At 63.4% G+C, this 229,982-nt stretch carries 222 protein-coding genes and 1 pseudogene (2 of these 223 running past the window's edge); 110 read left to right on the top strand and 113 right to left on the bottom strand.

Going from position 1 to position 229,982, the window contains the following annotated elements:
- A protein-coding gene (locus CH262_RS20115; RefSeq protein ID WP_094718264.1) for an alpha/beta fold hydrolase crosses the window boundary here: on the bottom strand, positions 1–320 show its beginning. 820 nt of this gene lie to the left of the window's left edge; 320 of the gene's 1,140 nt are visible here — the first part of the coding sequence; its start codon is at positions 318–320; its stop codon lies off the left edge, out of view.
- Positions 321–522: 202 nt separating this feature from the next.
- On the opposite strand from CH262_RS20115, the gene CH262_RS20120 reads away from it, so the two are divergent.
- On the top strand, positions 523–912 hold the full coding sequence (locus CH262_RS20120; protein WP_230591273.1) for a hypothetical protein: 390 nt from the start codon (positions 523–525) through the stop codon (positions 910–912).
- Here the strand turns inward: CH262_RS20120 and CH262_RS20125 are convergent, their stop codons facing one another.
- A complete protein-coding gene (locus CH262_RS20125) occupies positions 913–1,707 on the bottom strand; it encodes a hypothetical protein (RefSeq protein WP_094718265.1) in 795 nt (264 codons plus the stop codon).
- A 135-nt stretch (positions 1,708–1,842) separates the two neighbouring features.
- Between CH262_RS20125 and CH262_RS20130 the strand changes: the two genes are divergently transcribed.
- Genes CH262_RS20130 through CH262_RS20140 form a run of 4 tightly spaced genes read left to right on the top strand, consistent with a single transcriptional unit; the run spans position 1,843 to position 5,621 of the window.
- Entirely contained in the window at positions 1,843–3,726 is a 1,884-nt protein-coding gene (locus CH262_RS20130; protein ID WP_094718266.1) for a hypothetical protein, read from the top strand.
- Positions 3,723–3,887 carry a hypothetical protein gene (locus CH262_RS27765; protein ID WP_167326471.1) on the top strand — a complete coding sequence of 55 codons (165 nt, stop codon included), beginning with the start codon at positions 3,723–3,725 and terminating at the stop codon, positions 3,885–3,887. The genes CH262_RS20130 and CH262_RS27765 overlap by 4 nt, the downstream gene beginning before the upstream one ends.
- Before the next feature lies 1 nt (position 3,888).
- On the top strand, positions 3,889–4,308 hold the full coding sequence (locus CH262_RS20135) for a hypothetical protein (RefSeq protein ID WP_179275059.1): 420 nt from the start codon (positions 3,889–3,891) through the stop codon (positions 4,306–4,308).
- The gene (locus CH262_RS20140; RefSeq protein ID WP_094718267.1) at positions 4,305–5,621 is read left to right on the top strand and encodes a hypothetical protein; all 1,317 of its coding nucleotides are present in this window, start codon (positions 4,305–4,307) and stop codon (positions 5,619–5,621) included. Before CH262_RS20135 ends, CH262_RS20140 begins: the two co-directional genes overlap by 4 nt.
- Here CH262_RS20140 and CH262_RS20145 read toward each other — a convergent pair.
- Both CH262_RS20145 and CH262_RS20150 read right to left on the bottom strand, forming a co-directional pair.
- Positions 5,582–5,890, bottom strand: coding sequence for a hypothetical protein (locus CH262_RS20145; protein WP_094718268.1), 309 nt, complete (start codon positions 5,888–5,890; stop codon positions 5,582–5,584). The genes CH262_RS20140 and CH262_RS20145 overlap by 40 nt on opposite strands.
- Before the next feature lie 58 nt (positions 5,891–5,948).
- The gene (locus tag CH262_RS20150) at positions 5,949–6,359 is read right to left on the bottom strand and encodes a cupin domain-containing protein (RefSeq protein ID WP_032387684.1); all 411 of its coding nucleotides are present in this window, start codon (positions 6,357–6,359) and stop codon (positions 5,949–5,951) included.
- Between the two features lie 239 nt (positions 6,360–6,598).
- Here CH262_RS20150 and CH262_RS20155 point away from each other — a divergent pair, with 239 nt between their 5' ends.
- Complete coding sequence (locus CH262_RS20155) at positions 6,599–7,882, top strand: MFS transporter (RefSeq protein ID WP_256988886.1); 1,284 nt, start codon at positions 6,599–6,601, stop codon at positions 7,880–7,882.
- On the opposite strand, the gene CH262_RS20160 is transcribed toward CH262_RS20155, so the two are convergent.
- The gene (locus CH262_RS20160) at positions 7,857–8,879 is read right to left on the bottom strand and encodes an ABC transporter substrate-binding protein (protein ID WP_094718269.1); all 1,023 of its coding nucleotides are present in this window, start codon (positions 8,877–8,879) and stop codon (positions 7,857–7,859) included. The two genes, CH262_RS20155 and CH262_RS20160, sit on opposite strands and share 26 nt — an antisense overlap.
- Positions 8,880–8,975: 96 nt before the next feature.
- Entirely contained in the window at positions 8,976–9,398 is a 423-nt protein-coding gene (locus CH262_RS20165; RefSeq protein ID WP_256988887.1) for a hypothetical protein, read from the bottom strand.
- Between the two features lie 133 nt (positions 9,399–9,531).
- On the opposite strand from CH262_RS20165, the gene CH262_RS20170 reads away from it, so the two are divergent.
- Both CH262_RS20170 and CH262_RS20175 read left to right on the top strand, forming a co-directional pair.
- Positions 9,532–10,008, top strand: a complete 477-nt coding sequence (locus CH262_RS20170; protein WP_094718430.1) for a DinB family protein — start codon at positions 9,532–9,534, stop codon at positions 10,006–10,008.
- 161 nt (positions 10,009–10,169) lie between these two features.
- A complete protein-coding gene (locus CH262_RS20175; protein WP_032387687.1) occupies positions 10,170–10,631 on the top strand; it encodes a hypothetical protein in 462 nt (153 codons plus the stop codon).
- 67 nt (positions 10,632–10,698) lie between these two features.
- Here CH262_RS20175 and CH262_RS20180 read toward each other — a convergent pair whose 3' ends face one another.
- Positions 10,699–11,478: an NAD(P)H-dependent oxidoreductase gene (locus CH262_RS20180; RefSeq protein WP_032389731.1), complete on the bottom strand. Its 780-nt coding sequence runs from the start codon at positions 11,476–11,478 to the stop codon at positions 10,699–10,701.
- 150 nt (positions 11,479–11,628) lie between these two features.
- On the opposite strand from CH262_RS20180, the gene CH262_RS20185 reads away from it, so the two are divergent.
- Positions 11,629–12,492 (top strand): helix-turn-helix transcriptional regulator, encoded by an 864-nt coding sequence (locus CH262_RS20185; protein ID WP_094718270.1) that lies wholly within the window; start codon positions 11,629–11,631, stop codon positions 12,490–12,492.
- Here the strand turns inward: CH262_RS20185 and CH262_RS20190 are convergent.
- Positions 12,455–13,609, bottom strand: coding sequence for an FAD-dependent oxidoreductase (locus CH262_RS20190; protein ID WP_094718271.1), 1,155 nt, complete (start codon positions 13,607–13,609; stop codon positions 12,455–12,457). The genes CH262_RS20185 and CH262_RS20190 overlap by 38 nt on opposite strands.
- Before the next feature lie 136 nt (positions 13,610–13,745).
- Between CH262_RS20190 and CH262_RS20195 the strand changes: the two genes are divergently transcribed.
- Positions 13,746–14,762, top strand: a complete 1,017-nt coding sequence (locus CH262_RS20195) for a MerR family transcriptional regulator (protein WP_218829315.1) — start codon at positions 13,746–13,748, stop codon at positions 14,760–14,762.
- Positions 14,759–15,373, top strand: coding sequence for a LysE family translocator (locus tag CH262_RS20200; RefSeq protein ID WP_032387691.1), 615 nt, complete (start codon positions 14,759–14,761; stop codon positions 15,371–15,373). Before CH262_RS20195 ends, CH262_RS20200 begins: the two co-directional genes overlap by 4 nt.
- Here CH262_RS20200 and CH262_RS20205 read toward each other — a convergent pair.
- Entirely contained in the window at positions 15,357–16,031 is a 675-nt protein-coding gene (locus CH262_RS20205) for a TetR/AcrR family transcriptional regulator (protein ID WP_032387692.1), read from the bottom strand. The two genes, CH262_RS20200 and CH262_RS20205, sit on opposite strands and share 17 nt — an antisense overlap.
- Before the next feature lie 77 nt (positions 16,032–16,108).
- Between CH262_RS20205 and CH262_RS20210 the strand changes: the two genes are divergently transcribed.
- On the top strand, positions 16,109–16,507 hold the full coding sequence (locus CH262_RS20210) for a GNAT family N-acetyltransferase (RefSeq protein WP_094718432.1): 399 nt from the start codon (positions 16,109–16,111) through the stop codon (positions 16,505–16,507).
- A gap of 147 nt (positions 16,508–16,654) precedes the next feature.
- Here CH262_RS20210 and CH262_RS27965 read toward each other — a convergent pair whose 3' ends face one another.
- Positions 16,655–17,038, bottom strand: coding sequence for a hypothetical protein (locus tag CH262_RS27965; RefSeq protein ID WP_143547141.1), 384 nt, complete (start codon positions 17,036–17,038; stop codon positions 16,655–16,657).
- Between the two features lie 830 nt (positions 17,039–17,868).
- Here CH262_RS27965 and trpS point away from each other — a divergent pair.
- The gene (trpS, locus tag CH262_RS20225) at positions 17,869–18,915 is read left to right on the top strand and encodes a tryptophan--tRNA ligase (RefSeq protein ID WP_032392178.1); all 1,047 of its coding nucleotides are present in this window, start codon (positions 17,869–17,871) and stop codon (positions 18,913–18,915) included.
- 112 nt (positions 18,916–19,027) lie between these two features.
- On the opposite strand, the gene CH262_RS20230 is transcribed toward trpS, so the two are convergent.
- Complete coding sequence (locus CH262_RS20230) at positions 19,028–19,399, bottom strand: VOC family protein (RefSeq protein WP_032374932.1); 372 nt, start codon at positions 19,397–19,399, stop codon at positions 19,028–19,030.
- 441 nt (positions 19,400–19,840) lie between these two features.
- Here CH262_RS20230 and CH262_RS20235 point away from each other — a divergent pair, with 441 nt between their 5' ends.
- A complete protein-coding gene (locus CH262_RS20235; protein WP_094718275.1) occupies positions 19,841–21,385 on the top strand; it encodes an MFS transporter in 1,545 nt (514 codons plus the stop codon).
- 113 nt (positions 21,386–21,498) lie between these two features.
- Here CH262_RS20235 and CH262_RS20240 read toward each other — a convergent pair whose 3' ends face one another.
- From CH262_RS20240 to CH262_RS28190, 4 genes are all read right to left on the bottom strand, one after another.
- The gene (locus CH262_RS20240; protein ID WP_141214919.1) at positions 21,499–21,816 is read right to left on the bottom strand and encodes a hypothetical protein; all 318 of its coding nucleotides are present in this window, start codon (positions 21,814–21,816) and stop codon (positions 21,499–21,501) included.
- A 182-nt stretch (positions 21,817–21,998) separates the two neighbouring features.
- Positions 21,999–22,364, bottom strand: coding sequence for a hypothetical protein (locus tag CH262_RS20245; RefSeq protein WP_094718276.1), 366 nt, complete (start codon positions 22,362–22,364; stop codon positions 21,999–22,001).
- Positions 22,361–23,575 (bottom strand): hypothetical protein, encoded by a 1,215-nt coding sequence (locus tag CH262_RS20250; RefSeq protein ID WP_094718277.1) that lies wholly within the window; start codon positions 23,573–23,575, stop codon positions 22,361–22,363. The genes CH262_RS20245 and CH262_RS20250 overlap by 4 nt, the downstream gene beginning before the upstream one ends.
- A gap of 8 nt (positions 23,576–23,583) precedes the next feature.
- Positions 23,584–24,363: a hypothetical protein gene (locus CH262_RS28190; RefSeq protein WP_256988888.1), complete on the bottom strand. Its 780-nt coding sequence runs from the start codon at positions 24,361–24,363 to the stop codon at positions 23,584–23,586.
- Positions 24,364–24,680: 317 nt separating this feature from the next.
- Between CH262_RS28190 and CH262_RS20260 the strand changes: the two genes are divergently transcribed.
- Positions 24,681–26,177, top strand: coding sequence for a sugar transferase (locus tag CH262_RS20260; RefSeq protein WP_373453798.1), 1,497 nt, complete (start codon positions 24,681–24,683; stop codon positions 26,175–26,177).
- Positions 26,178–26,236: 59 nt separating this feature from the next.
- Here the strand turns inward: CH262_RS20260 and CH262_RS20265 are convergent, their stop codons facing one another.
- From CH262_RS20265 to CH262_RS20305, 9 genes are read right to left on the bottom strand one after another with little or no spacing between them, the layout of a single operon-like run.
- Complete coding sequence (locus CH262_RS20265; RefSeq protein ID WP_094718435.1) at positions 26,237–27,757, bottom strand: cellulase family glycosylhydrolase; 1,521 nt, start codon at positions 27,755–27,757, stop codon at positions 26,237–26,239.
- A 4-nt stretch (positions 27,758–27,761) separates the two neighbouring features.
- A complete protein-coding gene (locus CH262_RS20270) occupies positions 27,762–29,012 on the bottom strand; it encodes an acyltransferase family protein (RefSeq protein ID WP_094718278.1) in 1,251 nt (416 codons plus the stop codon).
- Positions 29,005–30,495, bottom strand: a complete 1,491-nt coding sequence (locus tag CH262_RS20275) for an O-antigen ligase family protein (protein ID WP_094718279.1) — start codon at positions 30,493–30,495, stop codon at positions 29,005–29,007. Before CH262_RS20275 ends, CH262_RS20270 begins: the two co-directional genes overlap by 8 nt.
- On the bottom strand, positions 30,441–31,544 hold the full coding sequence (locus CH262_RS20280) for a glycosyltransferase (protein WP_256988889.1): 1,104 nt from the start codon (positions 31,542–31,544) through the stop codon (positions 30,441–30,443). Before CH262_RS20280 ends, CH262_RS20275 begins: the two co-directional genes overlap by 55 nt.
- Entirely contained in the window at positions 31,541–32,704 is a 1,164-nt protein-coding gene (locus CH262_RS20285) for a lipopolysaccharide biosynthesis protein (protein ID WP_094718280.1), read from the bottom strand. Before CH262_RS20285 ends, CH262_RS20280 begins: the two co-directional genes overlap by 4 nt.
- A 2-nt stretch (positions 32,705–32,706) precedes the next feature.
- Positions 32,707–33,789 (bottom strand): glycosyltransferase, encoded by a 1,083-nt coding sequence (locus tag CH262_RS20290; protein WP_094718281.1) that lies wholly within the window; start codon positions 33,787–33,789, stop codon positions 32,707–32,709.
- Between the two features lie 17 nt (positions 33,790–33,806).
- Positions 33,807–34,352 carry an acyltransferase gene (locus CH262_RS20295; protein WP_057474320.1) on the bottom strand — a complete coding sequence of 182 codons (546 nt, stop codon included), beginning with the start codon at positions 34,350–34,352 and terminating at the stop codon, positions 33,807–33,809.
- Positions 34,349–35,323, bottom strand: a complete 975-nt coding sequence (locus CH262_RS20300; protein ID WP_094718282.1) for a GDP-mannose 4,6-dehydratase — start codon at positions 35,321–35,323, stop codon at positions 34,349–34,351. The genes CH262_RS20295 and CH262_RS20300 overlap by 4 nt, the downstream gene beginning before the upstream one ends.
- Entirely contained in the window at positions 35,320–36,321 is a 1,002-nt protein-coding gene (locus CH262_RS20305) for a GDP-mannose 4,6-dehydratase (RefSeq protein ID WP_094718283.1), read from the bottom strand. The genes CH262_RS20300 and CH262_RS20305 overlap by 4 nt, the downstream gene beginning before the upstream one ends.
- A 249-nt stretch (positions 36,322–36,570) precedes the next feature.
- On the opposite strand from CH262_RS20305, the gene CH262_RS20310 reads away from it, so the two are divergent.
- Complete coding sequence (locus CH262_RS20310; RefSeq protein ID WP_094718284.1) at positions 36,571–37,884, top strand: polysaccharide biosynthesis tyrosine autokinase; 1,314 nt, start codon at positions 36,571–36,573, stop codon at positions 37,882–37,884.
- Between the two features lie 55 nt (positions 37,885–37,939).
- On the opposite strand, the gene CH262_RS20315 is transcribed toward CH262_RS20310, so the two are convergent.
- Positions 37,940–38,509: an acyltransferase gene (locus tag CH262_RS20315; protein ID WP_094718285.1), complete on the bottom strand. Its 570-nt coding sequence runs from the start codon at positions 38,507–38,509 to the stop codon at positions 37,940–37,942.
- A gap of 221 nt (positions 38,510–38,730) precedes the next feature.
- Between CH262_RS20315 and CH262_RS20320 the strand changes: the two genes are divergently transcribed.
- The 9 genes from CH262_RS20320 (at position 38,731) to CH262_RS20360 (ending at position 51,012) form a co-directional block, all read left to right on the top strand.
- Positions 38,731–39,834 (top strand): glycosyltransferase, encoded by a 1,104-nt coding sequence (locus tag CH262_RS20320; RefSeq protein WP_179275060.1) that lies wholly within the window; start codon positions 38,731–38,733, stop codon positions 39,832–39,834.
- 370 nt (positions 39,835–40,204) lie between these two features.
- Positions 40,205–41,524: a UDP-glucose dehydrogenase family protein gene (locus tag CH262_RS20325; RefSeq protein WP_094718287.1), complete on the top strand. Its 1,320-nt coding sequence runs from the start codon at positions 40,205–40,207 to the stop codon at positions 41,522–41,524.
- 491 nt (positions 41,525–42,015) lie between these two features.
- Positions 42,016–43,524 carry a sugar transferase gene (locus tag CH262_RS20330; protein WP_094718288.1) on the top strand — a complete coding sequence of 503 codons (1,509 nt, stop codon included), beginning with the start codon at positions 42,016–42,018 and terminating at the stop codon, positions 43,522–43,524.
- A complete protein-coding gene (locus tag CH262_RS20335; protein ID WP_094718289.1) occupies positions 43,524–44,702 on the top strand; it encodes a glycosyltransferase in 1,179 nt (392 codons plus the stop codon). Before CH262_RS20330 ends, CH262_RS20335 begins: the two co-directional genes overlap by 1 nt.
- A 6-nt stretch (positions 44,703–44,708) precedes the next feature.
- Positions 44,709–45,962 (top strand): lipopolysaccharide biosynthesis protein, encoded by a 1,254-nt coding sequence (locus CH262_RS28460; RefSeq protein WP_094718290.1) that lies wholly within the window; start codon positions 44,709–44,711, stop codon positions 45,960–45,962.
- A gap of 307 nt (positions 45,963–46,269) precedes the next feature.
- Positions 46,270–47,049 carry a glycosyltransferase gene (locus CH262_RS28465; protein ID WP_179275061.1) on the top strand — a complete coding sequence of 260 codons (780 nt, stop codon included), beginning with the start codon at positions 46,270–46,272 and terminating at the stop codon, positions 47,047–47,049.
- A gap of 27 nt (positions 47,050–47,076) precedes the next feature.
- A complete protein-coding gene (locus CH262_RS20350) occupies positions 47,077–48,258 on the top strand; it encodes a glycosyltransferase family 4 protein (protein WP_179275062.1) in 1,182 nt (393 codons plus the stop codon).
- Positions 48,259–48,379: 121 nt separating this feature from the next.
- Positions 48,380–49,906 carry a hypothetical protein gene (locus tag CH262_RS20355; protein ID WP_143547142.1) on the top strand — a complete coding sequence of 509 codons (1,527 nt, stop codon included), beginning with the start codon at positions 48,380–48,382 and terminating at the stop codon, positions 49,904–49,906.
- Positions 49,903–51,012, top strand: a complete 1,110-nt coding sequence (locus tag CH262_RS20360; protein ID WP_094718294.1) for a glycosyltransferase family 4 protein — start codon at positions 49,903–49,905, stop codon at positions 51,010–51,012. Before CH262_RS20355 ends, CH262_RS20360 begins: the two co-directional genes overlap by 4 nt.
- On the opposite strand, the gene CH262_RS20365 is transcribed toward CH262_RS20360, so the two are convergent.
- Positions 51,003–51,896 carry a glycosyltransferase family A protein gene (locus CH262_RS20365; protein WP_094718295.1) on the bottom strand — a complete coding sequence of 298 codons (894 nt, stop codon included), beginning with the start codon at positions 51,894–51,896 and terminating at the stop codon, positions 51,003–51,005. The two genes, CH262_RS20360 and CH262_RS20365, sit on opposite strands and share 10 nt — an antisense overlap.
- A gap of 18 nt (positions 51,897–51,914) precedes the next feature.
- Complete coding sequence (locus tag CH262_RS28470) at positions 51,915–52,226, bottom strand: acyltransferase (RefSeq protein WP_094718296.1); 312 nt, start codon at positions 52,224–52,226, stop codon at positions 51,915–51,917.
- Positions 52,227–54,912: 2,686 nt separating this feature from the next.
- Between CH262_RS28470 and CH262_RS20380 the strand changes: the two genes are divergently transcribed.
- A complete protein-coding gene (locus CH262_RS20380) occupies positions 54,913–56,523 on the top strand; it encodes a polysaccharide biosynthesis tyrosine autokinase (RefSeq protein WP_094718298.1) in 1,611 nt (536 codons plus the stop codon).
- Between the two features lie 361 nt (positions 56,524–56,884).
- On the opposite strand, the gene CH262_RS20385 is transcribed toward CH262_RS20380, so the two are convergent.
- A complete protein-coding gene (locus CH262_RS20385; protein ID WP_094718299.1) occupies positions 56,885–58,660 on the bottom strand; it encodes a DUF4012 domain-containing protein in 1,776 nt (591 codons plus the stop codon).
- Positions 58,661–58,867: 207 nt separating this feature from the next.
- Between CH262_RS20385 and CH262_RS20390 the strand changes: the two genes are divergently transcribed.
- From CH262_RS20390 to CH262_RS27775, 4 genes are all read left to right on the top strand, one after another.
- Entirely contained in the window at positions 58,868–68,728 is a 9,861-nt protein-coding gene (locus CH262_RS20390) for a non-ribosomal peptide synthetase (protein WP_094718300.1), read from the top strand.
- On the top strand, positions 68,728–69,606 hold the full coding sequence (locus CH262_RS20395) for a cyclopropane mycolic acid synthase family methyltransferase (RefSeq protein WP_094718301.1): 879 nt from the start codon (positions 68,728–68,730) through the stop codon (positions 69,604–69,606). Before CH262_RS20390 ends, CH262_RS20395 begins: the two co-directional genes overlap by 1 nt.
- Positions 69,607–69,736: 130 nt before the next feature.
- Positions 69,737–70,015 (top strand): hypothetical protein, encoded by a 279-nt coding sequence (locus tag CH262_RS20400; protein WP_094718302.1) that lies wholly within the window; start codon positions 69,737–69,739, stop codon positions 70,013–70,015.
- 26 nt (positions 70,016–70,041) lie between these two features.
- Positions 70,042–70,218: a hypothetical protein gene (locus CH262_RS27775; RefSeq protein WP_179275063.1), complete on the top strand. Its 177-nt coding sequence runs from the start codon at positions 70,042–70,044 to the stop codon at positions 70,216–70,218.
- A 37-nt stretch (positions 70,219–70,255) separates the two neighbouring features.
- Here CH262_RS27775 and CH262_RS27780 read toward each other — a convergent pair whose 3' ends face one another.
- Positions 70,256–70,417, bottom strand: a complete 162-nt coding sequence (locus CH262_RS27780) for a hypothetical protein (protein WP_179275064.1) — start codon at positions 70,415–70,417, stop codon at positions 70,256–70,258.
- Between the two features lie 96 nt (positions 70,418–70,513).
- Between CH262_RS27780 and CH262_RS20405 the strand changes: the two genes are divergently transcribed.
- On the top strand, positions 70,514–71,182 hold the full coding sequence (locus tag CH262_RS20405; protein ID WP_094718437.1) for a hypothetical protein: 669 nt from the start codon (positions 70,514–70,516) through the stop codon (positions 71,180–71,182).
- On the opposite strand, the gene CH262_RS20410 is transcribed toward CH262_RS20405, so the two are convergent.
- The 4 genes from CH262_RS20410 to CH262_RS20425 are packed head-to-tail and all read right to left on the bottom strand — an operon-like array spanning position 71,179 to position 76,692.
- Positions 71,179–72,561: a glycosyltransferase gene (locus tag CH262_RS20410; RefSeq protein ID WP_094718438.1), complete on the bottom strand. Its 1,383-nt coding sequence runs from the start codon at positions 72,559–72,561 to the stop codon at positions 71,179–71,181. The genes CH262_RS20405 and CH262_RS20410 overlap by 4 nt on opposite strands.
- A gap of 20 nt (positions 72,562–72,581) precedes the next feature.
- On the bottom strand, positions 72,582–74,009 hold the full coding sequence (locus tag CH262_RS20415; RefSeq protein ID WP_256988892.1) for a hypothetical protein: 1,428 nt from the start codon (positions 74,007–74,009) through the stop codon (positions 72,582–72,584).
- A gap of 8 nt (positions 74,010–74,017) precedes the next feature.
- On the bottom strand, positions 74,018–75,403 hold the full coding sequence (locus CH262_RS20420; RefSeq protein ID WP_094718303.1) for a hypothetical protein: 1,386 nt from the start codon (positions 75,401–75,403) through the stop codon (positions 74,018–74,020).
- Complete coding sequence (locus tag CH262_RS20425) at positions 75,400–76,692, bottom strand: glycosyltransferase (RefSeq protein WP_179275065.1); 1,293 nt, start codon at positions 76,690–76,692, stop codon at positions 75,400–75,402. Before CH262_RS20425 ends, CH262_RS20420 begins: the two co-directional genes overlap by 4 nt.
- 135 nt (positions 76,693–76,827) lie before the next feature.
- Here CH262_RS20425 and CH262_RS20430 point away from each other — a divergent pair, with 135 nt between their 5' ends.
- Positions 76,828–78,108, top strand: coding sequence for a glycosyltransferase (locus tag CH262_RS20430; RefSeq protein ID WP_094718441.1), 1,281 nt, complete (start codon positions 76,828–76,830; stop codon positions 78,106–78,108).
- Here the strand turns inward: CH262_RS20430 and CH262_RS20435 are convergent.
- The 3 genes from CH262_RS20435 to CH262_RS20445 form a co-directional block, all read right to left on the bottom strand.
- On the bottom strand, positions 78,100–79,041 hold the full coding sequence (locus tag CH262_RS20435) for a glycosyltransferase family 2 protein (protein WP_094718440.1): 942 nt from the start codon (positions 79,039–79,041) through the stop codon (positions 78,100–78,102). The genes CH262_RS20430 and CH262_RS20435 overlap by 9 nt on opposite strands.
- 77 nt (positions 79,042–79,118) lie before the next feature.
- Complete coding sequence (locus tag CH262_RS20440; protein WP_256988909.1) at positions 79,119–79,925, bottom strand: ABC transporter permease; 807 nt, start codon at positions 79,923–79,925, stop codon at positions 79,119–79,121.
- Between the two features lie 44 nt (positions 79,926–79,969).
- Positions 79,970–80,977, bottom strand: coding sequence for an ATP-binding cassette domain-containing protein (locus CH262_RS20445; RefSeq protein ID WP_094718305.1), 1,008 nt, complete (start codon positions 80,975–80,977; stop codon positions 79,970–79,972).
- A gap of 679 nt (positions 80,978–81,656) precedes the next feature.
- Here CH262_RS20445 and CH262_RS20450 point away from each other — a divergent pair.
- The 4 genes from CH262_RS20450 to CH262_RS20465 all read left to right on the top strand — a co-directional run bounded on the left by CH262_RS20450 (position 81,657) and on the right by CH262_RS20465 (position 86,962).
- Positions 81,657–83,126, top strand: coding sequence for a condensation domain-containing protein (locus CH262_RS20450; RefSeq protein WP_094718306.1), 1,470 nt, complete (start codon positions 81,657–81,659; stop codon positions 83,124–83,126).
- Positions 83,127–83,139: 13 nt separating this feature from the next.
- On the top strand, positions 83,140–84,627 hold the full coding sequence (locus CH262_RS20455; RefSeq protein WP_143547144.1) for a condensation domain-containing protein: 1,488 nt from the start codon (positions 83,140–83,142) through the stop codon (positions 84,625–84,627).
- Positions 84,628–84,645: 18 nt separating this feature from the next.
- The gene (locus CH262_RS20460; protein WP_094718307.1) at positions 84,646–85,353 is read left to right on the top strand and encodes a GAF domain-containing protein; all 708 of its coding nucleotides are present in this window, start codon (positions 84,646–84,648) and stop codon (positions 85,351–85,353) included.
- Positions 85,354–85,519: 166 nt separating this feature from the next.
- Positions 85,520–86,962, top strand: a complete 1,443-nt coding sequence (locus tag CH262_RS20465) for a sugar transferase (RefSeq protein ID WP_094718443.1) — start codon at positions 85,520–85,522, stop codon at positions 86,960–86,962.
- Between the two features lie 12 nt (positions 86,963–86,974).
- Here the strand turns inward: CH262_RS20465 and CH262_RS20470 are convergent, their stop codons facing one another.
- From CH262_RS20470 to CH262_RS20490, 5 genes are read right to left on the bottom strand one after another with little or no spacing between them, the layout of a single operon-like run.
- Entirely contained in the window at positions 86,975–88,039 is a 1,065-nt protein-coding gene (locus CH262_RS20470) for an isopenicillin N synthase family dioxygenase (RefSeq protein WP_094718308.1), read from the bottom strand.
- Positions 88,040–88,089: 50 nt separating this feature from the next.
- Positions 88,090–88,539: a Sec-independent protein translocase subunit TatA/TatB gene (locus CH262_RS20475; RefSeq protein ID WP_094718309.1), complete on the bottom strand. Its 450-nt coding sequence runs from the start codon at positions 88,537–88,539 to the stop codon at positions 88,090–88,092.
- A complete protein-coding gene (tatC, locus tag CH262_RS20480; protein WP_094718310.1) occupies positions 88,527–89,306 on the bottom strand; it encodes a twin-arginine translocase subunit TatC in 780 nt (259 codons plus the stop codon). Before tatC ends, CH262_RS20475 begins: the two co-directional genes overlap by 13 nt.
- Positions 89,303–89,509 (bottom strand): twin-arginine translocase TatA/TatE family subunit, encoded by a 207-nt coding sequence (tatA, locus tag CH262_RS20485; protein ID WP_032366957.1) that lies wholly within the window; start codon positions 89,507–89,509, stop codon positions 89,303–89,305. Before tatA ends, tatC begins: the two co-directional genes overlap by 4 nt.
- 33 nt (positions 89,510–89,542) lie before the next feature.
- Positions 89,543–90,547, bottom strand: a complete 1,005-nt coding sequence (locus tag CH262_RS20490) for a dioxygenase family protein (RefSeq protein WP_094718311.1) — start codon at positions 90,545–90,547, stop codon at positions 89,543–89,545.
- A gap of 169 nt (positions 90,548–90,716) precedes the next feature.
- Between CH262_RS20490 and CH262_RS20495 the strand changes: the two genes are divergently transcribed.
- Positions 90,717–91,739 carry an ABC transporter substrate-binding protein gene (locus CH262_RS20495; RefSeq protein WP_094718312.1) on the top strand — a complete coding sequence of 341 codons (1,023 nt, stop codon included), beginning with the start codon at positions 90,717–90,719 and terminating at the stop codon, positions 91,737–91,739.
- A 72-nt stretch (positions 91,740–91,811) separates the two neighbouring features.
- Here CH262_RS20495 and CH262_RS20500 read toward each other — a convergent pair whose 3' ends face one another.
- Positions 91,812–92,786 (bottom strand): GGDEF domain-containing protein, encoded by a 975-nt coding sequence (locus tag CH262_RS20500; protein WP_143547145.1) that lies wholly within the window; start codon positions 92,784–92,786, stop codon positions 91,812–91,814.
- Positions 92,787–93,038: 252 nt separating this feature from the next.
- Here CH262_RS20500 and CH262_RS20505 point away from each other — a divergent pair, with 252 nt between their 5' ends.
- Positions 93,039–93,962 (top strand): GGDEF domain-containing protein, encoded by a 924-nt coding sequence (locus tag CH262_RS20505; protein WP_094718314.1) that lies wholly within the window; start codon positions 93,039–93,041, stop codon positions 93,960–93,962.
- A 10-nt stretch (positions 93,963–93,972) separates the two neighbouring features.
- Here the strand turns inward: CH262_RS20505 and CH262_RS20510 are convergent, their stop codons facing one another.
- Positions 93,973–94,767, bottom strand: coding sequence for an SDR family NAD(P)-dependent oxidoreductase (locus tag CH262_RS20510; RefSeq protein WP_032406147.1), 795 nt, complete (start codon positions 94,765–94,767; stop codon positions 93,973–93,975).
- 155 nt (positions 94,768–94,922) lie between these two features.
- On the opposite strand from CH262_RS20510, the gene CH262_RS20515 reads away from it, so the two are divergent.
- Entirely contained in the window at positions 94,923–95,246 is a 324-nt protein-coding gene (locus tag CH262_RS20515; RefSeq protein ID WP_141214889.1) for a hypothetical protein, read from the top strand.
- Between the two features lie 163 nt (positions 95,247–95,409).
- On the top strand, positions 95,410–96,378 hold the full coding sequence (locus CH262_RS20520) for an AurF N-oxygenase family protein (protein WP_032366953.1): 969 nt from the start codon (positions 95,410–95,412) through the stop codon (positions 96,376–96,378).
- Here CH262_RS20520 and CH262_RS20525 read toward each other — a convergent pair.
- From CH262_RS20525 to CH262_RS20535, 3 genes are read right to left on the bottom strand one after another with little or no spacing between them, the layout of a single operon-like run.
- Positions 96,351–97,088, bottom strand: a complete 738-nt coding sequence (locus CH262_RS20525) for a TetR/AcrR family transcriptional regulator (RefSeq protein WP_052057102.1) — start codon at positions 97,086–97,088, stop codon at positions 96,351–96,353. The two genes, CH262_RS20520 and CH262_RS20525, sit on opposite strands and share 28 nt — an antisense overlap.
- A gap of 53 nt (positions 97,089–97,141) precedes the next feature.
- Positions 97,142–97,498, bottom strand: a complete 357-nt coding sequence (locus CH262_RS20530) for an ArsR/SmtB family transcription factor (RefSeq protein ID WP_032366952.1) — start codon at positions 97,496–97,498, stop codon at positions 97,142–97,144.
- Between the two features lie 30 nt (positions 97,499–97,528).
- Positions 97,529–98,734 carry an MFS transporter gene (locus CH262_RS20535; RefSeq protein ID WP_094718444.1) on the bottom strand — a complete coding sequence of 402 codons (1,206 nt, stop codon included), beginning with the start codon at positions 98,732–98,734 and terminating at the stop codon, positions 97,529–97,531.
- Between the two features lie 135 nt (positions 98,735–98,869).
- Between CH262_RS20535 and CH262_RS20540 the strand changes: the two genes are divergently transcribed.
- Complete coding sequence (locus CH262_RS20540; protein ID WP_094718315.1) at positions 98,870–100,096, top strand: sensor domain-containing protein; 1,227 nt, start codon at positions 98,870–98,872, stop codon at positions 100,094–100,096.
- A gap of 6 nt (positions 100,097–100,102) precedes the next feature.
- Here CH262_RS20540 and CH262_RS20545 read toward each other — a convergent pair whose 3' ends face one another.
- The 10 genes from CH262_RS20545 to CH262_RS20590 all read right to left on the bottom strand — a co-directional run bounded on the left by CH262_RS20545 (position 100,103) and on the right by CH262_RS20590 (position 110,942).
- Positions 100,103–101,086, bottom strand: coding sequence for an ornithine cyclodeaminase family protein (locus CH262_RS20545; RefSeq protein ID WP_094718316.1), 984 nt, complete (start codon positions 101,084–101,086; stop codon positions 100,103–100,105).
- Positions 101,087–101,088: 2 nt separating this feature from the next.
- Entirely contained in the window at positions 101,089–102,009 is a 921-nt protein-coding gene (locus CH262_RS20550; RefSeq protein WP_094718317.1) for an ABC transporter substrate-binding protein, read from the bottom strand.
- A 33-nt stretch (positions 102,010–102,042) separates the two neighbouring features.
- Positions 102,043–103,518 carry an MFS transporter gene (locus tag CH262_RS20555; protein ID WP_218829316.1) on the bottom strand — a complete coding sequence of 492 codons (1,476 nt, stop codon included), beginning with the start codon at positions 103,516–103,518 and terminating at the stop codon, positions 102,043–102,045.
- Positions 103,519–103,696: 178 nt separating this feature from the next.
- Complete coding sequence (locus CH262_RS20560) at positions 103,697–104,323, bottom strand: GntR family transcriptional regulator (protein ID WP_057473518.1); 627 nt, start codon at positions 104,321–104,323, stop codon at positions 103,697–103,699.
- A gap of 74 nt (positions 104,324–104,397) precedes the next feature.
- Complete coding sequence (locus CH262_RS20565) at positions 104,398–105,159, bottom strand: DeoR/GlpR family DNA-binding transcription regulator (protein ID WP_032386532.1); 762 nt, start codon at positions 105,157–105,159, stop codon at positions 104,398–104,400.
- A gap of 14 nt (positions 105,160–105,173) precedes the next feature.
- The gene (gene pdxA / locus CH262_RS28200) at positions 105,174–106,187 is read right to left on the bottom strand and encodes a 4-hydroxythreonine-4-phosphate dehydrogenase PdxA (protein ID WP_032371816.1); all 1,014 of its coding nucleotides are present in this window, start codon (positions 106,185–106,187) and stop codon (positions 105,174–105,176) included.
- Positions 106,184–107,374 (bottom strand): four-carbon acid sugar kinase family protein, encoded by a 1,191-nt coding sequence (locus tag CH262_RS28205; protein ID WP_052060417.1) that lies wholly within the window; start codon positions 107,372–107,374, stop codon positions 106,184–106,186. Before CH262_RS28205 ends, pdxA begins: the two co-directional genes overlap by 4 nt.
- Before the next feature lie 72 nt (positions 107,375–107,446).
- Positions 107,447–108,139, bottom strand: coding sequence for an SDR family NAD(P)-dependent oxidoreductase (locus CH262_RS20580; protein WP_094718318.1), 693 nt, complete (start codon positions 108,137–108,139; stop codon positions 107,447–107,449).
- On the bottom strand, positions 108,136–109,350 hold the full coding sequence (locus CH262_RS20585) for a sialidase family protein (protein ID WP_094718319.1): 1,215 nt from the start codon (positions 109,348–109,350) through the stop codon (positions 108,136–108,138). Before CH262_RS20585 ends, CH262_RS20580 begins: the two co-directional genes overlap by 4 nt.
- 17 nt (positions 109,351–109,367) lie before the next feature.
- Complete coding sequence (locus CH262_RS20590) at positions 109,368–110,942, bottom strand: ABC transporter substrate-binding protein (RefSeq protein WP_094718320.1); 1,575 nt, start codon at positions 110,940–110,942, stop codon at positions 109,368–109,370.
- Between the two features lie 322 nt (positions 110,943–111,264).
- Between CH262_RS20590 and CH262_RS20595 the strand changes: the two genes are divergently transcribed.
- The 6 genes from CH262_RS20595 to CH262_RS20620 are packed head-to-tail and all read left to right on the top strand — an operon-like array spanning position 111,265 to position 116,510.
- On the top strand, positions 111,265–112,197 hold the full coding sequence (locus CH262_RS20595) for an ABC transporter permease (RefSeq protein ID WP_027495527.1): 933 nt from the start codon (positions 111,265–111,267) through the stop codon (positions 112,195–112,197).
- Complete coding sequence (locus CH262_RS20600) at positions 112,197–113,135, top strand: ABC transporter permease (protein ID WP_027495528.1); 939 nt, start codon at positions 112,197–112,199, stop codon at positions 113,133–113,135. Before CH262_RS20595 ends, CH262_RS20600 begins: the two co-directional genes overlap by 1 nt.
- A 3-nt stretch (positions 113,136–113,138) precedes the next feature.
- A complete protein-coding gene (locus CH262_RS20605) occupies positions 113,139–113,954 on the top strand; it encodes an ABC transporter ATP-binding protein (RefSeq protein ID WP_094718321.1) in 816 nt (271 codons plus the stop codon).
- On the top strand, positions 113,951–114,784 hold the full coding sequence (locus CH262_RS20610; protein WP_094718322.1) for an ATP-binding cassette domain-containing protein: 834 nt from the start codon (positions 113,951–113,953) through the stop codon (positions 114,782–114,784). Before CH262_RS20605 ends, CH262_RS20610 begins: the two co-directional genes overlap by 4 nt.
- Positions 114,781–115,737 carry an aldo/keto reductase gene (locus tag CH262_RS20615; RefSeq protein ID WP_094715775.1) on the top strand — a complete coding sequence of 319 codons (957 nt, stop codon included), beginning with the start codon at positions 114,781–114,783 and terminating at the stop codon, positions 115,735–115,737. The genes CH262_RS20610 and CH262_RS20615 overlap by 4 nt, the downstream gene beginning before the upstream one ends.
- Before the next feature lie 11 nt (positions 115,738–115,748).
- Positions 115,749–116,510 carry an HpcH/HpaI aldolase family protein gene (locus tag CH262_RS20620; RefSeq protein ID WP_032371821.1) on the top strand — a complete coding sequence of 254 codons (762 nt, stop codon included), beginning with the start codon at positions 115,749–115,751 and terminating at the stop codon, positions 116,508–116,510.
- Here CH262_RS20620 and CH262_RS20625 read toward each other — a convergent pair.
- Entirely contained in the window at positions 116,467–116,760 is a 294-nt protein-coding gene (locus tag CH262_RS20625) for a hypothetical protein (RefSeq protein ID WP_032389761.1), read from the bottom strand. The two genes, CH262_RS20620 and CH262_RS20625, sit on opposite strands and share 44 nt — an antisense overlap.
- A gap of 77 nt (positions 116,761–116,837) precedes the next feature.
- Here CH262_RS20625 and CH262_RS20630 point away from each other — a divergent pair, with 77 nt between their 5' ends.
- Together CH262_RS20630 and CH262_RS20640 are read left to right on the top strand one after the other, a co-directional pair.
- Entirely contained in the window at positions 116,838–117,020 is a 183-nt protein-coding gene (locus tag CH262_RS20630; RefSeq protein ID WP_027495532.1) for a hypothetical protein, read from the top strand.
- Between the two features lie 289 nt (positions 117,021–117,309).
- Positions 117,310–117,723, top strand: a complete 414-nt coding sequence (locus CH262_RS20640; protein ID WP_057473524.1) for a hypothetical protein — start codon at positions 117,310–117,312, stop codon at positions 117,721–117,723.
- A gap of 50 nt (positions 117,724–117,773) precedes the next feature.
- Here CH262_RS20640 and CH262_RS20645 read toward each other — a convergent pair whose 3' ends face one another.
- Both CH262_RS20645 and CH262_RS20650 read right to left on the bottom strand, forming a co-directional pair.
- Positions 117,774–118,259, bottom strand: a complete 486-nt coding sequence (locus CH262_RS20645) for a hypothetical protein (protein WP_057473525.1) — start codon at positions 118,257–118,259, stop codon at positions 117,774–117,776.
- A gap of 46 nt (positions 118,260–118,305) precedes the next feature.
- The gene (locus CH262_RS20650; RefSeq protein ID WP_057473526.1) at positions 118,306–118,638 is read right to left on the bottom strand and encodes a hypothetical protein; all 333 of its coding nucleotides are present in this window, start codon (positions 118,636–118,638) and stop codon (positions 118,306–118,308) included.
- A 41-nt stretch (positions 118,639–118,679) separates the two neighbouring features.
- Here CH262_RS20650 and lepB point away from each other — a divergent pair.
- Positions 118,680–119,424, top strand: a pseudogene (gene lepB / locus CH262_RS20655) (signal peptidase I).
- Positions 119,425–119,427: 3 nt separating this feature from the next.
- Here the strand turns inward: lepB and CH262_RS20660 are convergent.
- The 4 genes from CH262_RS20660 to CH262_RS20680 all read right to left on the bottom strand — a co-directional run bounded on the left by CH262_RS20660 (position 119,428) and on the right by CH262_RS20680 (position 123,194).
- On the bottom strand, positions 119,428–119,745 hold the full coding sequence (locus CH262_RS20660) for a hypothetical protein (RefSeq protein WP_057473528.1): 318 nt from the start codon (positions 119,743–119,745) through the stop codon (positions 119,428–119,430).
- Positions 119,746–119,773: 28 nt separating this feature from the next.
- On the bottom strand, positions 119,774–120,148 hold the full coding sequence (locus tag CH262_RS20665; RefSeq protein WP_027495537.1) for a PLD nuclease N-terminal domain-containing protein: 375 nt from the start codon (positions 120,146–120,148) through the stop codon (positions 119,774–119,776).
- A gap of 617 nt (positions 120,149–120,765) precedes the next feature.
- Entirely contained in the window at positions 120,766–122,094 is a 1,329-nt protein-coding gene (locus CH262_RS20675) for a glycosyltransferase 87 family protein (protein WP_094718324.1), read from the bottom strand.
- A 65-nt stretch (positions 122,095–122,159) separates the two neighbouring features.
- Positions 122,160–123,194 carry a LacI family DNA-binding transcriptional regulator gene (locus tag CH262_RS20680; protein ID WP_094718445.1) on the bottom strand — a complete coding sequence of 345 codons (1,035 nt, stop codon included), beginning with the start codon at positions 123,192–123,194 and terminating at the stop codon, positions 122,160–122,162.
- A 246-nt stretch (positions 123,195–123,440) separates the two neighbouring features.
- Here CH262_RS20680 and CH262_RS20685 point away from each other — a divergent pair, with 246 nt between their 5' ends.
- The 6 genes from CH262_RS20685 (at position 123,441) to CH262_RS20710 (ending at position 128,226) form a co-directional block, all read left to right on the top strand.
- On the top strand, positions 123,441–124,382 hold the full coding sequence (locus CH262_RS20685; RefSeq protein WP_094718325.1) for a dihydrodipicolinate synthase family protein: 942 nt from the start codon (positions 123,441–123,443) through the stop codon (positions 124,380–124,382).
- A 353-nt stretch (positions 124,383–124,735) separates the two neighbouring features.
- The gene (locus CH262_RS20690; protein WP_094718446.1) at positions 124,736–125,914 is read left to right on the top strand and encodes an Nramp family divalent metal transporter; all 1,179 of its coding nucleotides are present in this window, start codon (positions 124,736–124,738) and stop codon (positions 125,912–125,914) included.
- Between the two features lie 200 nt (positions 125,915–126,114).
- A complete protein-coding gene (locus tag CH262_RS20695) occupies positions 126,115–126,588 on the top strand; it encodes a DIP1984 family protein (RefSeq protein WP_048318093.1) in 474 nt (157 codons plus the stop codon).
- Positions 126,589–126,846: 258 nt separating this feature from the next.
- Entirely contained in the window at positions 126,847–127,416 is a 570-nt protein-coding gene (locus tag CH262_RS20700; RefSeq protein WP_256988893.1) for a cysteine hydrolase family protein, read from the top strand.
- A gap of 27 nt (positions 127,417–127,443) precedes the next feature.
- Positions 127,444–127,887 (top strand): hypothetical protein, encoded by a 444-nt coding sequence (locus CH262_RS20705; protein ID WP_094718327.1) that lies wholly within the window; start codon positions 127,444–127,446, stop codon positions 127,885–127,887.
- 3 nt (positions 127,888–127,890) lie between these two features.
- Positions 127,891–128,226, top strand: a complete 336-nt coding sequence (locus CH262_RS20710) for a hypothetical protein (RefSeq protein WP_094718328.1) — start codon at positions 127,891–127,893, stop codon at positions 128,224–128,226.
- Here CH262_RS20710 and CH262_RS20715 read toward each other — a convergent pair.
- The gene (locus tag CH262_RS20715) at positions 128,213–128,857 is read right to left on the bottom strand and encodes a TetR/AcrR family transcriptional regulator (protein ID WP_094718329.1); all 645 of its coding nucleotides are present in this window, start codon (positions 128,855–128,857) and stop codon (positions 128,213–128,215) included. The two genes, CH262_RS20710 and CH262_RS20715, sit on opposite strands and share 14 nt — an antisense overlap.
- A 224-nt stretch (positions 128,858–129,081) precedes the next feature.
- Between CH262_RS20715 and CH262_RS20720 the strand changes: the two genes are divergently transcribed.
- Genes CH262_RS20720 through CH262_RS20730 form a run of 3 tightly spaced genes read left to right on the top strand, consistent with a single transcriptional unit; the run spans position 129,082 to position 132,529 of the window.
- Positions 129,082–130,206: a DUF5938 domain-containing protein gene (locus CH262_RS20720; RefSeq protein WP_094718330.1), complete on the top strand. Its 1,125-nt coding sequence runs from the start codon at positions 129,082–129,084 to the stop codon at positions 130,204–130,206.
- 11 nt (positions 130,207–130,217) lie between these two features.
- Entirely contained in the window at positions 130,218–131,777 is a 1,560-nt protein-coding gene (locus tag CH262_RS20725) for an AMP-binding protein (RefSeq protein WP_094718331.1), read from the top strand.
- Positions 131,774–132,529 (top strand): SDR family NAD(P)-dependent oxidoreductase, encoded by a 756-nt coding sequence (locus CH262_RS20730; protein ID WP_048317602.1) that lies wholly within the window; start codon positions 131,774–131,776, stop codon positions 132,527–132,529. The genes CH262_RS20725 and CH262_RS20730 overlap by 4 nt, the downstream gene beginning before the upstream one ends.
- Positions 132,530–132,545: 16 nt before the next feature.
- Here the strand turns inward: CH262_RS20730 and CH262_RS20735 are convergent, their stop codons facing one another.
- Positions 132,546–133,478: a TIGR01777 family oxidoreductase gene (locus CH262_RS20735; protein WP_094718332.1), complete on the bottom strand. Its 933-nt coding sequence runs from the start codon at positions 133,476–133,478 to the stop codon at positions 132,546–132,548.
- On the bottom strand, positions 133,475–134,146 hold the full coding sequence (locus tag CH262_RS20740) for a TetR/AcrR family transcriptional regulator (RefSeq protein ID WP_094718333.1): 672 nt from the start codon (positions 134,144–134,146) through the stop codon (positions 133,475–133,477). The genes CH262_RS20735 and CH262_RS20740 overlap by 4 nt, the downstream gene beginning before the upstream one ends.
- A 100-nt stretch (positions 134,147–134,246) precedes the next feature.
- Between CH262_RS20740 and CH262_RS20745 the strand changes: the two genes are divergently transcribed.
- Together CH262_RS20745 and CH262_RS20750 are read left to right on the top strand one after the other, a co-directional pair.
- The gene (locus CH262_RS20745; RefSeq protein WP_218829317.1) at positions 134,247–134,921 is read left to right on the top strand and encodes a class I SAM-dependent methyltransferase; all 675 of its coding nucleotides are present in this window, start codon (positions 134,247–134,249) and stop codon (positions 134,919–134,921) included.
- Positions 134,922–134,987: 66 nt separating this feature from the next.
- Positions 134,988–135,290, top strand: a complete 303-nt coding sequence (locus CH262_RS20750) for a helix-turn-helix domain-containing protein (protein ID WP_045841141.1) — start codon at positions 134,988–134,990, stop codon at positions 135,288–135,290.
- Here the strand turns inward: CH262_RS20750 and CH262_RS20755 are convergent.
- A complete protein-coding gene (locus tag CH262_RS20755) occupies positions 135,248–135,877 on the bottom strand; it encodes a ClpP family protease (protein WP_032383043.1) in 630 nt (209 codons plus the stop codon). The two genes, CH262_RS20750 and CH262_RS20755, sit on opposite strands and share 43 nt — an antisense overlap.
- Entirely contained in the window at positions 135,874–136,482 is a 609-nt protein-coding gene (locus CH262_RS20760; RefSeq protein WP_032383042.1) for a ClpP family protease, read from the bottom strand. The genes CH262_RS20755 and CH262_RS20760 overlap by 4 nt, the downstream gene beginning before the upstream one ends.
- Positions 136,483–136,580: 98 nt before the next feature.
- Here CH262_RS20760 and CH262_RS20765 point away from each other — a divergent pair, with 98 nt between their 5' ends.
- Positions 136,581–137,048 carry an SRPBCC family protein gene (locus CH262_RS20765; protein WP_094718335.1) on the top strand — a complete coding sequence of 156 codons (468 nt, stop codon included), beginning with the start codon at positions 136,581–136,583 and terminating at the stop codon, positions 137,046–137,048.
- Positions 137,049–137,153: 105 nt separating this feature from the next.
- Positions 137,154–137,603 (top strand): YdeI/OmpD-associated family protein, encoded by a 450-nt coding sequence (locus tag CH262_RS20770; RefSeq protein WP_094718336.1) that lies wholly within the window; start codon positions 137,154–137,156, stop codon positions 137,601–137,603.
- Positions 137,604–137,641: 38 nt separating this feature from the next.
- Here CH262_RS20770 and yczR read toward each other — a convergent pair whose 3' ends face one another.
- Complete coding sequence (gene yczR, locus CH262_RS20775) at positions 137,642–139,105, bottom strand: MocR-like transcription factor YczR (protein ID WP_094718337.1); 1,464 nt, start codon at positions 139,103–139,105, stop codon at positions 137,642–137,644.
- A gap of 315 nt (positions 139,106–139,420) precedes the next feature.
- Here yczR and CH262_RS20780 point away from each other — a divergent pair, with 315 nt between their 5' ends.
- From CH262_RS20780 to CH262_RS20795, 4 genes are all read left to right on the top strand, one after another.
- Positions 139,421–140,368, top strand: coding sequence for a helix-turn-helix domain-containing protein (locus CH262_RS20780; RefSeq protein WP_179275066.1), 948 nt, complete (start codon positions 139,421–139,423; stop codon positions 140,366–140,368).
- A gap of 131 nt (positions 140,369–140,499) precedes the next feature.
- Positions 140,500–142,287, top strand: a complete 1,788-nt coding sequence (locus CH262_RS20785) for an FAD-dependent oxidoreductase (RefSeq protein WP_094718339.1) — start codon at positions 140,500–140,502, stop codon at positions 142,285–142,287.
- A complete protein-coding gene (locus CH262_RS20790) occupies positions 142,284–143,360 on the top strand; it encodes a maleylacetate reductase (protein WP_094718340.1) in 1,077 nt (358 codons plus the stop codon). The genes CH262_RS20785 and CH262_RS20790 overlap by 4 nt, the downstream gene beginning before the upstream one ends.
- Before the next feature lie 8 nt (positions 143,361–143,368).
- Positions 143,369–144,265 carry a dioxygenase family protein gene (locus CH262_RS20795; protein WP_094718447.1) on the top strand — a complete coding sequence of 299 codons (897 nt, stop codon included), beginning with the start codon at positions 143,369–143,371 and terminating at the stop codon, positions 144,263–144,265.
- 4 nt (positions 144,266–144,269) lie between these two features.
- Here CH262_RS20795 and CH262_RS20800 read toward each other — a convergent pair whose 3' ends face one another.
- Genes CH262_RS20800 through CH262_RS20820 form a run of 5 tightly spaced genes read right to left on the bottom strand, consistent with a single transcriptional unit; the run spans position 144,270 to position 147,681 of the window.
- Complete coding sequence (locus CH262_RS20800) at positions 144,270–144,902, bottom strand: TetR/AcrR family transcriptional regulator (protein ID WP_032367367.1); 633 nt, start codon at positions 144,900–144,902, stop codon at positions 144,270–144,272.
- A gap of 10 nt (positions 144,903–144,912) precedes the next feature.
- Entirely contained in the window at positions 144,913–146,127 is a 1,215-nt protein-coding gene (locus CH262_RS20805) for an NAD(P)/FAD-dependent oxidoreductase (RefSeq protein WP_094718341.1), read from the bottom strand.
- Entirely contained in the window at positions 146,124–146,297 is a 174-nt protein-coding gene (locus CH262_RS20810) for a rubredoxin (RefSeq protein WP_027495558.1), read from the bottom strand. The genes CH262_RS20805 and CH262_RS20810 overlap by 4 nt, the downstream gene beginning before the upstream one ends.
- Positions 146,294–146,458 carry a rubredoxin gene (locus CH262_RS20815; protein ID WP_032366929.1) on the bottom strand — a complete coding sequence of 55 codons (165 nt, stop codon included), beginning with the start codon at positions 146,456–146,458 and terminating at the stop codon, positions 146,294–146,296. Before CH262_RS20815 ends, CH262_RS20810 begins: the two co-directional genes overlap by 4 nt.
- The gene (locus CH262_RS20820) at positions 146,458–147,681 is read right to left on the bottom strand and encodes an alkane 1-monooxygenase (protein WP_094718448.1); all 1,224 of its coding nucleotides are present in this window, start codon (positions 147,679–147,681) and stop codon (positions 146,458–146,460) included. The genes CH262_RS20815 and CH262_RS20820 overlap by 1 nt, the downstream gene beginning before the upstream one ends.
- Positions 147,682–148,453: 772 nt before the next feature.
- Between CH262_RS20820 and CH262_RS27785 the strand changes: the two genes are divergently transcribed.
- Both CH262_RS27785 and CH262_RS20825 read left to right on the top strand, forming a co-directional pair.
- On the top strand, positions 148,454–148,672 hold the full coding sequence (locus CH262_RS27785) for a hypothetical protein (protein WP_027495561.1): 219 nt from the start codon (positions 148,454–148,456) through the stop codon (positions 148,670–148,672).
- Positions 148,673–148,770: 98 nt separating this feature from the next.
- Positions 148,771–149,880, top strand: a complete 1,110-nt coding sequence (locus CH262_RS20825) for a GGDEF domain-containing protein (protein ID WP_167329710.1) — start codon at positions 148,771–148,773, stop codon at positions 149,878–149,880.
- A gap of 69 nt (positions 149,881–149,949) precedes the next feature.
- On the opposite strand, the gene CH262_RS20830 is transcribed toward CH262_RS20825, so the two are convergent.
- Positions 149,950–150,672 (bottom strand): hypothetical protein, encoded by a 723-nt coding sequence (locus CH262_RS20830; protein WP_032392238.1) that lies wholly within the window; start codon positions 150,670–150,672, stop codon positions 149,950–149,952.
- A gap of 44 nt (positions 150,673–150,716) precedes the next feature.
- Entirely contained in the window at positions 150,717–151,226 is a 510-nt protein-coding gene (gene praA, locus CH262_RS20835) for an alkane oxidation protein activator PraA (RefSeq protein WP_094718343.1), read from the bottom strand.
- A 423-nt stretch (positions 151,227–151,649) separates the two neighbouring features.
- On the opposite strand from praA, the gene CH262_RS20840 reads away from it, so the two are divergent.
- Positions 151,650–152,879 (top strand): EAL domain-containing protein, encoded by a 1,230-nt coding sequence (locus tag CH262_RS20840; RefSeq protein ID WP_080735709.1) that lies wholly within the window; start codon positions 151,650–151,652, stop codon positions 152,877–152,879.
- Between the two features lie 144 nt (positions 152,880–153,023).
- On the opposite strand, the gene CH262_RS28210 is transcribed toward CH262_RS20840, so the two are convergent.
- The 5 genes from CH262_RS28210 to CH262_RS20865 all read right to left on the bottom strand — a co-directional run bounded on the left by CH262_RS28210 (position 153,024) and on the right by CH262_RS20865 (position 155,780).
- On the bottom strand, positions 153,024–153,245 hold the full coding sequence (locus CH262_RS28210) for an ANTAR domain-containing protein (RefSeq protein ID WP_230591697.1): 222 nt from the start codon (positions 153,243–153,245) through the stop codon (positions 153,024–153,026).
- A 119-nt stretch (positions 153,246–153,364) separates the two neighbouring features.
- A complete protein-coding gene (locus CH262_RS28215; protein WP_135043299.1) occupies positions 153,365–153,673 on the bottom strand; it encodes a WhiB family transcriptional regulator in 309 nt (102 codons plus the stop codon).
- A gap of 130 nt (positions 153,674–153,803) precedes the next feature.
- Positions 153,804–154,931, bottom strand: a complete 1,128-nt coding sequence (locus CH262_RS20855; protein WP_094718345.1) for a cation:proton antiporter — start codon at positions 154,929–154,931, stop codon at positions 153,804–153,806.
- Positions 154,932–154,946: 15 nt separating this feature from the next.
- Positions 154,947–155,147: a hypothetical protein gene (locus tag CH262_RS20860; RefSeq protein ID WP_094718346.1), complete on the bottom strand. Its 201-nt coding sequence runs from the start codon at positions 155,145–155,147 to the stop codon at positions 154,947–154,949.
- Between the two features lie 36 nt (positions 155,148–155,183).
- Entirely contained in the window at positions 155,184–155,780 is a 597-nt protein-coding gene (locus CH262_RS20865) for an Rv1733c family protein (RefSeq protein ID WP_143547146.1), read from the bottom strand.
- Positions 155,781–155,974: 194 nt separating this feature from the next.
- Here CH262_RS20865 and CH262_RS27790 point away from each other — a divergent pair, with 194 nt between their 5' ends.
- Together CH262_RS27790 and CH262_RS27795 are read left to right on the top strand one after the other, a co-directional pair.
- A complete protein-coding gene (locus CH262_RS27790) occupies positions 155,975–156,406 on the top strand; it encodes a hypothetical protein (RefSeq protein ID WP_179275067.1) in 432 nt (143 codons plus the stop codon).
- Positions 156,403–156,903 carry a flavodoxin domain-containing protein gene (locus CH262_RS27795; RefSeq protein ID WP_179275068.1) on the top strand — a complete coding sequence of 167 codons (501 nt, stop codon included), beginning with the start codon at positions 156,403–156,405 and terminating at the stop codon, positions 156,901–156,903. The genes CH262_RS27790 and CH262_RS27795 overlap by 4 nt, the downstream gene beginning before the upstream one ends.
- Here the strand turns inward: CH262_RS27795 and CH262_RS20875 are convergent.
- Positions 156,878–157,330, bottom strand: a complete 453-nt coding sequence (locus tag CH262_RS20875; protein ID WP_027495572.1) for a DUF1003 domain-containing protein — start codon at positions 157,328–157,330, stop codon at positions 156,878–156,880. The genes CH262_RS27795 and CH262_RS20875 overlap by 26 nt on opposite strands.
- A 255-nt stretch (positions 157,331–157,585) precedes the next feature.
- Between CH262_RS20875 and adhP the strand changes: the two genes are divergently transcribed.
- From adhP to CH262_RS20890, 3 genes are all read left to right on the top strand, one after another.
- On the top strand, positions 157,586–158,596 hold the full coding sequence (adhP, locus tag CH262_RS20880) for an alcohol dehydrogenase AdhP (RefSeq protein WP_094718449.1): 1,011 nt from the start codon (positions 157,586–157,588) through the stop codon (positions 158,594–158,596).
- A 111-nt stretch (positions 158,597–158,707) separates the two neighbouring features.
- The gene (locus tag CH262_RS20885; protein ID WP_094718349.1) at positions 158,708–158,983 is read left to right on the top strand and encodes an ANTAR domain-containing protein; all 276 of its coding nucleotides are present in this window, start codon (positions 158,708–158,710) and stop codon (positions 158,981–158,983) included.
- Between the two features lie 144 nt (positions 158,984–159,127).
- On the top strand, positions 159,128–159,727 hold the full coding sequence (locus tag CH262_RS20890) for a hypothetical protein (RefSeq protein ID WP_094718350.1): 600 nt from the start codon (positions 159,128–159,130) through the stop codon (positions 159,725–159,727).
- 15 nt (positions 159,728–159,742) lie between these two features.
- Here the strand turns inward: CH262_RS20890 and CH262_RS20895 are convergent, their stop codons facing one another.
- The 6 genes from CH262_RS20895 to CH262_RS20920 form a co-directional block, all read right to left on the bottom strand.
- On the bottom strand, positions 159,743–160,255 hold the full coding sequence (locus CH262_RS20895; protein ID WP_094718351.1) for a flavodoxin domain-containing protein: 513 nt from the start codon (positions 160,253–160,255) through the stop codon (positions 159,743–159,745).
- Complete coding sequence (locus CH262_RS20900) at positions 160,243–160,515, bottom strand: hypothetical protein (RefSeq protein ID WP_141214894.1); 273 nt, start codon at positions 160,513–160,515, stop codon at positions 160,243–160,245. The genes CH262_RS20895 and CH262_RS20900 overlap by 13 nt, the downstream gene beginning before the upstream one ends.
- 271 nt (positions 160,516–160,786) lie before the next feature.
- Entirely contained in the window at positions 160,787–161,437 is a 651-nt protein-coding gene (locus tag CH262_RS20905; protein WP_094718352.1) for a hypothetical protein, read from the bottom strand.
- Positions 161,430–162,257: an ABC transporter permease subunit gene (locus tag CH262_RS20910; RefSeq protein WP_094718353.1), complete on the bottom strand. Its 828-nt coding sequence runs from the start codon at positions 162,255–162,257 to the stop codon at positions 161,430–161,432. The genes CH262_RS20905 and CH262_RS20910 overlap by 8 nt, the downstream gene beginning before the upstream one ends.
- Positions 162,254–163,219, bottom strand: a complete 966-nt coding sequence (locus tag CH262_RS20915; RefSeq protein WP_094718450.1) for an ABC transporter ATP-binding protein — start codon at positions 163,217–163,219, stop codon at positions 162,254–162,256. Before CH262_RS20915 ends, CH262_RS20910 begins: the two co-directional genes overlap by 4 nt.
- Before the next feature lie 87 nt (positions 163,220–163,306).
- Positions 163,307–164,218: a universal stress protein gene (locus tag CH262_RS20920; protein ID WP_179275069.1), complete on the bottom strand. Its 912-nt coding sequence runs from the start codon at positions 164,216–164,218 to the stop codon at positions 163,307–163,309.
- Positions 164,219–164,413: 195 nt separating this feature from the next.
- Here CH262_RS20920 and CH262_RS20925 point away from each other — a divergent pair, with 195 nt between their 5' ends.
- The 4 genes from CH262_RS20925 to CH262_RS20940 all read left to right on the top strand — a co-directional run bounded on the left by CH262_RS20925 (position 164,414) and on the right by CH262_RS20940 (position 168,627).
- Positions 164,414–165,085 carry a response regulator gene (locus CH262_RS20925; protein WP_027495581.1) on the top strand — a complete coding sequence of 224 codons (672 nt, stop codon included), beginning with the start codon at positions 164,414–164,416 and terminating at the stop codon, positions 165,083–165,085.
- Complete coding sequence (locus CH262_RS20930; protein WP_094621478.1) at positions 165,078–166,784, top strand: GAF domain-containing sensor histidine kinase; 1,707 nt, start codon at positions 165,078–165,080, stop codon at positions 166,782–166,784. Before CH262_RS20925 ends, CH262_RS20930 begins: the two co-directional genes overlap by 8 nt.
- Before the next feature lie 119 nt (positions 166,785–166,903).
- Entirely contained in the window at positions 166,904–167,746 is an 843-nt protein-coding gene (locus tag CH262_RS20935; RefSeq protein WP_143536220.1) for a universal stress protein, read from the top strand.
- Complete coding sequence (locus tag CH262_RS20940; RefSeq protein WP_179275070.1) at positions 167,743–168,627, top strand: universal stress protein; 885 nt, start codon at positions 167,743–167,745, stop codon at positions 168,625–168,627. The genes CH262_RS20935 and CH262_RS20940 overlap by 4 nt, the downstream gene beginning before the upstream one ends.
- Before the next feature lie 11 nt (positions 168,628–168,638).
- Here CH262_RS20940 and CH262_RS20945 read toward each other — a convergent pair whose 3' ends face one another.
- Together CH262_RS20945 and CH262_RS20950 are read right to left on the bottom strand one after the other, a co-directional pair.
- Entirely contained in the window at positions 168,639–171,029 is a 2,391-nt protein-coding gene (locus CH262_RS20945; RefSeq protein ID WP_094718356.1) for a phosphoketolase family protein, read from the bottom strand.
- Positions 171,026–171,904 (bottom strand): universal stress protein, encoded by an 879-nt coding sequence (locus CH262_RS20950; RefSeq protein ID WP_094718451.1) that lies wholly within the window; start codon positions 171,902–171,904, stop codon positions 171,026–171,028. Before CH262_RS20950 ends, CH262_RS20945 begins: the two co-directional genes overlap by 4 nt.
- Before the next feature lie 150 nt (positions 171,905–172,054).
- On the opposite strand from CH262_RS20950, the gene CH262_RS20955 reads away from it, so the two are divergent.
- The 3 genes from CH262_RS20955 to CH262_RS20965 all read left to right on the top strand — a co-directional run bounded on the left by CH262_RS20955 (position 172,055) and on the right by CH262_RS20965 (position 174,605).
- The gene (locus CH262_RS20955) at positions 172,055–172,450 is read left to right on the top strand and encodes a DUF6153 family protein (RefSeq protein WP_094718357.1); all 396 of its coding nucleotides are present in this window, start codon (positions 172,055–172,057) and stop codon (positions 172,448–172,450) included.
- An 82-nt stretch (positions 172,451–172,532) separates the two neighbouring features.
- Positions 172,533–173,156 carry a DUF305 domain-containing protein gene (locus CH262_RS20960; RefSeq protein WP_094718358.1) on the top strand — a complete coding sequence of 208 codons (624 nt, stop codon included), beginning with the start codon at positions 172,533–172,535 and terminating at the stop codon, positions 173,154–173,156.
- 141 nt (positions 173,157–173,297) lie between these two features.
- A complete protein-coding gene (locus tag CH262_RS20965) occupies positions 173,298–174,605 on the top strand; it encodes an NAD(P)/FAD-dependent oxidoreductase (protein WP_032400363.1) in 1,308 nt (435 codons plus the stop codon).
- Between the two features lie 94 nt (positions 174,606–174,699).
- On the opposite strand, the gene CH262_RS20970 is transcribed toward CH262_RS20965, so the two are convergent.
- A complete protein-coding gene (locus CH262_RS20970; protein ID WP_094718452.1) occupies positions 174,700–175,098 on the bottom strand; it encodes a hypothetical protein in 399 nt (132 codons plus the stop codon).
- Positions 175,099–175,175: 77 nt separating this feature from the next.
- Here CH262_RS20970 and CH262_RS20975 point away from each other — a divergent pair, with 77 nt between their 5' ends.
- From CH262_RS20975 to CH262_RS20985, 3 genes are all read left to right on the top strand, one after another.
- Entirely contained in the window at positions 175,176–176,456 is a 1,281-nt protein-coding gene (locus CH262_RS20975; protein ID WP_143547147.1) for a hypothetical protein, read from the top strand.
- 177 nt (positions 176,457–176,633) lie between these two features.
- Positions 176,634–177,599: an alpha/beta hydrolase gene (locus CH262_RS20980; protein ID WP_205914390.1), complete on the top strand. Its 966-nt coding sequence runs from the start codon at positions 176,634–176,636 to the stop codon at positions 177,597–177,599.
- Positions 177,600–177,702: 103 nt separating this feature from the next.
- Positions 177,703–177,999, top strand: coding sequence for a hypothetical protein (locus tag CH262_RS20985; protein WP_027495602.1), 297 nt, complete (start codon positions 177,703–177,705; stop codon positions 177,997–177,999).
- A gap of 52 nt (positions 178,000–178,051) precedes the next feature.
- On the opposite strand, the gene CH262_RS28475 is transcribed toward CH262_RS20985, so the two are convergent.
- Positions 178,052–178,642 (bottom strand): CsbD family protein, encoded by a 591-nt coding sequence (locus tag CH262_RS28475; RefSeq protein ID WP_094718360.1) that lies wholly within the window; start codon positions 178,640–178,642, stop codon positions 178,052–178,054.
- A 167-nt stretch (positions 178,643–178,809) separates the two neighbouring features.
- Positions 178,810–178,971 (bottom strand): hypothetical protein, encoded by a 162-nt coding sequence (locus CH262_RS27800; protein ID WP_155291285.1) that lies wholly within the window; start codon positions 178,969–178,971, stop codon positions 178,810–178,812.
- A 196-nt stretch (positions 178,972–179,167) separates the two neighbouring features.
- Here CH262_RS27800 and CH262_RS20995 point away from each other — a divergent pair, with 196 nt between their 5' ends.
- Genes CH262_RS20995 through CH262_RS21005 form a run of 3 tightly spaced genes read left to right on the top strand, consistent with a single transcriptional unit; the run spans position 179,168 to position 182,216 of the window.
- Positions 179,168–180,724: a flavin-containing monooxygenase gene (locus CH262_RS20995; protein ID WP_094718361.1), complete on the top strand. Its 1,557-nt coding sequence runs from the start codon at positions 179,168–179,170 to the stop codon at positions 180,722–180,724.
- On the top strand, positions 180,721–181,542 hold the full coding sequence (locus tag CH262_RS21000; RefSeq protein ID WP_373453794.1) for an alpha/beta fold hydrolase: 822 nt from the start codon (positions 180,721–180,723) through the stop codon (positions 181,540–181,542). The genes CH262_RS20995 and CH262_RS21000 overlap by 4 nt, the downstream gene beginning before the upstream one ends.
- A complete protein-coding gene (locus CH262_RS21005) occupies positions 181,539–182,216 on the top strand; it encodes a TetR/AcrR family transcriptional regulator (RefSeq protein WP_094718362.1) in 678 nt (225 codons plus the stop codon). The genes CH262_RS21000 and CH262_RS21005 overlap by 4 nt, the downstream gene beginning before the upstream one ends.
- A gap of 16 nt (positions 182,217–182,232) precedes the next feature.
- Here the strand turns inward: CH262_RS21005 and CH262_RS21010 are convergent, their stop codons facing one another.
- Positions 182,233–183,321, bottom strand: a complete 1,089-nt coding sequence (locus CH262_RS21010) for a ferredoxin--NADP reductase (RefSeq protein ID WP_094718454.1) — start codon at positions 183,319–183,321, stop codon at positions 182,233–182,235.
- A 112-nt stretch (positions 183,322–183,433) separates the two neighbouring features.
- Between CH262_RS21010 and CH262_RS21015 the strand changes: the two genes are divergently transcribed.
- The 7 genes from CH262_RS21015 (at position 183,434) to CH262_RS21045 (ending at position 189,514) form a co-directional block, all read left to right on the top strand.
- Complete coding sequence (locus CH262_RS21015) at positions 183,434–184,441, top strand: alpha/beta hydrolase (RefSeq protein WP_306436794.1); 1,008 nt, start codon at positions 183,434–183,436, stop codon at positions 184,439–184,441.
- Positions 184,438–185,316: an SDR family NAD(P)-dependent oxidoreductase gene (locus CH262_RS21020; protein ID WP_032371856.1), complete on the top strand. Its 879-nt coding sequence runs from the start codon at positions 184,438–184,440 to the stop codon at positions 185,314–185,316. Before CH262_RS21015 ends, CH262_RS21020 begins: the two co-directional genes overlap by 4 nt.
- Before the next feature lies 1 nt (position 185,317).
- A complete protein-coding gene (locus tag CH262_RS21025; RefSeq protein ID WP_032366903.1) occupies positions 185,318–186,238 on the top strand; it encodes a hypothetical protein in 921 nt (306 codons plus the stop codon).
- Positions 186,235–187,758 (top strand): flavin-containing monooxygenase, encoded by a 1,524-nt coding sequence (locus CH262_RS21030; protein WP_094718363.1) that lies wholly within the window; start codon positions 186,235–186,237, stop codon positions 187,756–187,758. The genes CH262_RS21025 and CH262_RS21030 overlap by 4 nt, the downstream gene beginning before the upstream one ends.
- 112 nt (positions 187,759–187,870) lie before the next feature.
- On the top strand, positions 187,871–188,602 hold the full coding sequence (locus CH262_RS21035; protein WP_027495610.1) for a MerR family transcriptional regulator: 732 nt from the start codon (positions 187,871–187,873) through the stop codon (positions 188,600–188,602).
- Between the two features lie 79 nt (positions 188,603–188,681).
- Entirely contained in the window at positions 188,682–188,888 is a 207-nt protein-coding gene (locus CH262_RS21040) for a hypothetical protein (RefSeq protein WP_027495611.1), read from the top strand.
- 50 nt (positions 188,889–188,938) lie between these two features.
- Positions 188,939–189,514, top strand: a complete 576-nt coding sequence (locus CH262_RS21045) for a YdcF family protein (protein WP_032374993.1) — start codon at positions 188,939–188,941, stop codon at positions 189,512–189,514.
- Between the two features lie 10 nt (positions 189,515–189,524).
- Here the strand turns inward: CH262_RS21045 and CH262_RS21050 are convergent, their stop codons facing one another.
- Positions 189,525–189,890: a CrcB family protein gene (locus CH262_RS21050; protein ID WP_094718364.1), complete on the bottom strand. Its 366-nt coding sequence runs from the start codon at positions 189,888–189,890 to the stop codon at positions 189,525–189,527.
- On the bottom strand, positions 189,887–190,306 hold the full coding sequence (locus tag CH262_RS21055) for a fluoride efflux transporter FluC (protein ID WP_256988896.1): 420 nt from the start codon (positions 190,304–190,306) through the stop codon (positions 189,887–189,889). The genes CH262_RS21050 and CH262_RS21055 overlap by 4 nt, the downstream gene beginning before the upstream one ends.
- Before the next feature lie 287 nt (positions 190,307–190,593).
- Here CH262_RS21055 and CH262_RS21060 point away from each other — a divergent pair, with 287 nt between their 5' ends.
- Genes CH262_RS21060 through CH262_RS21070 form a run of 3 tightly spaced genes read left to right on the top strand, consistent with a single transcriptional unit; the run spans position 190,594 to position 193,233 of the window.
- Positions 190,594–190,929 (top strand): STAS domain-containing protein, encoded by a 336-nt coding sequence (locus CH262_RS21060; protein ID WP_027495615.1) that lies wholly within the window; start codon positions 190,594–190,596, stop codon positions 190,927–190,929.
- 21 nt (positions 190,930–190,950) lie between these two features.
- Complete coding sequence (locus CH262_RS21065) at positions 190,951–191,415, top strand: ATP-binding protein (protein ID WP_094718365.1); 465 nt, start codon at positions 190,951–190,953, stop codon at positions 191,413–191,415.
- Positions 191,416–191,436: 21 nt separating this feature from the next.
- On the top strand, positions 191,437–193,233 hold the full coding sequence (locus CH262_RS21070; protein ID WP_094718366.1) for an ABC transporter ATP-binding protein: 1,797 nt from the start codon (positions 191,437–191,439) through the stop codon (positions 193,231–193,233).
- Positions 193,234–193,236: 3 nt separating this feature from the next.
- Here the strand turns inward: CH262_RS21070 and CH262_RS21075 are convergent, their stop codons facing one another.
- Both CH262_RS21075 and CH262_RS21080 read right to left on the bottom strand, forming a co-directional pair.
- Entirely contained in the window at positions 193,237–193,623 is a 387-nt protein-coding gene (locus CH262_RS21075; RefSeq protein ID WP_048317517.1) for a hypothetical protein, read from the bottom strand.
- A gap of 90 nt (positions 193,624–193,713) precedes the next feature.
- Complete coding sequence (locus CH262_RS21080; protein ID WP_032366897.1) at positions 193,714–194,223, bottom strand: arsenate reductase/protein-tyrosine-phosphatase family protein; 510 nt, start codon at positions 194,221–194,223, stop codon at positions 193,714–193,716.
- Positions 194,224–194,387: 164 nt separating this feature from the next.
- Between CH262_RS21080 and CH262_RS21085 the strand changes: the two genes are divergently transcribed.
- Positions 194,388–195,782, top strand: a complete 1,395-nt coding sequence (locus CH262_RS21085) for an Hsp70 family protein (protein WP_094718367.1) — start codon at positions 194,388–194,390, stop codon at positions 195,780–195,782.
- Between the two features lie 10 nt (positions 195,783–195,792).
- Here CH262_RS21085 and CH262_RS21090 read toward each other — a convergent pair whose 3' ends face one another.
- Positions 195,793–196,731: an endonuclease/exonuclease/phosphatase family protein gene (locus tag CH262_RS21090; protein ID WP_094718368.1), complete on the bottom strand. Its 939-nt coding sequence runs from the start codon at positions 196,729–196,731 to the stop codon at positions 195,793–195,795.
- Between the two features lie 358 nt (positions 196,732–197,089).
- Between CH262_RS21090 and CH262_RS21095 the strand changes: the two genes are divergently transcribed.
- Both CH262_RS21095 and CH262_RS21100 read left to right on the top strand, forming a co-directional pair.
- The gene (locus CH262_RS21095) at positions 197,090–198,094 is read left to right on the top strand and encodes a DUF1839 family protein (RefSeq protein ID WP_094718369.1); all 1,005 of its coding nucleotides are present in this window, start codon (positions 197,090–197,092) and stop codon (positions 198,092–198,094) included.
- A complete protein-coding gene (locus CH262_RS21100) occupies positions 198,091–200,508 on the top strand; it encodes a glycosyl hydrolase 2 galactose-binding domain-containing protein (RefSeq protein WP_094718370.1) in 2,418 nt (805 codons plus the stop codon). Before CH262_RS21095 ends, CH262_RS21100 begins: the two co-directional genes overlap by 4 nt.
- A 28-nt stretch (positions 200,509–200,536) precedes the next feature.
- On the opposite strand, the gene CH262_RS21105 is transcribed toward CH262_RS21100, so the two are convergent.
- The 7 genes from CH262_RS21105 to CH262_RS21135 form a co-directional block, all read right to left on the bottom strand.
- Complete coding sequence (locus tag CH262_RS21105; RefSeq protein WP_027495624.1) at positions 200,537–201,499, bottom strand: glycosyltransferase family 2 protein; 963 nt, start codon at positions 201,497–201,499, stop codon at positions 200,537–200,539.
- Positions 201,496–202,347 (bottom strand): glycosyltransferase family 2 protein, encoded by an 852-nt coding sequence (locus CH262_RS21110; protein WP_373453795.1) that lies wholly within the window; start codon positions 202,345–202,347, stop codon positions 201,496–201,498. The genes CH262_RS21105 and CH262_RS21110 overlap by 4 nt, the downstream gene beginning before the upstream one ends.
- Positions 202,348–202,585: 238 nt before the next feature.
- The gene (locus tag CH262_RS21115) at positions 202,586–204,151 is read right to left on the bottom strand and encodes a lipopolysaccharide biosynthesis protein (protein ID WP_094718372.1); all 1,566 of its coding nucleotides are present in this window, start codon (positions 204,149–204,151) and stop codon (positions 202,586–202,588) included.
- Positions 204,148–205,956, bottom strand: coding sequence for an alpha/beta hydrolase (locus CH262_RS21120; RefSeq protein WP_094718373.1), 1,809 nt, complete (start codon positions 205,954–205,956; stop codon positions 204,148–204,150). The genes CH262_RS21115 and CH262_RS21120 overlap by 4 nt, the downstream gene beginning before the upstream one ends.
- Positions 205,957–206,002: 46 nt before the next feature.
- Positions 206,003–206,941: an amino acid--[acyl-carrier-protein] ligase gene (locus tag CH262_RS21125; RefSeq protein ID WP_094718374.1), complete on the bottom strand. Its 939-nt coding sequence runs from the start codon at positions 206,939–206,941 to the stop codon at positions 206,003–206,005.
- Entirely contained in the window at positions 206,938–208,095 is a 1,158-nt protein-coding gene (locus CH262_RS21130) for an acyl-CoA dehydrogenase family protein (protein WP_027495628.1), read from the bottom strand. The genes CH262_RS21125 and CH262_RS21130 overlap by 4 nt, the downstream gene beginning before the upstream one ends.
- 5 nt (positions 208,096–208,100) lie before the next feature.
- Positions 208,101–208,358: an acyl carrier protein gene (locus tag CH262_RS21135; protein WP_027495629.1), complete on the bottom strand. Its 258-nt coding sequence runs from the start codon at positions 208,356–208,358 to the stop codon at positions 208,101–208,103.
- Between the two features lie 276 nt (positions 208,359–208,634).
- On the opposite strand from CH262_RS21135, the gene CH262_RS21140 reads away from it, so the two are divergent.
- Together CH262_RS21140 and CH262_RS21145 are read left to right on the top strand one after the other, a co-directional pair.
- Positions 208,635–209,990, top strand: a complete 1,356-nt coding sequence (locus CH262_RS21140) for a hypothetical protein (RefSeq protein WP_143547148.1) — start codon at positions 208,635–208,637, stop codon at positions 209,988–209,990.
- 98 nt (positions 209,991–210,088) lie between these two features.
- Positions 210,089–211,966: an Hsp70 family protein gene (locus CH262_RS21145; RefSeq protein ID WP_094718457.1), complete on the top strand. Its 1,878-nt coding sequence runs from the start codon at positions 210,089–210,091 to the stop codon at positions 211,964–211,966.
- A 6-nt stretch (positions 211,967–211,972) separates the two neighbouring features.
- On the opposite strand, the gene CH262_RS21150 is transcribed toward CH262_RS21145, so the two are convergent.
- The gene (locus CH262_RS21150) at positions 211,973–212,497 is read right to left on the bottom strand and encodes an Lrp/AsnC family transcriptional regulator (RefSeq protein ID WP_027495632.1); all 525 of its coding nucleotides are present in this window, start codon (positions 212,495–212,497) and stop codon (positions 211,973–211,975) included.
- A gap of 112 nt (positions 212,498–212,609) precedes the next feature.
- Here CH262_RS21150 and ald point away from each other — a divergent pair, with 112 nt between their 5' ends.
- Positions 212,610–213,689 (top strand): alanine dehydrogenase, encoded by a 1,080-nt coding sequence (ald, locus tag CH262_RS21155; RefSeq protein WP_094718376.1) that lies wholly within the window; start codon positions 212,610–212,612, stop codon positions 213,687–213,689.
- A gap of 75 nt (positions 213,690–213,764) precedes the next feature.
- On the opposite strand, the gene CH262_RS21160 is transcribed toward ald, so the two are convergent.
- Positions 213,765–215,111, bottom strand: a complete 1,347-nt coding sequence (locus tag CH262_RS21160) for a YibE/F family protein (protein WP_179275072.1) — start codon at positions 215,109–215,111, stop codon at positions 213,765–213,767.
- 245 nt (positions 215,112–215,356) lie between these two features.
- Positions 215,357–216,607: a pyridoxal phosphate-dependent aminotransferase gene (locus CH262_RS21165; protein WP_027495635.1), complete on the bottom strand. Its 1,251-nt coding sequence runs from the start codon at positions 216,605–216,607 to the stop codon at positions 215,357–215,359.
- Positions 216,608–216,712: 105 nt separating this feature from the next.
- Here CH262_RS21165 and CH262_RS21170 point away from each other — a divergent pair, with 105 nt between their 5' ends.
- Positions 216,713–217,417: an SOS response-associated peptidase gene (locus tag CH262_RS21170; protein ID WP_094718377.1), complete on the top strand. Its 705-nt coding sequence runs from the start codon at positions 216,713–216,715 to the stop codon at positions 217,415–217,417.
- On the opposite strand, the gene CH262_RS21175 is transcribed toward CH262_RS21170, so the two are convergent.
- Complete coding sequence (locus tag CH262_RS21175; RefSeq protein WP_027495637.1) at positions 217,414–217,650, bottom strand: DUF3263 domain-containing protein; 237 nt, start codon at positions 217,648–217,650, stop codon at positions 217,414–217,416. The genes CH262_RS21170 and CH262_RS21175 overlap by 4 nt on opposite strands.
- Positions 217,651–217,750: 100 nt before the next feature.
- Between CH262_RS21175 and CH262_RS21180 the strand changes: the two genes are divergently transcribed.
- Entirely contained in the window at positions 217,751–219,664 is a 1,914-nt protein-coding gene (locus tag CH262_RS21180) for a dipeptidyl-peptidase 5 (RefSeq protein ID WP_094718459.1), read from the top strand.
- Here CH262_RS21180 and CH262_RS21185 read toward each other — a convergent pair.
- Both CH262_RS21185 and CH262_RS21190 read right to left on the bottom strand, forming a co-directional pair.
- The gene (locus tag CH262_RS21185) at positions 219,657–219,926 is read right to left on the bottom strand and encodes a hypothetical protein (RefSeq protein WP_027495639.1); all 270 of its coding nucleotides are present in this window, start codon (positions 219,924–219,926) and stop codon (positions 219,657–219,659) included. The genes CH262_RS21180 and CH262_RS21185 overlap by 8 nt on opposite strands.
- 167 nt (positions 219,927–220,093) lie before the next feature.
- On the bottom strand, positions 220,094–223,483 hold the full coding sequence (locus CH262_RS21190) for a (Fe-S)-binding protein (RefSeq protein ID WP_094718378.1): 3,390 nt from the start codon (positions 223,481–223,483) through the stop codon (positions 220,094–220,096).
- 540 nt (positions 223,484–224,023) lie between these two features.
- On the opposite strand from CH262_RS21190, the gene CH262_RS21195 reads away from it, so the two are divergent.
- Positions 224,024–224,680, top strand: coding sequence for a hypothetical protein (locus CH262_RS21195; RefSeq protein WP_032375162.1), 657 nt, complete (start codon positions 224,024–224,026; stop codon positions 224,678–224,680).
- A gap of 61 nt (positions 224,681–224,741) precedes the next feature.
- On the opposite strand, the gene CH262_RS21200 is transcribed toward CH262_RS21195, so the two are convergent.
- Complete coding sequence (locus CH262_RS21200) at positions 224,742–226,085, bottom strand: hypothetical protein (RefSeq protein WP_094718379.1); 1,344 nt, start codon at positions 226,083–226,085, stop codon at positions 224,742–224,744.
- Between the two features lie 141 nt (positions 226,086–226,226).
- On the opposite strand from CH262_RS21200, the gene CH262_RS21205 reads away from it, so the two are divergent.
- The 3 genes from CH262_RS21205 to CH262_RS21215 form a co-directional block, all read left to right on the top strand.
- Positions 226,227–227,411 (top strand): glycosyltransferase family 4 protein, encoded by a 1,185-nt coding sequence (locus CH262_RS21205; RefSeq protein WP_094718380.1) that lies wholly within the window; start codon positions 226,227–226,229, stop codon positions 227,409–227,411.
- A gap of 99 nt (positions 227,412–227,510) precedes the next feature.
- Positions 227,511–228,665: a glycosyltransferase family 2 protein gene (locus tag CH262_RS21210; protein WP_179275073.1), complete on the top strand. Its 1,155-nt coding sequence runs from the start codon at positions 227,511–227,513 to the stop codon at positions 228,663–228,665.
- A protein-coding gene (locus tag CH262_RS21215; protein ID WP_094718382.1) for a serine/threonine protein kinase crosses the window boundary here: on the top strand, positions 228,662–229,982 show its 5' portion. The gene runs 905 nt beyond the window's last position; the window shows 1,321 of its 2,226 coding nt (coding positions 1–1,321); the start codon lies at positions 228,662–228,664; its stop codon lies beyond the right edge, outside the window. The genes CH262_RS21210 and CH262_RS21215 overlap by 4 nt, the downstream gene beginning before the upstream one ends.

Here is a 229,982-nt window from a genome sequence, read left to right on the forward strand (position 1 = left end):
GCGGCACCGTCGTCGAGTGCTGTGCTCAGGGCGCATGAATCACCCACGCCGACGGTCCCTTTGGCCCACGACACGACCGGCCATCCTCCCGGTGGTGGTGTGCCCGAGGGGAGGTAGACCTGTCCGCGGGCAACCGCGGCGCGCCCGTGCTCGTCGGTGGTTGCGTAGGACAGTGCGTAACCCGCTGCGGCACCGTCGATCAGCCGCGGAAGCACATCGATGGACGTTGCCGGTGCCGCGTCGGCGATGGGGGTGAGAAGTCCCGCGCCGCCGAACACTGCCACCGCTGCAGGCAGAATCAAGATGGTGCGAATCTTCATGGCTTCCTTCGGTTCGACCGTCCATGGCGACGTTCTGCCCGAACCCGCCCCGCAGGCAGAGTACACAGGGGTGCAGCTGAAACTGGTCTGAATAGAACGAGACCAATCGGACTTGTTCTGGCAGAATCGACAACTACGCCGGGGTGCGGCCGCAACCGAAGGACGACCAACACATGACGTCACCGTGAACAAGCTAGCGACGGTGGCACTGCTAATCCTGTTGGGTGCAGCCGGAACGTTCAATGGAATGTCGTTGACCTCCGACCCCACCGGGCGGTCACTGGGCTTGGATGTCGACATGCTCCCTGCGTGGCATACCTGGGACTACCGCATCTCCGGGCTGTTCGTGCTGATTTTTCTCGGACTCGGATCGTTGATCTCGGTTGCTGCTGTGCTCGTCGATGCATACGACGCTCCGACGTGTGTCGTGTTCGTGGGGTTGGTGACCATCGGGTGGGTGGTGTGGCAGATCCTCGTACTCGATATCGACGCGCCCCGCGCCCAAATCCCCCTCACCCTGTTGGGGGTCGCGTTGACCATCCTCGCGATCGGCCAATTCCGCGCGCGTGCCCGCGACCGAAGCCGGCAGTAGCTACAAGCCGATTGATCCGAGGAGCGCGTCTCCCGGATCGACGACCGCCACGACGGCAGCGACGAAAAGCAGCGCCATCCCGATCGTCATCAGCGCGCCGAGTGACCCGAGGGTGACGAACATTCGACGGTGAGCAGCGTCTGTCGTGTCCGCCGATCTGTAGCGTCGGAAGGTGATCACGGTTCCGGTACCGACAACGGCGATCACCACACCCGCCGCGATGATCACCGCCCAGTTGTAGTGCTCGACCTGCGTGAGCAGCTCGAGCAGAGGCGGCCTCGTATCTCCGCTCCGCACACCGTTGTCGATCAGTGACTGCGCCGTCTTCCCGTCCGCGTCGTTGTCGGAGAGCATCGGAAGCAGGGCGACGACGGGAGCGACCGTCGACCGGATGTTGATCACGGCGACGAACACCGAAAACAGAGACAGCACGGTCGAAGTACTCGCAGCGATCACGTAGCCCATGCCGGCAGTCAGAGATCGCCCCCACAGCGTCGCTGCCAGCAGGCCGAGAACGGCGGTCAGCAGTACCGAGATGAGGATCTTGATGGCGTGCCATGCGAACCAGTAGTCCACCATCTCCGCCAACCCGGGAGGAAAGGTGCGAACACCGCTGCCCCAGTACTCGACCAATCCACGGCCGAGCAGCTCGCCCATGGCGGACTGATCCTGGAACTGGGGGTATCTTCCCCGCAGCAGAGCGGCTGGTCCGAGAACGAACGCGGCTACCAATAATGCCCCTGCACATGCCAACAGAACGATCGACCAGCGGCCGCGGTGGATGGGCTTACTCATTGGGTGACTCACGGACGAGAGTCAATCATCGAGGGGCCGGGCGCACATCACTCTGTAGGACTAGATCGAGAAGCAGTGAGCCACCGATTGTCCCGAACTTCACCGAAACGGCGGCCCGTGGTCCATACTCTCGCTATGGTCAATGTAAGTGTGACGACGAGTAACGTCATTGCTCAGTCGGAAAGCGGAGGCGCGGCGCTGGACCAGGTCTTCGGTATGACGGCAGCCGCGGCCGTCGTGTCGTTGTTTCTGCTGTACCTGGCATTCATGCACCGCACTCGCCGCATCACGTGGTTGGCGAGGCTGGCGGACTACGCGGGATCGAAACTGAACTTGCCCGGCTGGGCGGCGTTGCCGCTCGTCCTGTTCGTTTCGACGATCCTGACGGCATTCTTCGGGTTCATCTGGGACGTCAGCCTGCACATCGGACGAGGGCGCGACGAGGGACCACTGGCCAACCCGGCCCACTACTTCATCCTGGTCGGCTTGTTCTTCCTCTTCATCGCGGGCGCGCTTGCGATCATCCTGCCGCTCGACGAGAAGCCCGGTCGTGCGGCCGTCAAGATCACCCGCACCTGGTATGCGCCCACGGGCGGTCTGCTGATCGCGGGCAGTGGTCTGTATGCGCTCATCGGTTTTCCGTTGGACGACATCTGGCACCGCATCTTCGGCCAGGACGTCACGCTGTGGGGGCCGACGCACCTGATGCTGATCGGCGGTGCCGGACTGTCTCTGATCGGAGTCCTGCTGCTCGAGCACGAAGGCAGACTGGCGCTCGCCGCAGCACGGCAGACCTCCCCCGACGAGGTGGACGAGTTTGCACAGGGGCCCAGACGCTCGGTGTTGTCCTGGATTCTCAAGGCCAGCGCCTTCGGTGGTCTCCTCATCGGACTGTCGGTGTTCCAGATCGAATTCGACTTCGGAGTCGAGCAGTTCCGGTTGGTGTTCCAACCGATGCTCATCGTCGGTGCCGGCGCGTTCGCACTCGTCGCCGCACGACTGGTCGTGGGACGGGGCGCGACTCTGTTCGTCGTCGCATTCGCCGCCGTCATTCGTGAGCTGACGGCATTCGTCGTCGGTCCCGTTCTGGGTGAACCGCACAACGTCTTCGCGCTGTTCCTCGGGATCGCGGTGGTGGTCGAACTCGTCGGTCTCACTCCGCTCGTGGTGCACAGACTTCGATTCGGAATGCTCGCAGGATTCGCTGCCGCAACCGTGGGCCTGTGGCTCGAATCATTGTGGATCGACGCGGTATTCGTCTACCCGTGGCCGACGTCGATGTGGGTCGAGGCGCTTGCGATGGCAATACCCGTCGGCGTCATGTGTGGGCTGACGGCGGGACTGTTCGCGCAACTGCTCAGCGGTGACGGGCTGCCGGCACCTGCCGTCCGGCGCACGATCGTCGTCGCGTTGGTACTCGTACTCGGCGGCGCGACAGCCAACGGTTTGATGATCGATGTACCGGAAAACGCCACGGCGACGGTCACTCTCGCCGATGCCGCGCCGCAGGACGGTGGCCGCATGGTGACGGCGACGGTCCGTCTCGATCCGGCCGATCTGGTGTCCGACGACCCCGAGTGGGTGGCGATCCTGGCATGGCAGGGAGCCGGTGACACTCTGCGTGGTCTGGTCGTCGATCGTCTCGAACGGACCGGGCCCGGCATGTATCAGTCGACCCGTCCGGTACCGGCGCACGGAACGTGGAAGACGTTCCTGCGTATCCAGGACGGTCGAACGTTGACGGGAACACCGATCTTCATGGCGGCCGATCCCGGCATCGGCGCATCCGAGGTCTCGGCCGACGCCCAGTTCACGCGGCAGCTGCAGAGCGAGACCGCGCTGCTGCAGCGTGAGCGGAGCTTCGATCACCCGGCGTGGCTGTTCGGTGCCGCATCACTGGTTGTGCTCGTCTGCACTCTGGCATTGATCTGGGCTCTGTCGTGGGGCGCAGTACGCATCAGTACCGAGACCCCGGGAGCATCGGTGTCACGTAGGACGCTGGACTCGAGCTCCGTATGACGGCAGCATCCGACGTCGTCTATCTCGCCGATCACTCTGTGGTGCTGGCCATTCCGGCGGTCGCGCCTGCGTTGATCATCGTGGCCGCGGTGCTGTACGTCGTCAGGAAGGACCGCCGGGCGGAGCGCGCAGAGAAACTCGAACAAGAAGGAGAGCACTGACATGGGACTGTCGCCAGTGCGGGCAGCGATCATCGGATGTGCAGCGGTGGCGTTGGTGGCCGGTTGTGGATCGTCGTCCGACGTTACCTCGCCCACCGCGGCAGAACCGGTGCCCAGCACCGACCCCACCGCGTCGGTGTCCGCGCAGCCCGATACCCTGCGGATGAATCTGTCGATCAATGGCGGGACGGTCGAACCGACCAATCAACGCCTCGACATCTCTGTGGGGCAATTGATTTCGATGTCGATCACCAGCGATATCACCGACGAACTGCACGTGCATTCGGTTCCCGAGCACACCTTCGAGATCGAGCCGGGCAAAGATCAGGTGTTCACGTTCACCGTCGATGTACCCGGACAGGTGGATATCGAACTGCACCACAGCGATCGCACTGTCGCCACGCTCGTCGTTCGTCCGTGATTCTCGCCCACGGCCTCGGCGGGTCGACCGATCTGCCGATTCCTGTCACCTACGCCCTGATCGGAGGGGCGTGGGCGCTGGCGGCGTCGTTCGTGCTGCTGTTGTTCGCGTGGCGTCGCCCCAGGCTCGACCCCACGCGTGTCGTCGTGGCGCTGCCGCGGACGACGGTGGTGGCCGATTCGGCGATCGTCCGGGGTCTCGTCGGGACCTTGTCGGTGCTGCTGGCGGGCACTGTCGCCGCAGCATCGGTGTGGGGGCCACAGGATTCCAGCAACGCGTTGCTCGGCACCTTCTACGTTTTGGTGTGGGTGGGCATCGTTCCGGCATCGCTGGTGTTCGGGCCGTTCTGGCGAATCGTGTCTCCGATGCGGGCACTACACCGCGTCGTGTGCGGACTGTTGCGTCGTCCGACGTCGGCGGCAATGGTCGCCTACCGTCGTGAATGGGTCTGCGTACCAGCCGTTGTCGGTCTCTTTGCGTTCGTCTGGCTCGAACTGGCCTCACCCGACTCGGGCTCGGTATCGGCCGTTCGTCTGTGGTGCGCGGTATACGTCGTGTCGATGGCGGTCGGTGCGGCGATCTTCGGCGACGAATGGTTCTCTCGGGCAGACCCTTTCGAGGTGTACAGCGACACCGTATCTCGGTTGTCTCCACTCACCCGAGATGCCGCGTCCGGCCTGCTGGCGCTGCGATCACCGCTCGACGGTGCCGTGAGCCTGCCGGTGCAGCGGGGGACAGTGGCCGTACTCGCCGTTCTGCTCGGGTCCACCGCCTTCGACAGTATCGGGCAGATACCGGCGTGGCGTTCGTTGGTCGACGATTCCGCTCTCGGATCGGTGCCGACGAGAACTCTGGGGTTGATTGCCGTGATCTGCGTTGTCGGCGCGGCGTTCTGGAGTGCGGCCCGTGCCACCGGGGGAGTGTCGCGTGTCCGCCGTGCCGCGCTACCTGGCCTGCTCGCCCATTCCCTGATCCCGATCGTGGTGGGTTACATGACGGCTCACTACCTCACGTACTTCGTCGAAAAGGGCCAGCAGACAATCATTTCGCTATCGGATCCATTGGGCAACGGAGCGAATGTACTGGGGCTGCAGGATGCATCGGTCTCCTACGTCCTGTCCAACCACCCGTCGGTCGTCGCCGGCATCGCCGTCCTGGCGGTCGTGGTGGGGCACCTGGTGGGCATCACCCTCGCCCACGACGCGTCGCTGCGAACACTGCCGAAAGAACACGCGGCTACCGGACAGCTCGCCATGATGGTCGTGATGGTGCTCTACACATTCGGCGGATTGTTCCTGCTGTTCGGTGCGTGATCGGTCCGCCCGCGGCGGACCCTGACAATCGTCACCGCTGCCAACACCAACCCTGCGAGTGTCATGAAGTCGGACTCGGTGAGACCCCGTTCTGCATCGACCACGTACAACGTTCTGCCTTCGATGGGAGCGTTGAAGAACAGCCACAGCACCGAGACGACACTCAGCGATATCGCCGCGGGCCACGACGGCCTGGCCAGACACCAAGCTGCTGAGGCGAACACGGCGTTCATCAGAACGAGGGCGTGGAACGGATCGATAGATGGCACCGGTACATCGTGGCAGACTCCCGATGCTCGGTTGGCATCTACGCCGGGCCGACAAACGTCAGTCGGCGGTCACGGCCATCGGGTATGGGTGGTCGGCGTCGGACTCGTAGCAGATCGCAAACGGCTTGTTGGTGACGAACAAGAAGGTGACGTCGTTGTGCTCTGTCGCACCGTGTTCCATCCAGCCGCCCTCTGGAAACCACACCCAGTTGCCCGGCCCGTATTCGCCTTCGTGGGTCTTCAGGATGCCGTCCAGGACGTACATTCCGTGTGCGCACGGGTGCGTGTGCCAGGTATTGGTGAAACCGGCGGCATAGCGTAGGAGCATCACTTGCATGCCCGTGTCGGGATCCGCAAACAGTGACTTGAAAGGAATTTCCGCACCGATCTGCGAGACCGTCAGTGTCTCCCATGACATTCGATTGGAGTCGGCAACTTCGAGAGATACCTTGTTCGTCGGCTGTGTCATATGTTCCCCATGGTCGATAGTTGAGTCTGGTTCCCGCATTCGATCGCCACGAAAGACAAGTGGTGCTCACGGTCCAGCTAGCAAGGAATCTACGACGACCTTGTTGCTGGTTGGTTTCAGGCGGAATATAGGAAATCGCGCCGCGTAACCACTTGGTTAACCTCGATTCGGCGCAGGATCCGGCTCCGTCCGAGACGGAGAGGACCGCACCTGCCCTCGCGCCAGTAGTGTCGACGTTCGTGACGATCAACCCTGGAGTCGGTGGTGCGTCGGCGCGAGGTTTACTGCGTGACCTTCCGTCGGTGGTCAAGCTCGTGTTGGCATCGATGGTCTTGTTCAATGTCGGCTTCTATCTGGTGGTTCCGTTCCTCGCGGTGCATCTGTCCGAGGAACTCGGATTCGCAAGTTGGATCGTCGGGCTCGTATTGGGTCTGCGCACGTTCAGTCAGCAGGGCATGTTCTTTCTCGGCGGCAGTATCGCCGATCGCTTCGGGCGTCGACCGGTCATTCTGTGGGGCATAGCAATACGCATCGTCGGGTTCGTTGTGCTGGCAGTTGCGAGCAGCCTCCCTGCGGTGATCGTCGGGATTCTGCTGATCGGTTTCGCCGCAGCGCTGTTCGCGCCCGCGGTGGAATCGGCCAACGCCGATATCGGGCGACAGCTCGAAGACTCGGGCGTCATCAAACGCACCGAACTGTTCGGCTACGAACAGATGAGCAGTCGGCTCGGCACCGTGCTCGGGCCGGCGTTGGGGGCGGTGCTCCTGATCTTTCCGTTCTCGGCATCGGCTGCCGTGGCCGCAATGCTGTTCGCCGGCATGTGGATCGGGTTCTACTTCCTGTTCCCCAAGACAATCGAAACGGGCAGTGTCGTCGGTACTTCCATCACCCGGGTCTGGCGTATGGTGTTGGGCAATCGACGCTACGTCGTCCTGGCCACGCTGTGCAGCGCACAGTTCGTCGCGCTCGCTCAGCTGTATCTGATGCTGCCCGAGCAACTCTCACTACGCATCGGCTCGCAGGATCTGCTCGGCTGGTTCTACGTGGGGGCAGCGGTACTGGTGATCGTCGGTCAGCGGCCGATGGTGGCAGTCGCCGCACGGATGGGATCGCGGGCCGCAACAACCATCGGCTTGGCCGTCATGGCGGCGTCGTTCGTCATTCCGGCGGTAGGACCAGGCACCATCACCGACTCGGTGTGGCCGTACGTACAGATTGCAGCGTGGATCGCGCTACTGCACCTGGGGCAGATGTTGATGGTGCCCTCGATGCGAGACACGCTCGCTCGAATTGCCGGAGAACGTTATCTGGGAGCACATTTCGGGCTGCTCAACACCATCGGTGGATGTCTGTCGTTGATCGGCACGATCGGCGTCGGGTATCTCTACGATCGACTCGACGACGGCAGCGTTGCAGCGGCGACCCCATGGTTGGTGGTCGCCGGCTGCATCGCCGCGCCTGCCGTCGTGCTCGGTGTGTGGTCGTCGATGTCCGACGCTATCTGGCCGCGTCGACAGCCTTGATGTCGTCGATGAACGCAGACAGCACAAACGGGATGGTCAACGGATTCGGCATCGACACTGCGTCGGAGACAATCGGATCCAGCGCGATCAATCCACCGTTGCGCACGACGCCCAGACTGGTGAAGGTCTCCTGCGATTCCATGGACTCGCGGTGGAGTTCGTAATTGTCGAAGAAAAGGTAGTCACAGTCGAGCAAGCTGTAGCTCTCGGCCGAGAGTTCGGTATTCAGCTTGCCTTCGAATTGGGACGCCAATGCGGCGGGTGCCTCGAAGCCGAGTGCGGTCAACAGCTGGGCCCGCGCCGAGTCGGGACTGAACGCCCGTAGCTTGCCGTCACTCCACCTGATGACCAATGCAGCCGTCTTGCCGACGAACTGCGGATTGTCGGTTCGAGCCTGCGCCACAAGGGCTTCGACGCGGTCGACCTCGGCCTGAGCGGCACTCGGCAAACCCACGGAGCGTCCGATTCTTGTGGTCACCTCCTGCCACGGCAGCACCCAGTCGGTCTGACCCGCAGCGTGCAGCACCGTCGGCGCAATCGCACTGAGCTGCGCGTAGACGCTTTCGTCGATGGCGTTGTTGACGGCGATGATCAGATCGGGGGCGGCGGCGGCGATCGTCTCCACGTCGAACTCGGTCGTTGCATTCGCCAGTGCGACCGGTTCGTCTCCCTTGACGGTCGGTTCGGCCCAGATGCCGATTCCGTCGTCGGTCGAGCCCTTCCACACCGGCACCAGCACAGGCGTCAAACCCAACGAGAGCAGCACGTCGGAGTCGCCGATGCCCACCGCGGCGATACGGGTGGGAGCAGTGTCGATGGTCGTGGAACCGAGCTTGTGCTCGATCGTCACGGGGAACGCGCCGCTTTCGACGTTCGCCGTCGAGCTCGAACCATCCGAACGTTCCGCCGAGCCGTTGGCGCAGCCGGCAACGACGAGACCGGCGACCGACACGAACGTCATCGATATTGCAGTCCGCCGATTCACCACGGGATTCATCGAGTCTCCTTCGAGCGTAGTTTGGATGCCCTAATCTAAACCACCCTCGCCCGATTGTGCTGTCCTACGTTCTGCGGTCGATACCTTCTCGAATGGCTACGGAACGTAGAACGTCGCGAACCCCGGCACGGTGGTTGCGGAAGTCGGTAGTCCGACGAGTACCACTTGCCCTGGCCCGCTGTACACAATTGCCTCGTGCGGGGATCCGAAGAGGGCGTCGGACAATCGGGCGTTGCCACTGGCCCCGGTAGTCAAGTTCACCCAGCGCACGTCGGAAATGAGGTAGCAGCCGGTGTTCGCGTTCGGGACGTCGGTGACTCTGGCGATCCCGGGTTGCTCGCCGACCACCACGGCACAATTGCTCGGGGGTGAATCGACACTGCCCCTGGGGTTTCCGTAGGGCGCTGGGTTGAATTGAAACGGGATCGTCACCTCCGCGGACGCCACTGCAGTTGACGCGAACGCCGCACCGACCATCACCGCACCGCACACTGCAAGCCGCTGAACGAGTCTTGCCATAACAACCTCCACTGGTTTCGGAATCCGGCGATGGCCCCATCCTCTCTTCTATTCGAGGCGAGATGGTGGCAAACGAGCTATCGAGACGCCATCGACACTGGGTACGGGAGGGGGTCAGGTGTACGGTCCGGTGATGCAGGACGACATCGAAAGACGCGTAGCCGACGCCACTCTCGTGATCGTCGGCGAGAGTCTGTCGTCGATGACGGAAATCCTCAGGGGCCTGGGTGACGAGCTGGCCAACACCACACCGGATCTGCCGGGTGCCAACAGTCCGTACGCCATCGTCTTCCACTGTGTCGCTGTGATAGAGCACTGGGGAGGCTCGGTGATCGCCGGCCTGAAAATCCCGCGGGACCGCGCCACCGAATTCACGGCCACCGGCCGGGTAGATGACCTGATCACATGGGTCGACGACGTTCGTACGCGTCTGCCCGAGTGGGTCGATATGGCATTGCGCGAGGGGATTCGTGATCGGACCGTCATGGGTTCCACACGCCCGGAGCTCGCAACCGCCACCCCGGAATGGGTGTTGACACACCTGGTGCGCGAGCTGTCCCAACACCTCGGCCAGCTGGAGCTCACGCGCGACGTCCTTCGTCGGGCGTGACGACTGCCGACGTTTCTGTTGTCCGCGTTCTCGATGAACGAAGGTACGAATCATCACGTCCTCTGCCGCCGGAGCCTGGGGGAGTGCCACATGGGGGTCGCCCATTGCAACGGCGACCGTTGTCGTTGTGGCTATGCGAATCTTGGTGTGTAGTAGGTGCGATGAAGAGTCGGTGGTCGGCAGTGTCCAGCCTCGGTGCCGTGCTGGTGCTCCTGGCGTTGGTGCTCGCAGGGTGCACACACAGCGGCATCGCTGGCGAGTCGGTTGAAACGGTCGATCGGCAGGACCCGGCAGCGGTGGTCCGAGGTTGGGTCGATGCGGTCAATGCCGGCGATTCGTCGACGGGTGAATCCTTGGTCGCGGACGAGGGGTGGCAGGGGATGCAGGGCTGGTTCGACGCACCCCGTGCACACCTGGACAACCTCGAGATCGTCAGAGTTACCGAGGAAGACCCGACCCCGGGTACAGCCGCCGAAGGCTATCGATTCGAGGCCTGGGTGTCGGTGCGCTTCGATCTCACCGGCGGCGACGGGTCCATGCACGAAGGGGCAACAACCTGGGGATACATCCTCGCACGGCAGGAATCGTCGGATCCGTGGTCGATCGTGAGCAACGGCATGTAGCCCCCATTGCACCCGCAGCCACCTGACCATTCATCGCCAGCGCAGAAACGCGCTCGGCGACAAGTGATCACGACCGCACGTGCAATGCGAAACTCGACTGCCCGTGTTCTTCGAGGCCTTCTTTGAGACGAAGGGACGGCATCTCGTAGTCGCCGAAGTTCTGTTTCCTGAACGCTATTGGTTCGGTTGTCTCGAGTTCGAGTAGTCGCCGTTCCCAGTTCTTCGCTGCAACCGCGTACTCCTCGGCTGTCAATCGATCGGATCCGTGGACGACGAACGGAGGCAGAACGTCGATGCCCGGGTAGTAGAGGATGCCGTGGTGGATGGGGAACAACAGGTCGTCGATCGGGCCGTTGATGCCTCGATCCGAGTAGTGGGCTTCAGGGCCGCCCACGGTCACCGACAACAGTGCTCTTTTGCCGGCGAGGGTTCCTTCGCCGTAGCGCTCACCGTACTTGGTGTCGCTGTGTTCGCCGACACCATAAGCGAAGTGGTAGGTGAACACTCGGTCCACCCATCCCTTCAGGATCGCGGGCATCGAGTACCACCACAGGGGGAATTGGAAGATGATGGTGTCGGCCCACAACAGCTTTTCCTGCTCGGTGCGGACGTCGGACGTGAGGGTGCCAGTGTCGAAGGCCCGTCCGGAATCTGCAGCCACCCGCAGCGGCGACGACGCGGCAGGACCGTAGTCCGATGCGTCCAGCGCCGGTTTCCAGTTGGAGGCGTAGAGATCGGTCACCTGCACTTCGTGGCCTGCGGCTTCCAATGTGGTGACGGCAACATCTTTGAGAGAGTGGTTGAGCGACAGCGGTTCTGGGTGGGCGTAGACGATGAGTGTCTTCACGGGTGCTCCTTGTTGTCGAGTTGTGTTCGAGTGACGCTTTCACCCTGTCTCGTTCTGTCCGTCTCGTTCAGGGGCGCGATGTCCTGTGGTCGGTGTTCCTGGTATCGGCGGTACCACTCTCGATCGACGAATCCGAGGGATACTTCAGGTGTGGACGATTTGGCGAACTTCTTGAGAATTCGGCGGTCCCGGGTCGATCCGACGTCGGTCGGAATTCCCGTCGACCGGTATCGCCGCGTCGACGGGCTGCGGCGCGAGGAGGTCGCTCACCTGTCGGGTGTCAGCATCGACTACTACGTTCGTCTCGAACAGGGCCGTGCCACACAGCCGTCCGAGCAGATTCTCGATGCCTTGGCACGGGTGTTCGCTCTGGACGACACCGAACGGGCGCACCTGGATCGGCTTGCCCGTCGGCGTCGTCGACCTGCAAAGACCCCGAAGGGGCGCGTGCGCCCCGAACTTCTGCGCGTCCTCGATCTGGTCGAGGGAGCGCCTGCGTTCATCATGGATCACCGCATGAATGTGCTTGCGGGCAACCGACTTGCGCGTGTGCTGTACGGCCAACCCATCCCGGGGTTGAACACTGCGAGGCACATCTTTCTCGAAGAGACCGAGCGGGGGCTGTATGACGACTGGAACACCTGCACCATGGATGTCGTCGGTCATCTTCGGCTTGCTGCGGGACAATATCCGGACGATCCCCAGTTGGCGTCGCTGATCGGGGAATTGTCCATGGGGAGTGACCGATTCCGTCGACTGTGGGCCCGCGCTGATGTGTGCGCTCGAACCCACGGGCGCAAGGCCTACCGTCACCCGCTGGTGGGTTTGTTGGAGCTTCATCAGGAGAACTTCGCTCTGCCGGGTGAGCCCGGAATGGAGATGATCGTCCTGAGCGCCGCGGCCGACAGTGCCAGCGAGGACGGCTTGCGGCTGCTTGCAGCCCTCGCGCTCGATACGGCGTCGGACGGTGAACCTGCTACTGCGAGAGACGATCACCCGAGCTCACAGGGGTGACGCCGGTGATCAGGTCGATCATTCCGAACGGGGAGCGTTCCCCGAGACAGAGGTCGAGCGTTTCGTGTGACTGGATGGCCACCGCTTCACTTCGGGTGAACAGGGACTTCTCGTAGACGGAGAGCGCTTCGTCCATGTTGTCGCGGTGATCGGCAATGGCGAGAGCGAGTTCGGCACCGTCGAACATCGAGAGATTCGCGCCGTCTCCGGAGGGAGGCATCAGGTGTGCGGCATCGCCCACGAGTGTTACTCCCGGCGTGCGATCCCAGCGGTGGTCGTTGGGGAGCGTGAAGATCTTGCGGGGAACCAGCGCGGTCTCGCCGTCGGTGATCAGCGCTGTCAATTCCTGTGCCCAACCGTCGAATTCGGCTGCGATCGCGGCTTTGGCGGAGTCGGTGTCGGTGAAGTCGATCGCGTCGATCCAGTCGGAGCTACGGGTGAGCTGAACGTACGTGTGCAGGATGTCGCCGGCCTCGCGATGTACGGAGATCCCCTTGCCCGGTGTGAGGGCGAACATCGCGCCACCGCCGACTGCGCGGGCCGTCGCGGGGTGACGTACGTCGACATCGTGGAGGTAGGTCTCGACGAAGACGGTGCCCACGTAGGTGGGTTGCGCAGCCGAGAGCAGAGAGCGGACTCGTGACCACGCGCCGTCGGCGCCGACGAGCAGATTGCTGACTGTAGTGACGCCGTTCGCGAACTCGAGTGTGTGTTGCCCGTTGCCCAGTGGGCGCACGGAGGTGAGCTTGTGCCCCCACTGAACGGTGGCATCCGGCAGTGAGTCGAGCAGAATGCGTCGCAGGTCGCCGCGCAGTACCTCCGGTCGACCTCCGGTGCCGTCGTCGGGTTCGTCGAGCAGAGCCTCGCCGTTCGGACGCAGGACGCGAGTTGCTTCGCCTCCCGCGTGAATGATGGCGCGGAACTGTTCGGTCAGCCCGGCCGCGGCAAGGGCGACCTGCCCGTCCTCCTCGTGGATGTCGAGCTGCCCGCCTTGGGTGCGCACGTCAGCCGTGGCGTCGGCCTCGTACACCGTGGCGGCGATTCCGTGAACGTGCAGTACTCGTGCCAGCACCAGGCCGCCGAGTCCTGCACCGATGATCGAGATGGATGTCTTCATGAATGTCTCCGCTCATTGTTGGAACGTTGTTCCATTTAAGGATGGAACACTGTTCCAAAGCTGTCAAGTAAGCGGAAGCCCTCGGTCGCCTTTCGCGTTTGACCTGTCCCCTGGGGGCCGGGTTTACGGTACGGAGATGGACGACCTGCTGAGTGTTGGAGATGTCACCCGCGAGACCGGTGCCTCGTCGAAGGCGTTGCGTGGCTACGAGGCATTGAATCTCGTTGTCCCCGAACGGGCGACCAACGGTTACCGCATGTACGACCGCCACCAGGTTCGAGTCGTCGCGCAGATCCACCGGCTGAATGCACTCGGAATTCCGCTTGCGGACATGCACCCGTTCATCGACTGCCTGAACGCCGGAAGTCTTCACGCGGACACCTGCCCCGCCTCGCTGTCGGGGTATCGCCGGGCCATCCAGCGGGTCGAACAGGCCATCGACGACCTCGACCGACAACGCGGCGCGCTGGTCGCCAACCTCGCCGAGGCAAGCGCACGGATGGCCGACGAGTGGGCCACCGCCGATGCGCACAATCCCAATCTCGCCCCGCTGCCGGCCGACCTCGACGTCCCACACGACGACGGAGCGACCGATCATCTACACGGGGTTGCAATGCCGACGACCCGGTTGCCGTCCACCGATGGCGACCACGTCGACCTCTCCGCCCTCGGAACGGGTCGTGTCCTGGTCTATGTATTTCCGATGACCGGTGCACCAGGGCACGACATGCCCGACGGTTGGGACGCCATCCCCGGTGCCCGCGGATGCAGCCCGCACAACTGCGACATGCGTAACCACTATGCAGAGCTGGTGCAGGCCGGGATCAGCGCGGTCTATGGACTGTCGAGCCAGCCAGTCGAATATCAATCGGAACTGGCTGGCGCACTCCGACTTCCCTATCCGCTGCTCACCGACAGCGAACTGGTTCTGCACGACGTGATCGGACTACCGACGTTCAGCACAGACGATCTCACGGTCTACCGACGACTTGCTCTCGTCATCATCGGGGGAATCATCGAGCACGTGTTCTACCCTGTGTTCCCTCCGGACCGCCACGCGCAGACCGTCCTCGACTGGCTCGATCAACACCCCCGGCACGTGACGGCACCGACGCGGATCGCATCGCGCACTGTCGACGGCGACGGGCAGTGATCGGCATTGCCGATCTCGCGCTGTTCGCCGGAGTGTTCGCGGCATCAGCTGCCACCCCCGGCCCCGAAGTTGTTGCGGTGACGGCTCGATCCCTCGATTCCGGGTTCCGGGGCGTTTCTGGACTGGCCGCCGGCATCATTGTCGGAAAGCTGACTCTCCTCGGCATGGCCATGGCAGGCCTCGCCGCTGTTACAACGGCCTACGAACCAATCCTTCGCGCCCTCACCTGGGCCGGCGCTGTGTATCTCTGTTACCTCGCCGCGAAGAAGTGGAGGACAGCCGGAGCGCCGGTGCGCTCAATGCCCACACGTGGCACCTCCCGCCGAGCGCACAGTGTCGGCCTCGGAATCGTGCTCACCATGTCCAATCCGGTGGCCATCGGCTTCTACGTTGCGCTACTCCCCGGCGTCATCGACCTCACACAAGTGCACCTCGACGACTATCTGTTGCTCGGACTCACCCTCATCACGGTCATGGCGGTGATCATCGGGCTCTACGGTCTCGCTGGATTGCGCCTTCGGCGCTTCTTCGACCGCGGCGGTCAACGCGTAGTGGACCGAACCACTGCCGCGGTCTTTCTCCTGTGCGCTGTCTTCATCGTCTTGCGCTAGTTCGGTCGATACCGGCCAGGATGATGTCGACACCGGCCCGAAATTGTTCTCTGTCATCATGTTCGGCGAATTGCGACGCGATTCGGGTCAGGAACGGATAGTCGCCGGTATCCGTCACCGCCGAGCGTGTGGAGTCGAGAAATGTCGCGCGGTCCGTCACCGTGGCGGCCAGTTGCCTCCCGGCATTGCGCTGACTCGCAGCCCCGAGAGCGTGGTACATGAGCACGGACGCGGCATCGAACTGCGCATTCTCTGGAACTCCGCGTACGTCCAGTTCGGTTCCGATGCGGTCGAAGAGATGCATGACGGCCGGCTGCCACGGCGCGCCGGCGAGTTGCGTTGCCACCCATGGCCGTGTGGTGATCATGTCGAACACCCTCATCATCACGCCGCGAACGCCCTGCTCTGTTGCCTCGTTCTCGGGCGAGGATTCCAACACCGACGCCATGACGGCTTTGGCCGCTGCCGCGAGCAGATCTTCTCTGTTGCCGACGTGGTGATAGAGCGCTCCGGCGCCCGTGGACAGGTGTGCGGCGAGGGTGCGAAACGTCAAAGCATCGGTGCCACCCTCGTCGAGCATCTCGATCGCTGCCTGCACTATGCGCACTTTGGACAGTGCATCGGAACGTCGCGCGGGTGTCGGCTTCTTGACTGGCATGCGCAAATCCTGTCACAACTGGAACGTCGTTCCATACCTGAATGCGGGCTATCGTCAGCATTTCTATGCTGTTCGGCATGGCTATCGATTTCCGAGTCCGCTTCGACGTGGATGATGTCCAGCTATCGCAGCTCCATCACGATGCGTTCGGGGGGAACTACGAGTTGGTGCCGTGGGGATCTCGGTTGCAGAGACACAGCAAATCGTGGGTCGGTGCCTTTCATGGCACTGTGCTGTGCGGATTCGTGAACGCAGCATGGGACGGTGGCAAGCACGCGTTCCTGCTCGACACCGCAGTTGCTACGGAATGGCGACACCAGGCGATCGGCACCAGGCTCGTCTCCTATTTGGTTTCCGATCTGCGTACAACCGATATCGAGTGGCTGCACGTCGATTACGAAGAACATCTAGCCGAATTCTATTCTGTTGCATGTGGATTCGAATCAACCTCCGCTGGAGTGCTGCGGCTGAAGTGACTGTCGACCGTGAATTCGAGCCTACGGGGAAGGCGATTACCCGATCTGACCGCGGTTTCGCCGGTAGTTCAGGTCCCGGCAGCGCTGTGGGTGACGCGGGAATCGATCGATTAGAGCAGAACAGATCTCATCCACGACAGGTGATCGTTACCGAAGTAGTCGACGCACGAGCAGAACAGAACCGCCGGCGACGACAATCACCATTGCGACCACACCCAGAAGAATCGTCCCCGCCCCGTCGTCACCCGTGCTGCCGTCGTCGACCATGTCACCTTCGATCGCCAACGGTGTCTCACTACCGGTAGGCGCGGCCGTGGAACTCGTCGACGTCGTCGGCCATTGGTCGGCGAATGCTGGACTCAGCTCGTCGAGAGCTGCTGTCGGGCTGCACGCACCGTCCGCGTAGGAAGCCAAACGAGTGAGATCGCCGCTCCCGGAGTCCTCGCCCGACGCGAACGGAGCGAGGAAGTATCGTTTGCCGATATCGAAAGTGCGTGCATTCGAATTGTCGTGAGGTGCAGCAACATTCACAATCTCGTTAGCTTCTACACCCTTGATGCCAGTGTCGATAGTGAAGGTGTACATGGCCACCGGAAGTCCACCCGACGGAGGGCGTGGGGTCGTCTCCACAGCAGTCGGAGTCGCTATCGCGGCTATCGCAGCTCGATCGCGGGCGAAAGTAACCCGTTCGGTTTCCGATCCGAATCCCGCACAGTCCGCGGAGGCCGTGGGTGCAACCAAGACACCGAGCGAAACTGTCATCAGCGCAGTCAACACCGCCCGGCGAACCGTTCGGTGGGTCGGGAAACGCCGCATGGGTTACTCCTTCATGAGGATCGACCGTCACGCTTTTCTCACCGACGGAAACCCAACGGTTTGTTCCAGGATGGCCAGTAAACCCTGGTGCAATCCCTGGCACAAGTAAACGAGCAACAAAACTACCCAAAAGCCGGCTCCCCGCTTCCTGCCGAGGATGATGCTCGACGCTACCGCGACACCGAGCCTGGCCGATCTCAGTCTCTCCCGCACAATCACCTCGACCATCTTCACGGCTGGGAGGTGGCCACCCCGCCAGCGTCGACCAACGGTGTTACATCCCGCCTGCGGGCAGTGCCGGCCTCCCTACGGACGTACCCCGAATGGAACGCCGCGGCGCTCCACGCCGTCGACGCTGTGATCGATCTACTTCGGTCGAGCTTGCTAGCCTGTCGGGGTGATCGACACTCATCAGGCTTGGTGGTGGCTGCGCTAGCAGCCCGGTCGACCATGTCCTGCGGGCTGTATCTCAGCCCGCTGATCTCTCGTACGGACCAGACGCGCGGCTGATACAGCCCGCTCCGTTCGTGCAGAGAGGTCTTCTAATGAGCACCAACACCTACGTCTCCAGTGTCGAGCGCAGCAACGTGCTCGCCACGAATATCGCGGCCGATCCGGGCCGGTATCGCACGTTGACCGGGGAAAGGCCTACCGGGCCATTGCATCTCGGGCACCTGTTCGGGACGATCCGAGAGCGCGTGCGACTGCAAGATCTCGGTGTCGAGACGATGATCGTCCTGGCCGACTACCAGGTAATTACGGACCGCGATGCAATCGGGCACGTGCGACGGCACGTGCACGACGCGGCCTTGGACAACATGGCGGCGGGGATCGATCCCGACAGGTCGACGATCTTCACACATTCGGCGGTACCCGCTCTCAATCAACTGGTGCTCCCGTTCCTGAGCTTGGTGACCGAGGCCGAACTTCATCGAAACCCGACAGTGAAAGCCGAATTGGCCGCCAGTGGCCGCGCCCTGGGCGGTCTGTTGCTGACGTATCCGGTGCACCAGGCGGCGGATATCTTGTTCTGCAAGGCCAACGTAGTCCCCGTCGGTAAGGACCAACTCCCTCACATCGAGATGGCGAGGGTCATCGCACGGCGCTTCAACGACCGATACGCCGCGGTGTTCGACGAACCACAAGCACTGCTGACCTCGAGTCCCGACGTTCCAGGCCTCGATGGGCGCAAGATGTCGAAAAGTTTCGGCAACGCGATCACGCTGTCGATGACACCGGACCAGACAGCTCAGGTGGTACGTCGAACGGCCACGGACTCTGAGCGACACATCTCCTATGATCCGCAGACGCGACCGGGAGTGTCAGCACTGCTCACCGTCGCGGGCCTGTGCACGGGCAGGGAACCGGACGCGATAGCTGCTGAAATCGGCTCCGGAGGGGCTGGCGCATTGAAAACCCTTGTGACGGAGGCGGTGAACTCGTACCTTGCAGAACATCGCCGTCGACGGGCAAAGCTCGCCGCCGATCCCGGCTACGTGCAGTCGGTAGTGCGCCAGGGAAACCAGCGCGCCAATGAGATTGCAGAGCAGACCCTGGACGAAGTCCGCACCGTGATGGGAACCTACTACTGAGCGAGGCGCGCCGCTTTCCCCGCACAATTATCTCTGACATCGTCGCCCACCTAGAGGTGATCACTTTCAGCTGCCCGTCGGCGGGCCGAAGCGGCAATCACGCGATCCGCCGCTACTGGAGAGGCTGCCCGACGTCGATTCGATTCCCGTCCGGGTCGCAGAAAACGAAGCCACGAAGTCCGTAGTCGGCGTCGCGCAGACGTTTGACGATGCGCACCTGGTGTTCGACCAGGTGCTCGTAGAGGCCCACTGCGTCTTCGACCATCAGGTGCGCAACGTTGTAGGTTCCAGCTCGGTGTCCGCTCACCAAGGTCAGGTGCAGTTCGGCGGCATCTCGCCGGATGATGACGAATCCGGGCGGGCTGCCGTTGGTGAAGGTCACGGTCATGCCGAGCACGTCGCGATAGAACTCGATCGAGTGCTGTATGTCGGTGACGGGAATCGTGGCTGCGATGCGGCCGAAGCCCACGGTGGTTGCACTCATTATCGATCTCCTTGCACAGAGTTCGGGCGGCGAGGCGGTGCTCGCATCAACCCTGTCTCTGGGCGCGGTGGCCCCTGCACGAAGTGTATTCAATGGGCGCACTATTCGCGTCACTGACATCCACGTATTCGATCATCGGGCGTCTCCGCCCACCTTGTGCTCTCGCATTGAGACCCTTCACGTTGGAGGGGCCAGAGGTAACCCACTTCAGGTGCTCGTCGGCGGTGGTTGAGTGACGGTTCGGCAATCGAAGGCGAACGCGGGCGGTAAGTCCGTGGTCAGCCGAGCCGAGGCGAGCGGTCCGTGAAGATGGCATGTTCGGTTGCTGCTGATCCGATCGCCTGCTAATTTGACTGCACCGGAAGTAAAAGCGCTGGCTGTCAGCCGCGTTCGCACGCCGCTCCATCGAGCCGCCACTTCTCCCTTGACCGGAGAGGTGCCATGAGCCCGAAAAAAGAGCGAGCTACACACAATACTGACGAGGCGCACGTCCCCTCGCCGCGGCACCGTCCGCACACCTTGAAAGCCGCGGCGGTGGCTCTAGCCGGACTTTCGGCCGTGTTCCTGTTCGAGATGCTCGACAACTCCATCCTCAACGTTGCTCTTCCCACCATCGGGCGTGAACTCGACGCGTCGACCACCGCGCTCCAGTGGGTCACCGGTGCCTACGCGGTTGTATTCGGCGGACTGATGCTGCTGTTCAGCGCCATCGCAGACCAATTCGGCCGACGCCGTGTGATGCTGCTCGGACTGACGCTGCTGGCCGTCGCCAGCGCTGCCACCGTCCTCGTCACAACACCCGAGCAACTCGTCGCAGTCCGTGCCGTCATGGGTGTCGCTGCGGCGATGACCACCCCCGGTTCCATGGCGCTGGCCTTCCGACTCTTCGATGAGGAGTCGCTACGCGTGAGGGCGCTCACCCTCATCTCGACGGTTGGCCTGGTGGGACTGGCGGTCGGGCCGACCGTCGGCGGATTCGTTCTGGCCTTCGCGCCCTGGCAGGTTTTACTCTTGATGAACGTACCCATCGCGATCCTTGCATTCATCGGAATCCGCATGGGCGTAGCCGAAGACCTCCCCGAGGAGTTGCACCGCGACCCTCTCGACGTTGTGGGGGCACTCCTCGGCACGGCCACCATCGTCCTGGCGCTCGTAGCGCCGACCCTGTTCGTCGAACAGAGCGCAGGTTCGTGGATGCCATGGGCGTCAACTGCCGGTGCCGCGGCAGCGACAGTCCTCTTCGTCGTCCGCGCACGCACCGCTACGTTCCCGCTCCTGGACCTCGAGCTCGTGGCCCTCCCCCTCGTGTCCAGCGGCCTCGCCTACAAAGCCGCTTCCGGTCTGGCAATCGCAGGCCTCGGCTATATGGTCACCCTTCAGTTGCAGTTCGCATGGGGCTGGTCGCCGGCTCTCGCATCGATAGGGATGCTCCCTCAGGTCTTCGTGTTGCTCTTCAGCGGCCGACTCGTCGCACCGTTCCTGCGCAGGGTGGGGATGAACCACGCAGCCTGGATCAGCGCGGCGGCGGTCGTTCTGGGCCTCGCCGTCTTCGCCGGGGGTAGCCGTTTCGGCTATGTCTGGATCGCGCTCGCCCTCGTTCTCGTCGCCGTCGGGATGCGCATCGTCGGCGTCGTCGCAGGTACCAATGTCATGACCGGCCTTCCGGAGAACCGCACGACAATCGGTGCCGCCATGGTCGATACGTCGAGCCAGGTCGCCACCGGCATCGGGATCGCTGTCACCGGCACCATCCTTGCGGCGCTCTTCACGGGCAACATCTCGTCTACAACGTGGAGTGCCGACGAAGCGGCCTCGTTCCAAACCGGAGTCACCGTAGCGGGGTTCGCCATCACCGCGGTAGCCGCAGCGCTCGTGTTGCTCGGCATGATCCGGGCGCGGTCAGATCGCGGCGCCGCCGTCGAAGCTCGAGTGCGACACTCGCTGCACCGATCCCGCCGGCCGATCGAGGGATCGATCGAGTTGTAATGGCTGCGGATGGTCCCCGCTCCCTGTGGGTCGGTAAGGCAGCCGTTAATTTCCAATATCGCTGTCTAACAACGGGTTCAGGTTGATACACGCGCCTGCGGCCGCGACGCCCATCAGAAGTTGTGACAATCCGACGCGACGCATGCCGACAGAGTCGTCGCACAGAACGCTCCACTCGACGGTTCAGCAGCGGGGATTCCGCGACACAGGCCCCAGAGTGGAGCGGGAATTGCAGCGCAACGACCCCGCACCACGTCGAATGCCAGCTTGTGGGTGAAGTCCGCCCGCAGCAGTCCGAAGTTCTGCTCGGAGTCGGCGGGATCGGTTCCGGTGGCACCCGCGGCATACATCTGCCGCAGGAACGTCACCGGTGCCACGGTCCACGGCCCGAAATCCATGATGGTGGCCAACCCGGCGCTGAGCACAGTCACCCCGTGATCGACGCAGTGCACGCCGATACCCCGCGGCGTCGGGCATCGGTGGTCTACGTCCCCGGGTCGAGGAATCTATACAACAACGAGACCGAGATCCACTACTACGGCGAGGGGTAACGGGAACTGGGACAGCGGATGTGGGAGTACCGGAGCGTGTTCCCGAGCGCCGAGTAGGAGGGCTACTGCCACGGAATTCTGTATGGCGGTTCGTCGTCGGGTGTGGACGGAGCAGATGCGGGGAACCAGATGAGCATGGGGTCGAGCTTCAACTCGGCGACTTCCGGTGGCACTGGGACGGAAAGGGTTTCGATTTCGTTCCAACGGCATTCGCCCGCACCCACCCGCTCCGCATAGGCCTTCAGTTCCGCGGACGCCCCTGGCAGTGAAGCGATGTCGTACATCATCGAACTGTCGACCATGCGTGGCTGGTCGAACGAGGGCAGCGGGGTGCGCTGGACGCGGGCGCGGGTCTCGGCCATAGTGTCGAAGATGTCGGTCATCTTCCGAAGTGCTTGGCGCAGAACGGGATCGTCGGACTCCATCATGCATCTGCCCAGGGTTGCTTATCGGTGCCCAACGAGTACGGGTCCTGCGGTACGTGGTACATCGGGCCCGCATCGGCGGTGGTGAAGATATCCTTGGCGAGATCTGCTCGGTTGAGCCACTTGGTAACCGGTGCGAGCTTCTGCTCGAACTGCTCGTTCATGTAGCCGCTGGGGCTGGCGACGATTGTGAGAAACTCCTTCAGCGCCGCGATGCCTATCCGGATCGACTCGTAGAGCGTCATCGCCAGGTTGTATCCGGTGCGGAGAATGTCGTAGACGCGATAGAGCTGATAAGTGATTCCAGCAATCCCGGCTTTCTTGACCAAGAATTCTGCGACTTTCTCGCCGGTGGTCAGATCCAGTTCTTTCTCGACCATCTCACGGACTGTTCTGACCAACGCGTGGGCAGACTCCCTTATCTCCTCGGAGGCTCGTTCTGCGACGGCTTCGACTACGCGCCCGCACCCACCCTCCCACTTCATGGCCTCGACTTGCTTAACGGCGTAGTCCTTGTAGGCCACGGCTGCCAATCCGTTCCATTTCGGATCCACCCGCGAGGTCCCACCAGCCAGTGCTTCGCCGCCGTGTTCCATCGCCTCACCGGCGATGCGGTAGGCACCCCCGAGTCGCCTGAGGTCATTCCAGTTTCCGCCGACCGGGCGGACCAATTCTTGCAACGGGCTGTGTCCGATCAGGTGCTCGATGGCGTTGTCGATATCACCGAGCCACCCTGCTGCATCGGCGATGACGGCCGCCAAGTCGTCGGGGAAGGTCGCGGGGGCCGGGTAGTCGATTCCTTCGGGCCGGCCGTAGTCGACGACGTCGGAGTAGTCGTCGACGCTGCCGGTCGCGGCGCGATTCGCGTCGCCGGGGTCGTATCCGGGCATACCGACCGGAAGGCCGTGGGTGTGTCGATTGAGCGCTTCGTAGTTTCTTTGGTCCTGATCCGAGTACAGCCATGCCGCGGTGTTGAGATTGTTGCCGAGTTCTCCGCAATTGACCGCCAGGTGAACGTGCCTGCCGAGCCAGATGTCTTTCATGCCCTCCAGGGGTGCAACGAGCGTCCCGAGGAGTGCTCCCGCCTCGGCCGCATCGGGAACGGCATTCTCGTTGAAGTACTTGTACGACTTCATCGTCTGACTGCTGATCTCGGACACCAGACGTCCGAGGCCGGAAATCTCCTCGGGGAAGGCCCTGAATTTCTCGTCCATGCGAATCCTCAATCCCCTGGCGTTCGACTAAGGCTGGCAATGATGTCGTCGATCGTGCCGCGCGAGATCGACCGGTCTGTCTGTTGTTCGGCCAAGACCATGAACACGGCGATGGCCGCATTCGAAAAGCCCTGCATTGCAACAATGTCGATGGATGCCGCTGGTGGATCGCAGTCGTACTCTTGCAGGAGGTTCGATGCAGTGACGGTGTACCGAACCGCCGGTGCGTCATTGATCTGCAGGTTGATGGGCTCCGAGTACTGAATAACGGCGTCGTCGTCGGGGGCCCGCCGAAAAATGATGTCAGTTCGACGACTCACTTCCAACGCCGCAGTCTGCACGTCCACTTCGTTACGGCCGGTGATTCCGGTGCTTGCCTTCGAGACTCCGTCCCGAAACTCGGGGCAGTAGTCGTATTCGAACTCCGCGAAGTCGCCGAAGCGCAGTGACTCCTCGTCGTTCTCCCACCCCATAACCCCACCCCGCTGAAATTGCCAGTCTCCCGGCACTGTGTAGCGGATGCCGTATTTGGTGTCGATGGGGATCGGGTCGCCGTCCGGAACGTCGTTCTCCGGGGGAGCAAATTCCATGGACGGAAATCCTGGCGGAGGCTTCGAGGCAGTCGTGGTTCCCGTCGGCGGCAGCGTTGTGGCTGCTTCCGACGTCGGCGCGGTGACGCCCTGGGACGAGTTCGGTGCTTGTGGGCCGAGCTTGGGTAGCAGGTAGCCGACCGCCAAGAACAGTCCCAGTAACGCCGCGACGCGCAGTAGACGCATTTTCAGACTCACAACGCTCCCCCCGAAGTCGCCACACGTTAGCACCTCGATATCGGTCCTCCGTTCGACCGACAACCCTTGACTTCGATCTGACGATTCGGAGCTAATGAATGGGCGGGAACCTCCCGAGGGGGAGTTCCGAGAGCCGTTTGCAACGTAGCGGACACGTCGAGGCAATCCCGCAAAAACATGTAACGAACTGCGTCTACCTGCCGATCTTCATCAGGACAAAGCAAGTAGGACCAGCTAGTCTGCTCCGTGGGGTGGCACGCAGTCGTGTCGATCGCGCAGGGCGCGATACAGCGGATGCATAGGGGAATCAGTTGGCGATCAGCGGCTCGGGCGCGCTGGGATCGGTCGTGTCTCGACGCGACGCTCGGCGGTTGCGCAAGGTGACCTCCCGTCGCGAGTGGGAGTCGCACTACATCGATGGACTGCGCATCACCGACACGCTGGTGGTCTTCCTCGCCGTGACGGTTGCGCAGATCATCCGTTTCGGTGAGATCGACTTTCGCAATCCATGGTCGATTGCCGGCTACATCGGCGTATCGGGTGCCCTCGCCGTGCTGTGGCCGACGTTCCTCTCCATCTTCCGCACCCGTTCCCCTCGGGTCATCGGCAATGGCTCGGAAGAGTATCGCCGCATCGTCTCGGCCACGTTCCGGCTTTTCGGCACCGTGGCAATTCTGTCTCTGCTGTTTCGCTTCGACATCGCGCGTCTGTATCTCGCCATCGCATTTCCCGTCGGCCTGATCGGGTTGCTGCTGAGTCGATGGGGATGGCGCAAGGTGGTCGCTCGCAAGCGTGCGCGCGGTGAGTATCAGACGGCGGTGCTCATCGTCGGAAGTAAGAGTTCGGCGTTGTCGATGGCGCGGTCGTTCGAGCGTTCTCCCGGAGCCGGGTACAGCGTGGTCGGCATCTGCCTGCCCAACTACGAGCCCAGCAGCGCCGCGTCCTTCACCATCGACGGCATAGACATTCCGGTGCTGGGGGACGAGCACAGCGTCGTCGAGGCCATCGAGGTCTCCGGCGCAGACACCGTCGCGGTGACGGCAACCGAGCACATCGGCCATCACGGCCTGCGAAAGATGGTGTGGGACCTCGAGAAGAAGAAAGTCGATCTTGTCGTCTCTCCCGGCGTCATGGACGTCGCCGGCCCGCGACTGGTGATGCGGCCGGTCTCGGACTTTCCGCTCATCCACGTCGAGAAGCCGCAGTACAACGGGGCAAAGAAATTCGGGAAGACGGCCTTCGACCTCGTCTTCGCCGCGTCGGTGTTGCTGGTGATCTCGCCGATTCTGCTCACCCTTGCCGTGATCATCAAGCTCACCAGCAAGGGCTCGATCTTCTACAAGTCCGAGCGAATGGGTATGGACGGCAAGCCGTTCCAGATGATCAAGTTCCGCAGCATGGTGCAGGACGCAGACAAGCGGGTGCAGGATCTGGCTGCCCTCAACGAGGGTGCGGGCGTGCTGTTCAAGATGCGCGACGACCCCCGCGTCACATCCGTCGGCAAGGTGATGCGCAAATACAGCCTCGACGAGCTTCCGCAGTTCGTCAACGTCCTCACCCGCGAGATGAGTGTGGTGGGTCCGCGCCCGCCGCTGCGCAGAGAAGTCGAAACCTACGACGGCGAAGTGCGGCGACGATTGCTGGTCAAGCCGGGCATCACCGGGCTATGGCAGGTGAGTGGCCGATCTGATCTGTCGTGGGAAGAAAGCGTGCGTCTGGATCTCTCGTACGTCGAGAACTGGTCCATGACAGGCGATTTGCTCATCATCGCGAAGACCGCTGTTGCGGTCGCCAAGAGCGAAGGCGCGTACTGATCGCGCCGGGTGGATTTGCCCTCTGCATGGTGGTTCTATTTGTGTCATGTGCCGCTGACCTAGGAAGAAGTGGTCCCCGTCGTCGGTGACCACGCGATTCGCCCGTTCACAAAGTCGATGGCAACGCCGTCTGCATAGGGGTACTCGTCCGTGGTGGGGAAACCGTGTGCTGTTGTCCAGGCCGCGAGAATTGCCCCATGGACGGCGTGGGTTCCGTAAGTGGCGTGACTGAAGACGCGGAAGCCGGCGGGGTTGTCGAAGTCCTGCGTTCCGTTGGCGAAAGGTGCAATGGGCACCAACTGCCAACGGCGCGCAATCGAGCCGACGGGGACGGGAGAGCTGAACCAACCGTTGTTGGTCAGGAAGCGAGTGCCGTTCACATGCTCCTGCGCGAAGCCTCCGCCCATCTCGTAGACCGGCGTGATCGGCGCTCCGAGCGGTGAGTCCCGATTGGCCCCGAACAGTATCGCTTCCTGCCGGGCCGGAAGACCGGCAAGCTGAAGCGTGGCGACCGTGGCCAAGGCAGACTTGCCGGAGTAGTCGGTGTTCACTACCCCGAAGCGGTCCTCGTCATCGTTGCTGCTCGAGTTCGCGTCTCGTACGGTATAGATGTAGAAGGCACCTGCATACGAGACTTCGGTCCATTGCAGCAACGTGTTCATGATCAGGTCGGACTGCTGCTGTGGCGTCAATATTGTTGTCGGAGCGCCATATTCGGTAATCCATATCTTCTTGTCTCCATCCCCGTAGCGTCTCATGATCGAGTGCATTTCGACCATTTGACGCATCGGAGAGTTGTCGTAGAGTGCACCGATCGCCAATGGTGCTGCGTAGTCGTAGGGGTGAAACGAGAGTGCATCGAAGTGGCCGTGTAGTCCCGCGGTGTACATCTGGTTCAGAAATTCGATCGCATGCACTTTGCCGTCACTGTTGTCAGCTGGCCCCATCGCGCCGGCAACGACCGTGGCAGTCGGACTTGCTGCCTTGATCTTGGGATAGGCGGCGCGAACCATCGATGTGTAGAAGGCGGCATCCGGCGTCGGTGCGAAGAAGTGCCGCCCGTTGGGCTCGTTCCATATCTCGTACGCCGAAATTTGGCCGTTGTATCGCCCGGCGACGGTACCGGCGAAGGCACCGAATGCCGCGGCGGACGCGGGCCGGGTCGTCACCGTGGGAGCAGTTCCGTAACCCGCCCACGTCGGACACGACCAGAGGACGCCAAGGATGTTCAGGTTCCGTGCCCGCGCGGCGGTGACCACGTAGTCGATCATGCTCCAGTCGTATGTCGCCGGGTTCGGCTGTACGACATGCCACATGATGTCGATGCGTACGACAGTGCCGTGCGAGGCGGCTATGACGTCGAGTGTTCGATCTACGTCTGTGGTGGCACCGAACAGCAAACTCGAGCCTGTGGAATACCCGACTGGGACGGGTGCGGTCTCTGGTGGGTTCTCCGCGGGACCGAGCGTCCGTGTTGGTGAATCGGATCCAGCGATAGCCAGGGCACCCACCACTGACCCGGCGGCCACCGTTCCGATGAAGAAGCGACGTGACACGACCTGGCGGCCAGACCTACTCATATGGCTACGCCCACAATCGCATCGCTGGTCTTTCGATCACCACGTAGGTGAGGCTTGCGATGGCGATCGTGGCGCCGCAGAGAGCCGCGAAGCTCCAGAGCACGCCGAAGTAGGTGGCGGGTACTGGAATATCTGCTCGCTCGGCGAGCAACATGACCGGATAGTGCCACAGATAGATCGACAGCGAGATGGTTCCGACGTACTTGATCGGACGCCAATCTGTCACTGCGGCAATCGAAGAGTGCTCGCCGCGCGCGAGCGGGGTGATGATCAGCAGGACCAGGGCGGCGGAGGCGATCGCGAACGGCGTGGCCATCACACGGGGAGCAACAACGAAGCAGCAGAGCGCTGTTGCCAGAAAGACGAGCACGGTAATCCCAAGGGCGAATTGGATGCGAATCGTCGACCACGCCTTGAGTGCCCCGCCGCCGATAGCGACGTACACGACGGCAGCGATCATGCCCATGGCGAAGTTGTCTGCGAGGGCCAGGAAGCTACGGGATAGAACGGCGATCCAGTTCGGACCCCAGAAACGCTCCAGGGGTGTCAGCTGTGGGTTGGCATTCTGAAGCGCGATGACGACGGAGGTGGTGACGGCACCGACGACGATCAGAACGGCTGGGGCGATCAGCGCCAGTCTCAAAGTCGATATCGATGTCTTGCGGCTGAGCCAGAATGTCCCCATCGCCATCAGCGGCAGCAGCAGATAGAAGGTAAGTTCCACGGTCAACGACCACGAGGGATTCAGTCCGGTCTGCAACGTCGACGGGAAGAAGGACTGGGTCAGGGTGAGTTGAGCCAGCAGATGAAAGGGGTTGGTGATCATGCCCGTTCCGGCGTCCGAAGTGGTCCATCCGACACTGACGGGATTGACCACATACGAGGCCTGCAGGATGAAGTTGGTGACCAGGAAAATGAACAGGTATGCCGGAAAGATGCGCCGCACGCGTGCGATGAAGTAGCGCCGAGTCGACGGTTGTGTGTTGCCCGCGAACAGCTTTCGTACATATGGCAGGTAGAGCAAGAAACCCGACAGAACGAAGAAGAACGTCAGCCCTTGTCCCAGGAAGTCGATGCGAATGGTGTCGACGATGTTGGGGGCGTAGTGGGCCGATACGTGCACCAGTAGGACTGACAGACATGCGATCCCACGAGGTCCCTCGAGTCCGCTGAGCCATGTCTGCTTCGGCGGTTCGGAGCCTGGCGTATGGGGTGCTGTCTGCTGACGCATGTGCTCGAGTGAGTGCTTAGGCATGGTGCTTGTTCACCTTTCGCGGTGGCGCTGGCGGTGCAACGGGTTTATCCACGAACGGAAGTGGCTGTTGCGCTGAGATGTTCGAGTCGTCAGTTGGTTCCACAGCATCTGCCGCGACGAAGGTCAGCAACACGACGAATGCGAGCGTCACCGAGGGGTTGGTGACGACGGGAAAGTCCAGCTGCAGCCCTACCAGCGAGAAGCCCACGAGGCCGGCCCCGGCCACCCCGCTTTCCCAGGGTTCCTTCCGCGCATTTCGGTGCGCGAGGACGGCTCCTGCGACGAGGACGAGGACGAAGGCAAGGCCGACGAAGATGCCCCCGCGATAGATCGATACCAGCGGCGAGTTCGCGACGTAGTTGGCGTTGTACCCCGCCACCTCGTTGGTGAATTCGTCTATTCCCCAGCCCTTGCCGAAAAGCCAGTTTCCCTCCATGGCAGCAGGGAAATCCGAGAGGGCTGCGGTGCGGGCGCGGGTGCCGGTATCGGAAGCTGAGAAGGAATCGAAGATTCGATCGGCAACAGCGGGTACAGCGAGGGTGGAAGCGGCCGCGGCGATGCAGCCGGCAATGATCGTGATGCGCTTGTCGGCCCGCATCTTCTGGAACATCAGCAACGCGACTGCGGCGACGACTACGGAGAACATGGCACTTCTGCTCAGAGTGATCACCAAGGCTCCGCCGATGATGAGGGCATAGACAATTCGCTGCCGACCGCGTAGCAGTGCACACGCGAGGGTCAGTCCCACGAGGGTGAAGATCCCGGCGACGTTGGGATCGATGTAGGTTCCCGTCAACCGCACGACCTGCGTCATGCCGTCCTGGTAGAAGCGCAGGTGCGTACCGATGATGCCGGTGTTTCCGTATCCGAACGGGGCGAGGTGGTTCATCCACGAGCCGGACTTGTCGAGAAAGAACATAGCCAGCGCGAAGACGGATCCGGTGCCGACGCCATAGACGAAGACGCGGCCGAAGCGGCGTAGATCATCCTTCGGCAACCGCAGCAGTGGGAAAATTACCGACATTGCGACGAGCCACCGAGTGAACTCGGTGATGTCCTGCATCCTTACCGCCGTGGCGATCAGCGAAACGAAGGATGCCGCGATGAGAATCAGCACGGTGATCTCGACAGGGTCGATGGGGCCGAGTTCGATCGGATGTGTCATCGCAGAGATCCACACCATTACAACCATCAGCAACGCGATGGGTAGACCCGCGCCTGGGAGCACAGCGAAAGGCGCACATCCCGCGCTGAACGCCAAGCCCACGTAGGACCAGCGTGGTTGCACCACAGCGACAGTGACTGCGGCCAGACCGGCGATGAGCGCGGCCCCGAGAGTCAGGCCGAGCTTCTGGCCGCTACCCAACCCGATGCCGAGCACCAGGGGCAACACCACTGTCATGAACACGGCCCCGAGTGCCGCACGATTCAGCACGGTCTGAGCCAACCGTGCACCGAGTCGTGCGGCACCCGGCTCTGCCAACGTTGCTCGCCTCGCTCGTAGAGCTCGCGGCCTGCGGCGACAGCGGCCGACCGGTCCAGCAGGAATTCGCGACACCGTTCGATGGCGACCGCCGGATCGGCGATGCCCTCGATGCCCAGAGCGGAGGACAGGGAGCCGACCGCCGCGGGAGTACCGACGACGGGCAGACCGCGGCTGGCTGCATCGAGAATCTTCACGCGGACGCCGCCCCCGGTAGCGATCGGTGCCACGAGCGCGCGGCAGGTGTCGAGGAAGCCGGCCAGATCGTCGACGAATCCGAGATCACGGACCCCGTCGGGCAGGTCGAGATCGTCCGCGTCGGGATGGGGAGTGCCGACGATGCAGAGCTCGGCATCGTCGATGCCCGCACAGATCTGCGGCCACCAGCCCAGCAGAATCTTGTAGGCCTCCTGATTCGGAGGCCACGTGCGATCTCCGAAGAACACCAATCGATTGCCGGAGTTCGCGATGTTCACTTGCTTCTTGGGAGGGAGTGTCAGATCCAGCCAGTATGTACGGGCGATACCTGCGCGTCGGTAGAACTCGGCCTCGTCCTCGTCGTAGGTGCCCACGGTGTACGCCCCGCGGGCGACGCGCAGTTCGTCGCGCAGGATGCGCGTGGAATCGAGCTTTCCGATCAGGCCCCGGGTCGCCTTCCACACCAGAGTCTCGGAGACGACTGTGCTGACGGCAAGGGGGATGGTGCCGGCCTTGGTGGAGCGGAGGAACGGCTCGGCCATGTAGGTGTGGTCAGCGACGAAGATGTCGGAATCGGTGTCGTCGATGGCGGCGACGACGGAGTCGATGTCGAACCTGCTGTGCACCAGACTCTTACGGTAGCGAGCGCTGCGCAGGGCGATGGTCTTGATATCTGCGTCGGCCTTGGGAACTCGCCGCCAGCCGTCGGCCGTGCTCTCGGGCCGAGTCGACAGGCAGATGGCCCGGACGTCGTAGGACTCGGCGGCAATGCCCATCACCAGTCTCGCCATGGTCAGATCGCCGGTGGATTCGTGGCTGGGATCCTTCGCCAGCAGGAAGGTCGCTTTCACGACGGTTTCACCTCCGCAGGACGGTGTACGTAGATCGCGCGACGGTAGACGAGGAGCATGGCGAACTCGCAGTACACGCACGCGATGGCTGCGCCGTACCCACCGAGCCAATGCGCCAGAACGAACACCGAGACCACCTTCAGCGCCGCCACACTGGCTGTGGTGCGCACTCTCAGTGCATCTCGATGTTGTAGCGACAGGATCATCGTGAACACGAAGTTGACCGATCGACCGAAGACGAAGAGCGACAGGATCATTGCCACGTAGCCGACGTCGTCGTAGCCTCCCCACAGCAGCACTCCGACGCCCACGGCTGCCATCGCCGCGGCCGTCGTCAGCGATACCTTCACGATGTTGTTCACCGGGGGAGCGGAATCGATGTGGCCGCGCGCATCTCGCAGCGAATTGACGAAGGTGTTCGCGTAATTCTGACCGATCGAGGCGATGGCCAGGGCGGTGACGATCGCGACCGAGTAATAACCTGCCGCATCGGATCCGGCAACGTACCCGATGATGAGGACGTCGCCCGATGCGTATGCCGCGGCGGCAAATGCTTCGGAGGACAGCAGGGTGATCTCGCGTCGGTGGCCCGGCATCTGGGGTGCGTGTCCCGGTACGAACCTCAGGGTGGCGCACCAGATCACGATGTACGGCAACAGGTACAGCGTGCTCGAAACGTACAGCTGCGGATCCTGTGCCAGGTACAGGTACGAGCCGCCGAGGCCGATGGCGACGAGTTGTCGTGCGGCGTCGAACCGCATGGTGACATCCGGTCTGCTCTCCCGCAGGTAGCTGCTCTTGAAGGTGTTGAACAGCAGCTCGCCTGCGGCGACGACAATCGCGAATCCGGCCACGTACCACTGGGTGTACACGGCGATCCCGATGGCCGCGATCGCGGTACCGAACAGCACACGCAGGCATCGTTCACGCTGGAAGTCGTCCTCGGATACCCGCAGCGACCGGACGAAGAAGGCGTTGTCGAGCGGAGCGTTGAGCAGTGCTGCACCGGCGAATCCCATTGCGTAGATTCCGTATTCGCCGACACCGAGAGTGTGAATCATCGCCGCTGTCCACAGCAGACCGAACACTCGTCCGCTGTAGCTCCAGAACGAGGCGAGCCCGGCGCGGACGATGTTGCTGTTCGGAATGACTCTGGGCATGGCTACAGGTCTGCCCAGGCGTCGAGGAAGGGCTGTGCGCACCGGTCGATGGTGCGGGCCTGCCGTAGTGTGCGAACTTCGGCCTCACTGGCAAGGAGCTGGCCCTCGTCACAGATGATCGAATTCGCCTTGGCCGCAATGGCGTCGATGCCGCCCTCGACTCCGATCGCCCCGCCTTCGGACGCGGTCTCCACCAACGAGCCGTCGAGAATGCAGATGATCGGGGTGTTGTAGGCGAACGAGCGGGACACCGCACTCGATGCGGCCCATACCTTTCCGTACGGATTGTCCTTGGAGTACGGCACGATCAAGAAGCGGAAGGAGGCGAAAAAGGCATCTTCTTTCTCGTCGTTGACCTCGCCCAGAACCTGCACGCCCTCGGTGGCGGGCAGCGTGTCGGTGCCGCGTCCGGCCACCACGATTCCGATCGAATCATCGAGTTGCTCGCGCAGCCGGCCGATGAGCTCGAATCCCTTGCCCTTGTAGACGTGGCCGAACATGCCCACGGCGGCAGGTCGTTCGGCCAGCGGGGGCAGCTCGCCGCGCGCCGGTACGAAAATACGCGAGGCCACCGCGGTGGAACCGGTCATCTGCATGCCCACGTTGTCGGCACCGATGCTCGTGAGCGCGAACAGGGTGCGGCCCCTCGTGGCTCGACGCTGCAGTGCCGCGATCAGGGGTCGGGTGGGGTAATGCACGGCGTGATGCAGTAGCCGAAATCGATAGAGCAGCTTGGTCTTGAACGGCCACCACGCCGGGTTGGGGGCGTCGTGCACCGTCGAGGTCACCGGGATACGGCGGGGGAGCCACGAGGCCCAGAACGTCGAGATCGATCCGGCGCTCTGCTCGAAGTGCACGATTACGGGGCCGCGCTTCTCGGCCGCGAGCACCGAGGCACGCACTGCACGGACGTTGGTGAGGACGTCGCGGACGGTCTCGGCACCGTCGGTGGCGATGCGGTACTCGATCACTTCGAGGAAGTGATCGCGGACCGAATCGAGGAAGTCGTCGGCATAGTCGCCCACACCGCTTCGGCCTGCGGACGGGGCGATGTAGACGAGTCGGGTCTCGGCGAGGGGAGCCATGATCTTCTGCCTTCTCGTCAGTACAGCAGGGGTCGAAAGACAGGGTGGTAGTCCAGAGTCGATGTGCGGGTTCCGACAACTTTGGCGGGGATCCCGGCCACGATCTCCATATCTGCGACGGACTTTCGCACCAGTGAACATCCGCCGACGACGGCGCCGTCGCCGATGGTCAACCCCTGAAGGATGGTGGCCCTGCTGGCGATCCAGGCGTGATGGCCGATCCGGACAGGACCGAGCTCTATCGCGAAGTCGTCACTGTGGACGAGGTGTTGGCCGGTGATGATATGCACGTCGGACGCCAGCACCACACTGTTCTCGAGGCTGAGGCCGCCGCGGGCGTCGAGCATGCAGTCGAATCCGATGGAACAGTTGTCTCCGATCACGAGGCGATCGATACCCAGCACCGTCGTGCCCATCATGATCGAAGTGTTGGTCCCGATCGTGGCTCCGAACCTCCGGAGAAATGTCTGCCGGATCCAATGCGAGGGGATACGGGTGATAGCCCAGTTGAAGATCCGCTCGCCGAACTGTGTCCTGCGACTGCTCTCATAGACATCGGTCATCGCAACTGCCCCTCGATCAGCGCCAGGTCGTGTTCGACCATCGCGGCGACGACATCGGCAAATCGTTTGGTGGGCTCCCACCCCAGCTCTGCCTTGGCTTTGCTTGCGTCGCCCACCATTTCCGCAGACTCCGCGGGCCTGCCGAACGCGTCGGAGGTGGTGACGAAGGAGTGCCAGTCTTCGATCCCCGCGGCATGGAATGCGGCCGCGACGAACTCTCGTACAGAATGGGCTTCGCCGGTGGCGATGACGAAGTCACCACCGGTCTCGTGTCCGGCCATACGCAGCGCCGCATCCACATAGTCGGGGGCCCACCCCCAGTCGCGACGAGCATCGAGATTTCCCAGTTCCAGAGTCGACTGGTGGCCGTGCGCAATGGCCGCTGCTGCTGCGGTGATCTTGCGTGTCACGAAACGATGTGGCCGAAGAGTGGATTCGTGGTTGTAGAAGATTGCGTTGCTGGCCCGCAGGCCCCGGGCGCGATACATCTGCACGATGTGGTGGCTGAACGCCTTGGTTGCTCCATAGGGGGAAAGTGGGGCGATAGCTGTGTTTTCGTCCTGCGGAGAGGACGGGGTTCCGGCAAATATCTCTGCGCTCGAGGCATTGACCAGAACGCGGTCTATGCCGGTCGTGTTCTGTAGATCCAGTAGTGAGTCGATGATTGCAACAATCGACTGTCCGTTCACAGCCGTGGTCTCGATCGGATGGCTCCATGAATACGCAACCGAGGATATTCCGGCGAAATGAAACACCAAGTCTGGTTCGGTGTCATAAACAATCCGACGGCATGCATTTTCGTTGCGTAGTTCGACTTCGACGACGGAAAGTCCGCAAATATCGTCTATATCCGAGTGGTCGGTTTCCGGCTGCACGGTGCCGATTACTTCGTATTCGAGTTCCGTAAGTCGCCGGGCCAAAATGTTGCCGTCCTGTCCGGCGACGCCGGTGATGAGTGCGCGGGGGCTCACCGGAGGGCCGGCCCCTCGGCGCGCTCGGCGCGCAGCAGTTCCAGATCGCTACGGACCATGAGCCCCACGAGGTCCGGGAAATCCAGGGTGGGCTTCCAACCGAGGACGCTGCGTGCTTTGGTGGCGTCCCCGATCAGAAGGTCGACTTCGGCGGGGCGCATGAAGGCGGGGTCGACGTGGACTTTGGCTGTCCAGTCGTCGATGCCGACTGCGGCGAATGCGTGGTCTAGTAGCTCACGAATGGAGTGGGTTTCACCGGTGGAGATGACGTAGTCGTCGGCGTGGTCTTGTTGGAGCATCAGCCACATGGCTTCGACGTAGTCGCCTGCGAAGCCCCAGTCGCGTTTGGCGTCGAGGTTGCCCAGGGCGATGTTCTCCTGTAGTCCCATCGAGATGCGGGCGACGGCCATCGAGACTTTGCGGGTGACGAATTCCGGTCCGCGGCGGGGTGATTCGTGGTTGAACAGGATGCCCGAGCTGGCGTGCAGTCCGTAGGATTCGCGGTAGTTGATGGTCATGTAGTGCCCGTAGACCTTGGCTACGCCGTAGGGGCTGCGCGGCCAGAGCAGGGTGTGTTCGTTCTGCGGTACCTGTTGGACTTTGCCGAACATCTCACTGCTCGATGCCTGGTAGAACCGCACGTGTTTGCCGGAGCTGTCCTGGTAGAAGCGCAGTGCCTCGAGCACGTTGAGTACGCCGCCTGCGGTGACGTCGGTGGTGAGACGCGCGTTCTCCCAGGAATACGCGACGAAGGAGATTGCGCCGAGGTTGTAGACCTCGTCGGGTTGGGCGTCGCTGAAGGCGCGCATCAGTGACGACAGGTCCAGTAGGTTGCCGGAGAGGATTTCCACGAACGGGTGCGATTTCTCCAGTAACGTTCGCTTTGGATTGTTTTGGCCCTGTACCAAACCGTAGACCTTGTATCCCTTGGAGTGGAGGAGCTCTGATAGGTACAGCCCGTCCTGTCCGGTGATTCCGGTTATCAACGCACTCTTCATGCTCGCCTCTCGCGCCCTGATGTATCCGCCCCGACGGCTGGCTTATCTTTTCACGTACACGTCGTTCGCGTGCAGTGAACGCAGTGGTGTGAAAATTAGTTAGCGCATACGAAATGAATGTCATCGACATCGTCGATAATCCTCGGAATGGATGTTGGTTCTGCGCGTGGGGTGAAACAAGATCTACTATTCGACCTTGGTGGTACCGCCCGGTGTCACGTGTGAAGGATTCGGCAGGAGCGCTTCGCGTTGGACATCCGTGAGTACCTGAGGATTTGGCGGTCGCGCTGGGTTTCGATAGGCGTTACCGTTGCCGTCGCGGTGCTCGGGGCTGCCACTGCCAGCGCTCTCAGCACGCCTCTGTACCAGGCATCGACACAGTTGTTCGTCGGTGCCGCGGGTGGGGCATCGGCGAGCGAGGCTTACCAGAACAATCTTTTCGCCAAGGAACGCGTCACCTCTTACGCGAGCCTCGCTGCCGGGAAACAGGTGGCGCAGCGAACGATCGACACCCTCGACTTGGATATGAGTGCCGATGAGCTAATGGAGCGCGTGACGGCTACTCCGGTCCCTGACTCGGTCCTGCTCGACCTGTCGGTCCTGGATTCCGATGCCGACAGAGCGGCGGACCTGGCCAATTCCGTTGCCGAGCAAACTAGTCGGTTGGTGTCCGAATTGGAGGGTTCGGAGGGTGAAGGGTCTCCGGCAGCGGCCACGGTGGTCCAGTCAGCCGCCGTACCGACGAGCCCAGTCTCGCCCCTGTGGGGCCGAAATATCCTGATCGGTCTCGTCGGCGGCCTGTTTTTGGGTCTGATCGTGTCGGTGCTCCGCGACCGCCTCGACGTCTCCGTCAACGACCGGACGCGACTCGGTGATTCGGTCTCGTGCCCGGTGGTCGGCGGGATTCCGTTCGTCAAGATCAAGAAGAGCGCCACCCCGGTGTTGTTCGGCGACAAGTACATCGAGGCGTCGGAGGCCCTGCGAGAACTGAGGACCAACCTGCAGTTCCTCGGTATCGACAATCCGCCACGTTCGATGGTGATCACCAGTGCCGAGGACGGTGCGGGAAAAACTGTCACCGCGGTCGGTCTCGGCGTCGCACTGGGCGAGGCCGGGCACTCGGTGATTCTGGTCGACGCCGATCTACGTAAGGCTCAGCTCGCTCGTCACCTGGGGGTGATGTCCGATGTGGGACTGTCGAGCATATTGACTCATCAGGTGAGCGCGAACCAGGCGATCGCAACGTCGACGCACGAGAACGTGCATGTGATGCCCGCCGGGGTTGTTCCCCCCAACCCCAGTGAACTGCTCAGCACTCCCACGTTTCGCAAGTTGATCAGGGACCTGTCCGGGCTGTACGACTTCGTGTTGATCGACTCCCCGGCCGCCCTCCGCTACACCGACGCGGCGTTGCTGGCTGCTGCGTGCGACGGGGCAGTGCTGCTCGCGCGAAGTGGGCGGACCAGAACGACCGACTTGGCGAAGGTGACGGAAAAGATGGGAATGGTCGACGCAACAGTGCTGGGTGCGGTTCTGGTCGGATCGAAGAGCAGGGATCGCTGACTATATGGCGTCGGCGGACGCCAATCATCCGGTTGGCCTCACGTGTCCCCGGCCCTCAATACAGAAGGGGCCGATAGTCGGGGTGGTAGCGAAGTTCGGACCGGCGAACACCCAAGTGCGCGGCGGGTACACCGCCCACTATCTCCATGGGAGCGACGTCATTTCGCACCAAAGCGCAGGCAGCAACCACGGCACCGGGGCCGATGTGAACTCCGTCGGTGACGGTCGCACGACTGGCAACCCACGCGTGGTGCTCGATGTGGATAGGTGACCACAGGGCTTTGAAGTCGTCGGAGTGCACGTCGTGGTGGCCACCGACGACATGAACGTCGCTGGCGAGTACCACGTCATTGTCGATGGTGAGGCCGCCCCGGGCGTCGAGTAGGCAACGGAAGCCGATGGAGCAGTTGCTTCCGATGACGAGTTTGCGGATGCCGTGAACCCGGGTGCCCATCATGATCGACGAGCTACTGCCGATCCGAGTTCCGAACGCCCGCAACCAGTTCTGTCGAATCCAGTGCGACGGGATCTGCGTAACCAGAAGATTGAACAGACGCTCGCCGATCTGCTCGCGGGCCGATGTCGTTTCGGTGTCGAACACGATCTTTTCCCGGGACCTCGTCATGGCTGTCCTTTCGTGGGCATCTTCTGCACCTTAACGGACAGTGGGGCAGGAGTGTCCCTGCCCGACAACAGCATCCGAAAACAAGCAACGAGTACTCGAATGCCGCGAGTAAAAGACATCAAGATTCCAATATATTTCTGCGTTACGCTCGCGCAATTGGTGTAATGATGCGACGATACCGTTCAACAAGTAAAGAGCTACTCCCGCCAGCAGGAGACATCATGCCCGCTCGACTACTCCGAGTTCTTCATGTCTCCGAGGCGTTCGGTGGTGGTGTGCGCACCGCGATGGTGAATTACGTCCTTGGAACCCCGGAGTTCGAGCACTCGATGGTCCTGCGACTTCGGGCGGGGCACGAGACCGTCGAGGTGCCCGAAGATGTTGACGTGGAGTATGTTTCAGGTGGACTGATCGATTTCTTCAAGGCAGCATTGCGTGCTGTCGACCAGGGTGACTACGACATCGTGCACCTGCATTCGAGCTATGCCGGCGTGCTTCGCGCGTTTCTCCCCAAAAACGTGCGCATTGTCTACACGCCGCACTGCTACGTGATGGAGGCGAAAAAAGCTGCCTATCGCACAGTCACCTACAGAATGGTCGAGAAGGCGCTCGCGCAGCGCCCGCAGCTGTTGATGGCCGTCTCACCTCGAGAAGCCGCGATCGGGCTGTCGTTGAGGCCGTCCATGCACGCCGAAATTGTCGAGAACGTCGCAGTGGCGCTGCCTGTTCCGTTCACCAAAGCGCATCGCAACAGTGCCAAGCCGATCATCACGATGGTCGGCCGAATCATGGCGCAGAAGGATCCGTTCTTCTTCGCAGACGTGGCCAGGCAATTGGGCACCGAACGCTTTCGTTTCATGTGGATCGGCGACGGTGACGACGACGGCCGGCTCGCACTGGAAGAGGCCGGCGTCGAAGTCACCGGATGGCTACCTTCCGCCGACGTCTGGGACGCGCTGGAGATCACCGACCTCTACCTCCACACGGCTGCATGGGAGGGTGGCCCACTGTCCACGCTGGAGGCAGCGGATGCCGGGTGTCCGTTGCTCGCCCGCACCATCCCCAGCATGGAGTCGCTCGGGTATCCGCTTGCAGGCACCGAATCCGAGGCCGTTGCCTCCTCGGTCGAACGGTTCTTCGCCGACCCGGCCTATCGGGAGGATGTGTCGATGACGAGCCGCCAGATCGCCCGCAACGCATCGCTCGAGAACTTGGGCCGCAATCTCGCTCACATGTACGGACGCGCGATGGTCGAGTTGAAGCCGCGCACCGTGCGTGCCGAGCGTGAACACCGCCGCGTCGAACGCACCGCGGCCATCAGCTGATCCCTGTGTTGAGGAGTATTGCCCTGCGGGACTCGTAAGCGAAGACACGCGGATCTGTGGCAGTCGACGTGGCGGTCCATCTCTGATGCGCTCGCTTCTTTTTGCAAAGTCACGTTCCGCAGCATGGTTACTCGGTTTCGACAGTCAGGTGAACGTTTGTCTGCACGGAACGAAGGCGTTCGAATCGACTTCTCGCACGTCGAAACCCGGTAGTTGAGTGGTGAACTGCTCATCAACGCCAAGACCACCGGCGCAGTTACCAAGTGCGATGGGCTCAGTGAGGTAGCCCGCGGCTCGAGTATCGGCGGGCCTGATCCGTGTCTACTATTCGCTTGTAAAGCATCAGTAAGACCGACGGGGAACGGACAGCATGCGAATCACAGTCTTTGGTACCGGCTACCTCGGTGCCACGCACGCCGCCTGCATGGCCGAACTCGGCCACGAGGTACTGGGCGTCGACGTGGACCCGGCCAAGCTCGCGAAGCTCGAAGCCGGCGAGGTTCCGTTTTGGGAGCCCGGTCTCGAAGAGGTGCTGCAGCGCAACATCGCGGCCGGTCGCTTGCGCTTCACTGCGTCCTACCAGGAAGCCGCGGACTTCGCGGAGGTTCACTTCCTCGGTGTCGGCACTCCCCAGAAGAAGGGGGAATTCGCGGCCGACATGAAATTCGTCGACTCGGTCATCGAGACGCTCGCGCCGTTGCTCACCAAGCCCGCCGTGATCTTCGGTAAATCGACCGTTCCCGTCGGCACCGCCGAGCGGCTCGGCCACATGGCCCGCGAACTGGCCCCGGCCGGCGACGGCGTCGAGGTCGCCTGGAACCCTGAGTTCCTTCGCGAGGGCTACGCAGTCAAAGACACTCTGCACCCGGATCGTCTGGTGCTGGGTGTCGATCGCCAGCGGCCGGGCAGGGCGGAGGAGCTGGCCCGCGAGGTCTACGCCCAGCTGCTCGACGAGCAGATTCCGTTCCTGGTGACGGACTTAGCCACGGCCGAGCTGGTCAAGGCCTCGGCCAATGCGTTCCTGGCCACCAAGATCTCGTTCATCAATGCCATTGCCGAGGTGTGCGAGGCAGCCGGAGCAGACGTGACCGTCCTCGCCGACGCGATCGGCCACGACGAGCGCATCGGCCGCAAGTTCCTGAACGCGGGTATCGGCTTCGGTGGTGGCTGTCTGCCGAAGGACATCCGGGCGTTCATGGCCAGGGCTGGCGAGCTCGGTGCCGATCAGGCTCTGACGTTCCTCCGTGAGGTCGACAACATCAACATGCGGCGACGCACCCGCATGGTCGAGTTGGCCCGTGAGGCGTGCGGCTCGCTACTCGGTGCCCGGGTGGCTGTGCTCGGCGCGGCCTTCAAGCCCGACTCCGACGACGTTCGTGATTCACCGGCTCTGAACGTGGCAGGTCAGATCCAGCTCCAGGGTGCAACGGTCAACGTGTACGACCCGAAGGCCATGGAGAACTCCCGGGCGCTGTTCCCCACGCTGACCTATAACAACACCGCTCTCGAGGCCTGCGAGGGTGCAGACGTGGTGCTGGTGCTGACGGAGTGGCAAGAGTTCAAGGCTCTGGTGCCCAGCGACCTGGACGGCGTGGTGCGCAGCAAGAAGCTGATCGATGGTCGCAACTGCTTGGACCCGGAGCAGTGGCGTGTGGCGGGTTGGAACTACCGAGGCTTAGGTCGTCCCTGAGCTCGACCAGGCAATTCGATCGCACAATTCATTCGATGGAATGAATTGTCGGCCAGTTGCGTCTGTAGGTATCTGTAATTCGCATTAACGCACACCGACCACGAGGCGAACGTATTGCTTTGCACTCATCGACTAGTGTTGATGTTTGTTAAAAGCGGTCTCGGCCCCAATTGGCGGGTAAATCACCCGACAAACAACCCGGAACACTGTGAGTGGTCACCAAAGTGCGTCGATCGTGCTCGTGTGTAACGTTTTTGGACCTCGTGGCGGTTACACCTTGGAAGTCCCAGTCACCCGTTTCGCCTAGTCAGCGTATGTGTGGTAAACCGAACGGGCGCTGTTATTTATCTGTGATCTGCGCCGCTCGCGTGGTGCTACTGATAGCAGCGTGGGACTATTTCAATTCGATACCAGTCGCTTTCCAGATTGGTTCGGATGTCAGACCAGCGTCCACCGGGGGTGGTCGCAGACGCGCAGAAGGAGGGGAGCAGGTGGCATCTGTCGGGGCGGCACCACGCTCACTCTGGGGATCCTCGCGGTCCGGGGAGTTGAAGACTCGCAAGCTGACATCGCGGCATGTGTGGGAACGTCAGTACATCGCCCGTCTTAGGGTGACCGACGGGTTGGCAGTGGTCCTGGCCGTTGCCCTCGCCCAGTTCGTACGGTTCGGAGGGGTCGAGATGTCGGGCTTCACGAACTCTGTGATCTACACGGGTGTATCAGCCGCACTCGCCGGCCTGTGGCTCGCGTTTCTAGCCATCTTCCGAACCCGGTCGACGCGGGTGATCGGCGACGGTGCCGAGGAGTACCGCCGCATTGTGTCGGCCACCTTCCGGCTCTTCGGTGTTATCGCGATCATCTCCCTTCTGTTCCGTATCGACTTTGCCCGCCTATACCTGGCCATCGCGCTTCCCGTGGGATTGGTGGCGTTGCTCGTCAGTCGCTGGCTGTGGCGAAAGGTTGTCACTCGACTCCGCAGCGAAGACAAGTACAAGACGTCGGTGCTGATCGTCGGAAGCCGCTCAGCTGCGGTCTCGATGGCCGAGTCGTTCGAGCGTTCGCCGTCCTCGGGCTACGCGGTGGTAGGAATGTGCATGCCCGGCTACGAGGTGCCGAGTGACGGAATCGTTCACGTCGAAGGTGCCGACATCCCGGTACTCGGTAGTGAGCGAGACGTCCTCGCCGCGATCGACGAGTGCGGTGCCGACACTGTTGCGGTGACAGCCACCGAACACCTCGGCCATAGGGGCATTCGCAAGATGATCTGGGACCTGGAGAAGAAAAATGTCGATCTTGTGGTCGCGCCCGGCGTCGTCGACGTGGCCGGCCCTCGCTTGGTGATGCGGCCGGTCGCAGGGTTCCCGCTACTCCACGTCGAGAAGCCTCAGTACAACGGCGCGACGCGATTCAGCAAGGTCGCCTTCGATCTGACGTTCGCGGCACTGGTTCTGGTGTTGATCTCGCCGGTGCTACTTGCAGTAGCGATTGCTGTGAAGCTCACCAGTCGTGGACCGGTGTTCTACAACTCGGAGCGGATGGGCATCGACGGCAAACCGTTCTCGATGATCAAGTTCCGCAGCATGACCATCGATGCGGACCAGCAGGTGGCGCATCTGCTCGACCGGAACGAGGGTGCCGGTGGAGTGCTGTTCAAGATGCGGAACGATCCGCGGGTAACACCGGTCGGCAAGATCTTGCGCCGCTTCAGCCTCGATGAGCTTCCCCAGTTCATCAACGTGCTCAGGCGCGAGATGAGCGTCGTTGGTCCGAGGCCGCCACTGCGCCGCGAGGTGGAAACCTATAACGGTGACGTTCGTCGTCGCTTGCTGGTCAAGCCGGGGGTAACAGGGCTGTGGCAGGTCAGTGGACGATCCGACTTGTCGTGGGAAGAGACTGTGCGACTGGATCTTTCGTACGTTGAGAACTGGTCGATGGTGGGGGACCTTCTGATCATTGCCAAGACACTTAAGGCAGTAACCCGCAGCGACGGTGCGTATTGATGGAAGAACAACTTCATGGAGACCTCACTGGTCGGTCCCCTAGAGCGATCCTCCTACTTTCTACGGCCAATTTTGATGCCGCAGTCTGGACTAATAAGCAATTTCTTGCGAGCAAATTAGCTGCAGACAGGAAAGTCTACTATGTCAACTCGTTAGGTCTACGTGCGCCGGGCTTAAATCGAGCTGACGCAATCCGTGCGCTCAAGTCATTAACTTCACGAATCAAGCGAACAAAACCAGGGTCAGAAATTCGCGCGACTGAAGTCGAGACCCCCAACTTGACAGTAATTAACCCTACGGTATTACCTTTTCACAAGTACCGTATAATCAGAATGCTCAACCGGAAACTATTGCTTCGACAACTGCATCGGCGTGTGCCGCAGATGAGGGAGGCAGTCCTATGGACATTCAGTCCGATGACTTACGGTTTAGAGCAACAAACAGCTTCGACTGTTTATCACAGTGTTGATCTTTTGCACACCTTAGATAGAGTTCCAGAAGGGACGCTACTCTCAGCTGAGCGTCGATTATTGCGGCACGCCTCCCACTCTATTGCAAGCAGCTCGGGTGTCTTGCAGCATCTGGCTACCATGGGCGCTCTAAAACCACAACTCTGGGAAAATGTTGCTGATGTGACGTTATTCGACAGACCGGAACTGGAGCGCTCAGAAATTGCAATTTTCGCAGGCAATCTGACACCCCAGAAAATCGATATAAACCTCTTGTGGGGTGTTGTGGCGCGTGGAATTGACCTAGTTATTGCGGGCCCGATAGATATCGATGGGACTAGCGATTCCCGAATAGACGAGCTACTCGCGGATCCAAATGTAAAGTATCTCGGGCGACTGACCCAACAGGAACTGGCTCTGCAGATGAATCGTTGCACAGTAGGCTTGATACCGTACACACTGAACGACTATACGGCAGGTGTTTTTCCGCTGAAGGTATATGAGTACCTCGCAGCCGGACTTCATGTGGTTGCGACGCCTTTACCAAGTCTGCAGCAGCACTCTGAGGAAGTGCAACTAACCTCCGGTGAGGCACCATTTGTGAATGCTGTAGCTGCAAATTTGAAAGTCGCAGATCCAGACACCATTGAGAGTCGTAAGCGATCTGCGCGCGACCATTCGTGGGAATCGCGAATGGCCGCAGTCCGATCGCTTCTAGACGGACTTTGAGAAGAGATGCCCAAAACACGCCGACTGAGTGAGTACCGAAACTATGCCAAAAGCTTAATTGCTTACAGTCTAAACCCAGTTGTGGGACTGGTTACCGGCCCAATACTCGCTCATTCATTGGGGCCGGACGGACGCGGGCAACTAGCGGCTATACTTCAACCACTAACTTTGGCCGATTCGTTCGCAGCAATTGGAATCCCGACGGCAGTTGTCTACTTTATCGCGCAGCGATACGACCGTGCGATCGTTTCTAGATTGGCGTACCGCGGCGTCGCATTCACGTCGATCTCAGTCTACTGTGTGCTAACTATCTACGCCACACGAATCGCCCAGGCGCAGAATATAGGAATTAGTTTGGTCTTGCTTGCCTGGCTATCTGTCATATTTGCTGCACTGGCGAGCGTACGGCGCGCGAAACATGCAGCAGTCAGTAATTGGCGGGTATTGGATGCGGAACGCATGATATCGGCATGCCTCAGGCTCGTGACAATAGCGGGATTAGGAATAGGATCCGTTGATCAGCTGTCACCATTCGTTGCCGCATACCTACTTTCCGGTATTTGTGCATATTCAGTACTCGTCACTCCGACGCCCGGATTGCAGAAGAATTTCGGACGTCCAATAAGTACAGCTAAGTTCGCCAAGTTTTCCGGAGTTACTGCACTATCGACGATAGCGCTGGCCGCGAGTAATAGGCTCGATCAGGCAGTGCTACCAATCGCCATCTCAAGTCGAGAACTGGGCTTATATGCTGTAGCCGTAACTTTGGCAGAAATACCGCTGATTGCGGCAACGGTAAGTTCCCGAAACATGCTTTCGGCTAGCGCCACCGAACGCGGAACGTCTAAACTACGTCAAACGCTAGGCATGAGTGTCGCTGCGGTGGGCGTGTGTGCCGTAGCTATATCCATGGCGGGGTCGTATATCGTTTCTTTACTTTTTGGATCGGAATTCTCAGATTCCGCAGAACTCTTGAGGATTCTATTAATCGGCACTGTATTCACGTCAATCAGCAGCGTTCTCGCTGCCTACATTACAGGTCAAGGATACCCACTATCCGCCGCTTCAATCTTCGGGGCTAACGTGATATTTCTATTTTTCGCATACATTTCAAAATGGGGGGAGATAAATGCTCAGTACGCCGCGAGTGTGTCATCTGCTTCGCAGATTGTCTCGACGTCCGTAGGCATTGTGTTGGTACTTCGGACGGTTAGAAAGCGGCGCCAAGCACAATCACTAATTCCCGTAGGAAGAGGTTAATATGTCGGGAACACAGGGCACAAATGTCGCGATCGCACATGACTATCTCGTGCAGTTTGGCGGGGCTGAGCGAGTTGTCCAGTCATGGGTTGACGCGTGGCCACGTGCTTCTGTGTCGACGCTTGCTTACTTACCTGATCGTACATACGGAACCTTCAGGTCGGCTCAAATTAACGTCAGGCTGACGAGCCAATTCGCGGCGGCGCACGTCGATGCACTACTTCCACTACTTCCGGTATTAAGTAAGGGGTTTGTAATACCAGGTGACGCAGACATCGCATTAATATCCACATCCGGTTTCGCGCACATGTTCAAATTCTGCGGACCAAAAGTAGTGTACTTTCACAGTCCAGCCCGTTGGCTCTATGAATCTTCACTGTACAAGCAGGGTTTGACGCGGGCAAAAAGAATTGCACTTACCGCATCGACACCGCATCTGCGTCGATACGACAAGTTGGTAAAAGATAGCAGAACCAACGTAGTAGCGAACAGTCGGGTTACGCAGGCGCGGATTTGGCGAGCATATGGCATCAATTCAGAGGTTATCAACCCGCCGGTGCGAGAAATTAGAGAATCCTACGAAACGCTGTCGAGGACGTTGCCAGACAACTTCCTCCTATGCGTCGCACGAGCGCGGGGGTACAAAAACGTCGAGTTAGCGGTGCGCGCAGCGAGACGGGCCGGAATAACGCTCGTAGTTGCCGGAACGGGTACTGAGTCACTAGGTGACAGCCCTGACTTGCGCGGTATGGGTCGGGTCTCGGATGGACAACTTCGTTCGCTTTACAGGGCAGCTTCGGCAGTGCTTTTGACCGGGGACGAAGATTTTGGGCTTACAGGACCTGAAGCAAATTTGGAGGGAACGCCATCGGTTGCGGTGCCGAAAGGTGGATACCTTGAGACGGTGACTGAGGGTGAGAACGGATACCTGTCAACAGAAGAAACTCCAGAATCCCTATCTGACGCAATTCATCAAGTTCTAGACCATGAATGGCCCAACCTCGCAGATTACGCACGCAAAAGGTTCTCTCTATCGACGCATGTCGCTAAGATTGAGGAGCAATTTCGAAGTTTGATTCGGCAGTAGGTGCGAATGAGGGTAGGGCGGAACACTGTGACTTCACATCAGTATGGCGCGGCAGGTTGGCAGAATTACGAATGGCATATTTTACCGCGGGGTGACCGAATTATCGAAGCGAACGGGTCCGCCGTACTACGGGTGTGTCGTGAGTTGATCAAAGCCAGCCATTCCTGTGGTAACCAAGCCGAACTTATAGCGGACCGGAATCTCAAACATGACGGTTATGGCTGTGAGGGAAAAATAGAATACCGCAAATTCAGGGACAGTAAGCTGGGTTCCATTCTCGGAGTCATATTGATCTTTTTACGCTTACGGGGTTACCGAGACGGATTCAAACTGAAATTAACGAGTCCAGGCAAGCTACCGAGTCGTGTATATGTTCACAACCGACCCTGGGTTGGCCGAGAACTGCGAAGAACCCTTCCTGATTCGCAGCTTATCTTGTATCTACATAACGTCACCATGGCGGGAACTCCTAGTTACGTAATCCGTTCGATGCTCGCGCAGTATGATTCTGTCGTTTGCGTCAGCGACTACCTCCGTAGTGAGTTAATCAAACGATCCAATGCATCTGAAACAGATCAACAACGAATTTTTACGGTTAGAAACTCTGTGGATGCTGCGTTATATGACTTGGAACCCAACGTAATTCGGGACATTCTGTACGTTGGTCGCGTTATTCCGCAAAAGGGACTTCATGTCTTGCTGCAGGCTCTCGCCGCTGACGAACTGTCAGAGACAAAATTGTTGGTGGTGGGCGGGAGTTCCTTTCTTAGCCACACCGCGTCGGAATACGAGTTAGCTTGCAGAACCTATGCCGACCGGCATGGCCTACAGGTTGAATTTGTCGGCCCAATGCCGCCAGCGTCGATTCCGTCAGTAATGGCGAGTTGCCGAATAGTCGCTATTCCGTCGTCGTGGGATGATCCATGCCCGCTTGTGGTACTGGAGGCGATGGCCAGTCCCGCCGCGGTGCTGGCTACGAAGTCCGGGGGTATCCCGGAATTAGGTGACGTTACACAGGGGTTGCTGATTGTGGAGAAGAACTCGCCAGCACACCTGCGGGAAGCCATCCGAGAATTGCTGCAAAACGACTGCGCATGGCGGGCACCGGGTCGATTGGGCCAGCTCGCAGTACGCAGAAGAACTTGGATTGATGCATACCGGGAGCTCAACTACAGATTGGCACCAGCCACGGACAGTGCAGAAGGCTAGCAAATGATCTCAACGAATGCGCAAATAGCTGGTCTGCGCGATATGGACGGGATGCGGGCCGAACTTTCTATCATTGACATCCGAATAACGGATGCCCGGAGATCGAGCAGAGGAGCACGCAGTGCGATCGAGTAATTCTAAGCTGCGTGAAGAGCAGATAAAATTGTCAGGTAACGTCAGACGGCTCAATCCCGCGTATGGGAACCACAGCTTACAGAGCTTGGTCATTAGTTTATCGGCGCTTTTAACGGTATTTATGCTATTGTTCGTTATCGTCACCGGGGCTGAGTTGGTTTCTATGGTGCCCTGGGTAGTTCTTGTTTTGGCCATGGTTGTTGGAACCTGGTCACTGCGCCACCTGCGGGCCCAGCGATTTGATTACAGAAATCGCAGCACAATTCTGCCGGCAATTATTGGTTTCTCGATAATACCAATTGTTGTCGTGCCTGTACTGACCCAAACAAGTGGTCAAACTCGATCCAAGCTGTCAAACTCAGGAATTGTGCGTGCCTACGACTTGGATAGCAATCTCGCGCCGATACTAATTTTGTCTGCGTCAGTATTACTGGCGGCTACGGGCGCGATGGTAGGTGGCAAAATCGGTGGGTCTAAAATGCGGACCAGTTTCGGATTTGGCCAATCTTTCCTCGCGCAGAATAAGGAGAGAGTGAGATTAACGCATAGCGTCTTTTTAGTGGCCGGCCTGTTAGGTGCAGTGGTCTCTCGATTCGTCGGAGTTGGTTCGGTTGCGGAGCGGGGCACGGTTCAGGGGGCAGGTGTAACCGTCATGATTGGTTGGTGTCTTCCACTGGCTATAGCAATGGGCTTTAGCTATCGACATTTCGGCGATCGTTGGCGGTTGGTTGCGAGTTTTGTCGGATTGGGCCTACTCGTGTCAGGCGATGTTAGGAGCCCCATTCTTCTCGTCTTCATTGGAATCGTAGTCGGCGCGGTTTTCCCAATTCAGGTAGACGGAATCCCGACGTCAAGATGGTCGGAAAAGACACGGACAGCGGTTCTACTGTTCGCCGCTGTGTCGACTGCTCTGGTGAGCGCATTCATCTCAAGTTGGCGCGGCGTACGCATTCGAAATGAAGACAAGTCTGTCTGGGGCGTTGCGAACGATGTGCTTGGTGACCCGCTTAATTATATCGCGCTGAGCGGGTTGGACAGCTACGACGGCATTAGACTGGCAATTGCAGCAGCAAAAGCGAACTATGAATCGTCTATTTTCGATCCGCTAAAGGGGGTAGTTAATTTGATTCCCAGGAGTATCTATCCCGATAAGGAAGCCTGGTTGGGAAACGAACTCACCCTGAAAATGCTTGGCTGGCAAAAGGGCGGCATTTTTCTGTCGGGCGTGGGATACGTTTTAGTTCTGTCAGGTTCAATTGTAGTAGCGTTAGCAATTATCTGGGTCATCGGGGCGATACTCGGTTTTATCGAATCCCGTGCGGGTACAAACATGATGGCGGTGACGCTCACCGCGTATTTTTCCGTTCGCTTCCTGATGGGCGGCGATGCGTTTGACATACAGCATGTTTTGATGCTTGCCATAGCCTGCTTTATCGTAGGTGCAGTTTCGAGGGTCGTGTACGCAGTGGCTCAAACCGGTGAATACCGATTCACGATGAAGGGTGCGCTGTGAGGATCACCAGTTTCATCAGTTCTGGCGTCCGTGGTGGCGCGGAGACGTATCTGGAGGCGCTCGCCGTAGGCATGGGTGCCGAAGGCTCCAGGTTCCGCATCGTCGGAAGTTTGCCGCCTGAGGTGGCGATTGGGGTCCCCAAAACCGAAGCTCGAATCGGACCGAAGTGGTCCAAAAGTACGCTAATCCGATCTCTAAAGTCAGCCCGATCGGAGCGTTCCGAGTACCTTCGGGCAGCCGAGGTGCGCGATGCGGATGTATTTCATTGTCAGTATAAGCGTGAGCAAATTTTGCTGTCTAGGAGTCTGTCCCGCACTGCTCCGGTGGTGTGGACTGAACACGGGGAGTTTCTCGGTGGCGGAGCTGGATGGATACTGGGTCTGCTTTACCGAAGGGCATCGCGACATGTTTCTACGGTGATTTGTGTTTCCGAATCCGTCAGAAGTTCGCTGGAGCTGAAGGTCGGCGTTGATCCTAAGAAGTTGACCACTATTGAAAACTCGGTTCACACTCGGTTTTTTCAGAACGACAGTCCGGAAAGGGCAACCAATTTATACTCAAGATATGACAGCGGGGGTGAGATCCAGCTCGTGGTCGTCAGCCGTCTCGAGTACTCTAAAGGGGTGGATAGGGCAATAGATGCCTTGGGTTACCTGCCCGATAATTTTAAGCTAACCGTCGTCGGCGAAGGTGCGTTCGCGAATCAACTCAAGTCCAAAGCCAGGGAGTTCGGGGGTCGTGTCAAATTTACTGGATATTTGTCTGACACGAAAATGGCTTACAGCAATGCAGATTTATTCCTTTGCCTATCTAGGCCTGAGGCGCGAGAAGGGGTACCGATCAGCATACTCGAAGCAGCAGCTTCAGGTTTGCATCTAATTGTTTCAGAAGATTCAGGCTTGAAATCGTGGTGTGCGGCTAACGGAATACTTACCGTTCGTCCTGACCCAGCCATAATCGCGGATTTGATTCGTAGCCAATGCGGCAATCCCGATTCCGGTATTTCAGCATCTAGGGCGCTAGCAAAAAGTAGAAGATCTGATTCTTGGCTAGCAGAGCACATTCGGGTCTTTGGCAACGCAGTGGCAGGTCGTGTTCACGAGTAGCCCTCAATGACGTCCCCGGACTGATGTGTCTTGAATGGCGCACGCAGAGCGGGCCAGAGTTCGAAGTGATCGAAAACGTTCCGGAAGAGTTGATTGTTTACTCCCTGTTCAACGTTTACTGCTCGGAGAGATATGCTCTGTGCGCGCCTTATAACTGGGAAGTCGCCAGACGTGTTAGAAATCTTCATCGCGAGCGTGCCGTTGAGCAGCTGCATCGCTTTGAACCATATGTCATCGGCAGACGGGCAGAGCGCTTTGATTAGGTTGTGGTCTTGTGTGACTGATGGCAGCGACGAGGGAGGATAGAGTATTCCGCCGTTTCCCGTTAGGAAGATTCTCTCGGATGGTGTTGACGTGTCAGCCCTTGGCCAGGATGCGTACGGAGCAAGGTCGTTCCTACTGCCAAGAATTGTAGTTCCGCGATGCCCCAAGATGGCGTATGGGTTCCGGCGATGAGAGATGACGAGTTGCTCAAGCCAGTGTTTCGGATACAGGACATCGTCGTCGGCGGTTATGATCGTTGAATGCTGATTCTCTGTTAGCGTCGGAAGTAGTTTATTGTAACTCTTCAAATTCTGTTCAATCTGCTTAAAGGTCACACCGCGTTCCTTAAGCGCTTCGAGCTCCCGAGGAAGAGGCCCTGTGGTCTCATCCTTTGCCAAGTTTACTATGATGCCGTCAGGCTTAACTGTTTGGCGCAGTAGCGTCTTGATTGTCAACTCTGCGGACCGAAAGCGGGGCGGAAACGTGGTCATGCTTACCAGTATCTGGTCTTGACGGGGCGGGTGGTTAGTCCTATCTGTGTCATCCAGCCCCATGCGGGCTCTGGTCAGTGCCCGCCCGTCGGTCACCACTCTCCGCACAGCTGTGGGGGTTATCTTCATCGCAGTACCTTATTTCGGTTAGTGGCGGAATTTCTTGACGGTAGCCGGTGCGCCAACGGCAACGGCGTATGCTGGTATATCATTCATGACTACGCTATTTGCTCCAATTACCGCGCCGGCACCAATTCTCGACCCTTTCAGTATGGCGCAACCTCGCGCTATCCAGCAATCATCTTGGATCGTAATAGGCTCGGCGTCTACCTTTTGTCTGGTTATCGGCGTCCCCCTTTGTGTCCCATGGTTTCCATCGCGGATCGAGACTTGCTCGGCAATAAGAACGTCTTTGCCTATCGATATGTTTATCTCCGCGCCGATGATCACGTTATGCATGATTTTGGTGTTATTCCCGATTCGCAACTGAGCACCGGGCTGAACGTCGATGATCGTGTTGCGTCCTATATAGACACCATTCCCCAGATGCCAGCCCCGGTTTGGGGGGTTCCTGAAGTCGACGCCGGGGTCGACAAGTAGTTTATTGCCCACTGTTCCGCCCCATAGCCGTATCCAAAGGCTGTATGTTGCCCCCCTGATTCGACGTCGGGTTTGACGTGCATAGAACAGTATGTTTCGAGGTATCCGTTGAATCCGCACCGCGCTATTCTGCACCACTTCTTGCGGTATCGGTAGGTCTGTGCCCCACCAACGAAGAAACTAGGCTCATTATGTCCGGATCACCGCTCTACCATCGACCAGAATTTTGGATTAGTCCGACGGCGGACCTTGTTGAACGTCGACATACGACATGCCGGCGTGTGAGGCCCATCAGCTGGTCGGGCATCTTGCGAGTCTAGGAGTCGGTAGTCGATGCAGAAGTCGCTGCCTGATCGGTTGGATGCAGAATCAGTGGCGTCCGTGTATTCGGGTCGGTCCGCCAAAACTGAGTGCTAGGTGCCCGCGGGATGCCCACCAGCAAACTAGTTTCCCGTCGGTTTCCGTTGTGTGTCACATTTTGTTTCCGTAACTATCAGTCGGAAGGTTGACTGTGTCGCGGCGCATGCCTTCCGCTGCGGTGGTCCTAGGCGGTCGAGGGCGTCGATGTTGTAAAGCCGGCCTGGTCAGGGCCGCCTGTAGGTGACTTTGTTCGTGTCAGTTTGGCTGTTGCACGGCGTTGGTCGTGCGGTTGTGTCTACTGTGGTGCATCATTTGGAGTCGTGATTGCAAAGATGTGGTACTTGTCGATAACTCTGTATCGAAGAGGTCACGTTCGCAGCTCCCGGCTGTTAAAGGCCCTCGTGTATCTGTTTAACCAAGCGGTACTTCCTCCAGAGGCCATCGTAGGTTCGGGGCTCGTGTTTGGTCATTTCGGGGGCGGCGTGACGGTTCATCCCAACGTGGTCATGGGTCGTGATGTGATGGTGTGGCATCGTGTGACCCTTGCCGTCTCGGGGAGCCCGGGCTCGGCTGCCCGACTTGTGATTGGGGACAAGGTCACGATTGGCAGCGGGGCTGCGGTGGTTACTCCGTTTGAACGCGATCTGCATGTAGGGGCCGGAGCGGTGATTGGAGCAAATGCCGTAGTTACTAAGGATGTGCCTCCCAATGCCGTAATGGTCGGAAATCCGGCACGTCTTTCTCATTTTGTAGGTGACGGTAGATCAAAAAAATATCGGTAGGGGCAATTTGTCGGATTGCTTAGCTAAGGCGACGTCGAGGTGATGCGATTTGCTCAGTAGAATCAAAGAGGGTCGGGTAGTGAAATTTCGTAAGCTTCGTTCGAGTGGCCGATTTAAATTGGTCTTAATGGTCTCATTGTTGGTCCTATTATCCGTTCCAGTCGCTTTGTTCTCGGACCTTTTTGGCTATCTCAATCTAGCTAGAAGTCCTCATTCTTATAACGGAAAGGCCAACGACCTTTCTAACAGGGTTCAGCCTGACTCGTACTACGACGACCCGTGGGTCTACTTTATAGGTGACGGTTTTGTTAAGTCCCAGCAGTCCGATCCCAGCGATTCATGGCCCACAATTGTAGGTAAAGATCGTGGATGGTATGTACGAAATTTTGGAAGTCGCGGTGCGGGATACGCAACTCGTGGCTATGATGGACGAGAGTATTCGGACATTGCTCGCTCTGCCGGTTTGGCGGATGCCGACGGGGTCGTGGTCGCAGGCGGTATGAGTGATGCGCTATCGCCGGCACCGCTCGATGTTATAGAACGAGGAATAAATGGGACCTTCCTTGCTATACGGCAGTCTTCTCTCGAAGTGCCGATAACGGTACTGCCAGTGGTTCTGCCCGCTGGTACCCCGTCGGATAGGGTCAGTGAGATTAATTCAATATTGCGACGCGTGTCGCCGAAGTATGGTGCGCTGTTTGTGTCGGATGTGAGCCTGCCGACCGACTTTACTGTCGCCGAGGGTAGTGCGAATATTGCGTATTCCGTAAATGAGCAGATCGCCCGCGCGGTCTCTGGCCGCGTCCTCCCGCCCGCTGAGCGGTAGACGTTCATCCGCCTTGAATGCAGCGTTGTGTCATTCGGCGGTTGCTCGAAATTCCTGCCTAGATGGCTTGATGCTTTTAGCGGCTCAAATAGTCAGTATTGGTGTTCGCTCGTTTATGATAGATCCCCGCAGTGTCAGTTGGAAGGAAGCTGAAGGCTGCGGCGTTTTCTGAATTGTTTCCTGTTCGCGGTTTTATATCAATATTTGTGCGGGTCTTACGAGCGTTTCCGTACCTTTCGCCGGTTTACGGTGGAGTGTCTGGCGGCAAAAATTTAAAGATGGACCGGAGGGGCGTCGAGTCTCACGGCACCGGTCGCCGCGGTTATCCTTGTAGTGCTGCTCCCTCCCGGTCGGTCCATTGGACGGGCAGGACTATTTTCCGTTTGAAGATGTGCTGGTGCGGGCGGTGTGGGTGTCAAAGTGGGGCTCCTGCTGACTCTGAGTCGCGGGCCGGAGGCAGGGTTGCACTCCGCCGGCTCCAGGTCGACGGAGTGCGCAGGAGCTTGCCGATTGTGTAACGATTGGGTGGAACAGCTGCCCACTTCGGTTTTGTATGGACGGACTAGGAGCACGAAGCATGGAGATACAGGATTATTTGCGAATCCTGAGATTGCGGTGGCTCATTATCGCGGTCACCGTCGCCGTTGCAGTCCTGTGTGCATTAGGCGTATCTCTACTAACGACGCCACAATACGAGGCGCAAGCCAGGATGTTTGTGTCGACCTCGGGTGGTGCGTCGGTAGCTGAAACCTACCAAGGCAACCTTGCGTCCCAGCAGCTGGTGGCATCGTACTCCGAGTTGGCTGCAAGCGACGCGCTTGCAGAACGTGTCGTGGATGCGCTCTCTCTAAATATGTCTGCTTCGCAGCTAGCGAGTAAGATTACGGCGTCTTCAACGCCGGATACGGTGTTGTTCAATCTGACTGTCACCGATTCTTCTCCCACCCTGGCCAGGGACATCGCAAACGCTACGGCTGACCAGTTGGTCAGGCAGGTACGTGAGCTTGAGACGCCGGCGGACGGAAGTGCTCCTTCGGCCGGTGTGAAGACGTTCCAGGCGGCCACGTCGTCGGATATGCCTGTCAGTCCGAAGACGAAGCTCAACATTTTGCTTGGTGCCGCGTTGGGTTTGGTCCTCGGCTTCGCGCTGGCAGTCGTACGTGACCGGCTGGATAACACCATTAAGGGTCGCCGCGAGATCGAGTCGATCTCAGGCAGGGCACTGGTAGGTACTATCCCGTTCGACAAAGCTCGCAAAACTGAGCCCGCCGTCGACTTCCAGGATCTAACCCAATCGGCTAGCGCCGAGGCGTTCCGCGAGCTTCGCACCAACTTGCAGTTCCTCGAAGTCGACCATCCACCACGAGTCATCGTCGTCACGAGTGCGATTCCCAGTGAAGGCAAGACGACCACCGCAGTGAATCTCGCGGTGGCCCTGGCCGAAGCAGGCCACCATGTGGCGCTCGTTGAGGGTGATCTGCGTCGTCCGCGGGTGTCGAAGTACATGGGTCTCATTGGCTCGGTCGGACTGAGCACCGTTCTCGCGGGCCAGGCAACGGTCGAGGAGGTGCTGCAGCCGACCAAGTACGAGGGCCTGCAGGCCATGGCGTCCGGTCCCATCCCGCCGAACCCGTCCGAGTTGTTGGGCTCCGAAGCCTCGCGTGCTCTGTTGGTCGAACTTCGTTCGAGGTTCGACTACGTGATCGTCGACGGTGCGCCGTTGCTTCCCGTGACTGACTCGGCTGTTCTCACCACCCATGCCGATGGTGCTCTGCTCGTCACCCGCTACGGACACACGAAGTCCAACGAACTCGCGCGAGCCATCAGCAACCTCGAGACCATCGGCGCACGTGTTCTCGGTGTGGTGCTGGCGTTGACCCCGTCGAAGAAGGGGGACATGTACAGCTACTCGTACAACTACACCGCCGACACAAACCTGCCGCGTCAGGTGGTGCCCCCGGTACCCGCACCGGCACCTCAAGGCGCGCTCCAGCATCCGACGCCCGCAGCTGCATCCAATCCGCCAAATGCCGCCTCGGCATACCCCGGATCGGCGCAGCCTGCGCCTTCGGTACCGACTGACACCGCACGCACGGCCGCCAGCGCGGCACCGTACGCACGGGCACGCCGTCCCGAGGTGCACACCGACCCGTCGACGAACGGCACCAACAACCCCCCGCTTCCGTAAGTAGTCGGTTCTGCCGACACGAAAGCAGCTCGCGTCGTGATTTATCACGGCCGCAACCGACAATGCCCCGCCACAATCACAGTGGCGGGGCATTGTCGATTGTTGGAAGCTAGACGCGACCCTCGAATTCCGCCACCACGAACAGCACGATTAGTGCAAGCGTCAGGACTACCAACGCGATCCAAACAATTGGATCTGCACTTTCTGGTGGTCCGACACGGTCCCTACGTCGTTTTCCGAACACGGACCGAACTGTAAGTCAGTCGAAGAACAACCGCAGCCCCGTCGCGCCTAGTGTGACGAAGACGCGCGGGGCTGGGGGGTACCGGGCTGTCAGCGCTGGGCCATCAACGCTGGACAATCAGCAATGCGGCACGTCGATGCTGACGGTTGGCTGATCAACCAAAGGTTGCACGGGCACCGTCGCCTCACCCGGAGCCGAGGGCTCCTCGAGCTCCCAGGTAACCGTCTGCGACTTTCCTGGCGGGATGGTGAGATACGCGGCCTGCACGGGGCGACCCAATTCGGCTCCGGCCTGGATGGAGAATCCGGAAACACCGTTCACCTTCATGGACGTGATTTTCGCGCCCTGAGTGCCGTACAGATAGACGATTGACTCGTTGGTGCCGTACGGGACGTTCGGCTGAAATGTGCTCGCCACATAGGACGTCAGGCCGTTCGGATCCACGTTGTTGGTCAATGTCGCTGTCACTGTCGACTTGCGGGTCCCGGCGGTGCAGGATTCGGCCGAATATTTGATATCGCGCGCCAGGTAGTAATCGAGCTTGTTGCCACCGGCATTGTTGACCACCACATTGGCGTAGGGGGCCGGGCTGTCCGGCAACACGTGACCCACCTTGGTACCGGCCAGAATTGCCTCCTCGGCCGGATCTGCGCTCCACACCGAAATGCGGCCCTCACTGCCGGCGCGGCCCACCGCGTCGAGCAAAGATCTGGTGGGGGCAGCGCCCGTGGTCATCTTCTGTACCACTGCGGACGCGATCTGCTGCAGGTACGCCTTACGTGCCAACTGGTCGTCACCGAACCTCGAATAGGCTGTGCTGAGAGTGATTTCGACGACGTTGTCTGCCGTGATCTGCTCTCCGTCGGCCAACGTGACCAGCCCGGTGGCTCCGAGGATGTAGCTCAACGCAATCGGATCGGTGGCGATGGCACCGTTCAGCACCTCACCGGTCTGCTCGGTCCACATCGACGACCAGATCTGGCCGGCATACGGAAAGTGCGGGCTCGCATTCGAGTTTCGGAAGTCGGTGGTGGTGTTGCGCGGTGCCCACAGGGCGTTGTACTCGGGGCCCAGGTCAATGGGCTGTTTCGCGAAGTCGAGATCGCCGTTGCTGCCGAGAGTGTCGACACGGGCGGTGCCGTTCTCGGCGCGAATGATGCCGTAGCCACCGAGCAGGCCGCCGGTGCCGCGGGCCTCCGCGTTGGTTTGGAACGCGAGAAAGTAACTGCGCGGGCCGTTGTCGCCGAGCATCGACGGCAACAGCTGACTGGCGATGCGCGTGTTGGTGAGCAGGCCTGCGAGGTCGTGTGTTTGATCGATCAACGACGTACGTGCATCGCTGACGACGCCGAGGAATGCGGGCTCGTCCACCTGCTGGGCTTGGAGGCTCAATTCCTCGGCTGCGGCGGCGGTCTGCTCCAGTACGGGTTGTGCGTCCCGGAGAGCGGCGGTATCGACCTTGCCGCCACCTTCGACGAGGCTACTCGGGTTCAGGCTTTCGCCCGCCGTCGATGCGGGAGTGAGGACGTCCACGGCCAAACCGTGCACCACATCGGTGATCTGAGCTACCGATTTCAGCGGACTACCAAGGTAAGGAACGGCTTTCGCTATCGAAAACGGGATGGACGTCGTTGCCGACACCGCGTCGTCCGCCGATTCCGAGGCCCGAGCGGCTGCAGCCTCGGCACCGGCCGCATCACCGTCGAGCAGAGCATCTTTCGCCTGCGTGGCGGAGTCGCGCGTCGCGTTCAGGCTGGACTGAGCGGTGTAGGCCTCGTACCCCAGCCACACCAGAAATGCGACGAGGACGGCCAGCAACACCCCCACCGTCAGGAGAATCGGCCGCTTCTTGCCGGATCGAGAACCACGAACATCGGTGGAACTGGTCGCCATTGTCGGTGGCCTCTCGGTCATAGGAAGTCGGTCGAGTGCATAGCCTAAAGGGGAGCGGCGGTTCCGGCGTACCTGTCGTTCGATCCGGGTAGAGCATTCACAATGCGTCGACTAGGTTTGTCACGGGCGATGTAGATCGACGTTGCTGGGCGGCACGTCAGCCGAAAATTCACGCCGTCGAAGCATATGCGTTGAGGAGGTCATCGAGTGTCGCCAGAGGTTGGTGAGCTGTTCGAGGATGGCCGCTTCCCTTTGTCCGCTGCGCAGATGAATATCTACCTCGCCCAGCAGCTGGCACCGGACGTACCGTTCACCATCGCCCAATACGTCGAAATTCGCGGCGATATCGATCCGGCCGTCCTGATCCGAGCCACGGACATCGCCTGCAGGCAACTCGAATCGCCCGCAGTGCGGATCGCACTGCACGACGGTCATCCGTACCAGTGGCGAGACCTCCGGGTTCCGTACGCGATGATCTATCGCGATTTCCGAGACCGCGAGAATCCCGTCGAGGATGCTCAGCGCTACATGGACGAGCAGTACCGTCGCCCCGTCGATCTCGTTCGCGATCAGTTGATCGCCTCCGAGATCATTCAGGTGAACGATGGGCACTACTACTGGTACAGCCGCGCCCACCACATCGTCATGGACGGTCTCGGCGCGATCTCCGTCCAGGAACGCACCGCGGCGGTGTACACCGCGTTGACCGAGGGCACCGAGATACCCAAGACGCGCGCCATCGGCGTCCGCGAGATCTACGACTACGAGGCCGCGTACCCCAACTCCTCCCGCTACGACACCGACCGCCAGTACTGGCTCGGCCGACTCGACGGACACCTCGACGCACCCCGACTGGCCGGCAACACGTACACGCGCGCGGCACCGAGCGGCGTGACGGTGAGTGTGGGTGCCGTGCTGGACGCAGACCTCACCGAAGCCGTGGCGGCCGTGGCACATCGGTACAACAGCTCCGATGTTCCCGTCGTGCTCGCCACGTTCGCGCTGTATCTCGCGCGCATGACCGACACCGACGACGTGATGCTCAGCCTGCCGGTATCGGGCCGAGCGACCACCAAACTGCGGGAATCGTCCGGCATGATGTCCAATGTTGTGCCCCTGCGCATCGGCGTCGAACAGGGTGTCACCGTCGAAGAACTCCTCCGACGCATCCAGGTGGAGCTGACCGGTGCACTGCGCCATCAGCGTTTCCGCGTCGAGGACATGCAGCGCGAGACCGGCGACGGCACCGGCAGCGCCGCCGCGGGACGCGGAGTGTTCGGCCCCACGGTCAACATCATGATGTACAACAGCACAATTCGGCTCGGCGACGTCATCGGCGAATACCGCGTACTCTCCAGCGGCCCCATCGACGACATGATGGTCAACGTCTACCCCGGAGTCGCAGGCACCAGCACCCGCGTCGACTTCCTCGGCAATCCGGCCCTCTACTCCACCGATGAGCTCGCAGCCCATCACCGTCGGTTCCTGGTTCTGCTGCGTGCGGTGGTGAATGCCCCTGAGGGCCTTGCCGTATCGGATCTGGATGTGCTCGATGCCGAGGCCGAATTCGCGTTGCTGACTGCACGTCCAGTAGGCACGGTGACGCCGGCACCGCTGTCGTCGCTGCTGCGACGCGGTGCGGTGGTGCGTGCCGCGGGTGTCGATCAGTCCGGTGAGGACTTCACCCGGGTCGCAGATCACATTGCAGCGCAACTGGTCTCGCTGGGCGCGGGCGCCGAGAAGCGCATCGCCGTGGCGATGGAACGCTCCTACGAATCCCTGCTTGCCTCGTGGTCGATCTCCACGGCTGGGGCCTCGTTCGTTCCGATCGACCCGACCGAGCCCACCGAGCGGCTGGCGACGGTGTTGGCCGGCGCAGGCATCGAATTCGGTATCACCACCAAGGATGTGCTGGAACAGCTTCCGAGCACCATCGAATGGTTCGACATCGAGGATCTGCTCGACGCGAACGAACGTGACCTCGCGCCGCCGGCGTTGCACGTCGACAACGAGGCCTACGTCATCCACACCTCGGGGTCGACCGGAAAACCCAAGGCCGTCAGCGTCACTCATCGCGGCCTGGCGCAACTGGCCGACAACGTCGTCGAGCGGTATGCCGTCACCGCCGACTCGCGAATGCTGCACCTGGCCTCGCCGGTGTTCGACGCGTCCATCCAGGAAATTCTCGCTGCATTCGCGGCGGGTGCCACCCTGGTGATCGCCCCGCCCGACGTCTACGCCGGGCCTGCCCTCGCCGCGTTCCTGGCCGGCGAGAAGATCACCCATCTGATCACCTCGCCGACGGTGCTGGCGACACTCGACCCGGAGGATCTGCACTCCATCGAAGTCTTCGACGTCGGCGGCGAAGAATGCCCACCCCCATTGCGGGACCGGTTCGCCTCTCCCGAACGAACGATGCTCGACGCCTATGGCCCCACCGAGACAACGGTATTGGCGACACTGTCTGCCCCGATGGTCGCCGGTGAGCGCGTCACGATCGGCGCACCGCTGCCGGGCGTTCGCGCACTGGTACTGGATTCGCACCTGCGGCCCACGCCCCACGGCGGCGTCGGCGAGCTCTATCTCGGCGGCGACGGCCTCGCCCGCGGATACGACGGCCAACCCGGTTCGACGGCGACGCGGTTCGTTGCCGACCCGGGCATGCCCGGAGCGCGGCTGTACCGGACGGGCGACATCGTCCGGTGGTCGTTCGACGGGTCCTCGCTCGAATACCTGGGCCGCTCTGACCAGCAGGTCCAACTGCACGGGCGTCGGCTCGAACTCGGCGAGATCGAAGCCGCAGCAACCTCATCCGCTGGAGTGACCGCGGCCGTGGCCGTCGTCCGCGACGACCGGCTGGCCCTGTACATCACCGGTGCCTTCGACGGGCTCGACGGTCACCTGCGGAACCGTTTGCCCGCGTGGATGATTCCCCGTCACATCGTGGTTCTGGGCGCACTGCCGATGACGGCAGGCGGCAAGGTCGACCGCCGGGCACTACCGGCCCCCACCGCGCCGACGGACACCGAGTACGTGCCACCGCAGACCGAGACTGAACGCGCTGTCGCCGCAGCCTTTGCCGACGTCCTCGGCGTCGAGGAGGTGGGGCGTGAACACTCCTTCTTCGAGCTCGGTGGTGATTCGCTCAGTGCCACCCGAGTTCTCGCTCGCCTCGGCTCGGGAGTCTCGCTGACCGCATTGTTCGCCGACCCCACCGTCCGCGCCGTCGCGGCCGCCATCGATTCCTCCGCCCAGCGTGAAGCGTCGCTCGACTTGCTCGATACCGTTCTGACGGAACATGTCCCATTGTCGTATGCGCAGCAACGGCTGTGGTTCCTCAACCAGTTCGACCCCACATCGCCCGCGTACAACATGCCCATCGCCATCCGGGTCGCAGCGGGTAGCGATGCGTCACTGGTTCTGACGGCACTGCGTGACGTCGCCGAACGTCACGAAGCGCTGCGCACCTACTACCCGGACGACGGCGATGGTCCGCAGCAGGTGGTGCGGCCCACCGACACGGTCCTGGTCGACGTACCGGCGCGCACTGTGCCCGAGCACCATCTCGACGACGCCGTCGCGGCTATTGCCGGGCAGGGGTTCGACGTCGCTGCCGACGTGCCCATCCGGGCAGCGCTGCTGAGCGTGGAGGAGTCCGGCGACACCGTGGTCGTTGTGGCAGTGCACCACATCTCGATGGACGGATGGTCTCTCGACCCACTCGTGCGCGACTTCGCGTTCGCCCACGCATCACGCACGGCCGGTCATGCACCGACCTGGCCACGCCTACGCGCGCAGTACAGCCAGTACTCGGTGTGGAACCGGGCATCGGTGGATGCGGTTGCCGACGAACAACTCTCGTTCTGGACCTCGGTGCTGGGGGAGCGTGACACCGCGCTGTCGGAATTGCCGTCCGACTTCCCCCGGCCCGCAGTGCAGTCGATGACCACCGACGCGGTTCCGTTCGAGATCGGACCGGACCTGCATGCGGGCATCCGTGAGCTGGCGCGGTCGAACAACGCCACCACATTCATGGTGGTCCATGCCGCGGTGGCTGCAGCCCTGAGTCGATTCGGCACGTCGAACCGCGTGGTGGTCGGATCTCCGACGGCCGGGCGAGGCCACGAGGCGCTCGACGAGATGGTCGGAATGTTCGTCGGAACACTCCCTCTCGCAGTCACAGTGGACCCGGCCGGCAGTTTCGCCCACCTGCTGGATGCCGTCCGTTCCGCAGACCTCGACGCCTTCTCTCACTCGGACGTGCCGTTCGAGCGCATCGTCGACGCCGTGACGACCGACCGATCCCTGGACCGGCACCCGCTGTTCCAGGTGATGCTGGCATTCGACAATGCACCGCACCGGTCGGTCGACGACCTGCCGTTCTCGGTGCTGGAGATCCCCACTCGCACCTCGGAGTTCGACCTCAATCTCGTGCTGGAGGAATCGTCTGCCGGGCATGTCGAGTCTGCCGGTCTCGTCGGACAGATCGAATATGCACTGGACCTGTATCAGCGGGCCACCGTCGGAGAGTTCGCGTCCGCGGTGACGGCACTCCTGCATGCGGCGGTGTCGGACTCCGCATTCGTCGTCGGCAACCTCGCTCTCGCCGATGCGCCGACGCAGCCGGCCGAATCCGACATCGGCACGCTCCTCGACGTGTTAGCCGGTGGGACAGCAGATTCGGTGGCGATCGACGGTCTGGAATCGCTGACGTACTCCGACCTCGATCGCCGGTCCAACCGGATCGCACGCCTGCTGATCGCCCACGGTGTGGGACCGGAAACCCTCGTCGCGTTGTCGCTCGAGCGCTCGGCCGAGTACATCGTGGCGCTGTGGTCCGTGGTGAAGGCCGGCGGAGCATTCGTACCGGTGGATCCCCGCTACCCGGCGGCCCGACGGGAGCAGATGCTGGGGCCCATCGAGATCGGGTTCGGCGGAACGGAACCGGGAGTGCTGTGGATCGAGGAGATCCACGCGCAGACGTGCAGCGACGCGCCACTGACCGACGCCGACCGCCTGGCCACGCTTGAACCCGCGCACCCGGCGTACGTGATCCACACGTCGGGTTCCACCGGTACGCCCAAGCCCGTCATCGTGACGCATCAGGGTGTGTATTCACTGGCGCAGCAAGTTGTTTCGCGCTACGGAGTCGAAGCAACGTCCAGGGTGCTGCACGGATACTCGGTGAACTTCGATGCCGCGGTGCTCGAGCTCGTGCTCGCATTCGGGGCCGGAGCGACCATGGTGATCGCGCCACGTGACCTGCTCGGCGGTGAGGAGATGGCCGCCTTCCTCGCTGAGCAACGGGTTACCCACTACCTGTCCACGCCCGCGGTGCTCGCCACGGTGCCGCCGGTGGCCGGTGTCGAGACCGTCGCCGTCGGCGGAGACGTGCTCGGTGCCGGGGTGGTCGACGAGTGGTCGACCGGGCGGTCGATGCTCAACGCCTACGGACCCAGCGAAGCCACGGTAGTGGCCACCCTGGCCGAGTCACTGCGCGCCGGAGAGCCCGTGACGATCGGTCGGCCGTTGGATCACGTCGGAGCATTCGTGCTCGACGACCGGTTGCAGCCGGTGCCACTCGGAGGCGTCGGAGAGCTGTATCTCGCGGGGTCCGGTGTGGCTCGCGGCTACCGAGCCGATCCGGCGACGACCGCCGCGCGCTTCGTCGCAACCGACGGCGGTGCCCGGATGTACCGGACCGGTGATCTCGTCCGACGTGAGCTGTCGGGACTGCTCGACTACCGCGGCCGGCGCGACGATCAGGTGCAGATCAACGGTGTGCGCATCGAACTGGGCGACATCGAGAGTGCACTGACGGCACATCCCGACGTCAGTGCCGCGACAGCACTGGTGGTCGACGACAGAATTCACGCCTGGGTGGTGGGAATCGGCGAGTTCGACGCAGCCCAGTGGCTCCTGGACCGGCTGCCGTTGTCGATGCAGCCGGCCGTCATCGCGTCGATCGATCGTATTCCGTTGACCGGCAACGGAAAGGTGGATAAGGCTGCCTTGCTTCCGGCGGTGCCGTCGGACTCCGAATCGGGGGCCGGACGTACGTTGACGCAGGACGTCATCCTCGGAATCTTCGCCGACACGTTGGGAATCGATGTCCCCGCCGTCGACAGCAATTTCTTCGTCCTCGGGGGCGATTCTCTCGCGGCCACCCGCGTCGCCACCCGCATCAGTGCGGTCCTCGGCGTTCGGGTTCCGGTGCGGACGGTATTCGAGGCCCCCACCGCGGCGCAGCTCGCGTCGGCGATCGAGTTGCTGTCCGACAACTACACCGCGCTCCCTGCGCTGGTGCACCGCGCGGATGCGCGCTCCTACTCCGGCCTCGCGCCGGCCGAGCGACGCATCTGGCTGCAGAATCGATACGACCCGACATCGGCGGCATACAACATCGCCTTCGAGGTGACGCTTCCGGAAGGCCTCGACCTCGAGGTGCTACGCGCGGCGATTGCCGATGTGCTGGAACGGCATACGCCGCTCCGAACGGTGTACCCGTCGACGGGGGACGGGCCGGTGACCGTCGTCCTCGATCCGCAGATCGTGCTCTCGACACTGGACGACGCCCATGCGGGTATCGGCGGGGTAGCGCAGCAGGGCTTCGACCTGACCGTCGAGGCACCGCTGCGACTGATGCTTGCCGAACGTCGCGGTGAGCGCGTGCTGACCGTCGTTGCCCACCACATCGCGGTCGACGGCCTGTCGCTACGTCCACTGAGCCGCGACATCGAGACGGCTCTGCTGGCTCGAACGGCCGGAGCTGCACCCCAGTTCACTCCACTCGCCGTCGACTATGCGGACTACCGCGTGTGGCAACGCGACGTACTCGACGCGGTGGCGTCCGACCAACTCGACTTCTGGCGTCGCACCCTGGCCGGCCTGCCGGAATTCCTCGACCTGCCTACCGGCACTCCTGACGCCGAGCAGGAGGCGTCGGGAGTCCAGTTTGCCGTCGACGCAGACACTCTCGCGAGTCTGCGGTCGCTCGCGCATCGACTGGGCGCGACGGTCTTCGTAGTCGTCCATGCGGCGCTGGCGGCCGTACTTGCCGAGGCCAGCGGAACTCGGGACATCGCCATCGGAACCCCGGTGTCGGGTCGAGCAGACCCGGCGCTCGACCACCTCGTCGGCATGTTCGTCGGCACCGTCGTCCTGCGGACCGACGTCGATCCGGCGACGACGTTCGAGGACTTCGTGACCGAGGTACGCAACCGGGATCTCGATGCCTTCGCGAACTCGGACGTGCCGTTCGAGTGGGTAGTGGACGCGGTGCAACCCACCCGCGCCGTCGACACGCACCCACTGTTCCAGGTGCTTCTGGCATTCGGTGACATCATTACGCCCATAATCGAATTGGGTCCGAGCGCCGTCAATCCGCGTCGAGTGGACATCACGGCGACGCAATTCGATCTGGAGTTCGTCGTCGAAGAATCCGATGCCGGGCTGCTGGGCACTCTGGCGTATTCCGCCGACCGGTTCTCCCAGGCGGTCGTCACAGGACTGGCAGAACGTCTGACCACGGTGTTGAACACGGTCGCCGCGGCACCGGACCTTCGGCTCGGCAGTGCAGAATTCGGTCAGGGCGGATCGGCGGTCGTGTCCCGCCGAGACGGCACGGCCGATCAGTCCACACTGGCTCAAGTATTCGTGCGGGCGGCGAGTAGCTGGCCCGACAACATCGCGGTGATCGACGACTCGCGTTCGATGACCTACCGCGAGCTGGACAGGCAATCGAATGCATTGGCCGACAAGCTCATCCGGGCCGGCGTCGAGCCGGGATCGTTGGTGGCGATCGCTGTGCCGCGGTCTGTCGAGTACCTCACCGCGATCTGGGCCGTGGCCAAGACCGGTGCCGGCTTCCTGCCGATCGACCCGTCTCAGCCCGCCGCGCGAGTACGGGAGATTCTCGATCGCGCAGCCCCCGTCACGGGAGTCGCTTCCGTGGACTTCCACTCGGCCGGAAACGACTGGCTCACGGCTGATGGTGACGAGCTCGACCAGTTCCAGGTACGCGCAGTCCCCGTCGACAGCACGGCGTACGTCGTCTACACCTCGGGATCGACCGGGGCACCCAAGGGTGTGCGGGTGACGCACCGCGGCATCGCGAATCTCGTCCAGAGCCAACGAGACCTGTTCGACGTCGAGCCGACATCACGCGTGCTGCAGTTCGCGTCACCGAGTTTCGACGCGTCGATCTTCGAGACGCTGATGGCCGTCGGTGCCGGAGCGAGCCTGGTGATCGTGCCGCCCGACGTGCACGGAGGACGCGAGCTCGAAGCGCTCATCGACCGGCACCAGGTGACCCACGCCTGCCTCACGCCGACCGTGCTGCAGGTGACCGACTCCGCGGAGCTGCCCTCCCTTCGTGTGGTCGTCATGGCCGGCGAGGCCGCCAATTCTGCACTGCTGCAGCGATGGTCGCAGGATCGCTCGGTGTTCAACGCGTACGGACCCACCGAGGGAACCGTCATGAGCACCTGCACCACGCATCAGCGGGACTGGGCAACGGCTGCGGTGACCATCGGCGAACCGACCCTCGGATTCGACACGGTGGTCTTCGATGCCCGTCTGCGACCGGTGGGCACCGACGTCGTGGGGGAGCTGTACCTGGGCGGTGCCGGTCTGGCCGAAGGGTACGTGGGCGACGCTGCGTTGACGTCGAGCAGCTTCGTCGCCAATCCTTTCGGCGACGGTCGGCTCTATCGCACCGGTGATCTGGTGCGGTGGGTGGCGCGCGAGACCGGACGCGAACTCGAATACCTGGGCCGAGTCGATTCACAGGTGAAGATCCGCGGCCATCGCGTCGAACTCGCCGAGGTCGAGGCGGCACTGCTGCGCCACCCCACCGTGCGCCAGGCCAGCGTGATCGGGCATGCGAACTCCTTGGCCGCTTACGTGGTGGGTGCGGTCGAACCGCGAGAGACTCGCGACTTCCTGGCGAGAACAGTGCCCGCGTACATGGTGCCCAGCACGGTGACCGTCGTGGATGCACTGCCGATGACACTGTCGGGCAAGGTCGATACGAGCAGGCTGCCCGAACCCACCGTGATGTCGAGTGAACGGCGCGCGCCGGTCTCGTCCACCGAAGTACTCGTACACACCGTGTTCTCCGACGTACTGCACCTCGCCGCCGACGACATCGGCATCGACGACAATTTCTTCGACCTCGGTGGGCATTCCCTCTCGGCGGTGCAGGTCATGGACGCCCTCGGCGACAAACTGAGCCGTCGAATTCCGATCAGTGCATTGCTCGAGCGCCCGACGATCACGGCACTGGCCGCGCGCCTCGACATGGACGATGGGGACATCGAACCGAGTGGCGCGTTCGATGTGCTGCTGCCGCTCCGGACCGACGGCGTGGGCGCGCCCCTGTTCTGTGTGCATCCGGCCATCGGAATCGCGTGGAGCTACCTGTCTTTGCTCGGGGAGACGGACCGCCCGGTGTACGGGCTGCAGGATCCGGGCATCTCGAACCGTGACGCTGCGCCGTCGTCGATCGAGGAGTTCGCTTTCGCCTACGTGCGTGAAATCCAAAAGGTACAGGCGCACGGGCCTTACCACTTGCTGGGGTGGTCGCTCGGCGGTGTGATCGCCCACGCGGTGGCCGTGCAGTTGCAGTCGGAAGGCGAGGACGTCGCGCTGCTGGCCCTCGTCGATGCGCAACTCGCTGCACCCGACGACGCCGAGGAATTCGGCGTCGACGATCTGGCTCGTCAGCTCGGGGTCGAGGCGACGTCATTCGAGGACATCGTTGCCGAATTGCGGAGTACGCGCACCGAACTGGCGTTCCTCACCGAGGACGATCTACGCGCCATGTATCGGCCGGTTGTCTCTGCGCCCAGCTGGGTCGCGTCGTACGAGCCGGCGGTGTACGCGGGCGATGTCCACTACTTCGCCGCCCGCGGCTCGGACGGCGCGAAGCACTGGACGGCTCTGGTCGACGGCCGGATCTCGGTGACAGAGGTCGATGTGGAACACGAAGACATGCTGGGCGAGCAGGGTGCCCGTGCACTAGGCCGAGTGATCGGCGACGATGCTGTGGGGAAGGGTGTGGCGTGATGAACCAACAACTGGAGCCGTTCGTCGATGATGTGCGAGCGCATTACGACCTATCGGACGATTTTTTCGCGCTGTTCCTCGATCCGAGCATGACGTACAGCTGCGCCTACTTCGAGCGTGACGACATGACGCTGGAGGAAGCGCAGACGGCCAAGATCGACCTGGCGCTGGGCAAGCTCGATCTTAAGCCGGGCATGACACTGCTCGATATCGGTTGCGGCTGGGGAGCTCTCGTCAAACGAGCAGTGGAGAAGTACGACGTCAATGTCATCGGTCTGACGTTGAGTCGAAACCAGTACGACCGTGGCCGCGCGCTTGTCGCGGATCTCCCGACCGAACGCAACGTCGACATCCGGTTGCAGGGCTGGGAAGAATTCGACGAACCCGTCGATCGGATCGTCAGCATCGGCGCGTTCGAGCACTTTCGACGTCAGCGTTATTCGGCGTTCTTCGCGAAGTGCCGTTCGGTGTTGCAGCCGGGTGGCCGAATGTTGTTGCACACCATCGTCATCACGCCTCCCGATCCGGCCTCCGGTGCGGGTGGCCTGACGCGTGAGGATGCGCACTTCTCCCGCTTCATCCTGCGCGACATCTTTCCCGGTGGGCAGTTGACGTTGGTCAAGGTGGTGAAGGCGAAAGCGGCCGAGGCGGGATTCGAGTTGCTCCGCGAGCATGCACTGGGACCGCACTATGCACGGACACTCGACACATGGGCCGAGAAGTTGATCGCGTCCAAGGACGAGGCCATCGCACTGTCGTCGGAAGCGACCTACAACAAATACGTGCAATACCTCACCGGGTCGTCGGAGCGATTCAAGAACTCACGCATCAACGTTGTGCAGTTCACCCTCGAAGCCGGGGACGCGCCTACGGAGTGATGTTGCGACCAGCCCTTGACTGGGGAGGTCAACTAGGTACTCTGGCTAACGACAGTGGCCATGTTCGTAAAATGCAGGGCAGCGGTTAGGCCGGGGTGGAGACATAAAGAGCATCCGGACTCCGTGGGGTGTGACCCTGCCGTCAGTGGTCTACGCGGCAGTAGTGTCGCTGGCCATCACCCTTGGATCCGCGTTGACGATGGCACGACTCGACTTGCCCTGGTGGGTATGGGTTGTCGAGTTCTTGCTCTTGCTCGCGGTCACGTTTTCGATCACCGAAAGCAACGCCACCCCAGCAGGCGACGGGGTTTTCAACGTGACCAACGCGCGAACACTTGCTCTGTCCGGCGGTGGCCTGGTGCTGTTCGTCGTCTTGGTCGTAATCGTTCTCGTCTTCTGGTCCGAGTGAGACTGCTTCTGATGTAGGAGGAATCCGTGCACACAGTGTTCTGGGCACCACGTTTTGCGGTGGTGTACTTTCTCGCGGCTCTGGCAGCGGTGGTCCTGTTCACTGCCATCGGCGCGAACATGGCAATAGTGGCACCGCTGATTCTGGCCCTGATCGGGATGGGAGTTGCCGTGTTCTTCCGAGGTCGCACGGTTCGCCCATGACGCGTTCCTGAAGCCGGCTCGCAGTGGCTCCGCTCGACTACGCGGCGTCCTTTTCGGGTGGTGGTTCCTGTGTCGACCTGCTCGGGGACTCGGTTGCCGACTCCTCGACGTCCGCTCGGCGAATGCCACGACCGATCCACACGGCAACGAGCGCGCCGATCAGCAACCACACGGCAACAATGCCGAGAACCCACCACACGAGTCGCATTCGTAGCCGGGCGCTGGTTGGATGGGCGTGAAACGCGACCAACGTCGCTCACCCCGAACCGACATTCATCGACGAGGAATGCCCACCATGAAGATTGCTCGACTCGGTGTTGTCAGCGGACTGTTCACCGCCCTGGTTCTCGCGTTCTCGGCGACGTTCACCGGCACCGCAACCGCAGCGCCACTTCCGGTCGTCGGCCCCGGTAGTGGGTTCGTCACCACCGGTGGCCTCGACGACCTCACCGTCTGTTCCATCGCGGCCGTCGGCTACGACGACGCGGGCCGACTCGTCGCCCTCACCGCCGGCCACTGCATCCTTCGGTCGGGACTCCCCGTCACGCTCGTCGGATCGCCCGCGGCCCCGGTCGGTACTACCGCCGTCGGACATTGGGGGCCGGATTACGGCGTCATCGTTCTCGACCCCACCAAGGTGACACCCGTCAACAGTCTCGGCGGAGTCACCGTCACCGACATCGGCAGCGCATCGGTGGGGCAGCCCGTCTGCAAGACCGGGCTCGGCAGCGGAGTGACATGCGGCAGCATCGTCGACGGGCGCGGCAGCGACCTGATGTCCGACGCGCTCACTGTCTGGTCCGACTCCGGTGGACCTCTGGTCGTCGGCACCACCCTCGTCGGCATCACGAGCCACGCCTCCGGGGTGCCGCTGCTCAGTCCCACCGCTTACGCGTCGGCGGCGGAATCCGTTCGGCTGCTGAATCAATCAGGTGCGCCGGGGGCCGGCTTCCGTCCGGTCTAGCTTGTCGCGTCGACAGCCAACGTCGGCTCTGTTGCTTCTGAGACCGCACTCGGCACGGTACGCAGAATCAAGTCGGCTGCGTCGGCCACGGCCTTGTTGGATGCGACCATCGATGAACCCAATGCTGCTGCTGTGGCGACAGTGTCGGGTGTCAGTACAGCACCGAGCCCGTCTGCCAACTTCTCCGCGGTGATGGCGGACAGCTTCATCGCTCGACCGATTCCGAGCTCGGTTATCCGCGCGCCCCAGAACGGTTGATCTGCCGTCACTGTGCAGATCACAATCGGCAGTCCGGCGCGCATCGCCGCCGCGGTGGTACCGGCACCGCCGTGATGAACCACGGCCGAGCAGTGGGGGAGTACAGCCGCATGGTCGACGTTGCCGACGAAGAACACGTCAGGGTCAGCACTGTCGGGGCCCCGGCGGTCGCCGATGGCGATCAAGCATCGGGCACCGATCAGCTGCCCGGCCCGGCGCACGGTTTCGATCAGTTGGTCGGGGTCGGTCAACGGCATGCTGCCGAATCCGACGAACACGGGCGGGGTGCCGGCCGCCATCCACTCTGCCAAAGAGTCTGTGCCGCTGACGGAATGGCCGTCGGGCGTCGGCGTCAACACCGCTTCGTCGAGCCCTGCGCGCTCTCGTCGCGGCAGGTCGAAGAACCCGACTATGGGCTTGTGCGCACCCCATTCCTCGGCGAGACCGGGCACGATCACCGGATCGAATGCTTGGATCTGCACAACTCCGAACTCGGACAGCCTGGTCGGCAACGGTGATCGCGCTTTCGGGAGACCGAGTCGCCGCCGAAAAGCGTTCTCGTTCCAGCCGGTTGCCCACCAGGTGATGCGGTCGGCGATTCTCCACGACCGTCTCTTCCAGGCCGCAGACCAGTTCGAGGTAAGGCCGGGAATCGCGCCCAGGACGCCGTTCTCGGACATCGGTCCGTATCGCAGCACCGTCAACGGAATGCCGAGTTTCTGGGACAGCGCGAGCGCACGATCCTGGCCGAGAGGCGAGACCACCAACGCGTCGACGCCGGACATCGGGGCATCCCCGTCGAGGAACAGCTCGACGAGAGCGTCGTCGAAGGCGCGAAAGCCCGCACGGACCGTCGTGAGGGCGAACCTGATCTTCGCGATGGGATTCCTGCTTCGGGCGGTGTTGGCCTCGTCCGACGACCAGGCCGTATGAGTGTCCAGTCCGAGCGGCAGTACCGACTGCACACCGACCGATGTCGCGAAGTCGACGAGGTTGGGCGGTACCGCGACGACGGGACGAGCCCCGCGCGCCTGCATCTCCAACGCCAGACAGACTCCTGGCTGGATGTCACCTCGACTGCCGTACAGCATGATTCCGATTCGGTGGTCCACCTCGATCATCGCGTTCTCCTTCGGGTCGGTCACCAGAATGTGTGGGGGAGGTCCCACGCGGACAGCTGATCGGTGATCAGGGCTCGCAGCGCGGCCTCGTCGCTGAAGTGCTCGGGATGTATTCCGAAGAATGCCAGAGTGATTCGATCTCCGTATTCGACGAGCCACGCGGCCACACCGGGCCCCTGTATGCGGCGCTGTGTTGCAGGCGTGCCGAGCGTGACGGCCCGAACGGTGAACCACGACGCTTCCCGGCCACCGAGCGTCAGTACTTCGTCGGGGACGATGCCGAGATTGGAGACGGTGGTGTCGGGACCAGGGATGGCGCGCATCAGTCGCCCGACGAGCCATCCCGGCAGCAACCGGACCAGTGGTTGGAGGTTGTCGGCAGCTCGATCCGCACCCGATTCTGCGTAGCTGGTGAACGCGCTCTTACTCAGTGTGCGGATAGGGGAGAGATCGCCCCCGGCGACGACCGGTTTGTCGAGCCGAATCCACACTCCGCCCGACGCATTCGCCCGCTCGTCGGTGGCACCCTCGCGTCGGTTCACTGCGATACAGACCCGAAGTCGATCACCGACGGGATAGGCCGATGCCTGCACAATGCCCGCCAGTATCGCGGTGAACAGACTGTTCGAGGTGCCGCCGTGGTCGGCGGCACGCTGTAGCCAGGTATTTCTATCGATGTTGACATTGACGAGTGTTGTTTTGGTACCGGCATTCTCGGGTGCAGCTCCCGAGTCGGGCGGTCGTGGTGGCTTCTGGAACGGAGGAGCTTCGCCGACGCCGGTCGTCGGTGCCACCGCAGTCGACTTCTGCTTACGGGCACGCACGAGTTCGGCGAGCAGGGTGCGCACCGACATAGCTGCGGAGCGAACCTGATCGACGCCGTCGAGCAGATCGTCTCGGATCTCCTGCACACCGCCGAGAGCATCCGGCAGCGACCGTGTGGTTGCGGGCCCTGCGGCTGCCGCGAGCGCGAGGTAGACGCCCTGCCCGTCAGCGATCATGTGCGAGACCGCCAGCGATACCACCCGACGACCACCGGTCGTGGTCGTCGTTTCGAGCCGCCAGCCTCTCCCCTCCGCGGGTGCCAGATCGGACCGCCGGACGGCCGCCTCCGTCCACTCGCCGATCGCATCGTCGTCGATCTCGTTGTCCACGAACACCTGCGGGGGCTGTGTGGAGCGGACCCACGCGTGTCGAGCAGCCGGAACCTTCGTTCGTCGAACCGCGCGGTGCAGCGCACCCTGGGCGAGGCGAGCGCCCAGCATCTCGATCGCGGCCTGCCCGGGGTCGTCGTCGAAAACCCACGCGAATTGCATCGGAGCCGCCATGCCGAATAGATCCTCCGCCAGCAGATAGGACTCGTCGGAACCGGTCACTCGCGGGCTCGGCCCGACCGCCGTACCCTGTTCCGTTGCTGCCGAATCGATTTCATCGATAGTCGTGCTCATCGTGCTCCTCACCAGATCTCGTTCGGCAGCTGCCACGCTGCCAGTTCTGCGGCCAGCAGATCGCGTAACCGGGACGCTCCACCGAAACTGTTCTCGTCGAACCCCAACACCGAGAACGTGAACGTGGTGTCGGTGCGTAGTGCCCAGGCCTGGGCGCCGTCACCGAATCGGTACGGCTGGGCCGCATCGACTCCCTGGGCGTTCCCTCGGAACGCGAGGCGTGTCGCATCGGCGTCCCCCCACCGCATCGCCGCCGAGGGGACGTGGCCCAGATTGGACACCATCGCGTCGGGCATGCCTGTTCCCGACGTCGCCACGCCGACGAGCCACGACGGCGGCAGCAGCCACGTCAGCGGGTACAGGTGTGCCACTGCGCTCCGGTGCCCGGACTCCAGCCGTTGATACGCGGCCTTACACGCGGAACGAATGCTGCGTAGGTCGCCTCCCGGTACCGGCTGATTGGTCAACATCACCGACACGCCCGCGGTCGCATTGGCGCGGTCGTCATCGCTGTCACCGCGCCGGTCGACGGGGATTCCTACCTTCACCGTGTCTCCGAGCGGGGCGTAGCCACTGGACCTCAGCAACCCGGCGACGACGGCCACGAACAACACGTTGGCAGTACCTCCGTGCTGCGCGGCTACTCGGTCCCAGGCCTCGCTCGGCACGGTCACCGTGGCCCATGCACCGACCGCCGTCGGCGACCTGTCCGCCATCGGAGCGCGGGTCGGACGCGTCGGGACGGGGCTGGTGTCGGCATCGGCACCACCGAATCCTGCGTGTTCGGCCACCATGTCTCCGATGGCCCGCAGTACGCCTCGCCCGGCGGCCAGAATTCTGCCGCTCGCGTCGATCGTGTCGGCGATGATCGCGGTGTACGGCTCCGAGGCGAGTGCAAGCTCGGGAATTACGTTCGGCGACAGCGTTTCCTGTTGCACAGCCGCCAGCGCTGCCGCTGCAGCTGTCACCATGGTCTTGCCGTCCGCGGCGAGATGCAGTGCGCACAGCGAGATGACAGTGCCCGCCCCCGCGCGGCTGGTGGCGCGCAGCCGCCAGCAGTCGCCCTCGACCGCGTCCAACTCGACCGACGCCAACTCCTCCGCCGCCCAGCGATCGATATCGGAGTTCTCCACTGCATCGTCGTCGAATCGAAAGGCGGGCTCACCGGTGGCGCGTACCCAGCGTGGACGCGCCCCCGGCACTGTGGGTGGGACGAGCCGTCGATGCAGGCGTCCGTTCGCCAACGCGGAATTCACTTCGGTAAGGACTGCTTTCGACACCGGGGCATCGGTGGTCCAGATCAGCTGTAGGACTACCGACCACCCGAATGCCCGCCGCAGAAACCAATAGGTGGCATCCTCGTCGGCGAGTCTGCTCTGTACGGATTGCATCATCGACTTTGCCCCACTCGTGGCGATGACACGGTTGTCTCGATGTGCTCGACGGCCTGCGCCAGCGCTACATCGCCCGTGATCAATTGTGTTGCTACGTGTCGCCCACGGAGGTCGAGCACGCGGGTGAGCGCGTCGGTGAGGCGATCGGCGTCCAGCCGCCGCGCGGGGAGCGTCGCGCCTACCCCGAGCCGCTCCAGTTCACGACCCCAGAACGGTTGGTCGGAGCCGTACCAGCAGATCACCGATGGCGTCCCCGATCGCACGGCGGCAGCCGTGGTGCCCGCCCCGCCGTGGTGGACGATTGCCGCACACCGACCGAACACCGCGTCGTGGTCGACGGCCCTTACGATGCGGATGTCCTCTCCTGCCAAGGAATCCGTCGGCAGGTCGTTCCAACCGGTACACAACAGGAGTCGGCGACCCAACCGACGTGTGGCGGTGACAGCAGCGTCGATCATCTTGGCCGGGTCGCGGACCGGCATGCTGCCGAATCCCACGTAGACGGGGGGATCCCCGGCATCGAACCAGTCCGACAGTTCCTCGGTGGAGTGCATCTCGTCGAGGCCGAGTCGAAGCCGAGCCGGTAGTTCGAGAAATCCGACCACTGGGCGGGGTCGGAGGGCTGCGTCAGCGTCCCACACCGGGTCGTTCCGTACAGCGAACAACGGATCGTATGCCTGGATCTCGATTCCGGGTGCCGCGGCGAGCTGAGCCGCCGGTGATCGGAGCGCTGGGGCGCAGCCGAGACGCTCGCGCAGAAGAGCGTCGCGACGTCGGGTCATGAGGCCGAAAAGTCGGTCGAAGAGCCACCATTGGGTGCGCACTGTGTGTGCGCCCCCCAGGTGCAGACTCGGTAGCGGACCATGGACCGTGTTGCGGCGTACCGGTGCGTGGTGCAACGAGATCAGCGGCACACCTGCGCTTTCTGCGTACGCGAGCGTGATCTGTTCGGTGGTGAAACCCGTGACGATGGCATCGGCACCGTCCACGATGTCGCCCAGGTCGGTGATCAACTCCGAGTACCCGAGATCACGCAGCTGTGCGACGGCTCTGATCTGGCGCAACGGGTTTCGGCCCGCTTCGGCCCGCGCCTCGGTGACCATCTTCATGTGTGTTCGCGTGTCGGGGCCGAGAGCAGTGGCCTCCAGTCCGCAGCCGCGGGCGAACTCGACGAGGTTCGGCGGCACTCCCACCGAAACCTCGTGTCCCCGTTCGGTCAGGGCTGCGGCAAGTACGACGGCAGGTTGCACGTCGCCGCGAGTACCGTTGATGGCGAACGCTATCTTCACTTGTTCGCCCCCAAGAATTGCGCCGTACCGAGGTATTGCACTACACAGCACCATCTTTCGTCTCATAGGGGCAGATCGGGTGTTGTCGCTTAGACTGATCGGGCTCACCGAGCACCGGGGAACGAAGGGATGCGCATGAAGTTCGTTCTGGCAGCCAATGGAAGCCGCGGCGATGTTCAACCGGCAGTGGCTGTAGGTCTCGAGCTGCGTTCGCGTGGGCACGACGTCGTCTTGCTCGCTCCGCCGAACATGCAGGAATTCGGTACCGGTGCGGGGTTGTCCACGTCCGTGTACGGAGACAGCACCCGTGCGGTGCTCGAGTCCGATGCAGTCCGCACCCGGCTGAAGTCTGCCGATCCGCGCGCCAGGCTGGCTGCCGCCACCGAGATCACCGTTCGCGGTGGCCGACAGATGCAGCAGACGTTGCTCGACGCCAGCGAAGGTGCCGACGCGATCATCTCGACCAGTGCGGGACAGGAACGAGCGCACAATGTTTCGCAGGTGAGAGGAATTCCTCACGTGCCCCTGCACCTGTGCTCGATCCGGCGAAACTCCACTACGTCCCTGCTGTCGCAGGCGGGCGTCGATGTGTCCGGCCCAATCGCGTCGGCAAGTTGGACGGTGGTCGAGTGGCTGCTGTGGAAGGCGTCGAAGCGAGCGGAGAACGATCTGCGTTCCGAATTGGGACTGGGACCCATGCGAACTCCGTTCGCCACCGCGATCGCCGCGACCGGCATCCCCGAGATACAGGCGTACGACCCCGCTCTGTTTCCGGGTCTGGTCTCCGAATGGGGTGACCGACGACCGTTGGTGGGCTTTCTCGGTCTGCCCGCGTCGGCTAGGGAAGGAGTGGGCGATGTCAGCGCCGACGACGACCTCTCGGAGTGGATCGCCGCCGCGGACGCGCCGGTCTACGTCGGCTTCGGGAGCATGCTTCCGAAGAATCCCGACCGACTCGGCGAGGCGATCGTGGCTGCTGCGGACCAGCTGGGAGTGCGCTTGCTGGTAGCCGGTGGATGGAGCGACTTCCTCGGCAACGCAGGCGAACTCGGCAATCGAGTGCGAGTGGTGAAGCACATCGACCACGATGCCGTTCTGCCTCGATGCCGTGCTGCGATCCATCACGGTGGTGCCGGCTCGGTCGCGGCCTCGCTGCGCGCGGGGTTGCCCACTGTCGTCACCTGGATCGGTGCGGATCAGCCCATCTGGGGGCGAGCTGTTGCCTCCGCACATGTCGGTTCCTCACTTCCTCTGTCCCGGGTGACTCCGACGCGCCTCACCGATGTGCTGCGTGATGCCCTTTCTCCGCAAAGGCGAGTTACTGCTACGCAATTGCGTGACAGATTGATTGCCCCGTCGATCGCTGTATCCCACGCCGTCGATCTGGTCGAGCGGGTCGCGAGCGGCTCACGGTAGCGCGCGCGTGGGTGTCGAGGTGCGCTGCAGCAGTCGTCTCGGGTCGAGCTGCCCCGTCTCGGAATCGTAGAGCCGCAGCATCAACAATCGGCCGGTGTGCAACACCGTCAGTGCCGGCACGTAGATCAATGCGGTACCCGCTGTATAAGAAAACCTCCGATGCAGGGCAAAGGTTCTGGGCAGAAAGCTCATGTACTGCACGAACTCCGGGAGGCTGCTCTGCATACGCCGGGGCGATACCCCCACGGTCAACGACGCGAGGAAGGCGTTGCGACCACCGTCGTCCAGGATGCACAACCCCATGTCGACGTCCTCGAATATGTCCCGCCGCATGCTCACTCGGCTACGTATCCGATTCCACACCTCTCGCCGCACGACCATGTTGGAGCCGTACAGGACGGGGATCTCCTTGACCTCGTCGGAGGGGCCGCGGTCTCCGAGCGGATGCAATTTGATCTTCCACTTGTCGAATCGCCCCGACATCGGCACGTCGTAAGCCTCACCGCGACCGCACAGAGCGGACCATTTGTGGTCGAGATCGGCGGTGAAAAAGTCGACGATGGTCCGCGACCAGTCGTCGCCGACCATGGTGTCGGAGTCGATACGGGCGATGAGATCACCGGTAGCGGCGTCCATTCCGGCGTTACGTGCGTACACCAGGCCCTGCTCGACCTCGTGTATCAACCGAATCGTGGGGTGACGCCGGGCAAGATCCCGCACTATCTCGACGGTCCGGTCGGTCGAGTTGTTGTCGACGACGACGATCTCGGTGATGCAGTCGGCCTGCGCCGTCAGGCGTTCGAGGCAGGCCGCGATTGTGTCCTCCTCGTCGAATGCCGGTACCACCACCGACAGCGTCGGAGCTGTGCTCTCGGCGAGGAGATCCATGGTCGGTTCGGTGCCCTCTTCCATCGTGCTCGACTCGCTCACCATCACTCCTGTCGCTTCGGTCGGTCTGTCCAAGCCCATCGTGAAACCCCCATCGTGAAACCCCCTCGTGTGGACCGACTTCAGGTCTTGGCCATGTAGACGCGCAGAGTGACCGGGACGAACACGGCCAGGACCACGGCCGCGCCGATGAGTGTGTACGCCACCTGAAGCCCCGCGTCGGTGCCATCGGCGAGTCCGCGTACCGCCGACACCAGGTGAGAGACCGGGTTGGCACCTGCGATCGTGCGCATCCACGCGGGCATGGTGTCGATGGGGACCAGAGCGTTGGAGACGAAGGTGATGCGCATCAGAACGAGCATCGATACTCCCTGCACCGTGGACGCCTTGTCCAGCAGCACTCCCACCAGTGCGAAGATCCAGCTCAACGTGAACGCGACCATGACGACCAGCAGGCATGCCAGTGCAAGACCGGCGGGGTCGTTCGGGCGGTAGCCCATCGCGACTCCGACTCCGACAGTGATGACGGTTGCCACGACGTATCGAAAGGCGTTGGCTGACAACGCGCCTGCGAGGGGCGCGATACGCGCGATGGGCAGCGACTTGAACCTGTCGAAGACCCCTTTGTCGAGATCTTCTCGAAGCTGCACGCCGGTGACCACCGACGCGGCCACGGCGACCTGCACGAGCACGCCGGGAATCAGCAGCGGCAAGTAGTTGTCGACATCGCCGACGATGGCCCCGCCGAAGATGGTCGAGAACATCACCGTGAAGACGATCGGTAGGACGATGACGTCGAACATCTGCTGGGGATTGTGCTTGATCTTCAGCAGCCCCCGAAATGTCATGGTCATCGACTGTGCGAGTGCGGCAGAAAAAGGTTGCGCGTTGCGAGGAGTGTCGCTGACCGGGGGCGCGGTGTGGGTGATACCGCGCTCTCGACTGGCGAGACCGTCCGTCGACGTCGTCGTGTTCACGCGGCGGGCTCCTTGCTCGTCGTTCTCGCGCCAGTGATGCTCGGGACACTGTCCAGAACGCGGGGCGATGCGTCGGTCAACTCGAAGAACACGTCGTCGAGCGTCGGCCGAGCCACGTTGACCGCGCTCGCCGAGATCTGCATGGACCGCAGCGCCAGGAGCATCTCCGGGAGACGCTCGATGTCCGGCATGGGCACGGACACGATGTTCCCGTCGTCTTCGACGGTGACCTCGAGCGGCGAGAAGGCCGCGCACGTTCGTGCCGCGGCAATCGCCTGCGTCGAATCGACCAGCGTGAGTTTCACAGAGCTGCCGCCCACCTTGGCCTTGAGTTCGTCCACGGTCCCGTTCGCAACCACCTTGCCGCGATCCATGACCGCGACACGGTCTGCCAACGCGTCGGCCTCGTCCAGATATTGAGTGGTCAGCAGCACTGTCGACCCGGCTGCCACCATCGCTCGGACGGTGTCCCACATCTGTGCGCGGGTGCGGGGGTCGAGCCCGGTTGTCGGCTCGTCGAGAAAGAGCAGGCGTGGGCGCGTGATCATCGAGGCGGCGAGGTCGAGGCGTCTGCGCATACCACCGGAGAACCCACGAACCTGTCTACGTGCGGCATAGCCCAGTCCGAACTCGTCCAACAATTCGGCCGCGCGGGCACGGGCGCGACGCCGTGAGGCACCGACGAGTCGGGCGAAGATGAGGAGGTTCTCCTCGGCAGTGAGATCTTCGTCGACCGATGCGTACTGACCAGTGACACCGATCATCGACCGCACGACTCCAGCCGAGGTGCGCACGTCGTGGCCGAATACTGTGGCCGAGCCGGAGTCGGGTCGCTCCAGTGTTGCGAGCATCCGCACTGTGGTCGTCTTACCCGCACCATTGGTACCGAGCACGGCGAACACTCCGCCGACAGGAACCTCGAGGTCGACGCGGTCCACGGCGACGGTCGACCCGTAACGACGAGTCAAACCTGATGCAGCGATGGCTAATTCGGACTCCGTCATTCGCCTACTCCCGTGCTGTGACCGACGGTGGACGAGTGGTGGTACCTCGTCTTCCGGCGGGCAGTGATGTGGTGTGGTCGTCGCACCTCGGTTCGGTGTTGGCACCTGTGGCTTTGTCGGTCGAACGTTATAGGCGCGAACGAGGCGGTGCAACAGATCGGCATCGGCGCTGCACGGGGAGAAGTGTTGCATCCGTGCATCGTTCGTAACGGTTGATCGCTCGACTACTGGCAGTGAGGTGGGGTCGTTCGGCAGAGGAACCGCTGTTCGGACGTGGCCCCATCGGGGGCTTTACATCTCCGAAACATGCTGTTTACGTTGAGAAATCGCGATATCCGCGGGGAATCGCTTCCCTCGCCGGGCAGCGGTGATCGCCCGATTGTGACATGATCGGACCGTATCTCCGGCAGTGACGAAGTCCACTCGCACTCCACTGGACGTGGCAGCTCCTGAGGTCGATGCTCGATGTGTGCACCGCCTCTGCTGCTGTCGTCGATGCTGTTGACAATAAGCAGGATTCGGACCACAGGGTCCGAATGCGCGGTGCAGAACCATCGTGTGAGGCCTGTAGTGTCCACAACGAAGTCATCGGATCCGCACGCGCGCAACGCTATTGACGAAGTGATACTCCGACGCTTTCCCAACGGACAGCGCGTCGCCGGAAAGCAGGTGTCGAGCAGTGAAATTCACCGAAATCGCTGATTATCAACTCCCTGGTGGGAGAGTTACCAAGTTCTCTCCGCAGGCCGACTCCGGCACGTTCCGCTGGGATCCCGACGATCGTCCTCTCGCGTACGACCACGAAACGTATGTACGTCGAGCTGCCTCTGGAAGAGCGGAAAGCTCATGGCTCGGAGCTGTTTTCGAAGTAACCGGTCATCTCGACACGGCGGCGATGAACCGAGCTCTGTTGGCGTGGCACCGCCGCCACGAAGTGTTCCGAACGACTGCAACGATCGCGGAAGACGGCGCAGGAAATCAACATCTCGTCCGAAGGACGTGCGCACCCGACCGCCTCCGTTTCGGTTCGACCGACCTCGGCTGGATCGACGCGGACGCCGTCGGGACCACACTGACCGACATGTTCGACGGCGAACTGTCGCCACTGCGATGGCCACATTGCATGGTCGTCACCATCTCGGACACGCCCGATGTCGATGAGGACCGTTTCCTGCTTCTGTTCGCCGCCGATCACTCGGTCATGGACGCGTACTCGATGCTGTTGTCGATCGGTGAGCTGTCCAGACTGTACGACGCCGAGTTGCGCAGCCAGTCCGTCGAGATGTCCGATATCGGCAGCCACGTCGACTTCAGCGTGCGAAGCCGCACCATGGGCAACGAAGTGACGGTAGTGCACGACACGGTCGAGCGATGGCGGCAATTCCTCGCCGCGACCGGAGGGTTCCCCGCACTGTCGTCGGTCGCCGCGACGCGCTCGCGGACCAGCTTCTCGCCCCCTGCGGACGCAGTTCAGCGGGGGTGGGCGTTGCAAGTGGCCGGCGGGGAACAAGTCGCAGCGGTGAACTCGGTATGCCGCGCTGCCGGCCACACGACGCAGACCGCGGTGATGGCGGCGATGGCACTGGCCCATCGCCGACTGACCGGGGAGCCGACTCTCAGACTGGTGATGCCTCTCCACACCCGTGACGAGGCCAGATTCCTGGAGTCGGTGGGCTGGTACGTGGGCATCGGGCCGCTCGAAATCGACGTCAGACACGCGCGTACCTTCGCCGACGCATTGAGCGCCGCTGCCACCGGTATCTCCGCGGCCAAGAAGCTCTCTCGGGTTCCTTTTCCCCGCGTAGCCGAACTGCTGGGCACGGTGGCCGAACCGCAATTCGTCGTCTCCTACCTCGATCTTCGTTTCGTCGCCGGAGCCGCGGACTGGACCGCGAGGCGGGCACAGACGTTGCGCAGTGCCGCCAGGTCGGAATCCGAGGTCTACATCTGGGTGGCCAGGACCGCCGAGGGCATCACGGTCTCGGCACGGCATCCGGCGGACGACGCCGCGGCAGCGGCCGTGACGGACCTCGTCGTCTCCACGTTCGAGACCATGTTCGAGGTGATCGACGCCGGAATCGGTGCCCCTGTCGGTGTCGACTCCGTCGGTCTCGATTCCGTAGGTGCGGCCGACGTGCACATCGCCTGACGAGAGGGAAACAGTGAAGATCACCGCGCTCGATTCGTGGCACTCGGCTCCCGGCACCACGATCGAATGGCATCCGACCGTCGACTCGGTCGCCAGAACCGCCCATGCCTCGCCGACATCCAGAGGCCTGACGTTTCTGGCCGAGAACCACGTTCGTGGTGCCCACGTCTCGGCACGGAACGGTCGACCTCACCTGTCGTACATCGGATCGGGAACCACTCTCGACGGGGTGCTGAACGAAGCGGCGATGACCAGCGCCCTCACGCAGTTCGTCGCGCGTCATTCGATCCTTCGCATGTGGTTCGACGTCGAAGGCGGCACGGTGGTGAGCCGCTCGCTGCCGGCGGACGCGGTGGAATTCGAGGCCACCGTCGGATCGCGGCTGACGAATGCCGCGGACGTTCACGACCACATCCGTGCCCGGTTGGGTGCGGAGACCCGTAGCGACTCGTACCCCGGCTTCGCGTTCGGCGCGATCGTCCGCGAGGACGACTTCTCGATCTTCTTCGGTGCCGACCACGCCCTGAGCGACGGCTCGTCACAGGCGTTGGCACTGACCGAGATCGTCGGCTTGTATCGCCGAGCTCTTGCCGACCCCGAGGACACGTCGACGCCGGTGGCCGAGTCCGCTTCGGGTGGGTTCGCCGAGTACGCGCAGATCGAAGCGACACTCGCCGCCGCGCATGTAGCGGGCACTTCGGAGTTCACGGCGTGGAAAGACACGTTCACTCGAAACGATCTGCAGATGCCCAGGTTCGCCCTCGACCTCGGACTGGCACCGGGCGAGACCGCACCGGTGAAACCGATCGAGCTGCCACTGCTCGACAGGGCAGGCATCGCTGGTTTCGATCGCGCCTGCAAAGCTGCGGGCGGCCGGTTTCTGGCCGGACTCTACGCGGCCCTGGCGATCACCGACCACGAACTCGGCGGAGTCGACAACTACTACGGCATGACCGTGTTCGATTGCCGTGCAATGCTTCCCACCTATGCGGGCGACCAAGGGTGGATCTGCTCGTTCGCGCCGGTGGAATTCGCCGTGTCCGGGGCATCGACCTTCAGCGAACTCGTCCCGCGTGCCAACGTCGGCTACGAACGCGCCAAGAAGCTCGCGACGGTGCCGGTAGGAGCTGCCATGGCAGCCATGATGGCTGCAGGCGCGTCACCCGAGGCAGTGGTCACTGCGCCGAACATGCTGTCCTACATCGATTTCCGATGGTTTCCCGGCTGCGGTGACGACGCGTACGATCGTGGCGTCATCTTCACCGGCGAGGGACGCACGGGCAATGCGTCGCTCTGGATCAATCGTGATCACGACAGCGTGTATCTCGGTAGCCAAACCCCGGATACCCCGTTTGCGCAGTATCAGGTGCGGCGGTATTTCGAGCATCTCGCAGCGGTGATCGACCGGGTGGCTCAAATTGGAGAACGAGTGATTTCTCCGACAACGGACCGATCATGCCGTTATTTCGATAGGCCGGTAGGTACGCGCAACAGCGCATAGTGAACTACCGTCCGATAGGTGGACTTGGGAAAAACCGGATTCGGAGATCGAATCAACAGGCTGTTGACGCACCATGCCGACAAGGCCGGCGAGTCCCTCAACACCTACGCACGTCGGGCAATCATTACTCGGCTCGTCACCGAACTCGAACGAGAGTCCTCACCGGAAGTGGCCGCCGTGCTCGCAGACGCCCGTAGTTTCGAATACGAGAACATCGAGTTGTCCGATCCCGATTCGACGTCACTTCCGCAGACGTACCTGCAGATCGGCGACGTGGACCGTCTCGCCGCCGTACGAGCTACCGGCATGATCGGCAGTTCTCGTGACGAGCAGTTCGACAAACTGGCCCGGATGACATTGCGAGCCATGGGAGCACAGGGTGCGTCGATCTCGTTCGTCGACGATCGCACACAATTCATCAAGGCCAGCGTCGGAACATCGGGAACGGCAGCGCAGCCACAGACCGTAGCGGTGGAACGGTCGGCATGCCGTGTCGTGGTGGAAACCGGCGAAACGCTGGTGGCGCAGGACATTCGAGAGCACGCGCTATTGAGGGATCACGCGACTGCGGATCTGATCGCCTATATGGCAGCGCCGATCAAGTCCGACGCTGGGTTCACCGTCGGAATGCTGGATGTGTGGGACTACCGACCACGTAAATGGACGTCGGGCCACGTGAAGACCCTCGAAGACATCGCCTGGCTCATTCAGCAGCGAATTCGTTGACAGCAGCCCTGTTTCGACAGTGACAATGCTTGCGTTGCACGCCGGATGAAGGTGAAGGGTGATATGTCTTCGCTGTACGAAATGTCGACTGCCGAACGGCGTCACCGCTCTGAGGACATGAAACGTGGAAGGACCGGATATCGAGTCGAACTCGCGCGGATCGACGATGACGATATCGACACCGCAGTCAGTGAAAGCCCGCTTCGGGAGGAACGTATCGGATCGAATACGGAGCAACTCTGTTCGTACGATCCTCACCGTTCTTTTCGACGCGCTCGCCGCCGCCATCGGCGTAGCCGAAGGCGTCCAGTGGCGCTCCGGTAGCGTCTCTGCATTGGGGTGGTACCCATGGTTGTTCGTGCCCACGGTCTTGGTGCTGCTCGCGTCGAGAAAGCTCTACCGACGTGGGCTTCGACGAAACTTCATCGATGAAATCGGCCCGGTGCAATCCGCCGTCGCTTTCGCGACCCTGATCACGCTCGCCCTGATTCTGGCCATCGAGACTCCCTATCGCCCAGGTGCGGTCATGGTCCGTGTGTGGCTGTGCGCAGCTGTTGCGCTCGCGATCGCGTGCCTGGCACGGGCGTGGGGGCAGCGCTGGCTTCGCGCGAAGCACCATGCGAGTGCACCGACTGTCATCGTCGGTAGTGGTCCCGTCACAGAGCAACTGGCGCGCAGAATGAAGCAGTCCTCCGAGTATGGGATGGATCTCGTCGGGACAGTCGACTCCTCGCCCGACGTCGACCCCTCTGTGCAACAGGGGCTTTCGTATCTGGGACCGCTCACCGACCTGACTCGAATACTCCGAGCGCATCGGGTGGAAGAGGTGGTGATCGCGTTCGCGTCGGCTCCGCACGAACAAATAGTCGACGCGATCCGCGCGGCACAGCATGCCGGTGCCCGCGTCTGGCTCGTACCCCGCATGTTCGACACCGTCGGAATGCACGCGCGCATAGAGCATCTGGGCGGGCTGCCCCTGATGGTGTTGCGGCATGTCGACCCGAGGGGGTGGCAGTTCGTCCTCAAGGGCGCACTGGACCGGGTCGCTGCGGGGCTGGCTCTGCTGCTGCTGTCGCCGGTGTTCCTCGTGCTCACCGTACTGGTACGGGCGAGTTCCCCCGGGCGCATCTTTTTCGCGCAAGAACGAATCGGCCGAGACGGAGTTCCGTTCGACTGCTTGAAGTTCCGGTCCATGCGGCCACCACGTGACTCCGATGCGGACTTCGTCCGGACCGAAGGAGCGGCACCCGGCGGTGTGGAAGGCGTGGATCGACGCACCAGGATCGGCAAGATCATGCGTCAGACCTCGCTCGACGAGCTTCCTCAGCTGATCAATGTGCTGCGCGGCGACATGAGCTTGGTCGGCCCCCGTCCCGAGCGACCGGAGTACGTCGACCTGTTCGCAGCGCAGATCAGACGCTACGGCGAGCGGCATCGCGTCAAAGCAGGTCTCACGGGATGGGCTCAGGTGAACGGATTACGCGGTCAGACCCCCATCGCGGATCGTGCGGAATGGGACAACTACTACATCGAGAACTGGTCCCTCCGGCTCGATATCAAGATCGTCTTTCTGACGTGCATCGCCGTGCTGAAGAGGTCGGAAGACTGACCGACGCGTCCGTCATCGGCCTTCCGCCGCGCGTACGCGTGCGGCCTCGCGGACCGCGCTGACATTCGCCTTGCCCTGCCGCGATCCGGCGAGCTTGGCGGCGATGTGATCGCGTACCGACACCGGCTCGTAGGCCAGGCCGGAATCCGCGTCGAGGTGCGACGGCAACGTGGAGATCACCGCGTCGACATTGCCGTCGTGGAAGAACGCCGCCGACCGCCGACGCACGATGGTGCCGTCGACGACGGGTGGCTTGACGCGATGCAGAGTGGACAGCCACCGGTCGTTGGTCAATCGCGCAGTGAGGTCTCCCAGGTTCACCAACAGCGCTCCGTCACGCGGAGCGACGTCGTGCCACACGCGGTCGGTACCCAGCACCTGAAGACCGGCCACCTGGTCGGCCCACAACACCGTCACGATACCGAAATCGGTGTGCTCGCCCATCCCGGTGAGGTCACCATCGAGGGTGACCATGCCCTCGGGCAGGGCGTAGTTGTTCATCCGCAGCACGTCGATCGAGTGGTCGGTGAGCGTGTCGAAGAAGTCGGCCGGGAGTTCGAGTGCCGCAGCGAAGATTCCGGTGAGAGTGCGGGCGACCCGAGACGCCTCGGCGAAATACGTGTCGACATCGCGGCGGAAATCAGGCAGCTCGTCGGGCCACACGTTGATCCCGTAATCCGACTCGTCCAGTTCGAGGGAGTCGAAGGACCGCGCTTCGACCCCGACATTGAACGCCTCGAAGAAGTCGTTCATCCGCGACGCAGACTCGACTCCCACACTGAGGCTCAATGATTCGCTCTTGGGCGGGCTGTATCCACGATTAGCGTCGGGTATCCGGTACTCGTTCTTGGTCGCAAGCGGCAGCGCGAAGAACGAGTCGATGGACCGCGCCAGACCGTCGAGTACATCGTCTCCGATGCCGTGCCCGATGATCTGCATGAATCCGGAACGGGTGCAGGCATCGTCGATCTCGGCCACCACACGAGCTCGGGCCCCCGCATCGGCCGTACTGCCCGAGACGAAGGGGCCGATGTCTATCGTGGGGATCTCGAACTCGTCTGCACGGTGATCGGACATCGGCGTTCACACTCCTGTAGTCCTGGCTGCTGAGCCGACAATTTACCGCCTCAGCACGCATTCTCGCGCGTCGATGCCTCGGCAGCGAGCCGGCGTGGATCGTTCTCGGGCAGTGACTCGATGAGCACGCGACGCGGATGCGACGACGGTCCGGTGATCAGATACTTCTGACCGGGTCGCACTCGGGCGGCCTCTGCAACCAGTTCCGGATCGGTGGGTGTCGCAGTGTCGTTCTCTCGCAGAGTGTCGGTCTCTCGCAGTGCGTCGGCGACGATGCGGCGTGGGTCGTACTGCCTGAGGTCCAACGACTCCCACTCGCTGCGGCGCAGCGGGACGCCGATCTCGGCCTCCGCCGTGCTGCGGGTGCTGTCGACGAAGTGCCGCAGCGTGCGCACCGCCCGTCCGAGTCGGTGGGCGTAGCCGGGCAGTCGTTGCGGGCCGAGGACGAACCCCGCAATGATCGCGACGAGGAACAACTTCTCGAATGTCAGGCCGAACATGATGAATTCTCCTGTGCAGTAGCTCGTCTGGACGATCGTCTGTCGTGTATCTCGGTGATCGCGAGAGCCGCGCCGAACAGAGAGACCATCGGCAGCGCGACGAGGAACATGGACAGCACGTCTGCCGCGGGGGTGACCAGCGCGCTGAACAGAGCGATCGCCACCACGCTGACACGCCAACTGCGGCGCAGCCTGTGCGCGGAGACGATGCCGAGGCAGTTCAGCATGACCAACACTGCCGGCAGGACGAAGGCGATACCGGTTGCCAGCACGATCTTCATGACGAAATCCACGTAGTACGACGCGTTGAGGATGGTGCTGTCCTCGTCGGAGGAGAAGCCCGCGAGCACGCTCACCATACGAGGAAAGATGGTGAACCCGAACGCGCAGCCGGCGACAAACAGTGGGGTGGCAGCCGCGGAGAAACCGAGAACGTACTTCTTCTCGCGACGGGTCAATCCTGGAGTGAGATAAGCGAAGATCTCCCGCAACCACACCGGACTCGACACGATGACGCCGGTGAACAGTGCGATCCGCAGCTGGAGATCGAATGCGCCCGTGACGGTCTCGAAGTTCAGGCTGGCCTGGCGGGACAGCGCCAGTTCCTCGACTGGGCCGCGGAGGACGTCGAGAATCCGATCGGAGGTTGCGAAGCCGATCACGACGCCGACGAGCAGCGACACCGCCGCACGGATCGCACGGCGACGTGCCTCGCGCATGTGCCCGGCAAGGGGCATCGCACCCCGCACGGCGGTGGCTGCGGTCATGAGGCGTGTCGGTACGGAACCGGGACCGAGACGTCGTCCGGCGTCGCCGATGTCTTCGCTTTGTCCTCACGCACTTCGTCTTTGAGGATGCGCATCGACTGACCGACACCCTTGGCGAGCGAGGGGAGTTTGGTCGAACCGAACACGAGCAGAACGATGGCGAGAACGACGAGGGCGTGCCATCCAGTGAGGTTGTGCAACATGATGTTTCCTTCGGTGGGTAGTGTCGGGGAGGGTCAGTTGGTGGGAGCGGTGCCGGCAGGTCCGCCGGCCGGGGGTGTGCCGCCCATCGGCGGTTGTCCGCCCCCGCCGCCCGCACCGCCGCCGGAAGGCGCTGCGCTCATGGCGGGTTCGGTGGTGGTGTCGATCGCGACTGCCAGCGAGCCGACGTAGCCGCTCGTGGGGTCGCCGGTGAAGGTGCCCATCTCCAGGTCGTAGCCGTCACCGAATACGTTGTCGTTGTCGAGACTGCCGAGCTGGGCCAGGTTGGTCGAGGAGCCCGGATAGGTGTCGAGCTGGTATATGTCGTTCAGGATCTCCTGTGGAAAGGCGACCTGCGAGGTGGCAATTGCGTTCTCCGCGTTGGTTGCCGACGCTGCGTCGGGGTAGACCTCGAAGTGCATGTGCGTCCAGCGGCCGGAGTAGCAGCCGGGCACGATGGTGTCGAAGGTGGCACTCCCGCTCGCATCGGCCGCCTGCACACCGCGCAGGTACGTCTCGTCCTCGGCACCCTCGGAGTACATCGAGTACTTGCCGTTCGCGTCGCACTGCCACAGGTACACCGCTGCCCCCTCGAAGGGGCGGTTGTCGTTCGCCATGTCGGTGAGGGTGAACGTGAACGACAGTGGCACACCGCTGACCGTGGTGCCGCCGTCGAGACTCGACGTCACGTCGCGGCGAACGATTCCCGATTCTTCGAGAACGTTGACGCCGTTGGTGCCGTCGGCGGGATACGGGCCGTTGGTCTCCTGTGGAATCTCGCTCGTGGCCGAGGCGGTGGTCGCCGTCGTGGATGCAGCTGTGGTGGTGGTACTTCCGGCGTTCGACGTGCTCGAGCACGCCGCGAGGGCGAGTGCTCCGGCACCGGCTCCGACGATGCTCAGAACGCGGCGACGGGTCAGGAGGGTGGTGATGTCGAACGCGGCACCCTGATCGACCACCTCCTCGTCGGGACGGTCGAGCAGTCGACCTTCGTACGCGGGTCCGTCGGGGGTGTTCGTGGGTTCGGGAATGCGAGGCATCGTGCTCTGTCTCCTTCGATGTGCCACTGGATGTTTCGGTAGTGCCAATACTCTGCGGAGATCCGGGGAGAACCCTGGGCTCCGGCTGGGAGGTTCCTGGGAGCCCGATTCGCGGTTCATGCAAGCTAAGGCTAACCTCTAGTCACTACCCCGACATACAGGACTTTTCATGACTCATCGTGTACTGACCAGCCTCGCTGCCGCAGTGCTCACCTCGCTCGCCCTGGTGAGCTGCAGCTCGTCCGATGCCGACGACGCTTCCGCCTCCGCCGCGTCGTCCACCGACTCGTTTCCGTTGACCGTGCAGCACATGTACGGCGAGACCACCCTCGACGCCGTGCCGGAGCGGGTTGCCACGTGGGGCTTCGGCACCACCGACGCCGTGCTCGCACTGGGCGTGGTGCCGGTGGCCATGCCGTCGGCCGAATACGGCGGTGGGGACGACCTGATCTATCCGTGGATCTCCGACGCCATCGACGCCAGCGGTGGCCCCGCTCCGACGTTGCTGGACAACGTGACCAACGCATTGACGGTGGAAAAGGTGCTCGCCGCCGACCCCGACGTTCTGCTCGCCCCGCATTCGGGTCTGACTCAGGCCGAGTACGACGCGGTGACCGACGCCGGAGTTCCCGTCATCGCCCCGCCGGAAGAGCTGTGGTCTACGCCGTGGCGTGACGTCATCACCACCACGGGCGACGTGCTGGGCGTACCGGACCGGGCTCGTGAACTCGTCGCCGATCTGGACAAGCAGGTCACCGATGCAGGCTCGCAACACCCCGAGTTCGATGGCCGCACAATCGCTTACGTGTCCGAGGCCGCAGATGTCTACTACCTGCTGCTGCCGTCCGACCCGCGGGTGGAGTTGCTCGAGAATCTCGGCTTCACCTCGGACCCGTCGGTGACGGCCCTGGCGAGCGGTGACTCGACGTTCTCGACCACTGTCTCGGCGGAGAACATCTCGAAAATCGACGCCGACGTGGTGTTCACTCAGGTCGACACCGACGCTGCACTGGCCGAATTCACGGGTTCGCCGGTGACGCGGCAGATCCCGGCCGTCGCCGGGGGAGCAGTGGCAGGATTCGTCGGGCAGGAAGCCGGTGCCGCAGTAGGCCCTACGGCACTGTCGATTCCGTACTTCCTGCCCACCCTCGTCGACGGACTCGCTCGGGCTACCGAGGTAGCCGGGAACTGACGCGGCAGCGATGCGGGTAGGGATTTGCTTTGGCGGCGTGGTGGTTTCTCCAGGGCACCGTCGACTGGATCCTCAAGGGCGTTCTCGGCGAACATGTTTGACGCCGTACAGATTTTCGTCCGCGCGGGCGAGAATGTCCGAGACAGACTCCTGCGGATCCGTGGACTGAGCTGTTCCGACGCTGGCGTAGGGCAACGACTCGGTGGTGATCCGGGCGAACTCGTCGACCACATCACGGCTGTGCCCTGTCAGGAGCGCCGCGAACTCGTCACCACCCAGACGAGCGATCACGGCGTCGGAGGGAGCTGCGCGGGTCCAGGACTGCGCCAGATCGATCAGCAGTTCGTCACCCGCACGATGTCCGCCCGAATCGTTGACGGCCTTGAAATTGTCCACGTCGACGATCACCACCGCGACCGGAAGCTCCGCAGTCCTGTTGCCTGCCACCTCCGCCGCGGCCATCTCCCATCCCGCCCGGTTGAACACTCCGGTCAGAGGATCGGTGCACGACGCCACGATGAGAGCCTTGGTCACCACACCGAACGCCTCGCCTGCGGCAATCACCGCGACGCCGAAGATCAGGTACGAAATCGGATACAGCGGAGCAGGAGAAACCCACACCGCCGACAGCACACTCACCACGAGCACGCCGACCAGCACTCTGCCGGGTCCGTCCCGATGGAACGCACGGATGTACATCGCCAGAAACATCGCCGCGATCAGACACTGGCTCTGCGCCGCCGCGAGCCGATGGAACGCCATCACCGCGGGTGTCGCCACCATCGCCGCGGCCAGAGCAAGCCGAAGCGCCACCGCGGTACCGGGTCGAACCCACAGCACCACCACGCCGGCCGCTCCCAGACCGACAGCTACGACACCACCGGTGACATCGGACGTCACCCGGTCGCCGTGAGGCAGCAACGTCAAGATCACCCCTACTGCATAGAGACCGGTTGTGGCCAGCAGAAAGTACATCAACAGCCGCGTCCGTAGACCCGCCGTACCGTGCACCGAACTCGGATGCGGAACGTGAGGGAACGAGGGCATGGCCAATACCCTGCCAGGGCGCACGGCACCTGTCTCGACCACGACCCCGCCGTTCCGTTGCCTGCGATGATTTTCGCAACGGACGAGCTCATCGGCGGCGGTGAATGCCGCCACAGCGTGCCCGCTTTTTGGGCTGATCGTGTTGCTGGTGCAGGAAAAGTACGGGGCGGTCCGGTAACGCCAGCGGGTAGGCGGCGATGATGAGCTGTGTCCCCACGGCGAAACAGGCAGCCGGCGAGCGCGGGGTCGGTGGTGATCGACTCGCGTCGCCGCGTTCTGTCGTCCCTTCTCGCTGTACAGCTGGTGCTCTATTCGGCCGCGTTCATCGCGTCCTGGGCCGACACGAACGGTGCCGGCGCTGTGGGTGAGATGTGGGCCGCAGTGGTCGCTGCGGTGGGATTCGTCGCGATCCTGTCTCGTCGACCCGGCCCGGTGCGGCAGGGGATCGCGATTGCCTGTGCGGCACTGGCTCCAGCGCTGACGATGCTGACCCATCAGAATCTCGCTGCCCAGGTGTGGGCGCTGATTCCCGCGATGTTTCTGGCGCTCTACCTGCGCGCGACGTACCCCGTCGTCGTGGCACGGGTCCTGTGCGTGGCGCTGGCCTTGCTGTCGGCCACGGCGCTGCTGCTCGCGCCTGCCCCGGCACCGATGCTGTGGGGCGCGCTCTACGTCGCGTGCATTCTCGCTGCCGCAGAGGTGTTCGGCGCTCTCGGTGCCGCCCTGATCGCAGGCGCTCTCCGTGACCCGCTCACCGGGGTGTTCAACCGCGCCGGTGCCGTCGACGCGGCGACGAATCTCGCTACCCGAGCGGCTCGTCGATCCGAGAACATCGCCGCGATCGTGTTCGATGTCGACCACTTCAAAGCCGTCAACGACAGGGACGGCCACGCTGCGGGCGACCGTATTCTCATCGGGCTCGCCGACACACTGACCGAGAAAGTACCGGCCGGAAGTGTGATCGCCCGGCTCGGCGGCGACGAGTTCATCGTCCTCGTCGCAGGCCTCGACGCGGTGCAGATCGACGCTCTCGCGCAGGAACTCGTCGACGGGCATGTCGTCTCGGTGACGTACGGCATCGCCGTCGGTTCCCCCGGACCCGACGTACTCGAGGCGCTGACCCAGGTTGCCGACGCCGACATGTACCGCCGAAAGATGCTGCGCCGCAGGCGCTGACAGTGCTCGGTCAGGGCAGGATGGAATCGACGTAACCGCCGTCGACCCGCAGAGCGCCGCCGGTGGTGGCCGACGCCTGATCCGAGCTCAAGTAGACGATCATGTTGCCGACTTCCTCGGGCTCGATCAGTCTGCCTATCAACGAGTTCGGGCGATGGTTCTTCATGAACGTCGCCTGAGCCTCATCCCACGGGAGGTCGTCGCCGACGAGCTCGGCCACGAAATCCTCCACCCCGCCGGTATGGGTGGGGCCGACGATGACGGAATTGACCGTAACTCCGGTCCCGGCAGCAGCTTTGGCGAATCCGCGACTCACGGCCAGCAACGCGGTCTTGGTCATGCCGTAGTGGATCATCTCCTCGGGAATGACCACGGCGGAGTCGCTACAGATGTTCTGCACTCGACCCCAACCGAATTCCATCATCCCGGGCAGGTAAGTGCGGATCAGGCGGACGGCCGAGAGCACGTTGACCTCGAAATAGCGACGCCATTCGTCGTCGTCGATCTCGAGGGCGGGCTTGGATCCGAAGATGCCGAGGTTGTTGACGAGGATGTCGACCGCGGGGACGCGCGCGGTGAGTAGCTCGACGCCCTCGGCGGTGGCGAGGTCGGCGGCGACGCCGATGACACGCGCGCCCGGAACGGTGTCGAGTATCTGCTGCTCGGCTGTGTCCACGGTGGCCTGCGAGCGCCCGTTGATCACCACCCGGGCACCCGACTGAGCAAGCGCCGTAGCGATCGCCAAGCCGATTCCCTGCGTGGAGCCGGACACCAGGGCAGTACGTCCATCGAGATCGATGTGCATGGATCCTCCTCGTCGTGTTCGTTGTGAGCCTACGCCGTTATAGCGCGTATGCAACTAATTTGGGATTAGCACTCTCGGGCGTCGGGTGCCAAAATGGAGAGGCATACTTTCGTGCAACAAACCCCAGCTCAGCGAGCCTGAGGAAGGAGAGAACAGTGACAGTGACATCCCCCGATTTCGACGCTCACGACATGGACGACGTGCCGCCGCGGTGGTGGAATCGACATATTCGCACCCGAACGCAGGTGACCGAGATCGCCGTGATGTTCGGCGCTCTGTCGATCGTGTCGTTCTGGGCCGCCGGCCTCGGCATCGCAGCCGGCCTGATCGCCATCGCGTCCGCGCTGTGGGCGGATCGAAGCCCGGATCTCTCCGGGCCGCGCGCCGAACGCAGCGATACCGCGCTCGCCATCGGCACCGGAGCGGTCGGCGTTCTCATCGGTCTCGGCTTCCTGTTGATGGTGCTGCCGCACTGGTGAGGTAAGGGTTCGTGGCGAGAGCCGGTCGACGACGCGTCGGCCGGCTTTCGTCGTCTTCGGCAACATTTCGGTAAGTATCTGCGACGGTCCGTTGCACTAACGGGATTTATATGTGACGCTCTGTAGCGTAAAGATTGTTCGGGACGCAGGCGGAAGGACCACCATGACTGCAGTCGACGACGCACGAACGCACTACCGAGACACCTTGCACTCCTTGTCGACGGCATCGGTGCATCAGCACTTCGACGCCTTCCTCGACATTCCCTGGGACGAGCCCGAATACGCGATCGTTCCCAACGATCCCCGGTGGGTACTCCCGGACGAGGATCCTCTCGGTCACACCGATTGGTACAAGTCGCTTCCCCTGGATCGGCAGATCCACATCGGCATGTATCGCCAGGCCAGCATGGTCAAGGTAGGCCTGCAGTTCGAGCAGATCCTCATCAGCGGCCTCATGCAGTACGCCCTCACGCTGCCCAACGACTCACCGGAATTCCGGTACTCGACGCACGAGGCCACCGAAGAGTGCCACCACACCCAGATGTTCCAGGAACTGGTAAACCGCATCGGCATCGACGTGCCGGGTGGACCCGGATGGTTCCGCAAGATCGTGCCGATGCTCACGGTGTTCGCCAGCCGCTCGGCACCGTTCGGATTCTTCGTCGGCGTCCTCGCGGGCGAAGAGCCGATCGACCACATGCAGAAGGGCGTTCTGCGCGGAGGCTCAGTCGGCCACCCGTTGGTCCAGCGCGTCATGCAGATCCACATCGCCGAGGAAGCCCGCCACATCGGCTTCGCGCATCAGTACCTGCGGTACAAGGCACCTCGTCTCGGACCCTTCGAGAAGGCGTCGATCTCGATTCTCACGCCCGTCATCATGCGGCTGCTGTGCGACGTCATCATGAAGCCGAGCAAGCAGATGCGACGCGAACTCGACATCCCCGACGAGGTAGTGGACGCCGTGTGGTGGAACAGCGAATCGTCACGAAAGGCATTGCGCGACACCTTCGGTGACGTCCGCATGCTCGCCGGCGAACTGGGACTGATGAACCGCGTCTCCAAGCGCGTGTGGCGCGCCCTCGGAATCGACGGACGACCGTCGCGCTACCGCAGTGAGCCCTCGTTCGGCTGAGCTGTCTGGGGGCCGGTGACAGATTCGAGAGGGACTTGGGGTATCGCGATTCCGCGTGATGCCCCAAGTCCTTTGACCTGCAGCCAGATGGTGTCGGCCAGGAACGTCGCGAAATGATCCAGGCCGGTGCGTGATTCGGTTTGCGCGCTCCAGCTGCGCACCGCGCCCATGCATCCGGAGACCAGGCCCGCGACCCACGGGCGCACCAGCGACCAATCCTCCGGTGACAGATCCGCATTCACCAACGCGAGGAACGCCGCGACGCTGACCTCCAGCTGCTCGGCGAGCAGTGCGTTGGTCTCCTCGAGCGGACTGGGCGACTCTGCACTGACGTCCTGCTCGACGAACCGCGTCCACGCGGGATGCTCGGCGACCCAGCGGACATAGGTACTCACCACACGATGCACCACATCGCGTGGAGTGCCGGTCAACGCGAACGAGGCGACCAGCGCAGCGCTCAACTGCTTGCAGATGGCACGCTGAATCGCGGTGTCGAGATCGGTGCGATCGTTGAAATACCGGTAGAGGCCGGTGCGATGAACGCCCGCCTCGGCCGAGATCTGTGCAGTGGTCAGCCGCTCCCCGGGAGCGATGTCACGGGCCAGTACCGTCATCGCGGCCTCGATGATGTGGCGTCGACGATCGGTGTTGTGCTGTTCCCACCGCCGCTTGCGGCCATCGGCCTTCGGTCGTGCGCCACCGTCACTCATGCTGCATGGTCTCATGTTCGACGGGCTGCTGTGGGCGCGTTGGGGTTCGGAGGTCACTCGTGCGGGGGTTCACCGGTGACCTTGTGGTCGGCAAAATTGAGGCCCTCACGCACCAGCCGAGCGAGGTGCCCGTCGGCGAGGTTGTAGATGACGTTGCGACCGTCGCGGCGTGTCTCGACCAGACCGGTGAACCGGAGCTTGGCCAGATGTTGGCTGACGGCAGTGCGGGATGTGCCGGTGGCCGCGGTGAGCTCGCTGACGTCGGCGGGGCCGCGATCGAGTAGCCAGAGTATGTGCAGCCGAGTGGGATCGGACAGCATCCGGAACGTGTCGGTTGCTGTCGCCAGTCGCGCGGAGTCGGGTTGTGCCTCGTGATGGAGACTGATGCGCTGTTCCTTCTTCGGTGGCATCGAGGTGTCTCCTTTGTGGACGGCGTCTCCTCATGCGGAGGCGGCGACCGGGATTCGGGAGCGACTCCACAGGCGTGCTGCGGACAGTGCCGCAAGTGTAGCCAAGGCCGTGAGCACCGTCGCCGCGGCGAGCAGTCCGAACTGCGCCCCGACCCAACCGGCCAACGGATACGTGAGCAGAAACGCCGCATGGGACAGGGAGAACTGAGCAGCGAATATGGAGGTTCGGCTGTGTTCGTCCGACTCTCGGCGCAAGATCCTCGCCGACGGCGTGTTGATCAGCGAGGTGCCGATACCCAGGATCGACCACGTGATCGCGAGAGCGGTCCACGCGGTCGGCCCGCGGCCGAGGGTGGCGACGAGTGCTGCGGCTGCGGTGCCGACGACAGCGACGGCGGCACCGGCGAGCATGAGGCGATGGTCGGAGATCCGCTCGAGGGCTCTCGGAACGAGCAGCGCCGCCGCCATCGACCCCGCACCGAAACAGCCGAGGGCGACGGCCAATTGGGTGCTCGAACCGCCGAACAGATCACGAACGTAGACAACGGTATTGACGAGTACGAGTGCCGTGGCTGCGGCGACCACGATGTTCAGTGCCAGCAGACCCTGGAGTTCCCGCTGCCGGACGAACGTCGCTATGCCGTCGAGTGGTTTCTTGTGTTGTGGTGCAACGTATCTCGGAAGGGCTGTGCCGACCACCATCGCTGCGGAGGCGACGAACCCCACCGCCGTCCCGACGAACAGGGTGTGGAAGGTGACGACCGTCAGCAGTGCGGCGGCGATCAGCGGGCTCACCAGGGACTCGAGGTCGTAGGCCAGGCGGGAGAGCGTGAGCGCGCGGGTGTACTGCTGTGCGTCCGGCACGACGGACGGGATGACGGCCTGAAAGGTGGGTGTGAAGGTGGCCGACGCCGCCTGCAGCACGAATATCAGGACGTAGACCTGCCACACCTGATCGACGAAGGGGAGCGCCAGCGCGGTGAGCGCTCGGACGAGGTCCGCGGCGACGAGGACGAGCTTGCGCGGCACTGTGTCGGTCAGTGACGAAACAGCCGGCGCAACAACCACATACGAGATCATCTTGATCGCCAATGCGGTGCCGAGGACGGCTCCGGCGGCGCTGCCGGCGATGTCGTAGGCCAGGAGCCCGAGCGCCACCGTCAACAACCCGGTGCCCACGAGTGCGACCACCTGTGCGGTGAACAGGCGTCGGAAAGTGTGATTGTGCCGAAGCATGCGTTCACTGTACATATGCGTGCGCACTTGCGCACTCATATGTTTTATTGAAGATGCACCGTCGAACGCCCCACGAAGGGGCTATTTTCTGTAGCGTTGTCGGTTGTCGGCTCAACGAATATCCAGGGGTGGTCAATGGCCGATCAGCGCACGTATCCAGTGGGGCAACTGGCACGCGCCATCGACCAGCTGCCGTCGATGATCGGCTACTGGGACAGCTCGGAGCGCAACGTCTTCGCCAACAAGGTCTATGCCGACTACTTCGGCATCGAGCCGGCGCGCCTGGTCGGTATGCACATCAGCGAGCTCCTCGGTGAGGGACTGTACGAACTGAACAAGCCCTACATCTCGGGAGCGCTCGCCGGCGAGCAGCAACAGTTCGACCGCACACTCATCGACGTCAACGGTGTCGTACGCGTCACCCAGGCCACCTACGTCCCCGATATCGTCGACGGCGGCGTCGTCGGATTCACGGCAATGGTCGTCGACGTCAGCGCCCGTGCCGAGGCAGAACGCGAACGCGACCGCGCCGTCCGCCTCTTCCAGATCGCCATGGAGTACGCGCCCATCGGTAAAGCGCTACTGACGATCGACGGCCGCTGGCTGCAAGTGAACAAAGCACTGTGCGATCTCCTCGGGTACACCTCGGAAGAACTGCTGCAGAAGACCTTTCGAGACCTGACACATCCCGACGACATCGCGATGGCAGACGAACACCTCGCCGGATTAGCCGACGGGACCCTCGCCAGCGTGGCATCGGAAAAGCGGTACATCCGCAAGGACGGAGCCACGATCTGGGTCCAGCGGAACGCCACCGTGGTACGAGACAACGACGGGGACGACATCATCATCGCTCAGATCCAGGACATCACCGCTCGGAAGGAAGCCGAGGCGGCACTCGAGCGCCAACTGTTGATCGACGACCTGACCGGCCTGGCGAATCGCCGACGGTTGATGGCGGAACTTCAGGCCCTCAAGGAAGCCGCCGACGAGAACCCCGTCGGAATCCTGTTCGTCGACGTCGACTCCTTCAAATCCGTCAACGATCGATACGGCCACGCAGTAGGCGACCGACTGCTCGCCGCCATCGGAGCCCGCATCCGCGCCAACCTCCGCGCCGGAGACATCGCCTGCCGCACCGGAGGCGACGAATTCGTCGCTCTGCTGCGTAGCTCCCGATCGGCCGACGGAGTCGAACGCCTCGCCGCACGAGTGCGGATGCTACTGGCCGGCCCGTACCTCATCGACGGTGTTCCGGTACCCGCATCGGTCAGCGTCGGATGGAGCTGGGACAAACCCGTCAGCCCCGAAAAATTACTGCACATCGCGGACGAACGCATGTACTCGTCGAAACGACGCTGACCCCTGTCAGGACGACAGATCGACGCGAGTGCCGATTCCGGTCGAGAGAGCGCGTTCGATGATCAGTTCTGCGACCGCGAGATCCTCGAGCCCGATACCCGTGGAGTCGAACAGCGTGATGTCGGAGTCGGCCGTGCGCCCGACCTTGCGTCCGGTGATCACGTCCCCCAACTCGGTGTGGAAGTCGGATTCCTGCGCGGCTCCGTCGGCGATCGCCAGTAGGGCGTCACCCGACTTGGACAGCGCCGTCGCGGTGCTGTCGACCACCACCCGTGAACGCGCGATCGCCGTTCCGTCGACCTCACGCTCGTCGGGGCGCGGCGCTGCACCGACGACGTTCAGATGGGTGCCATCCACCAGCCAGTCTCCGAACAGCACGGGATCGACGGACGGGGTGAGCGTGCACACGATGTTCGATTGGCGCGCAAGCTGTTCCACGGACACCGCGTGCTCGATCTTCAGGTCCAGGTCGCTGAGCGCGTCTCGAAAACGTTCGACGGTATCGGCTGATCGCGACCAGACGAAGACACCATCGATGTCGCGGACGCTGTGGATGGCGCGGACATGTTCGACGGCGAGGTTTCCCGCGCCGACGATTCCCAGTATCGAACTGTCCATCCGAGCGAGGTGCTGGGTGGCCACCGCACTGGCAGCGGCCGTGCGAATCGCAGTGATTGCACGGCCGTCCAGTACCGCGACACATTCTCCGGTCCGGGTGGACGTCACCAGCATGGTCGAACGCTGCCGAGGCAGAGCGCGGGAACGGTTCCCCGGTAGGTCCGACAACACCTTCACCACCGCGAGTTCGGAGGTGCCGGACTGCGCCACCATCGGAATGACTCGACCGTCCTCGGCAGCGTCCATCGACGACGGTGCCGGGTTCTGAGCGATGCCCGTCGAGAGGTCGGCCAACGCGCGCTCGACCGCCCCGAACACCGTCGTTCGGTCGAGCAGGGCGCTGATCTCCGAGTGACGCAGTACCAGGGCCATGGTCAGCCGACCGTCGTCAGTTCTGCTGCATCGACGACGCGGGAGGTGACCAGATCTGCGAACGGAGGTGCGGTGTGAACCATGCCCTCCTCCTGGAGGATTCGCATCCAACGATCGCTGGCGTCGGCATCGATACGCACGGTGTCCCACGTCCTGGACTGTTGGATCTTGGTGCACGCAGCAGACAGGGTCGGCAGTGCGATGTTCGGCCAATGCTCGACCAGGAGGGGCTGCAGTTCACTGACGGGTGTCGCCTTGACGGTCGCCATGGCTGCGTCCAGGCCGGATGCGAACTTCACCAGACGCTCTTCGAGTTCCTCGAAACGGTCTGTGCGGCAGTAATACACACTGTTCGGGCCTAGCCCACCCACCTCAGCGTACTCGACGACGATGTGGCCGGTCCCTCGATCCGACATGATCTGCGCAGTCGTGATGTCGAGAATGATCGCGTCGCCGAGCCCGTCCTCGAACAACTCCACGAACATCGGAGTCGACAGATCTCGGAGGAATGTGGTTCGTGAGGAGTCCACGCCACTCTCCCGCATCATGCCTGCGGTGATCGCGTACGGAGCGCTTCCGCCGATACCGGGAGCCAGCACGGTCTTTCCGGTGAGCGCCGACCAGTCGAACGGCCCCTGAAGCTTCTCGCGCATGACCAGAGCTTTGGGGAACTGGTGGTTCAACTGCGCGAACACGGTGAGCTGACGCGATGTGCCCCAGTACATTCCGGGCACCCACAACCCGCCGAGGGCGATATCGGCTGCGCCGCTGGCAAGGTCGTCGAGCACGCCGGTCCAGGGGTCGCAGGCCTTGGCGTGGACCTCGAGGCCGTTGTCGGCGAAGAGTCCGGCGTGGTCGGCGTAGTACTCGGGAAGGTAGTTCAGGCCGTGTGCGGTGGCGGAGATGGACAGTGAATCGGTCATGATGTGTCTCTTTCTTTCGTATGAGGCTTTGGATTACGCTGCGACGAGTTCCTTTTCGGTCACCGCCTCGAGTGAGCGTCCGAAGGTCTCGGGGCCGAACTTCGCCGCGACGACGAGCAGGGCGTACATGCCGGCGATCATCAGGAACACTCCGGCCACACCGGCGATGTCGAAGAAGAACAGTGCAGCGAACGGCATCACCGCGCCGGCGACATTGCCGATTCCGTTGACGACCGAGGTGCCCATGCCGCGAATCGAGGTGGGGAACAGCTCCGGTGTCCACACCGAGAGCATGGTGTTGAGCATCATTGTGAAGAACTGGAAGACAGCGCCGAGAACGAGGATGGTCGCAACGTTGTGGGCCAGCGTGGCGAAAGCGATGGCAGAGATGCATCCGAGCACGGCGGCGGTCATCACGGTCGGTCGACGACGGACTCGGCCGGCCAAATAGCATGCAGCACAGGCACCGAAGAGACTGCCGATGTTCATGATCATCGTGAACAGGAGCGAATCGGTGAGGGAGTAGCCACGGGAGACCAACAGAATGGGCATGAGGAACAGCAACGTCACCTGAGCGCCGAACGACATCCACGAGGCAGCGCCGATGGCGGCAGTGCGGCGAAGATTCTGTCCTTTGAACACCTCTGCGTACGACGTCTTGCCGGTGGCGGGAAGGACATCCGCTGCAGTGACGAATTGCTTTGTCGGGCCGGGGTTTCGGAGGCCGGAGATCGATCCGCTGGCGAGTCGGGTCAGGCTGCGGTTCGCGTCGTCGATTCGGCCCTTGGACATCAGGAATCGGGGCGACTCCGGGAGATAACGCCGGAAGAACACCACGAGTACCGCAGGCACCGCCAGGATGACGTAGGTCCAGCGCCACGACGTGTCGTCGCCGCCGAGAACTCCACCGAGAGGGCCGAGTACGAGCATGAAGAAGCCGAACGACGCGATGTTGCCGATGCCGCCGGACGAGATGTTGAGTGTGGCCAGCAGTGAACCGCGGTGCCTGGTTGCGACGAGTTCGGCGAGAATGGCCAAGCCGACGGTGAATTCGCCACCGAGGCCGATGCCGACGATGAAGCGGCTCGCGAGCAACATCTCGTAGCTCACCGCGGCAGCGCTGATGAGACCGCCGAGCGTGTACACGAGTAGGTTGAGGCTCAACGCCATTCGGCGACCCCAGCGGTCTGCGATGTATCCACCGATGAGGCGACCGACCAGTCCGCCGATCACGGTGGCGGTGTTGATGAGTGTCAATTGAGCATTGCCGATACCGAGTGATTCCTTGATGAGCGGGCCCATCGCTCCGGTCGAGTTCTGCTCGAGGCTGTCGAAGAACAGTCCGGCCATCAGCAGCAGGATCACCGCACCTTGGACTCGAGTGAAACCGATGCGATCGAGCGCATTGGTCAGTCCTGACGCGGGGGCAGGCGCCTGTGTGTCGGTCGGCTGGGAAGTGGTCGGATGAGGGTCGGTCGGATGGACGGATTCCGAGGTAGAGGCAGACATTGTGTGCTCCAGCGGGCTGGCAGGCACCGGCAACGGGTGTTTTCCGGTGAGTCGCCTCCGGTGACACTCTGAAACGACTGCCTAATTTGTATACAAACCATGTGTCGTCACCGTTATCTTCCGCTACGAACGTGTTAAGGACTCCATATATCGCTCGTAATTGTATACAAAGACGGCGCTATGACGGCCCCGGGGTTGCAGCGGACGCATCCTCGTCGCGCCGCAGGTGCTCATCCATCAGAAACCCGGCCTGCACAGGGGAGCCGTTCAGAATGGCTGCCGCCAGAGCAGCATGATCGTGAACGGACGCGCCCGGGTCGTCGCCGAGACCCCACGCGACCCGGCGATTGACACCCGCCAGCATCTCGCGGAGCTGGTCGTTACCTGCCGCGGTCGCAACGAGGTCGTGGAACGACGGCCCGTCCGTGGAGCCGGGAGTGTCCGATCGTGCTCCGTGGCGCGCCCGCTCCACCACCGACGCCAGTTCGGCGGCCACGGAACCGCCCCTGTTCCTTGCTGCCAACTGAGCAGCCAACACCTCGAGACCATGACGGACCTCGAGAAGTTCCTTGTTCTCCTTGTGCAGGGTGGTGGACACCGTCGCACCCCGATAGCGAACGATGGTGACGAAACCCTCGGCCTGCAGCTGAGCCAGCGCCTCGCGGACCGGCACGCGAGACACGCCGAACGCCTTGGCAATCGACTCCTCGATCAGCCGCTCACCGCCGACGCGTCGACCCGACAGAATGTCGTCACGCAACGTCTGAGCAATCGTGTCGCCGGGTGATTCGTCGTCTGAATTCACGAAGTGGAGTCTAGTGCGGGCAGCGAGCGCGTCTGCGTCGTCTGCACGGCGTCGACCCGCCCGAAGGGTGCGGACTACGCGAGCACCACTTCCACGCCACTGTCACGGAAGGCCTCGATCTGCTCCGGCGCGGCATCGGAATCGGTGATGAGCGTGGTGCCCGGTGGAATCGGGGCCCAGGCGTGAAAGGGCTTCTGGCCGAGCTTGGTCGAATGCGCCAGGATGTACGTCGTCGTGGCACGTTCCATCATCAACTCCTTGAGTTGAGTCTGCTCGTAACCCGCTTCGCAGATCCCGAAATCGGCGGCGACGGCGTCGGCACCGAGGAACGCCCGGTCGAAGGACACTCGTCGCAGCGACGCCTCGGCGAGAGGACCGACGAAACCCTGGCTCAGGTGCCGTAATGTGCCGCCGATGCACTCGACGTGCACCTCGTCGGCGTCGGCCAACGCCTCGAGCGCCGTCAATCCAGCCGCGATGACGGTGAGGTCGACGGCGTGACGCAGATACTCCGCCATGGCACCGACCGTCGTTCCCGCGTCGAGCAGGACGGTTTCCCCGGGCTGCACGTACTCCGCGGCCTTGGCTGCGATGAGCCGCTTGGCCTCGTATCCCTCGAGGGAGCGTTGCTTCACCGACGCCTCGTGACGGCTGCCGATGGCAATGGCCCCGCCGTAGGTGCGGGCCAGATGCCCCTGCTTGGTGAGGTGATCGAGATCGCGCCTGATGGTCGAGGCCGTCACCTGGAACAGTGACGACAGCTCGTCGACGCTGGTGAGGCCACCGGACTTGGCCAGCCGGACGATCTCGCCGCGCCGCGCTTCCGATGCTCGCACCTACTACCCCCTCGTCAGCCCAGTAATGCTGGGCTCGTTGCCAATTCGGCGGCCTGCCGCAGGGCTTCGACCATGCTACCGGCTTCGGCGATGCCCTTACCTGCAATATCGAACGCAGTGCCGTGATCGACGGAGGTGCGGATGACCGGCAGTCCGACGGTGATGTTGACGCCTGCCTCGATTCCGAGCACCTTGACCGGGCCGTGACCCTGGTCGTGGTACATCGCGACGATCAAGTCGTAATCGCCACGGCCGGCCAGGAAGAACGCGGTGTCGGCGGGCAGCGGGCCCACCGCATCGATGCCGTCGGCCTTCAACTTCTCGACGGCAGGCACGATCTTGAGGTCCTCCTCGCCGTAACCGAACAAGCCGTTCTCGCCGGCATGCGGATTGATGCCACACACACCGATTTTCGGGTTCGGAGTGCCCGAGCGGACGAGGGCCTCATGTCCGCGTCGGATCGTTCGCTCGACGAGTCCCGGCTCGATCTTCGCGACGGCGTCGAGCAGACCGATGTGCGTGGTGACGTGAATGACCTTGAGCTTGGGGGTGGACAGCATCATCGACACCTCCTCGGTGCCGGTCAGGTGTGCCAGCAGCTCGGTGTGGCCCGGGAAGATGTGCCCGGCGGCGTGCAGGGCCTCCTTGTTGAGCGGGGCGGTGCAGATGGCCTGGACTTCACCTCTCACGGCGAGTTCGCTCGCAACGCGGATGTAGTGGAACGCGGCGTCGCCTGCCACGGCCGACAACTGCCCCCACTGGAGGTCGTCGGGAAGCAGGCCGAGATCGATCACGTTGATGCGCCGCGGGCTGAACTGTGCGGCATCGACGGTGTCGATCGTGACGATGTCGACGTCCACCCCGAGAACCTGAGCGGCCAGGCGCAGCCGCGGCGCATCGCCGATGACGACAGGCTTGCACCGCTCGAGCGTTGCCGGATCGATCATGGCGGGCACGATGACCTCGGGGCCGATGCCCGCGCCGTCGCCCATGGTTACCGCGATGTACGGCCGAAGTGCTGTGGTCATGTCAAAGCCTCACTGTGAGAAGAAGAAAGCGTACGAGCAGTGCCGTGTAGGTACGCGGCCATTGCGACGAGACTGTCCGGGCCGCCGAAGCTCCCGGGGCGGGTGGCGACGTATTCGCCTGCGGGTGTGCGGGATACGACCGCCCCGTGATGGATTTCGGCAACCGGGCGAAGGGCGGTGACACCCAGGCCGTCGAGCACCCGGCGGGCGGTTTCCCCGCCGGTGAGTACGAGACTCACCGAGAGCCCGCGAACGGCCTCGGCGACCGTGCCGGCGAGCGCCTGGGATATGTCGGCCGAGCGCGACGCGTCCACCGGCCCCGCCAGGGACAGCACCACCGTTCCGTCGGACAGGGCGCTGCGCACCCTGTCTGCGCAGGCGTGGGTCTGCGGCAACTCGTCGACGTGGACGGCGACGTGCGTTGCACCGGCCTCGACCAACTCCGATACTTGCTGCATCGCAACCGATTCGGCGGTTCCGACGACGACGAGAACCGAATCCTGGGTCACTGCCGCAGCGTCGCGATATCGAGGATCGAGGGTACGCGCCACGGCCGCCGCCAGCGCCGAGGTGCCGACGAGTCGGACACCCGGAATGTTCGCCGACACCGCCACGATGGCGTCGAGGTCTGCATCGGACCGGACGTCGAACACTGCCACTGCGCCGGAATCGACTGCAGCACGAAGTGCTTCGGGGCCGTCGTCGGATGCGACGGTGACAGTGGGGACTCGTCCGAAGAGCTCGGTGATCGAGGACGGAGCCTCGGTGGGCTCCATGGCCCACCGGCCGCTGAGATGCAGCGGAACGCCGTCGATGTGAGGGACGCCGTTCTCGACGGTGCGGCCGAGAGCGGGAAGCCCGGCGGCGAACACGACGGGGCCGGTGGCGAGCAGCGATTCGACCTCGGCGGCAATGTGTCCGCGCAGCATCGAATCGATCTTCTTCACGACCGTGACGTGCGACGGCAGTAGTGCGATGGACTCACGTACGCGGGCCGCGGCCTCGTCGGGGGACATGACTCGGGTGCCGAGATCGACGACGCAGACGTCGGTGTCGGTCCCGTCGTCGATGCTGCCGATGTCGATTCTCAGTGACACGTCACGATCGAGGAACAGTGCGGCCGATTCTGCTGCACCCGACAGGTCGTCGGCGAGAATTGCGATGGCGGGGCGCTGCGGGATGGTCATCGTGCGCTCACCCCTTCGATTCTGCGCTGTGTGCGCACTTCAAGGTAGCACTATTGCGTGTTTCACGCAGCTTCATAGCGACGTTCCTGCGCACTGGACGATCGTCTGCCCGGTGATGCTGCGTCCGTGCGGGGAGAGCAGGAACGCGACAGTCTCGGCGACTTCCTCCGGAGCGATGAAATGACCCAACGGCGGCGTGCTCGGAGGGGTGGAGACGCGTCCGGGATCGTTGAGCATCGGTGTGTCCGTCGGGCCCGGCGCGACAACGTTGACGGTGATTCCGCGCGAGACCAACTCCATGGCCCACGATCGGGCCATGCCCGTCAACGCGGACTTGGTGGCGACGTACTGGCTCTTGCCTGCCACCCCGGTCATCGTCCTGCTGCCGATCATGACCACTCGACCGCCGTCGACCATTCGAGGCGCCAGCCCGTTCACCAGAATCTCGGCCGCTGCCACGTGCACCCGCCACATCTGCTCGCTGTGCGCGGGATCGAGCGCGCCGAGCCGCCCCGAACGCTGGACTCCCGCGGCATGGACGATCGAATGGGGGTCGGGCAGTCGGTCGACGACGGCAGAGACCGCCGCACTGTCGGCCAGATCCACGCCGATCCACCGATGTGGGCCGTCGTCCTCGAAGCCGGTCGCAGGCCGAGAGCGGCTCAGGCCGGTCACCTGCCAACCGCGGGCGGACATCGTCCGAGCGATCGATGCACCGATGCCGCTGCTCACTCCGGTCACGACGGCATGCAATGGGGATGTCACCGGCCGTCACCGATCCAGGTCGGCTCGAGCCGAACGTACTTGATGGCCTGGCGAAAGTACGTGTACGCAACGTGAATTCGGCCGTCGGGGCCGTACACGATCGACGGGTACGAGAACTCGCGGTTCGACCCATCCCTGGAGTTGTTGGTCAAGCAGTAACCATCGCCCTCGTCGAGGTTGCGTCGAACCGGCCAGGTCACGCCACCGTCGGACGAGAGTGCCAGCGTCATCGGGGCACGCGGTGCGCCCCAGAATGCGGCGCGGTCGTCACCGTCGTCGAGAGGACTCTCGGAGGCGTCGGTGCCCTCGGCCAGTCCGTCGTCGTCGATCTCGTCGTAGAGAGATACTCGGCGGGCGGTGGCGTCGAGCGCGGAGGAGTGGTTGTACACGAGCGCGAGGGTTCCGTCCCCGTGCCCGACGACCTGAATGGAGGAGTTGTTGTTCGGCAGCTCGGTGGCGACCGGGGCGCTCCACGTCTCGGCGTCGTCGGTCGAGACGCTTCGGTAGATGTGATCGGCCCAGCGGCTGCGGTACAACGCCACCAGCGAACCGTCGTGTTGCACAACGATGTTCATGTGGACGCATCCGAGGCTGCCTGGCACGACGACCTCACGCCACGTCGCACCGTCGTCGTCGGAGATCAGGACCCCGCTGTAGTCTCGATCGCCCACCCACTTGCGTCCGTCGATCTTGACGCAGTGAAAGACCGGCAGCAACAGGCGTCCCGATGCCAGCTGTACGACGGGCTGCCGGACGAACACGCCACCAGCGTCGGTCTCGGGAACCAACACGTGCGTCTCACCCCACGTCGATCCGCCGTCGGACGAGATGCGACGCAGTACCCGTGCGGTGTCCTGATTGCCGGCGTGCTGAGAAGTCCACAGCAACCAGACCTCGCCCGAATCACGAACGAACAGAACGGGGTTCTGCTCGGAACGGGTGCCGTCGTCGGACAGCTGGATCGGGGTGCTCCACTGCTGTTGTTCGGCATCGAGGCGCGAGAACCAGACACTGATGTCGGGAACACCCTCCTGCGTGCCGGCGAACCACACACATGCCAGGGCCCCGTCGGGCAGGATCGCCAGGTTCGCCGCATGATTCTGCACCTGCGGGGCAGGGAGGAACGCGTCGGATCGACCGGGCTCGGACGTCGCACGCAGGGTGCCGTCGGCGAGGAGGTCGCCGGGGGTGAGGAAGCTCGTGTTGCTCATATTCTACCTCTTCTCTCTCAGGAAGTGAGAGTGACCGAAGCCATGTCGTAGGAGTTGGTGGGCCGCAGATCGATTCCGTCGATGCGATTGCGTCGGGCGATGACCGTCTTGGGTACGAACGACCACAGGCACGGCCACGTCTCCCAGATCTGACGCTGCGCCTGCGCGAGTGTCTCGTTGCGGGTGACGCTGTCGGCATCCTCGGAAGCCTTGGCGATCAGTGCGGTGATCTCGGGAAAGATGTAGCCGTGATACGTATCTCGGGTCTCTTCCTTCGCAGCAGTGCCCGCGTACATACCCTGCATGATGGTGACCGCGAGTCCGGTGGGGCTGGGGAAACCGTTGCCGAGAATGTCCCAGTCGCCCGCCTTGCCCTGACGCCACGTCGAGATGTCGCCGCCCGGCTCGAACTGCTGCAGGGTCGCACGGACGCCGACTGCGGACAGCATCTGCAGGACCGACTCCATGATGTCGGTGTCGGCGGCGAATTCACCTGTCTCCCAAATGATCTTCACTTCCAGGTCTTGCACTCCGAGCGCGTCGAGCTCCTGGCGTGCGCGCTGTGGATCGTAGACGTACTCACCGGTCTCGATCGCGCCGGTCAGAATGCCGGGGACCACGCCGCGGGACGGAGTTGCCGCGCCCTGCATCACCTGGTCGATCAACGCATTCCCGTTGATCGCGTAGCTCAGTGCTCTACGGACGCGCGGATCGGCCAGTGGGTGCCCGACCGGTTTGCGGAAGTTGTAGAAGAGCTGGTTGAGGCGCACCCCGTCGGTGCGTTCTACCGTGACGCCGGCCAGGCCCGAGAGCTGATCGGCGGCATCCGGGGTGATGGCGTCGATGACATCGACTTCGCCGCTGCGCAGAGAGACGACGCGATTGGACTCGTCGGGGACGAAACGTACGTTGACCGAATCGACCGAAGCCGGCGTGCCCCAGTACTTCTCGTTACGCGCCAGCGAGTAGTTGCCGGTACCGCGGTCTGCGTCGGTGACCACGAACGGCCCGGAACCGACGCCACCCTGAAGATCCTCGGGGACGTTGTCCTCAGCGGGAGTGATCAGAATGTTCGACATCAGGTAGTCCAGGACCGGGATGGGGCGCTGCGTGTCGAGCGTGAACGTCGAGTCGTCGATCTTGCCGACGGTGGGCCACTCGGGGAAGAAGGTGCCCACGAACCCACCGGTGACCTGGCTGTACATGCGCAGTGCCGTGTCGACATCCTCCACCCGAACCGGCCGACCGTCGGAATAGGCGATACCCGGTCGCAGATGCACCAGCCATCGCGTCGGTGCGACCAGCTCGAAGCTGTCGGCCAGGACGAGCTGCACTGCCAGCGCAGAATCGATGGTGGTCAGGGCCTGGCGGATCGAGCGCTGAACGGTCAGAGCGGCATCGAACTGCAGAAGCTTGTTGTCCAGGCTCACCATGGATCGGTTCATCGCGAGGCTGACGGTGTCGGGGCCGGGACGACCGGTAGGAGTTGCGCAGGCGCTCACGCCGCCGAGCGAAAGCCCGGCTCCGAGTATCAGACTCGTGCGGAACAGTGACCGTCGTGAAAAGCGCTGGTTGGCAAAGCTTTCGGTCATCGTTGACCTCTCGGGACTGTCACATCGAAATGTGGATGTCGGTTCGGGTCTCGTAGACCCGCGTCGACGAAAGTGATCGTGGACACAACCGGACTGTACTACGAAATGCTTGAAATGCGCAGAAAAATATTGCCAGTTGCGCAAAACGCGCATGAGTGCAATTGTGAGCTGAGTTACAACAAGGCAGTGTTATCGAAAGGTCGACGATGACCCAGGTAAGACCACAATCGCAGGTGGGTCGATGACTCAGCTCACCGCCAGCCCGCCGAGTGTGCCGAAGGCCAAGGCCGATTCCGTGCTGCCCGCATTTCTCGCTGCGCCCATGGCGCGCTACGTGGTGCGGCGACTCGGGCAGAGCCTGCTCACCATCTTCCTGACGCTCACCACGGTGTTCGTGCTCATTCGCATGGCTCCCGGCGACCCGGCCTACTCGATGGCCGGCCCGCTCGCCAGCACGGAAGACCTCGCGCAGATTCGTACCAATCTGGGTCTGGACCAGTCGATCTTCACTCAGTACGCGCTGTACCTGAAGGGCCTGTTCACACTCGACCTCGGTACCTCGTACTCCTTCCAGGCACCGGCACTCGACGTGGTTCTGCAGCGCATTCCGTACACGATCACTCTGGCCTTCGCCGCCATCTTGCTTACCACCGTGGTGTCGATTCCCCTGGGCATCTGGATGGCTCGCCGCGCCGACACCCGACGCGAACTCGGCGCGAACGTCGTGACGATCGCCGGTCAGTCGATGCCGGACTTCTGGACCGGCCTGATGCTGCTGACGTTCTTCGCCGTATTGGTTCCCGTACTCCCCGCAGCCGGATTCACCAGCTGGTCCTCGCTGATCCTGCCCGCCGTCACCGTGGCCATCCTGCAGATCGCCCTGATCTCCCGCATGGTCCGACGCGAGATGGTCAACGCCTACGCCTCCCCGTACGTCACCGTCGCCCGATCGAGAGGCGTCACCGAACGCGAGATCACCTGGCGCTACGCCCTGCGCAACTCGTCGATCCCCGTCGTCACCGCACTGGGCACCAGATTCGCGTCGATGCTCAACGGCGTCGTCGTGGTCGAGGTGGTCTTCGCATGGCCCGGCGTCGGTTCACTCGTGGTTCGCGCCCTCGAAACCAGGGACTATCCGCTGATCCAAGCCACCGTTCTGGTCACCGCAGTGCTCGCTGTTCTGGTGCAACTGGCCGTCGACCTCTGCTATCCGCTCCTCGATCCACGCGTTCGCCTCGGGAAGGCAGCAAACTGATGACAGTCGTCGACAAGCCAACGGACACTCCACGTCCCAGCGCCGTCACCGCGAAGGACTTCGCATCGGCGGGTGCCACCCGTCGCCGACGCGACAGCCGCGTCAAGATCTGGATCGGCACCGCGTGTGCACTCGTGGTCATCCTCCCGGTCGCCTTCGCGCGGGTGCTACCCCTCGACTCGCCCGATGCCACCGACCTCGGTCAACGCCGGCTCGCGCCGCTGACCGACGGACATCTGTTCGGCACCGATCAACTCGGCCGAGATCTGCTGGCGCGCGTGCTCTACGGCGGACAGGTCTCGCTCACCGTGGGAATTCTGGCCGTCATCGTCTCCGGGCTCATCGGACTGACCCTGGGATCACTGGCGGGCTTTCTCGGCGGCTGGGTGGACGCGACGGTCTCCCGCCTGCTCGAAGCACAACTGTCACTGCCACTTCTGATGATGCTGCTGCTCGTCGTCGCCCTGTTCGGTCCGTCGATTCCGGTCATCACCTTCGTCATCGCCATCGCGCAGTGGCCCGAAATCGCCCGTCTCACAAGATCACTGGTGCTCGTGGAGCGGGAGAAGCCCTACATTGCCGCGGCTCGGGTGCTCGGCCTCGGCCGCATCGCCATCCTGCTTCGCCACGTCGTTCCCAACATCATCAAGCAGGCGTCGCTCGTGGTTCTGCTGTTGCTGGCGCAGGCCGTGCTGCTCGAAAGTGCGTTGAGCTACCTCGGTGCCGGGCCGCAACGTCCGTTCGCCACCTGGGGTCGCATCATCTCCGACGGCCAGGACTACATCACCACATCGTGGTGGCTCGTCACCTTGCCCGGCTTGGTCATCGTGCTCCTCGTCGTCGGAGTCAACCTGCTCGGCGATGGACTTCGAGACCGCCCCGCCGGATCGGGCCTGCTGCGAATGTTCTCCCGCACGAACAAGAAAGGGCGTGCCTGAGACATGGGCAATCTACTGAAGGTCGACGAACTGCAGATCGAGTTGGTCACCGACAAGGGCCTCATCAGAGCCGTCGACGGTGTCTCGTTCTGCATCGAAGCAGGAGAGACGGTGACCATCATCGGTGAATCGGGCTCCGGCAAGTCCACGACAGCAATGGGCATCCTCGGGTTGCTGCCGTCCGATCTGGCGGTGCTGTCCGGATCGGTGACGTTCAAGGACACCGAGATACTCGGAAAAGACAAGGAGCTCTGCGGAATCCGAGGCAAGCACATCGCGCTGATCCCGCAGGATCCGATGACGGCCCTGAGTCCGGTGCACACCATCGGCAGTCAGCTGCGCGAAGCCGTTCGGCACAGTGGGGTATCGGGTCGATCCGAACAGACCAAGCGCTGTATCGAACTGCTCGAACAGGTCCGCATACCCGACCCCGCAATACAATTGGACAAATACCCACACCAGTTGTCCGGCGGCATGCTGCAACGAGTACTGATCGCCGGCGCATTGGCCTCCGGGCCGGAGCTCATCGTCGCGGACGAGCCGACCAGTGCGCTCGACGTCACCGTGCAGGCAAGCATCCTCGATCTGCTGCTCGAACTTCAGGAGCGCACCGGCATCGGCATGCTCGTCATCACCCACGACCTGGGCGTGGCTCGACTGATGTCCGATCGTATCTACGTCATGAAAAGCGGTGTGTTCGTGGAGAACGGTGGAGCCGAGGAGCTCGTCAACGCTCCCAAGAGCCCGTACACGAAGAATCTGCTCGACGCGATCCCGCAGTTGGGGCCCTGGAACGAGAAGGTGGAGGCCGCGGTATGAGCGCACCATTGTTGTCGGTGGAGAACCTCGTCGTCGAATACCCGGTCGGTAACGGCGTGTTCAGAGCCGTCGACTCGGTGAGTTTCTCGGTGGAGAGGGGCAAAACCGTTGCTGTAGTCGGTGAATCGGGCTGCGGGAAATCGACGATCGCCAAGTCGATCGTGCGGTTGTTGACCCCCACATCGGGATCGATCCTGGTCGACGGCACGGACATCGCGCAGATGTCCGAAAAAGCACTGCGCCCCTTCCGTTCCCGAGTCCAGATGGTCTTCCAGGATCCCTACGGTTCACTGGATCCGCACCTCACCGCAGTCGATATCGTCGGAGAACCGCTTCGGCTCAAAGGTATTCGGAGTAAGTCCGAACGCGCGGCCAGAGCAGCAGAACTGATCGACCGCGTCGGGTTGCCGAGCACTGCCCTGACTCGTCGACCAGCGGAGTTCTCGGGCGGACAGCGTCAACGAATCGGCATCGCCCGCGCACTGGCGTCGGGACCGGAGATCCTCGTGTGCGACGAGGCCACCAGCGCGTTGGACGTTTCCGTTCAGGCCCAGGTGCTGGAATTGCTGCGCGAGATCCAGCAGCAGACGGGATTGACCTACGTGTTCATCTCGCACAACCTCGGCGTCGTGCGCGAAATCAGTGAGACGGTCGTCGTCATGTCCAAGGGACGCATCGTCGAACGAGGTGACACCGAGGAAGTACTCGCGCGACCGAAGCAGCCGTACACCCGCGCGCTGCGAGCGGCAGCTCTCGACCCCTCGACGATGACAGGAACCAAACCGCGACATATCGTTTCGCGGCTCGCCAAGACTGGAGTAACCGCATGACCGCGCTCAATATCTCACCCCTCGTCCTGGGAACGATGACGTTCGGCGATACCGTCGACGCGTCCGGGGCGGCCAAGATGGTGGACGCGGCCCTGGACGCCGGCATCACCCATATCGATACCGCGAACGGCTACGCGGGTGGTGAATCAGAGCGGATTCTCGCTGACCTTCTCGCCACTCGCCGTGATCGCGTCACGCTTGCCACCAAGGCCGGAATGCCGCACCCGGACGCCGACGGCAACAGCCCGCTGTCTCCGAAAGGGTTGCGACTCAGCATCGATGCCAGCCTGTCGCGGCTGGGCACCGACTACGTGGACCTGTTCTATCTGCACCAGCCAGACCGTGCGACTCCCTTGTCCGACACTCTTGTTACGGTCGCCGAGCTGGTGTCCGAAGGAAAGATCAGAGCCCTCGGTGTCTCGAACTTCGCTGCCTGGCAGATCGGTGAAGTCAATCGGGTAGCGGACGACGTGGGTGCGCCCCGACCCGTTGTGGCGCAGCAGTTGTACAACCTGCTCGCCCGTCGGATCGAAGAAGAGTACGTGGAGTTTGCGGCCGTCACAGGCCTGATCACGATGGTCTACAACCCGCTTGGCGGCGGGCTCCTCACCGGCAAGCACGCTGCGGGAGTGCAGCCGACCGACGGCCGGTTCGGAGATTCGCGCCTGGCCACGATGTACCGCGAACGATACTGGAACACTGCAATATTCGACGCCATCGCCCAGCTCGGTACCGTGGCAGACAATGCCGGAATGCCGCTGACCGAGCTGGCTCTACGATGGCTGGTGTCCAAGCCCGCGACCGGACCGGTGTTACTCGGTGGCTCCAAAGTGGAGCATCTCGAATCGAACATCGCCGCCCTCGGACGCGGGCCGCTCCCCGGCGACGTGGTCGCAGCATGCGACGAGGTCGGCGCGGCTCTGCGCGGACCGATGCCGAACTACAACCGCTGAGAGGCTTTTCAATGACTGCACAGGAATTCGCTGCCCGCGTACGCAACCGCGAACAGATCCTCGGGTATTGGTCGGTCATCGACAGCCCCGTCTCCACCGAATGGCTCGCCCATGTGGGGTGGGACTACATCGCACTCGATCTGCAGCACGGCCTGATCGGATACTCGGGCATGCTGGCAGGAATCACCGCTATCGACGCCGCACAGGGACCGGCCGCTCTGGTGCGCGTCGAAGCCAACAACGCCACGGTGATCGGCCGGGCCCTCGATGCCGGTGCAGCGGGAGTCATCGTGCCCCTCATCGACACTGCCGAAGATGCTGCCGCCGCGGTAGCGGCAGCTACCTACCCGCCCGAAGGCATCAGGTCCTACGGTCCGATGCGCTCCCAACTACGCATCGGACCCAACCCCGCCGATGCCAACCGCGATACCGTCGTCCTCGCGATGATCGAGACACCTCAGGGCCTGGCCAACGTCGAAGAGATCTGTGCGGTCCCCGGTCTGGACGGCGTCTACGTAGGGCCATCGGACCTACGCCTGGCCGTCGGAGGGTCCTCGCCGAGCGACCCATCAGTGGACGAAGAATTCGATGCCGCTATCGTCCGAGTCCAGAAGGCCGCCGCGGCAGCGGGCATCACCGCCGGAATTCATACCGCATCGGGAAGCATTGCTGCGCAACGACTTGCCCAGGGCTACACGTTGGCCACCGTTGCATCCGACCTGACGCACCTCAAAGCCGTGTCGGCCGAGCACCTAGCGGCGGCGCGGGGATAGGACCACGCTTCTTGCGCGAATCGACCCGATACGCCAGATAGAGATACAGAAAGCCGGTGACGGTGCCGCCGAGACATCCTGCTGCAATATCGAGGGCGGTGGATCCTGAGTTCACCAGTAGCTGCATGAGAAGGAACCCGACGCCGACTGCAGGAGTGAGTGCCAGAGCGTTGATGTAATCGGCCCGGGTTGCGCCGCACTTCTTGCTCAACGCGCCGGTCATGACCCACTCGCGAAATGGCTTCTGCATCTCAGGCTCCTCGTATGGGTCTGATTTGTCCCGTTCGGCCAGGATACCGGAGAGTTGGTTTAGGTAGGGTTCGAGTTTTGCGCGCTGTTGTCTTCCTTGCTGTACTCGCGATCATCTACAAGTGGCCGGTGTTCGGAGACAGCCCCGGCCACTGGTCGGCCCTGAGTCAGGGAATCATGTTCGGCGCGATCATCTGCACCGTCGCTACTCCTGCGGGATGGAAGGCCATCCGGCGAATAGACGGACGGATGCGGTCTTAGGTTGATGCCCGTGGGGCGGCGTTGGTCCGGATTGCGCCGCAAACGCGAGCGCATTCGTCAGGTGCGTGCGGATTCGTCGCCAATTTCGACCGCCAGAGAGGGCCATTCGACGAAAGCGCGCGCGTTTGCGGCGGGGTGCAGTCCCGTTTCGTGACTCGGCCGGAGCAGTTCGGCGTGGGCACCCGTTGCCTCCCAATCCACCTGAATCGGGTGCAGATAGCCGCGCTCACCAGCGCGGTCAGCTGCACCCGATTCGAGGGTGGTGAGGCCATGTGTTTGGGTGAGTCCCATGGACTGGGTCGGCAGAGAGCTGTGCGTGGCCGCCGGGAGTGGGGCAGTCACGTCTGCGGTACTCATCGCACCGGTCATCGATGGCAAGTGGTTGGATCTGACTCTCCCAGCCGTACTCGGTGCAATCGGTGGACTGCTGGTGGGATTCGCGGCGGTGGTCGGCGGCAAGTACGCACTGAAGACTGCGGTGCCGTGGCCACCGAGCGGTCGCACACAATGGCGACACCGATTTGCCCTGTGCACTGCGGCAGTGGTGACACTGTTCGTTGCCGGGCTCTCTGCATGGGCCAGCGCTGCCTCGGGGATGGTCGCTTCGGACAGCGCGGAGCCGCCGATACAGCTGATGGTGACAATTGCGTTGACTGCAATCAGTTACGTGTTCGCGTACTTCCTTGCGCCCGAGGTCAACTGACTCCGGCTGGAGCGGTTCAGTCCGAACCGGTGAACGCGCCGAGGACACGCTCACCGACAGGCGTCAGGGCCGTCGAACGCGCCCACCAAGAGGCAGGCGATATCACGCGGAACTCTCCACTGATTGTCGTATCGCACGAATGACATCGGTCCGACGGGATAACTGTCCATGCTTCGGAAAGTTCCGACACCCATGGCCTCCACCGAATCGGGACCGGTCGAAGCGACGGTTGTGAATTCGATGTGTTGCGGATCCGGCTGAGCGCCCCAGGCGCGTGCGAGCCGCACGTTGTTCTCGGCCGGCCCGTCGAACAATCGAGCTCGATCTTCTTCGCGAATCGAGTAGTCCACGCTCGCTGCGAACAGAGCCGTCAACTGGGCTGCGGTCGGGACATCGTCGGTGATGGGCGGTGGCGGAGAGGCGAATTGCGTCGGGCTGATCGATGCGACCGGCGACTTCGGCACGTCCACTTCGACGGGGGAGCAGGCGCACGCGAGCAACACCACAACGACCGCGCTCACTCCGACAAGTTTCACCGGCCCAGTATGAACCGAAACAACATGGTGGGTAGGTGAGTCGGCGTCAGATACCCGACGTCGTCAGGCTCCGGTTGTGTTGGGCGGTGATCACCAGTACCGGTATGGCGATCGGCAGGATCAGGGCCGCCGCTGGAAGCACGAGGGCAGCAGAAGCAGTCGTCAGGTTGTGGACCGCTACAGCCACTATCCATGCACCCACGGCCGCGATGGCCTGCGCACCCACTCGGAGGGCCGTCACTGTCCCCGGTGAACGAACTGCGAATTTGCCTATGGTCATCGGCAGATAGTGGCCCTCGTTCACCTGTGACAGCTGCAGCGTCGCGACAGTCATCGTGGCCGCGCTGATGGCGGCGATCAGGAGGCCGAGAAACAACATGCTCAGTACGATACGCAAACTTGTGGCCCTAGGCTGCTGGTATGACTGCCGCTGCGAATTCCGATGCGACCCGTCGTCGGGTGCCGTCCTGGTTACGAGAGTTGACGGTTCTGGTCGTGGTCGCATTGTTACTGAGTGTGCTGCTGCAAACTTTTGTCGGCCGTGTCTATCTCATCCCGTCGCAGTCCATGGAACCCACGCTGCACGGCTGTCCCGGTTGTACCGGCGATCGAATCGTGGTGGACAAGATGACGTTTCGATTCGGAGATCCGCAGCCGGGTGATGTGGTGGTGTTCAAGGCTCCGACGGAGTCGTGGAACAGGGGATACACGTCGAGCCGATCGAGCAACGCAGGAGTGAAGGCGTTGCAGGACGCGGGATCGTGGGCCGGACTCGTCGCGCCCGACGAGAACGACCTCGTGAAACGGGTGATCGCAACAGGCGGGCAAACCGTCCAGTGTTGCGATGTGCAAGGAAGAGTCGAGGTCGACGGGCAGCCGCTCGACGAGCCCTACGTCGCGTTCGACTTCCCCTACGACGCGGACACACTCAACTGCGCAACAGTTCCGCAGTCCGGTCGCTGTTTCGGGCCGGTGACCGTACCGTCCGGCAATCTGTGGATGATGGGCGACAATCGAAGCGGCTCAGCAGATTCGAGGGCACACTCCCGTGACGAACTGGGCGGAACGGTCCCCATCGAGAACGTGATAGGCAAGGCGGGCCAGATTCATCGTGCTGCCACCGTCGAGATGGGGAGCCATCGACTCGCCTGCGATACAGCGCTGATCGCTAGTCGGCGTCGCGCCTGCGTGTGATACGAAAACCATTGCAGTACAGAACAACGGCGAGGACCGCTCCTATCGCCGATCCCGCGAACGGAGCGAGCCACAGCCACAACCAAATGCGTGACCGCACCTCGAAGGACAGGTCCAGCGCATTCACGTAGTCCGAATTCATCGTGACTCCGGACAGCGGCGTGTACGTGCCGTAATAGATCTCGGGTGATGCGATGTCAGGGGCCAACGCCAGCTCGACGAGGTGACCGCCAATGGGAAGCAGCCCCACCACGAAGCCGAGGGTGGTGAGAATCAGAACGATCGAGCGCATTCCCACGATCCTGTCGAGTAGCAGCGTCTTAGAACCCGAGATCGCGCTTACGACGCTCGCGTTCGATGCGTCGCTGTTCCTCGGCGCGTTCGCGGCATTGCCGGAGGAATTCGGCGTCCGCATCCGGATTCTGGGCGGCCTGACGGCCCGGCCGCGTCTCGTACTCGGGGTACGCGGAGTTGCTCGCGCGACCGTAACCGGACCCGCCCGCACCTCCCCAGATCCCAGCGCCGACGGGTCGGCCCGCAACGAGCCAGGCCAAGGACCCAGCGAACGGGAGGAAGACGATGAGCAGAATCCAGACGATCTTGGGCAGATACCGGATGCCACCCTCGTCTGCGGTGATCGCGTCGATCAGACAGAACACCCACAGCAGCATGACCAGCAAACCGAAATACGGCATTGTGTCCCTCCATGTCCAAGACCGCTCGGTCCGTTGTATCGAAGATCGTAGCGCTGTCCTCGCGATTTCGACAGACGAGTCGGTTTGCAAATCTGGGTGGGGCTCGGGCACGGCCGGATGTCGCGTCAATGTCCTGGGCAGTAGATGTACAGAGATGATCGCTGACCATCCCTGGTGAGCAGGACGGTCACCACCTCTGTCGTGCTCTTCGGTCCGACAGAGGTGGTCAGCATCTCCGACTCACACGTGAAGTTCACCCCCGCCCAGCTTCCCGGGGGCACCGTCTGGCACGCGAAAGGCTGAAGCGGAGGATAAGACGGGTTGGCCGCCGATAGCGTGAGTCCGTCACCGAATTCGTCCGGTGCATCGAATCGAGCCGACCAGGCGGGCTGACCCGAGAACTCCGAATGCGTCGCACCCTGCGCGAACTCGAAGCCATCCGGAACTGTGAACGCTATGCGTTGCAGATTGTGCGTTACTTCATCGCTGTCCATGGACCTGGGCTTGCCGATCTCGCTGGCGCACGAGGCCGTGAGGAGAACAAGAATTGCCGACGCGCAGAGGAGTTTCCACGAATCGGTCATGGACGCAGCAACATCGGGCGGACGCGTGTGCGCCTATTGGCGAGCATCGTCATGGCCCGCAGTGGGCCTGATCCTCAGGCCGACGAAAACCACGACGAGGGTCGCCAGAAACACCGCGGGATAGGTGAATTGGACGGCGAACTCGAAGGCGGGGGAGCCCTCGAACATGAAGATACCGATGGCCTTGATGCCGCGGTAGTCGGTGAAGTACCACGCAATCATCGGCGTGGTCACGGCGATCGGGGCCAGCCAACTCCACCAGGTTCGGTGTCGGTTGGCGTAGTCGAGGGCGAGGACGGTCAGCGGAATGCACCACACCCAGTGATGGCCCCACGCGAAAGGCGAGACCATCGGCGTCGCCATTCCACATATCGTCAGGGCCAGCAACGTCTTTCCGGCTGCCTGTGCGCGTGCCGCCACCCACAGCGCCAGGGCGGCGACGACGAGGGCGAGCACCAGCCACACAGCAAATGGAGGTGTGTTGCCCGGCCACAGTCGAGCCAACACGCCATGAATCGACTGGTTGGCGGGTGAGGCAAGTGCGCCGATTCGTTCCGAGTCGATCATCGTCGACGTCCAGAATCTCCACGAATCTGCGGGAATGACGATCAGTCCTGCAAGCACGGTCACCGTGAACGCGGCGATCGCGGTGACGGCTGCTCGCCACTGTCTCTGTGCCAGTAGATGAAGCACGAAGAATGCGGGCGTCAATTTCAGTCCTGCAGCGATGCCGACCCCCACACCGCGGAGCCGACTGCCCTCGCCGCGGGTGAGATCGAGCAGAACGAAAACCAGTAGAAGCACATTGATCTGGCCGAGCCAGATGGTCATGCGGACGGGCTCAAGCCACGTCAGTGCCACTGCCAATCCGACACTGACGAGATACATTGTTGCGCTTCGATATCCGAGCGCGCGCCAGCTCGCGACCACGGCCGCGTAGATCAGCAACAGATTGATCGCCTGGACCACCGTCACAGCGCTCGTGACCGAGAGGAGGGCGAGCGGGGCGAAGGCCAACGCCGCGAAGGGCGGGTAGGTGAACGGTAGGCCGATGTCGAACAATGCGAACTCGTACAGCGGTTCGCCATGCTGAACGACGTACGCACCGTGTCGATAGACGATGGTGTCGATTCCGTTGCCGAACAGACCGAAGGGGGTCGTCCATCCCAAGAAGTAGGCGTGCGCAACGACCGCGACGCACGCGGCGATGGCCGACGCGAGGAACCAGCGCCAACCGAGCCGGCCAACGCGCGTCGCATGCACTTCCGGTTGCGTCTCCCGGATGGCCGACTCCGGGGCGTTCTCTGCGCGCACGTCCGAGTCTGACCGCGCGTAGAGCGGCCGAAAACTGGACGACGTCATGGCCTACACGATAGATCGTTGTACCTGATACAAGGAACTCGACACGGACAGACCGGTACGTTTTGTCAGCGGATTGCTCGGCTCGACGATTGCCTGGGTATCAGGGTGGGGAGCGCTTTGTGAACGGCCGCCGAGTCGTCGGTTCCGTTGATCAGCAGATCCATCGCGGTGCCGGCGATCTGATCGAACGCGGTACGCACCGACGTCAACGGCACCGGCAGCAATTGGGCGAGGGGAATGTCGTTGTATCCGACGAGTGACAGGTCCACGCCGACGGCCAGATTGTGGCGGTGAGCTGCGGACAACACACCGAGGGCAAGATTGTCGTTGGCCGCGAACACCGCGGTGGGACGCTCTGTGGCGTCGAACAATTCGTGTCCTGCGCGCGCGCCTGCTTCGATTCCGTAACCGGTTTCCACCGTCCACTCCGACGGCGTTGACACGCCGGCCTCGTCGAAAGCACGGCGGGCACCCGCGAGCCGTCCGACGGCGCTGGAGGTGAACAGCGGGCCGGTCAGAACCGCGATGTCGGTGTGGCCCAGATCGATGAGGTGTCGAACTGCCAGGTACCCGCCTGTCTCGTCGTCGCCGATGGACGACGGACTCTTGCCGTCGGTTCGTAGGACGAGAACGTGCGGAATGCCGTTGTCGCGCAGGTGGCTGGGGAGAGGATCGTCGGTTCGGCTGGTGGCGAGAACGACGCCGTCCACATTGCGTTCGAGCAGGGACTGCGCGGCGTTCCACTCGTCGGTGGGATCGTCGCCACTGGTCGCGACGATGGCGTGATAGCCGTCTTTACCCGCGGCCCGATCGATCGCCTCGAACATCAGGGCCATGACGGTGTCGGACAGGCGGGGAACCAACACTCCGATGGTCGCCGTTGCACCGCGCCTGAGGTTGGACGCGAACGTGTTGCGCCGATAGCCCAGCTGCTCGGCGATCTCTCGCACCCGGACGGCCGTCGCGGTACGGGAGGGGGCGACGCGGTCGTCGAGCACGCGGCTGACCGTCGACACACTGACGCCCGCCGCCTTGGCGACGTCGCGGAGCGTGACGACGTCCGTCCGTTCCGCCGAGAGCCCGGTTCGAGTGGGACGCATCCACACCTCCTTGATCGATCGGTCTGATCGCACGACAGGACCGAACTTACCGATCCCCAGCTGATCGCACATGCAAACGTCCCAGGAACGTTTGCATGAAGTGTTGCATGAGGGGTCGGTGCCGTGTGCGAGCCCTGTCACCTCTCGGTCGGCGAAGTGATGGTTGACACATTCGGGGTCGCGGGTTTAGCGTCATGCAAACGTTCCCGACAACGTTCCCAACCGCCTCTCGAAAAGGACGTCACCATGAATGCACTCGATCTCCGCGGACTCAGCCCGGCACCGATCACGCCCTTCACCCGCGACGGCGAGGTCGACTACGACGCGATACAGCGACTCGGGTCGTGGCTCGGCAGTGTCGACGGGGTCAAGAGCCTGGTCGTCCTCGGCCATGCAGGCGAGGGCACATTCCTCACGCAGGCCGAGCAGGCCAAGGTCATCGGTGCGTTCCGCGATTCGGTGGACGGCAAGCTCCCGATCGTCGCCGGCATCACCGGTGAGGGCACCGCCGTATCGGTCGAGGAAGCCAAGCGTGCAGTCGACGCCGGTGCATCCGCCGGTCTGGTCTACCCGTCGCACGGATGGCTGCGTTTCGGATACCAGGACGGTGCGCCGCAGGATCGGTACAAGGCACTGTACGAAGGCTCGGGCTTGCCGCTCATCCTGTTCCAGTACCCCGACGTCACCAAGGCGACGTACAACCTCGACACCCAGCTCGAAATTGCCGCTCAGGAGGGCGTTTTCGCCACCAAGAACGGTGTCCGCAACATGCGTCGTTGGGATCGCGAGATTCCGGTGCTGCGCAAGGAGAACCCTGAACTGCAGATCCTCAGCTGCCACGACGAGTACCTGCTGCACACCATGTTCGACGTCGACGGCCTGCTGGTGGGGTACGGCGGCCTCGCACCCGAGCCGCTCGTCGAGCTCATCGCGGCAGGCAAGGCCAAGGACTACCCGGCAGCGCGCGCCATTCACGACCGGCTGCTGCCCGTCACCGCGAACGTCTACCACCGCGGATCCCACATGGAAGGCACCGTCGCCCTCAAGGAAGGCCTCGTGCACCGCGGCATCCTCGAACACGCCACCGTGCGTTCACCACTGCTTCCGCTCGCTGCGGGTGCCCACGAGGAGATCGCAGCGGCACTCGATTCCGCGAACCTCGGCTCGGTAGTACCTGCGCTGGTCTGACCCGGTCGACGGTCACTCCCTACCCTCGGTGCCCTTCCGTAGTAGCCGCTACGGCCCGGAAGGGCACCGAGCACCACTTCTTTCGGCATGCATCACCGCACACGCGGACCGGGTCGAGTCCGTTCGGTTGGACTGCCGAGCTCTGCATCAGATCCACCCCACGTATTCGCCCCTTGCCACATCAGGCCGACAGCAGACGTGCTCCGCGTCGCCGGCTCGAAAAGTGCTTCGAGAAAGGGCTCGCAATGAGTCAGCACCACGCAACACCGGTGGTACCGTCCGCAGCCGTGCGAACTTCGCAAACTCCCGCACCCCGCTCCGGCAAATGGAAAGCCTTCCTGAGCACCATCGCGATGGCCGGCCCCGCATTCATCGCCGGTGCATGGCAATTCGGCCCCGGCAACCTCGCCAGCGCCGTCGAAGCCGGCAGCAAGTACAGCTACAGCCTGATCTGGGTCATCGTGCTCTCGACGGTGTTCATGCTGGTGTACGCGGACATGAGTGTCCGGCTCGGCATTCGCACCCCGAAGTCGATGATCAGCTCCGTCAAAGACGTCCTCGGCCAGAAGGTCGGCGTCGCTGCGGGATTCGGCGTCTTCATCATCACGCTGTGCTTCTCGGTGGGTAACGCCGTCGGCTCTGGCCTCGGGCTCTCGATGGTGTTCGGTGGTTCACCACTGATATGGACCATCGCCTGCACCGTGTTCGTCGCCCTGATTCTGTTGTTTCGCAACGTGTATCGAGTTGTAGAGCGTGTACTTCTGGTAATCGTCGGGCTTCTCGGTGCTGCGTTCGTCATCAGTGCCGTCATCGCAAAACCCGACTGGTACACAGCCGTCAGTGGAGTCGTCCCCACCGCTCCACCGGGCAGCCTGTTGCTGATCGTCGCACTCGTGGGTACCAACTTCTCGCTCAACGCCGCATTCTTCACCTCCTACGGCATTCACGAGCGCGGACGAACTCGGGCCGAATACCGTCAGACCTCGATCGCGGACACTATTCCCGGCATCGTTGCCCCCGGCATCATGACCGCGCTCGTCATCGTGGTCGCCGCAGCTGTTCTGGGACGCCAGGACACCGAGGCAGCGACACTGGTCGGCCTCGCCAAGATATTCGAACCCATTGCCGGTCCGGTCGGTTCGACCATCTTCGCTCTCGGACTCTCCGGTGCCGCATTCTCGTCGATGGTGGCCAACGCAACCGCCGGTGGCACGATGCTCTCCGACGCACTGGGCCGGGGAGCGTCACCCAGTACCCCTACGGCCAAGATGACCTGCGCCGCCATCCTGGCATTCGGTCTTGCGATCACAATCATGTTCACGTCGTCGCCGATCCAACTGATCATCGTCGCTCAAGCTCTGACCGTGCTGGTGGCACCATTCCTCGGCTTCCTGATCTACGTGATGAGCAACAACCGCCAACTTATGGGCGATCTCCGAAACACGTGGTGGAAGAACGCACTCGGCGTGCTCGGCTTCCTCTCCATCCTCTCGCTCTCCGGACTACTGATCTACGAACTCGCGACGCGATAATTCGACTGAAGTCCCGGGTGGATGCTCGACGAGCATCGACCCGGGGCGTTCCGATTTCCCAACCGGATCTTGAAAGCAGGCCTATCGCCGGCCACAGAACTGTGGTACTTCTTGAGTCATGAACACATTCGACACGTCGAAAGGCGCATGAGCGCCCGTAGCTATCCCACCTCCGGTTCCACTACACCGAGGTGCAGATCATGAAGCTTGCCGAGGCCCTCGCTGAACGAGGGGAACTGATCAAGCGCACCGAACATCTGAAGGTTCGGATTCTGGCGAACGCTCGCCATCAAGACGGTGAATCACCGGCTGAGGATGCAGCGATCTTGTTGTCCGAGTACAACTCCGCGCTCGATCGTCTCGAAGTTCTCATCCGTAGGATCAACCGAACCAACAGTGCTGCCGCGGTGCGGGATGGAACCATCACCGATGCGCTCGCGTCCCGCGACGTGCTGCGTATGCGACACAAGGCGATCTCTGCGGCCGCGGACGCAGCATCGGGACGCAACCAGGAGCACAGATACGGCCCACGTCAACTGAGGTCGGAATTGGTCTACGTCGCAGCTCTTCCGGTTGCCGAATTACGTTCTGCCGCAGATGATGTTGCCAAGCAGATTCGGTTGGTGGATTTGGAGATTCAACGCGTCAATTGGGAGTTCGACCTAGTCGAATAGCATGCCACATGCCGGGTAGTAGGTAGTTTTCGGTCGAGGCGAGCACGTACCGCGGGTCGGCGGTCTTCCGGCCCTTCTCCTGCGTGGTGAGCAGCGTTCCGAGCATTCACTCGGTCACAGTGCAGCTCAGTACAATTCACGCAGAACGGTGCACAGCATACCTTGCACTACCGTGTGCTGATCGAACGGAAACGAGGGTGGGTAAGGGGCCACCCAGCATGATGGTTTGCGCCTGTGTTCGCGACTAGTCTGGTCAGAATGACGGCTCTATCGATGTCCCTCAGCCGACCTGCACTTATCGTCGTCGATGTGCAGGCCGGTTTCGACGATTCGGAATTCTGGGGTCCGCGGGACAACCCGTCGTGCGAGGCCAATATTGCTGAGCTCGTTGAGTTCTGGCGATCTCTGGCTTGGCCGGTGGTATTCGTTCAGCACGATTCCGACAATCCACAGTCGCCGTTGTCGCCGACGCAGGACGGGCATCGCTTCAAGGACATGCTCGACGGGACTCCGGATCTGCTCGTTCGTAAACGCGTCAATTCGAGCTTTTACGGAACTCCCGATCTGGACGCCTGGCTACGCGGCGAGGACATCGACCAGGTGGTCATCTGCGGAATCACCACCAATCACTGTTGCGAGACCACCGCGAGGATGGCCGGGAATCTCGGCTACGACACCTACTTCGTCATAGACGCGACGCACACCTTCGATCGCGTCGCGCCCGACGGGACAGTCGTACCTGCCGCAACACTGTCTGCCATCACGGCAACCAACCTGCACGGCGAGTTCGCGACGGTGATCGAAACGAAAAACATAACTTCCCGCTGACGTCGCCCCGATTTGATACCGTTCGGTATGGCCGATCGGGGAGCAGTAGCAGGGCTCGCGGGACCCATTGTGCTGCTGTATCTGGGGTACTTCGCGTCGGTGCAGACCCTCTCATCGCTGATCCACGGGATCTTCGACCCACGAATAGACTGGGCCGACACGGGCTTCGGTGAAGTGTTGCTGTTCTCGTTCCTGGTCGTGGGCGGTCTCGCTGCATGTGTTGCGGCAGTTCGCACACTGGCCGACTCTCCGAGGTTCCCAGGAATCGTCGTCACACCGGGGCCGTCGATCGGGCGGAAAGTCGACGCGGTGGTGGTGACACTGATTGCCTACGCCGTCGTTGTTCTGGTGTTCGTGACCGCTACCGCATCAGCCGGATTCCTGGTGCCGCTCATTGCGGCGTGGGCTTGCTCCAACACGATTCGGAATTACCGTGAACTGAAGAGTCGACGTCGAGCGTCCGCAACATAGCCCATGAACACCGTGCTGATACTGATGCTCATGCTGTGGTTCGTCGCGTTCGCGTACGCGGCGTCCGTCGGATTCCGTGACAGAGCAACGCATCCCGACTACTACGGTGCACGAGTGTCGGACGCGGTGAAATCGACACCCCGACTGCGTGCACGAGCCAATCGATCGGTTGGAATCTGGTGCACGGTCAGTTCCGTGATGGCTGTGGTGCCAATCGTATGGATCGGCTCCGACTTTCACCGCGAAAGAACGACCTGGGAGCTGGCCGGTCTGGCTGCTTACGTCTTCGTCGTCGTGGTGGTCGGCGGTTACCCGTTGGAGAAGATCACGAAGTCGTGACGTTGGGATGGTCCAACAACGCGAACGCGGCCGTCAATTGCGCTCGGGCTGCGTCGACTTCGGATGTGTTGCCCGCCAGATGGTGCAGCAAGGCGCGTTGGAAGATCCCGTCGAGCAGGATGTAGGCGGAGGGGCGGTCGAGGGCCGATTCGGAGCCGCGTAGTTCGCAGTACTTCGTCACCACGCGCCAGATCATGTCTTCGCGACGTTCCTCGATGTCCAGGACGTCGCCTCGAAAGGAACCGTCGAACAGGGCTTGGTTGCGGAGGTCGTACCAGAGTCGATGAATTCCGGCGTCCGCCACGAGGGTGGCGAAGTACCTCGTCTCGAAGTCCGCGTACAGGCCGGGGGCGTCGACGGCGTTGGCCACCACCTCGTCGTACCGGGTGACGCAGATGGCCTCGTACTGGCGAACTGCGTGGGTGATGAGGTCGAGCTTGTCGGTGAAGTAGTAGTGCAGAACGCCGTGCGAGTACTCGGAGTTCTGCGCGATCTCCCGCAACGACGTGCGGGCGTACCCCAGCTCGGCCAGCGTGTGGAGCGTCGCCTCGGCCAGCTCGGTTCGCTTGGACTCGAACTTGTTGCGGGCGCGTTCTTCGATGCGCGCGCGCGGATCGACCGTCTGGGTCATGTTCGGTGTCCTTTCCGCGCGGCGTTTCGCTGATCAGTGTATGCCCGGCCGTCGAAAACCGGATTCTGGGCAGTCGTCAAGAAAAACCTTGACGTGTGTACAAATTCTAACTTAGTGTGATCCGCAGCACACGTCAGAGGGGTGGATGCACACCTGCCTCCGGTGCTTCACGGCTCGATCAACCTCGGCCCGTCCGACGACGGCCGATCACGAGAGGACTCTTCATGCCAACCGACAAGCGCGTCGTCGTCTACGGGGCATCGGGATACACCGGGCGACTGATCTGCGAATACCTGCGCGAGTACAACATTCCCTTCCTGGCCGCCGGCCGCGACGAAAGCCGAGTCAAGGGCATCGTCGACGCCGTCCCCGGCGTCGAGACGGTCGAATACGATGTCGTCGAGGTCGAGCACACGGCTTCCGCACTGGCAGACGCGTTTCGAGGAGCCGAGATCGTGCTCAACACGGTCGGTCCGTTCTCGCGGTTCGGACACGAGGTGGCGCAGGCATGCATCGAGATCGGTGCGCACTACACCGACACCACCGGTGAGCAGGACTGGATCATCGATGCCGAGAAGAAGTACGGCGCAGACTTCGCCGCCCGAAACATCGTTCTGACACCGGGTTTGGCGCAGATGTACAGCATCGGCGAGATCGCGGCCAACATCTGCCTCGAGACCCCGGGTCTGGACACCCTCGACATCGAGGTCTTCTGGAAGGGACATCCGACGGTCGCATCGACCAACACCATCCTCACCAATGCCGCCTTCTCCAAGGCGTACTACCTCGAACAGAACGAGTACGTGGAATGGCCCGACGACGGGGTGTTCCAGGTGGTCGTGCCGGGCCAGCACGATCTGGGCTTGGCGCTGCCGTGGGGCGGCACGTCGCATCCGGTGTGGTTCAAGAACGATCCCCGAGTCGCGAACGCACGCGCCTACGGCGGGGTGATGAACAAGCCCCTCATGCTCGCCGTGCCTCAGATCATCGCCGGCGCAATGGCGCAGATGGAAGGCAAGACCGACGCCGAGAAGTACGACATCATCGACACGGTGTCGGCGTCGGTGCGCAGTGAGACACCGCCGCGGGAGAATCCCCGCATCAACACCTCCCTCGACTCGGTCTACGCATCGGGCCCACTCGGCCGCGTGCACACGGTGATTCACGGCAACTGCAACTACAAGCAGACCGCTCTGCTCAACGCATTCGCGGCAGCACACGTATTGCAGGGGCCGCCCAAGAAGGTCGGATTCGCCTCGAGCTGCCAGGCATTCGGACACCGCGAACTGCTAGGCGTGCTCCGCGCCTTCGGTCTGGTGCTCGACCCCGTCGTCACAGCACACAGCTGAGGACCCGGCCGATGCGGCTATCCGACTACCTCGACAAGGGCATGTCCCTGGGCCGAGACGCCCCCTGCCTCACCATGGCTGACACCACGAAGAGCTACGGCGAGGTCTACGACGACACGGTCTCCATCGCAGGAGCATTGCAACACAACGGTATCGAGACCGGGGATCGTATTGCGGTGCTCTCCGGCAACGACCCTCTCGCCTTGACCTGCGTTTTTGCGATCTCCCGCGCAGGAGCAGTGTGGTGTCCGATCAATCCGCGAAACGAGGCCGACGAGAATCGCCAACTGTTCGATCTGTTCGGGTGCCGATTCCTGTTCTTCCAGAAAGCATTCGCGGATCTGGTCGGCCGCATCAGAGACCACCTGCCGCAACTGGAGTGGCTCGTCTGCCTGGACGGCGAGGTGCCGGGAGCACTGTCGTACGACCAATGGCTCGTCGAGCACCGCTCGGACTCGGTCGTCGACAGGCGACCGGCCGACGGGCTCGCCATGATCGCCGGAACCGGCGGAACGACGGGAAAACCGAAGGGCGTCAGACTCACCGAAGAGAACATGATGACCTCGACGGCTACGGCACTGATGAGCTACCCGTTCGGGGACCGGCCCCGATACCTCGCACTGGCACCGTTGACCCATTCGGCGGGGGTACTGACATTCCCCATCCTGAGCCTGGGCGGGCACGTCGTCGTGATGCCGGCTCCGGACATCGGCCAGTTTCTCTCACTCATCGAGCACCACCGGATCACTCACGCATTCTTGCCGCCGACGGTCATCTACGGCGTACTCGACCATCCCGACCTCGACACGCGGGATCTGTTGTCGCTCCGATGCCTCTGGTACGGGGCTGCGCCGATGTCACCGACACGGTTGGAGGAGGCGCTGACCCGAATCGGGCCGGTGCTGGGGCAGCTCTTCGGGCAGACCGAGGCACCGAACATGATCGCGACGCTCGCACCGGCCGATCACTTCCGGAGTGACGGTTCCATCGCGGTCGAACGGTTGACCTCGGCGGGCAAGCCGACGCCACTGACGACGGTGGCGATCATGAACGAGGACGGCCGCCTGCTCGATCGCGAGGAGCGCGGCGAGATCGTGGTTCGAGGACCTCTCGTGATGCAGGGATATCACGAGAATCCCGACGCCACAGCCGAAGTCGGTGCGCATGGCTGGCACCACACCGGAGACATCGGGTATCTCGATCGGGCCGGTTACCTCTACGTCGTCGATCGTGCCAAGGACATGATCATCACCGGAGGATTCAACGTGTACTCGGCCGAGGTGGAACAGGCCCTGCTGTCGCATCCCTCGGTGAAGGAATGCGCAGTCGTCGGCCTTCCCGACGACAAGTGGGGTGAACGAGTCACGGCTGCAGTGCTTCTGCGCCCCGGTCGCGACGCGTCCCCCGAGGATCTGATCGCACACGTCAAGGCGCGGATCGGGAGTGTCAAGGCTCCCAAGGAGATTCAGATATGGACCGATCTGCCCCGCTCGAAGGTGGGAAAGATCCTCAAGACCGAAGTACGCAGCACGATGTCTGCACCGTCACCAGCGAAGGGAAGCACAGTATGAGCGAGTTCGAGGGCAAACGAGTCTTCGTCACCGGGTCCGGTGCCGGAATCGGAAAAGCCATCTCCCGGATGTTCATCGAGCGGGGCGCACGCGTCGTGGTCAGTGACATCGACGAAGGTGTCGCAGCGACGACGGCCCAGGAAATCGGTGCCGAGGGCACCGCCAACTGCGATGTCTCCGACGAGAGCCAGGTACAGCGAGCCGTCGCCGGTGCGGTCGAGATTCTGGGCGGACTGGACATCGTCGTCAACAACGCGGGCATCGAGGTCTCGTCCCCGTTGCTGCAGCAGTCCACCGAGAGTTTCGACAAGATTTACGCCGTCAATGTGCGGGGCACATTCCTGGTGATGAAAGCCGCGATCGGTGCACTCGTCGAGTCGAAGGGCAACATCGTCAACATTGCATCGCTGGCCGGTGTCGGCGGCACGGCGCTGCTCGGGTCGTACTGCGCCACAAAAGCAGCCGTCATTCAGCTGACACGCGTCGCGGCCATCGAGATGCGTGCCGCAGGAGTACGCGTGAATGCGGTATGCCCCGGATTCGCCGATACCGCCATGGTCGAACGACTCGTTCCGGACTTCGAAGCGGCAACTCAGGTCCCGTTCGGCGATCTCGTCGCCGCCAAGCAGGGACGGCTGGGAACACCCGAGGACATCGCAGAAGTGACGCTGTTCCTGGCCTCGGACCGCGCAACATGGATCACGGGCAGTCACTACATTCTGGACGGCGGCCTCTCGGCGTCGCTGGTGTAGCGCTCGGAGCTCCCCGTCAGCCGAGTGCGACGGGGAGCAGGCCGGGTCGCGTCCGAGATGCGATGTCGGCCAACGCACCCTCCAGCGTCGGGTATCGGAAGTCGAACCCACTGTCGGTCAACACCTGCGGCTCGACCCACCGACTCTTGAGGACCAGCTCGGGTTCGGTTCGGATCACCCGTGCGCCCAGCTTCAGCAGCCATACCGGTGTCGCCAGTCCGTGATCGCGACCGAGAGCAGATCGAACCTGGTGCATGAGAACCTCGTTGGTCACCGGGAACGGTGTCGCCACGTTGACAGGTCCGGCGATGTCCGAGGTGGCGTACAGATGGTCAAGAGTCCGAGCGACATCATCGACGTGCACCCAGCTGAACATCTGGCCGCCATCGCCCATGCGGCCACCCAACCCCACTCGCGCCAGATCGATGATGGGGTTGATCGCCCCACCGCCTGCGCCCAACACGATCGACAACCGCAGTGCCACTCTGCGAATCGACACGTCGGCGTCGAACAGTTCGCGCTCCCACGATCTGGCCACCTCGACCGAGAAGCCCGATCCCAGTTCACCGTCCCGTTCGCTCATCGACCTGTTGCGGGCATCGCGGTAGATGGTTCCGGTGCTCGCGTTGACCCACAGCGCGGGCGGATTGTGTGCTTGTGCCAAGGCACGCCCGAGCTGGGCTGTCGTCTGAATTCGCGACGACATGATCGCGTCGGCGTTGGCCTTGTTGTAGCGACAGCTCACCGAGCGGCCGGCGAGGTTGACCACCAGATCGGACCCGTTCAGGACCTCGACGAGGGTGCGATGGTCGGACCATGGTGCATCGCTGGACGATCCGCGTCCGACCGTCCTGACGCCGATACCGCGTTCCTCGTAGTAGCTACGCAGATACCCGCCGATGTAGCCGGAGGCACCGCACAGAACGACGGTCGATGGTGAATCGGTCATTGGCTCAACCCTTCTGGAGAGGTCATTCGTTTCAGGAGACCGGCGACATCGGCTACCAGGCCGCGCGCTACCGGGAGTCGGGCGAGACGAACCGCCTTGGATACGACGGGCACGAGCCCGTCGACCAGAGTGCGGGTGCGAGTCTGGTTGTCGGACGAATCGGTGACCCAATGCAGCGTGACGCCCATGTAGATCATCCAGAGCAGCAGCGGGAGTGCATCGTTCAGCGACGCGGGTACCTTCTGCTTGGATGCATCCAACGTGGTGCGCATCAGATCGATGGCCATGGCTCTGGCGTCGGAGGATTCCTCGGAGAACGGACTGGAGCTGGACCTCGTCGGCAGCGCCAGCTGGAGGAAAGCGCCGCCGAACGCGTGATACGGCGTCAGGACGTCCAAGCCGGAATGCAGAACTGCGGCCAGGTTCTCCGACAGCGACCCGCCCTGGGTGATGACCTGCTCCGCACGTTCGCGGTGATCGCGCTGGATCACCACATACAGCTCGTTGACCAGTTCGTCCTTGCCGGCGAAGTAGTAGTACGCATTGCCGAGCGACACGCCGGCCTCGTCGGCGATCCGGCGCATGGTGGTGGCCTGGAACCCCTCTTCGCGAAACAGCCGAAGAGCCACTTCGACCAGCTTGTCGCGCGTCTCGGATGTACGGGCCATGCGGTCACCTCGTTTTCTGAACGTGTTCAAAAAGGACGGTAGACCCATTTTTGAACATGTTCAAGCGCAACGGCCGGGGACCGACCTGGATACTCGACGCATGCTCAGACGAATGGGAACCTCGCTGATCGGAGGCAAGGGGGCTCAATGGGTACAAGCGCTCAACGCGAGGCATCCGTGGAGTCACAACGACTACTTCCACAGCTGGATTCTCGCCAACCTGCCGAGCCGACGACGCGAGGCAGTCGACGTGGGTTGTGGCCGTGGCGGTCTCGTGCACTCTCTCGCACCGTATTTCGATCACGTCACCGGAGTCGACATCGACTCCGACATGCGCCGCCGCACAGGTCTTGCGTGCTCCGATGTCACCAATGTGACTGTCTCCGAACGCCAACTCGACTCGTGGGCGGACGAATCCGTCGATCTGATCACGATGATCGCCGTTCTCCACCACCTCGACATCGACGACACGCTTCGCCACGTCGAGCGTGTTCTCGCGCCGAACGGCCGGCTGCTCGTCGTGGGTATGGCTGCGCCACGAAGTCCCCGGGACCTGCTGTGGGACGCCGTATCCATCGTGACCAACCCGCTGATCGGCTTCGTCGGCCATCCTTGGCGGAGCCCGGCGGGAAAGCAACCGGCACCCTTCCCGGTCAAGGACCCGGTGCTCAGTTTCGACGAAGTGAAGCGGTCGGTCGACGCGATACTGCCCGGAGCGACGATGCGACATCGCGTCGGATTCAGGCACACCATCGAATGGGCGAAGCCTGGGTGACCGGAAGGTTCTCTGCCCTGAGCAGAATCGCCGACCCTCCATGGAATCGAGGCTTAGGCTCCGATCATGGGCGAGGTCATACGAATCGATGAGCGCCGAGCAGCACGCGCAGTGGAACCGCTGTGGCGTGAGGTGGTCGGACGCCGGCTGCGCGAGCGCAGACACTCCCGCGGCGACACACTCGCGGACACGGCGGCGCGCGCAGGGATTGCACCGCAGTATCTTTCGGAGCTCGAACGCGGCCGCAAGGACCCGTCGAGTGAGATCCTTGCGGCCGTCGTCGGGGCACTCGGCACGTCGATGGCCGAAATTTCAGGTCTGGCGCATCACGACCTGTCCCGCGGCAATGCGACGTTGATGGCTGCCTGACGTCGTCCTTCGAGGACTTGGTCGACCAGGCCGTACTGCAGCGCCGACGGAGCCGTCAACACCAGGTCACGGTCGGTGTCGTGCCGAATCTTCGCGGCATCGCGTCCGGTGTGTTTCGCCAGAATCATCTCCATCTCGGCGCGTACCCTGACGATCTCGTCGGCGGCGAGAATGAGATCGGGAATGGTGCCTCGCCCTTGCCCTGCAGGCTGATGCAACACCACCCGGCTGTGCGTCAACGCCGACCGTCGACCCGGTGCACCTGCGGCGAGCAGCACCGCGCCGGCCGCCACTGCCTGCCCCACACATGTTGTGGCGACGGGGGATCCGATGAACTGCATCGTGTCGTAGATCGCCAACATGGCCGCAGTATCGCCGCCCTCGCAGTTGATGTACATCGAGATTTCCTGATCGGGCGAGTCGGCCTCGAGATGTAACAGCTGCGCGATCATCGCATTCGCAACACCGGCATCCAGTGCGGTACCGAGGTACACGATGCGTTCGCTGAGCAGATGCGAATAGACGTCGACGACGCGTTCGCCGCGCGAATCACGGGTGACGACATTGGGAATGGTGTACGTACTCATCGGGCCATCTCCATCCCGAACGACACCCGACGCGCAGGCATGACCTGATCGAACGAACTGACGATGGCGTCGACGAACCCGTAGTCACGCGCGGCGTCCGCGGTGAACCAACGATCGTGCAACGAGTCGTCGAATATTTGTTCTCGTGTCTGCCCGGTGTCGTCGGCGATGAGACCGAGCACCGTATCGCGGGTATGTCGAAGATCGTTGGCCTGCACCTCCACTTCGACAGCAGAACCACCGATGCCGGACGAGCCCTGGTGCATCAGAATCCGCGAATGCGGTAGTGCGTAGCGCTTTCCGTGCGTTCCCGACGACAGCAGGAATTGACCGGCGCTGCAGGCCAATCCGAGTGCCAACGTCGAGACGTCGCAGGGAATCAGGTGCATCACGTCGCGGATCGCGAGCATGGCAGGAACCGATCCGCCAGGGGAGTGAATCCACAGCGCGATATCGGCCGACGGGTTCTCGGCCGCCATCGTCAACAGATGGGTGGTGAGGACGGTGCCGTTGTCGTCGTCGAGGGGGCCGTCGAGCACGAGGATTCGATGACGTAGGAGTCGGTCGCGGAGTTCTGGTGGGAACATTCGGGGTGTCTCGCTCATGGTTCGAGTGTGAACTCCAATAGCGCTGCGTGCCAATGATTCTGCTGTCGGCAGCGACGCTGCTCAGAGCTGCGTGACGCTCGAGGGACAATGGAGGCATGACAGCACTCGAATTCTCCGATTCCGTCGTCGTCGCCGCATCGCCCGAGGACGTCTACGCCGTCGTATCCGACGTCACTCGAACAGGTGAATGGAGCCCGATCTGCCAGGAATGCCGGTGGAACGAACCCGACGGCGGCGGTGTGGGATCGACGTTCACCGGACGCAACGTCACTCCCGACCGCACCTGGGAAACGGTCTCGACCGTCGCTGTGGCCGAGCCCGGACGCGAATTCGCGTGGGTCGTCGGCGACAACTTCGTGCGCTGGGGATACACACTCGAACCGGTGGACGGTGGTACCCGACTGACCGAGAACTGGAACTTCCTGCCCGACGGCATCGCTTTCTTCCACCGCAAATTCGGCGACTCCGCGCAGGAGCAGATCGACACCCGCAGCAAGGCCGCGCTCGACGGCATTCCGCGCACCGTGGCGGCAATCAAGCGCATCATCGAATCGGAGTCCTGACAGGCAGTCGCGCTGGTTGTCCACTTTTTGCGTCGGCGTGCGGGATTCCGCCTGTCGACGCGAATTGTGGACACTCAGCCCTGTAGTCGCGCCTATTCTGTGCCGATGACGTCGACGGTTCTTCAACTGACCACGGTCCTCGAGCCTCGCGGCCCAGCGGCTGCGATCGTGCTGACCGACGCCCAGGTCGCGTCACTCGGCAGCACCAAGACGCCGCCGGTGCGGTTCACGATCGGTGGGCAGACTGTGGCGGGACGCATCGGGCGCATGGGTGGGGAGAACCTGCTGGGCCTGAACAAGAGTGTGCGCGCCACGCTCGGAGTCGAGGCCGGCGACACCGTCGACGTGACCATCGAACTCGATGCCGAACCGCGCACCGTCGAGCTACCGGCCGAGCTCGCCACTGCACTCGACGCCGAACCTGCGGTGCGCGCAGCATTCGACGCACTGTCTCCGTCGAAGAGGAAAGAACACGCACGATCGGTCGCCGACGCCAAGCGCGCCGACACCCGTGACCGTCGCATCGCGTCGATCGTCGAGGCTCTTGGGCCCTGACGTACCACCTGGCATGGGGGCGCGGGTGCCAGCGTCGATCAGACCACGGTCGCGGGCCTGTTCGATGGGACGACCTCCGTCGACCTGTCCGCCGCAGACAGGCGCGCGAGAATATCCACAGCCGAGGTGATGTCGGGAAGTGAACGAGTGAAGGGGATGCGTTGACGGTCGTCGAAGGCATATCCCGTCCCGAATCGTAGTCCGGGTGCCAGCAGCACGCCGTGCGACTGAGCTTCGGCGACAAGGGCACTGGATCGAAGACCGTCGGGCAGGGAGCACCACAATGCCAGCCCGCCGTCCGGAACGCGAAAGTGCCAATCAGGCAATCGGTCTCGCATCAGAGCAACGGTGTGATCACGTGCGACTCTCGATATGTCGGCGCGCACTCGGCGTACCTCGTCGTATTTGCCCATCAACTCGACCGCAGCGAGTTGATCGAGAACGGACGTCGACAGTTGGCGTCGCGCATAGGTGGCGGCAATTCTCGCCAGCAGCCCTGACTCCGCGCGAACCCACCCGACTCGCAGCCCACCCCACACCGTCTTGCTCGTCGACCCGATCGTCACCGTCGCACTATCCGGCGTTGCCGCCCCGAAGGGTTCGATGTCGGGCGACCCGTCGAGGGACAGGTCCGCTGCTACCTCGTCGACGATGGTCAGTACTGCGTGGCGGTGCATCGTCGCGGACAGCTGTCGGCGGGTGCCGAGGGGGAGTCGAGCTCCCGATGGATTGGAGAAGTCGGGCATGAAATAGGCCAGGGTCGGTGCGCTTTGACGTGCGGCACGGTCTGCGGCCGGCACGAACTCCTCGGTGTGATCCGGGTCGATGGGCACCGGGATGCATCGGCCGCCGAGCGAGTGGACGAGTTCGACGACACCCGGATACGTCGGGTGCTCGACCAACACGCGGGCGCCCGGCTCGGTGAATGTCGCCAACACGGCATGGATGGCGTCGGTGGCACCGGAGGTGACGAGGATGTTCTCGGCCGTGGTCGGCACTCCGCGCCCCCGGTAGTAGGCGGCGATCGATTCGCGGAGCTCGAACAGGCCGAGTGGGGCATAGCCGCCGGACGCGAATCGGCCCTGAATCCTTTCGGCCGCGGTTCTGTACGCATCGGCCAGCAGGGGAGAAGCCGACGGTGACGCGTTGACCAATTCCACTGTGGCACTGTCACGGTCGCCGGCGAGGGAACTCCACGCCGGCATCGACCCCGTCGGGGAAACGTATGTGCCCGAGCCCCGTTGGGCGCTGATCCAGCCACCTTCACGAAGGTGGCGATAGGCCGACGCCACCGTGACCCGACTGACGTCCAGACTGATCGAGAGTGCCCGCTCGGCGGGTAGCCGCGTCTGAGCCGACACCTCGCCGTTCTCGATCAGCCGCCGCAACTCGTCGGCGATCTCGAGGTAGAGCGGACCACCGGATCTGTTGCGCAGCGTCGACGGGCCGATACGTGCTGCCAACTCCGGGGCCGAGATCGCGGTGGCGTCGAACGAGTCCATGCAGTCCACTGTCGCACACTGGACTGAACTATTCATGGTAAAACCAGTCCATTATTGACGCATGATCGCAATTGGAGCTGTATTGGCCTTGTCGTTGGTTGGCGCGGGATGGACTGTGGTCGCCCTGCGGGAGGGAGGGAGAAGCGCGCCTACTGGCCCTCCGCGCAGTCGTATCGATGTCGACTGAGCTCACCGCCCACTATTCGACTCCAACCACGGGATTCCGCCTCAGCGGTCGAATTGTGGACACTGAGCGCACCACCCTCGACCGCAAATCGCCGACGCAACCGGCGTACGCGGAGGACAATCGAGCCCATGCCCGTTCCCGTCGAGTTCTCCACTCTCGATCTCCCGCTCGAGGAGCGGATCGAGCGCTGGGAGGGACACAACGCGGACGTACTCATCGGGCTGCGGTGCCGCATGCTGGAGGTCGAGCAACTCGAGGCGACGGGTACCAATCTTCGACTCGATTCGGTCGACCTGGCTCGGGTCATCGGAACATCGCACGTGGTCGAGCGCGACGCAGAGCTGATCAGACAGCAGCCGTCGGATTCGGTGATGATGTACTTCAGCCTCGTCGGCGATGCGTTCTTCTACTCCGCGGACGGCATTCGCTCCGTCGGCCCGGGGCAAGGGTTGGTGTTCGACGCAGACCGAGCGTTCATGCGAGGCTTCTCGCACGGGCTCGAAGAGCTGGTGCTGAAGCTGCCGCGGTCGGTGTTCGCGGACGTAACGGGAGCGGCGGTGCCGTCGGAACCCACGGTGCTCGACTTCTCGCCGAACGGAAACGTGCACGCCGCAGCACTCGCTCGGCAGGTAGGGCGTGCCACCAGTCGACGCGACCCGACACCTCCGGACGAGCGCGCGATCCTCGAACTCGTCTCGGTGCTGACCACCGGTGCTCGCGCAGACCTGAACTCGGCCCATCGAGCGGCGGCGCGATCGTTCATCGAACAGCGACTGTCCGACGCGTCGCTGTCCGCCGCGCAGGTGGCACGTGCGGTCGGAATCAGTGCCCGGCACCTGTCCCGGGTGTTCGCCGACGACGCCACCAGCGTGCCCAAGTACATCCTCGAACGTCGGCTCGAGCGGGCCCACGCGCAGCTCACCGGCCCGTTCGACGCATCGATGACCGTCGCTGACATCGCACTCTCGTGCGGATTCGCATCCGCCACATACTTTTCGCGGTCGTTCGTCGCGAGATTCGGCCGTCGCGCATCCGATGTCCGACGCGATGCCGTGATCACCAGGGCAGCCGGGTGACACCCGAAGAAATCGGCCATGTCTGTCGATTTGCGCCGACCTCGCCGGCATTCGGTTAATCCCGATACGTGATGCAGGACACTCGGTCGTAGGGCCCGAGACCAGAGTCGGGCACGACGAAGGGTGATCCGATGCCGGTATTCGACGACGGTCAGAAGGCGACTGCACTGCCCGATTCCTCGGTGGTGGAGACCGACGTGCTCATCGTCGGATCGGGACCCGCGGGCGGTTCCGCGGCCCTGCTGCTGTCCACTCTCGGCATTCCCAACATCATGATCACCAAGTACCGCTGGACGGCCAACACTCCCCGCGCGCACATCACGAACCAACGGACGATGGAGATCTTCCGGGACGTGGGAATCGCCGAGCAGGTGCTCGCCGACGCGACCCCGCACGAACTCGTCGGGGACACGGTGTTCTGCACGTCCATCGCGGGCGAGGAGATCGGCCGAATCCGTACGTGGGGAACGGGTGCCGACCGCGAGGCGGACTACCAGCTCGCATCTCCGTGCCTGACCGTCGACATCCCGCAGACCTACCTCGAGCCGATCCTTGTGAAAAACGCGACGATGCGAGGAACGCAGACCCAGTTCTCGACCGAATACCTCTCCCATGTGCAGGACGACTCGGGAGTGAGTGTGTCCGTGATGGATCGGCTGACCGGCAATCGGTACACGATCCGAGCCAAGTACCTCATCGGTGCGGACGGAGCCCGGTCGAAGGTCGCAGCCGACATCGACCTGCCGTTCGAGGGCGCGATGGACATCGCCGGGTCGATGAACATCACGTTCAAGGCCGACATCGCCGAGTACGTCGGGCATCGACCGTCGGTGCTGTACTGGGTGATTCAGCCCGGATCGAATGTGGGCGGCATCGGTGCCGGCCTGGTGCGGATGGTTCGGCCCTGGAACGAGTGGCTCGTCGTCTGGGGATTCGACATCTCGGTGCCGCCGCCGGTAGTGGACGAGGACGCCGCCATCGCGATCGTCCGGAACCTGCTGGGCATGCCGGAGCTGGAGGTCGAGATCACCGGAACCTCGTTGTGGGGCAACAACGAAGCCCACGCCACACATCTGCAGAAGGGGCGGGTGTTCTGTGCCGGTGACGCGATCCACCGACATCCGCCGAGCAACGGTCTGGGGTCCAACACCTCGATCCAGGATTCCTACAACTTGGCGTGGAAGCTCGCCGCGGTACTGAAGGGCCGTGCCGGTGAATCCTTGCTCGATACCTACAGTGCCGAGCGAGCCCCGGTGGCGAAGCGGATCGTCGAGCGGGCCAATCGCTCCAGTCGTGAATTCGCAGGCCTGTTCGACGCGCTGGGCGTCACCGACGCGAAGACCGAGGCCGAGATGATCGAACGGATCGAAGAGCGCAAGGCGAACACGCCTGCCGGCGCTGCCAAGCGAACGGCACTCGCCGCTGCGATGGAGACCAAGAACTACGAATTCAATGCGCACGGAGTGGAATTGGGGCAGTTCTACACGTCGTCGGCCATCGTATCGGAGGGGGCGCTGCCCGAACCTGAACGAGACCGCGACCTGTACTACCAGGTGTCCACCCTGCCCGGATCTCACCTTCCCCACGCCTGGGTGGGCGATCATCTGAACAAGCGCGCAATGCTCGACATTGCGCCTTACGAGCGCTTCACGCTCATCACCGGAGTTGCCGGATCGGCGTGGGAGGCGGCCGCGGCCGCGATCACCCAGGAACTCGGTGTGCCGCTCGAGGCCGTCGTCATCGGACCGGGACGCGAGGTGACCGATCTGTACTTCGACTGGGCTCGGCTTCGCGAGGTGTCCGAGAGCGGCGCGCTGCTCGTGCGTCCCGACAAGCACATCTGTTGGCGTGCAGAAGAACTCGTCGACGACCCCGAAGGTGCACTTCGGAAGGCTCTGACCTCGGTGCTGTCGCGATGATCGGCGACTTCGCCTACGAGGCCAACCCGATGCGAGTGCGATTCGGCTCTGGTTCTCTGGAGCGCGTGGCCGACGAACTCGATCACCTCGGACTTCGCCGGGTGTTGGTGCTGTGCTCTCCGAGCCAGCAGAGCGTCGCAGACCGGGTGGCATCCATCCTCGGGGATCGTTGTGTAGGAATCCGTTCGGACGCCGTGATGCACGTCCCGGCCGACCTGGCCGCCCGAGCCAACGCGGAGGCCGTCTCACTCGGGGCCGACGGCTGCGTGACCGTCGGCGGCGGATCGGCAATCGGGCTCGGTAAGGCCATCGCACTCGAACACCGTGTGCCCATCGTGGCCGTGCCCACCACCTACGCCGGGTCGGAGATGACACCGGTGTGGGGCATGACGACCGACGGACGCAAGGAAACCGGCCGCGACACAGCGGTATTGCCGCGCAGCGTCCTCTACGACCCCGACCTGACGGCAGGTCTTCCGGTGGGGCTGTCGGTGACCAGCGGTATCAACGCCGTCGCCCATGCGGTGGAAGCGCTGTACGCACCCGACATCAGCCCGATCATCGCACTGATGGCCGAGGACGGGGTACGAGCACTCGCATCCGCGCTCCCGGTGATCGTCGCCGATCCGTCCGACCCACAGGGGCGCAGTGACGCCCTCTACGGCGCATGGCTGTGCGGCGCGACGCTCGGCAGCACGACGATGTCGTTGCATCACAAGCTGTGTCATGCACTGGGGGGAACGCTGAATCTGCCGCACGCCCCGACCCATACCGTGGTGCTTCCGCACGTGTTGGCCTTCAACCAGTCGCACGCGCCGGAAGCGGTGGCAGCTCTGACCCGGGCGCTACCGGGCACAGCAGACCCGGCCCGACGACTGTGGGACCTGTGCCGGACCCTCGGCGCGCCCCGATCCCTGGCCGAACTGGGCATGCAGGAGAGCGACATCGACCGGATCGCCGAGGAAGCGACGAGCCGATCGTACGGAAACCCCCGTCCCGTCACCCGCGAGGCCGTCACCACAATTCTTCGAGCAGCGTGGGCCGGCGAGCGGCCGAACGAGAGCGAACAGTGAGCGAGCGTATGACCGACGAGACCGTCTCCGAAGCCCAAACCGCCGTCGAAGAACGACTGGTGGACACCGTCATCGGCTCGTTCGGTGAGTGCACCGATCCGCGACTGAAACAGGTGATGACGTCGCTGGTGCGGCATCTGCACGGATTCATTCGGGACGTGCGCTTGACCGAAGGCGAGTGGAACACCGCTGTTTCGTTCCTGACCGAGGTCGGGCACATCACCGACGATCGTCGTCAGGAGTTCATTCTGCTGTCCGACGTACTCGGTGCGTCGATGCAGACCATCAACGTCAACAATCCTGCCCACGTGGGTGCGACCGAAGCAACGGTGTTCGGCCCATTCTTCGTCGACGACGCACCGCGCATCGAGAACGGTGGTGATGCGTCGGGAGGTGCTGCAGGACAACCGTGCTGGGTAGAAGGAACCGTACGGGACACCGACGGTAGCCCGATTCCCGGTGCCCGGCTCGAGGTGTGGGAGGCCGACGAGGACGGGTTCTACGACGTTCAGTACGACGACGCCCGCGTCGGCGGTCGAGCTCATCTCTACAGCGACGACGACGGGCGCTATCGATTCTGGGCGCTGACACCGACTCCGTACCCCATTCCGCACGACGGCCCTGTCGGGCGAATGCTCGCGGCAACCGGCCGCTCGCCGATGCGGGCATCGCACCTGCATTTCATGGTCACGTCACCGGGGATGCGAACGTTGGTGACGCACATCTTCGTTCGGGGTGACGAACTGTTGGACAGCGACACGGTGTTCGGGGTCAAGGATTCGTTGATCAAGGACTTCGTGGAGCAGCCGGCGGGCACCCCGACACCGGACGGTCGAGACGTGGGCGACACGACATGGGCGCGGGCCGATTTCGACATCGTGCTCGTTCCTGCCGACAAATCCTGACGGGTCAGGACTCGGCTGGAGCACCACCGGCGATGGAGTCGATGAACGGCGTCAGCAGCAGGGCGAGATCGTCTGCGGCAGAGGCGACATCGTCGGGCGGCTCGGGAATGTAGCTCAGGGCCAGGCGCACGATGGACTTGCTGATGACGTCGGCCTGTCGTGGACTTGCGCCCACCCATCCACGCTGAAATGTCTCCGCCAGACGCTCGCCCGCACGGTCGATCAGCACCTCACTGTCGGTGGTGATCAGGCGCAGAAGATCCTCTGGCGCGTCGCCGCTGTGCAGAGATCGGACGAGTGGATCCAGACCGCTCAGCTCGAAGAACGACGAAAAGCCCTGTCTCAGAGCGGCCGACGCATCGTTCTCGTGTTGGTACAGCGCGGTCTCGCACATCGCGACGAACGCGTCCGTCAATCTGATGGCATAACCCTGTGCGACACCGCGTCGCGAACCGAACTCGTTGTACAGACTCTGCCTGCTCAACCCCGCGGCCTTGGCGATGTGGCTCATCGTGACGTTGCGCCAGTTGCGCTCGTGCAACAACTCGCGCAGCGCATCGAGCGCCACATCGCGCGCCAGAGTGGACGCGGCTTCACGGTATCGACCGGGAGTCGACGTCTGTTCGGCGGCGGGCATGAACACGACTCTATCGAACGACCGCATGTGGCCTGTCCAGCCAACCTTCTTCGAGACTGTTCCGTTCGACGGGGTCCGCGCTCGCGATGAGGGTGCGGACCTGCCGGATGTCCTTGGGATGACCTACCCCGATTGCCCCGACGAGCCTGTCGCCGCGCACCGCGCAGGCCGTGAACCGACGGCTTTCGATGGAGCCGCGAACCACGAAATACTCGTCGCGTGCATCGGTCCACCCCGCGAATTGCAGGTTGACGCCGTGCTGCATGGACCATCCCCACGGAACATCGAGAGCACCCACATCGAGACCGAGGATGGATCGCGCCGCCCGGGTCGCCTGATCGACGGCTCCGTTCCAGTGCTCACTCCGATACGTCCCGCCGAGTACCGAGTTGGGAACTTCGGCGACGTCGCCCGCGGCGTAGACGTTCGGTCTCGACGTACGCATGCCGGCGTCCACCAGGATTCCCGACGCGGTCTCGAGGCCCAGGTCCGCCCCGAGCTCGGTGTTCGCGACCGAGCCGACGGACATCAGCACGGTGCCGGCGGACCATGAACGACCGTCCTCGGAGGTTGCGAGAACGGTGCCGTCGGCCAGCTTCTCCAGGCCGGTCACGGCGACGTCGGTGTGCATCGTGACACCGTTGTCGGCATGCAGGTCTCGGTACATCTGCGAGATCGCGGCCGGTGCGATCCGATTCAGCGGAGCCGATGCCGCCTCCAACACCGTGACCTCGGCACCGAGCGATCGTGCCGCTGCCGCCGCCTCGCACCCGATCAGGCCGCCGCCGATCACCAACAGTGATCTCGTTCGGACGATGTCGGCCTGCAGCGGGGCGACATCGGCTGCGGTGCGAAGGGTGAACATGTGCGCGGCACCCGGTAGGTCGAGTTGTCGTGCACGAGAACCCGTTGCCAGCAGCAGGGCGTCGTACGGGACCGGAGCTCCCTCGTCCAGGTGCACCTCGGAATCGGTGACGGCGGTGGCCGTGACGCCTGCGCGAACATCGACCCCGTCGATGGCTGCACCGAGCTGAACCTGATCGACCGATTTCGTACCCAGCAGCAGTTCCTTGGAGACAGTCGGTCGACGGTACGTGGTCTCCGGTTCGCTACCGACGATCGTGATGGATCCGGTGAAGCCCTCGGCGCGAAGCACTTTGGCGGCGGTGTATCCGGCGGCCCCGGCGCCGACGATCACGACGTTGCCGGGTTGGCGAGCGGTCACCCGCGCTCGACCTCGACCATCTCGAAATCGGCCTTGGCCGCACCGCAGTCGGGGCACGACCAGTCGTCGGGAATGTCGTCCCAACGCGTGCCGGGTTCGATGCCGTCCTCGGGCCAGCCGAGCTCTTCGTCGTACTCGAATCCGCACTGCACACAGCGGTAAAGCTTCATTGCTTGCTCCTGAAGTCGATTTTCTCTCGGACGCCGCAGTCGGGGCACGGCCACTCGTCGGGTACCTCGGACCACGGAGTTCCGGCCGGGAAGCCCTCGCGCGGTGCGCCCGCGGTCTCGTCGTAGACGAACTCGCACACCGGGCACTCGTAGGCAGCCATCACTTCGCGCCGTATGCGGCGAGGATCTTCTCCCGCTTCGACGGCTGGATGTTGACACGAGTGATGTCGCCGTCGTAGTGATCGAGAACGCGGTGATCCATCACCTTGCGCCACACGGGCGGCAAGTAGGCCAGCGAGATCATGCTTGCGTAACCGCTCGGCAGGTTGGGTGCTCCGTCCATGCTGCGCAGAGTCTGGTAGCGCCGGGTGGGGTTGGCATGGTGATCACTGTGCCGCTGAAGGTGATACAGGAAGATGTTGGTCACAATGTGATCGGAGTTCCAGCTGTGCTCGGGGGTGCATCGCTCGTAACGGCCGTTGTCCTTCTTCTGGCGCTGCAGGCCGTAGTGCTCGAGGTAGTTGACCGTTTCGAGCAGCGAAAAGCCGTAGATTGCCTGAACGACCAAGAACGGCAACACGATCGGGCCGAACACAACGGCAAGGACCGTGTAGAGGACGACGGACATCAGCCACGCGTTGAGTACATCGTTGTGAATACTCCACGTGCTCTTGCCCAGTCGCTCCATGCGAGTCTTCTCGAGCTCCCAGGACGACCGCAGGCTTCCCCACACGCTGCGGGGGAGGAAGGCCCAGAAGCTCTCACCGAACTTGGAGCTAGCCGGATCCTCGGGAGTAGCGACGCGCACATGGTGACCGCGGTTGTGTTCGATGTAGAAGTGGCCGTAGAACGTCTGTGCCAGTGTGATTTTCGACAGCCAGCGCTCGAGGTCGTCCTTCTTGTGACCGAGCTCGTGTGCGGTGTTGATGCCCACGCCGCCCATGACACCGATGCTGATGGCCAGGCCGATCTTCGAGAGCAGCCCCAGGCCGCCGTCGATGCCGAGCCACGAGAGGTTGTCGGCGGACCAGAGGTAGCAGGCGAACACCAGGCTGGCGAGCTGGAACGGAATGTAGGCGTACGTGCAGTAGCGGTAGTACTTGTCTTCCTCGAGCGCCTTCATCACCTCGTCGGGCGGGTTGTCGCCGTCCGGTCCGAAGAACCTGTCGAGGATCGGGAGCAACCCGTAGACGAGCAGCGCGCCGATCCACCACCAGACCGGCGCCACGGCGTTCCAGCCGAGCTGGTTGAAAGCCCACACCAGGCCGGTTGCCAGAAACACCGCCGTCGGCGGGATCAGGCCCATGAGCCAGAGGTATCGCTTGCGGTCGTGCCACTCGTCGACGGGCGCCTGTGCCTGATCGTCGACATTCGATGCCGTCATCGTCACTCCTCGTGTAGGGCGGATCACTGTGCTGTGGACAATACGCGCAATTTGTATCCCGTGTGTACAAATCAAGATATTTGTACATCAGGCGAATGGATTGTTGCGGCAGTCACAGCGTCACCGTTTGGACGAATCGGCCTGCTACCTTCCGACTCGTTGTGATCGGTCACGAATGGTCACGGCACTCGCAGGTCCGTCTGTATCCCGTCGGGGGTACTTCACATCAGGAGTAGTTATGGACGCATTCATCGCCAAGATCATCGTCGACGTCATCCTCGGGCTCATCGGCAGCGGAAGTGCCGAGAGCGGCAGCGCCGCAGTGAGCGCAATCCTCGGATCCTGACCCGAAGGGGCTGCGTCGGCGAGAATGCCGGCGCAGCCCGCGGAGCGTCAGTGGCGAAGCGGTAGGAGTGAACGCGGGGCATCGCCGCACACGCTCGATGGCGAACGGCTAGAAGCGGCCCTCGGCGATGGCGAGTACGACAAGAGCGATCGCCGCGATAATGAGTATTGCTAAGAGTGCCAACTGGATTGGGCTGGTCGAGCCTGGCGGCCGAACGCCGTTCGGACCCCTTTTCTGGAGCATGGCACAGACTGTAGGTCACTTTTCGGGTTTGTGCACAAGTTGGATGGTACAAACCGGCGAATGTGTCGATATGATTCGCACACCTGTTCGATCGGGAGTAGAGTTCGAGTCGGTGGAGCGAGGAGGGAAGCCTTGCTCCACCGCTCCTACATATGACACCCGAGCGAGTGGACGGTGACGGCGATGGACGACGTGTTGCGCAAGGTAGCGGAGCTCAAAGCACTGGTCGCCGAGCTCGAGGCCCTCGACCGCCAACGCGTCGGGATGGGGGACCGGCTGGTCGATCTCGAACATTACTTTCGCCGAGCGGGTTGCCCCGAGTTGTCGCAGCAGGCACTCGATGCGTTCGTCGGCACCTATGCCGGCCGAGTGCTCGAATTGGCGGACGGCATGCGCGGCTGACGCCTGCCGAAGACATCTGCCGTTCGCGTACCAGGCGGTATCTTCTGTGGTTCACTGGTTCATCCAAGTCGGGACACGAGGAAAGCCGCTCGAGATACGTGAACAGTCTGCGCGAATGGTGGGCACTTCCAGTCGACTACGGATGGAACGTTGCCTTCGCGCGCTCGCAGCAGGCGCTCGAGATCACGAAGATCCTCATCGGCCTCTGGTGCTGGCTGTTCGGCGCGGCGGCGGCCATCGGGTTGGTGGTGCCGGGCCTCGCCGAAGGCACTTTGGGTACGGCTGCACTGTGGTTCACCGTCGCTACGACAATCCCGGTCGGGGTCGCCTGGTGGGTCGGTGGCTGGCCGAGCTGGCAGATGTCGATCGCCTTCGTCTTCTACGCCGACGTCGTCCTCGCGGCCGTGGTGCTCACCATCGGTGTTCCCACGACGGTTCTGCCGACCGCCGCCCTGTTCACCGTCATCGGCAGTTACGTCGTGGGGTTCCACGGTCCCAAGCTGCTCACTGCCCACTACGGTTTCGCCTTGGTCACGACCGCGGTGCTGTACGGCTCGGCCTTGGTGGCCGAACCCGAACTACGGTTACTGGCCACGGTCTACCTGGTGATCTTGATACTGGTGATGTTCTCGGCGCCGCTGATCGTGCACACGTTCATGATGATGCTGCGACGCGATGCCACCGGCGCGTTCTACGACCCCCTCACCGGATTGCAGAACAGGCGGGGATTCGACGCTGCGATCGGGAACCTGCGACTACGGCCGGGATCGGCAACCGGAATGACGGCCGTGGTGATGGACATCGACAACTTCAAGGCCGTCAACGACCGATACGGCCATCTGCAGGGAGACGCCGTGATCCGGCTGGCGGCCTCCCGCATCCTCGACGTGTTTCCGGCACCCGCCATCACCGTCCGGCTCGGCGGCGAAGAGTTCGCCATTGTTGCCCTCGATGACCGTGACTCGGTTGTCGCCAGCGCTGAGGTACTACGAATCCGACTGTGCAACGCCACCGATCGGTCCCCGCTGACCGCCTCGATAGGCGTCGCGCATGCGGTTGTCGATGGGCGGGAGATCGGCACCGCAGTGGAAGAGTTGCTGGGTCGCGCGGACCGGGCGATGTACCGGGCCAAGGGGCTCGGCGGCGACCGCGTCGCCCTGTCGGAAGGCGAGCCTCGATCGCCGCGGCCGGCCGGCGAGCCGCACTGACGAGCGACGGCGTCGACCGATCCCGCTACTGGAACCGGTCGACGCCGTCAACGAAGTCGAAATATGTTGCTACAGAGCAACCTTGGACGCGATGGCCTGCTGCGTTCCGACGTCGAAGACCGGGTTGGTCAGGTGCACGTCGAGGGTGTTGTTGGGGCCGGCGATGAGACCGTTGAGCAACGAGGTGTACGTGCCGCAGTTCTGGAACTGCGGAATCGTGTACGTGCCCTTCACATGGGTGTCGGCCTCGTTGTTCTGAATCAGATCGATCGCGTCGAGGGCACCGGTCAGATTGGCGGTGGTCTCGCTGGTGACGCAGTTGCTACCCGGGGGAATCAGGTCGAGTGCCGCCGACCCGGACGATCCGGTGCCGCCGATGCCGAGGGGCTTGACGGAGTCGATGCGAATCTTGAAGCTCTGCGCGACATTCAGCTCCAGCTGCGGTGCCTCGGCGGGACCGCCGGCTGCAATGGTGCCGGAGACCGGAGTGGCGTCGACGATCGAGATGGTGAAGTTGGCGAGCGTCGCCGGACCGAGCTTGAGATCGGCCGACGCCTGCGGCAAGGCAAGAGTGCCGGTCACCGTTCCGCCGACGAGGTCGACGTCGGTGGCCAGAGCGGTGGTCGGGAAGACCACCGGCTGGCCGGTCTTGGCGATCACGGTCGTGGTGTCGGCCTGGAACGTGATGGGAAGGGTGTCGGCAGCGTTGGCCGGGCCGGCGACCAAGGTCGCCAGAGCGACACTCGACGCCAAGGCCGTCGCGGTGACGACGGCTTTGTTACGGATCTTCACGTGCTCTCCTGAATATTGTCGTTGTGCTGGAAAGGAATTGGCGATCAGGACAAGGTGAATGCCGGGTTCGGCTGCACCGACAGGCTGTTCACCGTGCAGTTGCCCGACATCGGCTGGTTGCTCGACGTCAGAGTGTTGGTCATGTTGTCGAACGAACCTGCGAGCGTTGCGGGCCCGCAGTTGTAGCCCAGAAGCGAGAAGCCGACGTTCGAGACCTCACCGGTGGTGGAGCTGGTGGGAGTGAGGGTCCAGGGCAGGTTCTTCAGCTGCGGCAGACCGCAGAGGCGGTTCGATCCGCTGATCTTCGCGTCGGTGATCGACGCCGACGAGCCGTCCGCGCTGGTGGATCCGGACAGGGTGATCGAGCAGCTGACGGGTACCCCGAACGAGGCCGGTGTGGTGACGACGATCGTGCCGGGTGCGGTGAAGGCGGTATTCGCCGGCGAGATGGTGGCGGCAGCGGCACTTCCGGTGCCGAGGGTGGCCCCGGCAATCGCGACTGCAGCAGCGACAGTGGTGAACGTTCGGGTACGGGACGGCAGGTTGAGCGTCATCGATCCTCCAAGTCCGAGCAGCTTCCGGCTCCCAGACGGGCATCCGGTGGCTCCGGTGCTCCGGCAGCCGAAACGAACATTAGGACGACGAAATGGATGTCGGATATGTTCTTTTGCAAGACAGTGACAAGTCACAATCCGGTCGGTATGTTTGTTGTAAGTCTTGGTATTGATTTCGGTCGGCACCTCGGAAGGTATGCGCTTCATGGGTTTTCGGCCCGTTTTTCCTGGGGGAGTCGGCATGGTGGGCGCGTCGAACACCCATCTGTGGCGTTATCGAACCGTTATGGTTCGTTACCGAAACGAGACGCGCCGTATTGCTTCGGCGACACCTGAGTCGTTCAAGCTGACGTCAGCGAGAAAAGACGACCCGAAGAGGTTTGAAACAGATAGCAACCCCTGGGTGACGGGGGTGGTTTTTTCATGTCAAACTGTGGTGTGACGTTCGCGCTGGCCGAAGTAGGTTCAACAGTCGACACGGACACGGGAGAGTTGACGGTGCAGCCGTATTTCGCCCCGGTCTGTCGACTGGACAACGGTGCGCTGGCGGCAATCGAAGTACAACTGCGCGGCCCGAAGGATGGGCCACTCGCCTCCGCCGATGCACTGAAGCGCGCTGCTCGCGCCATGGACGCCAAGCGTGAACTCGATGTTCTCGCGTGGGGAGTGGCCCGGCTGGAAAGCGCCGTTCGGCTACCGATGCTGGTCTCGATGGATGTCGACTCGCTCGCAGCACTCGACGAAGCCACCGAAGAACAGTTGCGTCGCGACATCGTCGTCGTCACCGAGGCGGCACTCGTGGACAGCCCGGCGCGCACTCTGGCCGCGATCGACAAGGCACGTCGCGACGGAAAAGTGGTTGCCGTCGACGACGTCGGTCGACGACCGCAATCCCTGACGCTGCTGCCGCTCATCGAACCCGATGTCATCATTCTGTCTTCCTCCATGGTCTCCACCAGGCCCGATCTGGCCACCGCCCGTACGGCGCACGCGGTGTCGGCTCAGGTGGAGCGAACCGGTGCCGTGGTCGTGGCCAGCGGAGTCGACACCGCCGTGCACCGCAGCCGGGCACTCGGTCTCGGTGCCACCTACGGAGTGGGCGAGCTGTACCCGGCTGCTCAGACGACCGAAGAGTTGCCGGCCGACGCCGCGGAGATCATGCCGCCGTTCCCCACCTGGAGCACCCCCGCCACCGCGCTCGAGTCGCCGTACGCAATTGCCGCCGTAGGCAAGGTCGCGACGCGGAGCACCAAGCGTCTGTTGGTGGCCATGAGCACGTCTCTGGAGATGCAGGCGTCGGCGTCGGGCCCGGAAACATTGGTACTCGGCACCTTTCAGCGGGCCGAGCATTTCACACCGACCAGCCGTGCGCGGTGGGTGTCGATGGCGGAGCAGATCTCGTATGCCGGCGTCTACGGCGTGGGGATGGGTTACGTGCAAGAAGGCGGCATCGTGCACGCCCCGCTCGACCCGACGGACTCACTCGTCGAGGAGTGGAACGTGGTAGTTCTCGGCCCGCATTTCTGCGGAGTGCTCGCCGCCATCGACCTACACCGGGGCGAAGCCGATGCGGATCGTGAATTCGACTATGTGATGTCGTACGACCGCGCCACCGTAGTCCGTTGCGCCCGTGCAATTCTCGCGCGCTTCTGAACCGTCGAGTCGGCGGTGTGCGTACTGGATGTTTCGGGCAGCCACGGCAGGGCATACGGCACAACAGGTGATGAAGTAGTCCGGACTGCCACATTGCTCAGACCCCGTACGTTGAAAACACAGCGTGCGGGGTCGACTTGTCGGTCAGGGCAACTCGGACATCTCGTGCACGAACTCCAGAGCGATGTCGTGCACTTTGCGATTGGCACGTTGCGACCTCTCGACCAACAAAGCGAACGCCTCGTCGGCAGTGATGCGGTGCACCGCCATCAGGATTCCCTTTGCCTGTTCGATAGGCGCGCGACGCGCCAACGCGTCCTGGAGATCGAGCGGGCCCTCGATCCTCGTCACGTGCGCTGTGCTCATGCAGTCATTGTTGCGCACCTGACGTCCATGCAGGTCAGAGACCGAAAGACACGCGGTGAAAGCGACAGACCGTGCCGTAGCCGTTACCGGTGACGTAGCGTTCCGTAACCGCCTCGTTATCAGGCAGCCGGGTTGGCCAGAGGTCTCCCGATCAGAAGTTCGAGGGTGCGGTAGGCATCCGTTCGCCGACCGTTGCTGGCATTGTCGTGATACGCCGCGCCGGCGACGACCACGCCGACCGGAATTCGACCCGACTCGATATCGCGAGCCGTCTGCTCGGCGCAGTTCCGCAACACCGGGCAGTCGGCGCACAGCCGCCATGCCTTCTCTGCGCGTTTGCGTCCGTGCCGAGGAAGTTGTTGCGAGTCGTATGCATCCATGTCTTCGATGCACGCACCCTTGAGGCGCCAGACCTGGTCATCCGTCATCGTCGTGATCCGTTTCGCGTCGTGCCGATCGTTCCACAACGCTTATTCCCCATCCCTGGAGACTCGAAACAACCAAATGCCTTGCGGCGCCGAAGACCCGCCGTTGGGCCCCGCAGTTCTGGCCCACCGCTCAGGCAGGACGACGAGCAGCAGACCGAGATATGACGGCCGCCGCCGCGATGGTCACCAGTGCGCCGAGCACGATGGCGGGGCCTTCACCGGGTGCCAGAACGCTGCTCTGCTCCCCGAGAGTCACGGCCGAAACCGGAACGCCCAGTTGGGCGGCCGCGAGTATCCCAAGCCCGACGGGCTGGCCTGTCGCGCGCATCGCACCGTGCACCGCGATTGCACCCAGACCCAACACGAGCCCCAGAACGATCATGCTCGGGTGGCCACCCAGTGCACGCAGGTCGAGTGACGCGCCGAGCCAGACGAAGTACAGCGGACCCAGGAAACCTTCGGTGATGGCGAACAGCTGTTTCGCCAGACGTCGCGGTTCTCCGATCGCAGCGATGGCCAGTCCGAAGCCGAAGCCGGCCAGCATCACCGACGCGTGAGTGTGGACCGCGAGGGCCGCGAGGCCGAACAGCAGAACCAGGTTGAGTCGCAATTCGAGAGCGAACTTACGCTGGGCAGACACATGGTGGATTCGGCGGCGCAGTCCGGTGAGGTCGAAGTGTCGCAGTACGAAGAAGATCGCGGCCGCGGCAGCGATGACCGTGATGGATCCGAGCGCGGCCGGAACAGCGCGCGGTGGATCGATCACCAGGGGTAGAGCGACGATACAGACTGCGTCGGCGATCGCGATCTGTGGCAGGAAGGACATCAGCCCGGATGTGGCCGTCTTGCTGGATTCGACTATCGGCATGATGACCGCGGCCGAGGACGATGCCATCAACACCGCGTAGAGACCGGGGTGCGGTGGATCGAACGCAGTGGAGACGGCCCAGCCGAGTGCGGTAGCCAGCAGCCCGACGGCCACAGCCCGCGCAGCGCCCACCCGGAGGCCGACCCGCAGTCGAGGATCGCGAATCGGTACCTGACTGCCCGCCACGAACATCACGAGCGCAAACCCGACCTGCGCCAGAAAGCTCAGTGTCTGCTCACTCGGATCGATGACGCCGAAGCCTGTGTGGCCGAAAATAATTCCAGCGACGAGTTCTCCGATGACGACCGGTATCCGAAGCCCACGCGGTAGCGCCAGAAGTGGGCCGAACAAACCCACCGCGGCACACAGGGCGAGCGTCTCGAAGGTCATACGACCCCGCCGACGTCAGGCAGAGTTCAGCGTCGGGTGCCTGTTCGGAGGCAGCGCCGACGCAACGAGATCACGAGGGTGCAGCACGCCTTGCTCGGCCATCATCAGTCTCGTCAGCTGCTCGACAACACGCAGCTGCGCCGCCAGAGGGCTGCGCATGAGTTTGCGCTCGTAGTCGATGCGGGCGGACCGATATTCGGTGTCGAGATCGCTCATGTCATTGTCTCCTCGAACGGTGGATGCTCGACGGCTCTACCGCGAGGGGTGGTTTCGCGCCTGCAGGAAGTCCTTCCAGTCGCTGTCCCAACGCCGCATGCGAACTCGATCACCGGCCACGGTGGTGAGATAGACCAGGAATCCGACCAAGACCGCGCCGAGAACCCACACGAACACGGCTGTGGAGGCCCCGTTGATGACGGCACCGACTTCGCTGACGGGCGCACGCGCGAGGGTTCCGTTCGCGTCGTACCAAATCGGAGTGGTCTCACCGATGTGGACGTCCGAGGGAACCTCGGTCGATTCCGAGCGAATCGACCCGTCCGGTGCACTCCATTGCACCGTTGCGACACCGGTGGCGAGCGTGGTGCTGTCGCTGCCGGTACTCGTGGACTGCGCGGTGTCGATCACTCGGGCGTCGACCTGAACGTATTGTGCCCGTTGCTGACGTGACCGCGTCGACAGGTCGCTGTAGGTCACCGAACCGATCGTCGCGGCGACGGGTATCAGCAACAGAAGGACCGCGACACCGACGACGTAGGCCGTTCGTTCGATCCTGTCCGGCAGTCGCATCAGCGGATTGGAACACCAAGGAGTTCGACGCCACCACCGGTGCGCGAGTTCTGCGAGCATGCGGTCACCTACCCCTCACCGCCGTGTGTTCGGCGTCGATTACGAGTCTCCGACGCCGTGCACTCGTAAGTAAGGGCACAAGGTCCCGATACGGCGAGGGCGGTGGACGGTTCAGTCACGAAGTGGAGAGAAGTCCTCGTGGCGGCGGACCTTGTGCCCTAGTTCGCGAATTGTTCGGCAGCCATGCTGAATCCATGATGTCGACTACGCGAGCGCTCACCACGAAAGACCGACGATGGCCGTGGCTGGGCGCAGTGTGCGCCGGAATTTCCATCAACGCTTTCGGGGGCGCGATCGGTTTGGCCTCGGGTGCCATCGATCTGAGCACCGAGGCGCACGCCCGACTGCCGCTGTCGAATACGGCGCTCGCCGGCCTCGCGTTGTTTCTGGTCGTCGGAGTGCCGATGGGACTGGCGGCGGCGTCGGCTCTGGCGGGTGGCGGCAAGACCGGCCCCATCGCCCACACGGCGGGCGTACTGCTCGCTGCCTGGATAGTGGTCCAACCGCTTGTGATCGGCGAAACGAGTTGGCTGCAGGGCATGTTCGGCGTACTGGGAGTTCTCGTCGCCCTCCGAGGGTGGCGGATCACGGCGTACACGAACCGCCTCGCACGTCGCATCGCATGAGAATCCTGGTCTCGACCGCCGGACGGCACGGAGCGACGAACTCGCTCGGGCAGGAGATGGCCCGTGTGTTCCGGCACGGGGGAGCCGAGGTCGACGTCTGCGCTCCGGATTCCGTCGTCGATATCAGTGGCTACGACGCCCTGGTCATCGGAAGTGCCGTCTATTCCGATCGGTGGGTCCCCGCCGCCAAGCGGCTCGTCGAGCGGGTCTCCAGGTCTGCGCACCCACCCGTGTGGCTGTTCTCCTGCGGGCCATTGCATTCGAGCGACCGACCGGTCAACGACACCGCCGACGCCGCACGCGCGGTATCGATGTTGGATGCATCCTCGCATCGAACATTTCCCGGTCGGCTCGACGCGGAACGGCTCTCGGTGGGCGAACGTCAGATCTTCGACAACTCCGGCGCGGTTGCCGGAGACTTCCGAGACTGGGTTCGTGTGTGCAACTGGGCCCGAGAGATCCTTGCCTGTCTCACGGCTGGGACACCGGGCTCGTAACCTTCGTGAACGTGCCTGCACCGACACGCCGAGCGGACGGGCAGACGTGCTCGTGAATCTCTGCCGCCAACTGTGCCACCGATTCGGTCAAGACGGTATTCGCTTCGATCATGTCCTGCAGCAGCGCGGTATTCGAAAGTGTATGTACGGCAACCTCACTGCTCACCGAGTCCGCGCGCTTGGCCGAGATCAGCAGAATGGCGCCCTGCAGTCCTGCGATCATCGACAGGAACAGGTTGAGCAGGATGAAAGGGTACGGATCGAACCCGTCGTTCTGGTTGTACGCGGCCCACAGCGCCATCACGCCCAGGAACAGGAATACGAACGGCCAGGAGCCCATTCCGTTTCGGACGTAATCCGCCGCACGCTCACCCGTGGTCAGTGCATCACCGGTTCGAACGCCCGGATGTCTTCTCCACAGGTTCATCGTTCGCAAGTCTTCGAATCGGAGGGTGCAGAAGTGTGCATGGTGCCTAGTGTGGCCCCTGATCGCCAGAGTCGCCAGGGACGAAAGTCCATGACTGCTGTGCCTTTTGCCTCCCCACGCGCACCTCGGGAGACGTCCCGACCGGTCGATGACTTCCGGCCCTACGTGCCGACCGCCGCAGCGCCGATCATCGACGGTGTGCATTGCTCGACGGTCGAGAACGGCACCGGTTTCCGATGTTGGAGGAAGTTCACGATGAAAGCAGCTGTTGTCACCGAGTTCGGCGGGCCCCTAATAGTCAAGGACATCCCGATACCGCAGCCCGCGCCCGAACAGGTGCTGGTGAAGATGGAGACGTGCGGTGTGTGTCACACCGATATCCATGCTGCGCAGGGGGATTGGCCGGCCAAGCCCACCTTGCCCTTCGTCCCCGGGCACGAGGGCATCGGAGTGATCGAGGCGGTCGGGTCGCAGGTGTCGAAGGACAGAATCGGTGAGCGAGTCGCCATCGCGTGGCTCGGTTCGGCATGTGGCGAATGCGATCACTGTGTCTCGGGTTGGGAGACGCTGTGCGAGACGCAACAGAACAGCGGCTACTCGATCGACGGTGCGTACGCCGAATACGCTGTCGCCCATGCAAAGTATGTCGTCCGTGTTCCCGACGGAATCTCCTCGTTCGACGCCGCCCCACTGACCTGTGCCGGCGTGACCACGTACAAGGCCGTCAAGGTCGGTGGCGTCACCCCCGCGCAACGCGTGGCCATCTTCGGCGTCGGCGGGCTCGGCCATCTCGCGGTGCAGTACGCCAAGATCGCCGGCGGATTCGTCACTGCGGTCGATATCGAGGACGAAAAACTCGACCTCGCACAAGAACTCGGCGCAGACCACACCGTCAACTCGGCGACGACCGATCCGGTGGAGGCAATTCAGGCGCTCGGTGGAGCCGATGTCGCAATCGTCCTGGCCGTCATCCCGAGTGTGTTCGATCAGGCCTTCCGGTCACTACGTCGCGGAGGACGTCTGGTGTGCGTGTCGATGCCGGCGCACGGCGTGTTCCCGATCCCGATCTTCGAGACGGTGGTCGGCGGAATCTCCGTACTCGGCTCGATCGTCGGCACCAGGACAGATCTGCGTGAAGTGTTCGCACTGCACGAGGCCGGACGAACGACGGTATCGGCGGTCTCGCGCAAACTCGACGAGGTCAACGACTGCTTCGACGACCTGATGGCCGGACGCGTCACCGCTCGTCAGGTCTTGGAGTTCTGAGGGGCTCTCCGATCTCGATGAGTGTTCCCCTTCGGCTCGATTCGCCGTAAGGTTCCTTGTGGGCAGACACGCGCTGGACCAGCGCGTGTGCTCACAAGGAATAGAGCAGTGATGAATGCAGCGATTCAGGTGCAGAATGCGCGCGCGCTGGACAATGCCGTACAGCTGACCGAGCAGCTCGAGAAGGCGTTGGGTAGTCGGGCTGCGATCGATCAGGCCATCGGCATACTGATCAGTAGAACCGGGTGCAGCGACGCGGAAGGGTACGACACACTGCGGTCCATCGGTCGGACCGAGCACAAGAAGACCGCTGTGGTCGCACAAGCGATGGTGGCGGAGTCGAGGAATGCTGCACGGCCGCGTCACCGGCACACCTGGATCGGGTGAGCGCAAGCGCGTAGCGTCGAGGTTGCGGGTGAATCCGAGGCTGGGAGTCCGACTCGGGCCTCACACTCGAACCGGACGGTGGAGTACCACCGTGGCAGGACCTGAAAGAACCGAACAGGCGGTCGGGCCGCCCGGGGATCCTCTATGGAACTACACACTCGTCCGCTCGCCGATCTGGCGCGCTTGACCACGGCACTCGACTGCTCCACGGTCGACCTCGCACAGTCGGTCGACCAGCTGTTGTCGGACATCTATGCGGCCGTGCCGGCCGTCGTCTCGGTAACCCTCACCGTGATCGTCGACGGCGAATACTTCGAGGTGTCGGCGTCGACGGGAGGCAGCGCCGACCGCATGCCCGCGTCGTCGCTCAGAGTCACCCTCGCTGACCCGCACCGCACCGGTACACGGAAGTACCTGCTCATTCTGTCCGGCACCGCAGGCGCTCTCACGGACTTCGCCGCAGACGTGAGCCGGTCGATAGGGCTCGGCGTCGAGTCCGCAGTTCTGGACAGACACCTGCGCGGTGCCGACGGGTCGGGATCGACCGAGTCCGGTACCCATGCTCTCGCTTCGGTGAGCGAGGTGAATCAGGCGATCGGAGTTTTCATCGCGGGCGGGCGCAGCGCAGCAGAAGGTCGCGCCGAATTGCATCGGCTGGCCGCGCAATCGGGAACGCCGACAGCGGAAGTAGCCCGGCGAACCCTGCGTGATGCTCGCGCATGGTTTCCTCCGCAGGCACCCTGATCGGCCTTGTAGCCGTCATCGGGGGCTCGAGGTCCGGGCGACCACGGCTGCGCAGATGGCACCGGCCCACTCGTCGACCTCCGCCCGTGATCTGTCGTCCCCGTTGTCGGCATTGATCATCTTCACCACTGCGCGCTCGAATCTCGACAACATCGATCGGTCCAGCTTGCCGCCGAACACCTTGTGCTCGATCGCCCAGGACGCCTCGTTCCATTTCGATCTCGTCGCTGCGGGTGTATCACTCCCGATCGGCCCGCTGGAGAACAACCACACCGGCCTGGTCTCGAGCTCGGATTGTTCACGGGCAACCAGTGATCGGGCATCGCGGAGCCAACGCCCCATGTAGACGCCGCTTCCGATGACGACGGCGTCGTACTCGGCGATGCTGTCCACATCGGCGGCATCACGGACATCGACCGTCGCCGGTACCGCGGAATTCGCCAGCCTCGCCGAAATCGACGAACCCAGCCACTGCCCGAGTTCACGGGTGGAACCAAGACGGCTTGCCGTCGCGATCAGGATGCGCATGATGTCTTCTTCTTTCTCTTTCTGGGCTCGGCGTTCGGCCGGTAATGGAGTTGAGCTGCCAAGAGATTCACGGATGCGCGGTACTGAGCGAAGTCGATCTCGCCACGTGCGTACCGCGCGGCGAACAACTCCTCCAACGTGTCGGGCCCGGCCGCGGTGTGGGGCCTCGCCCACGCTGGAGTCCGAAAACCGGACCGCAGCAACCCGAAACACAATGCCGTGACCGCCAGAGCGAGGGTGAGGGAGAGGGAGAGTGTCATGCCGATCGATCCTGTCGGTTGCGCGTGAACATCACTGACGATGACTCTGCCGGGCCGGAGCATCGGACAACAGGGACTTATGACCCACACCGATCGCCGAAGGTGTTCGGCCGAGCGAGCATTTCTCGCCCGACGCACGGTTGGCTGCCCCGACGGTTCCCAACGAGAAGGGCCCGTCATGACACGTGCAACACCGCTCGGCGCAGAGCAAGGGGATTGCGGGTCGTCTCCTACTCACGGCAGGGAGCCTGGACACGATGTGGCCACGAGGCTAGATCTGTTGCGCCGCAGCCGCATTTGCCGCGATGGTCCGCAACATCTTTCTGCTCATGACGAACCCGATGGGTTCGATGAAGTAGCGACCGAAGATGACGCGGCTCTTCAGTGACGTCGAATGCGAGTACCTTCCGCGTTCGATCAGTCGCGCCCTTCCCCCTGGCAGGGCGCGCAGATGAAACGACCACAGTGCCCGGCCGGCCGAGTCGGGGTCTGCGCCCAACAACACGAACGCCCTCCCGTCGTCGACCATGGTCACCGTCAGCGGTGGTGACTGCGGATGCAGGAGCACGGAGTCGCCGACCGCGAGGGTCTGGAACCCAGGGTCGATTCCCGTCGCCGACGTGATGTTGCAGCCGACCATGTTCTCCAAGCCTCGATAGCTGTAGAAGCCCGCCCGCTGCTGACCGAGCTGAATCAGCCACGGCCACACATGATCCGGTGTCGTGTCGATATCGATCGCATGGGTGTATCCCCAAGCCGGGTGCGGCACGCTCTCGTCACCGGGCAGTGTTTCGTCGACCTCGGCCGGCGTCGCGCCCCACGTCGTGCGCCACTTGCGCAGGGGCACCGAGGCCAGGACATGGAACGCGATCAGGATTGCGCCACCGGCAGACTCGGCGATCTCCGCCCCGGACTCACGCATCGCGTCGGCGCAGGAGATAGGCCGCGAGTGCGAGCAGCAGGACGGTCCACATCGCGGCGACTCCGAATCCCTGCCAAGGAGTGAGCAAGTCGCTGGGGGCTTGCCGAGGTGAGGCGATCAGGCTGCCGGCCTGCGAGGGTAGGTACGCCTGAATGTGTCGGCCGACAGTGCCGGGGATCAGCTGTGTCAGCGGGGCCAGTACGAGGACGAATCCGATGACGCCGGTGATGGCACCTGCGGTGTGACGAACGATGGCACCGACGGCCACCGCCATGGCGCCGAGCAACGCGAGGTACAGGCCGGCACCGATCACCGCTCGCAGCACACCCGGATCGGTCAGCGACACCGAAGCACGCGAATCCATGATGGCCGAGCCGAGGAAGAATGTCGGAAAGGCTGTGATCTCACCGATCACGAGTACTACGGCCATGAACACGCCGGTCTTGGCTGCCAACACAGGGATTCGTGCGGGAACCGCCAGCAGGCTGGCTCTGATCGTGCCGCTCGCGTACTCACTGGTGACCACCAGAACGCCGAGAACGCACACCGCCAGCTGCCCGAGCTGAAACCCCGCGCCGAGAATCTGACGTGCAGGGTCGGCAACGATCTGCGACTGCGAGACGGGATCGACCCTGTCCCAGTACGCAACTGTGAACCAGGTGAACAGTCCGGTGAAGCCGAGGGTCACGACCACGAGCGCCACGAGAGACCAGACCGTCGATCTGAGTGATCTGAGCTTTGTCCACTCCGACGCCAGCAGTCCTGGAACATCCATGCGCAGACGCTCGCGCTCGAGGGGAGCCGGTGCGGTGATGCTCATGGTGTCGCCTGTCCGCGTGAGTGAGTGACGAGATGTCGGTCGTGCTCGATATCGTCGAGGTGGGTGAGGGTCATGAAGGCTTCCTCCAGCGATGCCTGTTGCGGGGTCAGCTGATAGATCGCGATGTTCTGCTGCTGGGCGAGTTGCCCCACTCGATGCGCCGAGAGATCACTGACGGTGAGTCGATCGTCGTCGAGGGCAACGGCGGTACCCCCGGTTGCCTCGATGGCTGTTGCCAGCCGCGCAGAATCGGACGACGACACCAGCACCGAGGCCCGACTGCTGCGGGCAATCAGCTCGGCGGGAGTGCATTCGGCAATGAGCTTGCCGTGATCGATGACGACCAGATGGTCTGCGGTCTGGGCCATCTCACCCATCAGATGGCTGGAGACGAAGACCGTTCGCCCTTCTCCCGCCAGGTTCTTCATGAGGTTGCGCATCCAGTAGATGCCGTCCGGATCCAACCCGTTGATCGGCTCGTCCAAGATCAGCACAGCGGGGTCGCCGAGCAGGGCCGCGGCGATTCCGAGTCGTTTTCTCATGCCGAGCGAGAACGACCCGGTACGTTCGCCACTGACGTCGCGTAGACCGACCAGCTCCAGTACGTCGATGATGCGTGTGACCGGGATACGTTGAGTCTGAGCCAGATACAACAAGTGGTCGTATGCGGTCCGGCCCGGGTGGACGGCCTCGGAATCCAGCAAGGTGCCGACCGTGAGTAGTGGGCGGTGCAGCTGCGCGTACTCGACGCCCCCGATCAGTGCGGTGCCCGCGCTGGGGCGATCCAATCCGACGATCAATCGCATCGTGGTGGACTTACCCGATCCGTTGGGGCCGAGAAAGCCTGTGACGATGCCGGGTTCGACGGCGAACGACAGGTCGTCGATAACGAGCTTCCCGCCGTAGCTCTTGCTCAGTGCGCGTACTTCGATCGCGTAGGCGGCGGTGTCCGGTCGGCTCATGAACACAGCGTGCTCGGCTCGGCTCGGCCGTCGTAGGGCATTAGGACCCTCGTAGGTCGACGAACGGCATTGTCCGGTCGGGGACAGTCACATGCTGGGCCGGTGGGTGACAGCGGCGAGGCGACCGGGCGACGGCACGACGGTGACCGGGCAGTGCGCTCGCGTCAGCACCGACCGGCTGGTCGAGCCGAGCATCATCTCCGCGTAGCCGCCGCGTCCGTGACTACCGATCACCACCAGCTGAGCACCTTGGGCGTGATCGAGAAGTGCCTGCACCGGTTTGTCCTTGACCACCACGGACCGCACCGACACCGTCGGATGGAGTCGAGTGTGCGGCTCGAGCAGCCGCGCCAAGTGATCTGCAGCCGCGCGTCGGTTGTCCGGCCACTCCATTCCTCGAATCGGGAAGCCGATCGACAGATCCGTGTCCGACCAGGAGTGCACCGCAGTCAGTGGTGCCGATCGAACATCCGCCTCCTCGAACGCCGACGTCATTGCGGCAGCGCTCGCCTTGGTGCCGTCCACGCCCACGACCACCGGTTGGATCGCGTGGTCGAGACCGCCGTCGGTCCAGCCACGCACCACGGTGACTGGGCAGCGAGCATGAGTGGTGACGGCGAACCCGATCGAGCCGAGTGACCGCTGCTCGGTGCCACCGAGCCCCCGCGTGGCAATGACCACCATGCGGGCCGTCTCGGACAGTTCGAGCAATGTGGACACCGCAGAGGCCTCGGACGAGACGGTATCGACGGTGACCGTCGCCGTCCCACGAGTCGTAGTCTCCCGGGCCTCGTCGAGAATTCGGTCGGTTTCCGATCTGGCCTGGTGCACCACGGTATCGGGAAGGACGCCCAACCCGGTCAAGACCTTGGGCAGCGACATCGCCGAGACGACAAGGAGATCGGACAGGTGCAATCGTGCGTCGAGAGCGGCCCAGCGCACCGCGTCCAGAGCCGCCGCCGAACCGTCGACCCCGACGATGGTCGGAAGTGGACCCATCGATTTCCTCCTCGGTCGTGGTGTCGAACATCCATCAGACGCCGCGCACAGCCTCGGGCGCGGCAGGACAACAACACCTGGACCGAGGACTTTGGTCCTCTGTTTCGGTGACGAAAGGTCGGACCACCGCCGCCCGTCCCCCGTAGGCTCACAAGTCGAGGCGTTCGACATGGACGCAGGTAGAGGGGTGTCGACGTGGTCACGGTTTTCTTGGTGGACGATCACGAAATCGTGCGGCGCGGTCTGATCGACCTCATCGACTCCGATCCCGATCTCGAGGTCATCGGCGAGGCAGGCAGTTGCGCGCAGGCGCTGGCCCGAATTCCGGCCCTGCAGCCCGACGTCGCGGTGCTCGACGTGCGGCTACCCGACGGCAACGGCATCGAACTGTGCCGTGAGCTTCTCGATCGACTGCCGAACCTCAAGACCATGATGCTGACCTCGTTCACCGAGGACCAGGCCATGCTCGACGCGATACTCGCGGGCGCGAGCGGCTATGTCGTCAAGGACATCACCGGCATGGAACTGACCCGAGCGATCAAGGACGTCGGTTCCGGCCGGTCGCTGCTCGACAACCGTGCAGCCGCGGCGTTGATGGACAAATTGCGAGCCGGGACGGCGTCATCGGGCCCTATCGATCACCTCACGCCCCAGGAGCGCACCCTGCTGGATCTGCTGGGAGAGGGCCTGACCAACAGACAGATCGCGGCCAGGATGTTCCTGGCGGAGAAGACGGTGAAGAACTACGTGTCTCGGCTGCTCGCCAAGCTCGGGATGGAACGCCGCACCCAAGCTGCGGTGTATGCGTCGAAGCTCGCCGACGGCGATCCGCCTGCCCACCGGAAACCGGGGTCCCGGGATGGATGACCAGCACGGGGAAACCCGGTCTTCGCTACCGCAACTCCGGCTCGGGGAGCTGCTTGCCGAGGTGCAGGATCGTATCGGTCGCATCGCCGATGCGAGGATTCAAGCCGACGGTCTGCTCGACGCGATGCTCGTCATCACCTCGGGACTCGATTTGGAGGTGACGCTGCGTTCGATCGTGGAATCGGCCGTCAAGCTCGTCGACGCCCAGTACGGTGCGCTCGGCGTGCGCGGAGAAGGCCACGGATTGAGTGCGTTCATCAACTACGGCATGGACGAGGACACCCGGGTGGCCATCGGCCCGCTCCCCACCGGCCGCGGGGTACTCGGACTGTTGATCGACCAACCGAAAGTGCTACGTCTGGACGATCTGACATCGCACCCGGAATCGGTGGGTTTCCCGCCCAACCATCCCCCGATGAAAACCTTTCTCGGAGTGCCGATTCGGGTTCGCGACGAGATCTTCGGCAATCTCTATCTCACCGAGAAGAAGGGCGGCAAGCAGTTCACCGAGGACGACGAAGTCGTCACCAAGGCGTTGGCGTCCGCCGCCGGCATCGCCATCGACAACTCGAGGCTGTACGAGGACTCGCGGGTGCGTCAGGCGTGGATGGAGGCAACGCGGGACATCGGCACCGAGCTCCTTTCCGGGACGGACATCGACGAAGTGCTGCAGATGGTGGCGCGTAAGTCGTTGCACCTGACCGGGTCCGATGCGGCGTTCATCGCGGTACCCGAGGACGCAGACCAAGCCTTCGGGGATGTCACGCAACTCGTCGTCACGGTCAGCGAGGGACTCGGGGCCGATCGAATGATCGGGGCAGTCGTTCCGATCGAGGGCTCGAGCTCGGGAGTAGCCTTTCGGCGTCGAACAGCGTTGCGGAAGGAGCGACTCGACTACGGGGTCAAGGAACTGGGCTCTGCTTTCGGACCCGCAATGATTTCACCTTTCCGCGTGGCGGAGGGCGTCAGTGGAGTCCTGGTGGTACTTCGCACAGAGGGGCGGGGACCGTTCGTCGAGACCCAACTAGAACTGGTCTCGAACTTCGCCAACCAGGCCGCGCTGGTGATGCAGATCGCGGACGCCAGCCGGCGAATGCATCAACTCGACGTGTTGTCCGACCGGGATCGTATTGCCCGTGACCTGCACGATCACGTGATTCAGAGGATCTTCGCTGCAGGATTGGCGCTGCAGAGCACCTTGCAGCGCACCGAGTCCCCGGACCTACGGCAGCGTCTGTCCAGAACGATCGACGACCTGCAGGACACGGTGCAGGACATCAGGACGACCATTTTCGACCTGCAGAGCACATCCCACTCCGCAACACGGTTGCGGCAACGTATCAACAGCGCAGTACTCGAACTTACCGAGAACGTCGATATCCGTGCCGTCGTGCGGATGTTCGGACCACTGTCGGTCGTCGACACCAAACTCGCCGATCATGCCGTTGCCGTTGTCCGCGAGACTGTCAGCAACGTCGTTCATCACGCCCAGGGCGACACTGTGACCGTTACTCTGTCGGTGGGGAACGAGCTCGAAATCGTGGTGTCCGACAACGGAATCGGTATGCCCGACAACACCACCACCAGTGGGTTGTCCAACCTGGGGACCCGTGCGGCCGAGTGCGGCGGGACCATGACCGTCTGCCCCGGTGCCTCCGGCAGCGGCACCGATGTGACGTGGGCGGTACCGCTGCCCTGACGGGTCCAGTCGTTGGTCACCTCTTTCGGTGACCTCCGGCCGTTACCGCGAGTGGCAATGAGCTCGTAGCGTTTTTGGTGACGGTGCTGATCCTGCGTCGCACCACCGAGAGGAACCCGATGAACATCTCACACACCACCGGACCCGTTCTGGTCGGAATCGACGGATCGACGGCCGCGCTCGATGCAGTGCGCTTCGCTGTGCGTGAGGCGCGAGGCCGCGGAACATCGCTGCGACTGGTACATGTGATCGAACCCCAGATGCAGCGCGAAACGGTATACGGGGCACCCGACGTGGACGGTGACTATGCGCGCACCGTCTTGGACCAGGCCGCGATCATAGCGCGGGCGAGCGACCCGACCGTCATCGTGGAAGCTGTTGTTCTACAGGGTGTCCCGGAAACGGTGATGCTGTCCGAAGCAGCGTCTGCGTGCCTGATCGTATTGGGTGCCAAGACCGAGAATTCGATCGCTGCGCGGGTTCTCGGATCCATGGTGCGCACGGTGGTCGAATGCTCACCGAACCCCGTGGCCGTTGTGCACACCTTCGATTCCGAGCGCGACGGCGCGGTCGTCGCCGCTCTGGGAGACGTGAAGGTTTCGGCATCGGATCTCGTTGTGGCGCAGGCATTCCACGAAGCGTCGATGCGCGGGGCGAGCGTGTTGGCCGTGCACACCCAGACTGTCTCGACCATTCTGGCCAGCGCCATCGGCGGTCCGGTCGATCATCTGCACCCCGAGTCGGCAATGGACGTCCGGTTGGAACCCTTCAGCGCCGACTATCCTTCGGTGCGGGTGGCGTCGGTCTACGCCGAGGCCGATTCGGGATCGGAACTCGTCGCGGTGTCCGATACTGCACAGCTGCTGGTGGTGGGGCACGAGCGCGATCGCGTGCCGGGAAGCACGTTGACGAAAGTCCTGCGGCACGCCGAATGCCCCGTCCTCGTTGTGCCGCACGCATGAGTACCGTGAACGCGAGGGCGATCGTCCTCGGCGTCGACGGATCCGGTTCGTCACTCGACGCGGTCGGCTGGGCCGCACGCGAAGCCGAATTACGCGGAGCACCGTTGAAGCTGGTGTCCGCGTACCAAATCAGGGCCCTCTACACCAGTTTCGTCGCACTCCCGTCGCACCTCGGCTCCGAGGAGAATGCACTTGCGGATTCGATTCTGACGTCGGCATCCCTCGTCGCGCGGCGGTCGGTCGAGAAACCCGACGCGCTGACGATCATGATCGAACCGATTGTCGGACCGACTGTTCAGGCGCTGATCGATGAGTCCGCCACCGCGTCGATGATGGTGGTCGGCTCACGCGGCAACGGCGAGTACTTCGCCGAGCTGCTCGGCTCTGTGAGCACGGCGGTGGCTGTGCAGGCGCGCTGTCCGGTAGTCATCGTGCCGCGCAGCGTGGAGTTGCATTCGGCACGGGGACCGGTCGTCCTCGGGGTCGACGCCTCGGCGCACAACCAGGAGGCCGTCCGGCTGGCCTTCGAGGAGGCCTCGCTTCGGGGCACTGGCCTTGTTGCAGTCCACGTGTCGACGGACCGACTCGTCTCGTCACCCGACGCGTCGACGTCGGACAAGTCCGAGGCAATTGTGTCCACCGGCCGAACCGTGTTGGCCGAGAACCTGTCCGGGTGGAGCGAGCTGTATCCCGACGTGGTGGTGAAGCAGACAGTGCTGCGCGGCGACGTCGTCGAACGCATCCTGGGCGCGGCGGTGCGCGCAGAGGCCGTGGTGGTCGGTTCGAGCGGACGCACCGGTTTCAGTGGCCAGCTGCTCGGATCCACCGTTCGGTCACTGGCCCACCGCGTCGACTGTCCGCTGATCATCGCTCGCGGATAGCAACCGATCCGTCACGACCACCGCCATTCGCGAATCTCGGGTAGATCCTCGAAGTGTTTCCGGATGTAGGCGTCGTGCCGGGTCAGTTGGTCCCGGCAGTGCTGCCGCAGTTCCTCGGCACCGGCCGGCACCGTGTGTGCTCGGTCGAGTGCTTCGATCGCCAGGTGGTAGCGACTGATCTTGTTGAGCACCACCATGTCGAACGGTGTTGTGGTAGTGCCTTGTTCGATGAAGCCGCGGACGTGGAATCTCTGCGCGTTCGGACGGCCGTGCAGCAGCTGGTGCACCGCCCGGGGGTAGCCGTGGAAAGCGAAGACGACATCGACCGAGTCGGTGAACAGATCGGCGAACTGATCCTCCGAGAACCCGTGTGGATGATCGGCGACGGGTAGTAGCGCCATCAGGTCGATGACGTTGACCACGCGCACCTGCAACTCGGGAGTCCAGTTACGCAACAGGTCCGCTGCAGCGAGAGTCTCCTCGGTCGGAACGTCGCCGGCGCAGGCCAGCACGATCTCAGGATCGCGCGGAGTAGCGGTGTTCTCGGTACCGGCCCAGTCCCACCGCGAGGCACCGGCTGCTGCGTGTGCGCGAGCCTCAGTGAGCGTCAGATACTGGGGATGGCTCTGTTTGTCGACCACCAGCACGTTGACGTGTCCGCGGCTCCGAAAGCAGTGGTCGGCAACGGCGAGAAGAGTATTGGAGTCCGGTGGCAGCCACACGCGCACCACATCCGGTGCCAGAGGAATCACCGCGTCGATCAGTCCGGGCCCCTGATGACTGAACCCGTTGTGGTCGTTGCGCCAGCACGTGCTGGTGAGCAGCACGTTCAACGAGGCGACGGGTGCTCGCCAGGCCAGAGTGGCCGCATGCTGCAGCCACTTGGTGTGCTGGATCAGCATCGACACGCTCACCATCGCGAAAGCCTCGTAGCTCGCGAACAATCCGTGTCGGCCCGACAACAGGTACGCCTCGAGCCAGCCCTCACACAGATGCTCGCTGAGCACCTCCATGACGCGACCGTCGGCGGCCAGATTGTCGTCGAACTCGGTGGTCGGCAGCTGCCAGCATCGGTCGGTGGCCTCGAACACGGCCTGCAGACGGTTGCTGGCGGTCTCGTCGGGGCAGAACAGGCGGAAAGTGCCACCGCCGTCGGGTCGTGCGTTGTCGAGGTAGATATCCCGCATCATCTCCCCGAGTACGGTGGTCGTCTCGTGTGAGACGCGTCCCGGGGAGTCGATCGTAAGAGCGTAGTTCTCGAGCTCGCGAATGACCAAGGGCTGCAACAGCACACCGCCGTTGGCGTGGGGAGTGGCCCCGAGCCTCTTGTCTCCCGTCGGAGTGAGTTCACGGATGTGCGCCGCGGGTACGCCGTTGTCGTCGAAGAGGGATCTCGGATCGTAGGAGAGCAACCACTGCTCGAGCTGCGCCAGATGCGACGGATTCTCGCGGACGCCGGACAGCGGGACCTGGTGGGCCCAGTGCGTTCCCTCGATCAGCTTGCCGTCCACCTCGTGTGGCCCGGTCCAGCCCTTCGGGGTGCGCAAGACGATTGCAGGCCATGCACTTCCGTGGTGCGACTCGCCGCCGCGGGCCGCACGCTGGATTCTCCGAATATCGTCGTGGGCGCGGGTGAGAGCGAACTGCAAGGCCGGGAACACCTCTCGCGGATCGTCGCCCTCGACGAAGATCGGTGCCCAACCCTGACCGCCGAGGTAGTCGGCAATCGCTTGATCGGTGCTGCGCCCGAGCACTGTCGGGCCGGAGATCTTGGCATCGTTGAGATGCAGAATGGGCAGCACTGCGCCGTCACGAACCGGGTTCAGGAACGTCGGGATCTTCCACGAACCCGACAGCGGACCGGTTTCGGCCTCCCCGTCGCCGACGACACAGGCGACCACCAGATCGGGGTTGTCGAACGCCGCGCCCGCTGCGTGGATCAGGGCATACCCCAGCTCGCCACCCTCGTGGATACTGCCGGGGGTCTGCACGCTCACATGGCTCGGAATGCCACCGGGAGTGGAGAATTGGCGACACAGTCGACGCACACCGTCGCTGTCGAGCGAGATGTCGGGATAGATCTCGCTGTACGTGCCTTCGAGATAGGTGTTCGCGACCAACGCCGGGCCACCGTGACCGGGACCGGTGACATACAGCCAATCCGAACCGGTTCGGCAGATGAGGCGATTGAGCAGCGTGTAGATCATCGACAGACCGGGGCTGGTGCCCCAGTGCCCGAGCAGTCGGGGCTTGATGTGTTCCACCGTCAGTGGTTGCCGTAGCAATACGTTGTCCTGCAGGTAGATCTGGGCAACCGTCAGGTAGTTCGCGGCAGCCCAGTAGCGCAGATCGGCGTCGAGTTCATCGGAGCTGTAGGTGGTCTCGGCGGTGGACGCGGTCATCGGTTCGTGGGTACGACAACGACGGGAACATCGACCGAATGCAGCACTGCGCGGGACGTCGATCCGAGCAGCATCGAGGCGAAGCCGCCCCGGCCGCGGCTACCGACCACGATCAGCTGCGCGCTCTCGGAGGCGCGGACCAGTTCGCGAACGGGTCTGTCCTGAACCACCACCCGGCGGATGGTGACGTCGGGGTAGTCCTCCGACCACCCGGCCAGGCTCTCGGCCAGCGAAGTCTTCTCTGCCAGTTCGGAATCGGCCCACGGACCTTCTTCGTCGCGGGTCAGCACGCTCCCGAGCTCGAGGTCGCTCCACGCGTGTACGGCAACGAGGTCGACACCTCGCATCGACGCCTCGCGCAACGCGAATCCGATGGCCGGCTGGCTGTTGGACGTGCAATCCACACCCACGACCACCGGCCCGTCGGTGACCGTGTTCGACTTGATCACTGCAACAGGGCACTTGGCGTGTGACACGACGGCGGTACTGACCGACCCGACCAATCCGCCGGTGAACTCACCGAGGCCTCTCGAACCGACGACGATCAAGGCAGGCGCGACGTCGAAGTGCGTCAGATTGCGTGCAGCCGAGCCATGTTCGAGACGAGTGTCGAGAATCAGCGAATTGCCTGCCGCGGTCTTGTGCGCAACGTCGACCGCAGCGGTCAGGACCCGTTTGGCCTCGACGTCCGGATCTGCGAACGCGCCGATCCGGAGACTGATGGCATCGCCGTAGGTTCCCGGTGCGAACAGTGACGACGTGACCAACTCGAGCGGGGCGTGGCGTCGTATCGCCTCGCGCGTTGCCCAACGGACCGCGTCGAGCGATGTGGCAGATCCGTCGACTCCGATGACGACCCGACTCGATGCATTCATGTTGTATTCCCGTTCGTTGACTGTCGTGTTCAGGTACACCTCGAGCATGGCCGGTTCGCTGGAGCGCAGACAGAGTCGGAAGTCACTCGGCTCGAGCCGGAATGCCCTGACCGCTACCCCTGGGGGGTATGTCTTGCTATCGTCGGTGTCATGCATTCAGTGATCCGACGCCGTCGTCCGGGCTTTGCCTCGGCGACCGGATTGCTGATCGCACTGACGATCCTCGGGGTGCTGCTGATGCATTCGGTGGCACCGACTACGTCGGCACAAAGCCAGCATGCGGCCATGGCGTCGGCGACCCACCACGAGGACCCGGTTCAGGTGGCAGTCGGTGAGCACGACTGCCCGTCGGCACATCAGATGATGCATCCGTGCGCGGGAACCACCGTGTCGTGGGCTGCGCTGTCGGTCCCGATGACGAACGTCGATGTCGTCCACTCGGTCGTGTCGGAGGACGGGATCGGTGGGCGCGTCCATTCCATATCGGAGCGTGCGCCGCCGTGGACTCTGTGGGAGTTGGACAGATCGGTGACCTTGCGAGTGTGACAGGGAGCCCGGTGGACGCACGACCACCGGCGGATCGGCATACCTAGAGCCCTGTATTGCACACTCGTTCAAGGAGTTTCATATGCGTACAACACTCGTCGCTTCGGTGGCTGCCGCCACCGTGAGCGCATTCCTCGTCGCCGGCTGCAGCAGCGACACCACGTCGGATTCGTCGATGTCGACTACCTCATCGGCTTCCGTTCAGGATTCGGCATCGGCATCGGCATCGGCATCGGCGGAGTTCAACGACGCCGACGTCATGTTCGCGCGGATGATGTACCCGCACCACGCGCAGGCGGTCGACATGGCTGACATGGTCCAAGGTCGCACCGACAATCCGGACGTCGTGGCACTGGCGTCGGCGATCCAAGCCGCGCAGCAACCGGAAATGGACCGGATGACGGCCTGGCTCGCCGAATGGGGTCAGCCCGCACCCCCGTCGGACATGGGTGAGATGAGCGGAATGGACCACAGCTCGGGTATGGGCATGATGTCCCAGCAGGACATGGACGCCCTGACCGGTCTGTCGGGTCCAGAGTTCGACCGTCAGTGGCTGACGATGATGATCGAGCATCACGAGGGCGCGATCGAGATGGCGAACAACGAGATTGCGGACGGCTCGAACCCCGACGCGCAGGAGATGGCTCGCACGATCGTGGCCACGCAACAGCAGGAAATCGACACGATGCAGCGGATGCTCGGCTGATCCGTTGTCGGTACGTTGCCGGGCCGCACCTTAGACCGGGGCGCGGCCCGGCGGGGGACGACTGCACGCCGTTACCCTCGAGTACGCTGTGACGCGCGAGGAATTGTGTTCTGCGGGTCGGATCGAGGGAGAGTATCGACGATGTCACGTCCACGGGTCCTGGTCCTCGGCGGCGGCTTCGGCGGGTTGTATGCAACCCGCCGGCTGCACGGTTCGGATGTCGACATCACCGTTCTCGAACGAGGCACCTCTCATGTCTTTCAGCCGCTGCTCTATCAGTGCGCAACCGGCCTTCTCTCCGAAGGCTCGATCGCCAGCCCGTTGCGGCACCTGTTGCGCAAGCAGAAGAACGTGAAGGTGGCTCTCGGTGAAGCGACCTCGGTGACAACCGTGGGCGATGGCGGAGTGGTGACGGCGAGCCGCTTCGACGGGTCGACGTTCGAGTTGCCGTACGACTACCTCGTGGTTGCCGTCGGAATGCAGCAGGCGTATCACGGCCACGACGAATACGTGCAGTGGGCACCGGGCATGAAGACCCTCGACGACGCCTTGGCGATCAGACGAAAACTGATCTCGGCATTCGAGATGGCCGAGTCCCTGCCCACCCCCGAAGAGCGTCGCCCCTGGCTCACCTTCGCCGTCGCCGGTGGAGGGCCCACCGGAGTCGAATTGGCCGGGCAGATAAGGGAACTGGCCACCCGGGCGCTGGCGAAGGAATTCGATTCGATCCACCCGTCCGAAGCGCGCGTTCTGCTGTTCCACGGCGGTGACCGAGTGCTCGAATCGTTCCCCGACTCGCTGACGAAGAAGGCCCAGCGCACCCTCGACACGGTCGGAGTCGAAACGCATCTCGGCGTTCACGTCACCGACGTCACGGCCACCGACGTCGAGGTGACGGCCAAGGCCGAACCGAAGACCGTCACACGCCACGACACCCGCACCGTGCTGTGGACCGCAGGCGTCGAAGCGGTTCCGTTCGTGAAGAATCTGGCCGACGCCCTGGGCGTCGAGCAGGACAGGTCCGGACGGATCGCCGTGCAACCCGACCTGTCCGTGCCGGGTCACCGCAACGTCTTCGTCGTCGGCGACATCATGGCGTTGAACGGTCTGGCCGGTGTCGCCGAAGTGGCGATGCAGGGCGGTAAAGCTGCGGGCGCGGCAATCGCAGCAGATGTGTCCGGTTCTGCGCGTTCGGATTTCAAGTATCGAGACCTGGGCACTGCCGCCTACATCGCCCGCGGCCACGCGCTGGTGCAGGCCGGGCCGCTGAAGATGTCGGGATTCCTGGGCTGGGTGTCGTGGGGCGTCATCCACATCGCATTCCTGGCCGGTAAGCGCAACCGAGCCGGGACGCTGATCAACTGGGGCGCAACACTTCTCAGCGGAACACGACGCGAACGGGCAATCACCTACGGCGACCCGGAAACGGCGCGCAAGCCGTACAACTGACCTGAGCGCCCACTATTTGCACTCTCGCACGGAATCCCGCTTTCGAGGGCGAATTGTGGACACTCAGATCAGTTGCCCGGCGGTGTCGACGGGGTCAGCCGATGCCGGGGATGTAACCGGGGTAGACGAAGTGCCGTGGACCGCCGCCGGGGAGCAAATGACCCGTCGAACCCGGGTAGTCCATACTCAGCGGAATGAGCTTGTGCGGGTTGCCGTTCGAGTCGGCCTGCCAGCACTCCAGCAGTACGCCATGGAATCCGGTGCAGACGATGCGAGTGCTGTTGCCGTACGGGGACGTCAGTCGATTCTCGCTGACGAAGGGATTCCAGTAGTCCGGGTCCCGAGGAGTGAGGAACACTCCGGTGACGTCCTGCGGAGCCGTCGGGCTCGGGTACGGCGGCGCGACGGGCCATTCGTCGGCGTTGGCGGTACCGACTCCGAGTGCGGCGGCACCTGCGACGACAGCAACCGTGACGGTGATACGACGAAACATGGCGCACTCCTGACGTTGGGTTCGCGTCGAATAGACCACACATGGCCGTCGATTGGGAAGCCCTCTACATTGAACGCGTGATTGCAGCGGATCGCGTATTGCCCGTAGTGGCCACGGCCATCGGCGGATTCGTGGCCGGATATTCGATTCGTGAATCCCTCGGCCAGGATGTGTTCCACATCGAGTCGACGGGGAAGTGGTACGGAGCGTTCGTCACCGCGCAGTGGGCTGGTTCTCTCACGGTTCTGATGGCGGTGCTCGTGCTCGTGGCGGTCCATCGCCGCCGGCCCCGGATATCGGCAGCCGTAGCAACCGTTCTCGGCTCGCTGCTGGTTGCGCTGCCGTCCTTCGTGCCGATCGCGGCCAATCAAGCGGTGACGACCAATGCGCTCGGTGCCGGCGCTCTGGTCGGCATCTGCGGATTCATCGCCGGTGGACGCAGGCTCCCGTCGGGCGGCCTTGCAGTAGGACTGCTGGGCTCGATGTTGTTCTACAGCGCGATCTCCCGGCTACGCGGACCGCGTGAGGGTCGGTGGATGGACGGGCTGGGGCCGTATCTGGTGGAATCCACGGTCCCGCTACTCCTCCTTCTCGCAACCACTATCGTGCTGCTCGTGGCCGTCCGGCGGGCATCCGTGGGCCGATTCGAAACCTCCGACGCAGTAGCCGCTCTCGTGCTGGGATTCGTCTGTCTGGTGGTCTACATCTATCTGGGCAATACGACGTCGACGGCGAGCACGTGGATTTTCGCCGTCGCGATCGCCGTCTTGGTGGCATACGGTGTTGCGTTCGACCTCGGTGGCCTCGACGGCCGATACGTGATGTCGGGCTTGGCGATAGCGGCATCGGGAGTCAATGCGCTCGGGTGGGGCGATGCGTCGTGGTGGGTACTCGTCGTGGCCGCGGTGTTGTTCGTCGGAGCGGTGGGAGTGGGCCTGCGCCGCGATCTCACCACCGCCGCGTGTGCACTGCTGACCGTTGTGACGGCCACCGGTCTACTGCCGATCGGAGACGACTCGATCAATACCGTTGGGACTGTGTGCTATTGCGTGCTGCATCCCATCGCTGTCGGATTGCTCGTCGGATCGGCACGAGTGACGCGCACGGTGGCGTCGACCATCGGTCCGCTCGTACCGTTCGCACTGACGCTGTTCTCGGTGTCGGCACCGGTACCGCCGCGGGTGTTCGGTTGGACGGATGGGACATCCGACGACTATGTGCCGCCCATTGTCTGGCTGTATTCGCCACTTCCCGTCGGCGTTGTCGTGGCGGTGATCGTCATCCTGGTGTGTCTCGTCCTCGGTTCGAGGGCCGAGCGCGAGCATCACGATCGCGTCTCGGATTCGTCCGGTCCATAACGCTCGGGACGTTTGCTCGAGGTAACGTCACCTCATCTTCGGCCGATGTAGAAACTCGACCGGTGTAACTCGACGAAAAGGTGAAACAGCGTGCCACGATCTCGACGACACGGCTTCCAGCGATTCGGTTCGGCTGCGGCCGTCGCCCTCGCAGTGGCGATTCTTCCGACCGCGCTGATGACGCCCGTCGCGTCCGCGGACGAACTGCCCGCCGCAACGACTCAGTCGAGCAACGGCTCGCGAATCGAATCGGTGAACACCCTCGACGGCCGCCAGGTTCAGCTCCAGGTGTACTCCGCGTCGATGAACCGCACCATTCCGGTCACGGTGCAGCGCCCCGCCGACGAGAGCGTGTCGCGTCCGGTGCTGTACCTGCTCAACGGTGCAGGTGGCGGCGAGGATGCCGCATCGTGGCAGTCGCAGACCGACGCCGAGGCCTTCCTGTCGGACAAGAACGCCTACATCGTGACTCCGCAGAAGGGCAAGTGGTCCTACTACACCGACTGGCTGCAGGACGATCCGAAGCTCGGCAGCAACAAGTGGAGCACCTTCCTCGGTGAAGAACTGCCTCCGCTGATCGACGCCCAGTTCGACACCAACGGTCGCCAGTCGCTGGCAGCGTTGTCCATGACGGGCACATCGGTTCTCAACATCGCGATCAAGTACCCGGGCAAGTTCACCGGCGTCGCGGCCTACAGCGGTTGCGCGCAGACCTCGGACCCGATCGGTCAGCAGTTCGTCAAGCTCGTCGTCGAGACATACGGCGGCGGAAACGTCGAGAACATGTGGGGCCCGCTCGACGGCCCCGTGTGGCGCGAGAACGATCCGCTGCTCAACGCAGAGAAGCTGCGCGGCACCCAGATCTACATGAGCACCGGCAGCGGACTGCCCGGCATCCCGAACGACACCTTCGCCAACCCGCGACTGAAGAACGATCCGGCGACGCTCGCCAACCAGGTCATCGTCGGCGGCGGCATCGAGCTGGCCACCAACTTCTGCACGTCCAACCTGGCCAAGCGTCTCGACCAGCTGGGAATCCCGGCAACTGTCGACTTCCGTCCGGTCGGCAACCACTCCTGGGGCTACTGGCAGGACGACCTGCACAAGTCCTGGCCGTTCCTGGCAGGATCGCTCGGCATCTGATTCATCCCAATCGAAGACGGCCATCCTCACCTCGTGTGCGGGTGGCCGTTTCTCGTTGCGGGGATGGGTAGGACTGCATTCGAATCGAACGTATGATCGAACGATGGCACGACGCGCTCAACCTCGACCCGCGTCTGCCGTGCGTCCGTTCAAGATGCTCAGACCTCCGCTCAAGGTGTGGATCGATCTGAACGTCCTCTACCCGCTACCACCGCATCACGCGTCGAAGTTCAATCCGGAAGGCTTCGATGTTCGACGCGTGGTCCCGGGGGATCTGGTCGAATGGTCCATCACCGTCGACGGCGATTGGTTGGGTCGCGTCACCTACGAACTGATGTCGCGAGACCGGAGCGAAACCGTCACACACTGGGTGCCCAGCCGGGCGCTGAAACCGCTGTAGAACGAGCGAAAGCCCCGCCTGAAAACGAGGCGGGGCTTTCGGATGATCACCCTCAGAAGCTGTGCTTACGCGCCTTCTTGGCGAGCTTGCGGGTGGTGCGCTTCGACGGAACGAACAGGTGTGCAGCGCTGCGGCGACGGTTGCGGCGACGGATCAGCACGAATGCGACGGCACCGGCCGCGGCTGCGATGGCGGCGATGATCGGAGTGCCGACCTTCGCGGCCTCGGCCACATCCTGGCTGTCGATGTTGCGGACCGTGGTCTTCACGTCGTCGGCGACGGCTGAGGCCTTCTCGGCTGCCTTGTCGGCGACCTGGGAGGCCTTCTCCTTCACGTCGTCGACGTCGACGTTCTCGACCTTGTCCTGGACGGCGCTCTTGACGTCTGCGGCGGTCTCGGCTGCCTTGTCGGCAACGTCTGCAGCTGCGTGCTTGGCCTGCTTGGCAGCGCCGGCCGCGGAGTCGGCAACGCTCTCGGCGGCGTCGGAAACCTTGTCGGCAGCCTGCTGAGTGTTGGCCTTGGCCTGGTCGGTGGCCCCTTCGGCGCGAAGGCTGTCGTCACCGGTGGCCTCACCGGCCTTCTCCTTCGCAGTCCCGGCCAGTTCTTCTGCTTTGTGCTGAGCCTTGTCGATGAAGTCGGCCATCGGTATCCCTCTTTCGTGTAGGTCGTCTCCGGAATGCGGAGCGGTGACGTCGCGGACGACGCCGGTAAGTATGAGTCGAACTCGACGGTCCGAAACATACGTCCGACCACGGGTGTTTCGGGTCACTACGACAAGTAGTCGTAATTGTGCTGCTCGGCGTGCTGTGACTACTTCGTCGAACGCGGCCACCACGTTCGACGGCGTGCGCGCGTCGCACGTGCCGAGTAGGCCGTCGACAACGAGCGCCGGTCGAAGTCCAGTCCCGACCCTCTCGACGTGAGCAGGATCAGCGCGATGACTCCCGCAGCCCCGACCGCCACGGGAGTCATCGGCTACTGGTTCCGGTTGCGTTGGGTGTACACCCAACGAAGAGAAAGCGGTCCATGACAGCTCCTGTCTGTGTTGTCACGAAGGCTGCCATTGACACCGCCACCAGTCAATGGCACATTATGTGATGTTAGTCGCGGTGTCGCTGCTGGGTCGGCGTCCGGGCGATGGTGTTCGGTGAGACAGCGAGGCGCGTCGATGAATGCATATACTTGGCCCGAGGTCGACGGTTCGATCCACGACAACTTCAGGGATGTGCTCATCGTCGGTGCGGGTATTTCGGGAGTCGGAGCCGCGTATCGCTTGCAGGAGATGGCACCGGAGCTCAGCTACGCGATCCTCGAAGGGCGCGAGCGAGCAGGCGGTACCTGGGATCTGTTCCGGTACCCGGGAATTCGTTCGGACAGCGATATCTTCACGTTCTCGTTTCCGCACACGCCTTGGCAGGGAAACACTCTGCTTGCCCATGGCGAAGACATTCGTAACTACATCGTCGATACCGCTCACACCAACGGCATAGACGAGCACACGCACTTCTCTACCTCCGTCGTTGCGGCGAACTGGGATTCGTCGACCGACCTATGGACCGTCGACACGCTGTCCGACGGCGTGCCGCGGACGTATCGAAGTCGATTCGTGTTCTTGTGTACCGGCTACTTCGACTACTCGGGTGGGTACACCCCGGATCTTCCCGGGATGGAGAAGTTCACCGGGCAGGTGGTGCATCCCCAGCAGTGGCCGGAAGGTCTCGACCACACCGGTAAGCGGGTCGTTGTCATCGGAAGTGGCGCGACCGCAATCACTTTGGTGCCTTCGCTCGCGGTCGATGCTGCGTCGGTGACGATGCTGCAGCGCTCGCCGACCTACATCGCGTCGTTGCCGATGACCGATCCGTTCACCACCCTCACTCAGCGTGTGCTGCCGGACTCCCTCGCGCACAGTGCACTGCGGTGGCGCAATGCACTGTTGATGGTCGGCTCGTATCAGCTGTGTCGACGTGCGCCGAAGACGGCCCGCAGGGTGTTCCGGGCGATGACGAAGGCGCAGCTTCCGCGTGGATACGACGTCGACAAGCACTTCAAGCCGACGTATGCCCCGTGGGACCAGCGGCTGTGCGTCGTGCCGGACGGCGATCTCTTCAAGGCCATTCGCTCCGGCCGCGCGACCGTGGTGACCGACCGGATAGCCGAGATCACCGCCGACGGGATCCGGTTGGAATCTGGTGACGAGATCCCCGCCGACATCATCGTCACCGCAACCGGATTGAAGCTCCAGGCGTTCGGGGGTATCGAATTGTCTCTGGACGGTGAGCGGCTCGAGGTGCACGACAAGTTCGTCTACAAGGGTCACATGCTCGAGGACGTACCCAACGTTGCATGGTCCATCGGGTACACGAATGCATCGTGGACGCTCAAGGCCGACATGACGGCGCAGGCAGTAGCCAAACTGTTGGTGTACATGCGGTCTCACGGCTACACCCATGCGATCCCGGACCGACAGGGCAAGGCCGTGGACTCTCGTCCGGTCGTCGACCTCGCCTCCGGATACGTCACGCGTTCCTTGAACGAGCTACCCAAATCGGGGACCGAACGTCCCTGGTCGGTGCGGCAGAACTACATTCTCGACAGGATCGACGCACGATTCGACGATCTGACGGAATCGATGACGTTCGGCCGAGCGGACAACGCCCGTGTGGCGGGGGCGGATATCGCGCCCGGATACCGCATCTGGCCGAGAAAGGTCGGCACGCAGTGACTTCCGACATCGACGGTCTGACCCTCGCGCACACCATCCGGGGTGAGGGCCCTACATTGGTGCTCATTCACGGCATCGTGCACAGACAACATGCGTGGGACAGTGTCGTCGACATACTGGCGCGGCATCGACGAGTGGTGACGGTGGACCTGCCCGGTCACGGCGCGTCACCGGACTTGCCCACCGAGGAATTCGACCTGGGTCCGTGGATCGTGGCCGAGTTGGAGCGATTTCTCGACTACGTTGCGGTGGACGGCGAGAAGCCGCACGTGGCCGGTAATTCGTTGGGTGGATACTTCGCGATGGAACTTGCTGCCCGCGGGTCGGTCGCCTCGGCGACCGCCCTGTCACCGGCCGGTTTCTTTCGCGGACACTGGGATCAGACTCGGGCGCTCTTCGTGTTCCGTCTGTTGCGGGCGTTGTCTCGAGTGATGAGCCCGATCGCACCGACCGTCATGCGTTCGGTCGTGGGACGCACGATCGCCAACGCTGTCTTCTACGCCAAGCCGTGGCGAGTTCCCGCGGCAACGGCCACGATCGACGCGCTCAGCATCACTACCAATCGTGCGATCGACGCGGCCGGAAACGCAGTGCCGCGCTTCAGCGTTCCGGTCGACGAGTCCGTTCCTGTCACCGTCGCGTGGGGACGCCAGGACCTGGTGTTGCCGGTGTATCAGGCACCGCTGGTGCGTCGAACGTTTCCGCAGGCAGAAGTTCGCACCTACTCGGGGCTCGGGCACGTTCCGATGTCGGACGATCCGGAGTTGGTGGCCTCGATTCTGTTGAGGGGATCACGAACCGTCTCGCGCTCGGCGTGACCGTGCCGGAGAAGGTCGACGGGCGAAGCCATCGGTGGCACGATCACCGGATCACTCGGCGCCGTGAACTACTCGATTGCACACTGGCCGCCATTCGTCGGCATGGGCACGACATCGGGATGGACGAGATCGCCGCGGCGAACCACGTCTCGAAAACTGTTCTGTACAAACACTTCGCCGACAAGAAGGGGCTCGCGAACGCCGCGATGGCGCGATACGTCGAGACTGCACTGGTGCCTCGGATCCGGGACGCGATCTCCGAGGATCTCGACGAATATCACCTCACCCGTGCCGTGATCACTGCCTATGTCACGACGGTCGCCACCGATCCCGAGATCTACATCTACGTGCACGCGAACAATGCGGTCGGTGGCAACCAGGACATCGTCACCGCATCGGAAGAACTGATCGCAGAGTTGCTGACGACCGTCATCGCCGACAGATTTCGAGAGCGGGAGTTCTCGACGGCCGGCTCGACGCCCTTCGCTTTCGCCATGATCGGTGCGGTCCGGTTGGCGTCGCACTGGTGGATGTTCGACCGGACCATGACGGTCGACGAGCTCATCGACTACCTCACCATGATGGTCTGGGGCGGTATCGCGGGGATTGTACGAGCCTCCGGCTCCGCCGCGGCGTTCGCCTCGAAGCCGCATTCGTTGACGCTCGAGGGCTGAGCGCCCTCCTCCGGGATCAGCGGTCGAACACCGCACGAACGCTCGTGGAATCGGGCACGGACTGGCAGGCCAGTCGGACGCCGTGCTGCAGTTCGTGTTCGTCGAGCGTCTCGTTGGCGAGCATGTTCACCGTGCCCTCGGTGAGGGTGTACGCACAACCGCCGCAGGTTCCTTCGCGGCATACGTACGGCGGGTCGAGACCCAACTCGAGGAGTCGGTCGAGCAACTTGGTGTCCGCATTCCAGGCGAACTCAGTCTCCATTCCGTCGATCTCGACCTGAGCGGTGACGGAGTTCGTTCCTGTTTCGTCGGAGATCGTCGTGGCGTCGGGCCGAAACGGATTCGAGTCGAAGGAGGAGAACACCTCGCGATGTGTTCTGCGCGCGGTCGTGCCGGTGCGGGCAAGCCACTCCTCGGCGACGTTCATGTACTGCGCTGGGCCGCAGAGGAAGACCTCGCACTCGGCCGGAATGTTCGCACCCAGCGAAGCCAGTCCCGCAGCGGTGGGCAACCCCGATTCCGAGGTGTACCAATGGTGAACGTTCAGTCGTTCGGGAAAGCGAGACCGCAGTTCGGTCAGTCGCTCTGCGAAGATCACCGAGTCGCGATTCTGGTTGGCGTAGACGAGGGTGATTCGATTCTCGTGCTGCACCAGGGCGGTCTCGAGTATCGACATGATCGGGGTGATGCCGCTGCCGGCGGCCAGCAGGACGAAATGGTCGTCCCAGCTCTTGGGTCCGAACATGCCCGACGGCTTCAGCGCCTTGAGTCGCATCCCACGAACAGCGTTGTCGTGCAACCAGTGTGATGCCAGACCGTCCTGAATGCGCTTGACGGTCACAGTGGGGAACGGGTCCCGGACCGGAGAGCTGGAGAAGGAGTAGCACCGGGCCACCGATCCGCCGTCCGTGCACGGAATCTCCAGGGTGAGGAATTGTCCCGGCTCGTACCGAAACTGCGCTTCCCGATGCTCGGGAACCAGAAAGCCGAGGGAGATCGCATCTTCGGTCTCGCGGGTCACCTCGGCGATCTCCAACTCGAAGATCCTGTCCTCGGGACCGATGGCAGACGCATCCAGTTCCGCCGGTGGATTACTCCTGAACATCGTCACGTGTGCTCGCTCCCTTGCGCTTTCGGTGTTGGACGCCACTGTCGCACACTTCGCCACTAAATAATAGGCCATTGACAAATGGTGAATAGCGGGTGAGGGTGATGACGTGACTCCGACCACCGACGACGACTACCTGCCTCGCGGCGCTTTCAGGGCCGGGTCTCGGCGAACCCGTCTGGCTGCCTTGATGACTCGGCTGATTCTGCGTCCGATGACGAACCTGCTGCCGACCTCACGCGGCGGCATCGAGTTCTCTCGACGCCTCGTCGCCACCTCGATGAACCTGTGCGGTCCGGTCCCGAAAGGAACGGCAGTGGACCTCGTGGCCGAAGGCCCGGTTCGCGGTGAGTGGGTGCGAGCGCCCGGCCTGTCGCCGGGGCCACGCGTGATCCTCTACATCCACGGCAGTGCATACGTCATCTGCTCGGCGCGGACGCACCGTGGTCTCACCGCACGATTGTCCAGGGCGACGAGCCTGCCGGTGTTCACGGTCGACTACCGGCTCGCCCCGGAACACCCATTTCCCGCCGCAGCCGACGACCTCGAAGCCGCGTACCGCTGGCTGCTGGGCCAGGGGTACGACGCATCGAACATCGTCATCGCCGGGGACTCTGCCGGCGGACACCTGGCCGCTGACCTGATCATCGAGAACGACCGAATCGCGACGCCGCAGCCGGGAGCATTGGTGTTGTTCTCGCCGTTGATCGATCTCGACTTCGAGCTATCGGCGCGCATGGAACGCACGCGCAAGGACCCGATGATTTCGGCGAAGGCAGCGCGAGGACTCGTGGCGCTGTACACCGACGGCCACGATGCGGATCTCCCGCGTCTCCGGCTCGATCTCGGACGTGTGCGAGAGCTGCCACCGACGCTGATCCAGGTGGGCGGAGCCGAGATGCTCAGGGGCGATGCGCGACACCTGCACTCCATGATCGACGCGGCCGGCGGAGAGAGCGAACTCGAAATCTGGCCCGATCAGATGCATGTGTTCCAAGCTCTCCCGAGGTTGATCCCCGAGGCCGACCGAGCACTAGAGCATGCATCCGCATTCATCGCGTATGCGCTCGATAATCAAGCCCTACAACATGATTCGAAGGAACAGGTATGTCGATGAGAAGCAAGACCGGAAGACCCTCGTACGGGTCGAGAGCGGTAGTGACCGGCGCAGGCAGCGGCATCGGCCGGGCGTTCGCATTGGAACTGGCTCGACGTGGAGGAGCCGTCATGTGCGCCGACATCTCGTTGCCGCGAGCGCAGGAGGCCGTCGCGATGGTGAACGCCCTCGGCGGCACCGGATACGCCGTCGAGTGCGATGTGTCGATCCGCGAGAACGTCGAGGAACTGGCCCTGCGTGCAAGTATCGAGTTCGACGGACCCACCACGGTGCTCATCAACAACGCAGGCGTCGGAATCGGCGGAAAGCCCGTCGGCAACATCGGTTTCGAGGACTGGAACTGGGCCTTGGGAATCAACCTCTGGGGCGTGATCCACGGCTGCGAGGTGTTCACGCCCGGGCTTCGGGCCGCGGGTGAGGGCGGGATCATCAACGTCGCGTCCGCCGCCGGCTTCGCCGCTGCGCCGCTGATGGGTCCGTACAACGTCGGCAAGGCCGCAGTGATGAGCCTGTCGGAAACGATGGCGGCGGAATTCTCGGGTACCGGTGTGCGGGTGTCGGTTCTGTGTCCCACCTTCGTCAAGACCAACGTTGCCGTCGACGGCCGGATCACCGCGAGTTCGTCCCGACTGGCCGAGTTCGCGATGCGCTGGACCGGACGGTCTCCCGACAAGATCGCTGCCAGAACGCTCGATGCATTCGACCGGGGCCGGCTCTACGTCGTGCCCCAGTTCGACGCCAAAGCCGTCTGGCGGTTCAAGAGATTGCTGCCCGCCGTGTACGTGCGCTTTCTCGGCTTGCTCAATCGTGTGCTGCCCGCCGAGCAGCAGCCGGCGAAGAACGAATCCCTCACCTCGACAACCACAGGAGCCTGACATGGCAATGGACTTCGAAGACATGTTGACCAAGATCAAGGACCGTCAGTGGGCATTGGCGGACATCGACTGGGACGGCCCGGGAGCCGAGACCATCAGCCCCGAACTGCACGCCAAACTCAAGCCCTTCATGTCCGATCTGATGTGGATCGAGAACGTGGGCGCTCGCGGCTTCGCGGCGATGGCGCTCAAGGCACCGAACGAGACTCTCGCGGAGATCTATCGCTACTTCCACGCGGAAGAGCAGAAGCACGCCAACGCCGAGCTCGCTCTCATGCGTCGTTGGGGCATGCTCGACGGTGACCGGATGCCCGAGCCGAACGTCAACGTCAAGCTCGTCATCGACTGGCTCGACAAGCATTCCGACGGGCTGTCTCTGACCGTGCTGGGCACCGTCATACCGATGCTCGAGGTGGCCCTGGACGGCGCGCTGGTGAAGTTCATCATGGACGAGATCGACGATCCGGTGTGTCAGGCCGTGTTCAAGAAGATCAACTCCGACGAATCTCGGCATCTGGCGGTCGATTTCGCGGTCATCGAATTGCTCGGGCATTCCCGGATGCGCAAGCTGGTGGTCGAGACCATCGGTGCTTGGATGAACCCGGCCCTCATCGTCGGATTGCTGCGCTACATCCCACTGCTGAACAAGATGCGCGACAACATCGTCGAGATGGGTGTCGACGAGGAGCGGCTCTACACCGCGATGAAGCGATTCCGCAGTGTGGGGGAGCGTAGCCCCGAGGCGCTCCGCGTGCCGATGTATCGATTCGTGCAGTGGCACAGCAGCATTGTCATCAACCGCAAGCATCCATACCACCGCGTTGCGGATGGCCTGGTGAAGCTCACTCGCCGGTACCCGACCAAGACTCTCAATTCCGAGCCCACCTGGGCCAAGGAACTGACCTACGAGCCCGTCGCATGAGCGATTTCGATGTGCGCGAAGGTGTACTCGACGCCGTGATCGTCGGTGCGGGATTCGCCGGAATCGGTACCGCTATCCGACTGCGCAACAGTGGAATCGAGAATGTCGCGATCCTCGAACGCGGCAGCGCCGTCGGTGGAACCTGGCGCGACAACACTTACCCGGGCGCAGCCTGCGACATACCGTCGAGGCTGTATTCGTACAGTTTCGCGCCCAATCCCAACTGGTCGCACACCTATTCCGGTAGTGGTGAGATTCTCGATTACATCCACACAATGGTGCGTGAGTTCGACATCGGATCGCGTATTCGATTCGGACACAACGTAGTCGACATCATCTGGAACGAGGCGGCCGGGCATTGGCACGTGAGCATCGACGGGCACCCCGATGTTCGGGCGCGCACGGTGGTGATGGCGTCGGGGCCGCTCGCCAATGCCAGCCTGCCGAACATTCGAGGCATCGATACCTACGAGGGACACAAGATCCACAGTGCACGGTGGGATCACGACTACGACTTCGAGGGTAAGAAGGTCGCGGTCGTGGGAACCGGGGCGAGCGCGGTACAGATCGTGCCCGAACTGGTGAAGATCGCCGATACGGTCAAGGTGTTCCAACGCACCCCGGGTTGGACGCTGCCCAGGATCAATCGAAAGGTGCAGACAGGCACCAAGCATCGATACGCCCGGTACCCGCAGACGCAGGCCCTGGCGCGGTCGCTGTGGTTCTGGGGGCACGAGTCCGTTGCCCTCGGTGTCGTGTGGAAGACCCCGTTGACGCGCATCGTCGAACTGGTCGGGCGCGCGCATCTGCGTCAGCAGGTTCGCGATCCGTGGCTGCGGCGACAGCTGACACCCCGATTCCGGGCCGGCTGCAAGCGATTGCTGATGACCAGCGACTACTACCCGGCCCTGCAGAAGCCGAACTGCACGTTGGTGACCTGGCCGATCGCGACGCTCTCACCCAAGGGCATTCGAACCGTGGAAGGCGTCGAGCATCAGTTCGACGCCATCGTCTTCGCGACCGGGTTCGACGTGTCCAACACCGGAACACCCATTCCGATCACCGGACGCGACAGCCGCGTGCTGGCCGACGAATGGAGCGCGGGAGCCAAGGCGTACAAGAGCATTGCAGTATCGGGCTATCCGAACATGTATTTCACCTTCGGGCCGAATTCCGGCCCGGGACACAGTTCGGCATTGGTGTACATGGAGGCGCAGATCGACTACATCGTCGAGGCGATCTCTCTGGTACTCGAAGGAGATCTGCACAGCGCCGATGTGCGCCAGGACGTCCAGGATGCCTACAACGAGGACATGCAGCGCAAACTGGCGAAGACGACCTGGAATTCCGGTTGCAGCAGTTGGTATCTCACCGAGGACGGCTTCAACGCGACCATGTTCCCGGGTTTCGCCACCCAGTACGTCAACCAACTCAGAGGTGTCGAACAGGGCGATTTCACCATGGTTCCGCGCCGCGTCGACCTGCCGCAGGAACCGGCACAGGTCGTCGCCCACTCCTGAATCGCTCGAGAGCACGCTTGTCGTTTCGATGACGGTCGGATTCGGCTCTTCCTTCCGCCGCGTGGTCGACGTATATCCTGAAGGTCGACGCGCGGCGGAGGTAGGGAGCTCGGTGGAGTATCGAATCGACGACTTGGCCCGAGAGGCCAAGACGACCACTCGCAACGTGCGGGCGTACCAGGAACGCGGGCTGCTGCCGCCGCCCACGCTCCGAGGACGAGTAGGTATTTACAACGACGATCACCTGACTCGATTGAAGGTGATCGACTCGCTGCTTCAGCGGGGGTTCACCTCGGCGCACATAGCCGATTTCCTGTCGGGCTGGGAGCAGGGCAAAGACCTGGAAGAAATCCTGGGCCTGCAGGAAATCGTGACTCGCAAGTGGTCGTCGGCCGAAACCACGGTCATTCCCGTCGAACTGATTGCGCAATTTCTCGGTGAGGACAACGACGACATCGTTGCCCGACTGATCGAAGCGAAACTGATCAGAATCGACGGTGACCAGTGCGAGATTCTCGATCCGACCCTCCTCGAGGTGTTCGTCGACCTGAGTCAGTACGGCTTCACATTGGAACGTCTGCTCGACCAGCACGAGCGGACCGCGTCGAAAATGAACGAAATCGCCGAGTCGATGGTCGGGAGCGTGACCGACCATCTGGCCGCGAAACACGGTCCAGGTTGGCTGCCCAAGTCCGGAGAGGTAGCCGAGACCACCGAGATGTTCGAGAAGATGCGCAGCCTTGCCATGAAATCGGCACAGGCAGAACTGGCGCGCGCACTGGACCGGGTACAGGAACGCGCCCTCGACGATTATCTGTCGGAGACTCTGTCGAAGCGCACGTGACGTGGTTTGAAGCCTGCCACAATCGGACATACCTGCCCTTCGACAGCCGAACGGCGGCTGACCGCCTAAGGGGGCACCAATGAGATTCGTAACGTTGATCGTTCTGGTTTGGCTGATCATCGGCGCATTCGCGTCGTACCAGCGCGGAGACTTCGAGAACGCGCCCGAGAACTGTGCAGGTGCAGGCACCATCGCCCTCACCGTCGTTGCAGGTCCGCTCAACTACTTCGGAATCAACCCCGAGGTCACGGACTGCAATGTCACCGTGCCGCAGCCCAGCGAGTGATATGAGTCGCTGACCGCGCGCTCGCGGAGCGCCTTCCCTAACCTGGTGAGGTGTTCCGCGGACGCTGGTTGCTGTTTCTCGCCCTGGCGATCCCGGTTGTCCTGGTGTCGTCGGTAGGTGTCGGCGGCTACCTCGCGTTCACCAAAGCTCGGGTGGATCCGCTCGTTGCCGCCGACGCAATCGTGGTGCTCGGCGGCGAACACGACGGACGCGAGGCCTACGGCATCTCGCTCGCCCAACAAGGCCTGGCCACAACAGTGGTGCTGTCCGATCCCTACGGATCCAGCGATCCGACGATGAAGAAAGCCTGCGCAGCGTCCACGTCGCAGTTCGAGGTGTTGTGCATTCCGCCGTCGCCCTCGACCACCCGTGGCGAAGCCATGTTCACCGAAACCCTTGCCCGCGAACGCGGCTGGAACCACGTCATCGTCGTCACGTGGCGATACCACCTCCCGCGGGCTCGCTACATCTTCGATCAGTGCTTCGACGGAACCGTCACGATGCGTCCGACGCCTCGCGCGTACAACTTCTCACTCGTCGAATGGGAGTTCACGTACCTGTACCAAATCGCAGGGTTCGTCAAGGCCGGAGTGCAGGGCTCCTGCCAGGATTCGGGAAGCGACTGACCGGATCCGGTCACAGAATCTTGTGATAGAGCGTCACACCGGACTTCCACGTCAGGAACCCGAACATCACCGCGGCAATTCCACCCACCACGTTCGCGCCGAAGAACAGTGCTGCCGAGCGATACCGACGATCTCGCGCAAGCCCGATCGTCGCCAGCGTCGTCCCCGCCAACGGAGCCACCGACGCCAGAAACCCGACCGCCACCACGGAGCGAACAGCGTTCGGCGGATCGAGTGCGAACACCAACCCCAGCGCGGCACACGCCACCAGATTCAGTGCCGTCGCCCGTCGCCTCGACCGCAGGGCGAACGAGAACACGAACTGGCCCAGAGCCGCGAGTCCGCCGCCGGCCGCCACCAGAATCAACGTCGTCACAGCGTCGGGCTCGTTCGTGCCGGTCTCGTGATCGCAGCCCCGACCGCCATCGTGATCAACGCGAACACCGGCGTCGCCACCAGATAGATCACCGAATTCCACGCCCCGCGATGGGTGACCGCCTGAAACGCATACAGACCGAACGTCGTCAGACCGCACGCAAGACCGAACAGCCCGGCCCGAGTCACCGGAGCCCGACGACCGGACAGATACCCCAACGCAGCACCGACGAGCAGACAGCCGAACACATTCACACCGAACGTGGACAACAGCTGCCACCGCGGCGTCGCCCGCCACGTCCACACCTCGTACCGAAGCGCCGCACCGACCGCGCCGCCCACAATGACCGCGACGTACTGCCCGGGCGAGCGACGACGCAGACCGCGACCGTCCATGGAATGCAGGCCCTCGATCACCTGGACAAGCCTAATGCGATCGATACCCCTCGGCTGAGTGAGCCGACGGCGGCAAAACAACCCGAAGGCCACCCCGAGGGGACTCAATGTCACGTTCGGTGGGCCGGAGTGGAGCCTGCGGAACGACCATCGACACTTTTCGGGGGTCAATGTCACGTTGAGTGGACTTTTCGGGGGTCGATGTCACGTTGAGTGGACTTCGGCGGCGGTGGCGGGGCGGGGGAGCGAGGTAAAGTCTTCGTGTGACTGCGGACGAATCGGGGCTCGGACCCCAGCATTTCGATGTGATTGTTGAATGGCGTGATCAGGATGTTGTTCTGTCGGTGTCGGGTGAGTTGGATTTGGTGACGGCTCCTGATCTGTCCGAGTCCGTGGCTCTGGTGCTCGAGAAGTCGCCGTCGGCTGTGGTCATCGATCTCAGTGATGTGGGTTTCCTCGCATCGGCAGGCATGTCGCTGTTGGCGTCGACGCATCAGCAACTGGGCGGTACTGCCGGGTTTGCCGTGGTGGCGGACGGTCCGGCGACGGGGCGTCCATTGACTTTGGTCGGGCTCGACGAGGTGTTCGGCATCTATGCGACGGTCGACGAGGCGCTCGTTGCGATTCATGCGGGTAGATCCTGAAGTTTTGGGTAGACGGGATTCATGATGGCGACTCTCTTCGGAGGTGACGACTCACGTACCGACAGTTCGATCTCGACGGCAGGTGCGCGAATGGAAGAACTGCTGTTCACCGACGAGCCTGCCGATGCGGATCGAGCGTCGGAGCTTCGGCGTGAACTCGGTGACTGGTTGAACGAGTTGGGCGTCGACCCGGATCGCGCGTACGACGTCGTGTTGGCGACGTACGAGGCGATAGCGAACAGTGTCGAACATGCGTATCGCGATCACACCGACCGAGGAACCCTCGACATTCGAGTGTTGTGCGGTGCGCAGGGCCGGATCGATGTGAAGGTGACCGACCGCGGCGATTGGGCGACCCGCAATTCCGATTCCAACCGAGGTCGAGGCGTCCCACTGATGCGGGCGCTGGCCGATACCGCGGCGGTGACGTCGGATCAGAACGGCACCACAGTCCATATGATCTGGGACGCGATCGGTACCAGCTGATCGTTGCTGCACACTGACTACATGGTCGATGTGCAGATCGCGACAGCCGAGAAGAAGAAAATAACGGTACCCAACCTACGGGTGTTGTGGCAGTTCGTGCGGCCTCATCGGCGCACCCTGATTCTGGGCATGATGCTCGGCCTGATCGGTACCGGAACGGCGTTGGCTACGCCGATGGTCGCCAAGGGTGTGCTCGACGGACTCGGCACCGACGCGTCGCTGATCGTTCCCGTCGTCGTTCTGGTGGCCCTGTTGGTCGTCGGCTCGGCCGTTCTGTATCTGCAGTGGATCGTCCTCGGGGTGTTGGCAGAGCGGATCGTGCTCGACGCACGCAAGTCGATCGTGCGGAGGTATTTCGGTGCCACGGTCGGCAGCCTGAACACTCGGCCCACCGGTGAGTTGGTCACCCGCGTCACCTCGGACACCGTGCTGCTGCGTGAGGCGACATCGAATGCGCTGGTGGCCATAGTCAACAGCGTCGTGGGTCTGGTGGGCGCATTGATCCTGATGGCGGTTCTGGATCTGGTGTTGCTGGGCGCGATCGCGGTGGCCATCGTGGCGATCGCAGTGTTGTTCGCCCGGCTGATGCCTCCGATCGCCATCGCGCAGAGGCAATCACAGGAAGCGATCGGACGACTCGGCGGCATTCTCGACGGCACCCTGCGGGCCATCCGAACGGTCAAGTCCAGCAGAGCCGAGACTCGCGAATCCGAACGCGTCATCGCGGAGGCGCGGACCTCCGCTCGGCACAGCGTGCACGCCGTCAAGATCTCGGCACTGGCGTGGACCTTCGCGGGCGGCGGCGTGCAATTGGCCATCATCGGCATTCTCGGCCTCGGTGGCTACCGCGTCAGCACCGGGGATCTTGCGGTATCCAGCTTGATCGCGTTTCTGCTCTATGCATTTCAGGTCATGAGCCCGGTCTCCACCCTCGCCACCAACATCACCGCGCTGCAGGCGGGTATGGCCGCGGCGGCGCGGATACGTCAGATCGACGACCTCGTCGTCGAAGTGGGAGAGGAAGGTACCCCCGCGCCGACCCGTTCCGTTGTCGATGCTGCTCCGGCGCTCGAATTCCGAAGTGTGACAGCACGTTACGGTCCGGGACGAGAGCCGGCCGTGCGAGGAATCGACCTGGACGTCCCCGCGCGCGGCCACACAGCGATCGTCGGTCCCTCCGGTGCAGGCAAGACCAGCGTGTTCTCGCTGATCCTGCGGTTCCTGACGCCCGAGAGCGGCGAGATACGGCTCGGCGGAACGCCGTACAGCGAGCTCACGATCGACGAGGTGCGCTCTCGACTGTCCTACGTGGAGCAGGAGACGCCGGTGATCCCCGGTTCTGTGCGGGAGAACCTGTTGTTCAGTCACCCGGACGCCAGTGAGGGTGACATCTGGGCGGCGCTCGAGTCGGTGCACCTGGATTCGACCATCCGCGCTCTGGACGAGGGATTGGACACCGACCTGATCGGCTCGACGGTGTCCGGTGGGCAGCGGCAACGAATCGCGTTGGCGCGAGCCATCGTTCGACGCCCACAGATCCTGCTGCTCGACGAGGCGACGGCTCAGGTCGACGGACGCACCGAGGCGGCGATCCACGAGGTGATCCGTTCCATCGCCGAGGATGCTGCCGTCGTCACCATCGCGCATCGGTTGTCCACCGTGCTCGACGCCGACACCATCCTGGTGATGGACGATGGGGTGGTACGCGCACGTGGAACGCATGCGGAGCTCATGGCGTCGGACGAGCTGTATCGAGAACTGGTGGCCGCGTTGAGAATCGGAGACAGCGCGCCCGATCTGGCAGCGGGCCGTCCGTGAGATCTACCGGCCCGACTCGGTGGTCGTGGGCTCGTCGGTCGCGGGCTCGTCGGTCGAGTCCTCGTCGGTGGTGGTCGTGGTAGTTCGGTCCGACCGCTTGGTGGTTGTTCGGGGTGTCCGCGTCGTCGTCTGAGGCCGCTCCGGCGTCGTTGTCGGCGGCTTGGCGGTGGTGGGCACCGCGACCTGCCAGGTGGGCGACGGCGGAACCACGACGATCGCGGACGTCGGAGACGCCTGGACCGAACTGAGGGAGTCCGACCTCAGCGCAGGCGGCCTGACGTCCTGGCTCGAATCGTCGAACGCGCCACCGAGGGCACCGATGACCAGACCCACGGTGACGGCTACTCCGGCACTCGCCACTGCTGCCAACGCGATGACCTTGTCGCGCATGAACAGACCCTAACGCCGTGGCCGCACCCGGGTGGTCGGCAATGATGCGAGAACGTTACCGCAGCGTGCGAATTCGTGGTGGGTCGAAGGTTACGGCTGCGCCAGTCGGAGAACATTCGGCAACGATGCTGCGATCAGCTCGCCGGCTTCCTCGTACACGGACGGGTCGCGGCGGTACGGGTCGCCGATATCCAGCGTCTCGACGCTGTGGACGGCCCGCGCGTCGGCGAGGGCAGCAACCGATCGTGCGCCCGACGCCGCGGCCAGGCTCGACGCCTCGAGCAAGGTGAAGGTGCGACGCATGTGCCTCGGCGACAGTGCGAGGACGGCGTCGCGATGCGACGCGGTCATCGTCAGAACGAGTTCGGCGTCGGCGGTGATCGCCGGAGTGAGGCGTCGAGCCACGAAGCCCTCGGGATCGCCGCCGAGTTGTGACAACACCAACGCTGCCGTCGGGTCCATCGCGTGCCCGGTCAGTCCCTGTGTCCCGGCACTGCTGGCGGTCAGCTCGAATCCGCCCTCACGGGCGAAGGCGACCGCAAGGCGCTCCGCAGTCGGAGATCGGCAGATGTTGCCGGTGCAGACGAACAGAACTCGCATGCCGCAACTGTAGTGGTGTGGCCGGGTGCCCCAGGGGGCACCTGAACGCACCACTGCGGCGCAGCCGCACCGACGCGCTACAGTGATCAATTGGGGGGATCGAGACTGGTTCGTGACATGAAGTCTCGGCGTGTGTTGACGGGGAAATCGACAAGAGGCAGGTAATGACCGAAGTTCTCGGTGTGTCGGTGGGGGCCAGCGCGGTGCGCATGGCTCGACCCGACCTGCGCCCTCAGGATTCGGGACGCCTCGACTTCCACCACGACACCGTCGACGCCTACTGGGACCGGGCCGAGGAACTGGCCGCGGAGTCCATCGGTGTGGTGCTCTCGCAACCGGGCAACGGTGGCCCAGTGCAGGCAACCGGCGTGGCGTATCGCGACCAGCAGCAGTTCGGTGAGATCCAGCAGGCCATGGCCGGTCAGCGGCTGTACAACTATCGACTCGTTCCCGAGGCTCGGGCTGCGCTGCAGTACCTCGAAGCGTCGGGCGAGCTGGGGCATTTCGGCACCATCGCGTTGTACGACCTGGGCAGTTCGGGTCTGACGATCAGCGTGATCGACCGCGGTACAGGCCAAGTTCTGCTGGCAGAACGCACCATCGACATCAGCGGCGACGACTTCGATCGCCTGATCGCCGACAACCAGTTGGCCAAGCAGGGCGTCGACATTGCCGACAACCAAGAACTGAGCGCGTTCACCGCGCGGTGCCGGGTCGCCAAGGAACAATTGTCGACGAGCGGCGCTGTATGTCTTCCGGGCGACGGCGGTGTCATCCTGATCTCCCGCGAGGCATTCGAGTCACTGGTGACCGTCCCGATCGAGTACTCCGCGCGCCTGGTTCGAGACGTCATCGGGCGTTCTCCCAAACATGTCGACGCGCTGTTCCTGATCGGCGGCGGCGCCCGAATACCGCTGGTCGGAGCGATACTCGATGCCTGGGTCGGGTTACCCGTCGTCACTCCGGCAGACCCCGAATCGGTTGCGGCCCGTGGAGCGGCACTGCTCGCCACACCGGTCGTCGAGGCTCCGCACCAGCCGGTTCCCCAGCCGAATGCGCAGTCCAATCCCCAGTCGAATCCGCAGTCGGGCGGTCGGCAGTCCGCGGCCGACCCGGCGTCGCTGACCGGTGCACCCGATTGGTTGACCCCTGAACCCCACTCCGACAAGCCAGCGGATTCGAAGCGCAAGGTGCGCGGTGCCGTACTGGTCGCGGGTGGTCTCGTCGCAGTCGCCGCCCTCGGCCTGTCTCTCGGATACGGGGGTGGGTCGCCGGCCCCGACCAGTGCACCGGCAGATTCACCGGTGCCGATCACCGCAGGTCCCACGACGACCCGGGTCACCCCGACGCCGACGACGCCACCGCCGACCACAACGCCGCCGCCCACGTCCGAGACCGTTCAGGCCCCGGCTCAAACGTATTCCGAGCCCGAGTACGTGCCGCCCGCGGCACCGGCTCCTGCACCTGCCCCGGCACCGCTGATTCCCGGTCTGCCGCAGATCCAGCTCCCACAGATTCAGCTGCCGCCGCCTCCGGTCATTCAGCTTCCGCGCTTCTAGCCGAGGACGGTCACGGCAACTGCACCGTTGCGAGCACCGCCAGATGATCGCTCTCCGGGATCGGTAACGGCTGCACCGACCGCGCGCGGACGCTGTCACTGGTCACGACATGGTCCAACCGCGCCAACGGACGTTCCGACGGGAAGGTGCGGAACAGTCCTGCCCCCGCAGCGTCGGCCGCGTCGGAGAACGGAGCCGATGCCAACCTGCGGAATTGCCGGTGATCGTTGGTGGCATTGAAGTCGCCCGCGACGATGGCAGTGTTGCCGTAGGTATCCATGATGGCCCGCATCCTCGCCAGGTCTGCGTCCCACTGGGTGGTGTGGCGCGGCGTCGCGGGTGACATCGAATGGAACGAGACGAGGGTCAGCGACGTGCCGTCGACGACGGTGTTCGCCTGCACCGGTACGAAGCCGAAGTCGTCCAGTCGGGTGCCGTCGGTCAACGGTGTTCGGCTCCACAATCCGGTGCCGTCGGCCACGGGCAGTGCGGCGGTGAAGGAGAACGGCAGCAGGTCGTCCAGACCGGCACCACTCAGGTCGGTGACTTCCTCGGGCGTGAGTTCCTGGACGGCGAGCACGTCGACGTCGTGATCACGGACCGCGTCGACGATAGCGCCGGCATCGGCGTCCCCGTGCGCTACGTTGACCGTCAACACGGACAGGTCCGGTCCGGAGTTGTCCGGCCCGTCGGCCAGGAACATCGGCACCTGGACGCCCACGACGGCGACGGTGACGACGGCTGCGACCGCCGATCCGATACGTGAGCGGGCGGCGGCGAAGAGCAGAAGCGCCGCGACGGTGGCGACTCCGAGGTACGGAGTTCCGACCACCAAAGCAACGAAAGTGATCTCGGTCACGCCGACCTGTCGGACGGCAAACATTCCGAGAGCTACGGCGAGGAGGCACCACCCCACGACCAGCGCTGCGCTGCGAACGAAACGGCGCATTGCGCTCGTGCCTCCTCGTGTCCGCCCGAGATGGGCATGGATGTTGCAGGTGTTGTCTACACTCGGCATGTGCCCAGCTCAGAGCGGATATGCAAGTGTCGACACGAACAAGCTGCGCATCAGCATTACCGCCGCGGAACCAACTGTTCGTTGTGTGATTGCCCGCGTTTTCGGGTTCCTGTTGTACAGACGCTCAAACGGTGGATCAGTAAGTAGCAGTTGCGTCGAAAACAATCCTACCGCCGGATCGGAAGCGTAGAACAAACCGATTCGCTACGATGAGTGGCCTGGATGCAGGCAATATGGACAAATGCGGCTCGGGGACCGTCCGACATTGTTCCGGTAGGAGAGGCGCGTCATGTCGAACGATGCAGTGCTGGAGAGGCTCGGTACCGGCCTCCGGGTTCTCGAACTCGACCCCATCAGCTACCGGCCTCATCCCATCCACAACCACGACCGCATCTGGACCGAGACCAACTGCTACGTCGATCTGTGGATCGAGGTACTGCACTCGCTCGGTGCCGATCCCACCCCGGCGCTCGCGTTCGTGCTCAGCGCCGGATGTGACGGACGGCAGTGGGACTTCGTGAAAATTCTGCCCGAGGATCTGCGCGCGCTCTACGGCATCGGCGTGGCCGAGATGAACGTATGGCGACCCGTTCTCGAGCACGTCGTCGAAGGGCTGCTCGACGGCACCCACGTCACGGTGGAGGTCGACGGCTTCTGGCTTCCCGACACCGCAGGCACCAGCTACCGGAATCAGCACACCAAGACCACCATCGTGCCGAATCTCGTCAACCGAGACGACAAGGTGATGGGCTACTTCCACAACCGGGGTTACTTCGAGCTGACCGGGGCGGACTTCGACGGGGTGTTCAATCTCGCGCCCGAGCCTCACGCCGAGGTGTTGCTGCCGTACGTCGAACAGGTTCGAGTCGACGCGGCAGTGCTCGACGCGGGTGTCGGTGACCGCGACCTCGACGTCGCCCGGGCGCATCTGTCCAGAAGGGCACCGGGCAATCCCGTCGATGCCCTCGCTCGGCGCATCGTGGCCGACATCCCGCTCGTCCAGACGTCCGGGCCCGACGCCTTTCATCTTTGGTCGTTCGGATTGCTCCGACAATTCGGTGCCACCGCGGAGCTTGCCGCCAACTACGTGCAGTACCTCGAGAGCCGCGGGATACGTGGAGCCGGCGACGCGGCGCAGCATTTCCTCGACGCTTCGTCCGGCGCGAAGGCCGTGCAGTTCCGGATGGCGCGAGCAGCGCGTGGCCGCGCCGTGGTGCTCGACGAACCGCTGAACGACATGAGCAAGAACTGGGCGACAGCGATGGATATCGTCGTGGGTGCATTGAGCGCGTGATCGATCTGCTCGACGGCGTGCCGTGGCGGCTGGCCCGAACCGACGCCGGATCCATCCTCGACCCCGCTGATCTGCCTGCCGACCTCGAGTGGCTCGACGCCGTCGTGCCCGGCACGGTGGCGAGCGCGCTCGGTGACACCGATTGTGCTCCGGATGAACACGATTGGTGGTACGCGACCACCGTCCCGACCGGCCAATACCCCGAGGTGCGGCTGACCTTCGACGGAATTGCGACTCGGGCCCAGATCTGGGTGGACGGTGTACATCGGCGAACGGTCACGTCCATGTTCGTGCCCGAGACTGTCGATCTGACCGGTTGCGGGCCGACCGTCACCATTGCAGTTCATATCGAATCCCTTGCCGCACATCTGAAGACCCGTCGGCCACGTGGTCGGTGGCGATCCTCGATGATCGCTGCGCAGGGTCTGCGGCACGAGCGTACGACGATGCTGGGCCGGGCACCGGTGTACGGGCCCGTGCCTGTTCCGGTGGGTCCGTGGCGGCCGGTGTCGATGATGCCGATGTCGAGCCCTCGTGGCGTCGGTCTGTCGACGACGGTCCGCGGCACCGACGGTATCGTCACGGTCCACGCCGAGCTGGATTCCGCGTCGTCGACGCGAATCCTGATCGGAGACAGCGTGTTCGAGCTCGGAACGGTCGATCGTATCGATACGACTCTGACGCTGCCGGACGTCGAGCTGTGGTGGCCGCACACGCACGGACAGCCCAGGACCTACCGCGTGGCGTTGGACGTGAACGGGGTGGAATACCCGTTGGGCGACATCGGCTTTCGCGCCGTCGTACTTGATCGCTCCGGAGGCGGCGCGCAGTTGGTGGTCAACGGTAGCCCGATCTTCTGTCGCGGTGGTACGTGGACCCCACTCGATCCGGTGCGACTGTGGTCGTCGGAGCAGGACCTGCACGTAGCGTTGGTGCAGCTGCAGTCGGCGGGCGTGAACATGGTGCGCGTGGTCGGCACGCTGGTGTACGAGCAGGCCGAATTCTGGTCTCTGTGCGCGGAACTCGGCATCATGGTGTGGCAGGACGTCATGCTGGGAACCGTCGACCCGCCCACCGACGAGGTGTACACGGCGGCGGTCGCCCGAGAGCTGCACGCGTTCGCGGACATCGTCTGCGCCAATCCGGCACTGATGGTCGTCAGCGGCGGAAGCGAAACGCAGCAGCAACCGACGATGCTGGGTCTCGCGGCCGAGGATCAGCGAATGGACATGCTGGACACCGTCGTTCCTGCTTTTCTCGCCGATCGTCTGCCGGACGTCGCGTACGTGACGTCGTCCCCGTCCAGCTCGACCGGCGAGTTGCACACCCACGTAGGAGACGGTATCGCCCATTACTTCGGGGTGGGTGGCTACCTTCGGCCACTGTCCGATATTCGTACCGCGGGTGTGCGATTCGCAGCGGAATGCCTGGCCTTCTCCGTTCCTCCCGAACGTGCGCAGGTCGACAGGTTCTTCGGATCTGCTGCGGTGGCCGGGCATCACCCCGAGTGGAAATCCGCGGTCCCTCGCGATCGCGGTTCGTCGTGGGATTTCGAGGACGTCCGCGATCACTACGTACGCACTGTCTTCGGTGTCGACCCGCACCTGATTCGGCGGGACGACGCCGAGCTCTACCTGGACTACGGCAGGGCGGTGATCGTCGAGGCTTTCGAGGAAGCGTTCGGTCGGTGGCGGCGGGCGTCTTCCGGATGTGCGGGAGCGCTCGTGTTGACGTTACGAGACACCGTGCCCGGTGCCGGGTGGGGCATCACCGACGCCACCGGTGCACCGAAGGCACCGTTCTACGCGCTCGCGAGGGCCGGCGCACCGACCGCAGTGCTGTTGTGCGACAACGGTCTCGACGGTTATTCGGTGGAGCTCGTCAACGACGGCCCGGCCCGATCGGGCACACTGCGCGTGGCACTGCACACCGCGCGGGGCGTGCAGCAGTTCGAGCGGGCGGTATCGGTCGTCTCGAACGGCTCGACCGAATTGACGGTGGACTCCATCGTGGGGTCGTTCACCGATGCCAATCACGCCTACCGTTTCGGGAGTCGGACGTACTCGGCGATCACAGTGGTATTCGCGGGTGACGACGGAGTCGAGATAGCCCGGAACACCGCACTCGTCGGGGCGCAGAGTCGGCAGAACACCGTGGGCCTGAGCGCGAGTGTCGTCGATACCGGAGCCGGGACGTGGGAGCTCACAGTGTCCTCCGAGTGGGCGGCGCAGTACGTCTGCGTCGATGTCGACGGCTTCGACGCGTCCGATTCGTGGTTCCATCTCGCGCCGAACGAACCGCGCAGCATCACACTCGTCAACCGAGGCACCGGGAAGCCCAGTGGACACGTCCGGGCCTTGAATTCCGTGGAACGGGCGTCGGTGGCACCGAGGGTCGTGAGTGGAAGTTCGTAGTGGGCTACGAAGTTCCGTGCACGTGCCGCTAGCGGCTCACACTGAATTTGCCTCGGACATAACCGACTCCCGCGGCCCCGACGCTGGCCACCACAGCCATCGCGCCCCACGCCCGCGCCGGGTTGCCGCGAGCAGCTGCGCTCGTCTCACGGCCGACGGCACGCGGGAGAACCTTGGCGGTGTACGCACGCTCGGACGACAGTGCGTCGCCCGCACCGATCAGGCGCGCGATCGCTGCCTTGGACACACCCTCGGCGTAGCTGCGTGTGATGAGGTAGCGGGGTCGCGTCCGATCGGCACTGACGGTGTGATCGACGACGATCGAGGGATCGAACACGATCTGCGCGTCGGGATGCGTCTGGCGCAGGCGAATACACAGTTCCGTCTCCTCGCACCCGAGCGGAACGCGTCCGATCCGGCCGATTCCGGAGACGAAGCCGCCGAGTTCGACGACCGGCGCGCGGCGGAAAGACATGTTCGCGCCCATGAGATTACGGACCTGAGCGGTTTCCGTCGGCTGCCCGCGGTAGGTGCACCCGACGACCCAATCGAGTTCGCCGGGTTCACCCACTACCTCGGCCGGTAAGAAGGCCGGACGCTTGTCCGGCCATACCGGGTATGCAGAGCCCCCAACGGCGTACACGGCATCATCCGAGTAATGGGACAGAATGGCGTCGAGCCATTCGGTCGTGCGTGGGGACGCGTCGTCGTCCAAGAAGACGACGATGTCACCCGTGGCGAGGTCGAGGGAGGTGTTCCGTGCCCCCGACAGTCCTCGTGGGTGGCTGTTCTCGACCACGTTCACGGTGTCGCTCAGCGGTAGGAATTCCGCTCGAGCGCGCTCGGCCAGCTGCTGATTGTGGTCGACGACGAGAATCAGCTCGTCGGCAGCGACGCTCTGATCGAGAACTGCACGCACGGCAGTGCACAGTTCGGACCATCGAGCCAACGTGTACGCGCAGATGACGACCGAGGAAGTCGGCAGACTCACGCCGTTCTCTCGCGTAGCTCGATGACCTCGCCGAACGACTCCATGACCTCGAACTCGAGGTCCATGTCGGTGCGGGCATCGATCGACTCACGCGACGGGCGAGCTATGTGCTTGCGGGAGATTCTGCGGGCGCGCATGCGCTCGGTCATCAAGGTGCGCAGCACCCGGAAGCCGTCGGAGAAGGTGCGTAGGTTGCTCTGGCCGTAGATGCGCGCCAACTCGACACTCGGCACTTCTTCGATCCGTACGGACGCCTCGGCGAAGCGGCAGTTGATGATGGTCTCGATCTCGAATCCGTCACCCCACAGCATCATTCCCTCGCTGCCCGGCTGATCGACCACGGGCAGATCCAGGACCGGCACCAGGTCTCGCCAGAAGGCGTTGTAGCCGTAGCAGAGATCCGAGAAGCGGGTGCCGAAGAGCGTGTTGGCCACCAGGTGCAGACCACCGTTGCCGGCGCGGCGCAGCGGCGTGATGTCGTGGCTGCCGCCGCCCTCGCAGAACCGGCTGCCCTTGGCGAAGTCGGCACCGGCGATCAGGGCATCGACGAACCGGGGGATCTCGGCCGCGTCGGCAGAGCCGTCCGCGTCGAACATGACGATGATGTCGCCGGTGGCGGCTTCGAAGCCGCAGGCGAGCGCGTTGCCCTTACCTTTGCGGGTCTGGCGGATCACGCGGATGTCGCTGCGAATCTCGCGTGCCGCATCGATGGTTCCATCGGTGGATCCGCCGTCGACAAGCACGAGCTCGTATTCGTGGGACAGCAACGGGAGGACATGGCGAAGGTTCGCAGCCTCGTTGAGAGTCGGGATGACGACACTGACGCGGGGATTCTGACGATTCAACATATCCATTCCAGATGTTCGAGTTCGGTGGGCACTAGCTGATCGAGCTACTGCAGCTGTATCTGACCGATGCGACACGACCCCCGCCGAGTTCGCACGTAGGTTTCGGCGGGATTGATCTACCCGTCGAACCCACTGTCTTTTCCTGACTAGAAGCTTAAAAGAAGCCATGAGATTGTCAAGCTGCATATAAACGTACTCGAAGAATGTTTGCGGTGCCAGCTAGCAAGAGTGATGTCGCTTACGCTCGTACGCGGTGCTCACGACCCGTCGCCTGCGACGTGGATTCGTCGCGCGGATCGAGAGCCGGCGCGGCATGCTCAGCGCCGGACAGGTCCCCGATCCACCTGATCAGGGGCACCAACAGAACCACGGCGCCGAAGGCTTCGGCCGCCAGATAAGACCAGCCGATGCCCGCGATGCCCAAGCTCGGTGACAGCGTCAACGACCCGGTGACGATGATGATGGTGGCCGCGATCTGGACGAGCACCGCAAGCCGCATACGACGACGGACCCTGGCCAGACCGTCGTACAGGGCCCCGACGACGGACAGCGGGATGGTCACGGCAGCGAGATGGACGATGATGGTCCCGTTCTCGCGGTAGTCGGGGCCGACGATACCGAGCCCGAACGGTGCGACGACCGCCAGAAAGAACGATCCGCCCACGGCGACGATGCACAGCAGGCCGATGAAGCGTTTGGCGAGCTTGGAGAACTGTTCGGGATGTGCAGCCGCCTCCGCCACGAAGGGGCCGACCAGTACCCCGATCAACACGTAGATGGCGCTCACGATCGACCAGGTGAGCGAGAAGTAGGCATTCTGCTCGGCACCGAGCGTGCTCACCACGATGATCGGGATCATCAGGGGTGCCAAGGTTCCCAGGGCAGTGATGCCGTACGCCGACCCGAAGTACGACCACAGCTCTTTACGGGGCGGCAGCTTCGGTGTGAGCTGGTATCGCGGATCGGTGCCGAGCTTCTTCCCGAACGCGCGAAACAGCACTATCGCCGCGATGGCCGCTGGTACCGCCCACGCCGCGATGATGGTGAAACTACGGCCGGTTTCGTACGTGACGGCCAGGACCGCCAACTTCACGACCGCGTGGAAGACATTCTTGGCCGCCGCCCACCGCGCAAAGCCCAGCCCGGACGACGTCTGATCCTGCAGCGCGAACACGGCCAGTACGCCGACGAAAATCGGGAACGTCGCGATCTCGGTCGTGGTGGTGAACAACTCGTCCACCGGTGCCACGACCAAGAACGCGCATCCCAGGACCAGCGCCAGCGACAGCACGGCAGCGTAGCCGCGAAGCACATAGGACTTGGCCTTCACGCCCGCGGTCGGCAGGAACCGCTCGTACATCGAGCCGAGGCTCAGGTTGGACAGCGTCGCGATCATCACCGCCGACGCGATCACCGCCGATGCACTGCCGACTTCTTCGACGGGGAACAGCCGGCCCGCCACGGCCCAGAAGGCCAGACCGAGCGCGCCGGTGGCAATGGTGGAGAACATCATCGCGAACGAGTTCAGTGCGAGATTGCGGCCGGCGGGCTTGGAGCCTGCAACCGCCGTGCCCGACGCCTCGGCCGCGGTGAACATCGGGTCCCCGTCGGGGATCGAATCGGCCGCAGACAGCTGTCCGGGGGGTTGCGACGCCGCGACCGCGAACTCGGGCGGCACCGCGTGAAAAGGCACGGTGCGGCTGTTGAAGCCCATGTCCCATCGGACCTGCTCGACGGGGTAGTAGGTGATCTTGTCGAGTCGGCCGTGATCGGGCGGGGGTACCCGGCGAGCGCGATGTTTCACAACGGCGTCCAGTTCACCTTCACAGGTGGGTCCTGCGGTTCGATGTGGACTCCGAGCGCAGCACCGATCGTCTGCAGCATCTCGGCCCTGACCGTGTCGCGAACATCGCGTCCGAAGAGGGTGTGATCTCCGTCCGTGAACGCCTTCACCACGGGTGGGTGCTCGGGCGCGGCCCGGCGGCGCAACCGATGCAGGCTCTCGGGGCCGCGGTTGTCGAGGAACCACTGCTTGTCGTCCGGGACGAGCAGCACGGACGCGTCGACTCCCTTGCGCTGCAGTTCTCCCAACGAGATTTCGGGAACCTGGATCCAGCCACGACGGCCGAGCGCGAGCCACAGTCGGTACGGCATCCGGGGTTGCGACCAGTTCTTGAAGCGAACGGCGGCCGTGTGTGCGCGGTCGAGTGCGACCGCGGTCAATCCCTGTTTCTGGGCGATCGTGGATCTCTTGGTGAAATCGACACGCCGCGTTGTCCATTCGCGCATATTGATCAGGATTGCGGTGTTCAGGCCCTCGCGGTGGGCGGCGTAACCGGCATACCACGCACCCGAGCACAGACCTGCCGAGACGATCTTGTTGGGCGCTGTCCCCACGGATCGAACGGCGCACAGTGCGTCGTCGTCGCCGAGTTCGCTGTAGAGCGTGGGTGCGTCGTCGGCACCGACGTCTCCACTTTCTCCCGTACCGCGACGGTCGAAACGGACCGAGGTGATGCCTGCCGTCGCGAGGGTGCGGGCCAACTCGACCCACAGCCGTACCGGTCCGACCCGGTGCTCGTACGCGGTGCCGTACATGACCACAGCAGGACCGCCGGCCGTCGTGGCCACCGCGGTGGTGCGGATGGAGAACAGCTCGTCGTCACCGAGCCGCTCGATGGTTTCGACGACGTCGCCCCGGGGAGTCGAGACCACGGCGGAACGTCGAATCGGAACGGTGACCGGCGTGGTCGTCGACGCGAACGTGGCCTGTACCCAGCGCGCGATCACGTCGATGTCCGGACGCGGAATGACCACGTCCCAGGCGGGTGGCTCGAGGAATGCGTTGTGATTGCGGAGTGTGTGCTCGTCCGCCTGCTGCGCGGACACGAGTCTGCGAACAGGAGTGGCGTCGGCACGTTCGCTGCGGGTGGCAACCAGTACCGGGCAGTCGAGCCGTTCCAGCTTCGAGGAATCCAAGTTCGAGAATTCGGCGGCCACTCCGGCATGCAGGACTGCGCCGACGATGGACACTCGCGGGTCCGACTCGTCGTCTCGCGCAACGGTCATCGAATACAGGGCGCGCTGTTCCCGAAGATACGAGCGGCCACTGACGACCGGATCCCAGAACACCATTCCCGTCAGGGGACCGCACCGATCCGCCACGGATGCGGCGAGCAGCGAGCCGGCTCGCAGACCCACGACCGCAACATCGCGAACACCGCACTGCCGAACGAAATCGACCGCCGTGACGACGCTGCGTTGCCACTGCTCGACGATGCCGTCGTCGTCCTGTGCACCGGAGGAGTCGCCCGTTCCCGGATAGTCGAAGCGCAGTACGAGCAGGCCTCGAGCACAGAGGCGCTGGGCCAGGAGGACCAGACCGCGGTACGAGTCGACCTGCTCCTTGCCGAGCGGCGGTGCCAGTACGACGGCACCGCGGGCAACCGATCCCTCGGGAACGTGCACGGCACCGAGCAGCGGCGATGCTGCCGACCCGAACCAGGTGGACTGTCTGCCCGGGACGCCTGCCTCGGTGATCAGTAGCTGTTCCAGCTCGTCGGTATGGTTGTCGGCGGACTCGGATGTCGCCGTATTCGTGGTGTTCACAGCGCGCTCCGATCGCTGGTAGGGATATCGACGTCGGCTACCGACGTCACGAACGAAGCGACCTCGGCCACTTGTTGCGGTCGATACCGTGGGTCCGCAGCAGCGCCAGCGCAATACGTTCCATGCCGAAGCCGACGCACGCACTGTGTGCAGGTTCGCCGTCGGCGGTGCTGATGTCGAAGGTGTGGCCGAAGTGATCGCGATGGCAGTTGCACGAGACCACGGCCGTGCCGTCGTCCAGGTCTCCGTACAGCCGCACGACCAACTCGGTCTTGAGGTTCTCGTTGCGTTGATTGGCCGCGAGCATGCGACCTGCCCGACCGAAGAACGGATCGTTGGCGATCACCGCTTCCGCCTCGAGTCCCAGATCGGCCAGTACCTCCAGGCCGCGCTGCACCCACCTCTCCCGGTGGGCGACGGCGTCGTCCGGAGTGCCGACCCGCACGATCTCGTGCATGCGGAAGGCCTGCATGCGAGCAGGGTCGACGGCAGGCTCGTGCCGAAAGCAGTACCCGTAGATGTCGTACGTCGTCCCGCCGGACGGGAGTACGGACGGCAACATCGAGTACGACGGGTGACATGCCGCGGACACCAGCATCGTCCCGGCCGACTCGAGGTGGTGATCCCAGTCCCTGCCCTCGGAGCGATCGGCGAGCAGCGCGGCATGGGCCTTGTTGTCGCCGTCGAACGTGTTGATGGCACCGGTGAGATTGGGGAACGACGCGATGTAGTCGGTCTTCTCGAACGCTTCCCGCGGGAAGACCGGCGGGAATCGGAACCTGGGCACAGCCGTTCCGTGTTCCGACGCGCTCGCGGCCACGACCCGACGGTCGATCGATTCGATGATGTCCTCGAACTCGCCGGACCGGCCGTACAGACCGAGCACCGACGACGGGATCAGCAGGCCGGCGTCGACGAGCTCTTGCCTGAATTCGCTTCGTGCCGAATCCAGTTCGGAGGTCTTGTCCTGTGTCTGGGTCATCATTTGCCTTTGTAGAGAAGCGCGAGTTGAGAGTTGTGCGCGAGGATGCGTTCGTTGCTGACCATGATCGCCGAGCCGTGCGCGTCGCGGAGGTGCCGTCCGATGCTGAAGTCGCCGTCTTCTCGATACCCGGAGATGCCGCAGATCTGCATCGCCTTGCCGACGATGTCGATGACGAGAGTCGACGCTGTCACCTTGACGTTGTTGATCTTGACGGCGAAACCGATGGAACCGAGCTCCTCGGGGGAATCTGCGATGGCCTCGAACTTCGCCGCTGCGCCGAACACGGTGTCGACGAGTTGTTCGTGGGCCACGAACAACTCGGCCAGCCGCAGGGCGGAGGGAGGAGTGACGCCGGGGCTCTTGCTCGCCGCCTTGCGGACGAACTTACGGGACTTGGACACGGCTGCGTCGGCGATGCCGAGCCAGGCCGAGGCCCACAGCACATGGGCCACCGGAAGCATTGTCTGCGAGGAGATCTCGCCGTAGTTGTCGCGCAGAATGCTCGAGCGGTCGGCAACGGCGTCGAGCTGGAAGCCCGGGCTGCAGGTGCCACGAAACCCGAGAGTGTCCCAGTTGCTGGTGCGTTCGAGGGTGACGTCGGGCTTCTGGCACACCACCAGAACCTGATCGCTCGGCGGGCTGTCCACCGTGCGCCGCGCCGTCGCGAGAACGATCTCGGCGTATTCGCCGTACGAAATCACCGGTGCGGTCTTGGCCAGGTGGATGCGGTCTCCGTCGTACTCGACCGCGCAGCTGCTCGAACGCACGTCGCCGCCGATGTTGATCTCCGTCGTCGCCGACGCGACGAGCGGTTGGTCGGCTGCGATGCGGCGCAGCAACGCGTCGGATGTGGGGGTGCCGCCGTGCCTGACGATGCTCAGGATCTGAGACTGGTGCATGACGAAAATCATTGCCGTCGATGCACATTCGGCACCGAGATCGCGTGCGACCCGGGCGAGCTCGGTGAGGGACAGGCCACCGCCGCCGAGCGCCGTCGGTATCGCGGCGGCGAACAGATTTGCCGAGCGCAGAGCGTCGACGGACTCGGCGGGAAACCTGCCCTCGCGGTCGACCTCGGCCGCGAACGTGCGGAGGGTCTTGAGGACGTCGGTGAGGGGCAGTTGCGCGGGGCGACTGTCGGACGAGACCGTCATGGTCGTCAGCCTGCGAGTTGTGCGACAGCAGCTGCGATCGCGTCGATGCTCGCGAACGTGGACTTCTGCAGCATCGAGTCCGGGAATTCGATGTCGAATTCGTCCTCGAGGCCGATCATCACGTTGACACTCGCGTGCGAGGTCAAGCCACTGTCGTAGAGGTCGGAAGCAGAGTCGATGTCCGACGCGGCGACCGGCATCTTGCCGAGCTTGTCCAGCACGTCCCGAATGCGTGCGTCGAACTGCGTACTGAGTGTTTCCATCGTAACGGACCTCCACCGATCGCTTGGGTGCGAGACCGGGCGGCCTCGCAAGTCGTACGGGCCGACGGAAAATATTTCGACCCGCAGTCTCCCCAGACCCGGGTAAACAATATCTCAGATTGTTTGAAGCCGATACCGCATACCGAGTGCAAGTTTCGTGACCTACGTCCCGCATGTCGGTTTTCGGCCCGTTTGCTCGTTTCGGCCACACCGAGCGTGCGTACGATAGGTTCCGATCGTCTGTTCATACGGCAAGCAATCGAAGGACAACACTCGATGGGACCAGTCTGCGGCGTGGCCGTGGAGTCGGACGCCCTGCGCATCGCCTACACCGATGGTGACCGCCGCGTCGTCGAGTCCGTCGATCTCGAGCTCACCGATCCGGACCGTGCGATGCACGACCTGTCCGATCGAATCGGAGCGCGCGGCCCCTTCGACTCCGTCGTCATCACCGGGCGCGAGGCTCGCACCCTGCGCTACACGGATTTCCCGACGTCGGCAGGCCTGGCTGCATCCGTCGAGACGGTCGACGAGCACGACGCGCTGCTCGCGTTCGTGCGTTCGCTCGACACCCTCGCCGACGCGACGACCGTGCTGGTGCTCGACCTCGGCAGACGCGGAACGTCGGCCTTGGTCGTGAACACCGCCGAAGAAACCGTCGAATGGCACGACCGAACGGAGTCGTTCGGCGGCGAACGCCTCGACGACGTGGTGCAGAGCCTGGTGATGACGAAGGGGATCCTGCCGGAACCGGAAGGGCCCGAGGGTGTCGCGTCCTATCGCACGTTCTTCCGAGAGCTTCGGGAGCTACTGACCACGTCGGCCGGTGTGCGCGCACCCAACAACGGCCCGATGATCCTCGAACGCGACGAGTTCGAGGCGGTCGCCACCCCACTGATCGACGACATGATCGAGTGGGTCGGTCCCCGGACCCCCGACGCGATCGTGTTGCTGGGAGGAGTGGCCAACAGCCCCCTCGTCCAGCGGCGGGTTCGCGCCACCTGGCCGGTGCCGCTCACCGTCCACGACTCGGTGTCGCCGGTTGCCGAGGGCGCGCTGATCCGGGCTGAAATCGGCTCGAAACAGGTCCCCGATCCGGTAGTGGAACCCTCGCCTGTAACGGAGGTAGTGGAATCGGAGTCGCCGTCCGAGGTCGAGTCGACGACGCAACCCGAAGCGGAACCGGAACTCGCTCGGGAAGACCCATCGCCACACAAAGCCCGTGGTGTCGGTCCCCGCGGGGTCGCTGCGATTCCGTTGTCGTACCTGTCGACTCTCTCGGACCGGCAGTGGACTCGGCAGGCGGTACTCAAGATCGGTGCCGTGGCGGTGTCGGTCGGAGTCGTGGTTGTTGCGCTGATGTTCGCGCTCTTCGCCGATTTCGACAATGCCCCCAGATCCGTGATCAATACCGACCCCGGTTTCGAGGCGACTCTCGCCGAGATCGCACCCCCGGTCACCGACACACCTCCACCCGACCAACCGGCTGCGGCGGGACCGACCACACTGACGTACGAGCAGCTCTACGTCGAGCAATATTCGTACACCGGTGAGATGTACCAGCCTCCCGGCGAGGCGTCCGACATCGGTTTCGGCTTCACCGACACCGAAGCCGAACAAGCAGGCCCGTAGGCACCCTTCAGTGCAGCTCGCCGCGAGACGGTACCGTGTGCGGGTGGACTCCGATGGGGCGTTCACCGAAACCGCCGAACGAAGTGAGGCCGACGATCGTGACTGTGCTGCTTGGGGTGTCCATGGGGACCCGAGCCGTGCGCACGGCGCAGCCCAGAGCCGACCAGTTCGGAGCCTCCGGCGACACCTCGTCCGCCCTGGTCACCGACGTCGAGAGGCCACTGTTCTTTCGCAACGAACTGATCGACAGTGCCACCGGGGACCTCCCGCACCTGGCCGCCGAATCGATCGGTGCCGCTGCCGAGGTCGAACCCGAACTGTCCACCGGCATCGCCTACCGGGATCCGCGTCAGGCCGATGCACTGCGCGCCGCCTTCGCCGGTGCTCACCTGAACAACTACCACCTGGTCCCCGAGGTCGAGGCCGTCATCGAATACCTCGCCGTCACCGGTGAGGCGCGAGGTGCCGGCTCTGTCGCCCTGTTCGACCTCGGTAGTTCGGGATTGACGGTCAGCGTCGTCGACCTGACGGCGCGCACGGTGACGGCATCTCAGCGCTCCGGCTCCTACAGCGGTGATCTGGTCGACGCCTACGTGCGCAACAATCAGCTCCAGCGCCTCGGCAAGCCGGCGACCGACCCCGACATTGCGCTGTTCGAGAAGCGCTGCCGCATCGCCAAGGAACGCCTGTCCACCCAGGACGCCGTGTGCCTGCCCGACGCGAGCGGGATGATCCTGCTGTCTCGGGAGAATTTCGAACTGCTGATCACAGACCTGCTCGACGAGGCGATCGAGTTCGCCCGCGAGGTCATGATCGGTGCCAACGTGCCGATCGACGCGGTCGTGTTGATCGGTGGTGGTGCCCGCATGCCCATCGTCCAGCAGCGTGTGGGCCCACTGCTCGAACTGCCCTCCATCGTCCCGACCGAGCCCGAGACGGTGGCCGCACGCGGAGCAGCACTGGCCGCGCGGCCGAATTCGCGCACCAGAACCGCTCCGGACCGTACTGCGCGCGACGCGCAGGCAAGCGTGCCGAGACGTCGACACACGGACAGCGCCGCTGTTGTCCCGCCGGCTCCGGTGGCACCGCCGGTGCCTGTGGTGCCACCTGCGCCCGAGCCGATGATGCCCGCGCGTTCGCAGTCGCAGCATGCCGCACCGCCGGTGGCGACGCCGAGCTCGACTCGTCCCGTGCCCGCACGTCCGTGGATCGCTGCCGCATCGGTTACCGAATCTGCTTCTGCAGCAACCGGTTTCGAATCCTCGAAATTCGCCGACGCGCCCGCCGATATTCCTGAGTCGTCCACCGCGGATGCTGAGCCTTCGCCGGAATCGACTGCGGTGCACGAGATTTCCGAGAACGGCGTGGCTGAAGTCTCTGCTGTCGCCGTGGAAGCGCCTGCGGTACAGCCGGTGTCGCATACGTCCGCCACCGATGCTGCCACTGATGCCGCCGTGGACACCGTCGAGGACGGTAAGCCCGTTCCGTTCCAGCTGAAGAACATTTACTGGCTCGACGCCGATTACGACGACGACGACGGTGAAGACGATCGCACTCGCGCACGGCGCAGGCTGCGGACCGGCGGAGTGCTCGCGTTCTGCGCGGCAGCGGTGGTCGCCGTGTCCGGCTTCATGTTCACCCACCAGAACTCTCCGCAGGTAGTGGACACCTCGGTCAGTCGCGACCAAACCGATACTCCGGTGGTCACGACGGTGCCGACGACGACGCCTGCTCCCGTTCTGTTGCCGCCACCGCCTGCGCCGGAACCGACCACCACTGTCGAGCCGACGACCGAGCAGCCGGAAACCACGTGGGAACAGCCGGTCACGACCACCGAGACCACGACGGTCGAGCCGCCGCCGGCACCGGTCGAGTCCGTTCCGCCCGTCACGACGCAGCAGCCGCCGCCGCTGATTCCGGGCTTCCCGGACTTCACGTTGCCGGGCTTCCCCCCGATCGTGCCGCCGGCACCCTGATCGGTTCTATTTGTCCGCGTTCGTGTTTCGCGGCCTGATGTGCTCGAAGATCAAGATGGTCTCGGTCGCTGCGACGGCAGGGTCGGCACTGAGATTCTCGACGACGAAATCGCGCAGGGTGGCCGTGTCGACCGTCGCCACATGCACCAGGAAGTCGTCGGCCCCGGCAATGAAGTAGATGTTCAGCGTCTCCTTTCGGGACGCGATCTTCGAACCGAATTCGCTGATCCGCCGTCGAGCATCCGCTTGCAGCCGAACCGAGATCATGGCCTGAATGCCCTGCCCGAGGGCCTCGGGGTCGATGTCGGCGTGGAAGCCGCGGATGACGCCGCGTTCGACAAGCGCCCGAACTCGGGTCAGGGCCGTGGACGGCGCGATCCCTGCTGCGGCCGCCAGCGCATTGTTCGGTGTGCGTGCGTCTCGACGCAGTTCGTCGAGCAGAATGTGGTCGATTCGGTCCAGGGCGACGGACCGAACATCATTCGATCGAGCCCCCTCATCGACCGGCTGAAATGAACTATCTGCATCCATGGCCCGAGGATACAGAATTTTGTTCACATCCATTGCAGCAATTCCGCACATAATTCATAGTTGGCGTACCCACGGAGCGTCGCTTCGGTCACCGCCACTGCAGGAGGACGTCATGAAAATCGGAATTCCACGCGAGATCAAGAACCACGAATACCGGGTGGCCATCACCCCGGCAGGCGTGCACGAACTTGTCTCGCGAGGACACGAAGTGATCATCGAAACCGAAGCCGGCGCCGGTTCGTCGTTCACCGATACCGATTACAAAGCCGCAGGCGCGCAAATTTTCACCGACGCGGTTGCCGTCTGGGACGCGGCCGATCTGCTGCTCAAGGTCAAAGAACCCATCGCCGAGGAGTATTCACGCCTGCGCAAGGGTCAGGTGCTGTTCACCTACCTGCATCTTGCGGCGTCCAAGGCCTGCACCGACGCGTTGCTGGCGTCGGGCACCACGTCCATTGCCTACGAAACCGTCACTGCCGCAGACGGATCGCTGCCACTGCTCGCGCCGATGAGCGAAGTTGCCGGCCGTCTGGCACCGCAGGCCGGTGCCTACCACTTGATGTCGAGTGAAGGTGGCCGCGGCGTACTGATGGGCGTACCGGGAGTGCGTCCGGCCAACGTCGTCGTGATCGGAGCCGGCGTCTCCGGAAAGAACGCCACCGCAATCGCTTTCGGCATGCACGCCGACGTCACCGTACTGGATCTCGATGTCCGAGCGCTGCGCGCGATCGACGATCAGTACCGCGGTGCCGTCAAGACAGTGGTGTCGAACGCATACGAACTCGAACAGGCCGTGCTGGCTGCCGATCTGGTCATCGGAGCCGTACTCGTCCCCGGAGCGAAAGCGCCGAAGCTCGTGTCGAACAGCCTGGTTCAGCGCATGAAGCCGGGATCGGTTCTGGTCGACATCGCCATCGATCAGGGCGGCTGCTTCGAGGACTCGGTGGCCACCACCCACGCCGATCCCACCTACAAGGTGCACGAATCCGTTTTCTACTGCGTGGCCAACATGCCCGGAGCCGTGCCCCGTACCTCGACGTACGCGCTCACCAATGCCACCCTGCCCTACGTGGTTGCCCTGGCCGACAAGGGTTGGGAAGCCGCCTGCGCCGCGGACCCCGGTCTGAAAGCGGGCCTGAGCACCCATGAGGGTGAGCTGCTGTCCGCGACCGTTGCGGCGGCGTTCGCCTGACCGAGCGGCTTCGCCGCACGTGCACGAAAGATCGGTGCCTGCTACGAGTTTCCACTCACGTGCGGCGAAGCCGCTCTACGCGCTGTGGCGGCCCGAGCCCCGCGATCGTGTGGGCTTGGCCTGCCGCGGCGAAGAGGGCATCCGCGACGAGGTGAGCGGCCGGGCCAGCAGGACGGCGATGGCAGTGGTGAGCGGTACCGACAGGGCCAGCGCGACGCCACCGACGGACGACCGCACGATTTCGATCGCCACCGCGTCGCCGGTCAACACGTCTTGGATCGACCGGTCGGCGACGCTGAAGAGCAGTAGCAGCGGCAGCGCACCACCGGCGTACGCGAGTACCAGGGTGTAGACGGTACTGGCGATGTGATCGCGCCCCACCCGCATCGCGGCGGTGAAGATCTCGCGCCGCGACGCCGTCTCGTCCACCGATGCCAACTCGAAGGCCGCCGAGGCCTGGGTGATCGTCACGTCGTTGAGCACACCGAGCGAGCCGATGATGAAGCCGGCCAACAGCAGACCGGTGACGCTGACATTGCCGATGTACGTCTGCACCGCGGTGTTCTGTTCCTCCGACAACCCGGTGAGGTGCGTCATCCGAATCGCGACGTAGGACAGCACTGCGGCCACGCCCATCGAGGTCAGCGTGCCCAGTAGTGCCGAGCTGGTGCGCAGATTCACGCCGTGCGCCAGATACAGCACGGCGTAGAGAATGATCGCGCCGGCGACCAGCGCGACCGGAATGGCCGGAGCGCCGTCGAGCAGCGCGGGCAGCATGAACACCACGAGGACGGCGAACGCGATGAGCAGGCCCACCAGCGCGCGGAATCCTCGCCAGCGGGCCACGACGCAGATGACCACGGCGAACACGCCGACGATCAACCCGAGCGGAAGCCCGCGGGAATAGTCGTTGAAGGAGTATCGGACTCCACCGGAGGGGTCTGTCTGCAGAACCAGCCGGATGTCCTCACCGGCGCTCAGAGTCGGTTGGCCGGGACCCGGCGCGATCTCGAGTACCGTCCTTTTGCCTGCGTCCTCACCGGTGGTGATGTCGACGATGCTGCGCTGACATTCGTACGAGTCGTTGACCGCAGGGGTCGGGTTGCCGGTGAATGCTCGACCTGCGTCGGGACTCCCGCAGGGCCCGATGCTCTGCGAGGTGATGGTGCCCGCCTCGGTGGACACTGCACCGCCACCCGAGGTCTGGAACGGCAGCGGGATGTCGATGCTCTGTTTGCTGGGCCAGAGCGCGAAGGCCCCGGCGATGACGGCTATGGCAATAGCGATCAGCAATCCGACGACGACCTTGGCTGCCACCGGTCCCAACGGCACGGGGGAGTCGCTGTGGCCGTGACCGTGACCCACATGAGAAGTGGAGCCCGGCGAGATGCCGTTCGAGGGTTGCGTGCCGTGTGGTTCCACGGTGCAAGGCTAGTACGGGGCCGGATCGTTACCGGCCGGGTACTCGGCCGATGCGAGGAGCTCGGTGGCGGGGAGCAGGGGGGGCGTCCCCCGCCACCACCTGATCGCCCCGGGGGGGATGGGTACGACCAGGGCTCGCGGGCACCGAAGTGCCGTCCGCCAATGTACAGATGATTCGCGGCGGAGGCGGGATCGCCCCGGTGTTTTGTCCATCACTTTCAACTACTTATCGGTAACTTCGAGCCTCACTGTTTGTACGAGGACAGGAAGTTGCCGAACCTCTCGATCGCGACGGCCAGATCGCGGGCCCACGGCAGCGTCACGATCCGCACGTGATCGTGCCCGGGCCAGTTGAATCCGGTGCCCTGAACAACCAGGATCTTCTCCTGCAGCAGCAGGTCCTGTACGAGCTTCTCGTCGTCGTAGATCTCGTGCACCTCGGGATCGAGTCGCGGGAATGCGTACAGCGCACCGCGCGGCTTGACGCACGAGACCCCATGAATGGCGTTGAGCTTCTCCCACGCGACATCGCGCTGCTCGAGCAGCCGTCCTCCGGGCAGGATCAGATCCTCGATGCTCTGATACCCACCCAGAGCAACCTGAATGGCGTGCTGGGCAGGCACATTGGGACACAGACGCGTCGACGCGAGCAGGTCGATACCTTCGATGAACCCCGCGGCGTGCTTCTTCGGGCCGGTGATCGCGAGCCATCCGGCACGGTAGCCGGCCACGCGATACGCCTTGGACAGACCGTTGTACGTCAGGCACAGCAGATCCGGAGCCAGGCTCGCCAGCGAGGTGTGCTCGGCGTCGTCGTAGAGAATCCGGTCGTAGATCTCGTCGGCGAGCAACAGCAGCTGATGCTTGCGCGCCAGATCGACGATGCCCTGCAGGACCTCCTTGGAGTACACCGCACCCGTCGGATTGTTGGGATTGATCACCAGCAGCGCGACGGTCTTCGGAGTGATCTTCGACTCGATGTCGGCGAGATCGGGATTCCACCCGTTCTCCTCGTCGCACATGTAGTGCACCGCCTTGCCGCCGGACAGCGTCGTCATCGCCGTCCACAGCGGGTAGTCCGGGGCCGGGATCAAGACCTCGTCGCCGTCGTCCAACAGCGCTTGCATCGTCATCGTGATGAGCTCGGAGACGCCGTTACCGAGGTAGATGTCGTCGACGTCCAGATCGGGGAAGCCCGGTTCGAGCTCGTAGCGCGTCACGATGGCACGTCGAGCCGACAGGATTCCCTTCGACTCCGAGTAGCCCTGAGCCACCGGTAGCGCCGCGATCATGTCTCGCACGATCACGTCCGGCGCCTCGAAGCCGAACGGGGCCGGATTGCCGATGTTGAGCTTCAGGATGCGATGGCCCTCGGCCTCGAGCCGGGCCGCATGCGCGTGTACCGGTCCGCGGATCTCGTACAGCACGTTCTGCAGCTTGGTCGACTGCTGCAACGTGCGATAACGCGGCTGTGGGTGGATCTGCGGAGTGCTCACCCATCACATCGTGCCAGGTGAGTGCCGTGGGAATCCACGAGGTTGTCGTTCGGGCACCGCTGTTTCACTGGGCCGTGTCGGTGGCAGGTGGAACAATCTCGTTCCATGTGCGGACGGTATGCCAGTACCCGGAGTGACAGCGACCTGCAGGCGGTCTTCGAGATCGCCGAGACAGTGGGCGACGAGGTGCCGCCGTCGTACAACGTCGCCCCGACCCAGACCATCAGGACGGTGCTCGAACGCGCGCCCAAGGACGAACCCGAGTCCGACGCCGTGCGCCAATTGCGTTCGGTGCGATGGGGATTGATTCCGTCGTGGGCGAAGGACGCGAAGATCGGGTCCCGGCTCATCAACGCCAGGTCCGAAACGATCACCGAGAAGCCGTCGTTCAAGAAGGCCGCAAGCCGTCGGCGCTGCATCATTCCGGCCGACGGGTACTACGAGTGGGAAAAGCGCGACGGTGCCAAAGTGCCGTACTTCCTGCACGAGCAGGGCGTGCTGGCGATGGCGGGTCTGTACGAACTGTGGCGAGACCCCACCAAGGCCGACGACGACGAGGACCGCTGGGTCTGGTCGGCCACCGTGCTCACCTCGCCTGCTGCGGACGCCCTCGGGCACATCCACGATCGATCACCGGTTGTGCTGCCCCCCGATCTGCGGGCGAGTTGGCTGGATCCGACGCTCACGGACCTGAGCGAGGTGTCCGAGCTGCTGGCCGCGATACCGGAGCCACGGCTCGAGCCCTACGAGGTGAGTACCGCGGTGAACAGTGTGAAGAACAACAGCCCCGAGCTGCTGACTCCGGTCTAGCCCTGACCGTCGGTGCGGTGCCGGCAGATATCGAGCATCGCGGCTCGCTCGCTCGCAGTGAGGTCGTCGGCCACCGGGGATTCGAGGATGCGCTCTAGTCGCCGGAAGTAGGTGGACGCATCTACCCCGAACGCCACATAGATGTCCTCGGCACTGCCGCCGCCGTACCCGTGCCAGGTACGACCGAACGTCAGAATCTCGTGGTCGACGGAGTGGGTGGTGGTCCGGCGCATGATCTCTCCCTCGTGCTGCGTCCCACCATCATCTGTGTCGCGGTTGAAGGTGCGATGAACAGCGCGTTACGTGCGTGTGGAGTTCACTAGGGTGGAGCAGGTGACCGCTCTCGCGTACGGATCCTGGCCCTCGCCCATCACCGCAGCCGACCTGTCGTCGGCCGGCCACCCCGTCGAGGGTGGACGATTCGTCGGACACGAGATCTGGTGGTCCGAGGTGCGGCCCACCGAACAGGGCCGAACCGCGATCTGCCGCCACGTCGACGGACAGGTCGAGGCAATCCTGCCGGCACCGTTCAATGCTCGTACCCGCGTTCACGAATACGGCGGCGGCGCATGGACGGCAACGCCGAACGGGGATCTGGTGTTCGCCGAATTCTCCGATCAGCGCATCTACCGACTCACCCCCGGCGACGCACCACTACCGCTCACCCCGGCCCCGGCTGTGGCGTCGAGCATTCGGTACGGGGAGCTGTCGGTGGTCGGTACCGACGTGATCGCCGTCCGCGAGACGCACGACGCCGGAGCTGTCACCCGAGACATCGTCGCGATCGACCTCGGCGGCGGCGGAGTGCGCTCACTGGTCTCGGGATCGAATTTCCTTGCCTACCCCAGGCTTTCACCCGACGGCAGCCGCATCGCGTGGATCGCCTGGAACCATCCGCAGATGCCCTGGGACGGAACAGAACTGCGGGTCGCATCGCTGGCGGATCCGTCGTCGTGGACTGTATTGGCGGGTTCGACCGAGGAATCGGTGTTGCAGCCGGAATGGATCGACGACAAGTCGCTGTACGTCATCAGCGACCGAAGTGGTTGGTGGAACCTGCATTCGGTCACGCTGGACGGCGCAGCGACGCCGGTGTCTACCCTCGATGCAGACTTCGGTGCCCCGCTCTGGCAACTCGGAGCCCGCTGGTACGACGTTCTCGACGACGGCACGCTGCTGACCGTTCGCACCGTCGGGACCGATACGCTCGCCGTTCTCGACCCCGCCACCGGCACCCTCGACGACATCGAACTCGACGGAGTGACATCGGTGGGGCTCGGGGGACGGCTCGGATCGACGGTTCTGCTCCGAGGCGGCGGTGCGCAGGTGCCGTCGGGACTGTTCGCAGTCGACCTGGCCACCCACGAATTACGCAGTGTGCGTTCGAGTTTCGAATCGATACCGGATGTCGAATACCTGCCCGCGGGGCGTCAGGTCACCTTCCAAGGACCGGATCGCGAAGTGCATGCCATCGCGTACGCACCACGTAACCCGTCCTACGAGGGGTTGGACGGCGAACTACCGCCGTACGTCGCGTTCGTGCACGGCGGTCCGACGGCTCACGTGGCACCGGCGTTGAACCCGGTGTTCGCGTATTTCACCAGCCGCGGCATCGGCGTCGTCGATGTGAACTACGGCGGATCCAGTGGGTACGGGCGCGAATACCGTAACCGGTTGCGTGGACAGTGGGGCGTGGTCGACGTCGAAGACACCATCGCCGCAGTTCGCGGCTTGGCCGACGCCGGCCTCGCCGACCCGAACCGGCTGGCCATCGAAGGTGGTTCGGCAGGTGGCTGGACGGTATTGGCCGCGCTCACATCGTCCGACGTATTCGCCTGCGGTGCCTCGTACTTCGGCGTCGCCGAACTGGAGATGTTCGTCGCCGAGACGCACGATTTCGAGTCCCGCTACATCGACGGGCTCATCGGGCCGCTACCCGAGGCCCTCGATCTGTATCGCACCCGCGCGCCGGTGAACAACGTCGACGGACTCTCGTGCCCGGTACTGCTGCTGCAGGGTCTCGACGATCCCATCGTGCCGCCCTCGCAGGCCGAGCGATTCCGAGACGCCATGGTGGAGAAGGGGATACCGCACGCCTACCTCACGTACGCCGGTGAGTCCCACGGATTCCGCAAACTCGAAACACAGGTGAACGCCCGAGAATCGGAGCTGTCGTTCTACGGGCAGGTCATGGGATTCACCCCACCCGGAATCCCCGAACTGGAGCTGTGGCGACCGTCTAGCTGAGTGGTGGGTGTGCGCGCTTCGCCTCGAGAAATTCGAGCAGCGCGCTGGGGATCGCGCAGTACTTGCTGTTGCCGACGGACAGTTTGCTGCCCGCCTCGAACGCCGCCTTCGACGGGCCGTTGTGCTCGATCACCAATGCACAGAGGCGTTCGTCGGTGCGGCCGGATTCGCAGCACTTCTCGACATGCGCTCGATCGTCGGGCGAGAGCGCCGTCCACCACTCGTCGTAGCGGCGAAAGAGCTTGTCCGCGTCGTCGGTCATGCCTGCTCCTACTTCTTCGGGTATGCAGTTCGGTTCCGACCATACTCACGATGTCCGATTCGTCCACCGCCGCGGGGGTCCAGCGGGGACTTCACACCTCTACTGACGATTGCGCGCCCCTGCTCTGAAGTGAGCAGGGGCGCGCAATCGGTAACAAGGGTGGGAGGTTACTTCCGGCGACCCGGAACCTTTGCACCCGGAGCGAATCCGAGTCCACCGGCCTTCGGCTTGGGCGGGGTGCGATCATCCGAACCGTTGGATGTGGTCTCGGCCGCAGTGTCCGACGCTTCGGCCTTCGGAGCCTCTGTGTCCGGTACCTCGGCCTCTGGTGCTTCGGTGACCGGCGCTTCGGTGACCGGTGCGTCGGCTTCCGGGGTCGGCTCGGCCTTGTCGGGCTCTGCTGCAGCCGGCTCGGCTGGTGTCGCCGCAGGTGCAGCGGCGGCCGCACCCGGTGTCCGCGCGCCCGGCTTCTTGAATCCGGACTTCACGGCCAGACCCTTGGGCTGGACGGTCGGCTTGGACTCTGCTGCTACGGATTCGGTTGCAGCAGGCTCCGTTGCAGCAGCCTCGGTGGCGGATGCCTCGGACGCCGTGGCCTCGGTAGCCGGTGCTTCAGCAGTAGGAGCCTCGGACGCAGGGGCTTCGGTAGCAGGCTTGCCCGGTGCCTTGGCTCCCGGCTTCTTGAATCCGGACTTCACGGCCAGACCCTTGGGCTGGACGGTCGGCTTGGATTCTGTGGCTACGGATTCAGTTGCAGCAGAAGGTGATTCCGCTGCATCATCGGCCGCTTCCGGGGCGGGTGTCGACGCCGCAGGAGCAGCATCGGCGGGCTTGCCGGGTGCCTTCGCGCCGGGCTTCTTGAATCCGGACTTCACGGCCAGGCCCTTGGGCTTGACGGTTGGAGTCGACTCGGTGGCCTCTGCGGGAGCAGGTGCTTCGGTTGCCGAGGGAGCGTCGGCAGGTGCCGGGGCAGCCGCCTTCGCGCCGGGTGCCTTGCCCTTCATCTGCAGACCCTTGCCACCGGGTGCCTTGCCGCCGGCCAAACCGAGGCCCTTGGGCTTCGATGCGTCCGCGGCAGTATCGGCCGAGTGCCCCGACGTCTTGTCGGCTTCGGCGTTGGCGGGCGCAGAACCGGGTGCCTTGGCTCCGGGAGCTTTCGCAAGTCCCTTCATCTTCAGGCCACCAGCAGCCTTGGCCGGCTGCGCCTTCTTCGTCTCGGCTTCGGGATCGCCGCCTTCGGCTGCGACCTCGATCTCCTCGACGCGCCCCTTCTCTTCGACGGCTGCGACCTTTTCGGTGGCCAGCTTCTCTTCGGGAGTCTGCTCGCGGGGGATGACCTTGATGTTCTCGGCCAATACCGAGGACTCGACGCGGGTGATCGATTCGAGCATCAGCTGCGCGACGTCGACAACCTCGACGCCCTCGTGTGCGCCGCCTTCCTGCCGTGCGGTGACACCGTCGGTGAGCATGACGCGGCAGAACGGGCAGCCCGTGGCGATCTTCTTGGGGTTGGTCGCAAGTGCTTCGTCGACCCGGTCGATGTTGATGCGCTTGCCGATGTTCTCTTCCATCCACATGCGAGCGCCACCGGCACCACAGCACATGGACCGCTCACCGTGACGCGGCATCTCCTTGAGGTTGGAGCCCGACGCGGCCATGAGCTCACGCGGGGCGTCGTACACCTTGTTGTGACGGCCGAGGTAGCACGGATCGTGGTAGGTGATGTCCTGGCTGACCGAGGCCACCGGGATCAGCTTCTTCTGGCGCACGAGGCGGTTGAGCAGCTGCGTGTGGTGGACCACCTCGTAGTCCCCGCCGACCTGCGGGTACTCGTTGCCGAGTGCGTTGAAGCAGTGGGCGCAGGTGACGACGATCTTGCGCTTGCTCTGCTCGACGCCGTCGAACACGTTGTTCAGTGTTTCGATGTTCTGCATCGCGAGCTGCTGGAACAGGAACTCGTTGCCTGCGCGGCGAGCGGAGTCGCCGGTGCAGGTCTCGTCCGCGCCCAGCACCATGAACTTCACGCCTGCGGTGGCGAGCAGCTCGGCGACTGCCTTCGTGGTCTTCTTGGCACGGTCCTCGTAGGCACCGGCGCAGCCGACCCAGAAGAGGTACTCGTAGTCCTGGAACGAATCGGCGTCCTGGCCGAAGACCGGGATGTCGAAGTCCATCTCGTTGATCCAGTTGAGGCGGTCCTTGGAGTTCTGGCCCCACGGGTTGCCCTTGTTCTCCAGGTTCTTGAACAAGCCGGCGAGCTCGGACGGGAACTCGGACTCGATCAGCACCTGGTACCGGCGCATGTCGATGATGTGGTCGACGTGTTCGATGTCGACCGGGCACTGCTCGACGCACGCACCGCAGGTGGTGCAGCTCCACAGCACCTCGGGGTCGATGATGCCGCCTTCGATGGCGTCGGCGACGAGCTTGCGATCGGCTTCGTCGCGAGCATTCTGCGGAATGGCGTCGAGCGCCTTCTGGTCGACGTTGCCCTCGGCATCGACGAGTCCGACCTCGTCGCCCGCCATGTCCTTCTTGCCGCCGGCCAGCAGGTACGGGGCCTTGGCGTGGCTGTGATCGCGCAGCGACATGATCAGCAGCTTGGGGGAGAGGGGCTTGCCGGTGTTCCAGGCGGGGCACTGCGACTGGCAGCGGCCGCACTCGGTGCAGGTGGTGAAGTCGAGCCAGCCCTTCCAGCTGAAGTCTTCGATCTTGCCTGCACCGAACGCGTCGACGTCGGGATCGGCCTCTTCCATCTCGAGGACCTTGCCGCCGGACATCATCGGCTTGGCGGCACCGAGGGCGACGGTGCCGTCGTCCATACGCTTGAAGTAGATGTTCGGGAACGCGGTGAAGCGGTGCCACGCGACGCCCCAGTTGATGCGGGTGCCCACGATGTAGAGCCAGATCATGCCGGACATCAATTTGATGAGGGCGAAGATCGACACCATGTTGGAGTTGGCGGGCAGCAGCTCGGCGAGGCGCATCGTGAAGAAGTCGGTGTAGGGGTTCGCGTGTCCGTAGGTGGCGATCTTGCCTGCCTTGACGAACACCATGCCCAGGCCCTCGATGAGGACAACAGCCTCGACGAAGTAGGCGGCCTTGAACCCGGAGCCGGCGAAGCGTGACTGACGCTCGGGCTTACGCGGGTGGTTGAGCTGGCGAATGATGATCAGCGTGGTGATGCCGATGACGGTGCCGAGACCGAGCAGCTCGTCGATGAGGTGGTACGCCGCGGTATCGCCGACGATGGGCCAGTGGAACTCGGGGTTGAACGTCTGGCCGTAGGCCTCGAACCAGACGAACGCGCCCAGCATGAAGCCGATCATGACCAGCCAGTGCGCCCAGCCGACGGTGCGGTACTTGACCATCTTGGTGTGGGCCAGGAACTCGACGACCATCTGCTTGAAGCGCGGCACGATGGGACGCCACCGATCGGGGGCAGGCTGGCCGAGTCGGACAGTCTTGAACATTCTCAGTGCGCCGCCGAGGAAGGCGTACCAACACACGAGGCTGAGCAGAGCACCGACTGTGCCCAACGTGATCGTCAGGGCGTTCATGTCGCGGCCTTTCGTTCAGTGGCAGCTGGAGCAGCTACCGCGGGTCCAGCCCGTCGAGAGGAATACAGCGATGTTACCTGCCAGTAGATCGCGAAATCTACCGACGGGTAACTTAGGTCAGAATCGCCTGGAGCGACGCTGGTGGTTGCGTGCACGAGACCGTCCGACGGGTGGGCTGAACTCGTCAGTAGGTTGTCGCCCGCATCACGTTAGGCGTACGGGCTTGTGACTCCTGCGAGAAGGCAGACCTAACCCGGCCGAATCGGCCCGATGTCCGAGGTTTACCGACGGCTGCGGCGTGGAAGAAAAAGGCCGGTTAAACCGAACGAAAGTGCGATCTTTCTGTCCGATTCGGGCGTTGTGATTGTTCATAACTTTTCGGACACGGTAAAGGGTCGGTAGCACAACGACCGGTCTGATTGATGGTTTACACTGCCTGTGGACCAGAGGTGCGAGGACGTCATTCGGGGTGATGTCGCGTTCGACGGTTTGCCGCCAAAAGCACTGCAGCACATGCACAGAAACGGAACACAACACCACATGAAACTCAGCAAACTGGTCGTCACCTCGGCTCTCGTAGCAGTTGCTACGGGTCTGGCCAGCGGAACCGCCTACGCGCAGCCCGACACCAGCGCCACGACCCCCGACACGAACTACTCCGTCGAGCTCGAAGACCGCACCATCGTCACCACCATCGATGCGGGCGTCTTCAAGGTTGCCGACGACGGCAAGACCGTCGACGTCCTCGACGCCGCCGACAACACACTCGTCACCCTCCCGCTGTCGTTCAACCTCGGCGGACTGAACTTCCCGTACGAGCAGAACGTCGACGACAACGGCAAGACCCTGCGTCTGGTGCCGCAGCTCGACTTGACGAAGGCCTCGGCCAACTCGCGCAGCATCGGCGCGACGACTGTCGCCTCGCCCGAGGAAAACCTCAAGGCGCAGCAGAACTTCTCGTCGCAGCTCGGAATTGCCACCGCAATCGGCGGATTCACAGGAACCGCTATCGGTGCCCTCGCTGGTGGACTCGGATTCCTGGGTGGACCGGTTGGCTTCGCTTCGGTCCCGCTGGGCGCGACCGTCGGCGGGATCGTCGGTACCGTCATCGCAGGTGGCCCGACCCTGGTCGTTGCCGGCATCGACCTTCTCAACACTCTGAATGCGGCCCCCGGAACTTCGGCTTGGGCTAAGTAGTCACAGCGCATTCTTCGAAAGAACCCACGATCTCGTCGAGGTCGTGGGTTCTTTTGTGTTGTCAGGCAGCAGGATTGGTGGCGACGGCTGCGGTCGATGCGTCGGCTTCGAGGAATGCGATGGGCGTCGAGCAGGCGGCGCGCAGTGCCCGTCGGATGGTGTCGGCATCGACGACGTGCGAGTGGAACGACGCGGCGACGCGAATGGAGTCGCGTAGCCGTGCGGTCGTCAGGGTGATGTGTCCGTGGCTCGCGGGTGCCACCATGACTCGGTACGAGCCCTGTGTCTCGCCGACGAAGGCGATGTCGTTCAATCGCCCATGCCGACCCATGTCGGACAAGGCCAGACGAATGGTGTCGGATGCGGTGGGAGGCGGGGTGTCGGTCGCGCGGGCGGAGCGCAACCTGGCCAGTTTCGAGCGAAGTGCGACCAGCATCAGGTTTGCGATCGGGTGCCCGCAGTCGATGATTCGTCGCCATTGGCGGGACAGGAGAACGGTGTCGGTCGTGTCGGGGAGGTAGACGTCGATACCGGCCGACAGGTTCGCAAGGGTTGTCAGCTCGGGTGGTAGGTACCGGCGGACGTCGAACAGCACTTTGGCGACATCGTCGACGGCCAGTCCTTCGGCGCGCAGTGCGGCATCGAGGGCGGCGAAGAACAGGATCGAGATCGACTGCCCGGGTCGGTGGTCGTCTCGCCACCTCGCGAGTTCTCGGGTGCACTCGATCGTGGCGGCCGCGGCCACCACCTCGACGGGTGAGCCTGCGGCGGTCGACGCCGCCTGTGTAGATGCTGTCTGTGTGGACCCGTGACCGGCCGACCCGCCGCCTGCATGCTTACGTCCGCACACGCTGATACCCGGGAGAACGCGCGAGCGCAGTAGCCGGGCAACTCGCCTGGGATCGGTTCCGAAACTGCGCATCGCCGCTACGGCGAGCGGGTGACGCGTCTGCGCTGATGTCGCCCAGCGGGGCACTATGCCGTTGCGCGCGTCGGGATCGGCCAAAGTGTGGGAGAGGTTGATGATCATCTGACCGTCGCCGAGCCCGTGATCCATGTAGAACACCACGTGGTCGCCGCGCACCGTGATGGACAGTGGCTCGGCGGGGTCGTGCGTGGCCAGTAGCTGCGACATCGCGGTGTCGTAGTCGTCCTCGGTGATCGCGGAGTCTTCCCGGACGGCGTTCAGCGGGGCGTCGGGATCGTATCGCCAGCGACGGGTGCCGGAATCTGGACGTAGGCCCACTCGCGCGGCCGGGCCGATGCTCATCGTCGTGCGTAGCGCCCGGCGGATCCCGTCGACGCCACCATGATCGACAGGACCGAAAGCCACCACGGTCCAGTTACCCGCAAGCGCGACATCGGTCTCGTGAACCGTGACGTGCGAGGGAAAGACCACGTTCATCGCGTAGGTCCCTTCCGATAGACGGCTTTACTTCTTGTTTATGAAAGCCTCAGGAGCAGTATGAACTCAAATGGGTATTCCAGCCAACTCTGAGTACGATGTAATGGAGTCAAACAAACTATTGGACAGGAAACCGGAGTTGTGGACGGAGTCAGCGAAGTGCACGTACTCGCGGTCTCGCTGTCGACATCGGTGGGCGGAACCGATCACAGTCTGCGAAACGTGGCGCTGGCATTACAGCCTCTGGGCGTGAACGTCACGCTGGGCGCACCCGGTGGCAGCGACACCGAACAGTGGTGGCGTGCCGCCGGCCTGTCGTTCCTTCCACTCGACCTGCCGCAACGCATCGGAATTCATCGTCAGGGCGAGAAGTCTCTGCATCCCCTCGGCGGGCTCGCGGCGCAGGTACCGAAGAGCGCACGCACGGTGTCGAAACTTCGGCGAGCTGCCCGCGACTTCGACGTCGTACATTCCAACCATCTGCTGCTGCATCCCGACGCGGTTCTCGCGTCCCGACTCGCACGCACCCCGGTCGTCGTCGAATTTCACGACATCGTCCCCGCCGGGCCGGGGCGCACGCTGCTCGCCGCGATCGCGACAACGGCAACCCACACGGTGGCCGTCAGCACAGCTGCAGCACTGCAACTCCCGACGCGTGCGCGTGGACGGGTGAGCGTGGTGCACCAGGGAATCGACACCACGGCCTTCGCGCCGGGTGCCGGTGACCCGGCTCTGCGGGCCGACATGACCGCCGACCCCGATGCTCCACTGATCGCAGCCGTCGGCCGGATCGATCGCGAGAAGAAGCTCGACGTACTGATCGACGCCGTGGCGTGGGTGCGTCGGTCCGGAGTCGACGCGCATCTGGCGATCGTCGGCGCGCCCAGCGAGGACGACGGTGGCTACCTCGTCGAGTTGCAGCAGGCCGCGGAACGGTTGCTGCCCGGCGCGCATCGTTTTCTGGGCCGCACAGATGCGGTGGCGTCGACGTTGCGTGCCGTGGATGTGTTGGCCTGCCCGTCACAGGACGAGCCCTTCGGGCTCATCGCCCTCGAGGCACAGGCCTGTTCGGTGCCGGTCGTGGTGAGCGACACCGGGGGCCTGGTCGATTTCGTCTCGCACGAGCGAACCGGCCTCGTTGCCCGAACCGGCGACGTCGACTCGCTGGCCAGGCAATTGTGCAGGATGCTGACCGATCGCGGCCTGGCCGCCACCCTCGCCGAGGCCGCGCGAGGGCAAGCCGTCGGACAGTTCGATTCCCGACATCGCGCGAAGCGTTTCGCCGACATCTACAGTTCAGCAATCGGGAAGAAGCGCATCACATGACGTGACGCATCGGCTCTGCAGCAGAGCCGACGACGCAACCCAGCCGTGCGGATGTCGGGGCATCCGCACGCACACGCTCGTACCGAATCGGAGTTCTTGATGCTCGACCACATGGCCCCCGGCGTCCCGCGCCGCCGCACCCCGCAGCGGGTCGGCGTTGCCGTTCTTGCCGCGACTGCGACCGCGACCCTGGCCGGGGCCGGCTGGGTCCTCGCACCCAGGCGGTCGCCGGAACCGCTGCGCGCAGCAGAGCGGTTCGTCGACGGCGACCTCATCACCGTCGTCGTGGGAACCGTGGGCAGACCGTCGCTGTCGGGCACGGTCGAGGCCGTGCTCGCGCAGTCCTACCCGGCCCTGGAGATCGTGGTGGTGGACAACGCACCCACGTCGGGACGGGTGGACGACGCGTTGAGGTCGATCGACGATCCCCGCTGCATCGTCGTGCGTGAGCCGCGCCGCGGGGTCTCGCGAGCCAGAAACACCGGTGCCCGGCACGCGTCGGGCCGCGTGATCGCCTTCACCGACGACGACGCCGAACCGGATTCGCAGTGGCTCGCTTCCGTGGCGCAGGTGTACTCGGCAGATCGAGACGGTGTGGTGGCCGGGGTGACCGGACGGGTCGTCGGACTGGCGGTCGAGACCGATCAGCAGCGGTGGTTCGAGGAATCGGGGCTGTTCGAGAAGGGATCGACGCGCACGGTCTGGACCCTCGCGCCGACCGGATCGATCGACGAAGAACTGGGTGCACGCGGCACCGCAGCACTGTTCCCCTACACGGCCGGGGAGATGGGCAGCGGCAACAACATGTCGTTCCGAAAGACTGCCTTCGACTCGCTCGCGGGATTCGACGAGAGGATCGGACCGGGCACGCCCACCAAAGGCGGTGAGGACCTCGAGCTCTTCCGACGGGCGGTACTTCGCGGGGGAACGATCGTCTACGACCCGACGGCCGTCGTCGGCCATCATCATCGAGCCGATCACGAAGCGTTGCGCGAGCAGATGTTCGGGTACGGAAGCGGAATGGCCGCCATCGTCACCAAACTCTTCCTCGACGGCGGAGCTCCGGCCCGCGCACTGCTCGGCCGGCTCCCGACCGCATTCCGCATGCTTCTCGCACCCGAGGAGAACCGCTTCGCGGACGGGGCTCCGCCGATGCCTCGCGACCTCAAGCTCACCGAGCTCTACGGCTACCTGTGCGGGCCGTTCCTGTACGTCAAGGCCATCATGGTCCGCGGCTCCGGGATCAATTCATGACGGTAACCGACACCGCCGACGCACCCGATGACACGGTAGGTCGAGCCGATCTGACGCGCCCCGACTCGAGCTACCGCGGGGCGCAAGCGCTGCTGTTCGCTGCCGCAGCGGTCGCCATCGCGTCGACGGTGCTGGCCATCCTCGCCGGATCCGATCACGCGGGTGCGGTACCCAACGGGCTCCGGGTAGCCGTGGTCGTCGCCGCCGTGACGCTGTTGCCCGGGGCACCCATCGCGGTGCTGCTGCGCCTCCGACAGCCGGCACTGGTCGGTTCGGTGACTGTCTCGATTTCGTTCGCGACGATGCTGATCATCGCGCAGGCCGAGGTCGTCACCGGGAATCTGCGTCCGGTGACGGTGCAGCTCTACATCTGTGCGGTGTCCGCCGCGCTCATTCTGTGGGCGTCGCGAACGTTGGTGCCTGCGGTGCCTCGACCGCGCCCGGACCGGACTGCGGTGGTGACCCGGTACGCACTGCTGGGCGCGGTGGCCGTCGCCGTCGTGCTGTTCGCTCACGCGACGAAGGTGCTCAGGCCGCAGGCGTCCGGGGCATTGGGTGTCATCACCCACATCGGCTTCAGCTACCTCGTCGCGTTGGTGATCGTGGCGGCCGTGATCGCCGTGGCGCTGTCGCGGGCCCGACTCGACCCGGTGGTACTCGGCGCGGCCGGTCTCGCTCTGATCATGTTCACCACGATGTACGTGTCGTTGGCCGACGGCGTCACGTCGATCCCGACGGCGTACACCCATCGCGGGCTGATCGACATCATCGCGTCTCTGCAGGGTCTGCCACCACCGTCGGACGCGCGATTCAGTTGGGCCGGATTCTTCTCTGCCGGAGCTCATATGTCGGGTGCCGGCGCGCTGTCGGACCTGTCCCCGATGCTGCTGTGGGCTCCGCTCTTCTACGGCGGCGTGACCATGTTGCCGCTGTACTCGATCGCGCTGTCGCTGACCGGGCGCAGGCGCGTGGCGTGGATCGCGGTGATCCTCTACCTGTCGTTCAACTGGTACCAGCAGGACTACTTCGCGCCACAGCCGACGGCGACCATGCTGTACCTGACCATCTGCGCCTTGCTGCTGTGGCAGTTGCGCAGTGCGCCCCTGCCGTCGGCCCCGCGGTCGTGGCGTCGGTGGATCGTCACGGTGCCGCGGCGAACTCTGGGCACGGTCCCCGGTGTCGGTGCCGGCCGCACCCTCGCGATCGAGGCGCTGATGATCGTCCTGATCGCGGCGATCGTCATCACTCACCAGCTGACGCCCATCGTGTTGATCGCGGCGCTGTTCCTGTTCTCACTCACCGGAACCACGCGGTACC

Source organism: Rhodococcus sp. 05-2255-1e (assembly GCF_002259025.1).
Taxonomy (GTDB): domain Bacteria; phylum Actinomycetota; class Actinomycetes; order Mycobacteriales; family Mycobacteriaceae; genus Rhodococcoides; species Rhodococcoides fascians.

Excerpts from the sequence above, each read along its gene's own strand:
- CH262_RS20125 (WP_094718265.1), bottom strand. The coding sequence starts at position 1,707 with ATGAGTAAGCCCATCCACCGCGGCCGCTGGTCGATCGTTCTGTTGGCA.
- CH262_RS20130 (WP_094718266.1), top strand. The coding sequence starts at position 1,843 with ATGGTCAATGTAAGTGTGACGACGAGTAACGTCATTGCTCAGTCGGAA.
- CH262_RS27765 (WP_167326471.1), top strand. The coding sequence starts at position 3,723 with ATGACGGCAGCATCCGACGTCGTCTATCTCGCCGATCACTCTGTGGTG.
- CH262_RS20135 (WP_179275059.1), top strand. The coding sequence starts at position 3,889 with ATGGGACTGTCGCCAGTGCGGGCAGCGATCATCGGATGTGCAGCGGTG.
- CH262_RS20150 (WP_032387684.1), bottom strand. The coding sequence starts at position 6,359 with ATGACACAGCCGACGAACAAGGTATCTCTCGAAGTTGCCGACTCCAAT.
- CH262_RS20160 (WP_094718269.1), bottom strand. The coding sequence starts at position 8,879 with ATGAATCCCGTGGTGAATCGGCGGACTGCAATATCGATGACGTTCGTG.
- CH262_RS20165 (WP_256988887.1), bottom strand. The coding sequence starts at position 9,398 with ATGGCAAGACTCGTTCAGCGGCTTGCAGTGTGCGGTGCGGTGATGGTC.
- CH262_RS20170 (WP_094718430.1), top strand. The coding sequence starts at position 9,532 with ATGCAGGACGACATCGAAAGACGCGTAGCCGACGCCACTCTCGTGATC.
- CH262_RS20175 (WP_032387687.1), top strand. The coding sequence starts at position 10,170 with ATGAAGAGTCGGTGGTCGGCAGTGTCCAGCCTCGGTGCCGTGCTGGTG.
- CH262_RS20190 (WP_094718271.1), bottom strand. The coding sequence starts at position 13,609 with ATGAAGACATCCATCTCGATCATCGGTGCAGGACTCGGCGGCCTGGTG.
- CH262_RS20195 (WP_218829315.1), top strand. The coding sequence starts at position 13,746 with ATGGACGACCTGCTGAGTGTTGGAGATGTCACCCGCGAGACCGGTGCC.
- CH262_RS20205 (WP_032387692.1), bottom strand. The coding sequence starts at position 16,031 with ATGCCAGTCAAGAAGCCGACACCCGCGCGACGTTCCGATGCACTGTCC.
- CH262_RS20210 (WP_094718432.1), top strand. The coding sequence starts at position 16,109 with ATGGCTATCGATTTCCGAGTCCGCTTCGACGTGGATGATGTCCAGCTA.
- trpS (WP_032392178.1), top strand. The coding sequence starts at position 17,869 with ATGAGCACCAACACCTACGTCTCCAGTGTCGAGCGCAGCAACGTGCTC.
- CH262_RS20230 (WP_032374932.1), bottom strand. The coding sequence starts at position 19,399 with ATGAGTGCAACCACCGTGGGCTTCGGCCGCATCGCAGCCACGATTCCC.
- CH262_RS20235 (WP_094718275.1), top strand. The coding sequence starts at position 19,841 with ATGAGCCCGAAAAAAGAGCGAGCTACACACAATACTGACGAGGCGCAC.
- CH262_RS20245 (WP_094718276.1), bottom strand. The coding sequence starts at position 22,364 with ATGATGGAGTCCGACGATCCCGTTCTGCGCCAAGCACTTCGGAAGATG.
- CH262_RS20250 (WP_094718277.1), bottom strand. The coding sequence starts at position 23,575 with ATGGACGAGAAATTCAGGGCCTTCCCCGAGGAGATTTCCGGCCTCGGA.
- CH262_RS20265 (WP_094718435.1), bottom strand. The coding sequence starts at position 27,757 with ATGAGTAGGTCTGGCCGCCAGGTCGTGTCACGTCGCTTCTTCATCGGA.
- CH262_RS20270 (WP_094718278.1), bottom strand. The coding sequence starts at position 29,012 with ATGCCTAAGCACTCACTCGAGCACATGCGTCAGCAGACAGCACCCCAT.
- CH262_RS20285 (WP_094718280.1), bottom strand. The coding sequence starts at position 32,704 with ATGCCCAGAGTCATTCCGAACAGCAACATCGTCCGCGCCGGGCTCGCC.
- CH262_RS20290 (WP_094718281.1), bottom strand. The coding sequence starts at position 33,789 with ATGGCTCCCCTCGCCGAGACCCGACTCGTCTACATCGCCCCGTCCGCA.
- CH262_RS20295 (WP_057474320.1), bottom strand. The coding sequence starts at position 34,352 with ATGACCGATGTCTATGAGAGCAGTCGCAGGACACAGTTCGGCGAGCGG.
- CH262_RS20305 (WP_094718283.1), bottom strand. The coding sequence starts at position 36,321 with ATGAAGAGTGCGTTGATAACCGGAATCACCGGACAGGACGGGCTGTAC.
- CH262_RS20315 (WP_094718285.1), bottom strand. The coding sequence starts at position 38,509 with ATGACGAGGTCCCGGGAAAAGATCGTGTTCGACACCGAAACGACATCG.
- CH262_RS20320 (WP_179275060.1), top strand. The coding sequence starts at position 38,731 with ATGCCCGCTCGACTACTCCGAGTTCTTCATGTCTCCGAGGCGTTCGGT.
- CH262_RS20325 (WP_094718287.1), top strand. The coding sequence starts at position 40,205 with ATGCGAATCACAGTCTTTGGTACCGGCTACCTCGGTGCCACGCACGCC.
- CH262_RS20335 (WP_094718289.1), top strand. The coding sequence starts at position 43,524 with ATGGAAGAACAACTTCATGGAGACCTCACTGGTCGGTCCCCTAGAGCG.
- CH262_RS28460 (WP_094718290.1), top strand. The coding sequence starts at position 44,709 with ATGCCCAAAACACGCCGACTGAGTGAGTACCGAAACTATGCCAAAAGC.
- CH262_RS28465 (WP_179275061.1), top strand. The coding sequence starts at position 46,270 with ATGTTCAAATTCTGCGGACCAAAAGTAGTGTACTTTCACAGTCCAGCC.
- CH262_RS20365 (WP_094718295.1), bottom strand. The coding sequence starts at position 51,896 with ATGAAGATAACCCCCACAGCTGTGCGGAGAGTGGTGACCGACGGGCGG.
- CH262_RS28470 (WP_094718296.1), bottom strand. The coding sequence starts at position 52,226 with ATGCATAACGTGATCATCGGCGCGGAGATAAACATATCGATAGGCAAA.
- CH262_RS20380 (WP_094718298.1), top strand. The coding sequence starts at position 54,913 with ATGGAGATACAGGATTATTTGCGAATCCTGAGATTGCGGTGGCTCATT.
- CH262_RS20385 (WP_094718299.1), bottom strand. The coding sequence starts at position 58,660 with ATGGCGACCAGTTCCACCGATGTTCGTGGTTCTCGATCCGGCAAGAAG.
- CH262_RS20395 (WP_094718301.1), top strand. The coding sequence starts at position 68,728 with ATGAACCAACAACTGGAGCCGTTCGTCGATGATGTGCGAGCGCATTAC.
- CH262_RS20405 (WP_094718437.1), top strand. The coding sequence starts at position 70,514 with ATGAAGATTGCTCGACTCGGTGTTGTCAGCGGACTGTTCACCGCCCTG.
- CH262_RS20410 (WP_094718438.1), bottom strand. The coding sequence starts at position 72,561 with ATGATCGAGGTGGACCACCGAATCGGAATCATGCTGTACGGCAGTCGA.
- CH262_RS20415 (WP_256988892.1), bottom strand. The coding sequence starts at position 74,009 with ATGAGCACGACTATCGATGAAATCGATTCGGCAGCAACGGAACAGGGT.
- CH262_RS20420 (WP_094718303.1), bottom strand. The coding sequence starts at position 75,403 with ATGATGCAATCCGTACAGAGCAGACTCGCCGACGAGGATGCCACCTAT.
- CH262_RS20430 (WP_094718441.1), top strand. The coding sequence starts at position 76,828 with ATGAAGTTCGTTCTGGCAGCCAATGGAAGCCGCGGCGATGTTCAACCG.
- CH262_RS20435 (WP_094718440.1), bottom strand. The coding sequence starts at position 79,041 with ATGGTGAGCGAGTCGAGCACGATGGAAGAGGGCACCGAACCGACCATG.
- CH262_RS20445 (WP_094718305.1), bottom strand. The coding sequence starts at position 80,977 with ATGACGGAGTCCGAATTAGCCATCGCTGCATCAGGTTTGACTCGTCGT.
- CH262_RS20465 (WP_094718443.1), top strand. The coding sequence starts at position 85,520 with ATGACGATATCGACACCGCAGTCAGTGAAAGCCCGCTTCGGGAGGAAC.
- CH262_RS20470 (WP_094718308.1), bottom strand. The coding sequence starts at position 88,039 with ATGTCCGATCACCGTGCAGACGAGTTCGAGATCCCCACGATAGACATC.
- CH262_RS20475 (WP_094718309.1), bottom strand. The coding sequence starts at position 88,539 with ATGTTCGGCCTGACATTCGAGAAGTTGTTCCTCGTCGCGATCATTGCG.
- tatC (WP_094718310.1), bottom strand. The coding sequence starts at position 89,306 with ATGACCGCAGCCACCGCCGTGCGGGGTGCGATGCCCCTTGCCGGGCAC.
- tatA (WP_032366957.1), bottom strand. The coding sequence starts at position 89,509 with ATGTTGCACAACCTCACTGGATGGCACGCCCTCGTCGTTCTCGCCATC.
- CH262_RS20490 (WP_094718311.1), bottom strand. The coding sequence starts at position 90,547 with ATGCCTCGCATTCCCGAACCCACGAACACCCCCGACGGACCCGCGTAC.
- CH262_RS20495 (WP_094718312.1), top strand. The coding sequence starts at position 90,717 with ATGACTCATCGTGTACTGACCAGCCTCGCTGCCGCAGTGCTCACCTCG.
- CH262_RS20500 (WP_143547145.1), bottom strand. The coding sequence starts at position 92,786 with ATGCCCTCGTTCCCTCACGTTCCGCATCCGAGTTCGGTGCACGGTACG.
- CH262_RS20510 (WP_032406147.1), bottom strand. The coding sequence starts at position 94,767 with ATGCACATCGATCTCGATGGACGTACTGCCCTGGTGTCCGGCTCCACG.
- CH262_RS20520 (WP_032366953.1), top strand. The coding sequence starts at position 95,410 with ATGACTGCAGTCGACGACGCACGAACGCACTACCGAGACACCTTGCAC.
- CH262_RS20525 (WP_052057102.1), bottom strand. The coding sequence starts at position 97,088 with ATGAGTGACGGTGGCGCACGACCGAAGGCCGATGGCCGCAAGCGGCGG.
- CH262_RS20530 (WP_032366952.1), bottom strand. The coding sequence starts at position 97,498 with ATGCCACCGAAGAAGGAACAGCGCATCAGTCTCCATCACGAGGCACAA.
- CH262_RS20535 (WP_094718444.1), bottom strand. The coding sequence starts at position 98,734 with ATGCTTCGGCACAATCACACTTTCCGACGCCTGTTCACCGCACAGGTG.
- CH262_RS20540 (WP_094718315.1), top strand. The coding sequence starts at position 98,870 with ATGGCCGATCAGCGCACGTATCCAGTGGGGCAACTGGCACGCGCCATC.
- CH262_RS20545 (WP_094718316.1), bottom strand. The coding sequence starts at position 101,086 with ATGGCCCTGGTACTGCGTCACTCGGAGATCAGCGCCCTGCTCGACCGA.
- CH262_RS20550 (WP_094718317.1), bottom strand. The coding sequence starts at position 102,009 with ATGACCGATTCACTGTCCATCTCCGCCACCGCACACGGCCTGAACTAC.
- CH262_RS20555 (WP_218829316.1), bottom strand. The coding sequence starts at position 103,518 with ATGTCTGCCTCTACCTCGGAATCCGTCCATCCGACCGACCCTCATCCG.
- pdxA (WP_032371816.1), bottom strand. The coding sequence starts at position 106,187 with ATGACCACAGCACTTCGGCCGTACATCGCGGTAACCATGGGCGACGGC.
- CH262_RS28205 (WP_052060417.1), bottom strand. The coding sequence starts at position 107,374 with ATGACCATCCCGCAGCGCCCCGCCATCGCAATTCTCGCCGACGACCTG.
- CH262_RS20585 (WP_094718319.1), bottom strand. The coding sequence starts at position 109,350 with ATGAGCAACACGAGCTTCCTCACCCCCGGCGACCTCCTCGCCGACGGC.
- CH262_RS20590 (WP_094718320.1), bottom strand. The coding sequence starts at position 110,942 with ATGACCGAAAGCTTTGCCAACCAGCGCTTTTCACGACGGTCACTGTTC.
- CH262_RS20595 (WP_027495527.1), top strand. The coding sequence starts at position 111,265 with ATGGCGCGCTACGTGGTGCGGCGACTCGGGCAGAGCCTGCTCACCATC.
- CH262_RS20600 (WP_027495528.1), top strand. The coding sequence starts at position 112,197 with ATGACAGTCGTCGACAAGCCAACGGACACTCCACGTCCCAGCGCCGTC.
- CH262_RS20605 (WP_094718321.1), top strand. The coding sequence starts at position 113,139 with ATGGGCAATCTACTGAAGGTCGACGAACTGCAGATCGAGTTGGTCACC.
- CH262_RS20610 (WP_094718322.1), top strand. The coding sequence starts at position 113,951 with ATGAGCGCACCATTGTTGTCGGTGGAGAACCTCGTCGTCGAATACCCG.
- CH262_RS20615 (WP_094715775.1), top strand. The coding sequence starts at position 114,781 with ATGACCGCGCTCAATATCTCACCCCTCGTCCTGGGAACGATGACGTTC.
- CH262_RS20620 (WP_032371821.1), top strand. The coding sequence starts at position 115,749 with ATGACTGCACAGGAATTCGCTGCCCGCGTACGCAACCGCGAACAGATC.
- CH262_RS20625 (WP_032389761.1), bottom strand. The coding sequence starts at position 116,760 with ATGCAGAAGCCATTTCGCGAGTGGGTCATGACCGGCGCGTTGAGCAAG.
- CH262_RS20640 (WP_057473524.1), top strand. The coding sequence starts at position 117,310 with ATGGACTGGGTCGGCAGAGAGCTGTGCGTGGCCGCCGGGAGTGGGGCA.
- CH262_RS20650 (WP_057473526.1), bottom strand. The coding sequence starts at position 118,638 with ATGTTGTTTCTCGGCCTCCTGATCGCCGCCATCAGCGCGGCCACGATG.
- CH262_RS20660 (WP_057473528.1), bottom strand. The coding sequence starts at position 119,745 with ATGCGCTCGATCGTTCTGATTCTCACCACCCTCGGCTTCGTGGTGGGG.
- CH262_RS20665 (WP_027495537.1), bottom strand. The coding sequence starts at position 120,148 with ATGCCGTATTTCGGTTTGCTGGTCATGCTGCTGTGGGTGTTCTGTCTG.
- CH262_RS20675 (WP_094718324.1), bottom strand. The coding sequence starts at position 122,094 with ATGACGTCGTCCAGTTTTCGGCCGCTCTACGCGCGGTCAGACTCGGAC.
- CH262_RS20680 (WP_094718445.1), bottom strand. The coding sequence starts at position 123,194 with ATGCGTCCCACTCGAACCGGGCTCTCGGCGGAACGGACGGACGTCGTC.
- CH262_RS20685 (WP_094718325.1), top strand. The coding sequence starts at position 123,441 with ATGAATGCACTCGATCTCCGCGGACTCAGCCCGGCACCGATCACGCCC.
- CH262_RS20690 (WP_094718446.1), top strand. The coding sequence starts at position 124,736 with ATGGCCGGCCCCGCATTCATCGCCGGTGCATGGCAATTCGGCCCCGGC.
- CH262_RS20695 (WP_048318093.1), top strand. The coding sequence starts at position 126,115 with ATGAAGCTTGCCGAGGCCCTCGCTGAACGAGGGGAACTGATCAAGCGC.
- CH262_RS20700 (WP_256988893.1), top strand. The coding sequence starts at position 126,847 with ATGACGGCTCTATCGATGTCCCTCAGCCGACCTGCACTTATCGTCGTC.
- CH262_RS20705 (WP_094718327.1), top strand. The coding sequence starts at position 127,444 with ATGGCCGATCGGGGAGCAGTAGCAGGGCTCGCGGGACCCATTGTGCTG.
- CH262_RS20710 (WP_094718328.1), top strand. The coding sequence starts at position 127,891 with ATGAACACCGTGCTGATACTGATGCTCATGCTGTGGTTCGTCGCGTTC.
- CH262_RS20715 (WP_094718329.1), bottom strand. The coding sequence starts at position 128,857 with ATGACCCAGACGGTCGATCCGCGCGCGCGCATCGAAGAACGCGCCCGC.
- CH262_RS20720 (WP_094718330.1), top strand. The coding sequence starts at position 129,082 with ATGCCAACCGACAAGCGCGTCGTCGTCTACGGGGCATCGGGATACACC.
- CH262_RS20725 (WP_094718331.1), top strand. The coding sequence starts at position 130,218 with ATGCGGCTATCCGACTACCTCGACAAGGGCATGTCCCTGGGCCGAGAC.
- CH262_RS20730 (WP_048317602.1), top strand. The coding sequence starts at position 131,774 with ATGAGCGAGTTCGAGGGCAAACGAGTCTTCGTCACCGGGTCCGGTGCC.
- CH262_RS20735 (WP_094718332.1), bottom strand. The coding sequence starts at position 133,478 with ATGACCGATTCACCATCGACCGTCGTTCTGTGCGGTGCCTCCGGCTAC.
- CH262_RS20740 (WP_094718333.1), bottom strand. The coding sequence starts at position 134,146 with ATGGCCCGTACATCCGAGACGCGCGACAAGCTGGTCGAAGTGGCTCTT.
- CH262_RS20745 (WP_218829317.1), top strand. The coding sequence starts at position 134,247 with ATGCTCAGACGAATGGGAACCTCGCTGATCGGAGGCAAGGGGGCTCAA.
- CH262_RS20750 (WP_045841141.1), top strand. The coding sequence starts at position 134,988 with ATGGGCGAGGTCATACGAATCGATGAGCGCCGAGCAGCACGCGCAGTG.
- CH262_RS20755 (WP_032383043.1), bottom strand. The coding sequence starts at position 135,877 with ATGAGTACGTACACCATTCCCAATGTCGTCACCCGTGATTCGCGCGGC.
- CH262_RS20760 (WP_032383042.1), bottom strand. The coding sequence starts at position 136,482 with ATGAGCGAGACACCCCGAATGTTCCCACCAGAACTCCGCGACCGACTC.
- CH262_RS20765 (WP_094718335.1), top strand. The coding sequence starts at position 136,581 with ATGACAGCACTCGAATTCTCCGATTCCGTCGTCGTCGCCGCATCGCCC.
- CH262_RS20770 (WP_094718336.1), top strand. The coding sequence starts at position 137,154 with ATGACGTCGACGGTTCTTCAACTGACCACGGTCCTCGAGCCTCGCGGC.
- yczR (WP_094718337.1), bottom strand. The coding sequence starts at position 139,105 with ATGGACTCGTTCGACGCCACCGCGATCTCGGCCCCGGAGTTGGCAGCA.
- CH262_RS20780 (WP_179275066.1), top strand. The coding sequence starts at position 139,421 with ATGCCCGTTCCCGTCGAGTTCTCCACTCTCGATCTCCCGCTCGAGGAG.
- CH262_RS20785 (WP_094718339.1), top strand. The coding sequence starts at position 140,500 with ATGCCGGTATTCGACGACGGTCAGAAGGCGACTGCACTGCCCGATTCC.
- CH262_RS20790 (WP_094718340.1), top strand. The coding sequence starts at position 142,284 with ATGATCGGCGACTTCGCCTACGAGGCCAACCCGATGCGAGTGCGATTC.
- CH262_RS20795 (WP_094718447.1), top strand. The coding sequence starts at position 143,369 with ATGACCGACGAGACCGTCTCCGAAGCCCAAACCGCCGTCGAAGAACGA.
- CH262_RS20800 (WP_032367367.1), bottom strand. The coding sequence starts at position 144,902 with ATGCCCGCCGCCGAACAGACGTCGACTCCCGGTCGATACCGTGAAGCC.
- CH262_RS20810 (WP_027495558.1), bottom strand. The coding sequence starts at position 146,297 with ATGAAGCTTTACCGCTGTGTGCAGTGCGGATTCGAGTACGACGAAGAG.
- CH262_RS20815 (WP_032366929.1), bottom strand. The coding sequence starts at position 146,458 with ATGGCTGCCTACGAGTGCCCGGTGTGCGAGTTCGTCTACGACGAGACC.
- CH262_RS20820 (WP_094718448.1), bottom strand. The coding sequence starts at position 147,681 with ATGACGGCATCGAATGTCGACGATCAGGCACAGGCGCCCGTCGACGAG.
- CH262_RS27785 (WP_027495561.1), top strand. The coding sequence starts at position 148,454 with ATGGACGACGTGTTGCGCAAGGTAGCGGAGCTCAAAGCACTGGTCGCC.
- praA (WP_094718343.1), bottom strand. The coding sequence starts at position 151,226 with ATGACGCTCAACCTGCCGTCCCGTACCCGAACGTTCACCACTGTCGCT.
- CH262_RS20840 (WP_080735709.1), top strand. The coding sequence starts at position 151,650 with ATGTCAAACTGTGGTGTGACGTTCGCGCTGGCCGAAGTAGGTTCAACA.
- CH262_RS28210 (WP_230591697.1), bottom strand. The coding sequence starts at position 153,245 with ATGAGCACAGCGCACGTGACGAGGATCGAGGGCCCGCTCGATCTCCAG.
- CH262_RS28215 (WP_135043299.1), bottom strand. The coding sequence starts at position 153,673 with ATGACGGATGACCAGGTCTGGCGCCTCAAGGGTGCGTGCATCGAAGAC.
- CH262_RS20855 (WP_094718345.1), bottom strand. The coding sequence starts at position 154,931 with ATGACCTTCGAGACGCTCGCCCTGTGTGCCGCGGTGGGTTTGTTCGGC.
- CH262_RS20860 (WP_094718346.1), bottom strand. The coding sequence starts at position 155,147 with ATGAGCGATCTCGACACCGAATATCGGTCCGCCCGCATCGACTACGAG.
- CH262_RS20865 (WP_143547146.1), bottom strand. The coding sequence starts at position 155,780 with ATGCTCGCAGAACTCGCGCACCGGTGGTGGCGTCGAACTCCTTGGTGT.
- CH262_RS27790 (WP_179275067.1), top strand. The coding sequence starts at position 155,975 with ATGATGTCGACTACGCGAGCGCTCACCACGAAAGACCGACGATGGCCG.
- CH262_RS27795 (WP_179275068.1), top strand. The coding sequence starts at position 156,403 with ATGAGAATCCTGGTCTCGACCGCCGGACGGCACGGAGCGACGAACTCG.
- CH262_RS20875 (WP_027495572.1), bottom strand. The coding sequence starts at position 157,330 with ATGAACCTGTGGAGAAGACATCCGGGCGTTCGAACCGGTGATGCACTG.
- adhP (WP_094718449.1), top strand. The coding sequence starts at position 157,586 with ATGAAAGCAGCTGTTGTCACCGAGTTCGGCGGGCCCCTAATAGTCAAG.
- CH262_RS20885 (WP_094718349.1), top strand. The coding sequence starts at position 158,708 with ATGAATGCAGCGATTCAGGTGCAGAATGCGCGCGCGCTGGACAATGCC.
- CH262_RS20890 (WP_094718350.1), top strand. The coding sequence starts at position 159,128 with ATGGAACTACACACTCGTCCGCTCGCCGATCTGGCGCGCTTGACCACG.
- CH262_RS20895 (WP_094718351.1), bottom strand. The coding sequence starts at position 160,255 with ATGCGCATCCTGATCGCGACGGCAAGCCGTCTTGGTTCCACCCGTGAA.
- CH262_RS20900 (WP_141214894.1), bottom strand. The coding sequence starts at position 160,515 with ATGACACTCTCCCTCTCCCTCACCCTCGCTCTGGCGGTCACGGCATTG.
- CH262_RS20905 (WP_094718352.1), bottom strand. The coding sequence starts at position 161,437 with ATGCGTGAGTCCGGGGCGGAGATCGCCGAGTCTGCCGGTGGCGCAATC.
- CH262_RS20910 (WP_094718353.1), bottom strand. The coding sequence starts at position 162,257 with ATGAGCATCACCGCACCGGCTCCCCTCGAGCGCGAGCGTCTGCGCATG.
- CH262_RS20915 (WP_094718450.1), bottom strand. The coding sequence starts at position 163,219 with ATGAGCCGACCGGACACCGCCGCCTACGCGATCGAAGTACGCGCACTG.
- CH262_RS20920 (WP_179275069.1), bottom strand. The coding sequence starts at position 164,218 with ATGGGTCCACTTCCGACCATCGTCGGGGTCGACGGTTCGGCGGCGGCT.
- CH262_RS20930 (WP_094621478.1), top strand. The coding sequence starts at position 165,078 with ATGGATGACCAGCACGGGGAAACCCGGTCTTCGCTACCGCAACTCCGG.
- CH262_RS20935 (WP_143536220.1), top strand. The coding sequence starts at position 166,904 with ATGAACATCTCACACACCACCGGACCCGTTCTGGTCGGAATCGACGGA.
- CH262_RS20940 (WP_179275070.1), top strand. The coding sequence starts at position 167,743 with ATGAGTACCGTGAACGCGAGGGCGATCGTCCTCGGCGTCGACGGATCC.
- CH262_RS20945 (WP_094718356.1), bottom strand. The coding sequence starts at position 171,029 with ATGACCGCGTCCACCGCCGAGACCACCTACAGCTCCGATGAACTCGAC.
- CH262_RS20950 (WP_094718451.1), bottom strand. The coding sequence starts at position 171,904 with ATGAATGCATCGAGTCGGGTCGTCATCGGAGTCGACGGATCTGCCACA.
- CH262_RS20955 (WP_094718357.1), top strand. The coding sequence starts at position 172,055 with ATGCATTCAGTGATCCGACGCCGTCGTCCGGGCTTTGCCTCGGCGACC.
- CH262_RS20960 (WP_094718358.1), top strand. The coding sequence starts at position 172,533 with ATGCGTACAACACTCGTCGCTTCGGTGGCTGCCGCCACCGTGAGCGCA.
- CH262_RS20965 (WP_032400363.1), top strand. The coding sequence starts at position 173,298 with ATGTCACGTCCACGGGTCCTGGTCCTCGGCGGCGGCTTCGGCGGGTTG.
- CH262_RS20970 (WP_094718452.1), bottom strand. The coding sequence starts at position 175,098 with ATGTTTCGTCGTATCACCGTCACGGTTGCTGTCGTCGCAGGTGCCGCC.
- CH262_RS20980 (WP_205914390.1), top strand. The coding sequence starts at position 176,634 with ATGACGCCCGTCGCGTCCGCGGACGAACTGCCCGCCGCAACGACTCAG.
- CH262_RS20985 (WP_027495602.1), top strand. The coding sequence starts at position 177,703 with ATGGCACGACGCGCTCAACCTCGACCCGCGTCTGCCGTGCGTCCGTTC.
- CH262_RS28475 (WP_094718360.1), bottom strand. The coding sequence starts at position 178,642 with ATGGCCGACTTCATCGACAAGGCTCAGCACAAAGCAGAAGAACTGGCC.
- CH262_RS27800 (WP_155291285.1), bottom strand. The coding sequence starts at position 178,971 with ATGACTCCCGTGGCGGTCGGGGCTGCGGGAGTCATCGCGCTGATCCTG.
- CH262_RS20995 (WP_094718361.1), top strand. The coding sequence starts at position 179,168 with ATGAATGCATATACTTGGCCCGAGGTCGACGGTTCGATCCACGACAAC.
- CH262_RS21010 (WP_094718454.1), bottom strand. The coding sequence starts at position 183,321 with ATGTTCAGGAGTAATCCACCGGCGGAACTGGATGCGTCTGCCATCGGT.
- CH262_RS21020 (WP_032371856.1), top strand. The coding sequence starts at position 184,438 with ATGAGAAGCAAGACCGGAAGACCCTCGTACGGGTCGAGAGCGGTAGTG.
- CH262_RS21025 (WP_032366903.1), top strand. The coding sequence starts at position 185,318 with ATGGCAATGGACTTCGAAGACATGTTGACCAAGATCAAGGACCGTCAG.
- CH262_RS21030 (WP_094718363.1), top strand. The coding sequence starts at position 186,235 with ATGAGCGATTTCGATGTGCGCGAAGGTGTACTCGACGCCGTGATCGTC.
- CH262_RS21040 (WP_027495611.1), top strand. The coding sequence starts at position 188,682 with ATGAGATTCGTAACGTTGATCGTTCTGGTTTGGCTGATCATCGGCGCA.
- CH262_RS21065 (WP_094718365.1), top strand. The coding sequence starts at position 190,951 with ATGATGGCGACTCTCTTCGGAGGTGACGACTCACGTACCGACAGTTCG.
- CH262_RS21070 (WP_094718366.1), top strand. The coding sequence starts at position 191,437 with ATGGTCGATGTGCAGATCGCGACAGCCGAGAAGAAGAAAATAACGGTA.
- CH262_RS21075 (WP_048317517.1), bottom strand. The coding sequence starts at position 193,623 with ATGCGCGACAAGGTCATCGCGTTGGCAGCAGTGGCGAGTGCCGGAGTA.
- CH262_RS21080 (WP_032366897.1), bottom strand. The coding sequence starts at position 194,223 with ATGCGAGTTCTGTTCGTCTGCACCGGCAACATCTGCCGATCTCCGACT.
- CH262_RS21085 (WP_094718367.1), top strand. The coding sequence starts at position 194,388 with ATGACCGAAGTTCTCGGTGTGTCGGTGGGGGCCAGCGCGGTGCGCATG.
- CH262_RS21090 (WP_094718368.1), bottom strand. The coding sequence starts at position 196,731 with ATGCGCCGTTTCGTTCGCAGCGCAGCGCTGGTCGTGGGGTGGTGCCTC.
- CH262_RS21095 (WP_094718369.1), top strand. The coding sequence starts at position 197,090 with ATGTCGAACGATGCAGTGCTGGAGAGGCTCGGTACCGGCCTCCGGGTT.
- CH262_RS21110 (WP_373453795.1), bottom strand. The coding sequence starts at position 202,347 with ATGTTGAATCGTCAGAATCCCCGCGTCAGTGTCGTCATCCCGACTCTC.
- CH262_RS21125 (WP_094718374.1), bottom strand. The coding sequence starts at position 206,941 with ATGATGACCCAGACACAGGACAAGACCTCCGAACTGGATTCGGCACGA.
- CH262_RS21130 (WP_027495628.1), bottom strand. The coding sequence starts at position 208,095 with ATGACGGTCTCGTCCGACAGTCGCCCCGCGCAACTGCCCCTCACCGAC.
- CH262_RS21135 (WP_027495629.1), bottom strand. The coding sequence starts at position 208,358 with ATGGAAACACTCAGTACGCAGTTCGACGCACGCATTCGGGACGTGCTG.
- CH262_RS21140 (WP_143547148.1), top strand. The coding sequence starts at position 208,635 with ATGGGACCAGTCTGCGGCGTGGCCGTGGAGTCGGACGCCCTGCGCATC.
- CH262_RS21150 (WP_027495632.1), bottom strand. The coding sequence starts at position 212,497 with ATGGATGCAGATAGTTCATTTCAGCCGGTCGATGAGGGGGCTCGATCG.
- ald (WP_094718376.1), top strand. The coding sequence starts at position 212,610 with ATGAAAATCGGAATTCCACGCGAGATCAAGAACCACGAATACCGGGTG.
- CH262_RS21170 (WP_094718377.1), top strand. The coding sequence starts at position 216,713 with ATGTGCGGACGGTATGCCAGTACCCGGAGTGACAGCGACCTGCAGGCG.
- CH262_RS21175 (WP_027495637.1), bottom strand. The coding sequence starts at position 217,650 with ATGCGCCGGACCACCACCCACTCCGTCGACCACGAGATTCTGACGTTC.
- CH262_RS21185 (WP_027495639.1), bottom strand. The coding sequence starts at position 219,926 with ATGACCGACGACGCGGACAAGCTCTTTCGCCGCTACGACGAGTGGTGG.
- CH262_RS21190 (WP_094718378.1), bottom strand. The coding sequence starts at position 223,483 with ATGAACGCCCTGACGATCACGTTGGGCACAGTCGGTGCTCTGCTCAGC.
- CH262_RS21195 (WP_032375162.1), top strand. The coding sequence starts at position 224,024 with ATGAAACTCAGCAAACTGGTCGTCACCTCGGCTCTCGTAGCAGTTGCT.
- CH262_RS21200 (WP_094718379.1), bottom strand. The coding sequence starts at position 226,085 with ATGAACGTGGTCTTTCCCTCGCACGTCACGGTTCACGAGACCGATGTC.
- CH262_RS21210 (WP_179275073.1), top strand. The coding sequence starts at position 227,511 with ATGCTCGACCACATGGCCCCCGGCGTCCCGCGCCGCCGCACCCCGCAG.